We start from the raw sequence: 226,251 nt of genomic DNA, 5'->3' as shown, positions 1-226,251 counted from the left end.
CGTCGACGCCGCCCGCCTCCGGTGCTTCCCCCGTCGCTGCGCTGGCCCCCGAAGCTGCCTGCCTGCAGGCGCGACAGCAACTCCGACACCGGCTGCCCACCCGCGTGCTGACCTGCGCCCTCGTCCGGAGTCTCCGGCCCAGGCGGCGGTTCGTCGGCATTGCGGTGCCGGGCCGACCTGGCCGGTTCCGGCGGCAGCGGCGGCGTCGCCAGCGTGGGCGAGGCGGGGTTCTCCCGGGTCTCCGGGGGAACCGAATGCCGGGCGCGCGGCGGTGGCGGCGCCTCTGGTTCGCCACTGCTGGAGTGGCGCCCGCGCCGGTTCTCCACCGGCGGCGGGGTCATGGCCGGTTCCGGATGGGCGGGCGTCGACGGTGGCGGCGTGCCGTTGACCGGCGGCGCCACCCAATTGCTGCCGGGCGCGCCGGCGGGGATGAAATGACCTTCGGCCGGCGCAGGCTGCCAGTCGGCGGCAGGCTGGCGGGCCGGCTCGGGCGCCGGATAGGGCGGTGGCTGCGGTGCCGGGTTCCACGCGGGGGGCGGCGGGCTCTGCGGCTGGATCAGGGGCGGTGGCTGGACGGGCGGCTGCCACACCGACTCCCGCACCGGGGGCGGCGGCTCACTCCAGGCCGCAGGTCGCTGCGCCTCACCGGAGCGGCGGTGGGCGCCGCCGGCCGGCGGCCATTGATCCCATTGCGGCTCGGGCACATCGGGTTCGGCCGGAACGTCGATGATCGGGCTTTCCTCGGTGCGGGGATCGGCATCTCTGCGCTCCTCGACATCGATGCGGCTGGCGATCACCCGGCCTGCCGGCCGATCGGTTTCCAGTGCGGGCCGCTGATCGAGATCGGTGTCGAAGAGGATCTCCAGGTTGTTGCGCAGCGCCGCGAGTTCGGCGCGCAGCGCGGCCACCTCGTCGGCGGCCTGGGCGCGCAGTTCGGCCGCGAGTTCCCGGCGCAGCTGCGACTCCACCGCCAGTTCGTATTCGCGCCGGGCCGAGATCTCCCGGTCCAACTGGAGGTCGTAGACCAGCTTCAGATCCCGCACCTTGGCCTGGTCGACATCGCTCTGCCTGCGGTAGATCACCGAGACGAAGGCGGCGACCACCGCGGCCCACAACGCCAGTACGACTGCGAGTTTGAGCAACTCGACGCGATTGGTGAACACCAGCACGGAACTGGCGACGATGGCCAGCACCAGCAACACCGACAGCAGGATCCAACCCGGCCTCCGGGAAACGCGCCGAACGCGCATGCCGCGGGACGGATCGGTCATGGGCCGACTGTACCGTTCACAGGTCACATCGCGTGTCGACCGGCACGGCGATTCGGCTACTCAGCTGCGGCGTCGCTGTGCTCGTCGGGCTCGTCCGGGGACTTGCAGCAATGCTGTAACCACAACGCCGCGACCACCAGTGCCAACGCGCACAGCGCGGCCACCACCGCACCCGCGGTGTCCTCGCCGGCGACCCGCAGTTCCCCCCGGCGTGGCAACAGATAGCCCAGTACACCCGCCCACCAGCCGAGTACCAGGGCGCCCACCCAGGCCGACGCCTTGGCGACGACGACCGATCGGGCCACCGCCAGCGGATGCAATCGGCCCCCGCCGACCCCGATCCGCCCGTCGCGGATCTTGCCCCGGACGAAGTACCCCCAGCCGGCTTCCGCGCCGGCCAGCACGAACAGCGACACCCCGGTCCACAACGTGATCGGGGGAAACCACCGGTACAACCAGACCACCAGCAGGTAGCCCACCACGGCGGTGGCCACCGTGGCGAACACCAGATCGCGCTTGCGGGTCGGGCCCATCAGCGGCTCAGCACCAGATCGGTCGGCCGGACGCCGGCGCGTTCCTTCGCGTCGAGTTCGGCGAGCAGTTCGGTGATCGGCCGGTCCGTGCCGGTCACCCACAGCCGCGCGGCCGGGTCGGCGGCCAGCCACGGAATCAGCACGAATGCCCGCAGATGCGCGTACGGGTGGGGCAAGGTGAGTTCGGGGTCGGCGCTGCGCAGCTGTTCGCGACCGTCCTGGCAGGTGACCACATCGACATCCAGGGTGCGTGGCCCCCAATGGATTTCACGTATTCTTCCGGCCGCGTCCTCGAATTTCTGGGCACGGCGCAACCAGTCGGTCGGATCCATCCCGGAGTCCTGCGCGATGACGATCGCGTTGAGGAACGGTCCCTGCTCGACACCGCCCCAGGCATCGGTCTCGTATACCGGCGACACCGCCAGCACGGCCGAGCCGAGGCCGTCGACCACCGATTGCAGGTGCGCCAGCCGGTCGCCCAGGTTGGATCCGATGGACAGCACCGCCCGGGTCACGGGCGATCCCCGCGCGGCCGCCGGGACCGGCGCGCCACCACCGCGACGTCGTTGAACGTCAGCGGGATCGGGGCGCTCGGCTTGTGCACGGTGACCTCGACCGCATGCACCCGCTGGTCGGTCATCACGTCCTCGGCGATCTCGGCCGACACCGTCTCGATCAGATTGCGGGGCGGTCCGGCGACGATATCGGCGGCCCGCTGGGCCAGCGCTCCGTAATCCAGGGTGTCGGCCAGCTCGTCGCTGGCGGCGGCCGCGGCGAGATCCACCCACACCGTGAGGTCGACGACGAAGTCCTGGCCGTCGCGGCGCTCATGGTCGAACACCCCGTGATGTCCTCGAACGGTCAAGCCGCGCAGTTCAATCCGATCAGCCATGCCAGGCCTCCACCACCTTCAGTGCGTCGACGGATGCCCGCACATCGTGTACGCGCACTCCCCAGGCTCCGTCCCGCGCGGCCAGCGCCGAGATCACCGCGGTCGCGGTCTCGCGGCCCGCCGGGGGACGCGGTTCACCGTCGGCACCGGTCAACAGAGTGCCCAGAAAGCGCTTGCGGGAGGCGCCGATCAGCACCGGTATCCCGGTCCCGACCAATTCCGGCAGCGCCCGCAACAAGGCCCAATTGTGTTGGGCGGTCTTGGCGAATCCCAGACCCGGGTCGATGATGAGCTTGGCGGGGTCCGCCCCCGCCGATACCGCCGCGTCGACACTGCGCATCAGCTCGTCACGTACCTCGGCCACCACATCGGTGTAGTGGGGCGCCTGGTGCGGATGGTCGGCGCCGACGGAACGCCAGTGCATGAGGATCCACGGCACCCGGGCCTGCGCGATCAGACCCGCCATCGCCGGATCCGCCCGGCCGCCGGACACGTCGTTGACGATCTGGGCGCCGGCCGTCAGCGCCGCCTCGGCCACCGCGGCGTGCATGGTGTCGATGCTGAGCGTGAGCCCCAGTGCGGCAAGGTCTTCGATGACGGGCACCACCCGGGCGGTCTCGACCGCGGGGTCCATCCTGGTCGCGCCGGGGCGGGTCGATTCGCCGCCCACGTCGATCACCGCGGCGCCGTCGGACACCAGCGCCAGCGCGTGCGCGACGGCACGGTCGCGGTCCAGGTATTGCCCGCCGTCGGAGAAGGAGTCGTCGGTGATGTTGACGACACCCATCACCACCGGGGCGAGCGAAGCAACGGGATGAGTGCCCGGGGCGAGCGAAGCGACGGGAACCCGACCGGGGAGATTCACTTGCGCAGGATCAAGTCCAGTGCCTCGGACCGGGACGCCTTGTCCGTCTTGAACTGTCCGCGCACCGCCGAGGTCGTGGTCACCGCGCCGGGCTTGCGCACGCCGCGCATCGCCATGCACAAGTGCTCCGCTTCGACCACCACGATCACCCCGCGCGGGTCCAGCTTGCGCATCAGGGCATCGGCGATCTGCGCGGTCAGGCGCTCCTGAACCTGCGGGCGCTTGGCGTAGAGATCGACCAGGCGGGCGATCTTGGACAGGCCGGTGACCCGACCGTCCAGCCCCGGAATGTATCCGACGTGCGCCACACCGTGGAACGACACCAGATGGTGTTCACACGTCGAATACATCGGGATCTGTTTCACCAGCACCAACTCGTCGTGCTGCTCGTCGAACGTGGTGTTGAGGACGGCGTCGGGATCGGTGTACAGCCCGGCGAAGATCTCCCGGTAGGCGCGTGCCACCCGGGCCGGGGTGTCGACCAGGCCGTGCCGGTCCGGGTCCTCCCCGACGGCGATCAGCAGTTCGCGCACTGCGGCCTCGGCGCGCGGCTGGTCGAAATCACGGTTGGCAGCTGTGACATCGCTCGCCGTCATCGGCGCTCCTCGGGGGCCTGTTCTCCGTGTGTGGGCGGGTACTGCGGATACGGCTGTTGCTGCTGCGGCGGATACCCGGGCGCGGGTTGCTGATGCTGCGGCGGGTACCAGTAGCCCTGCGGCGGAGGCTGGCTGCCGGGCTGGCGGGGCGGCCAGCCGGGAGCGTGCCACCCGGCGGGTGCGCCGTAGTCGGGCTGGGCACCGTTGGGTGCGCCGTTGGCGCCGTTGGGGTAGCCGTTGCCGTGACCGGTGCCATTGCCGTTCTGGCCGGTGGCGGCCTCGGCCGCGGCATTCGCCTTGGCCATGGCGGCCCGGAATGCCGGCTCCGGGACGGGCGGCGGCCACGGCTCGCCACGCTCGATCGCGATCTCGCCCGGGGTCTTGATCGGCGGTTTGTCCGACGGGATGCGGCCCCCGAAATCGTCGAACATGGTCAGGCGGGGGCGCTTCTTCACGTCGACGAGGATGCGCTCCAGATCCGGGCGGTGCAGGGTCTCCTTTTCCAGCAGCTCGCCGGCCAGCGTGTCGAGCACTTCCCGGTATTCGGTGAGCACCTCCCACGCCTCGGTGTGGGCGGCCTCGATCAGCTTGCGGACCTCGTCGTCGATGTCGCGCGCCACCTCGTGACCGAAATCGGCCTGGGTACCCATGGTGCGGCCGAGGAACGGGTCGCCGTGCTCGGTGCCGTAGCGCACCGCGCCGAGCTTCGGGCTCATGCCGTGTTCGGTGACCATCGCGCGGGCGACCTTGGTGGCCTGCTCGATATCGGACACCGCGCCGGTGGTCGGCTCGCGGAAGATCAGCTCCTCGGCGGCGCGGCCACCGATGGCCATCACCAGACGGGCGATCAGCTCCGACCGGGTCTGCAATCCCTTGTCGTCCTCGGGGACGGCGACCGCGTGCCCGCCGGTGCGGCCGCGGGCCAGGATGGTGACCTTGTACACCGGGTCAAGGTGCGGCATCGCCCAGCCGGCCAGGGTGTGCCCGGCCTCGTGATACGCGGTGATCTTCTTCTCGAACTCGCTGATGATGCGACCCTTGCGGCGCGGCCCGCCGAGCACCCGGTCGACGGCCTCTTCCAGGGCCGGCCCGGTGATGACGGTGCCGTTCTCGCGAGCGGTGAGCAGGGCGGCCTCGTTGATGACGTTGGCCAGGTCGGCGCCGGAGAAGCCGACGGTGCGCTTGGCCAGACCTTCGAGGTCGGCGTCGGGGGCGATCGGTTTACCGGCCGAATGCACCCGCAGCACGGCCCGGCGGCCGGCCAGATCGGGATTGGACACCGGGATCTGCCGGTCGAAACGACCCGGCCGCAGCAATGCCGGGTCGAGGATGTCGGGCCGGTTGGTGGCGGCGATCAGGATGACACCCTGGCGCTCACCGAAACCGTCCATCTCGACGAGCAACTGGTTGAGCGTCTGCTCACGCTCGTCGTGCCCACCGCCCATACCCGCGCCGCGCTGACGCCCGACGGCGTCGATCTCGTCGACGAAGATGATGCACGGGCTGTTCTGCTTGGCCTGCTCGAACAGGTCGCGGACCCGGGAGGCGCCCACGCCGACGAACATCTCGACGAAGTCGGAACCCGAGATGGTGAAGAACGGCACCCCGGCCTCGCCCGCCACGGCCCTGGCCAGCAGCGTCTTACCGGTGCCGGGCGGGCCGAACAGCAGCACGCCCTTGGGGATCTTGGCGCCGAGCGCCTGGTAGCGACTCGGGTTCTGCAGGAAGTCCTTGATCTCGTAGAGCTCTTCGACGGCCTCGTCGACACCGGCGACGTCGGCGAAGGTGGTCTTGGGCATGTCCTTGGACAGCTGCTTGGCCTTGGACTTGCCGAACCCGAAGCCCATCCGGCCGCCGGACTGCATCCGGGAGAACATCACGAACAGGCCGACCAGCAGCAACAGCGGAAGCATGTAGATCAGCAGCGAGCCCAGCACGCTGCCCTGGTTGACCACGGTGTTGGTCTTGGCGTGCTTGGCGCTCAGCGCATTGAACAGGTCCACGCCGTACCCGCTGGGGTACTTGGTGATGACCTTGTCACTGTTCTCGGTGTCGCCGTTGCCGGACTTCAGTTCCAGGCGCAACTGCTGTTCGCGGTCGTCGATCTGGGCGCTCTTGACGTTGTCGGCGCTGATCTGCGCCATCGCCACCGACGTGTCGACGGGTTTATATCCGCGGGTGTCATCGCTGAAGTAGAAGAAGGACCAACCCAGCAGCAGCACCACCGCGATCGCGGTGAGTGTGCGGATCACGTTTTTTCGGTTCATCGATGTCTTTCGCCGGCGGTTGGACCGGCCCGGTCCTTCCAATGTGCGCAGTACAGAACTTTCAGGCTACCGCTACACCAACGATCGATAGTTCCCGCCGTGGGATCGAACTGCTCGACTGGGCCTCGCGCGCACCGGCGCCCTCAGTTTCCCCGCTCGAAGGGCACGGTGTCCGGTAGGTGTGTGCCCTCGGGGAGCACCAACTTCCCGTCGGTGTCGATGTATCCGGAGCGCTTGGTGGGTATCGGCAGGATCGGGTCGGGGCAGGGGGTGTCCGTGCCGTCACCGCAGATCCCGCCGTTGAAGTAGGACCGCTTGAGATGGTCGGCCGGCCAGGGATCGGAGTGCATCCCGATCCACTGCGCGGGCACGTTGTAGAGGAAGAAGAACGCCGCGCTGACGGCCGCGAAGATGGCCAGGAACCGGATGACCTGTTGTCTGACCAGGCCGCCGCCCAACTGGTCGAGTCCTCGTTCGACAACGGTCCGGCCGCGATCGTCGGTGAAGAACCGCAGGCAGCACAGGGCCGTCATGACGCCGCCCCACATCAGGCCTTCATAGATGGGCCACTGGTGGTAGGTGCCGGCGAACACCGAGACCGACCGGATGGCACCGGGATAGGTGTAGAGCCCGAAGGGCAGCATGATCAGCCCCTCCATCACGAAGTCGGCCAGGATGGCCACGGCGTAGGTGACCAGGATCAGTCGCAGGTTGCTGATCGCCGGCCAGCGCGACTTGATCTTGCGCATGATCGCGCAGCCGGCGATGGTCAACATCAGCACCATCCCGTAACCCGTCGCATTGATCAGCAGCGGCTCGGCGACCTGACGGCCCGGCGACTCCGGTGACACCCAGCCCGGGATGTGTGATGACCAGGAACCGCGGTTGAACAGCCAGGTGTTGTAGGTGCACCAGGTGTTGAAGTAATTCAGCAGCGGGTCCTGGAAGAAGAACAGGCTGCACGACGCCAGCAGGAGACCGTCCAGGGTGATCCGCCGCTCCCGGATCCACGGCCGGATGAGGAACCACCACACCGCGGCGGGCAGGCCGATGCACATCAGGACCGCGTTGGTGGTGAGCATGATCTTCATGTGGATGGGCGGATCCGTCGGGCCCGCGGGAACCCGCACGAAATACGGTCCGGTGATCCATCGGGACCACACATAGATCTGCAGCGCCAACAACAGACCGCCCGCGGTGGCCCAGAGCTGCACCGGCTTGATCTTCTTCTCCGCCGTCTCGATGCCCGTGGGCGGCGTGGTCTTACTGGACAGATCACTCATGGAATTCGCCCTTCCGGCGCGTCTGGCGACTGGCTCGTCGTGAATATACCGGTCAGTATCTAAAATCTTGATTGGAATCTCGGAGTCGTGGCAGAATTGCCGGCATGGTGCAGCGCTGGACGCGGGACAAGCGGCTCGAGCACACCCGCTGCCTGCTACTGGACGCCGGTGAGCAAGTGTTCGCCGAAAAAGGTTTCACCGCAGCGACTCTCGACGACATCGCCTACGCGGCCGGCTACACCAAGGGGGCGATCTACAAGCACTTCGCCACCAAGGAGGAGCTGTCCTGTCCGTCAGTGACCGCTACTGGCGCCGTTATTTCGACACCTTCGCCGAAGCGCTCGGCCAGTCGACCGAGGTCGGCGCCCGTGAACTCGAGGGCATCGCGCAGCGGTGGCGCCAGCTGTCCAAGGACCACGGGACCGAGCACGCCGCACTCGGGCACGAATTCACGCTCTATCTGTTGCGCAACCCGGACGCCCGGGAATGGGTGGCGGCCAAACGCGCCGAGGTGTTGGACAACCTGACCATGTTCATCGCCGAAGGCCTGGACCGGCTCGGAGCCACCCTGCAGATCCCGGCGCAGACCTTCGCCCGCGCGCTCATCGCGACCAGCGATTCGGTCGTCCTGGGAAGCGAACTCGACGATATCGACCTCTACACACCGATCGTGGAGATGTACATGTCGGCGATCAAGTTGCCTTGACCAGGTACGCCCGCGGCAGCCGCTAGGGTGCGAACATGCCCCTTGCACACCGTGCACCGGTCCGGATCTGCTTCGCCACTATCGCTGCGGCGCTGGCCTTCGGCGTCTCGGCCTGTGACTCCAAACCGGCCGCCTCACCGTCGGCCGGCACCGAGGCGACGCGCCAGGTGACGGTGATCGGCAACGGGAAGGTGCAGGGCACCCCCGACACGCTGACGGTGGCGGCGTCGATGGAGGCCACCGCGCCCGATATCACCGCGGCGCTGAACCAGACCAGCCAGCGCCAGCAGGCGGTGATCACCGCACTCGGCGGTGCCGGCATCGACAAGTCGGACATCAGCACCTCCCAGGTGTCCCTGCAACCGCAGTACAACATCGACGGCTCGACCATCTCGGGCTACCGCGCGAGCAACTCCATCGACGTCAAGATCCGCAAGACCGACACCGCGTCGAATGTGCTGGCACTGATCGTCAACACCGGCGGCGAAGCCACCCGGATCAACTCGATCAACTATTCGATCACCGACGATTCGCAGCTGGTGAAGGACGCGCGTGCGCGTGCCTTCGATGACGCCAAAGACCGCGCCGCACAGTACGCCCAGCTGTCCGGACTGACGCTGGGCAAGGTCATCTCGATCTCCGAGGCTTCAGGTCCCCCCGGCCCCAACCCGCCGACCCCGATGCCGCGGGCGGCGATGGCCGAGGCCGTGCCGTTGGAACCGGGACAGCAGACCGTCGGGTTCTCGGTGACGGTGGTCTGGGAGCTGACCTAACCCGCGGGCGCGATGTCGACCGGGATGCCGTTGAGCACCGCGGTGCCCGACAACGGGTCCAGCGTGCCGCCGTCGTTGAGCTGATTGACGTTGACGCCCGGGTCGGCCGCCGCGACGCCGAGCCGGGTGCCCGCGCGGTCGTGACCCCAGCCGTGCGGCAGCGACACCACGCCGCGGCGCATACTCGCGGTCACCTCCACCGGGGCGATGAGTTCGCCGCCCGGTCCGCGCACCTTGGCCGAATCGGTGAGGCCCAGTTCGGCGGCGTCCTCGGGGTGCACCTGCAGGGTGCACCTGTTGGACCCACCGGTCAGCGTCGCGACGTTGTGCATCCAGCTGTTGTTGGACCGCAGGTGTCTGCGGCCGATGAGCAGGTAACCGCCGACCGATTGCCCCAGCGCGGCCCGCAACCTCGCGGTGTCACCGACCAGGGCGGCGGGTGCCAGCTCCACCAGACCTGACGGCGTCGAAAGCACCTGCGCGAGACGGGGTTTCAGCGGTCCGAGGTCGATGCCGTGCGGTGCGGCCTGCACCCGGGCCAGGGTCAGGCCGTCCGGATCGGCGCCGAAACCGTCACCGTAGGGGCCCAGCCGCAACATCATGTCGAGCCGGCGTTCGTAGCCGCGCGCGCCGGTCAGCGCCGCGGTCAGCTCCGCGACCGGGCGGCCGTGCACCGCCGAGTTCGGGTCGGCGGTCGCCTTGGCCAGCGTGCCGGCGATCACCTGGTCGTCGACCAGTGCGGGATCTCCGTGCGGGCCCACCCCGTACAGGATCAGCGCCACCCGGGACAGGATCTCGGCCTCGTCGGGCCGTCCGCCGGCCGGCGGCAACACCGGCGGCGTGTAGCGCACGTTGTTGCGCACCGCGAGATTGTTCAGCGCGAAGTCGAAGTGCGGGCTGGCCGAGGGCGGTGGCGGTGGCAGGATGACGTCGGCGTGCCGGGTGGTCTCGTTGAGATACGGATCGATCGACAGCATGAAGCCGATGCCGGCCAACGCCCGGTCCAGCCGCGCCCCGTCGGGTGCCGACAACACCGGGTTCCCGGCGATCGTGATCAGCGCCTTGAGCTGGCCGTCCCCGGGGGTGTCGATCTCCTCGGCCAGGGCGGCCGCGGGCAGTTCGGACAACACCTCCGGATGCCCGGACACCCGGCTGTGCCAGCGGCCGGTGCGGAATCCGCGGCCGGGTCCCGGCGGTTTCGGCGCGGGAGCGGCGGCACCGAGCGGGAACATCGCCCCGCCGGGTGAGTCCAGGTTGCCGGTGAGAATGTTCACCACGTCGACGAGCCAGCTGCCCATCGTGCCGAATTCCACTGTGGACGTACCGATTCGGCCGTACACCGCGGCCGACGGTGCCGATGCGATCTCGCGGGCCAGCTCCCGGATCTCGGCAGCGGGGACACCGCAGTGCTCGGCCACCACCTCCGGCGCGAAATCCTCGGCCAGCGCGCGCACCTCGTCGACACCGTTGACCAGTGCGGCGATCTGGCCGAGATCGGTGAGATTTTCGTCGAACAGCACGTGCACCACGGCGAACAGCAGTGCGGCATCGGTGCCGGGGCGTGGCGCGATGTGGCGGTCGGCCAGTGCGGCGGTCCTGGTGCGGGCCGGGTCGATGACGGTGAGCCGGCCACCGCGCCGGCGCAGCGCCCGCAGCTTGCCGGGAAAATCGGCCGCGGTGGCCAGAGAACCGTTGGACACCAACGGATTCGCACCGATGACCACCAGATGGTCGGTGCGGTCGATGTCGGGGACCGTGAACGCGACCGGGCTGCCGAACAGGTAACCGAGCGACACGTGCTTGGGCATCTGGTCCAGGGTGCTCGCCGAGAACACCTGCCGGGTGCCCAGCGCCTTGACGATCACCGGGGCATACAGCGCCCCGGCGACGGTGTGCGCATTCGGGTTGCCCAGATACACCCCGACCGATGTCCCCCCGTGCGCGGCGACCACACCGCTCAGCCCGGCGGCGACCGCCTCGAAGGCCTCCGCCCAGCTCGCCTCGACCAGTTCGCCGTCCCGCCGGATCAGCGGACCGGCCAACCGGTCCGGGTCGTTGTCCAGCCCGGGCAGGCTGGCACCCTTGGGACAGATGAAGCCCGCGCTGAACACGTCGTCGGCATCGCCGCGGGCGTGGGTGACCCGGCCGGCATCGACTGTCAGGACCAGGCCACAGGTGGCTTCACACAGTGGGCAGATCCGAAGGGCTGTTTCGGTCATCACCGCATTGTGCGCCGCTTACGGGTGCTCGTACACCTTGGGTTCCAGCGTGCCGATGAACGGCAGGTCGCGGTAGCGCTCGGCGTAATCCAGCCCGTACCCGACCACGAACTCGTTGGGGATGTCGAAGCCGATATAGGAGATGTCCACGTCGGCGCGCACGGCGTCGGGCTTGCGCAGCAGCGCGCACACCTGCAGTGAGCGCGGGCGCCGGGTGGCCAGGTTGCGCAACAGCCAGGACAGGGTCAGTCCGGAGTCGACGATGTCCTCCACGATCAGCACGTGGCGGTCGTTGATATCGCGGTCCAGGTCCTTGAGGATGCGCACCACCCCGGACGACGATGTCGAGGAACCGTAGGAGCTGACCGCCATGAACTCCAGCTGAGTGGGCAGCGGGATGGCGCGGGCCAGGTCGGTGACGAACATCACCGCACCCTTGAGCACCGTCACCAGCAGCAGATCGTCCTCGCCCGCAACGAGTTCGCCGTAGTGCTCGGCGATCCGGGCGGCGAGTTCGCCCACCCGCGTCTGGATTTGCTCCTCGGTGTAGAGCACCGACTCGATGTCACCGGAGTACAACTCGGCAGCGGTATGCGCAGGCACGCCCACAGCGTGCCACGTCAACCCGTCCGGAACCAACGTCAGACCGGTTCGGTGTGCATCGTCAGCACCCCGTCGCGGCGGGTGGCGAACAGCCGGACCCGCCGCAACGCCGACCCGACCGCCACCCCGCCCTGCCCCCGCCACGCGGTGACCAGGGCCTCCACCCCGCGGATCTGCCCGTTGGTGAGGTCGCGCGCGCCGGCCTCGAGCAGCCACCGTCTGATCACCCGGCGGCGCACCGCGCCCGGCAGCACGGTCAATGCACTCACCTCCAGCCCGGCACCGCACCGCACCTCCGGTAGCGCCCGCTCGGCCAGCGCGTCCAGCGCCTCGGCATCCTCGCGCAGCGCCGCACCGGTGCGGGCCAGCGCGCCGGCGACCCCACCGCCGAGCACCTCCTCCAGCAGCGGCAGCACCTCGGCGCGCAACCGGACCCTGGTGTAGCGGGGATCGCTGTTGTGCGGGTCCTGCCACGGGTCCAGGCCGAGTTCGGCGCAGGCGGCCCTGGTCGTCGCCCGCCGCACGGCCAGCAGGGGGCGGCCCCAGGGGTCGTCGAACTCACGCATCCCGGCGATGGACCGGGCACCGGAGCCGCGGCCCAACCCCAGCAGCACCGTCTCGGCCTGGTCGTCGAGGGTGTGCGCCAACAGGACGGGCAGCCCGGCGCGGGCGCGCTCCAGTGCCCGGTATCTGGCCGTGCGGGCCGCCGCCTCCGGGCCGCCCGCGGTGCCCACCTCGACGCGCAGGATCTGCGCGTCGACGCATCCCAGCCGCAACGCCTGCGCGTGTGCGGTGCGGGCGACGTCGGCCGAATCCGCTTGCAGCCCATGGTCCACGATCAGCGCGACGGTCGGCGCCACCAACGCCGCCACGGCGGTCAGGGCCAGCGAATCCGCACCCCCGGACAGTCCGACGCACCAGCGTCGCATTCCGTGCGCCGCGCCGAACGCGCCGACCGCGGACCGCAGCGCGGCTACAGCACCCGGTCGATCCACCGTTGTGGCTCTTCGATTTCCGCGGGCAGCGGCAGCGTCGCGGCGTCCGTCCAGATGGTGTTGAACCGGGACATCCCGACCCGGGCAACCACATCGTCGACGAAGGCCTTGCCGCGGGTGTACTGGCTCATCTTGGCGTCGAACCCGAGCAGAGTGCGGATGATCCGTTGCAGTGGAGGCTGTTTGCGTTGACGACGCTCGTCGAACCGCCGCCGGATGGTGGCCACCGACGGCACCACGGCCGGCCCGACCGCATCCATCACGTGCTCGGCGTGCCCTTCCAGCAGCGTACCCAGCACCAGCAGGCGGTCCAGTGCCTGGCGCTGCGGTTCGGCTTGCACGGCCCGCAGCAAGCCGACCACTCCGCCCGGATTCGGTTCGGCCGCTTGACCTTTGCGCTGTCCGCGGACATATTCAGCCAGCCGGCCGGCCACCTCGCCGACCTGGTCGCCGGCGTCCTGGGTCAGCGTGGCCAGCGCGGACGACATGTGTTCGGCCAGCCACGGGTTGGCCCGGAACTGCACCCGGTGGGTGACCTCGTGCAGGCATACCCAGTATCGGAAGTCGGTGGGGTCGACCCGCAGTTGACGTTCCACCGCAATGACATTCGGGTACACCAGCAGCAGTTCCCCCCCGGGGAGGGCGACACCCCCCGAGTCGCTTCGCTCCAGCCCGCCGGCGAACGGGTCGTACTGCCCGAGGATGCCCGACGAGACGAAGGCCAGCACCGCACCGGTCTGCGCGCCGGTGATCTTGGAGGTGAGCGGCCCGCCTGGGGTTTCGGTGCCGCCGGTCATCACCCGCATCGACGCGGTGGCCGCCCGGACCCACTGCGGGCGATCAACCACGCGGGCCTCCGGGATGTCGGCGCCCTCGTTCAGACCGGTGACCTCGCGCACCGGAAGCTCAGCGCGGCGGGCCAGTTCGGCGAGCTGGGCGACGGCCTGGTCCCGGGTGTAGTCGGTGGTGACCGGGGCGGGCCGGGTCAGCTTCGCCCCGACGCCCGCGGCGAACTCCCAGTCGACGGCGCCACCCACGGTCAGTCCGCCGGTGGGGCTCATCCGCCGCACCCGCAGGAGCGCAGCACCGCGGCCAGCGCGTCCAGCGACGTCCGCCCCGTCGGCCCGGCGTTGTTCGACATCAGGGCGAAGGTCAGCACCCGCCCGCTCACGTCGGTGACGATGCCGGCCAGCGTGTTCACCGCGGTCAACGATCCGGTCTTGGCCCGCAGATAGCCGGCCGCGGCCTTACCCGCATCGGTGTCCAGATAGCGGTTGGACAACGTGCCGCTGCCGCCCGCGATCGGCAGCACGTCCACCAGGGGACGCAGTTCGGGGTGCTCCCCGCTGACCGCTGCGGCGACCGCCCCGTCCAGCGTGTTCGCCGTCAGCCGATCATCGAGGGATAGCCCGCTGGAATCCACCAGCACCGCGCCCGCGGTGTCCACCCCGACGCCGCGCAGCTGCGTCAGCACGGACTGCGCGGCGGAGTCGAAACTCTGTGGCCGGCCCAGCGCGGCCGCGACCTCCCGGCCGGTCGACTCGGCCATCACGTTGTCGGACTCGTTCATCATCTGCCGCAGCCGTTCCAGCAGCGGCGGCGATTTCACCGACGCGATCTCCCGGGCATCGGCGAGCGGGCCCGACGCCACGGTCACGGTTGCCGGATCCACCCCTAGCGCGGTGGCCAGCGCGCGGCCGGCATCCAGGCCGGGCGTGGTGGACCGCCGGGACTCGGTGGACACCGGTTGGGTCCGGCCGCCGTCCAGCATCACCGACTCCATCGGGGCGATATCGCCGCCGTCGATGTCGGCGGGATCCCAGCCCGGGGCCATGGTGGGCCCGCTGTAGGCGGACAGGTCGACCTGCACAGTGGTCACGTTGGTACCGCTGCGGCGCACCTGATCGGCCAGATCACTGATCCGGGCGGCACCCTTGTACCAGGTGGGCTTGCCTGCGGGAGCCGCCGAGAGGGTCGGGTCACCGCCGCCGCGCAGCACCACCAGACCGGGTGTGGCACCGGCCAGCACCGTGGTGGTCAGCGTCGCGTCGCGGTCCAGGGCGGCCAATGCGGCGGTGGTGGTGAGCACCTTGTTGGTCGAGGCGGGCAGCATCGGCACGTTCGCGCCCTGGGTCCAGAGTTCGGCGCCGGTGCCCGCGTCGGTCACCCGGCCCGACAGCATGCCCAGGTTGGGGTCGGCCAGCGGACCGGCCAGCGCCGCGGCCAGGCCGGCGGCCGATGGCTCGTCGGTGTCGTTGCCCAGCGCCTGCACCCCCGGGGCGGCGGTCGCCGGTGCCGGTTGCGGCCGGACCGCGTCGGTATTGCGGGCAGCGGTATCGCCGGAGGTCACCAGTGCGGCGACGCCGACGACGACGGCCACCAGCACCAGTACCACCAGGCCGATCACCAGGTGGGTGGATCGGCGCCACCGAGCAGGCCGCATATAGAGCAGGGTATCGCTACCTCTAGGGTGGACCCGCGCCGCGACAGTGGCGGCCCCGCAGACATCAGTCCCATGGAGGAGCTTTGAGCGAGCAGTTCGACGTCGTCATCGAGATCCCCAAGGGATCGCGCAACAAGTACGAGGTGGACCACGAGACCGGGCGGGTCAAACTGGACCGCTACCTGTACACCGCGTTCGGCTACCCGGCCGACTACGGCTTCTTCGAGAACACCCTCGGCGAGGACGGCGACCCGCTGGACGCGCTGGTACTGCTGCCGGAGTCGGTGTTCCCGGGCTGCGTCGTCGAGGCCCGTCCGGTGGCGATGTTCCAGATGACCGACGAGGCCGGCGGCGACGACAAGCTGCTGTGCGTGCCCGCCGGGGATCCCCGCTGGGACCACATCCAGGATCTCGCCGACGTGCCGCCGTTCGAGCTCGAGGCGATCAAGCACTTCTTCGTGCACTACAAGGACCTGGAGCCGGGCAAGTTCGTCAAGGCCGCCGACTGGGCCGACCGCAAGGCCGCCGAAGCCGAGCTGGCCCGTTCGATCGAGCGGTTCAAGAACGGGCACTGAGCTTTCCCGCTCTTTCGGTGATTTAGCACCGCCGTAACACGCGGTAACGCCGCTGTGCCCTGGGGCTTCGATCATTGGCTTTGTGCTGATGCATCAAGGGATCGGCCTGGACGCGTTCAACGCGTTGCCCGAACGCAAAGCGGTACATGCGCTCTACGAGTGCTGTCATTGCGTCACGTTGGCCGGTGATCTGGCCGCCGGGCGACCCTACGCCGATCACAACAGTCTGTTCCGTCGTGCCGACGCCCTGCTGTTCGCCCTGTCCGAGCAGTCCGTCGACGCGATCCTGCAGGCCTACCCGTGTTCGGTGCGGCCGTGCGACGACACCGAACGTGCCGCACTCAAGAGCGCCGAGCAGATCTACCGCGACACCTTCGGATTCGATTTCGTCATGTACGTCGCGGGGCTGTGCGCCCCCGACGTGCTCACCACGGTCGCCGACCGCATGCACCACGATGTCGAGACGGAGCGCAAGGTGGTGCGCAACGAACTGGCCAAGATCAACCGGACCCGGCTGGAGCGGATGCTCGGGCCGGAAGGCGGGTTCGACAACTGGTAACTAGGCTCGCCTGGTGAGCAGTACCCCCCCACACTTCCTGGCCTTCCCCGATCTTGCTTCCCGCGCCGCAGGCGGTGCGGTGGTCTGGGCCACCGACGACGTGTTCGCCGAAAAAGAGAACCTGATCACGCCTGCCGCGGCGGAGCACCGGCCCGCGACATTCGGGCACAAGGGCCAGATCTACGACGGCTGGGAGACCCGCAGGCGCCGCGGCACCACCGCCGATTCGTGTGACCGCGCGATCATCCGGCTCGGCGCACCGGCCGTCGTGCACGGAGCCGTGGTCGACACCGCCTGGTTCACCGGCAACTATCCCCCGCACGTCTCGGTCGAGGCGGCATTCGTCCCCGGCCATCCCTCGGTCGAGGAACTGGTGCACAAGACCGAGTGGACGACCATCGTGGAGCGCAGCGCGGTCAACGGCGACACCCGCAACCCGTTGCCGGTCAAGTCGACCCGGCGCTGGACCCACGTGCGGTTGTCGATGTATCCCGACGGCGGTATCGCCCGATTCCGGGTGCACGGCGAGGCCGTGCTGGACCCGCAGTTCGCCGAGGTGCTGCCGCTGGATCTGGCGGCCCTGGAGAACGGTGGCCGGATCACGGCCTGCTCCAACATGTTCTATGGCTCGCCCAACAATCTGCTGTTGCCCGGCACGCCCAGGAACATGGGTGAGGGCTGGGAGACCTCGCGGCGCCGCGACACCGGCAACGACTGGGTTCAGGTGCACCTGGCCGGCGAGGGTGTGCTGGCAACCGCCGAGTTGGACACCTCCTACTTCGTCGGCAACGCGCCCGGCTGGGCCAGGCTGTCCGGCCGGTCCACCGACGACGGTGACTGGTTCGAGTTGCTGGCGCGCACCGAGTTGCAGCCCGACACCCGGCACCGCTTCCTGATCGACGATGACCGGCCGGTCGCCGCTGCCCGGCTGGACATCTACCCCGACGGCGGGATGGCCCGGCTGCGGCTCTTCGGCCGGCTGACCGCCGTTGGCGTGCAACAGGTTCGCCAGATCTGGGACGCCAGCGCCTGACGTGAGCGCATGATGTCCCGATGACCGTGCACGGACGTTGGGACAGCCGATTCGACAAGGTGGCCGACGCGTTCAAGGCCGCCCTGGCCGACGGCGAGGAGGTCGGCGCGGCGATCGCGATCGACATCGGCGGTGAGACCGTCGTCGACATGTGGGGCGGCCATGCCGACGCGGCCAGGACGACACCATGGGCGAAGGACACCATCGTCAACGTGTGGTCGTCGACCAAGACGGTGACCAGCCTGGCGGCGCTGATGCTGATCGATCGCGGCCTGATCGCCGCGCACGACCGGGTCGCTCGGTATTGGCCCGAATTCGCAGCCAACGGCAAACAAGATGTGCAGATCCGCCATCTGCTCACCCACTCCTCGGGCGTATCGGGCTGGGATCAGCCGGTCGTTTCCGAGGACATACTGGATTGGGACAAGTCCACCGCCGCACTCGCCGGGCAAGCCCCGTGGTGGGAACCGGGCACCGCATCGGGTTACCACGCGCTGACCTACGGGCACCTGATCGGTGAGGTGGTGCGCCGCGTCACCGGCAGCCCGCTCAAGGAGTTCGTGCGCGACGAGATCGCCGGGCCGCTGCATGCCGACTTCCAGATCGGTGCCTCACCCGCCGACACCGACCGGATCGCCGAGATCATCCCGGCCACCGAGCCTTTCGACCTGCCCCCGATGGATCAGTGGCCGGAGCCGATGCTCAAGACCTTCACCGGCCCGGCACCCGATCCAAGAACCGCCAACACCGCGGCGTGGCGGGCCGCCGATATCGGGGCGGTCAACGGCCACACCAACGCCCGCGCGCTGGCCAAGATCCTGTCGGTGATCTCGCTGGGCGGCACCGTGGACGGGGTCACCCTGCTGCGGCCGGAGACCGTCGAGCAGATCTTCGAGCTGCAGCTGCAGGGCCCCGACCTGGTGCTCGCGTCGCACCCGCTGCGCTGGGGCCTCGGGTTCGGTCTGCCCGAACCCGCGACCATTCCCTATGTGCCGCAGGAGAAAATCTGCTTCTGGGGTGGCTGGGGCGGGTCCTGGGAGACGATGAATCCGGACCGCGGGGCCACCATCGCCTACGTGATGAACAAGATGGGCCCCGGCGTGGAGGGTTCGGCCCGCACCGACCGATACTTCCGGCTGATCTACGACGCGCTCTGAGTCACCACGTTGGCCATCGGCTCGCCGCGGTACAGCCGGCCGATATTGGCGGCGATACCGTCGGCCCGGCCGGCGAAGGTGTCGGAGGTGACCCCCGAGGAGTGCGGGGTCATCAGGACGTTGGCCAGCTCGTGGAACGGCCACGTGCCCGGCGCGCCATCACCGGTTCCCGGCGCCGGATAGCTGTACCACACATCGATGGCGGCGGCCCGGATGTGCCGGTGCAGCAGTGCTTCGTAGAGTGCGCGCTCCTGCACCAGCGGTCCACGGCCCACATTGATCAGGACGCCCTGCGCACCCAGCGCACGTAGCTGCGCGGACCCGATCATGCCGTTGGTATCGGCGGTCAGCGGGGCGGAGACGACCACCACGTCGGATTCGGTCATCAGCCTGTCCAGGGCGGCCGTCGACGCGGCCCACTCCAGACCGTGCGCGGGGTCGACCCGCCCGGTCCCGGTGACCGCTGCCCCGGTGCATCCCAACGCGCGCAGCAGTTCCCAGCACCGCCGGCCGATATGCCCGAACCCGACGAAGCCGACTCGTGCACCACCCAAAGCGGGCGGCTGCGCGATCGCGTCGTCATACACCGAGGTGGCCCACACCTGATGCCGCAGCGCCCGATCCTGGGTCAGGAAGTCCCTGCGCAGCATGATGGCCGCGCTCAGCACGTACTCGGCGATCGACCGCTCGTGGTGAAAGGTGTTGGCCACTTGGGTGTCCGGTGCCAGTGCGGCGAAATCGATCCGGTCGGTGCCCGCTCCGGCGACGTGAATCAACCGCAGTTTCTCGGCCACCGCAGCCATCTCGGCGGTGAATCTGCCGCCGACGAAGACCTCCGCGGTGCGCAGCGCCCGGTGGTCACCCCAGACCACCGAGACGTCGCTGGGCAGCGCCGCTTCGAAGCGGGCCCGGTGCGGTACCAGATTGCGGTCGGCGACCAGGATCAGCATGCTCACAGGTCACGCTGCAGCGCAGGACGTTTGGAGTCGAATGTCCAGCCGGGAATCAGATACTGCATGGCCACCGCGTCGTCGCGGGCGCCCAGCCCCTCGGCGAGGTAGAGCTCATGTGCGGCGGCGACCCGGTCCTCGTCGAGTTCGACGCCCAGGCCCGGTTTATCCGGCACGTCCAGGTAGCCGTCGACGATCCGGTACGGCTCCTTGGTGATCCGCTGACCGTCCTGCCAGATCCAGTGCGTGTCGATGGCGGTGATGGCACCGGGTGCAGCCGCGGCGACATGGGTGAACATCGCCAGGGAGATGTCGAAGTGGTTGTTGGAGTGCGAACCCCAGGTCAGTCCCCAGGCGTCGCAGAGCTGCGCGACGCGCACCGAGCCGTTCATGGTCCAGAAGTGTGGATCAGCGAGCGGGATGTCGACCGCGCCGGAACGGATGGCATGTCCCATCTCGCGCCAGTCGGTGGCGATCATGTTGGTCGCCGTGGGCAACCCGGTGGCCCGTTTGAATTCGGCCATCACCTCGCGGCCGGAGAAACCGCCCTCGGGCCCCACCGGATCCTCGGCATAGGCCAGCACGCCGGTGAGCTCGCGGCAGGTGGTGATCGCGTCGGCGAGCAGCCAGCCGCCGTTGGGGTCCAGCGTGATTCGCGCGTCCGGGAAGCGGTCGGCCAGCGCGATCACCGCCTTGGCCTCGTCGGCCGCGGGCAGGACCCCGCCCTTGAGTTTGAAATCACGGAACCCGTACCGCTCGCGGGCGGCCTCGGCCAGCCGCACGACGGCCTCGGGCGTCATTGCCTCGTCGTGTCGGATGCGCAGCCACTCGTCGGCGCCGGCGTCCTCGTCGGCAGCCGAGAGATACGCCAGATCGGTGCGGGTACGGTCCCCGACGAAGAACAGATAACCCAGCGCCTGCACCCTGGTGCGCTGTTGGCCATCGCCGAGCAGCGCCGCGACCGGCACCCCGAGATGCTGGCCGAGCACATCGAGCAGGGCCGATTCCACGGCGGTGACCGCATGCACCGTCACTCGCAGGTCGAAAGTCTGGGCTCCGCGGCCGCCCGCGTCACGGCCGGCGAACTCGCGCCGGATGTCGGCCAGCACCGCGTGGTAGTCGCCGATGCCACGGCCCTCCACGAGCGGCCGGGCATCCTCCAGGGTGTGCTGGATCGCGGCCCCGCCGGGTACCTCACCGACACCGGTGTGCCCCTCGGAATCCTTGATGACCACCAGGTTCCGGGTGAAGAAGGGTCCGTGCGCACCGCTGAGGTTGAGCAGCATGCTGTCGTGCCCGGCGATGGGCACCACCCGCATCTCGGTGATGACCGGGGTTGTGTGTGTCGTCATGAATTCACCTCTCGCTCAGAACTGGGCAAACCATTTGTCCCCGTTGGCGACCGGGCGAAGCATCCGGCTCACCTTGTCCCCCACCGCACACAGCGCTTCGATGAGATCGGCCTCCCGGCCCGGCGTCAGCCTGGCCAGCGGAACCGACACGCTGATGGCGTCCTGGGCCGGCCGGCTGTAGCGCAGCGGCACCGCGAAACACCGGATACCCGTGGTGTTCTCCTCGTCATCGGTGGCATAGCCGCGGATGCGCACCGTCTCCAGCGCTTCCTCCAGCTCCGCGCGGTCGGTGACCGTGCGCGGGGTGAGACCGATCAGTTCGGCCGGGATATGGGAATCTCGTTGCGCGCCCACCTGTTCGGACAGCAGCACCTTGCCCAGCGCCGTCGCGTAGGCGGGCAGCCGGCGGCCGACCCGGTTGGTGCTGCGCTGGTACTGCCGGGATTCCCGGGTGGCCAGGTACACCACGTCGCAGCCGTCCAGTCGGGCGAGGTGGAAGGTCTCATCCCAGATGCCGCGCAGTTCGTCCAGGAACGGCGTGATGCTGGGCAGGTACGGGTCGGTGTCCAGGTAGCTGGTGCCGACCAGCAGGGCGCGAATACCGATGCTGTACAACGTCCCCGACGCGTCGCAGCGCACCCAGCCCTGCGCGATGAGGGTACGCAACAGGGCGTGCGCGCTGCTGCGCGGCATGTCGAGGGCGGCGCTGACGTCGCGGATGCGCGCCGGCTGGTCCTGCCGGTCGGCCAGATACTCCAGGAGTTCCACGGTGCGTGCGGCCGATTTCACGCCAGGGGAAATCGGGCGCACGTTCTGTTCGCTCATATCAGTCCCATCTGCTGGACGACGAGGATGACGGCTCCGGTGGCGGACGCGGTGATCGCCGTCCACCGCTGGCGCTGCGGGTTCAACAGCCGATTCGCGTAGCGGGACAGCACATATCCGCCGACGGTGGCGGGGATCAACAGCGCGCACATCACCAGGGTGTGCCGGTCCACCGCGCCGGTGACGGCCAGTGTCGTCAACGACATCAGCGACCCGATCAGGAAGAACCCGGCCATCGTGCCACGCAGCCGCGCGCCACTGCTGCGCTGCCACACCAAGGCCATCGGCGGTCCGCCGATGGAGGTGGCGGTACCGAGCACTCCCGAGGTCGCCCCCGCCAACACCAGATTCCGTCGGCGTGGCGCCGGTACCCAGCCGGAACTGGTCAACGCCACCCCGCCCAGCACCACGGCCGCGATCATCAGCGCCAGCGCCCGCTCGGGTATCGCGGTGAGGACCAGGGCGCCCGCGATGGTTCCCGGCACCCGGCCGGCCAGCGCCCAACCGGTACCCGACACGTCGATGGCCGTCCGCTCGCGCAGCACCACCATCAGCGTCACGACGGCGGCCAGCATGATCAAGGTGCCCGGGATCAGCCCTGGATCGACCAGCGCGACGACCGGCGCGGCGAGCATGCCCAGCCCGAAACCGATCGAGGCCTGCAGACAGGACGCGAGCAGCACCGCGGTCGCGATGACCGCGTATCCAGCCGGGCTCACCGCATTCATGCGCTGCGGGAGAACGTGACTGCCGCGGCGCCAAGGGGATGGTGGCATTCGGCCGAGTGCCCGGCCTCCTGCGGATCCACGGCGCGCGGCGGTCGCTGTTGCGCGCAGATGTCGGTGGCGTGGGCGCAGCGGGTGCGGAACCGGCAGCCCGACGGCGGGTTCAGAGGGGACGGTACCTCGCCCTTGAGCAGGATGCGTTCGGCTCGTTGGTCGGCGTGCAGTTTCGGGGCGGCCGACATCAGGGCCGCGGTGTAGGGATGTTCGGGCTGGTCGAAAACCGCTTCGGTCGGCCCCGTCTCGACGATCCGGCCCAGGTACATCACCGCGACGCGGTCGGCGACGTGGCGCACCACCGACAGGTCGTGGGAGATGAACACGTAGGAGATCTTCAGCTCCTGCTGCAGGTCGTTGAGCAGGTTGAGCACCTGGGCCTGTACCGAGAGATCCAGTGCGGAAACGGGTTCGTCGCAGATGATGACGTCCGGGCTCAGCGCCAGCGCGCGGGCGATACCGATCCGCTGACGCTGTCCGCCGGAGAACTCCTGCGGGTACTTGCCGAATGCCTTCGGCCCCAGCCCGACCATGTCGAGCAGGCCGCGCACCCGCATGTCGCGGTCCCGCCGCGACGGGTACAGCGTGTTGTGCGTGCGCCATGGTTCGGCGATGATCTCGGCCGCCGTCATCCGCGAATTCAGCGACGCGTACGGGTCCTGGAACACCATCTGTACCCGGCGGCGGAACTTCAGCAGATCCTTGCCGCGTAACCGGTACGGATCGATGCCGTCGAAGCTGACGGTGCCGGCATCCGGTCGTTCCAGCATCATCAGGGTGCGCGCCAGGGTGGACTTCCCGCAACCGGATTCGCCGACCAGGCCCAGGGTTTCACCGCGACCCAGTTCCAGGTCGATACCGTCGAGCGCGTGCAGCTTCTTACCGCCTGCGGCCCGGAAGCTCTTGGACAGCCCGCGCACGGACAGCAGATTTTCAGTCATGGTTGACCTCCCCGGCGAAGTGGCATGCCGATTTCCTGGCCGCCCCGACGGCGGCCAGCTCTGGCCGGGTCTGCCGGCAGACATCCCGGACCAGCGGGCAGCGGTCCTGGTACACACATCCGTCGGGAACGGAATGCAGGTCCGGTGGGGCGCCGCCGATGGATTTGAGCTCGGCACCGCGTTCGGCGCTGACCGGGACGGACTCCAGCAGACCCAAGGTGTAGGGGTGCTTGGGGTCGGTGAACACCTCGGCGACCGGACCGGTCTCGACGACGTTGCCGGCGTACATCACGACGACGCGGTCGGCTTCCTCGGCCACCAGCGCCAGGTCGTGGGTGATCAGCACGACGGCCATGTCGAACTCGGCCCGAAGGCTTTTCAGCAGTGCCATGATCTGGGCCTGCACCGTGACATCGAGTGCGGTGGTGGGCTCGTCGGCGATCAGCACCCGGGGGTTGAGCGCGACGGCCATGGCGATCAGCAGGCGCTGGCGCATACCGCCGGAGAACTGATGCGGGTAGGAGTCCACCCGCTCGGCCGGCTGCGGAATCCCGACCCGGGCCATCAGTTCGATGGCCTTGCGCTTCGCCTCCTTGGCCTTCATCCCGTGGTGGATCCGGAACGGCTCGGCCAGTTGGGTGCCGACGGTGTACAGCGGGTTGAGGGCGGTCAGCGCGTCCTGGAACACGATGGCCAGTTCCGGCCCGGCCAGTTTGCGCCGTGTCTTGCGGTCGGCGGCCAGTAGGTCCACCCCGGCCAGCGTGGCGGATCCGTCGACGACGTCGGCGACCGGTTCCAGCAGTCCGACCAGCGCGGTGGCGGTCATCGACTTGCCGCAGCCGGATTCGCCGAGCAGCGCCAGCGTCTCACCGCGTCGAGCGGCGAACGACACGTGATCGACGGCGCGCACCGTGCCGGTGATGGTGCGGATGTCCACCGTCAGTCCGTCGACCCGCAGCGCCGGGTCGGCATCGGGGTGGGTGGCCGCAGGATGTTCGGCCACTTTGCTGTCCAAGTGCACGGTCATCTAGAGGGCCTTTCCGGTTTTGGCGAAGCGGGACAGGCGTTTTCTCCTGGGCGAGCGAAGCGACGGGAAACGGTTCGGGACGGTGAGCCGCCACCGCTGCGCGGGATCGGTCGCGATGCGGGCCCAGGCGGCCAGGATGGTGGCCGAGACGGTGGTGATGACGATGGCCAGACCGGGGAAGAACGACAGCCACCAGGCGGTGTGCAGGTAGGTCCGGCCCTGGGCGACCATCAGGCCCCAGCTGACGTCCGGCGGCTGGATGCCGATGCCCAGGAAGCTCAGTGAGCTCTCCGCCAGCATGACGTAACAGAAGTCCAGGGTGGCCACGGTGAGCAGGGTGGGCAACACGATCGGCAGCACGTGCCGGATGATGATCGACGAACCGCTGACACCGAACGTCCTTGCGGCATCCACGAATACGCGGCTGGACAGCTCGGCGGATTCGGCCCGTGCGGTGCGCAGGTACACCGGGATGCGGGTGATGGCCAGCACCAGCACGATATTGGCCGCACTGGGTGAGAACACGTAGAGCACGACGACTGCCAGCAGCAGCGACGGGAAGCTCATGATGACGTCGGCCACCCGCATCGCCACCGTCTCCCGCCAGCCCCGGTAGTAGCCGGCCCACATGCCGATCACCGAGCCCAGCACGGCCGAGATCACCACGGCGGGGATCGCCACCGAAAGCGTGGTGCGGCAGGCGACCACGAGGCGGGCCAGCATGCTGCGGCCCAGCGGGTCGGTGCCCAGGATGTTGGCCCAGCCGTGCGCCAGGGTGAACGGCGGCTGATTGGAGTTGTCCAGGTCGATATGCGTGGCCAGGCCGCCCACCAGCATCGGCCCGAAGACCGCGGTGAGTATCACCAGGGCGAGTACCACCGCGGCGACGGTGGCCACCCGGTCGTTGACCAGCAGGTGCAACCACTTGGAACGGGCGCCCGGCTTGGTCTCCGGCTCACCGACGATGGCGGTGGTGGGTTTGACCGGTACGAGATCGATCTGAGTCATGTTGTCTTCCCTACACTTTCGCAGGTTCCCGGACGCGCGCGTCCAGCAACGCGTAACAGGCGTCGATGAGAATGTTGAGCAGGAAGATGCTGACGGCGGTGAGCAGCACCGCAGCCTGCAGCACCGCGAAGTCGCGTTGCAGGATCGCGTCGATCATCAGCTTTCCGATGCCCGGCCAGCCGAAGATGGCCTCGACCACCACCGCGCCGTTGATCAGGCCGACGGCCAGGTCGCCGGCCACTGTCAGCGCCGGCGCGGCGGCGTTGCGCAGCGCGTGGTGGGTGACCACCCGGAAATCGCCGGCACCCTTGCTACGGGCCAGCCGAACGTACGGGGCTGACAACGCCGACACCATGGCGCCTCGCACCACCTGGGTGAGCACGCCGAGTGGGCGGATCATCAGGGTGGCGATGGGCAGGATCCAGGACAGCATGCCGGCGTCGGTACCGGAGGTCGGCAGCACGCCGAGCAGCACCGCGAACAGCCAGACCCCGGTGATGGCGAACCAGAAGTCGGGGATGCTGGCCGCCGTCATGGACAGCAGGCTGGAAAAGCGGTCGGCCAGTGAGTTGGGCCGGTACGCCGCCCAGCATCCGACGATGACGGCGCCTACGATCGCGAGCGCCATGGTGGTCACCGCGAGTTGCAGGGTGGCCGGGAACGCCCGCAACGCCATCTCCGACGCGGATTCACCGGTGCGCAGTGAGGTCCCGAAGTCCAGGTGCAGCACACCTTTGAAGTAGTCCATCAGCTGCGCGATCATCGGTCGATCGAATCCGTGTGACTGCGCGAAAGCCTCGCGCTGAGCCGCCGTGGCCGACTCCGGGAGGTAGAGGTTGGTGGGATCACCGGTGAGCCGGGCCAGCAGGAACACCCCGAGTAACACGATGACGAGCGGGATGGTGCTGGTGTACATGCGGCGCCGGACGAAGGAGAACATCTGGTCAGCTCCTGTCGGACAAGTCAGAGCCGTTGCCGGCCTTGGTCATCTCGGCCAGGCGCATCTCGTCACCGGTGGCGGAGTTGGGGGTGTAATCGACGCGCGGGGACTTCCCGAGGATGCCGGTCATATGGGCGATATAGGCGAACTGGGCCACCTCGGACGGTTCCTCGGCGAACAGTGCGGCGTAGGCGTCCTGACGTTGCGGGCCGGTCAGTTCTCCGGCCGCCTCGATTTTTCGATCGAACACCTCGGTGCCACAACCATTTTGCGCCCCGTCGGTGCGCATGTACTGGTCCACGCTGAATGCCGCGTCCCCAGCCTGGTTACCGTGCTGGATCATCGCAATGAAGGGCCCGGCGTTGTTCGGGAAGGGCCGCAGCTGATATTGCAGCTGGCCGGCGGTATCCATCATCTCGATATGGGTGTTGAGGCCGATCTCCGCCAGCTCGCTCTGGATCACCTCCATGGTCTCGGTGATGTTGGGGAACTGGGCGGTGCGCCCGATGAGCCGGATCTGCCGGTCCACCGGCACGCCGGCGGCTTTGGCCTCGGCCACCAGCCGCTTGGCCTCCTGCACGTCGTGCGGCCACGGCGCCAGGTCCGGGTTGTGACCGACCACACCGTCGGGAACCAGCTGGGCGGCGGACTGACCCATCCCCCGGAAGAGCGCCTTGAGGATGCCCTTGCGGTTGACGGCGTAGTTGACGGCCTGCCGGACCCGGATGTCGTCGAGCGGAGCGTCGGTACACGTGATGCGCAGCGCGGTGGTCTCGTTGTTGGGGAATTCCACCCCCAGCTCGCCCGCGCCGTCCTCGGGTCCGAGGCCCGTCGCGATATCGGTTTCGTCGTTGGTGACCATCGCGGCCCGCACACTGCCCTCACTGCGCCACTGGTACTCGGCGCGGCCGAAAGCCGGTTTGGGGCCCCAGTAGCGCTCGTTGCGGCTCAAGGTGAGCTTCTGGCCGTACTCCCAGTCGGCGATGGCGTACGGTCCGGTACCGATCGGCTCACGCACCTTCGAGGTGGCACTGGTGCTGCGCGGCACGATCTCCACGAACGAGATGCGCAGCGGCAGAATCGGATCCGGCTTCTCCGTGGTGATGGTGACGGTGTGCGCATCGGGGGTGGCCAGCTTCAGCTTCTCGTCACCGAAGACGTAGCCGTCGACGTTGCACCCCAGTTCGGAGTTGACGGCGCGGTCGATCGAGAACGCCGCATCGGCCGCGGTGAACGGGGCGCCGTCGGAGAAGGTGACCCCGGACCGGATGTCGAAGGTCCATCGATCGGGTGCGTCCTGCCGCCATCCGGTGGACAGCAGCGGCGCCAGCGCGCCGGTGGTCGGCTCGCGCTCGATGAGCGGCTCGGTGATGTTGGAGCGCACGACGATGCCGGTCGAGGTGAGCGAGCTCTCGCAGGGCTCCAGGGTGGGCGGCTCCTGGGAGATGACCAGGCGCAGGGTGTCCGGGTCGTAGCCGCCCTTGCCCGAGTTGGCGACGGTACAGCCGCCGGTCAGCAGGACGGTGCCGGCCGCGGCCAGCGCTGTCATGCGCAGCCGGGCGAGCGAAGTTGCGGCCATCTGATCCTCCGGTGGGGAATGGGCTGTCCCGTGTGTGATGTCCATGTATGTGGACGGAATCTGTGACGGTAGACACACCGTAGGAGCGCCTCGCGAAACGCGTCAACCCGGCCAAAAGGGCAGATTCGGCGGTCTCACACCTAGGCGGAGCTCTGGGTCGAGGGCGCGGTTTTGGCACTTGAGCTGGCTTTTTACCCCACCCGACCGGCGTTTGATACCCGCGAGCTTCCGGGATTTCGGCGGTTATGCCGGTTGCGCATCAACCCATGCTATTTCCGTGTTGGACAGGTATTCATGGGCATCCTTAGCGTGAAGAGCCAAGAGCAAGGACGAGAAAGGTCCAGCCATGCCCAGATCCGCCCCGGCCAGCCCGCTCGTACTGCAGGTCGGCCCGCTCAAGCCCTCCCTGGAACAGACGCTGCGGACCGAGTACGACGCGCTCGTGCTGCCCACCGGGACCGTCGAGCGCGCCGAGTTCCTGTCCGCCCGCGGCGCCGACGTCACCGCCGTGGTGACCTCGGGCCGCACCGGCGTGGACGCCGAGCTGATGGCGGCACTGCCCGCACTGGGCGCGGTGGTGAACTTCGGGGTCGGCTACGACACCACCGATGTCGATGCGGCGGCCGCCGCGGGCATCGGGGTGAGCAACACCCCCGACGTACTGACCGACTGTGTCGCGGACACCGCGGTCGGCTTGATGATCGACGTGCTGCGTGGCTTCACCGACGCCGATCGCTACCTGCGGGCCGGCCGCTGGCCCATCGACGGGAACTACCCGCTGACCCGCCAGGTCAGCCACACCCGCGTCGGCATCATCGGGATGGGCCGGATCGGTGGCGCAATTGCCAAGCGGCTCAGCGCTTTCGGTTGCACCATCAGCTATCACAACCGGCACCGGGTGGCCGATTCGCCGTACCGCTACGCCGGGTCGCCGGTCGAGCTGGCCCGCGACGTCGACGTGCTGGTGGTGGCCGCCGCCGGCGGCAGCGGCACCCGCGGCCTCATCGACGCCGCCGTCCTGGAGGCACTGGGGCCGCAGGGCTACCTCATCAACATTGCCCGCGGCAGCGTCGTCGACGAGGACGCACTGGTGGCCGCACTCGGTGCCGGCCGGCTGGCCGGTGCGGGCCTGGACGTCTTCGTGCACGAACCCGATGTCCCGGTCGAGCTGCTGCGCATGGACAACGTGGTGCTGCTGCCGCACGTCGGCAGCGGCACCGTGCAGACCCGCGCCGCGATGGAGGCGCTGACCCTGCGCAATCTGGACGAGTTCCTGGCCACCGGGCAGTTGGTGACGCCGGTGCTGGCGCCCGCCGCCCGGGTTTAGCCGCCATCCAGTTCAACGGCGCTCACTGGGCGATCACGTCGTCCACCAGATCGTCGGTGGTCCACTCGCGGGCGGGCAGCACGTCGCGCAGCAGCCGCAACAGCGCCGGGTTGGTGCTGTCCCCGCGCCAGGCGGCGTCCAGTTCCACCGGTCGTTCCCGGAACGCCCCGATGGACCGGAACACCACCCCTTCGGGATGCAGGGTGGCCGCCGACGCCGGCACCAGCGCCACCCCGATACCCGAACGCACCAGCACCAGCATGGTGTGCACCTGCGTCACGAACTGCACGTACCGAGGTGTGGCGCCGGCGATGGTGAAGGCGCTGATCAGCAGTTCGTTGAAATAGCGCGCCTGGACGGGCGAGTACATCACCACGTCCTGGCCGTCCAGATCGTTGAGCGTGAGCGCGCGGGCCTGCCCGACCAGCGGGTGCTCGGCCGGTAGTGCGGCCACCAGTTGCTCGTGCAGCAGCGGCCGGGACACGATGCCTGGGCGCTTGAGTGGCGGGCGCACCATCCCGAGGTCGATCTCGCCGGTCATCAACCCCTCGATCTGGTCGGCCGAAACCATCTCGCGCAGTTCGAGTTTCACATCGGGCAGCTTGGCCCTGGTGCGTTCCAGCAAGCGCGGCAGCACGACGTGCGCCGAGGCGGCGGTGAATCCGACCACCACCGTGCCCAGATCACCGGCTGGCACCCGCCGGACCGTGAGCGCGGCGCTCTCGGCGAGCTGCAGGATGCGCCGGGCGTCGGGCAGGAAGGCCACGCCGGCCGGGGTGAGGGTGACCGAGCGGGTGGTCCGGTCGATCAGCTGCACACCCAGTTCGGTCTCGAGCTGCTGGATCTGCCGGCTCAGCGGGGGCTGGGTCATGTGCAGGCGCTCGGCGGCGCGGCCGAAATGCAGCTCCTCGGCGACCGCGATGAAACAGGACAGCCGCGCCAGCGAGAACATCGATGCAGTCTAGGCTCCCCGGTCCACCGGCACGGCGAATGTCTCCAGCTCATACCGCGCATGAACGGCCCGCAATTGCTCATAGCGGTACCGGTTGTAGGCCAGCGGCTCGAGCACCAACCACTTCGGCAGCCACCGGCGCGCCGCTCGGATTCCGGTGCGATACAACGCAAATTCGGCCTTCTTGGCCGGCGTCCAGGAACTGTTCAACAACTCCATCATCTTCGGGTGCGTCGCCGATTCGGCGCAGATGCGCGCCGGCCGGGCCAGCACGGGCACGGCGGACCGCCAGGCCGGGCCGATGAGCAGCTGCAGCCAGCGCGGCCCGAAGAGCGTCGGGACCGGCGGCCGCCCGAACTGCTTGTCGGCCCACTGCAGGAACGGATTGTCCGCGAGTTCGGTCGCAGCGATCTCGTCGTAGTAGGCGTGCCACTGGGCGGCGGTGGCCGGCACGTCGGCCTGCGCGCTGGGCAGACCGATATCGACCATCACACACACGGTCCGGTAGACCACTTCCCGCTGCGCGGCGGTGAACCCGTCACCGTAGACGGCCAGGTAGCCCGCGTAGAAGATGTTGATCGACGTGGCGCCCACCCACTTCCACAGCTTCGGGTCCAGCGCGCTGTACCTCTCGCCCTCGAAATCGCCTTTGCCGAACCCTTTCACGGCGGCGTGCATCGATTTCAGCCGTTCACCGGTGGCGCGCCGGTCCGCCTCGTCACCGAAGGCAAGCGGGCCGTTCCACAGGAAGCTGCCGATACCGCGATCGGTGAAATTCGTCTCGAACCGACCGGTGGCGTCCACCGCCGCGGCGACCTTTCGGTAGGCCACCTGGTTGAGTGCGAGCCTGCCGAACAGGCCGAAGGCCAGCGGCGTGCCCATCCACCACCGGACGTCGGCGGCCAATTCGTGGTCGGGCTGGCCGGCATGCCATGGGACGGCCACGGCCGACCCGATGTCCGTTGCCGCACTCGTCATTTCGGCCTCCATCGGCAAAACAGGAAACATACGTGTACAGATGGAGCAAACCAGCCGATCGGGGTCTGTGTCAAGATGTTTCAGTGCCCGAGGTCAAGCCCAGCATCACCCGTCGCTACGGCGGCCAGGACGCCGCGGACCGGGTCGCCGAGCGCCGCGGCCGGCTGCTGGCCGCCGGGCTGGAGCTGATGGGCACCCGCGGGACCAGCGGAACCACGGTGCGCGGTGTGACCGAACTGTCAGGCGTGGCGCCCCGGTACTTCTACGAGAGCTTCGCCGACATCGAGGCACTGCACCTGGCGGTGTACAGCCTGGTCATCGAGGAGGGCGCCGCACGGTCGGTCGCCGCGCTGGCCGGCGCGCCCGCCAATGACCACGCCCGGATCCGGGCGGTGCTGGAGGAGATGGTCGACCTCATCCTGGGCGACCCGCGCAAAGGCCGGATCCTGGTGCTGGAGGCCACCGCCTCGCCGGCGCTGGGGCGGCGCAGCCTGGCCGAGTCACGCCGGTTCGCGGGCATGCTCGCCTCGTCGGCCGCCAGCGGCGGTGATCCCGGCCTGGACCCCGACAATCTGCCCACCGATATCCGGTTGATCGCCCAGTTCCTGGTCGGCGGGATGATCAGCACCGTGGGAGCCGTGCTGCAGGGCGATGTGCAGGTGGAACGCGCGCATCTGGTCGACGTGCTGGTGGCCCTTTTCGCCGCCGTACGCACCACTACCAGCGTGGACTGACCGCTTCGAAGGAGGGATCGATACCGCGCATATAGCCGGTGTCGTCGCGATCGCGGATACCGCAGCTCAGATACTGTTCGTGTAGTGCGGCCATGGCGTCACGGTCCAGTTCGACGCCGAGCCCCGGGGTGACCGGGACGGCGACCGAGCCGTCGCGGATCTCCAGGACGCCGGCCTTGACCACCTCTTCGACCTTCCAGGGCCAGTGCGTGTCGCAGGCGTAGGTGAGGTTCGGGGTTGCGGCGGCCAGGTGCACCATCGCCGCCAGGCTGATCCCCAGATGCGAGTTGGAGTGCATGGACAGCCCCAGCCCGAAGGTGTCGCAGCTGCCGGCGAGCAGCCGGGAGCGCTGCAATCCACCCCAGTAATGATGATCGGAGAGCACCACTTTCACCGACCGCGCGGCGACCGCAGGAGCCAACTGGTCGAAGGCCACCACACACATGTTGGTGGCCAGCGGCATCGGTGCCTGCGCGGCCACCTCGGCCATCCCCTCGATACCCGGCGTGGGATCCTCCAGGTACTCCAGGATGCCGGCCAGCCCGGAGGCCACCTTGACCGAGGTCTGCGGGGTCCAGGCCGCGTTGGGGTCCAGCCGCAGCGGGTGATCCGGAAACGCCGCGTGCAGCGCCTCGATGGCCGCCATCTCCTCCTCAGGCGGAAACACCCCGCCCTTGAGTTTGATTGCGGTGAAACCGTATTCGTCGATCATCCGCCGAGCCTGGGCGACCAGACCGTCCGGGTCGAGGGCGGCCCCCCAGGAGTCGGGTTGGTGGCCCGGGTGGGACGCCCACTTGTAGAACAGATACGCACTGAACGGCACCGCGGCCCGCACGGCGCCGCCGAGCAGATCCGAGACCGGCCGGCCGGTGGCGTGGCCCTGCACATCCAGGCAGGCCACCTCGAACGGCGAGAACACCTGATCGACGGCACTGGCCGTGGTGATCATCCCGGCGGTCCCCACGGCGGCGTCGTCACCGCGCAGCCGGTCGGCGATGGCGGACCGAATGGCGTTGAGCGCGAACACATCCAGCCCGGTGATCGCCGACGCCGCGGCATCCAGCCGGGCCAGATGCCTGGTATCGGCGTAGGTCTCGCCGAGGCCGACCAGACCCGCGTCGGTGTCCAGCTCGATGATCGCCCGCAAGGCATACGGCTGGTGCACGCCGACGGTGTTGAGCAACGGCGGATCGACGAACGCCACCGGGGTGATGCGGGCGCCGGTGATGCGGATGGGCGCAGCGGCCATCACAGCACCGCGCGGCCGGCTTTGACGATCTGGGTGAGCTCGGTGAGGTGTTCGGGCGACGGCATGACCAGCGGGGCCCGCACCGGCCCGGCGTCGATGCCTTCCATCGTCACGCCGGCCTTGATCAGCGAGACGGCATAGCCCGGCACCGTGTCGCGCAGCCGGACCAGCGGGTGGAAGAACTCGCGCTGCAGCGCGGCCAGCGCGTCCTCGTTCCCCTCCTCCAGCGCCCGGTAGTAGGCCAGCGCCAGTTCGGGGGCGAAGGCGAAGGTGGCCGACGAGTACAGCGTCACCCCGATGGCGCGGTAGGCCTGCTGGGACACCTCGGCGGTGGGCAGCCCGTTGAAGAACTGGAATGCCTTGCCCGACGTGGCCAATGCGTCGGTGACGGCCCGCACGATGCGTGCCACCCGGTCGATGTCACCGGTGCCGTCCTTGAACCCGACGACGTTGGGAAGCTGCGCGACCTCGACCGCGGAGGCCTCGGTGTAGCGGGCATTCGCGCGGTTGTAGACGATCACCGGCAGGCCGGTGGCGCCGGCCACCTCGCGGGTGTAGTCGACCAGGCCCTGTTGCGACATCGTCACCAGATACGGTGGCAGCAGCAACAATCCGTCCGCGCCGGCGTCGGCGGCGGCCTTGGCGAAGATCTTGGCCTGGGCCACCGATCCGCCCGCTCCGGCATACACCGGAACCCGGCCGGCGGTGGCCGCCACCGCGGTGCGTACCACGGCGGCGAACTCGTGGGACTCCAGCGCGTGGAATTCACCTGTGCCGCAGGCGACGAAGACACCACCGGGTCCGGCGTCGACTCCCCTGGCGACGTGCGCGGCGAGCGCTTCGAGATTGAGCTCACCGGAGGCGGTGAAGGGGGTGACGGGAAAGAACAACACGCCATCGAGCATGGGAGGACTCCTAAGGGGATCGGTGGTGAAAGTCAGTCACGGGTGAGTTGGCCGTCGACCCGGCGCCACAGGCCGTCCGGGTTGCCGTCGGCAATGGCGCTGGGCAGCAACGCATCGGGGACATCCTGGTAGCACACCGGGCGCAGGAACCGTTCGATGGCGCGGGCCCCCACCGAGGTGGTGCGGGAGTCGGAGGTGGCCGGGTACGGTCCGCCGTGCACCATGGCGTGCCCGACCTCGACACCGGTCGGCCACCCGTTGAACAGGATGCGCCCGACCTTGAGTTCCAGCACGGGCAGCAGCTTGGCGGCGACGCCGTAGTCGGATTCCTCGGCGTGCACGGTCGCAGTCAGCTGGCCCTCCAAGCCGGTGGCGACCGCCACCATCTCGTCGATGTCGGCACACCGGATCAGCACGCTGGAGGCTCCGAACACTTCGGCCTGCAGCGCGTCCGTGGCCAGGAACGTCGCCGCATCGGTACTGAAAAGAGCTGGCTGGCAGAATGTTTCACTCTCAGCGGGCTTTCCCCGAGCAACCTCGGTGGAGATGTCACCGAGTGTGTCCACGCCCTTGGCGTAACTCGCGGCGATACCCGGGGTCAGCATCGGGGTGGCCGGGGTGGCGCCGAGCGCGGCGCCGGCGGCGGACAGGAACTCCGCCAGCCCGGGACCGTCCACCGCGAGTACCAGCCCGGGGTTGGTGCAGAACTGTCCGGACCCCATGGTGAGCGAACCGACGAAGGCCTTACCGATCTCGGCGCCGCGGGCGGCCAGGGCGCCCTCGAGCAGGAACACCGGGTTGATGGCACTCATCTCGGCATACACCGGGATGGGTTCCGGGCGTGCGGCCGCCGCTGCCACCAAAGCCGTTCCGGCAAAACGGGATCCGGTGAATCCGACGGCCTTGATCCGCGGGTCGGTGACCAGCGCGGTGCCCAGGGCCGGTCCCGGGCCGAACAGCAGCGAGAAGGTGCCCGCGGGCATCCCGGTCTGCGCGACGGCGCGGGTGATCGCCGCCCCGACGAGTTCCGAGGTACCCGGGTGCGCGTCGTGGGCCTTGACCACCACGGGGCAGCCGGCCGCCAGCGCCGAGGCGGTGTCGCCGCCGGCGACGGAGAAGGCCAGCGGGAAGTTGCTCGCGCCGAACACCGCGACCGGGCCGAGCGGCACCTCGCGCTGTCGGATATCGGCTCGCGGCAGCGGGCTGCGGCCGGGCTGCGCGGGGTCGATGCGGGCACCGTTCCAGCTGCCTTCGCGCAGCACCGCGGCGAACAGCCGGAGCTGGCCGGTGGTACGGCCCACCTCGCCGGCGATGCGGGCCTCGGGCAGACCGCTCTCGGCGACCGCGCGCTCCACCAGCTCGGCCTTGATGTCCTCGATGCTCGAGGCGACGGCCTCAAGGAATTGGGCGCGCCGCTCGGCGGTGGTGGCCCGATACGGCCCGAACGCGTCGGCGGCGGCCGCGCAGGCGGCGTCTACATGCGTCTCGTCGCCATAGCGGAAGGCCGGTTCCAGCGTCTGGCCGGTGGCGGGGTTGTATCCCCGGATCTCGGCGCCGGTTCCTGCGACGGGCCGGCCGGCGATGATCATCTGGCCGGTCGGGTGGGCGGTCAGTCGGGTGGTCACGCGTCCAACGCTAGGACCCCAATCAATTCATGTCCAAGACCGATTTGGCACTCACTAATGCATGAATTGAATGGCGAGGTGCGGCCTCAGGCGGAGATACGACCCCGCTCGGTCAGCCGGCGCAGCACGTCCTCGCCCAGCCCGCGCAGGTCCTGGGCCGATGCCGCGACCAGCGTCACGCCGTCGGCCACCTCGGCGGTTTCGATATCGGCGATCAGCCCGGCCAGCCCGTCGATGGTCCCGGCGTATCGGACCCCGACGGTCTTGCCGTCCAGCGACGCGAACGCCGCCCGCACATCACCGTCGACCGCCACCTCGATGTCGAGGATCACCGCGACCCGTTCCGGCCCACCGCGCAGCCTGGCCCTGGCACGCCTGGCCTGGCCCAGGTCGGCGGCGACCACCCGCACCGCCGGTTCGGCACCGGAGGTCAACTCGCTCCACGCATCATCTGCCAGAAATAGCCGCACGGCGCCACGATAGGGACGCCCGGCCCGCACGCCAACGGTTGCGATCAGCCAGACCCAATGGGAATGCCTACCGGTCCCGTCCCGCCCCGTGCGCCGTCACCGGCCCGCCACCCAGGCTTAGTAGTTTGTACGGGTGACAGCGGAAGCGGTACCGGCGATTCCCCCTCAATACATCCTGTCGTCCTCGGCGCCGGAGCCACGGACCCTGATCGACATCCTCTACGACACCGCCCGCCGCTACCCGGATGCGCCCGCCATCGACGACGGCGAGATCCAGCTCACCTACGCCGAACTGATCGGCGATATCGAGGAGAGTGTCTCCTGGCTGGCCGCCCGCGGGATCGGGCGCGGTGACCGGATCGGTATCCGGATGCCGTCGGGCAGCTATGCGCTGTACACGGCCATCCTGGCGACCCTGGCCAGCGGCGCCGCATATGTCCCGGTCGATGCCGACGACCCCGACGAACGCGCGGCCCTGGTGTTCGGCGAGGCCCAGGTGGTCGCGGTCATCACCGAGAAGGGCCTGGTCCGGGCCACCGGATCGTCGCGCGGCTGGCGGGCCGCGCCGCCGCTGAACCGCGATGACGCCTGGATCATCTTCACCTCCGGCTCGACCGGCACCCCCAAGGGCGTGGCAGTCACCCATCGCAACGCGGCGGCCTTCGTCGACGCCGAGGCGCAGATGTTCCTCAAGTCCAGTCCGCTGGGTCCCGGCGACCGGGTGCTGGCCGGCCTCTCGGTGGCCTTCGACGCCTCCTGCGAGGAGATGTGGCTGGCCTGGCGGCACGGCGCCTGCCTGGTGCCCGCCCCCCGGTCCCTGGTGCGCAGCGGAATGGACCTGGGCCCGTGGCTGGTCTCCCGCGACATCACCGTCGTCTCGACGGTGCCGACGCTGGCCGCGCTGTGGCCCGCCGAGGCGCTGGAAGCGGTGCGATTGTTGATCTTCGGCGGCGAGGCCTGCCCGCCCGAACTCGCCGAGCGGCTGGCGGTGGACGGTCGCGAGGTGTGGAACACCTACGGTCCCACCGAGGCCACCGTGGTGGCGTGCGCCGCCCCCCTGGACGGTAAGGGCCCGGTCAGTATCGGGCTTCCACTGCCGGGCTGGGATCTGGTGGTGGTGGACAAAGCGGGCAACCCGGTCAGGCTGGGCGAGGTGGGCGAGCTCGTCATCGGCGGGGTGGGGCTGGCGCGCTATCTGGACCCGGCCAAGGACGCCGAGAAGTACGCGGCCATGCCGTCGCTGGGCTGGGAGCGGGCCTACCGCAGCGGTGACCTGGTGCGACTGGAGGCAGACGGCCTCTATTTCCAGGGTCGCGCCGACGATCAGGTCAAGGTCGGTGGCCGCCGGATCGAACTGGGCGAGGTGGACTCGGCGCTGGTCAATCTGCCCGGGGTCAGCGGCGGTGCGGCGGCGGTCCGCAAGACCGCCAGTGGCACGCCTCTGCTGGTGGGCTATATCGCCAGTGCCGATCCGTCATTCGATCTCACCGCGGCCCGCACCGCGCTGGCCGCGGCCCTGCCCGCCGCGCTGGTTCCCCGGCTGGTGTTGCTCGACGAGCTGCCCACCCGGACCTCGGGCAAGGTGGACCGCGACGCGTTGCCGTGGCCGCCACCGGGCGCCGGCGCGCAGGACGAGCCCGATCTGGGCACCGGCACCACCGGCTGGCTGGCCGGTCTGTGGCGGGACGTGCTCGGCGCGGCGGTGGACGGACCCGAGGCGGATTTCTTCGCCCTCGGCGGCGGGTCACTGTCGGCCGCCCAGCTGGTGACGGCGGTGCGCTCGCGTTATCCGCAGGTGACCGTCGCCGACCTCTACGATCATCCGCGCCTGGGATCGCTGGCCGGCTATCTCGATGAGCTGGCACCACCGCCGCAGGTGCATGTCCGCGATGTCGCCCCCACCCCGCTGCTCACCCAGCTGACGCAGGTGGCGTTGTCACTGCCGCTGGCCACCCTGACCGGCCTGCAATGGGTCATCTGGCTGGCGGTGCTCAACAATGTGGCCGCCGCGACGCATCTGGTGCCCTGGGCGGCGCAGGTGAACTGGTGGATCGTGGTGGCCGCCTTCGCGGTGTTCATCACCCCGCCCGGGCGGATGGGCATCGCGGTGCTCGGCGCCCGTACCCTGCTGTCCAACCTGGCGCCCGGCACCTACCGGCGCGGCGGTTCGGAACACCTACGGGTGTGGTTCGCCGAACGGCTTGCCGACGCCAGTGGCGCCGAGAACCAGGCCGGCGCACCCTGGCTGGTGTATTACGCACGTGCCCTGGGCAATTCGGTGGGCAAGGGCGTCGACCTGCATTCCGCGCCGCCGGTCACCGGCATGCTCACCGTCGGGCACCGCGCCTCCGTCGAGCCCGAAGTGGACCTCACCGGCCACTGGGTGGACGGTGACCTGTTCCACGTCGGGCCGATCAGCATCGGCAACGACGCCACCATCGGGGCCCGCACCACCTTGTTCCCCGGCGCCGTGGTGGGCAAGAACGCCGATGTGGCACCGGGTTCCGGAGTGGTCGGCAAGGTGAAGAACAACCAGTACTGGAAAGGCTCGCCGGCCGCGAAATCCGGCAAGGCGCGCCACCCCTGGCCCGACGAACGGCCGCCTCGCGCTCCGATCTGGGTGGCGATCTACAGCGTGACGTCGATGTTGTTGGGCGCCTTGCCGTTGGCGGGCCTGACCGCCGGACTGGCCGTGCTGGCCTGGGCCGTGCGCCACAGCGCCACACCCACCGCGGCGATCGTCCCGGCATTGATCTGGACGCCCGCGGCGGCGCTCGCCGCGATGGTCACCTACGCCGCGCTGACGGTGATCGGCGTCCGGCTGCTGTCCATCGGTCTGGACGAGGGTTACCACCCGGTGCGCAGCCGGGTGGGCTGGCAGCTGTGGGCCACCGAGCGACTGATGGACGCCGCCCGCAACTACCTGTTCCCGATCTACGCCAGCCTGTTGACGCCGTGGTGGTTGCGGGTGCTGGGGGCCAAGATCGGCAAGGGCACCGAGATTTCGACGGCCCTGCTGACGCCGAAGTTCACCGTGGTGGAGGACGGCGCATTCCTGGCCGACGACACCATGGTCGCCTCCTACGAACTCGGCGGCGGCTGGATCCACGTGGCCAGGGCCACCATCGGTAAGCGGGCTTTCCTGGGTAACTCCGGGATCACCCAGCCCGGGCGCCGGGTCCCCGACGACGGCCTGGTGGCGGTGTTGTCGGCCGCCCCGCACAAGTCCAAGGCCGGGTCATCCTGGCTGGGCAGCCCGCCTATCCGGTTGCGCCGCAACCCCACCGATGCCGATGTACAGCGCACCTTCCATCCCTCGGCGGGGCTGAAGGTCATGCGTTCGGTGGTCGAGACCTGCCGCATCATCCCCGTCATCGTGACCTTCGCCATCGGCGTCGCCGTGCTGGCCGCGCTGCAGGGGCTGGCCGGTGCGTACGGTTACGCCGTCGCGGCGCTGGCCGGCGGTGTGGTGCTGCTGATCGCGGGTGCGGTCGCGGGTGCCATCGCGGTCGTCGCCAAATGGCTTGTCATCGGCCGTATCCGGGCCGTCGAACATCCGCTGTGGTCGTCGTTCGTCTGGCGCAACGAAGTGTCGGACACTTTCGTCGAGACGGTTGCCGCGCCGTGGTTCGCCCGCGCTGCCACCGGTACCCCGGTGATGAACATCTGGCTGCGCGGGCTGGGCGCCAAGATCGGCCGCGGTGTGTGGTGCGAGACCTACTGGCTGCCCGAGGCCGACCTGGTCCGCCTCGGCGCTGGCAGCACCGTCAACCGCGGCTGCGTGGTGCAGACACACCTGTTCCACGACCGGATCATGCGGATGGACACGGTGATCCTGGACGACGGCGCCACCCTCGGGCCGCACTGTGTCGCGCTGCCCGCCAGCAAGATCGGTGCGGGCGCCGCGGTGGGCCCGGCATCGCTGGTGATGCGCGGGGACGAGGTGCCCGCGTTCACCCGCTGGCAGGGTAACCCGATCGCGGTATGGGATCCGGCCAAGAAGAAGAAGGCATGAGCACCCGCGCGAAGAAGGCAGCCAAGAAGGCCGCCGGGGCCGCCACCAGCCCACCGGTGATCGACCCGTATCTGCCGCGCAACGGCAACTTCGGGTATCGGGTGTCGCGCTATGAGCTCGATCTGGAGTACAAGGTTTCGGCGAACCGGCTGGCCGGGTCGGCCACCGTCACCGCGGTGACGCTGGCGGAGTTGCGCACGTTCACCATGGATCTGTCCGACGCCATGGCCGTCGCCAAGGTCTCGGTGAACGGGCGCCGCCCCCACCAGTTCCGATGTTCGAACGGCAAATTGCACATCACCCTGCCCGCCAAGCTGCCCGCCGGCGCCGCGATGACCATCGTCATCCGCTACGGCGGCAACCCGCGCCCCATCCGCAGCCTGTGGGGCGAGGTCGGTTTCGAAGAGCTCACCAACGGCGCGTTGGTCGCCGGCCAGCCCAACGGTGCGGCGTCCTGGTTTCCGTGCGATGACCACCCCGCCGCCAAGGCCAGCTTCCGTATCAAGATCGCCACCGACAGCCCGTACTACGCGATCGCCAACGGCGAGTTGGTGTCCCGCCAGGTCCGGGCCAGCCTGGCCACCTGGACCTACGAGCTCACCGAGCCCACCTCGACCTATCTGGTCACCCTGCAGATCGGGATGTATGACCGGGTCCGGTTGCAGAAGGGACCGGTACCGATGCATGCGGTGCTGCCGGACCGGCTGCGGCGCAACTTCGATCACGATTTCGGCAGGCAGCCGCAGATGATGAGGTTGTTCACCAGACTGTTCGGCCCGTACCCGATCTCCAGCGGGTACTCCGTCGTGGTCACCGACGATGATCTCGAGATACCGCTTGAGGCCCAAGGGCTTTCGATATTCGGGGCCAATCACTGCGACGGTAAGCGCAGCGCCGAACGGCTGATAGCCCACGAGATGGCCCACCAGTGGTTCGGCAATTCGGTCACGGTGCGGCGCTGGCGCGACATCTGGCTGCACGAGGGATTCGCCTGTTACGCCGAATGGCTGTGGTCCGAGGAATCCGGCGGGCCCAGCGCCGATGAGCGCGCCCGCTCCTACCACAAGCGCCTGCAGAACTCCCCGCAGAATCTGCTGCTGACCGATCCCGGCCCGGCCGATATGTTCGACGACCGGGTATACAAACGCGGCGCGTGTGCGCTGCACGCTCTGCGTACCACGATCGGTGATGCGGATTTCTTTGCGCTGCTGCAGGATTGGACGGCGCGCTACCGGCACAGCACCGCGGTGACCGACGATTTCACCGGGCTGGCCGCCAACCACGCCACCGTGTCCCTGCGCCCGCTCTGGGATGACTGGCTGTACTCGACGGCCGTGCCGGACCTGTGACGGCCTCATGACCGGGGGGCCGGTCACGCGCAGCAGTGTCGCCCGGGTGGGGGTGGCCACGGTGGCGTCCGCGCTGTGCGGCTACGCCGTGCTCTACCTGGCGGCGCGCAATCTCGAACCGGCCGGCTTCTCGTTGTTCGGGGTGTTCTGGGGTGCGTTCGGTCTGGTGACCGGTGCGGCGTTCGGCCTGTTGCAAGAGGCCACCCGGGAGGTGCGGGCGGCCAGGACGACCACGATCACCGGCCCGCGCACCCATCCGATGCGGGTCGCCGCCGGGGTGGCCGTCGCGGCCGCCGTGACCATCGCGCTGACCGCGCCACTGTGGTCGGCGCAGGTATTCGTCCAGTTCCGCCTGCTCAGTGTGGCGCTGCTGAGCGTCGGGCTGGCCGGGTTCTGCCTGCATGCCACCCTGCTCGGCATGCTCGCCGGCGTGGACCGCTGGACCCAGTACGGCGCGCTGATGGTCACCGATGCGGGTATCCGAGTGCTGGTCGCGGTGGCCAGCTTCCTGGCCGGGTGGGGACTGGCCGGATATCTGTGGGCCACCGTCGCCGGATCGGTGGCCTGGCTGCTGTTGCTGCTGGCCTCCCCGGCCAGCCGGGCCGCCGCGGTGCTCGCGACGCCGGGAAGTGTGCGCACCTTCCTGGCCGGCGCCTCCCATTCCATCGCCGCCGCCGGTGCCAGTGCCATCCTGATCATGGGTTTTCCGGTCCTGCTGAAAGCCACCACCCCGCACCTGGGCGCCACCGGCGGTGTGGTCATCCTGGCCGTCACGCTGACCAGGGCCCCGCTGCTGGTGCCGCTCACCTCGCTGCAGGGCAACCTGATCGCCTATTTCGTGGACAAGCCGCATGAGCGGTTGCGTGCCCTGATTCCCCCGGCTCTGCTCGTGATGGCGATCGGGTTGCTCGGTGTGGTCGCGGCGGGATTGGCCGGGCCGTGGCTGCTGCGCGCCGCATTCGGTCCGGATTATCTGGCCGGCGGCGGGCTGCTGGCCTGGCTGACCGCCGGCGCGGTGGCCATCGCCTTGTTGACGCTGACCGGTGCCGCCACCGTGGCCGCCGCCCTGCACCGGGCCTACGCGGTGGGCTGGGTGAGTGCCACCGTCGCAGCCACCCTGCTGCTGCTCCTGCCCGTCGCGCTGGAGACCCGCACGATCATCGCGCTGTTGTGCGGGCCGGTCGCGGGAATCGTGGTGCACCTGGCCGCGCTGGCGCGGGCGTCCAAGGATTGAGCTTGTAGTCTGGTGCCCATCGACACCTCGTACCAGGACGTTTGGATCATCGTCCCCGCCTTCAACGAAGCGAGCGTCATTGCCGACGTCGTCGCCGAACTGCGCACCGTTTTCCCGCACGTGGTGTGTGTGGACGACGGCAGCCGCGACCACACCGGTGACGCCGCGCTGGCCGCCGGCGCGCATGTGGTGCGCCATCCGGTGAATCTCGGCCAGGGCGCGGCCATCCAGACCGGGGTGGAGTACGCCCGGTCGCGGCCCGGGGCCGCGGTGTTCGTCACCTTCGACGCCGACGGGCAACACCGGGTCAAGGACGTCATCAAGATGATCGACCGGCTCAGCGCCCAGGACGTCGATTTGGTGATCGGCACCCGGTTCGGCGGTACGGTCAGCCATACCCCGCCACTCAAGCGGGTCGTGCTGCGCGCCGCGGCGATCCTGAGCCCGCACAGCCGCAGCCTGGGCCTGACCGACGCGCACAACGGATTGCGGGTGTTCGGCAAGGTGGTCGCCGACGAGCTCAACATCACCATGAACGGGATGGCCCATGCCGGCGAGTTCATCGCGCTGGCCGTCGAAAACCGTTGGCGGGTGGCCGAAGAGCCGGTCGAGATCCTCTACACCGACTACTCGAAGTCCAAGGGCCAGCCGTTGGTCAACGGGGTCAACATCCTGTTCGACGGCCTGCTGCGCGGGAGGATGCCCCGATGAACTGGATCCAGGTGCTGCTGATCGTCGCGATCATCGCCCTGCTGGTGTACCTGCTGCGGTCGCGGCGCAGCGCGCAGTCCAAGGCCTGGGTGAAGCTGGGCTATCTGCTGTTCGTCATCGCGGCGATCTACGCAATCGTCCGGCCCGACGACACCACGGTGGTGGCCAACTGGCTCGGCGTGAAACGCGGCGCGGACCTGCTGGAGTACGCCTTGATCATCGCGTTCCTGTTCACCACCATGAGCACCTACATGCGATTCAAGGATCTGGAGCTGCGCTATGCGCGGCTGGCCCGGGCAGTGGCGCTGGACGGCGCGCGCACACCCGAAAAAGATCAGTAGCCGCCGAGCAATTCGGTCAGCAGGGCGATCTTGCGGGCGTCGAATTCGGCGTCGGGCAGCACCGGGCGCAGCATGGCCGCACCGTCGAAGGTGTTGGTCAGCAGCGCGGTCACCACGGCGCGGGTGCCGTCCGGGATCCGCTCGGCGGCAGGCAGCGCGCTGGCCGCCTCCAAGATCTTCGCGCTGTACTCGGTGAGCACGTCCGCCAGTGTGGTGCGCAGCTTTTCGTCGGTGCGGGCGGCGATCATCAGTTCGTAGAGCACCGCGTTGGTGTCGTTACCGGTGATGTCGCGCAATGCGGTCAGCACGGCGGGAAGTGGGGCCTCGCTCGCCGGGATCTCGGCGACCCGCTTGCCGAACAGTTCCAGCTGGCGCCGCAGCACCTCATAGGCGGTGGCGGCCATGAAATCGCCGATGGTGGGATAGTGCCGGAACAACGCCCCTACCGACATTCCGGCCCGCTTACAGATGACCGCCGCCGAAGCCCGCGCGTAACCGATCTCGATGATCGTCTGGATGCTGGCGTCGAGCAGCCGGGCGACGGTCTCGGCGCGCCGCTGTTGCTGGGTTCTGGCCATGTCAGACGGCGGCGGACCGGGGTGAGCGCAGTGACTGGGAATCCGATGCGCCGGCACGCAGGTAGCGACCCGAACGCGCCGTGGTGCCGTAGCCCTCGCGGAACTCGCCGCTGCGGAACACCACCTGGCCGTTGACACCGGTGGCGATCACGGTGGCGTCGTTGCGGTTGACCATCCGGCTCAGGCCGCCGTAGAACGGGACCGTCTCCTCGTGGTATTCGTTCACCGAATCATCAAGGGCGGCAGGGTCGATCACCACGAAGTCGGCACGATCCCCGCGGCGCAAGGTACCCGCGTCCAGCCCGAACCAGTCGGCCACCTCCGCGGTGAGCCGATGCACGGCGTGCTCGGGGGTCAGGAACGGCCGGCCCGCCGTATCGGCGTCGCGCACCCGCTTGAGCAGCCGCAGCGCATAGTTGTAGAACGCCATGTTGCGCAGGTGCGCACCGGCATCCGAGAAACCCATGTGCACCGAGGGCTCCTTGGCCAGCTTGTCGAGCTGCTTGGGCCGGTGGTTGGCCACGATGGTGGTCCACCGGACGTTGCGTTCCCCATTTTCCACGAGCACGTCCAAAAAGGCGTCCAGCGGATGGATTCCGCGTTCGTCGGCGATCTGGCCGAAGCTCTTGCCGATCAGGGCGGCATCCGGGCACTCGACGATCTTGGCGTCGTGGAAGTCGCGGTGCCACAGGGCGGGTCCGAGTTTGCGGCGGTCGAACGAGCGGTGGAACCGGCGCCGGTACTCCGGGTCGGCGAGCAGCTCGTTGCGCTCCAGTTGATCGCGCAGGTGCAGGGCCGCGGTGCCTGCGCCGAACTCCTCGAACACCGGGAGATCGATTCCGTCGGAATACAATTCGAACGGCACCGGCAGATGCTGGAAACGCACCTTGGAGCCCAGCAGCCGATTCAGCAGCCGGACACCCGGGCCGAGGATGTGCACGGCCCCAGGCGAAGATTTGGCATCGGCCGAGACCAGCAGGCTCATCTTCACCCCGCGGCGTCGGCCGAACCAGCCGCTGCTCTCCAGGAAGAAGTTCAGCGCCTCTTGCATTTTCGCGACGTTCGGCGCGCTCTGCAGGATGCGCCCGTGCTTGCGCAACACCTTGATCAGCCGGCGGCGTTCCCGCCAGGTGGCGAAGGTGGACGGCAGTGCGCGGGAACGGAACCGGTCCCCGTCGAGTTTGTCGATGGCGGCGTCCATCCCGGACATCCCGAGCATGCCGGCGGCCAGGGCCGCCTCCAACCTCTCGGCCATGGTGTCCAACTCGGCGTCGGTCGGGATGACATCGCGCGTGGTGGCGCGGTCCAGCCCAAGCACCGAGGCACGCAGATCGGAATGGCCGAGCAGCGAGGCGATATTCGGGCCCAGCGCCAGCGCGTCGATGGCCTCCACATACTCGGCCGGATTCGACCAGGTCTTGTGTCCCTGCAGCGCCCCGAGCACGTACTGGCGGGGCACCGCCTCCACCCGGCTGAACAGATCGGCGGCATCCTCGGTGTCGGCGTACACCGTCGACAACGAGCACATGCCCAGCAGGACGGTGGTGACACCGTGCCGCACCGATTCGCGCAGTCCCGGGTCGAGCAGCACCTCGGCGTCGTAGTGCGTGTGCACGTCGATGAAGCCGGGAATCACCCACTTGCCGGCCGCGTCGATGACCTCGGGGCAGCCGGTCTCGTCCAAGAGATCGCCCGAGGCCTCGGCCACCACGCTGGCGACGATGCCGTCCCGGATGCCGAGCGTTCGGGTCAACGGGACGCGGCCCGTTCCGTCGAACCACAGGCCGTCACGGATGATCACGTCGTAGGGCATGACGTCACCCTAAGTTAGATAGCGACCGCTCACAATCTTTTTCCGCAAATCAGGCGCGGAAGGACTCGACCGTCCGCTCGATGCCCGCTTCGATGTCGACCTGCGGCCGCCAGCCCAGCACCTGGGCGCCGCGGCTGATGTCGAGCTGGGATTTGCGCAGATCACCGAGCCGGGCGGGGCGCAATTCCGGGTCGTCGGCCGCACCCGCCGCCTTGGCGATCGCGCTGTGCAGCTCACGCACCGTGGTGCTGACGCCGGTGCCGATGTTGAACCGCTGGCCGCTGCCGGCCTCTCCGGAGGCCTTGACGAAGGCGTCCACCACGTCGTCGACGAAAACGTAGTCGCGGCTGTCGGTGCCGTCGCCGAAGATCTTGGTGGGCTGACCCGCCAGCAACGCCTTGGCGAAGATCGCCACCACGCCGGCCTCGCCGTGCGGATCCTGGCGCGGGCCGTAGACGTTGCCCGGCGCGATGTGCGAGCAGTCCAGTCCGTACAGATTGCGGAAGGTGTTGAGGTAGACCTCGCCGGCCACCTTGCTGGCCGCGTACGGCGAGGCCGGGTCGGTGGGCACGTCCTCCCCGGTGGGAAACACCGGCGGGGTTCCGTAGATGGATCCGCCCGAGGAGGTGTGCACGATCTTGCGGACACCGTGCGTGCGGGCCGCCTCGGCCAGCCGGATGGTGCCGACCACGTTCACCGTGGCGTCGAATTCGGGTTTGTCCACCGAGTGGCGCACCGAGATCTGGGCGGCCAGGTGGAAGATCACCTCGGGTTTGGCCTGCGCAATGATCGTGGCGAGGTCGGCGTCGACGATATCGGCCTCGACGAAGGTGAAGTTCGGATTGGCGTCCGCCGAGGCCAGGTTGGACCGCCGGCCCGTACTCAGATCGTCGACACCGGCCACCGTGTGGCCGTCGGCAAGCAGTCGATCGACGAGCGTTGACCCGATGAATCCAGCAGCTCCGGTGACCAGTGTGCGCACGGACTCACTCTAACGACGCAAGATGAGCGGCCGTACAGTCGGCAGCGATGAAGAGGGTCCACCATGTCGCGCTGGCGCTGATCGTGGCGCAGCTGGCGATCCGCGGCGTGGTGGCCTTCGGCGGCTACTTCTACTGGGACGACCTGATCCTGATCGGCCGGGCCGGCACTCAGGGGCTGCTGTCGCCGGGTTACCTGTTCGACGACCACGACGGCCATGTGATGCCAGGGGCGTTCCTGGTGGCCGGCGCCATCACCCGGCTGGCGCCGTTGCACTGGGCCTGGCCGGCGTTGAGTCTGCTGGCACTGCAACTGGTGGCCTCGCTGGCGCTGTTGCGCACGCTGCGCATCATCCTGGGCCGGCGGCCGGTGCTGTTGGTGCCGTTGGTTTTTGCGCTGTTCACCCCGCTGACGGTGCCGGCCTTCGCGTGGTGGGCGGCCGGGCTGAACTCGTTGCCGCTGCAGGCCGCGCTGGCCTGGGTGTGCGGGGAGGCGATCCTGTTCGTACGCACCGGCGATCGGCGCCGCCTCGGGTCGGCGGTGCTGGTGTACTTCGGCGCGCTGCTGTTCTTCGAGAAGTCGGCCGTCATCCCGTTCGTCGCGTTCGCGGTGACCGCCCTGCTGGCGCACGTGTGCGGTGATTCGGTCGCCGCGGTGTGGCGGCGGGGACGGGCGCTGTGGGCGTCGCTACTGGCGGTCACCGCGATCTGGATCGGGGTCTACCTTCTGGTCGTCGACCAGAAGCGCTGGACGCTGGATCCGGTGATGACATGGGATCTGTTGCGGCGCTCGGTGACCCACGCGATCGTGCCGGGCTTGGCGGGCGGCCCGTGGGAGTGGCAGCGCTGGGCTCCGGCCTCGCCGTGGGCCACCCCCGGGCCCGTCGTCATGTGGGCGGGCTGGCTGATGCTGCTGGCCGCGTTGGCCGTGTCACTGGCCCGCAAGCGGCGGATCGGCTGGGTGTGGGGCACCGCCGCCGGCTACGCGGTGGCCTGCCAGGTGCCGATCTACCTGATGCGGTCCTCCCGCTTCACCGCACTCGAGCTGGCGCAGACGTTGCGGTATCTGCCCGACCTGGTGGTGGTGCTCGCGCTGCTGGCCGCGGTGGCGTTCCGCGCGCCCAACCGTCCGTCCCCCCGGCTGGACGCCTCGGTGCCCCGCTCGGTGGTGATCGGTGCGGTCGCCGTCGCGTTCGTGGGCAGCAGCCTCTATTCGACGGTGACGTTCCTGCGGGTGTGGCGGGACAGCCCGGTGCCGGCCTACCTGGCCAATGCCCGCGCCGGACTGGCCTCGGTGAACACGCCGTTACTCGACCAGGAGGTCGATCCGCTGATCCTGCAGCGGGTGGCCTGGCCAGAGAACCTGGCCAGCCACATGTTCGCGCTGATCCACCCGCGTCCCGAGTTCGCTTCGGCCACAACAGAATTGCGCATGTTCGACAGCGCGGGCCGGCTGCTGGAGGCGAAGGTGACCTGGGTGCGCACCATCGTCGCCGGTCCGGCACCGAACTGCGGCTACCTGGTCCAGCCCGACCAGGAGATCACCATGCCACTGGATGGCCCGCTGTTGCCCGCCGACTGGACCGCCGAGATCAACTATCTGGCCAACAACGACGGTTCGCTGACGATGACGCTGCCCGAGGGCGTGCCCGCGAAGGTGCCCGTGCGGCCCGGCCTGAACCGCGTCTTCGTTCGGCTGCCCGGCGCCGGGGCGGCCATCCGGGTGCGCGCCAACACCGCGGCATTGTCGGTGTGCATCGCGCGGGGTCCGGTCGGATTCGTGGCGCCGAAGTAGCGCCCCGGCGTGTGCGCCGGGATCTGTCGGTGCGGTTCCCTAGGCTGCACGACATGAGTTGGCCCGATTCCCGTCCCTCGGTCGTCGCGCCGTGCCCGCACTGCGATACCGAGACGGTGTGGTTGCAAACCGTGCACGGTGGCTGGCATCTCTTCGACGCCCAGATGCAGCCGACGGACGACAGCGCACCCGGAAACAGGTTCGCCATCGCGCGCCGGTCCCGGCAGGTGGTCGACCTGGACAACGTCCTGGAAACCCGTTGGCCGACAACATGTTTGTCCCTGCACCGATTCCGCTGCCCCGACAGCTACGACGACGCGCATCACCGGCGCAGGCCCAGGCAGGCCAATGACATCGACCTGGAGGGGTTGTGGCGCCGGCTCGCCGAGCGCACCTCCGCCGAGCGCCGGGCCGGTTAGGGGCAGCGCGCCACCAGTCTGGTCGCGGCGTCGACGGCCACCGCGCGCCGGTGCGCGATCACGTCCGGATCGTCGGTGCGGGCCGCGGGGTCGGGTAGGTTGACCCAGGTCAGCCCGATGGAGAACAGCAGCGCCATCAGGTCGGCCGGTTGCCAGGCGGGGTCCACCAGGCCGTTGGCCTGCGCGGCCGCGATGGCGCCGAAACCCTGGGCCTGAGCGGATTCCAGCTCGACCTCGCTCTCGGGCGGCACCAGGGCGAACCCTTCCAGCTGCGCCCAGGCGATCATCCGGAAGTGCTCGGGCCTGCTGCAGGTGAGGTCGTAGACGTCGCCGGCGAATTCGGCCACGGCCGTGGGCCGCAGCGTCACGGCCTGCATGAACTCGGCGAAGTCAGTGGCCACGACCTCCCGGAACAGCGTCTCCTTGTCGCTGAAGTGCGCGTAGAGGCGTTCCTTACTGGCCGCGGCCGCCTTGGCGATGCGATCGATGCGCGCACCGGCCAGCCCGCATTTGGCGAACTCCGCGCGGGCAGCGGTCAGGATTTCGCCACGCAACTCTGCCTTGGTTCTCACAGCCGAATCCTAACAAGACGAACCAGTTCGTTCGGTACGATGGGCTGATGGCCGCGAACATCATGACCGACGTCGACACCCTGATCGAGGCGCCCGGGCACATCCGGGCCATCCGGCGCGCCGCGGAATCCGTGGCCGACGCGGCGGCACCGCTGGTCGACCTGTACCGGCCGTACGTCGACGGACTGCACAATCTGCCCCGCGACGGCCGATTCCTGTTGGTGGGCAACCACTCCCAGGCCGGTACCGAGGGGTTCCTGATCCCCTACGTGGTGCGCCGCGAAATCGGGATGCTGGTCCGGCCGTTGACCGACCGGGGTTTCGGCAAGATGCCGTTCCCGGCGGCCGACCTGCTGGCCGCGTTCGGCGCGACGGTCGGCGCACCCGAATCGGCCCGCGAGTTGATGCGGCACCACCAGCCCATCCTGGTGTTCCCCGGCGGCGGACGCGAGATCGCCAAGTTCAAGGGTGAGCAGAACACGCTGCGCTGGGCGGACCGGGCCGGCTTCGCCCGGCTGTCGGTGGAGCACGCGTACCCGATCGTGCCCGCCGCACTGATCGGTGGTGACGACGTCTACATCAGCCCGACCCGGCGGGACGGCCCGTGGGGCCGGTTCAGCCAGGGCCTGGCCGCCCGGCTCGGCGGCAAACCCGATATGGCCATGCCGCTGCTGCGCGGTATCGGCCCGACCCTGCTGCCCCGCCCGCAGCGGATGTACCTGCGCTTCGGCCCGCCGATCGACACTGCCCAGCCGGCAGGCACCGACCACCAGGAGTGGGTGGCCACCATCCGCGACGAGACGAAGAAGTCACTGGAGCGCTCGATGCAGGAATTGCTCGCGATTCGCGCCGAAGATCCCTACCGGGAACTCAATCCGCTGGCCTGGCGCCGGGCCGTGCAGCCCGGCTGATCGATGGAGCCGCCCAGGGGAATCGAACCCCTGACCTTCTCATTACGAGTGAGATGCTCTACCGACTGAGCTAGGGCGGCGGTGCCTGGCCGATGAGCGCTCGCGCGAAGAGCGAGCGGTCTGGCAGGCGCAGGTGAGTCTACGGTAATTCCCGCCCGCCGCCCAAAGGCAGCCCCCCGCGCCCCGGACAACTCAGCTCTTCAGGGCCTGCCCCACCGTCGCGACCATGGCGTCGACGGCGAACTTGGGTTTCACGTTCATCTCAAGCGCCTCGCGGCATTCCAGCACCGCTTCGATACAGCGCAGCAGGTTGTCGGGGGCGGCATGGTTAGCCAGAGCCGCGACCTTCTCCCGCATATCGGGGTGATTGGCCACCACGGCGCCTGCGCCGGCGGACACCACCAGCGCGTCGCGGAAATAGGTGGCCAGATCCATCAGGGCTCGGTCCAGCGCATCCCGGGAGGCCCGGGTCTGCCGTGACTTCTGCCGTTTCTCAAGGTCTTTCATCGCCCCGGCCGCCCCGCGGATCGCGCCGGCGGCACCCTTACCGGTGCCGCCCGCCCCGAGCGCGGTGCGCAGTTCGTCGGTCTCGGTCTCGTTGCGGCCGGCCGTCAGCGCCTTGGCCTCGGCCTCGGCCGTCGCCACCAGCTCCTCCGCGGCCCCGTACGCCCGCGCCGGGGTCGCCGCATCGCGGGCCAATCCCAGCGCGCGTTCCCGGCGCTGCCGGGCATCCGGATCGGTGGCCAGCCGACGGGCCCGGCCGACGTGGCCGCCGCTGATCGAGGCCGCCCATGTGGCCACGTCCTCGGCCAGTCCGTCGTTGTCGACCAGCACCTGCGCGATGGCCTCGGACCGGGGCGTCACCAACGCGATGTGCCTGCACCGCGAGCGCAACGTCACCGCGATGTCCTCGGGGTCCACCGACGGCGCGCACAGCAGGAACACCGTCGAAGGCGGCGGCTCCTCCACCACTTTGAGCAACGCGTTGGCCGCGCCCTCGGTGAGCCGGTCGGCGTCTTCGACCACCACGATCTGCCAGCGGCCGGTACCCGGGCGCCGCGACGCGATCTGCACGATGTCGCGCATCTCCGAGACACCGATGGACAGCCCCTCGGGGATGATGCGGCGCACATCGGCGTGCGTGCCCGCCATGGTCGTGGTGCAGGCCCGGCACTGCCCGCACCCCGGTTCGCCCTCGGACTGGCACTGCAGGGCGGCCGCGAAGCACACCGCGGCGATGGACCGGCCCGATCCCGGCGGGCCGGTGATGAGCCACGCATGCGTCATCCCGCCCGCTGTGAGCCCGCTGTGAGACGAATCACCACGGGCCGCGCGCGCGGCCGCCACCAACTCGGCCGCCACGGCGTGTTGGCCCACCAGCCGCTCGAATACACCGCTTCCCACCGGTCAGACACTAGTGGTGCGGGCCGACACGACATAAGAACAGCGGCGCGTGAGGTCGCACCTGACCGATACGGTAAACGGGTGAGCACGGCAGCCAACCCGATCGGGCGAATCAGCGCATTCGTCCGCTGGGTCGCGCGCACGCCGTGGCCGGTGTTCACCCTGGGCATGGTGCAGTCCGACATCATCGGCGCACTGTTCGTGCTCGGCTTCCTGCGGTTCGGTCTGCCCGCCGAGGACCGCATCCAGCTGCAGGACCTGCCCGCGTTCAACCTGGCGGTGTTCCTGGGCTACCTGTTCATCGCGTTCACCGTCGGCGCGTACCTGAGCCTGCGGCTGTTGCTGCCGGTCATCCGCTGGCAGCGCCGCGACACCCTGCTCGCCGACGGCGATCCCACCATCACCGGGCTGGCCCGCGTCCGGGCCTTGAAGATGCCGTTCTACCGGACGCTGATCAGCGTCTCGAACTGGCTGCTGGGCTCGGTCGTGTTCATCATCGCCAGCTGGCCGGTGGCCAGCAAGTCGGCTCCCGTCGTCGCGGTGGCCACCGCGCTGGGTGCCACGGCCACGGCCATCATCGGCTACCTGCAGTCCGAACGGGTGCTGCGGCCGGTCGCCGTCGCCGCCCTGCGCGGTGGGGTGCCGGAGAACTTCCGCGCCCCCGGGGTCATCCTGCGCCAGGTGCTCACCTGGGTGCTGTCCACCGGGGTGCCGCTGCTGGCCATCGTGCTGGCGCTGGTGGCCAGCAAGTTCGCCATCCTGACCGCGCCGGCCGAGCGGTTGAACACCCCCCTGCTACTGCTGGCGATCGCCGCCCTGGTGATCGGGCTGGCGGGCACGGTGCTGGTCGCCATGTCCATCGCCGATCCGCTGCGCCAGCTGCGCTGGGCGCTGGGCGAGGTGCAGCGCGGAAACTACAACGCGCACATGCAGATCTACGACGCCAGCGAGCTGGGCCTGCTGCAGGCCGGGTTCAACGACATGGTCCGCGACCTGGCCGAGCGGCAGCGGCTGCGCGACCTGTTCGGCCGTTATGTCGGCGAGGACGTGGCCCGCCGGGCGCTGGAGCGCGGCACCGAGCTCGGCGGTCAGGAGCGCGATGTCGCGGTGCTGTTCGTCGACCTGGTGGGCTCGACCCAGCTGGCTTCGACGGTCCCCGCGTCCGAAGTGGTGAACCTGCTCAACGAGTTCTTCCGCGTCATCGTCGACACCGTCAACAAGCACGGCGGATTCGTCAACAAGTTCCAGGGTGACGCGGCGCTGGCCATCTTCGGCGCCCCGCTTGAGCACCCCGATGCCCCCGGCGCGGCCCTGGCCGCCTCCCGTGAACTGCACGACGAGCTGGTGACGGTGCTCGGCCAGACCGAATTCGGCATCGGGGTGTCGGCCGGGCGCGCGATCGCCGGGCATATCGGCGCGCAGGCCCGCTTCGAATACACCGTGATCGGCGACCCCGTCAACGAGGCCGCCCGGCTCACCGAGCTGGCCAAGCTGGAGACCGGCCACGTGCTGGCATCCGCGATCGCGGTCAGCGGCGCCCTCGATGCCGAGGCGCTGTGCTGGGATGTCGGCGAGATCGTCGAACTGCGCGGCCGGGTGGCACCGACCCAGCTGGCGCGGCCCATTCAGCTGGCCATACCGCCGCGTCAACTCGTGCAGGAGAACGCACCCGATTCCCGGGCGTGACCCTGCCCGGATCGGCTAAGTGGCTTTCTTGGCGACCTTTTTCGCGGCGGCCTTCTTGGCCGGTGCCTTCTTGGCGGCGGCCTTCTTGGCCGGTGCTTTCTTGGCGGCCTTCTTCACCGGGCCGCGGGCCCGGCGATCGGCCAGCAGTTCCGAGGCCCGCGCATCGGTGATCGACAGCACGTCGTCGCCCTTGCGCAGGCTGGCGTTGGTCTCACCGTCGGTGACGTACGGACCGAACCGGCCGTCCTTGATCACCATCGGCTTCTCCGACACCGGATCCACCCCCAGTTCGCGCAGCGGCGGGGTGGCCGCACCCTGGCGGCCGCGCCGCTTGGGCTCGGCGTAGATCTTCAGCGCCTCCTCCAGGGTGACGGTGAACATCTGGTCCTCGGTGGCCAGCGACCGGGAATCGGTGCCGCGCTTGAGATATGGGCCGTAGCGGCCGTTCTGCGCGGTGATCTCCTCGCCGTTGGCGGGGTCGACGCCGACCACCCGCGGCAACGACAGCAGCTTGAGCGCGTCTTCCAGGGTGACCGTCTCGAGGTCCATCGAGCGCAGCAGCGAGCCGGTACGCGGCTTGGGGCCGGTCGGCTTCTTGCCCTTCTTGGCTGCCACACCGTCTTCTGGGTCCTCGGGCGGCTCGGGCAGCACCTCGGTGACGTACGGGCCGAAACGCCCGTCCTTGGCCACGATTTCATGGCCACTCTCGGGATCGACACCCAGCGAGCGGCCCTCTTGCGGTGTGGCGAAGAGCTTTTCGGCGAGCTCGAGGGTCAGCTCGTCGGGGGTCAGCTCATCCTTGAGGTTGGCGCGCTGCGGCTTGAGCTCACCGGGGTTCTCGTCGTCGGCGACCATGCGCTCCAGATACGGCCCGTTGCGACCGACGCGGACGTTGATGGCCCGGCCTTCGTCGTCGTCGAACAGCTTGATGGAGTTGACAACTCGTGCGTCGATGTCTTCGAGGTTGCCGCCGACGAGCTTCTTCAGGCCACCCGCACGGGCGATCGAGCCGTCGGCACCGTGTTCGCCGCCGAAGTAGAAGTTGGTGAGCCAGTTGGTCCTTCGCTCGGTGCCGGAAGCGATCTGGTCCAGCTCGTCTTCCATCGCGGCGGTGAAGTCGTAGTCCACCAGCCGGCCGAAGTGCTGCTCCAGCAACCCGATGACGGCGAAGGCGACCCAGGACGGCACCAGGGCGCTGCCCTTCTTGTGCACGTAACCGCGGTCCTGGATGGTCTTGATGATCGACGAATACGTGGACGGCCGGCCGATGCCCAGTTCTTCGAGCGCCTTGATCAGCGAGGCCTCGGTGTAGCGGGCCGGGGGTGAGGTGTTGTGCCCGTCGGCGGTCAGGGCGGCGGCATCGACGCGCTGGCCCTGGGTCAGGTTCGGCAGCCGGCTCTCGGCGTCGTCGGCCTCCCCGCCGGCCTGCTCGTCGAGGCTCTCGACGTAGGCCTTGAGGAATCCGGCGAAGGTGATGGTGCGGCCGCTGGCGCTGAACACCACCTGCTGGCCGTCACTGGACTGCCCCGAGATGCGCAGGGAAAGCGTGGTGCCCCTGGCGTCGGCCATCTGCGATGCGACGGTGCGCTGCCAGATCAGCTCGTAGAGCCGGAATTCATCGGTGTCCAGCGCGCTGTGCAGCTGGCCGGGAGTCTGGAACACGTCCCCGGCGGGCCGGATGGCCTCGTGCGCCTCCTGCGCGTTCTTCACCTTGCGGGTGTACTGGCGCGGCGAGGGATGCACGTACTCCTCGCCGTAGAGCTGGCGGGCCTGGTTGCGCGCGGCATTGATGGCCGACTCCGACAGCGTCGTCGAGTCGGTCCGCATGTAGGTGATGTAGCCGTTCTCGTACAGCCGTTGGGCGATGCTCATGGTCCGCTCCGAGGAGAACCGCAGCTTGCGGCCGGCCTCCTGCTGCAGCGTCGACGTCATGAACGGCGCGTAGGGCTTGCGGGTGTACGGCTTCTGCTCCACCGACGAGACGGCGAGCTGGGCGTTGCGCAGCCCGGCGGCCAGCGCGTTGGCGGCCGCCTCGTCGAGCACCAGCACCTCGTCCGGCTTACGGACCGCGCCGAGGGAATCGAAGTCGCGGCCGGCCGCCACCCGGCGGCCATCGACGGTGTTGAGCTTGGCGGTGAACCTGGGCGGCGAGGCAGCGGGGTCCGACACGGACGCATCGAGCTCGGCGGTGACGTCCCAGTACCCGGCGCTGCGGAACGCCATCCGCTCACGCTCGCGCTGCACGATGATCCGCGTCGCCACCGACTGCACACGGCCGGCCGACAGTTTCGGCGCGACCTTCTTCCACAGCACGGGTGAAACTTCGTAGCCGTAGAGGCGGTCCAGGATGCGACGGGTCTCCTGCGCGTCGACCAGGTCGATGTCCAGGTCACGCGGATTCTCGGCGGCGGCCCGGATCGCCGGTTCGGTGATCTCGTGGAACACCATCCGCTTGACCGGGACGCGCGGCTTCAGCGTCTCCAGCAGGTGCCAGGCGATGGCCTCACCCTCGCGGTCACCGTCTGTCGCGAGGTAGAGCTCGTCGACGCCCTTGAGCAGGTCCTTCAGTTCGGCGACGGTGGCCTTCTTGTCGGGACTGACGATGTAGAGCGGCTCGAAGTTGTCATCGACGTTGACGCCGAGGCGGGCCCACGGCTCGGATTTGTACTTCGCCGGCACGTCGGCGGCGTTGCGCGGGAGGTCACGGATATGCCCGCGGGACGACTCGACGACGTAGTTGGAGCCGAGGTAGCCGGCAATTTTGCGCGCCTTGGTCGGCGACTCGACTATGACGAGCCGCCGAACGCTACCGGCGCCTCCCCGGCTCCGGTCGTCGTCAGCCACCAGCTCCTACACTCCACTTCTGCAGTTCTCATCACTACCTGCCACGCGCTATCCAGCGCGTCAGCAACTGACAATTTCGCACCCCGCGCCTACCAACGCAAACCGGCTCGCCCGCGGTCTCTCCTTATATTCGGGGCCACAGCGCAAACGCATCGATGTCCCCCGGGGGTTCCCCGACCGTCTCCACCAGGCGTAACAGCCGTCGACGGCCACTTATTCGCAGCGCCGGACGCGATCCTCTGGTGCCGATCAGGGTGGGTGCAATTCCCACTCGCATGAGCGCCGCCGCCAGCGTCGCGTGGGTGTCGGGCGCGTGCGGGTCCAGCCCCAGCAGATACCGGTCGGCCTCGGGCGACCCGTCGGCCAGCGTCCAGGCCCGCAGCTCGCGCGGGCCGGGCAGCCACTGTGGCGGCACCGTCTTGACCGCACCCCTGGTCCACTTTCTGGCGATGGCGCCCAGCCGCTTGTCCATGCCGGTACGCACCAGCGGATTGTTCTCGTCGGTGCGGGCGATCTCGGCCTCCAGGCCGGCATCGGTGATCATCTCGGCTAGGCCCTCGGCACGCCAGAGCCGGTCGACGACCACCGACAGGCGCGCCTCATCGCCGGAGATCACCACCTGACCGCTCGCCGCCAGAATCCCCGTGAGGTCGGCCACCTGCGGTGGTATCGACTCAGCCGAGAAGAACGACAGCTGGCTCACACGCTCGACACTAACGGCGCCGTAAACGAAAACGCCCCCGGCGTGGCCGGGGGTGTTTCGTCGGACTGTCTGGCTCAGACTGCGCGAACGCCGGTGGCCTGCGGACCCTTGGGGCTCTGGCCGACCTCGAACTCAACCTTCTGGTTCTCCTCCAGGGTGCGGAAGCCCGACCCCTGAATCTCCGTGTAGTGGACGAAAACGTCGGCGGAGCCGTCCTCGGGGGCAATGAAGCCGAAGCCCTTCTCCGCGTTGAACCACTTCACAGTTCCCTGTGGCATTTTCCGTACATTCCTTCTCTTACCGGGTGCGGTTCACCGACTTCCGGTGTACCGGGCCCGTTCCGACCGCCAATCCTTCGTGGAGTCGTCGGAACTTGACCCGACTCACAACCCTCGCAGGAACCGCGATCGCAACGACGATCCTGCGAGTGCGAGTACACGAACACAGAAGCTGCGACCGCGATAAGTCAATCATGTTCGGGCCGTCTGCGACAGTGTCGCCACGATCCTGTAGTTAACAATTCACCTGGGGACACTTCAGGGGAATCTCTGCGGAATCCCCCCGGAATTTGAGAAAGGAAGCAGGTGAGCGGTTCGGTGGCCGGATCGGGGTCGCAATTCGGGCGCGAACTACTGGCCCGGGCGCTCGATGGCACTGCGCCGGACGAACATCCGCTTCGCCACGTCGCCGATCTGCCCCCACGCCGGGCACAGACCCGCCCGTGGCCGGTGTGGGCGCCGGCCGAGGTGATCGCGGCGTACGCCGAGCGCGGGATCACCGGCCTGTGGTCGCATCAGCTGGCCGCGGCGGAGCTGGCCCATCAGGGCCGCCACGTGGTGCTGGCGACGGGCACGGCGTCGGGCAAGTCGCTGGCCTACCAGCTGCCGATTCTCGCCGCGATGTCGGCCGACCCGAGGGCCAGGGCGCTGTACCTGTCACCGACCAAGGCGCTGGGCCACGACCAGTTGCGCGCCGCGCAGGCCCTCACCACGGCCGCGGTGAGCACCGACGATGTCGCCCCGAGCGCCTATGACGGCGACGCCACCACCGAGATGCGCCGGTTCGCCAGGGAACGGTCCCGGTGGATCTTCTCCAATCCCGACATGATCCACCTCTCGCTGCTGCGCAACCATGCCCGCTGGGCGGTGTTCCTGCGCAATCTCCGCTACATCGTGGTCGACGAATGCCACTACTACCGCGGGATCTTCGGATCGAACGTGGCGATGGTGCTGCGCCGGCTGCTGCGGTTGTGTGAGCGGTATTCCGGATCGCCCACCGTCATCTTCGCCAGCGCGACGACGGCGCTGCCCGGCGAGACCGCCGCCGAACTGATCGGACAGACCGTGGCCGCGGTGACCGAGGACGGCTCCCCACAGGGTGGGCGCACCGTCGCACTGTGGGAACCGGCGCTGCTGGGCGATCTGGTCGGCGAGAACGGCGCCCCGGTGCGGCGGTCCGCGGGCGCCGAGGCGTCCCGGGTGATGGCCGACCTGATGGCCGAGGGTGCCCGCACCCTCACCTTCGTGCGGTCCCGGCGGGGCGCCGAACTCACCGCACTGGGCGCGCGGGCCCGGCTGGAGGACATCGCGCCGCAGATCGCCGGGCAGGTGGCCTCCTACCGGGCCGGGTATCTGCCCGAGGACCGCAGAAGACTCGAACACGCACTGTCCGAGGGGGATCTGCGTGGGCTGGCCACCACCAACGCGCTGGAACTCGGCGTGGATATCGCCGGCCTGGATGCGGTGGTGATGGCGGGCTTCCCCGGTACGGTCACCTCGTTCTGGCAGCAGGCCGGCCGGTCCGGGCGACGGGGACAGAGTGCGCTGATCGTGCTGATCGCCAGGGACGACCCGCTGGACACCTATCTGGTGCACCATCCGGCGGCCCTGCTGGACAAACCGATCGAACGGGTGGTGATCGATCCGGCCAATCCGCATGTGCTGGGCCCGCAATTGCTGTGCGCGGCCGCCGAACTGCCGGTCACCGACGCCGAGGTGCGAGCCTGGAATGCCGAGGCGGTGGCCGGCGAACTGGTCGACGACGGGTTGCTGCGACGCAGACCGAGCGGGTACTTCCCCACCCCCGGTGTCGACCCGCACCACGGCGTCGACATCCGCGGCGGCTCCGGCGGACAGATCGCCATCCTGGAGGACGGCACCGGCCGGATGCTGGGTACCACCGGCACCGGGCAGGCGCCCGCCGCGGTTCATCCGGGCGCGGTCTATCTGCACCAGGGCGAGACGTATCTGGTCGATTCGCTCGATTTCGAGGACGGCATCGCGTTCGTCCACGCCGAGGATCCCGGCTACACCACCTCCGCGCGCGAGGTCACCGACATCCAGGTGACGGGTTACGGCGAACGGAACACGTTCGGGCAGGTCACCATTGGCCTTGTGCCGGTGTCGGTCACCAACACGGTGACGGGCTACCTGCGCCGCCGGGTGGACGGCGAGGTCATCGATTTCGTCGAGCTGGAGATGCCGTCACGCACCCTGGACACCGTCGCGGTGATGTGCACCATGCCACCGGAGTTGTTGGCCGACAACGGCATCGAGATGTTGCAGGTGCCCGGATCGCTACATGCGGCCGAGCACGCGGCGATCGGGCTGCTGCCGCTGGTGGCCAGTTGCGATCGCGGGGATATCGGCGGGGTGTCCACGGCGGTCGGGCCCGGCCCCGGAGATCTAGCCGGGCTTCCCACCATCTTCGTCTACGACGGCTACCCCGGCGGCGCGGGATTCGCCGACCGCGGATTCCGCCGATTCAGCACCTGGTGGGGTGCCACGGCGGCGGCGATCGAGGCGTGTGAATGCCCATCGGGGTGCCCGTCCTGCGTGCAGTCACCCAAGTGCGGCAACGGAAATGACCCGCTGGACAAGGCCGGCGCGATCAAGGTGCTGCGCCTGGTGCTCGGCGTACTGGCCCGCCACGAACAGTGACGATTCACCCCTCGACAATCGCCTGTTGTTCGTCCGGCGTACCTGCGCCGGTACACCGAGCACCGTGACACTGCGACAAACGGTCAGAAAACGCGATTCGTTTCCCACCCCGATCAATCCGATCGTCGCCGTAAAATACCCTTCTACCAGCGCACACGCAACTTCTCCCGGGCCCAGCGATCCGGCGCGAATCCCAATTCGGCGGGTTGGATCAGCCAAAAGCGACGGATTTCGTAGCTGTCGCAAACAGCGAGCGCGGTGGTCGCCGCCAGCTAAACTGCTCTGCATGGACCACGACTGGCTGCTCGTGGAGACGCTCGGAGACGAGCCCGCCGTCGTCGCGCAGGGGTCCCGCACCAAGAACCTCGTTCCGATCAGCACCTATCACCGACGGAATCCGCACCTGATGGCCATCCAGTCCGCGATCGGCGAGACGGTTCGCGGGGGTCAACCGCTGACCAGCATCACCTCCAAACACGACCGCGTGATCCGCACCGACGTGGTACGGATGTCCGATGGGGTCATCCACGGGGTGCAACTGTGGATCGGTCCGCCGGATATCGACGCACCGGAACGGCCGATGATCGGCCCGCTCAAGTGGGATCTGGATTCCGGGGTGGCGACCGACACGCCGGAATCGCTGACCATCAGTGGGCGCGACGCATCCAGGGAGGCCACCCACGGCCGCGCGTTCGCCGAGGATTTGCCCGCGCGGGCACTCAACCCCGACGAGTCCCGGGTGCTGTCGATGGTGGTGCGGGCCAAGCCCGGTCATGTCATGTGCAGCACCTGGAACGTCACCGACTATCAGGGCCGGCCGATCGCCGTCGGATTCGTGGCCCGCGCCGTTCTGGAGGCTCAGGACGACGGCACCGAGCGGCTGATCTGCCGGTCGATGAACTGGCGCGCCGAACGCGAGGAGCCGTCGGTGCGGCCCGACGACCTGGCCCAGCGCATCCTCAACGGGCTGGCGGTGCCCGGTGTGCACCGCGCCGTGGTGGATCTGAACAGCTGGCGGCTGCTCAAGTGGCTGGACGAGCCGTGTCCGTTCTACGACTGGCGTGCCGGCGAAGCGGACGCGCCGATGCTCGACCCGGACGACGAACATCAGATCCTTTCGATGGCACAGGAATTCGCGGTCGGTCCGACGGCCCGCGTGCTGGGGTTGCGGGCCCATGGCGGCGGCTACACCCCGATCCACGTGACGGCCACCCGCGTCGAACTGGACGAGAACACCATCGCCGCGTTGCTGGCGTTGCGGCTGCCCACCGACGAAGAGCTTGCGGCCGCCGAGCAGGGCGCGGTGGTGGCCGACGAACCGGACCACGGTTCCCGGCCCAGTCTGAAATCGCTGCTCCGGTTGGGGCATTCGGCGCAATCTCACGATTGATCCGCCGGGCCGGCCCGCGCCCACGCCCTGGCTCGCCAGTGCCGCACCCCGGTGTCCGCCTCCACGGCGACCACCGCGTCCAGTCCATCGACGGCGCAGCTCGACAGTGCCGTACCCATCGCGGTCGCCACCGATGCGGCCTGCGCGCAGGCAAATTGCCGTCCGGCAGCCAACCCGGTGGCCGCGGCGTGGGCCGCCAGGTCGGCGGCCGCCTGCGCCCGGTGCCGGGCGATGACGGCCGACCCCAGCACCGCCAAGCCCATCGTGATGGCGACCAGCACACCCACCATCGCCGCGGCGATCAGGGTGGCCGCCCCGCGATCGTCACTGACCGGGTTCGGCCGCCGCGACCGCCTCGGCGGCGAGGGTGAGGCCGGGCAGCAACGGCGATTTCGCGCTGACCCTGGCGATGATGAAGCCACCGTCGCGCCGCAGGTCCAGCACCGCGCCGGCCGGGCCGACCCGTTCGGCGGCCGCGGCGCCGTCGGCACCACGGGCGGCCAGCCGGGCCGCCTCCCTGGCCGCGTCGACACACCGCAGCTGCATGGCCAGGGCCGTGAGCCCGGCCGCACAGAAGACCAGCACCGCCGCCAGGGTGGCCACCGCGAACGCGGCCTCGACGGTGACCGCGCCGTCATCCCCGCTCAGACATTGGTGTTCAGCGCCCGGGTGATGATGTTGGACAGTGCGGTGACGATGGAATCGCCGGTCACCACCGAGTACAAGATGGCGCCGAAGGCGGCCGCGGCGATCGTGCCGATGGCGTATTCGACGGTGGACATGCCGGACTCGTCGGCGACCACCACCATGAGCTTCCCCTGAACACTTCGAATCATGTTTCGCACCATTACTTTTCCTCTCGATCGACGTGATTTTCACAGCAAGCCCGCACCGAGGACGCGATCGGCCAGCCCGGCGACCACCGGCACCACCCCCAGGCAGATGAACGCGGGCAGGAAGCACAGACCCAGTGGGCCGGCGATGAGTACCGACGCACGTCCGGCGGCGGCTTCGGCGGCCGCGCCCGCCTCGCTGCGCACCTGGTCGGCCAGTTCGGCGGCGCCCTGGGCCAACGCCGCACCGGATTCCGCTGAGCGCCTGGCCATCCGGGCCAGTGCGGTCCCGTGCGCGTCGGCGCTCGATTCCGCCTGACCCCATGCCTTGACCGGGTCGGCACCCAGCGCGAGCAATTGCGCCGCACGGGTCAGCCGCTCGGCCAGCCCCGCCGGTGCGAGCGCGGCGGCCGCCGCGGCCGCGGCCGGCGTGGCCATACCCGCGACCAGGCAGGCCGACAGGACGTCGAAGCAGGATGCCGGCGCCAGCGGATCCGCGGGTATCGGGCGCGGTTTCACGACGGCGGGTGTGCTCCTGGCCCGGACGGGGCCGGTGCCGACGAGCACGGCAGCAGCCAGAAGCAGAGCGGACCAGATCACTGCCGCACCCCCGAGGCGATCCGGTCGGACCACCACAATCCGAGGCAGCACAAACTCACGCCGATCACCAACAGCCAACCACCGGCGCCGCCCGACATCAGGAATCGCAGCGGATCGGCACCGATCAGTTGCCCCAGCGCGACACCGAGGACCGGCATCCCGGCCAGAATGGTGGCGGTGGCCCGGGCGCCGGCCAGGCCCGCGTCCAGTGCGGCCGAGAAGCGCTCGCGCTCGATGATGTCGCGCTGGGCGGCGCGCATCAACGTGGCGATGGCCAGGCCGTGAGCCTGGGCCAGCTGCCAGCACACCGCGAGGCGCTCCCAGTGCCCGGGCAGCGTGCAGGCTTGTCCGGCCACCCGCAACCCGGCGGCGACGTCGGCGCCGAGTTGTCCGCGCGCGGCCACGCCGTGCAGAGCGTCGGCCACCTGACCGTCGACTTCCCGTGCGGCCACCTCGAAGGCCACCACGGGGTGGGCACCCACCCGCAGTTCGCCCACCAGGACGTCCAGCGCATCACGCAGTGCCACCGCTTCGGATCGCTGGCGGGCACGACGTCCGGCCCGCCGCCGGCGGGCGTACACGGTGGCGGCGATCACCCCGGCCGCGACGGCGGTACCCAGGGGCAGCAGCACCGCGGCCACCACGACGGCGGCCCCCGCGCACGACACGGCCGGCGTCCGGCCGGAGCGCCGCCGGTCCGGCAGGCCCAGCCGCTGCCGCGGTGCGGACGGTATGACGAGCAGCGCGGTCGCCAGCAGCAGGACCGCGGCGATCATCGGTGACACCTGCCGTCCAACATCTGAGTCAGTGAGGCTGCGCCAGAACCGAATCCGTCATCGGCATGCCACACGGTGTCCGCCCGCACCCGCTCATCGGCACCGCGGTTCAGTACGGCGATCTCGGTGAGCCGGCGGCCCGCCGACGGTTCCCGGCGGACGTGCAACACCACTTGTACCGCCGCCGCGAGTTGGCTGTGCAGCGCCATCCGACTCAGCCCTCCGGAGCCGGCCAGCGCCTCCAACCGGGCAGGCACCTCCGCGGGGCTGTTGGCATGCACGGTGCCCGCTCCCCCGTCATGGCCGGTGTTCAGCGCGGACAGCAGGTCGATCACCTCGGCACCGCGGACCTCGCCGACCACGATCCGGTCGGGCCGCATCCGCAGGGCCTGGCGGACCAGATCGCGGACCGTCACCTCACCGACACCTTCGACGTTGGCCCCGCGCGCCACCAGCTTGACCAGATGCGGGTGCCGGGGTGCGAGTTCCGCGGCGTCTTCCACGCAGACGATGCGCTCGGCCGGATCCACCGCACCCAGCAGCGCCGCCAGCAGCGTGGTCTTGCCCGCACCGGTGCCGCCCGAGACCAGGAAGGCCAGCCGGGCGGACAGGATCTGCTCCAGCAGCCGTGCCGCAGGAGCGGCGATCGCGCCGGCGCCGATGAGGGCATGGAGGTCCTGGCTTGCCGGGCGCAGTACCCGCAGCGACAGGCAGGTGCCTGCGACCGCGACCGGCGGCAGCACGGCGTGCAGACGCACCGGGTCCTGTCCCAGACAGGTGAGGGTGCCGTCCACCCAGGGTTGGTTCTCGTCCAGCCGGCGGCCCGCTGCCAGTGCCAGCCGCTGGGCGAGCCGCCGCACCGCAGGCTCGTCAGGGAAGCGTATCTCACTGCGGCACAACCCGTTTCCGCTGTCCACCCATACCGCATCGGGTGCGGTGACCAACACGTCGGTGGTGCCGGGCAGGCGAAGCAGGGGATCGAGCAGACCGGCGCCGGTCAGCTCGGTCTGCAGCGTGCGCATGGTGGCGAGCACATCGGTGTCCCCGAGCAGCCCCCCGGATTCGGCGCGGATGGCGGCGGCCACGACGGCCGGGCGCAGCGGAACGGACTCGGCGGCCAGCCGCTCACGGACCCGGTCGATCAACGACGCCGTCATCCCGGCACCGCCACGCGCGGCTGCTGCAGTACGGCCAGCACCCGCGCGGCCGCCACCGCGAGGGGAGATCTGGCCCTGACCCGAAGCCCGCCACGCTCCAGGGCGCCGGCCAGCCCGGGCTGCGGGCGCATCGAGGCCAGCAGCGGCACACCCACGGTCCGCGCCACGTCGCCGGCCCGCAGGCCGCCGGGGGAAGGGCCGCGCACCACCAGACCGACATTGGGGTTGACGGTGCCGGCCCAGCCGCCGGCCACCGCGGCCGCCGCCGTGGACCGGACATCGGCGGGCGTGATCAGCACGACCAGATCGGCGGCCCGCAGCGCCGTTTCGGTGACCGAATTGGCCTGTCGCGGTACGTCGCACACCACCGTCACGCCCGCGTGCCGACCCGCGTCGATGACCGAGGCGAGGGGTCCGGCCGCGATCTCGGTGCCGGCCCGTCCACCCGACAGCACGGTGACACCGCGCCGGTTCGGAAGCGCGTCCCGCAGCGCGTCGTAGCTCAGCCGGCCATCGCGCAATGTCAGGTCGGGCCAGCGCAGCCCCGGTTCGTCTTCACTGCCCATGGCCAGATCCAGGCCGCCTCCCCACGGATCGGCATCGATCAACAGCGATCGGCCGGCGGTCTGCGCAATGGCGGCCGCCAACAGCGAGGCGCCCGCACCACCGGCACCACCCAGGACGGCGACCGCCGGCCCGGGCCGCGGACCCGCACCCCTGCCGCCCGGTGCCGCGGCCAGCGCGGCCACCAACTCGCCGTCCTGGCCGGGCAGCTGCAGCACCCGTTCGGCGCCGACCGCGACCGCGGACTCCCAATCCGCGCCTGTCACCTCGGGCGACAACAACAGCACCCCGTCCCGGCGCGGCAGTTCCCGCGCCACGCACCGGGCGGCGGCGGCACTGTCCAGGAGCACCACCGAAGCGCCGGCCCACACCGCGCGACTGGACGGTTCACAGACGTGCACGACACGCACCCCGGCCGCCGCGGCCACGCGATCGGCGTCGTCATGCAGCGGGCCGTCGCCGAGCATCGCCAGTACCGAGGTCGTGGTGGAAGTGGTCACCCACCCACTGTGCGAACAGATGGCGAACACGCGCCAGAGGGTGCACGAACATCTGTGGATGGATCGCCAACTGTGGATCAATCCGGTCCGAACGGACCAGTGAGAATGACATTCCGCAACGCTCGGGCGATTTGCTTGCCTCGGCGGGCCGGTGTGCCTACCCCCAGAAAAGGGACGACCCCCGCCAGGGGGGGAGGAGGCGGAGGTCGTCGTGTATCAGCCCCGGGGGGTCGGGCTGATCCACACCCGGCATAAGCCGAGTAATGCTCACTATACACACGAGGTTGGCAGGTGGCGCAAGTTGAGCTTGCCTGTGAGAGCACCCGGTTACGGAAAACCCAGCGGCCGACGACACCGCGCCTGAGCTGCCACTTTCCCAGCTATGGGAGAAGCGTCCGGCAGTGCGCGCCTATGCTGGGGTCCGTGACGGTATCCGACCGGGCCGACGACACGCCCGCTGCCGCCGATGGCCGCGCCGAATCCGGGCAACCGATCCGTACGGCGGCGTTCTTCGACCTCGACAAGACCGTGATCGCAAAGTCGAGCACGCTGGCATTCAGCAAACCATTCTTCGATCAAGGGCTGCTCAACCGGCGCGCGGTACTGAAGTCGACTTACGCGCAGTTTCTTTTTCTGATGTCGGGCGCCGACCACGAACAGATGAATCGAATGCGGACGTACCTGACCGATATGTGCACCGGCTGGGATGTCGAGCAGGTGCGCTCGGTGGTCGGCGAGACCTTGCACGAGATCGTCGATCCGCTGGTCTTCGCCGAAGCCGCCAACCTGATCGCCGACCACAAACTGTGCGGGCGGGACGTCGTCGTGGTGTCGGCCTCCGGCGAGGAGATCGTGGCGCCGATCGCCCGCGCACTGGGCGCCACCCATGCCATGGCCACCCGGATGGTCGTCGAGGACGGCAAGTACACCGGCGAGGTCGCGTTCTACTGCTACGGCGAGGGCAAGGTGGAGGCCATCCGGGAACTCGCCGCCCGGGAGGGTTACGCCCTCGAGCACAGCTACGCGTATTCCGATTCGGTCACCGACCTGCCGATGCTGGAAGCCGTCGGGCATCCGTCGGTGGTCAATCCCGATCGGGGACTTCGCAAGGAGGCCGCGTCCCGCGACTGGCCGGTGCTGACCTTCAGCCGACCGGTGTCGCTGCGGGACCGACTGCCCGCGCCGTCCGGCGCGGCCGTCGCAACGACGTTCGCGGTCGGGCTCAGCGCCCTCGCCGGCGGCGCACTCACATATTCCCTATTGCGCCGGTTCGTATTTCACGGGCGCTGATACGACACACGGTCGTAGGTGGTCGCCGGAGTAACGATCCGGAATCGGCATCAATTGACCCTTGATGTGACCGCGGTCACGTAGTAGAAATGAGTCACGGAAGCACGGTAAGGCCAAGGCCACGCCAGAAGAGAAGGCGTGATCTCCCGAACCGCGCTCCCCAGCACGGAACCCGGCACCCACGCGGAGCACATACCGCGATAGAGGTAAAAGTGTTGCGGGCCTGCGGAATTGCGAGAGCGGACGATATCGACGATCCCTTGGGTGGGATCGCAGTCGAAGCGCGACGGAAGAACGCCGAGGCCACCCACGCAACCCACAGAGCACGCTTGGTAACCGGAGTCCGTGCTAGCGGGCGGCGAGCCGAATCAGACGCAGGTCTGACACCGGAGCGCCGCCCGCTTTTATGTGTGCTGGGCCTGTGCGATCGAAAGTGCTTCGCGCGCACCGGCGTGCAGTGCCTGACTGCTCAGTACCAGCCACGCCCCCAACCCGTTCGGCGTACCCGAGGCGAATCCTCGCGCGGCCGCGCGATAGTTGCCCGACTGTTTCATCCAGAACATCTCCGGCACACCGAGACCGTGTGGATCCAGGCCGCTGGACATGGTGATCAACCGCGACACGGCGCGGGCCACCACACCGTCGGCGACCCCGAACGGCGCCAGGGTCAGCAGTTCCCCGTGCGCCACCGCCGCCAGCACGAACGCCGGCACCGAGGTGGCGCCCGTCACCAGGTCGGCGAGCTGTTCCAACCGCGGCCCCACCTCCGGCTCGGCCCGCGGGCGGCCGAGCCGATCATCGTCGACCAGGTCCGCGGCGGCCAGGGCGTGCAGCCGGGCCAGCGCCTGCAGCGGGGCCCGCCTCCACACGCCGACCAGCGCGGTGGCCCCGCCCTCCAGCGTTTCGGATACCCGCAACGCGCCTGCGAGCACCGGATCCGGCTCGCCGGACGCGGACAGGCTCAACGCGCCGCCGTCGAGCACCGACGACGCCCGCGCCGCGCGCAGTGACGCTTCGGCCGCCGTGGCCGGCCAGCCCCGCAGATTGGTGCGGTGCCGGTGCGCCCGGCCCAGCGCCTCCCGCGCCTCTTCACCGGCGGCCGCCACCCCTTCGAGATCGACCAGTGGTGCGAGTGGATCGCTCATCGGGATAACGCTAGTCGACCGTTGGGCGCCGATTCTCCGACCGTTCATCGCAACCGCCCCGCCGCCCGCAGCACGTTGTGACGCTCCAACACTGGTGCAACGTTCGGTGACTACGCTCACACCATGACCACACCGCCGCTGACGTATGCCGACGTTCCGTCCGCCTATCCGCCGCCCGCTGAGTTCGCGGCGAACGCCAATGCCACCGGCCAGTTGTACGACGACGCCGCGGCCGACCGGCTGGGATTCTGGGCCACCCAGGCCGAACGGTTGAGTTGGGCGACCCCGTTCACCGAGGTGCTGGACTGGTCGCAGGCGCCGTTCGCGAAGTGGTTCGTCGGCGGCAAGCTCAACGTGGCCTACAACTGCGTGGACCGCCACGTCGAGGCCGGCCACGGTGACCGGGTGGCCATCCACTGGGAGGGCGAGCCGGTCGGCGACGCGCGCGACATCACCTACGCCCAGCTCAAGGACGAGGTGAGCAAGGCCGCCAACGCGCTGACCGGCCTCGGCCTGGTGGCCGGTGACCGGGTTGCCATCTACATGCCGATGGTGCCCGAGGCGATCGTGGCGATGCTGGCCTGCGCGCGGCTGGGCGTCATGCATTCGGTCGTGTTCGCGGGCTTCTCGGCCTCAGCGCTCAAAGCCCGGATCGAGGACGCGGCCGCCAAGCTGGTGATCACCACCGACGGGCAGTACCGCCGGGGCAAGGCCGCCTCGCTCAAGGATGCCGTGGATGAGGCGGTCGACGGGCAACCGTCGGTCGAGCACGTGCTGGTGGTGCGCCGGACCGGCATCGACGTGGCCTGGACGCAGGGACGCGACCTGTGGTGGCACGAAACCGTCGACTCCGCCTCGGCACAGCACACCCCGGAAGCCTTCGACTCCGAGCAGCCGCTGTTCCTGCTCTACACCTCGGGCACCACCGGTAAGCCCAAGGGCATCGTGCACACCTCCGGTGGCTACCTGACCCAGGCCGCCTTCACCCACTCAGTCGTCTTCGACGTCAAGGCCGACAGCGATGTGTATTGGTGCACAGCCGATATCGGCTGGGTCACCGGGCACACCTATATCGTGTACGGCCCACTGGCCAACGGCGTCACCCAGGTCGTCTATGAGGGCACCCCGACCTCACCGAACGAGCACCGGCACTTCGAGGTCATCGAAAAGTACGGTGTGACAATCTATTACACCGCGCCCACGTTGATCCGTACGTTCATGAAGTTGGGCCGCCAGATTCCGGCGGCCCATGACCTGTCCAGCCTGCGGCTGCTCGGTTCGGTCGGCGAACCGATCAACCCCGAGGCGTGGCGCTGGTATCGAGAAGCCATCGGCGCCAACAAGACTCCGATCGTGGACACCTGGTGGCAGACCGAGACCGGTGCCATCATGATCTCCCCGCTGCCCGGGGTGACCGCCACCAAACCGGGATCGGCGATGACGCCGCTGCCGGGCATCTCGGCCAAGATCGTCGACGACGACGGCAACGACCTGGTTCCCGGCGCCGATGAGGCCGAACACGTCACCGGCTACCTGGTGCTGGATCAGCCGTGGCCGGCGATGCTGCGCGGAATCTGGGGCGACCCCGAGCGTTTCAAGGAGACCTACTGGTCCCGGTTCGCCGAGCAGGGCTGGTACTTCGCCGGCGACGGCGCCCGCTACGACGCCGACGGCAACATCTGGGTACTGGGCCGCATCGACGACGTGATGAATATTTCCGGGCACCGGATCTCCACCGCCGAGGTCGAATCCGCACTGGTCGGCCATTCCGGTGTCGCCGAGGCCGCGGTCGTCGGTGCCAGCGACGAAACCACCGGCCAGGCCATCTGTGCGTTCGTCATCCTGAAGGCCTCTGCCCACGGCGGAACCGAGTCCATGGTCGAAGAACTGCGCGCCCAGGTGGCCACCGAGATCTCCCCGATCGCCAAACCGCGCGAGATCCACGTCGTACCGGAGCTGCCGAAAACCCGCAGCGGCAAGATCATGCGCCGGCTGCTGCGTGATGTGGCCGAGGGCCGCGAACTCGGCGACACCTCAACCCTGGTGGACCCCAGCGTGTTCGAGGCGATCCGGGCCAGCAAGTAGGCCCCGCCCCAGGCGAGCGGAGCGACGGGGAATCGGACTCAGGGGACCGGAACGAAACCCGTCCCGGGCCGGTTCTTGGCGGCGATATCGGCGAGCGCGGCGTTGATCGACACCGTGACCGCCGGCGTGTGCAGCGGCACGTACTTCACCACGCAGGTCGGCAGGTCCTCGGTGAACGCGCCGTGGATCATGCCGACCAGCCGGTTGTTCACGGTGACGGGCGCCCCGGAGTCGCCGGGCTGCCCGCACACCTGGTTGAGGATGGTGCCGGGATCCTTACCCGGCCCCCAGGTGACCCCGCACGAATACCCGGTGGTGCGGCCCAGTTTGCAGGCCACCTCGCCGAATCCAGGGTCTGGGCCGATGCCGTCGATGCGGAATCCGTTGACCGTGTCCACCGGGTGCACCTTCTGCGGGTCGAACTCGATCACCGCGTAGTCCAGCCCGTCGTTGCCGGCCACCATGGTGCCCAGCACCCCGGCCTGGGGCACCGCCTCGGAGGCGACCCGCATTCCGGGGCCGCCGCAGTGCGCTGAGGTGAAGCCGATGAGCTTGCCTGCGGCATCGTTGCCGATCGCGGTCAGGGTGCAATAGGTGTCGCCTTCGATGACGATGCCGGATCCGCCCCCGAGGTCGACCGGTCCGTCGGCATGTGCGGTCGGTGCCAGAGCGATGACCGCGAAGGCGGTGACGGCCCCGGCAAGCGCGTAAGCCGTCTTGTGCCAGCGGTGTCTCAAGTGCATCCTCTATTCGATCGGGCCGACCGCCGCCAATCCTATCGTCGGGCTGGATCGATGGACGTGACGCGACATGGCACCATAGCCCCATGACGACAGGGCAAACCAAGAACGGCGTGCCGACCACTGTGGCATCCATTCCGCTCGTTGACCCGCATGCCCCCAAGACCGATCCCTCGATCGGCGACCTGGTCAAAGACGCCACCGCGCAGGTGTCGACCCTGGTCCGCGCCGAGGTCGAGCTGGCCAGGGCCGAGATCACCCGCGACGTCAAGAAGGGCCTCACCGGCAGCGTCTTCTTCATCGCCGCGCTGGTGGTGCTGTTCTACTCGACCTTCTTTTTCTTCTTCTTCATGGCCGAGCTGCTCGACGAGTGGCTGTGGCGGTGGGTCGCGTTCCTGATCGTCTTCGTGCTGATGGTGATCACCACGGGCGCGCTGGCGCTGTTCGGCTACCTGAAGGTGCGCCGGATCCGCGGGCCGCAGCAGACCATCGAGTCGGTCAAGGAAACCCGGGCCGCCCTCACCCCTGGCCACGACAAGACCACCGACGTGGCACGCCCGACTCCCACCGACCCGTCGGGCTGGTAAATGCAACCGCCCGATCCGTCGGTGGTCTACATCGACGGCCCGTGGCGTCATCTGCAGGTCCACGCGAACGGGATCCGCTTCCATTTGGTGGAGGCCGAGTCCGCCGGCTCGCAGGCCGATCACGCCGACCGTCCGCTGGTGATCCTGCTGCACGGCTTCGGCTCGTTCTGGTGGTCGTGGCGGCATCAGCTGCGCGCGCTGCGGGCCGGGGCGAGCGCAGCGACGGGGACGGTCAACGCCCGGGTGGTCGCGGTCGATCTGCGCGGTTACGGCGGCAGTGACAAGCCCCCGCGCGGCTATGACGGCTGGACGTTGGCCGGGGACATCGCCGGCCTGGTGCGGGCTCTGGGCCACCGCACCGCGACGCTGGTCGGCCACGCCGACGGCGGTCTGGTGTGCTGGGCCACCTCGGTGCTGCATCCGCGGGCGGTGACGGCCATCGGGCTGGTCAGCTCACCGCACCCGGTGGCCTTGCGCGCCTCGGCGCTGACCCGGCGCGATCAGGGCCGGGCCCTGCTGCCCACCATGCTTCGCTACCAGCTGCCGTTCTGGCCCGAGCGTGAGCTGACCCGCCATGACTGCGCCGAACTGGAACGGCTGATCCGCAGCCGCGCGAGCGCGAAATGGCAAGTCTCCGAAGACTTCACCGAAACCATCGCGCACCTGCGCACGGCCGTCAGGATACCGGGGGCCGCGCACTGCGCGCTGGAGTACCAGCGCTGGGCGGTGCGTAGTCAGCTGCGCGCCGAGGGCCGCAGGTTCATGCGCTCGATGAAACAGCCGCTGGCGATCCCCGTCCTGCATCTGCGCGGGACGGCCGATCCCTATGTGCTGCCCGACTCGGTGCACCGGACCCGGCAGTACGCGCCGCACGGGCACTACGCGTCGATCGAAGGCGCCGGGCATTTCGCCCACGAGGAATGCCCGGATGCGGTGAACGCACAGCTGTCGCGTTTCCTGGGCCAGGTGGGTCCGCGCTAGGAGATGCAGCGCCCCGTCGGCACGGGTTCGGTGTTTCCGACCTTGAGACGCTGCTGCAGCACTTCCTCGGCGGTCAGCACGAACCCGGTGTCGGCGTCGTCGACGGCCGCACCGAACACCACACCGAGCACCTTTCCGTCGGTGTCGATCATCGGTCCACCCGAATTGCCTTGCTTGACAGTGCCTCTGATGGTGTAGACGGTCCGGTTCACCGTGGTGGTGTGATAGATGTCGGGGCCGTTGAGTTCGATGGTCTCGCGAACCCGGGCCGGGGTGGCGGTGAATTCCCCGCCACCGGGATAGCCCATCACCACGGCGTCGGTGGCCGGCTTGGCCTCCGCGTCGTGGAACAGCAGCGGCTGGGCGGGAAGGTTCGGCACCGCCAGGATCGAGATGTCCTCGTTGGGGTCATAGGACACCACGGTGGCGTCATAGGTCTTGCCGTCCACCTCGACTGTGACCGTCTCGGCACCGGCCACCACGTGCGCATTGGACATCACCCGGTTCGGGGCAATGACGAAACCACTGCCCTCCAAAACCTTTTGGCAGCTGGGCGCGACGCCGCGGATCTTCACCACGCTGCCCCGAGCGGCGGTGACGGTGGCGGAGTTGATCAGGGCGTCGTCGGGCGCTTCGACGGCGACGATGGGTGTGCGGCCGAACGGCGGGAGCAGGTCGGGCAGCCCGGAGGTGTCCAGCAGGTTGGCCAGCCGGGTGGGCACCCGCCGCATCCATTCCGGGGCGATCGCGTTCACCTCGGCCAGAACCCGTGAACCACGCACCGCCGCGCTGAGACCGGGCTGACTCGACGAGGTCAGCGGGGCGGCCAGCAGCCACGCCGCCAGCAGCACCGCCACCAGCTGAAGTGCCGCGCCGACAAGCGAATCGAGACCACGCACCAACCGGTTCCGGATGGCCCCGCGCACCGCGCGGCCGAGCACCACGCCGGCGATCTCACCGACCACCACCAGCGCCAGGATCAAGAACAGCGTCGCGAACAATCGGGTGCGTGCGCCGTCGATATGACTGACGATGTGCGGCGCCAGCAGGACCCCGGCGACAGCACCAAGCACCACGCCCACCAGTGACAGCAGCGAGCCGAGGGCGCCGGAGCGCAGACCCGACAGTGCAGCGACGAAAGCGAAGGCGAGGATGACGAGGTCAAGCCATTGGGACGAGGTCATTATTGCTCTACACCGTACTGGCTGGTCCGCCCAACCAGTGCCATTGCCTCGTCGAGTTCGCGCACGTCGCCGGTGTCCCACGGTTGGGCCCAGCCCGCGACATCGAGGATCGCCGAAATCACCTGGCCGGTGAATCCCCACACCAGCATCTGGTTGAGCAGGAACGCCGGGCCGGCGAAGCGGGCGGTGTTCTGCTGCCGGTACACCATCAGCCGGTTCCGCGGATTGATGAACGCACGGAGCGGCACCCGCGCCACGATCGCCGTCTCGGCCGAATCGACGACCGCGACCGGGCCCGGGTCCGGCGAGTAGGCCAGCACCGGCACCACGTGAAAGCCCGAGGGCGGGATGAACATCCGGTCCAGGATCGCCAGCGGTGCCAGCCGGGAGGTGTCCACCCCGGTCTCCTCCCTCGCCTCGCGCAGCGCGGTGCCCACCGGGCCGCCGTCGCCGGGATCGGCGGCCCCACCGGGGAAGGCAGCCTGACCCGAATGGTTGCGCAGCGTGGCGGCGCGGACGGTGACCAGCAGGTCGGCGTCCTCGGGCAGCACGCCGGCCGGGGCATCCGGCGGCCCGGAGAACAACACCAGCACGGCCGCATCACGTTTGGTGCCGGAGCGGGTCGCCGTGTTGTTGGCGTCCGCGATCGCGGCGAGCACATCGGCGGGGACCCGGCTCCGGTAGGCATCGGGCACCTGGTGGACATCGTCGACCAGCCGGCGTAGCCACTGCGGGGTGGATTCGGGCTTCAGGCCGGTGTTCCGGCCGGCACCGAGCGTGCTCATCCCGGCACTCCTATCGATGGGTTCACCGCGGCGGCGATGTCGTCGGCGTCGGCGAACGGCCGGGGCAGGATTTCGGCCACGCTACCGTCCGCACGCAGTACGACGGTGGCAGGCATCACGTTGGGCACCTTGAGTGCGGCGGCGGCCAGGCGGCGGCCGTCCTGCAGCATCGGCAGGTGCACCCCGAGTTCGGCCATCCGGGTCAGACCGGCCGCCTCGTTCTCGTCCTGGTGGACGGTCACCACGCTCACCGCGGCGCCCATCCGGCGCTGGTATTCGGCCATCGCGGGCAGCTCGTCGGCACAGGGTCCACACCAATACGCCCACAGGTTCAGCACCACCGGCCGCCCGGCCAGTGCCGCGGAGACATCCACCGGCGTTCCGTCACCCGCACAGTCCAGGGTGATGCCGGTCAGTGCGGGCGGGCCCGGCCGGCCGGTGACACCCGTGGGACACGGCGGCAGATCCGCCTTCGCGCGGGGAGCACGCAACGCCTCAGGAGTGTCGGCGTCGCGGTGATCGCGCGCGGCGGGCGGCTGAGCGGACGGAGTGCTGCGGTCCGGGCCGACCTCCCGCCACAGCGCGACGCCCAGCGCCGCGAGCAGGATCAGTACCGCTGCGGTCCAGCGAGCGGACCTGCTCACAGGCCGGCGAGGGCCAGCAGATGCTCGGTCTCGGGCCCTTTGACCAGTGCGGCCGCCGTCAGCGGGTCGGTGGGCCCTTCCCCGAACGAAGGGCAGTCCTTGGCCAGCACACAGACCCCGCACGCCGGGCGCCGGGCGTGGCAGACACGGCGGCCGTGAAAGATGACGCGATGACTCAACAGCGTCCACTCGCGGCGTTCGATGAGGTCACCGACGATGTGTTCGACCTTCACCGGGTCCTGCTCGGCCGTCCAGCGCCAGCGCCGGACCAGCCTGCCGAAGTGGGTGTCGACGGTGATGCCGGGGACGTCGAACGCATTGCCCAGCACCACGTTCGCGGTTTTGCGACCGACACCGGGCAGCGTCACCAAATCCGCCAGGTTGCCGGGCACCTCACCGTCGAACCGCGACTCCAACTGCTGGCCCAGATTGATCAGCGAATTGGCCTTGTTCCGGTAGAAGCCGGTCGGCCGGATCAGTTCCTCCAGCTCGGTGCGGTCGGCCTGGGCGTAGTCCAGCGCGGTGCGGTACCGCTGGAACAACGCCGGCGTGGTCAGGTTCACCCGTTTGTCGGTGCACTGCGCCGACAGGATCGTCGCCACGATCAGTTCCAGCGGTGAGGTGAAATCCAATTCGCAGTACACATGGGGGAACGCCGTCGCCAGTGTGCGGTTCATCCGGCGAGCCCGGCGGACCAGGCCGAGGTGGGTCTCGGCGTCCCACTTGGTTTCCGATTTGCTCCGGGCGGTGCGGACAGTCACCCGGATCAGCGTACTGACGCGCGCCCTGGGCAAGCGAAGCGACGGGATACAAAGCCGTCCAGTGCTGTGCCGACCGGTGACAAACCGTGATCTGGCTGAGACCTTGGCCGTGTTTACTCATCACTCGTGTCGTGGTTGCTGGTGGCGTTCGTGCCGGGGTTGCTGATGTTGGCAACCTTCGGTCTCGACCGGCTGGAAGCCGGGCTGAACCTCGACACCACGCAGGCCCGTCCCCAAGAACCTTTGCTGGACCGTGCGCCCGCACCCCGACCGGCCATTACGCCGACGTCAGTGCTGCCGACCCGAATCCATGTGTCGGCGGGACTGAATCCGTAGTTTTCCGCGACTCGCCAGCCCAATCGTGTGTAGCGTTGGCACGTCGCGAACTGACCAGCATCTAGACTGAATTCGCTCACCAGCCGGCGGTTGGTCGGCGCGTGTCATATCAACAATTAGCTTAAGAGGGGCAACGTGGACGAGATCCTGGCCAGGGCCGGAATCTTCCAAGGAGTCGAACCCACCGCGGTGGCAGCGCTGACCAAGCAGCTGCAGCCCGTCGACTTCCCGCGGGGACACACCGTGTTCGCCGAGGGTGAGCCCGGTGACCGGCTGTACATCATCACGTCCGGCAAGGTGAAGATCGGCCGCCGCTCGCCCGACGGCCGGGAAAACCTGCTGACCATCATGGGTCCGTCGGACATGTTCGGTGAGCTGTCCATCTTCGACCCCGGGCCCCGTACCTCCAGCGCCACCACCATCACCGAGGTGCGTGCCGTGTCGATGGACCGCGAGGCGCTGCGCGCCTGGATCGCCGACCGCCCCGAGATCGCCGAGCAGCTGCTGCGCGTGCTGGCCCGCCGCCTGCGGCGCACCAACAACAACCTCGCCGACCTGATCTTCACCGACGTCCCGGGCCGGGTGGCCAAACAGCTGCTGCAGCTGGCGCAGCGCTTCGGCACCCAGGAGGGCGGCGCCCTGCGCGTCACCCACGACCTGACCCAGGAGGAGATCGCCCAGCTGGTCGGCGCCTCCCGCGAGACGGTCAACAAGGCGCTGGCCGATTTCGCCCACCGCGGCTGGATCCGGCTGGAAGGCAAGAGCGTGCTGATCAGCGACAGCGAGCGGCTCGCCAGGCGGGCCCGCTAAGCCCGCAGATAGTCCAGCTGCGCCTGGGTCGACTTTTCGGCCGCATCCCACAGCTTCTCGTCGACATCGGTGTAGACATGCTCGACGATCTGCCGCGCGGTGGCCTCTTCGCCGAGCACCCGCAGTGCTTCGCGCACCTGATTCAGCCGGTCCTCCCGGTGCGCCAGGTACGCCGCGCTCACCGCTTCCACGTCGTCGAGGTCGGGCCCGTGGCCGGGCAACACTCGCCGGTGCCCCAGTCCACGTAGCCGCCGCAAGGACTCCAGGTACGCGCCGAGGCTGCCGTCATCGCTGTCGATGACGGTGGTGCCGCGGCCCAGCACGGTGTCCGCGGTGAGCACGGCGCCGTCGATCAGAAAGCACAGCGAGTCCGCGGTGTGCCCAGGCGTGGCCATCACCTTGATCCGGACGCCGGCGGCGTCGATCACCTCACCATCGGTGAGGGGTCCGCCCAGGCCGCGCAGAAAACCGCTGCCGACCGCGCGCACCACCGCACCGGTGCGTTCCACGACGGCGTCGATGCCGCCGGTGTGGTCCTCGTGTTTGTGACTGATCAGCACCAGCGGGATCGGCCCGAGGTCGGCGAGGCGGCCGATGTGCTCGGCGTCGTCGGGGCCGGGGTCGACGATCACCATCTCGGCACTACCCGCACCGCGCAGCACCCAGGTGTTGGTGCCGTCCAGCGTCATGATTCCCGGGTTGTCGCACAGCAGCACGGAGGCCGATTCGGTCACCGGCCGCAGCACTCCGTACGCGGGATGGGTCATTGCACCTCTCACGCGATGTCGACTCACGCGATCTCGACGATGATCTCCACCTCGACCGGCGCGTCCCGCGGCAACTCCGACACCCCGACCGCCGACCGGGCGTGTGCCCCGGCATCGCCGAAGATCTCGCCGAACAGCTCCGAGGCCCCGTTGATCACTCCCGGCTGGCCCGCGAAACCCGGTGCGGACGAGACGAATCCGACCACCTTGACCACTTTGGTCACCGCGTCCAGGCCGACCAGTGAGTGCACCGCGGCGAGCGCGTTCAGACCACACACCCGGGCCAGCTCCCTGGCCCGTTCCGGGGTGACGTCTGCGCCGACCTTTCCGGTGCCGAGCAGTTCCCCGCCGACCAGCGGCAGCTGGCCGGCCGTGTAGACGAGGTTGCCGGTGCGCGTCGCGGGCACATACGCGGCCAGCGGCGGAACCACCGGCGGCAGCTCGATTCCCAGCTCGGCCAGTCGGTCGGTCCAGGAACTCACTTGGGCCGCTTCAGGTAGGCGACGTGCTGCTCTCCGGTGGGGCCGGGCAGCACCGACACCAGCTCCCACCCGTCGGCGCCCCACTGGTCGAGGATCTGCTTGGTGGCGTGGGTCAACAGGGGGACGGTGGAGTACTCCCACCGGGTCGGTTCGCTCATGCAGCAGAGCTTATCCGCAGCCGCGATGCTCACAGCTAGCATGCACTGGTGGACCCTGCACCCAACCCGGTCGGCTGGCCTACCCGCCTGACTGAGGCCCGACTGCATTTCGTGTCGGGCAAAGGCGGTACCGGAAAATCGACGATCGCCGCCGCACTCTCCTTGGCCCTGGCCGCGGGCGGGCGCAAGGTACTGCTGGTGGAGGTCGAGGGACGTCAGGGCATCGCCCAGCTCTTCGATGTGCCGCCGCTGCCCTACAAAGAGGTGAAGATCGCCACCGCCGAGGGCGGCGGTCAGGTCAACGCGCTGGCCATCGACACCGAGGCCGCGTTTCTGGAGTACCTCGACATGTTCTACAACCTGGGCATCGCCGGCCGGGCGATGCGCCGGATCGGGGCGGTCGAATTCGCCACCACCATCGCGCCGGGCCTGCGCGACGTGCTGCTCACCGGCAAGATCAAAGAGATCGTCGTCCGCAACGAGAAGAAGAAGCCGGACAGCTACGACGCGATCGTCGTCGACGCTCCCCCGACCGGCCGGATCGCCCGGTTCCTCGACGTCACCAAGGCGGTCTCGGAACTGGCAAAGGGCGGCCCGGTGCACTCGCAGGCCGACGGCGTGGTCAAGATCCTGCACTCGAAGCTGACCGCCATTCATCTGGTGACGCTGCTGGAGGCACTGCCGGTCCAGGAGACCCTGGAGGCGATCGACGAGCTGCGCGCCCTGGAGCTGCCGATCGGCAGCGTCATCGTCAACCGCAACATCCCGAACTATCTGCCCGCCGATGCGCTGAGTAAGGCCGCCGAGGGTGACATCGACGCCGACGCGGTGCGGGCCGGTCTGAGCAAGGTCGGAATCACGTTGTCCGACAATGACTTCGCCGGCCTGCTCACCGAATCCATCCAGCACGCGACCCGGATCGCGGCCCGCGCCGAGAGCGCCGAGCAGCTGCAGCAACTCGATGTGACCCGGCTGGACCTGCCGACCATCTCCGACGGAGTGGACCTGGGCAGCCTCTACGAACTGGCCGAAGAACTCGCACAACAGGGCGTGAGGTAACAGTCGATGAGCACCACACCCCCCGCGCTCGATCTGGGCGCCATCCTGACCGACAAGTCCAATCGTGTCGTCGTGTGTTGTGGCGCAGGCGGTGTCGGCAAGACCACCACCGCCGCGGCGATGGCGCTGCGCGCCGCCGAATACGGCCGCACCGTCGTGGTGCTGACCATCGACCCGGCCAGGCGGCTGGCGCAGGCACTGGGCATCGAGAGCCTGGGCAACACCCCGCAGCGGGTGCCGCTGGCGCCCGAGTTCACCGGTGAACTGCACGCCATGATGCTCGACATGCGCCGCACCTTCGACGAGATGGTGCTGCAGTACTCCTCCGACGCCACCCGCGCGGAGGCCATCCTGGAGAACCAGTTCTACCAAACCGTCGCGACGTCGCTGGCCGGCACGCAGGAGTACATGGCCATGGAGAAGCTCGGCCAGCTGCTGGCCGAGGACAAGTGGGATCTCATCGTGGTGGACACCCCGCCGTCCCGCAACGCCCTGGACTTCCTGGACGCCCCCAAGCGCCTCGGCAGCTTCATGGACAGCCGGCTGTGGCGGCTGCTGCTGGCTCCCGGCCGCGGCATCGGCAAGCTCGTCACCGGGGCCGTAGGGCTGGCGATGAAGGCGCTGTCCACCGTGCTCGGGTCCCAGATGCTTTCCGACGCAGCCGGTTTCGTACAAGCCCTGGACGCGACCTTCGACGGGTTCCGGCAGAAGGCGGACAAGACCTACGAGCTGCTCAAGCGCAGGGGCACCCAGTTCGTGGTGGTGTCGGCGGCCGAACCGGACGCGCTGCGCGAGGCGTCGTTCTTCATCGACCGGCTCTCACAGGAACACATGCCGCTGGCCGGCATGATCCTGAACCGGACGCACCCCACGCTGAGCAGCCTGGCCGGTGAGAAGGCAGAGGAAGCCGCCGACGAGTTGGATGCCCAGGAAGCGGGCGGACTGACTGCGGCGGTGTTGAGAATTCATGCGGCCCGCGCGGCGACCGCCAAGCGCGAGGTGCGGCTGCTGGGCCGGTTCACCGGCGCCAACCCGCACGTCGCGATCGTCGGCGTGCCTTCGCTGCCGTTCGACGTGTCCGACCTGGAGGCGCTGCGCGCGATCGGCGATCAGCTGACGGGTGTGCCCGAGTCCGCCTGAAACGAAGCGTTTACCCCACGACTCGTGGGGTAAACGGCAATGCGGTGGGGTAGAGGCTTAGACGGCGCTGCGGTGCTTACGCTGCGCGGCGAAGAACTCGGCCCAGGACACAACCTCGGGATGCTGTTTGAGCAGGGCGCGGCGCTGACGCTCGGTCATGCCGCCCCAGACGCCGAACTCCACCCGATTGTCCAGCGCGTCGGCACCGCATTCGGCGATAACGGGGCAGTGCCTGCAGATCACGGCGGCCTTGCGTTGGGCGGCGCCGCGAACGAACAGTTCGTCCGGGTCGGCCTGCCGGCAGCGGGCCTGAGAGACCCACGCGATACGCGCTTCGGCCTCTGCGCTGGGTGTGGCACTACCGGGCTGCGGGCTCGTGCCTATTTTGCGTACTGCAGTCGTGAGAACTGACACCAGCAACCCTTTCGCTTCGACTGACCAGACCGCAGGTGCGATCTGCGCCACATTACGACCAATAGTGTTACTTGAATCGCATTGTGTGTCCAAGCTAGGTGGTCAGAGGGGTTTTACGCAACAGTCAGATCACGGTTTTTTGGGACGGGCGTGCCGCCGGGCCGTCCGAGGTACAAACACACCGCTCGCAGGCCACCCCGTTAACGTCTGGTTAGTCTGTTACCCATGGCAGAGCAGCACACCGCGCGCCCACCCGTTGCGGTGACGCTCATCAAGCTCGCGTGGTGCGTTCTGCTGGCCAGCGTGATCGCCGCCGGTTTGCTGTTTCCCGTGGTAGGGGGCTTCGGCCTGATGTCCAACCGGGCCTCCGACGTCGTCGCCAACGGTTCCGCTCAGCTGGTGGAGGGCGAGGTGCCCGCGGTCTCCACGATGACCGACGTCCGTGGCAACCCGATCGCGTGGCTCTACAGCCAGCGCCGGTTCGAGGTGCCCAGCGAGCAGATCTCCAACACGATGAAGCTGGCAATCGTCTCCATCGAGGACAAGCGGTTCGCCGAACACAACGGGGTGGACTGGAAAGGCACCCTTACCGGACTGGCCGGGTACGCCTCCGGCGACATGGACACCCGCGGCGGTTCCACGCTGGAACAGCAGTATGTGAAGAACTACCAGCTGCTGGTGATCGCGCAGACCGACGCCGAGAAGCGGGCCGCCATCGAGACCACTCCGGCCCGCAAGCTGCGCGAGATCCGGATGGCGTTGACCCTGGACAAGACGTTCACCAAGCCGGAGATCCTGACCCGCTACCTCAACCTGGTGTCCTTCGGCAACGGCGCCTTCGGCATCCAGGACGCCGCCCAGACCTACTTCGGCGTCAATGCCTCCGAGCTGAACTGGCAGCAGGCCGCGCTGCTGGCCGGGATGGTGCAGTCGACCAGCGCGCTGAATCCGTACACCAATCCCGACGGGGCGCTGGCCCGCCGGAACCTGGTGCTGGACACCATGATCGACAACATCCCGCAGGAAGCCGAGGCGCTGCGGGCGGCCAAGCAGCAGCCGCTGGGCATCCTGCCGCAACCCAACGAATTGCCCAGGGGCTGCATTGCCGCCGGGGACCGCGCCTTCTTCTGCGACTACGTGCTCGATTACCTGGCCCGGGCCGGCATCAGCAAGGAGCAGGTGGCCAAGGGCGGCTACATGATCCGCACCACGCTGGACCCCGATGTGCAGGCCAATGTGAAATCGGCGGTCAACAGCATCGCCGCACCCGACCTGAACGGCGTCGCCAGTGTGATGAGCGTCGTCAAGCCCGGCAAGACCGCCCACCCGGTGCTGGCGATGGCCAGCAACCGCACCTACGGCCTGAATACCGACGCCGGGGAAACCATGCAGCCCCAGCCCTTCTCACTCGTCGGTGACGGCGCCGGGTCGATCTTCAAGATCTTCACCACCGCGGCCGCGCTGGACATGGGGATGGGCATCAACGCCACGCTGGACGCACCCGCCCGGTTCGAGGCCAAGGGGCTGGGCAGCGGCGGCGCCAAGGGGTGCCCGGCCGCCACCTGGTGTGTGCAGAACGCCGGCAACTATCGCGGCCAGATGAGCGTCACCGATGCGCTGGCCACCTCGCCCAACACCGCGTTCGCCAAGCTGATCAGCCAGGTCGGCGTGCAGCGCACCGTCGATATGGCGGTCAAGCTGGGCCTGCGGTCCTACGCGCTGCCCGGCACCGCGCGCGACTACGACCCGGAGAGCAACGAGAGCCTCGCCGACTTCATCAAGCGGCAGAACCTGGGCTCCTTCACCCTCGGCCCCGTCGAGGTGAACGCGCTGGAACTGTCCAATGTGGCCGCGACACTGGGCTCCTCGGGCACCTGGTGCCCGCCCAACCCCGTCGACAAGGTCTTCGACCGCCGCGGCCAGGAGGTCGCGGTCACCACCGAGACCTGCGAGCAGGTGGTGCCGGAAGGCCTGGCCAACACGCTGGCCAACGCCATGAGCCACGACGACCAGGGCAACGGCACCGCGGCCGGTTCGGCCGGGGCGGCGGGCTGGAACCTGCCGATGTCGGGCAAGACGGGGACCACCGAGGCGCACCGCTCGTCCGGATTCCTGGGCTTCACCAACGCCTTCGCCGCGGCGAACTACATCTACGACGATTCCTCCACCCCCGGCGACCTGTGTTCTTTCCCACTTCGCCAATGCGGATCCGGCGACCTGTTCGGCGGTAACGAGCCGGCCCGCACCTGGTTCACCGCCATGAAGCCGATCACCCCCGACACCGTGCAGTTGCCCCCGACCGATCCGCGCTACGTCGAAGGCGGCCCCGGCTCGCGGGTGCCGAGCGTCGCGGGTATGACGCAGGACTCCGCCCGGCAGCGTCTCAAGGAGGCCGGTTTCCAGGTGGCCGACCAGGCCACCCCCGTGAACAGCGTGTCCTCGGCCGGCACCGTGGTCGGCACCTCGCCGAATGGCCAGACCATCCCGGGCTCGATCATCACCATCCAGGTCAGCAACGGCATCCCGCCGCCACCGCCGCCACCGCCGGCCGGTATCCCGGGGCTGGATCCGTTCGGTCCGCCCCCGCAGGTGGGGTCCACCGTGATCGAGATTCCCGGGCTGCCGCCCATCACGGTGCCGGTGCTCGGTCCCCCGCCCCCGCCGCCGCCACCCTGATCACGGGTGATAGCCGCGTCGTGGTGCGCCCCGGGCAGTAGTCTTTTGGCATGCCGTACGTGAAGAACACCGCTGCCATCGCCGCAGGCACCCTGGCCGCAGGCATCGGTTACGCGTCGCTGATCGAGCGCAACGCCTTCGCGCTGCGTGAGCTCACCATGCCGGTGCTCTCGCCCGGCTCCACGCCCCTGCGTGTGCTGCATCTGAGCGACCTGCACATGCTGCCCCGGCAGCACCGCAAGCAGGCGTGGCTGCGCGAGCTGGCGGCGCTGGAACCGGACTTCGTCGTCAACACCGGCGACAACCTGTCGCACCCACGGTCGGTTCCGGCCGTCGTGCAGGCCCTCGGGGACCTGCTGTCGGTGCCCGGGGTGTTCGTCTTCGGCAGCAACGACTACTTCGCGCCCCGACCCAAGAACCCGGCGAACTATCTGTTCAAGAAGCACAAGCGGATCCACGGGGCGCCGCTGCCCTGGCAGGATCTGCGGGCGGCGTTCTCCGAGCGCGGCTGGCTGGACATGACCCACACCCGGCGCGAGTTCGACGTCGCCGGGCTGCGCATCGCCGCGGCCGGGGTGGACGACCCGCACCTCAAGCGCGACCGCTACGACACCATCGCCGGACCGGCCAGCCCCACCGCGAACCTGCGCCTCGGTGTCACCCATTCACCGGAGCCCCGCGTGCTGGACCGGTTCGCCGCCGACGGCTACCAGCTCGTGATGGCCGGGCACACCCACGGCGGGCAGCTGTGCCTGCCGTTCTACGGCGCCGTCGTCACCAACTGCGAACTGGACCGCTCACGGGTCAAAGGGCCGTCGCTGTGGGGTGCGGACATGAAACTGCATGTGTCGGCCGGCATCGGCACGTCGCCGTACGCGCCGGTGCGGTTCTGCTGCCGACCGGAGGCCACCCTGCTGACCCTGGTCGCTGCCCCCACCGGGGGGCAGGTGCTGGGCACCCGGGCCGGGCAGGCGCACCCGAGCGTCACCGCGCGGTGACCGACGGCGGGACCGTCACCCGCAGCCAGCCACGTGAGTGGGTGGACAACGCCGTCCGGCTGATCGAGGCCGACGCACGGCGCAGCGCCGACACCCATCTGCTGCGCTATCCGTTACCCAGCGCGTGGGCCGGTGACGTCGATGTGCAGCTCTATCTCAAGGACGAGACCACCCATATCACCGGCAGCCTCAAGCACCGGCTGGCGCGCTCGCTGTTCCTGTACGCGCTGTGCAACGGGTGGATCGGCGAGCACACCACCGTCGTGGAGGCCTCGTCGGGCTCGACGGCCGTCTCCGAGGCATACTTCGCCGCGCTGCTCGGGCTGCCGTTCATTGCGGTGATGCCGTCCTCGACCAGTCCGGCCAAGATCCGGCTCATCGAATCGCAGGGCGGCCGTTGCCATTTCGTGGCGAAGTCGGCGCAGGTGTATGCCGAGGCCGAACGGCTTGCCCGCGACACCGGCGGGCACTACCTGGACCAGTTCACCAACGCCGAACGGGCCACCGACTGGCGCGGGAACAACAACATCGCCGAATCGATCTTCGAGCAGATGCGCGACGAGACCCATCCGGTGCCGGACTGGATCGTCGTCGGCGCGGGCACCGGCGGAACCAGCGCCACCATCGGCCGCTATCTGCGCTACCGCCGCTACGCCACCCGGCTGTGCGTCGTCGACCCGGAGAACTCCGCGTTCTTCCCCGCCTACGCGCAGGGCCGCGACGACATCCAGACGGGCGCGTCGTCGCGGATCGAGGGAATCGGCCGTCCCCGGGTGGAACCGTCGTTCCTGCCCGGCGTGGTGGACCGGATGGTCACGGTGCCCGACGCCGCGTCGGTGGCGGCGGCCCGGCATGTCAGCCGCGTGCTGGGACGGCGGGTGGGCCCGTCAACCGGCACCAACGTGTGGGGCGCCTTCGGCCTGCTGGCCGAGATGATCGCCCAGCGACGCAGTGGATCGGTGGTGACGTTGCTCGCCGACAGCGGCGACCGCTATGCGGACACTTATTTCGACGACGAGTGGGTGACCAGCCAGGGGTTTGATCCCTCCGAGCCGGCCGCGGCGCTCATCGAGTTCGAACGCTCGGGGTATTGGCCCTGACTCTCGGCCCGGCCGGTCATGAACAGCCACAGCGCGGCGAGGGCGAAGAACCCGACGTAGATCAATGCACCTAGTCCGGTCATTTCTGCCTCCTCTTGCCGTACGGGCCCGCTGCCCTGAAGTGTGTAACGCCGCGGGCGTTCTAATTCTTTCCTAATCTGGGAACTGATAAACATCGCCACGCCGGTGACCTCCTTGCACTCACGGCGTGTGGTTGAGAAAACCGGGGTTGAGCAGGCGTTTGGCATCGCGGTGCCCCGGTGCGATACGCTGTCGTGGCTTCACACGGGGTGTGGCGCAGCTTGGTAGCGTGCTTCGTTCGGGACGAAGAGGTCGTGGGTTCGAATCCCGCCACCCCGACAGTGTGGACAAGGCCCTGACCTGGGATCACCGAGTCGGGGCCGTCCTGTTTTGTGCGATGAGGTTTGCCGCACGCCGGTTGCGGCCACCCTAGGGCCGGACCGAGGAGAACCCGATGGAACACACCCAGATGCCGCCGCCCACGCCCAAGGACGCCACCAAGACGACCGAGGAGCAGCGCGAGCTGCAGGACCAGCTGAACCGCCAGAACGAGGATCCAGCCGCACCGGCCCGGTCACAGAGCCGCCGTCAGATCGCCGACGAGACCTGAAGCACCTAACCTGAGGGGGTGTTGCAGGCCGGCGACGTCATCTCCGGTTTCATTGTCGAAGCCCATCTCGGTGGTGGCGGTGCCGCCCAGGTGTATCGCGTGCACCGCATCGGTGAACCAGAACAGCTGGCGCTGAAGGTACTTCGTAACGATGCCGTCAACCCTGTCCGTGCCCGCCAAAGATTCGACCGCGAATTCACCATCGCCTCGACGTTGCACCATCCCAACATCGTGGCCACCTACGCGCACGGGGAAGCCGAATCCCCGGCCGGCGCAATGTGGATGGCCATGCAATACATCGACGGACCGCCGTCCTCCGTGCTGATACCGGTTGCGGACGGAGAACCGGATATCGATGCCGTCGTGGCGGTGGCAAGGCAGATCGCCACGGCGCTGGACTACGCCCATTCGATGGATGTCATCCACCGGGATGTCAAGCCCGCCAACATTTTACTGAGCACCGATTGCCGCCGCGCCTACCTCACCGACTTCGGGATCGCGCAGTTGATCGACGACGTCAAGCCGTTGGCCGACAACGGCCGGGTCCGCGGCTCCATTGCCTACGCGGCGCCCGAACTGCTGCAGGGCCAGCACTTGACGCCGGCCACGGACCTGTACGCGTTGGCGTGCAGCATATTCGAATGGCTGACAGGCTTGCCGCCCTTTCCCCGCAGCACCGCGTTCGCCATCACCTATGCGCACCTGCACGCCGCCGTCCCACCGTTGACACGGCGCCGGCCGTGGCTGCCCGGCTCGCTCGACGCCGTGTTCGCAAAGGCCTTGGCCAAGAGCGCGCCGGCTCGTTACGACACCTGCGCGGAGTTCGTCGACATCGTCACCAGGACGCTGCGTGACGTGCCGGTTCCCGAGGGACGATCGCGACGCCGGGTGGCCCGCAACGATATTGGCACGTAGCACAATGTTTACACCGCTCAACTTTCGCGACCGCACCCGCGGGCTTAGTGTCGAGCCAGCATGCACTTGCGGACGCAACAGGTTTGCGCCCGCGGTGCGTCGCGGCTGAAGCACTCGCCGAGCCCCGGCGATACGGCCCGTACCTACCGGTGGGGAGCGGCATGACCACAGAATCCACGTACGACAACTCGGCGCTGGCCCATGAGGACGAGGGTTATCACAAGGCCCTCAAACCTCGCCAGATCCAGATGATCGCCATCGGCGGCGCCATCGGCACCGGCCTTTTCATGGGCGCCGGCAGCCGCCTGCACGACGCCGGTCCCGGCCTGTTCATCGTCTACGCGATCTGCGGAATCTTCGTCTTTTTCATTCTGCGCGCACTGGGCGAACTGGTGCTGCACCGTCCGTCGTCAGGTTCATTCGTGTCATATGCGCGTGAATTCTTCGGCGAGAAAACTGCTTTCGTCACCGGCTGGCTGTACTTCTTCAACTGGGCCGCCACCGCGATCGTCGATGTCACCGCAGTCGCGCTCTACGTGCATTACTGGGGCATGTTCGAGGCGATCCCGCAGTGGTCGATCGCGCTCATCGCGCTGGGCATCGTGCTGACGATGAACATCATCTCGGTGAAGTTGTTCGGGGAGATGGAGTTCTGGGCCTCGATCATCAAGGTCGCCGCGCTGGTGACCTTCCTGGTGGTCGGGATCATCTTCCTGGCCGGACGGTTCCAGATCAACGGCCAGTCCACCGGACTCAGCGTGATCAGCGACAACGGCGGCCTGCTGCCCGTCGGCACCTTCCCGTTGGTGGTCGTCACCTCGGGTGTCATCTTCGCCTATGCCGCAGTCGAACTCGTCGGTATCGCGGCCGGTGAGACCGCCGATCCGCCGAAGGTGATGCCGCGGGCCATCAACTCGGTGATCGTGCGCATCGCGCTGTTCTATGTCGGGTCCCTGATCCTGCTCGCATTGTTGTTGCCCTACACCGAATTTCACAAGGGTGAGAGCCCGTTCGTGACGTTCTTCTCCAAGATCGGCGTGCCCGCGGCGGGCGGCATCATGAACCTGGTCGTGCTCACCGCTGCGATGTCCAGCCTGAACGCGGGGCTGTACTCCACCGGGCGCATCCTGCGGTCGATGGCCATGAACGGTAGCGGGCCCGCCTTCACCGGAAAGATGAACCGCAACGGTGTCCCGTTCGGCGGCATCGCCCTGACCGGCGCACTGACCTTGCTCGGCGTCATCCTCAACCTGTTCGTGCCCGAGGACGCCTTCAACATCGCGCTCGATCTGTCCGCCCTCGGCATCATCTCGACCTGGGCCATGATCGTGGCCTGCCAGTTGCAGCTGCACCGGTGGGAGCGCAAGGGGATCCTGGAACGGCCGGCGTTCCGGCTGCCCGGCACCCCGTACACCGGCTATGCCACCCTGGTCTTCCTCGCCGCGGTGACGGTGCTGATGTGTTACGAGAACATCTGGAATCTCATCGCGATCATCGTGCTGATCCCGATGCTGATCGGTGGCTGGTATGCGGTGCGGGGCAAGGTGGCTGCGATGGCCGCGCAACGCATCGGCTACACCGGCGAATATCCCGTCATCCCGCAGCCGCCGATTCCGGAGGGGCCGGGCGACGGCAAGGACTGAGGCCTGACCGCCCACCCTACCAAGCGGTTGATAGGGTCGGTCGATGACCGACCTGAGCTGGATCGCCGAACTCCTGCAGTTCGACCGCGATGGTGATCTGTTCTGCGCGCCGCAATGGGTCGGCCCCGGCAGCCGACTGTTCGGCGGGCTCATTGCGGCCCAGTCCCTGGGCGCCGCAGGCGCCACCGTCGACCCGGCCAAACATCCCCAGTCCCTGCACGCCTATTTCGTCCGCGGCGGGCAGTACGGCGTGGACGTCGAACTGGAGGTCGAACGCACCAGGGACGGCAGGTCGTTCGACACCCGCCGCGTCACCGCCCGCCAATCCGGCAAGGTCATCCTGGAGATGATCGCGTCGTTCCACCTACCCGAACCCGGGCCGGACTGGTATCCACCCCGGCCCGCCGGCGTCACGCTGGCCGACGCCATCCCCAAGAGCCTCGACCTCGAATCGGTGGACCGGTTCGAACTGCGCTGCCATCCCGCCGACGATTCCCCGTTCGCCGTGCCGCCGTTCTGGATTCGCACCCGCGACGCCATCGAGGACGACCCGCTCATCCGCGCCTGCACGTTGACCTACCTGTCCGATTTCGGTCCGGTGCCGGTGTCGCGGCCACCGGGCGCCGCGGTGGTGACCGAAGGCGGCTTCGCGGCCAGCCTCGACCACGCGGTGTGGTTCCACCGTCCGTTCGTCCCGGACCGGTGGCACCGTTACGAGGTGGATCCGCTCGGCAACAGCCATTCCCGCGGATTGGTTGCGGGCGGCCTGTACGACACCTCGGACCGGCTCATCGCGAGCACCAGCCAGCAGGCCCTCTGGCGTCTTTGACGGGTGTCCGGGATCACCGCGACTTTCGTTTGACCGGCGTCGCCGCGGTACCTCAAAATGTTTAGCGTGGGTAAACGCACGGAACAAGATCTGGTGAACGACGTGGAGACACGGCTGCGAGAGAAGTACTCCGCACTGCCGGCCGAACACGTCACCGCCGCCGTCGCCGACGCCCACAAGCATTTCGTCGCCAGCACCGTGCGGGACTACATCGCCCTGCTGGTCGAGCGGCGTGCCTCAGCGCATCTACAGCCGCGCCTTCACAGCCGCGGATAACCGCGCCCCATCGACTTTGCCCGCTGCGATCGCGGTCGCGGCTTTCATCACCTGACCCATCTGGCGGATGCCGGGCCGCTCCCCGATCTCCTCGGCGATCACCGCGATCGCGGTGTCGGCGACATCGGCGAGTTCGGCTTCGGTCAACGGGGTCGGCAGGTACTCGTCGATCACCCTGGCTTCGGCATGCTCGGTGGCCGCGAGTTCTCCGCGGCCGTTCTGGGTGTAGATCTGCGCGGCCTCAGCCCGCTTCTTGGCCTCGCGGGCCAGCACCTTGAGCACTTCGTCGTCGGACAACTCCCGTGCCTGTTTCCCGGACACCTCCTCGGCGCCGATCGCGGCGATCAGCATGCGCAAGGTGGCCGTCCGTAATTTGTCCTGCGCCTTCATCGCCGCGGTGAGGTCCGCGCGCAGTCGGTCCTTGAGTTCCGCCATGGCCGAGACGCTACGCCTGCCGACCGCTGGTACCGGGCCGGATACGTTGTCAATTATCCGAGTCGCCGACAGGATGGTGGCCATGCACAGCGACGCGGGCGGTTTCAGCCCGGCCTATCCGCCGCCCGGGCACGCCCCGCCCCCGGGCTACGGGCCACCCCCGGGTTACGGCGGCTACGCCTACCCGGCACCGGTCTACGGACCGCCGGCGGAGCTCAAACCCGGCATCATCGCCCTGCGCCCACTCAATCTCTCCGACATCTTCAACGGTGCCTTCGCCTACATCCGGGCCAACCCCAAGGCCACCCTCGGGCTGACCACCATCGTGGTGGTCGTCGCCCAATTGTTCGCGCTGGCGCTACAGATCACCCCGCTGGCCACGAGTGGCGCGCTGAACTCCGACCACACCGGCGAGGATGCCCCCGTCGTCGCACTGATCGGTCCCACCCTGGGCACCCTCACCGGCGCTGTCGCGACATGGGTGTCGGGCATCGTGCTCAGCGGCCTGCTCACCGTCATCGTGGGCCGCGCCGTGTTCGGGTCCGGCATCACCATCGGTGCGGCATGGCAGCGTCTGCGCGGGCGGATCGGCGCACTGCTGGCGTTCACCGTTCTGGAGGCGCTGGGCGCGGTGCTGCTCATCGCGGTCGCCGTCGGCGTCACGCTCACCGCGGTGCTGCTCCGCGACGGCGCGGCGGGCTTCCTCGTAGGTATCCCCTTGTTCCTCGGGGTGGTGATCCTGGTGGTGTATCTGGGCACGGCGCTGGGATTCGTCCCGACGCTCATTGTGCTGGAGCGGCTACCCATCATCGCCGCCATCCGGCGCTCGTTCGCGTTGATCAGGAACGACTTCTGGCGGGTGTTCGGCATCCGGCTGCTGGCCACCATGGTCGCCGGCATGATCGCAGGTGCGCTCGCCGTGCCGTTCAGCTTCGGCGGCCAGATCCTGATCTTCGCCTCGGACACCACGACTGCGGCGGTGATCGGGCTGGTGCTGATCGCGGTCGGTGGCGCCATCGGGCAGATCCTCACCGCGCCTTTCACCGCGGGCGTGGTCGTGCTGCAGTACACCGATCGCCGGATCCGTGCGGAGGCCTTCGATCTGGTACTGCGCACCGGTGCCGGCGCGGTGGCTCCGGCCCACTCCGCAGGATCGGTCGCGACCGATTTCGCCGACCAGCTGTGGCTGACCCGCCACCCCTGACGTGTCCGGACTCGAGATCGACAGCGACGCCGCCCACGAGGCTGCGCAACGCGAGCTGAGCAAGCCGATCTACCCCAAGCCGTCGGTGACCGACCAGTTGTGGGCCTGGCTCGACGATCTGATCTACCGGATATTCAGCGCAGGCTCCTCGGTGCCCGGCGGTTGGATCACCATCGGCCTGCTCGCCCTGCTCCTGGTTGTGGCGGTCATCGTGGCGGTACGGGTCGGCATGCGCACCATGCGTACCCGCCGTGGCGGTGACACCGCACTGTTCGACAGCCATCAGCTCGGTTCGGCCGAACATCGCGCCCTGGCGGAACAGAGTGCGGCGCAGGGTGATTGGTCCAATGCCATCCGGCACCGGCTGCGTGCCGTCGCGCGCAGGCTGGAGGAGACCGCGGTGCTCAACCCGGTACCGGGGCGCACGGCGACCGAGCTGGCCCGCGACGCGGCTACGGTCCTTCCCGATCTCAGGAACGAATTGCGCCGCGCTGCCGAGGTTTTCAACGATGTCGCCTACGGCGCCCGGCCCGCCACCGAGGCCGGCTACCGGGTGATCGCCGGCCTCGACGATCACCTGCCCCGCGCCATGGCCACCCGCGCGGACACTCCGGACGCTGCATCGGATGACTGGACCCCGGTGCGGTGACCGCCGTTCGCTGGCGCACCACGCGCTGGGTCGCCCTCGCCGTGGCCGCCGTCATCGCGGTGGCCGCATTGACCACGTTTCTCACCGCGCCGCGCCCGGGCGGGCTGATGGAGGCCGGGTCCACCTCACCCGACGGCGCCCACGCCCTGGTCACGCTGCTGGGCCAACACGGTGTCGACGTCGTCGTCGCCGACGATCTGGACGGCGTGACCCGGGCGGCCCGGCCGGACACGCTCATCGTGGTGGCACAGACCTATTTCCTGTACGGCGACGACACGTTGGCGACGCTGGCGGCCCTGCCTGGGGACCGGCTGGTGATCGCTCCCACCTCGGGCACCCGGGAGCAGCTCGCGCCGCGGGTCCGGCGCGATGGCGCCACCCCGTTCGGTGGCAGCCCCGGGTGTGACCTGCCGGAAGCGACCCGCGCCGGCGATGCCGATCTCGGCGTGAGCGACACCTTCCAAGCCGGCGGTGACGTCCCCCTCACCACCTGTTACCACGGTGCGCTGGTGCGCTATTCCGAAGCGGGCCGCACCGTGACCGTGGTCGGCAGCGGCGATTTCATGACCAACGGTGGTCTGCTCGGCAAGGGCAACGCGGCGCTGGCGATGAATCTCGCGGGCGCCCGCGACAGGGTGATCTGGTACGCGCCGCAACACACCGAAGGCGCCGCCGACGGGGCGCGGACCATCACCGACCTGATCCCGGACCAGGTGTACTGGGCGGTGCTGCAATTGTGTGTCGCCGTCGCACTGATCGCATGGTGGCGCGGTCGCCGGCTGGGTGCCCTGGTGGCCGAGGATCTGCCCGTCGTGGTCCGGGCATCGGAGACCGTGGAGGGCCGCGCCCGGCTGTACCGGTCCCGGCGGGCCAGGGACCGGGCGGCCGCCGCGCTGCGCGCCGCCGCGTTGGCCCGCCTGCTGCCCCGGCTGGGCCTCGGTGCCTCGGCCGCCGAATCCACCGTCACCGAGGCCATCGCCCAGCGCCTGACCCGGGATCCGAACACTTTGGCGCACAGCCTGTTCGGCCCCGCTCCGGAATCCGACGCCGCACTGCACCAGCTCGCCCACCAGCTCGACGAAATCGAAAGGCAGGTCGCACAATCGTGAGTCAGCCCCCCTCCCCGGACGCCGCCCGCGATGCCCTGTTGGCATTGCGCAACGAGATCGCCAAGGCCGTCGTCGGCCAGGAGGCGGTGGTGAGCGGCCTGGTGATTGCCCTGCTGTGCCGGGGGCACGTGCTGCTGGAGGGGGTGCCCGGCGTGGCCAAGACACTTCTGGTGCGTACCCTGGCCGCCGCGTTGGCGCTGGAGTTCAAGCGCGTGCAGTTCACCCCGGATCTGATGCCGGGCGATGTCACCGGTTCGCTGGTGTATGACGCCCGCACCGCCGAATTCGAGTTTCGGGCCGGTCCGGTGTTCACCAATCTGCTGCTGGCCGACGAGATCAACCGCACCCCGCCCAAGACCCAGGCCGCCCTGCTGGAGGCGATGGAGGAACGTCAGGTCAGCGTCGACGGTGAACCGCGGCCGCTGCCCGACCCGTTCATCGTCGCCGCCACCCAGAACCCGATCGAATACGAGGGCACCTATCAACTGCCCGAAGCCCAATTGGATCGGTTCCTGCTCAAACTCAATGTGCCGCTGCCGCCCCGGGATCAGGAGATCGCGATCCTGGACCGCCACGCCCGTGGGTTCGACCCGCGCGATCTGTCGGCGGTGCGCCCGGTGGCCGGGCCGGCCGAACTGGCTGCCGGACGCGAAGGGGTGCGCCAGGTACTCGTGGCCGGCGAGGTGCTCGGCTACATCGTGGACATCGTCGGCGCCACCCGGCAGTCCCCTTCGCTGCAGCTGGGTGTGTCGCCGCGCGGTGCCACGGCCCTGCTGGCGACGGCACGGTCCTGGGCCTGGCTGTCCGGGCGCACCTACGTGACGCCCGACGATGTGAAGGCGATGGCCCGGCCCACGTTGCGACACCGCATCGCCCTGCGGCCCGAGGCGGAGTTGGAGGGGGCCAGCCCCGACGGTGTGCTGGACGGCATCCTCAGCTCCGTCCCGGTGCCCCGCTAGTGGTGCTGACCGTCCGCACCGGCGTGATCGCGCTGATCGGTGCCTTGCCGGTGGCCTTTTCACCCTGGCCGGCAATGACTTTCATCATCATCGCGGTCATCCTGGCGGCGGCGGTGGTGATGGACGTGATGCTGGCCGCGAGCGCGCGCGGCGTGCAGCTGACCCGGTCGGGCGACACCGCCGCACGTCTCGGCCAGCCGGTACGGACCGAGTTGGTGCTGCACAACCGGGGATCGCGCCGGCTACGGGGCCACGTCCGCGACGCGTGGCCGCCCAGCGCCTGCGCCGCCCCCCGCCTGCATGCGGTGGATATCCCTGCCGGACAACAGGTTCCGGTGGTGACCACGCTGGCACCGGTACGCCGCGGCGACCAGCACAGCGCGCACGTCACGGTTCGCTCGATGGGCCCGCTCGGCCTGGCGGGCCGGCAGCACTCGCACCGGGCCGACGGGACGGTGCGCATCCTGCCGCCCTTCCTGTCCCGCAAGCATCTTCCGTCCCGATTGGCCAAGCTGCGCGAACTCGACGGCATGGTCCCCGTGCTGATCCGCGGTCAGGGCACCGAATTCGACTCGCTGCGTGAATATGTCGTGGGTGACGACGTGCGCTCGATCGATTGGCGCGCCACTGCCAGGCGGGCCGACGTGGTGGTGCGGACCTGGCGCCCGGAACGCGACCGCCGCGTGGTCATCGTGCTCGACACCGGCCGCACCTCGGCCGGGCGTATCGGTGTCGACCCGACATCCAAGGACGTGAACGGCTGGCCCCGGCTGGACTGGTCCATGGATGCCGCACTGCTGCTGGCCGCGCTGGCTTCCCGCGCCGGCGACCGGGTGGATTTCCTCGCCCACGACCGGGTGCCACGGGCCGCGGTGTTCAACGCCTCACGCACCGAACTGCTGGCGCAACTGGTCGAGGCGATGGCGCCACTACAACCGGCACTGGTGGAATCCGATGCCAGCGCAACGATTTCGGCAATCCAGCGCCGCGTCCGGCGCCGCGCCCTGGTGGTGCTGCTCACCGAACTGAATGCCTCGGCGCTGGACGAGGGCCTGATGTCCGTGCTGCCCCAGCTGGCCGGCCGGCACCACGTGCTGATCGCTGCGGTGTCCGACCCGCGGGTGGACGAGCTCGCTGCCGGCCGGGCCGACGCCGCGCAGGTCTATGACGCCGCGGCGGCCGAACGGTCCCGCAACGAACGCCGTGAGATCGCGGCCCGGCTTCGCAAACACGGCGTCGACGTCGTCGACGCGCTGCCCGAGGAACTGGCACCCGCACTGGCCGACCGCTATCTGGCCATGAAGGCGACCGGCAAGCTCTAACGGGTGGGCCGCACATCCGGGGCGTCGTCGACGTCACCGGTTTCCCCGGCGCGGACCGCCTTACGGCCGAAATAACCGATGTAGGCCAGGAACATGATCTCGGCCGCCACCCCGATGCCGATGCGCAGGAAGGTCGGCAGCGGCGACGGGGTCACCAGCGCCTCGATCAACCCGGAGATCAGCAGCACCACCACCAACCCGACTGCGACCGCCACCACGGCGCGGCCCTGTTCGGCCAGCACCTGCCCGCGCGGCCGGTCACCCGGCGCGATCACGGTCCAGCCCAGCCGCATTCCCACCGCGGCGGCCAGGAACACCGCGGTCAACTCCAGCAGCCCATGCGGAATCAGCAAGCCCAGCAGCGCATCCGCCTTGCCTGCACCGAACATCAGGCCACCGGACACCCCGAGGTTCAGCGCGTTCTGAAACAGCACATAAGGAATGGGGATACCCAGCAGGATCGCAAAGCCGATGCACTGGGCGGCCACCCACGAGTTGTTGACCCACACCCCCAGGGCGAACGACCCGGCCGGATTCTCGCTGTAGTAGGCGGCGAAGTCATGGTTGATCAGCTGCTCGAGTTCGGCGGGCGTGCCGACCGCGGACCGCACCTCCGGACTGCCGGCCACCCACACGCCGATGATCGCCGTCACGACGAAGAACGCCACCGCGGTGGACAGCCACCACCGCCATGACCGGTAGGCCACCACCGGGAAGGACACCGTCGCGAACCGGACCAGCTCACGCCACAACGGCGCGTGCGCACCGGTGACGGCGGAACGGGCGCGGGCCACCAGCCCGGACAACCGGCCGATCAACACGGGATCGGCCGATGCGCTGCGCACCATCGACAGGTGGGTGGACACCCGCTGATACAGGTCGACCAGTTCGTCGATCTCGGCGCCGGTCCACCCGCGGCGGCGGCGGAGCAGCTGTTCCAGCCGGTCCCACGACGCGCGGTGGGCCAGCACGAACGCGTCGACATCCACGGGGAGAACTTTAGTAGCGTTTACCCGCATGGTGTCCCAGCCGGAACCGTTGGTGACAGGCGATGCGGTGGTGCTCGACGTGTCGATCGCCCAACTGCCGGTGCGCGCCGCCGCGGCGCTCATCGATCTGACGGTGATGCTGATCGGGTACGTCCTGGGCGTCACGCTGTGGGCGTTGACGCTGGGCAAGTTCGATTCGGCCCTTTCGGCGGCGGTGCTCGTCATTTTCACCGTGTTGGTGCTGCTCGGGTATCCGGTGGCATTCGAGACCGCGACCCGGGGCAGATCGCTGGGCAAGATGGCCCTGGGGCTGCGGGTGGTATCCGACGACGGCGGTCCGGAACGCGTCCGCCAGGCTCTGTTCCGGGCCTTGGCAGGGGTCATCGAGATCTGGATGTTCACCGGTGCGCCTGCGGTGCTGTGCAGCATGGTGTCGTCGAGGGCCAAGCGGATCGGCGATGTGTTCGCGGGCACGATGGTGATCAGCGAGCGCGCGCCGAAGCTCAGCCCGACCCCGGTGATGCCGCCGGAACTGGGCTGGTGGGCCGGCACGGTGCAGTTGTCCGGCCTCGGGTCCGCTCAGGCCGATATGGCGCGCCAGTTCCTGTCCCGAGCCGAGCAGCTGGACCCCCGCACGCGCGAGCAGATGGCCCACCGGATCGCCGGTGAGGTGGTGTCCCGGATCGCGCCGCCACCTCCGACGGGCGCACCTCCCGAACGGGTGCTGGCCGCGGTACTGGCCGAACGGCACCGTCGCGAACTGGCTCGGCTGCAGATCGCCGCGCCCGCGCCGCCGTCAGCGCCTTGGTCTCCGCCGCCATCTGCCACCACCTCGCCGCAGAGCCCCCCTAGCACCGGTTTCGCGCCGCCAGGCTGATTCAATGGGACACTGATGTCCCATTTTGGGTCTGATGTGCTATATTTTGCTTCATGACCATGCCAGCCTGGACCGACAACGGAGCCGCCAGCGGCCCGCGCGGACGGACCCGGCGGGCCATCATCGACGCGGCCATCTCGGTCATCGCCGACAACCCGGCCGCCGCCCTGAGCGATATCGCCGAGGCCGCCGGCGTCGGGCGCAGCACTTTGCACCGGCATTTCTCCGAGCGCAGCGACCTGATGCGCGCGGTCGCCCTGCATGTGCACGAGGTGAGCACCGCGGCCATCACCGCCGCCGATCCGCACTGCGGGCCCGTCGACGCCGCACTGCGCCGCGTGGTGGAAAGCCAGCTCGACCTCGGCCCGATCGTGCTCTACATCTACACCGACCCGGCGCTGCTGGCCGATCCCGAGCTCGCCGCCCATCTCGATTCCGGCGATGAAGCGATAGCAGAAGTGCTGTCCCGCGCGACCGCCGACGGTCCCGTGTATCCCCCCGGCTGGGCCCGGCGGGTGTTCTGGGCGTTGCTCATGACCGGTTATGACGCCATCCGGCAGGACGGCATCCCCAGGCACCAGGTCGTCGACGCCATCATGTCCAGCCTCACGCAGGGCACCATCACCTCTCGTTAAGGAAGTCCCATGTCCACCCGCCTCGGCGCGCAAGCGCCGAAGACCGTTACCACCCCGCGCCGCGCCTGGATTGCGCTCGCGGTTCTCGCACTGCCCGTTCTGCTGATCGCGATCGACAACACCGTGCTGGCGTTCGCGCTGCCCATGATCGCCGAGGATTTCCGCCCGGCCGCTTCCACCCAGCTGTGGATCGTCGACGTGTATTCCCTTGTCCTGGCGGCACTTCTGGTCGCGATGGGCAGCCTCGGCGACCGGCTGGGCCGGCGCCGGCTGCTGCTGATCGGCGCCAGCGGCTTCATGGTGGTGTCCGCAGCCGCGGCATTCGCCACCAGCGCCGAGATGCTGGTGCTGGCTCGCGCCGTGCTCGGCGTGTTCGGCGCCATGCTGATGCCCTCGACACTGTCACTGATCCGCAACATCTTCACCGAAACCTCGGCGCGCCGGCTGGCGATCGCCATCTGGGCCTCATGCTTCACCGCGGGCACCACGCTGGGTCCGATCGTCGGCGGCGCGTTGCTTCAGCACTTCCACTGGGGCGCAGTATTTTTGGTGGCGGTGCCGGTCCTGCTGCCACTTGTGTTGCTGGCGCCCAAGTTGGTGCCGGAATCACGTGACCCGAATCCGGGCCCACTGGATCTGGTCAGCGTGGCGCTGTCCTTCGTCGCCATGTTGCCGTTCGTCTGGGCGATCAAAACCGCCGCGCATGACGGCCCGTCGGTCGTCGTGATCGCCGCCTTCGCCCTCGGCATCGCCGCCGCTGTGCTGTTCGTGCGCCGGCAGAACCGCAGCGCCACACCGATGCTGGACATGGCGTTGTTCCGGTCCGGCCCGTTCACCTCGTCGGTGCTGGCCAACTTCCTGTCCATCGTCGGACTGATCGGCTTCATGTTCTTCACGTCGCAGCATCTGCAGTTGGTGCTGGGCCTGAGCCCGCTGGCCGCCGGATTGGTGACGCTGCCGGGTGCGGTCGTCTCGATGATCGCCGGTATGGGCGTGGTGCGGGCGGCCAAGCGGTTCACTCCGCAAACATTGATGATCGTCGGCCTGGTCTTCGTGGCGCTCGGCTTCACCCTGATCCTGCTGTTCCGGCACGATCTGTCGGTGGCGGCGGTCATCGCGTCGTTCGTGGTGCTCGAGTTCGGTGTCGGCATCTCACAGACGGTGTCCAACGACACCATCGTGGCTTCGGTTCCGGCCGCCAAAGCCGGTGCCGCGTCCGCGGTTTCGGAGACGGCCTACGAGCTGGGAGCGGTCGTTGGCGCGGCCACACTCGGCACCATCTTCACCGCGTTCTACCGCGCCAACGTGGTGGTCCCCAGCGGACTGACCCCGGAGCAGGCCGGTGCGGCCGGGGAGAGTATCGGCGGCGCGACGTCGGTGGCCGCCGAACTGCCGGGCGGACTGGCTGAGCGCCTACTGGATTCGGCGCATGCGGCGTTCGATTCGGGAGTCGCGCCGACCGCGGTCATCGCCATCGTGCTCACGCTGACCGCCGCCGTCATCGTCCGGGTGTCGTTCCGCCGGTCAGCAGAAGCGCCGCACCCAGCAGCGCGGTGATGGTGCGGGCGTGGTTCCACCACGACCACGGCCCCAGGTAGGCCCGCCAGTCCAGCCCGCCACCCAGCCGATCGTTCAGCGGGACGCTGAACACGATGGTGATGACGGCGGGCAGGATAGCGAGCACCGCGCCGGCCAGCAGGAAGGCACTCCCCGGCCGGCCCAGCTGCACGACCGCAACGGTGGCCAGCACCAGCGCCAGCACCGTGGTGCCGAAGAACAACGCCAAGAAGGGTGCATTGGCCTGCGCCTCGGCATTGATGCCGCGCATCGCCGTCGCGGCGTCGGTGGGTCCGGTGCGGTCCAGGCCGGGCATCACAAAACTGGAGAACGCGTAGAAGATTCCGCCGACGGCGGCGCTGCCGATGGTGGTGGCAGCGGTGAGCAGGGCGACTGAACTGTGTGACATGACTTCAGTCAACGGGGTCAAGCTCGGACGATCTATGGCTGACGGTCTCACCTTCATACGTGAGCGTCTCAACCATCGCTTTAGTTCGGCGACGGTGTCGGTGGTGGTGGGAAGGGTTGGTACCACCACCATTGGGCGCGTTCGCCGGTCGGTCCGGGATACGGCGCGACATCGGGTGCGGGTGTGGCCGGTGGGTGGGCCAGGGATCCGCGGTGCAGTGGTTGTCCGGTGTGGTCGGTGATGATGAGTCGGTCGGCGGGTCCGGTGATGTTCAGGGCGCCGCGGTGGTGCAGTCGGTGGTGATGGGGGCAGACCAGCACCAGATTCGACAGCTCAGTCGCACCGCCGTCTTCCCAGTGTGTGATGTGGTGGGCGTGTAAACCCCGGGTCGCCGCGCAGCCGGGGATCACACAGCAGCGGTCACGGTGTTCTAGGGCGCGGCGTAGCCGGCGGCTGATGGTGCGGGTGGTGCGCCCGGCTCCGATCGGTCGGCCGTGACGTTGGAACCACACTTCGCAGGTCGCATCACAGGTCAGGAATTGTCGTTCCGCCTCGGTCAGTACCGGGCCCAGGTGCAGGGCGGCGGTCTTCTGGTCGAGGTCGAGGTGCACGACGACGGTGGTGTGCTGGCCGTGCGGGCGCCGCGCCACTTCGGTGTCCCAGCCGGCCTCGACCACACTCATGAAGGCATCCACCCGGGTCGGAAACGGGGTGTCCGCGCCAGTGTCTCCGGTGTGGTTGCTGATCAGGCCGTCGTGGTGGGACTGCATGGCCGTATCGAATTTTGCGGCGTCCAGGCGCGGTAACCGGATCCGGTAGGTGGTGTAGTCCGGGCTTTCGCTGGTTTTGGTGACTTCGGGCCCGGGCTCGGGCCGCTCGGGTTCGGGTTCGTCGCGGGGTGCCAGGTTGATCGCGGTGCGCAACTGGGCCACCGTCGCTGAGGCGGCCAGTTCGGCGTAATGCGCGTCGCTACCGTGGGCGCCGCGTTCGGCGATGACACCGACCTGATCCAACGACAACCGACCCTCCCGCAGGTCGTGGGTGCAGCGCGGGAATTCCTCGATGCGGCGCGCCACCGCAACGACGGCGTCGGCGTTGCGTGGGGTGGCACCGGTTTTCCAGGCCACCAACGCCGACAGCGACCGCGCCCCGGTCAACCCCGCCAGATCCTCGCGCTCCAACGCGGCCACCAGATCGACCAGCCGACCGTCGATCGCATTACGCTGCCCACACAACTCGGCCAGCTCCCCGAACAACACCTCAAGCCGCTCAACAGGACTAGCCTGCGAAGCCAAAGCTACTGCGGCGCTGGACATGACACCATCATCGCAGCAGGGTCCGACAAGTCGGGCGCATCAAGAAAGTGCAGGCCCCGCGGACGAGACCGCGGAGCCTGCACCGGACCTACTCTTACTCGGCCGAGCCGCTCGATCCCGACTCGCTCGAGGACTTCGAACCGGCGCCCGCGCCGGCCTTGGCCGACTCCGCCGAACCCGAACCCGATTCCGACGCGTTGGCCGAACCGGACGAGGCGTGCGTGCCCCCGGCCTTGACGCCCGAGCCCGGCTCCGCCTTGACGCTGTCGCGGGTCACCGAACCCTTGGTGCCCTTGACGCCCTTGGTTCCCTTGGTGGTGGCCGCGTCCTTGGTGGCCGCGTCCTTGGTGGCCGCGTCCTTGGTGGTCGCATCCTTGGTGGCGGTCGATGCGTCGACGTCGGCGTCCTTGGTTGTGGCCGAGGACGATTCGCCCGCTGCACCGGCGGCCGTCGCCTCGTTGACATCCTTGGTCACCGTCGAGGCGGCATCCGCTGCGGGCTTGGCCGTGGCGGTGGTCCCGGCTTCTTTCACCTCGGTCGCCGAAGTCGCCTCGGACGCGGTGGTGGCCTCGGTCTGCTCGGAGGTGGCGGCACCCGCCCCTGCGTCCTTACCGGTCGTCTCCGCGGGCGCCGCGCCCTTGGCGTCGACCGCCAGGGTCACGGTGGTGGCCGACTCGGCGGGCAGTGCAGCCACTGCGGCGGTCGCGGTCGCGGTCGCCGCCGCGGTGGTGGTGGTGGTGGTGGGCAACCCGGCCCTCAGCGCCTGGAGGATAGTGCTGCCGATGTACGGCAACGTGCCCGTGGTGAACTGCTTCGCCTGCTCCACGGCGTTGTGCAGCACGTCGGCGATACCGTGCTGCACGGCGTTGATGACGTTCACCGGGTTCAGCGTCTTGAGTGAGTCCAGCACCTTCTGAGTGCTGGTGACGATCTGCTGAAGCAGCGGCGGCGTACCGCCGGCGTTGAATCCGAGGCCGATTGTCGAGGCGACGACACCCACCAGCAGACTCAGTCCCGAGTTATAAAGTGCCGAGACCATTGCCTGGCCAACCTTGAACGGCCGCTCCAGAGCCGGCTGCAGTGCCGCCCAAGGGTTCCCGAGCAGAGCCAGGATGGGCATGAGGCCGGCGTTGATGACGGCGTCGATGGCACCGTTGACGTCACCGGTGGCCAGGATGGCTCCGGCCTTCTTCAGGGTGGCGGGCAGACCGGCGCCCAACTGGCCGAGTGCGGACCCGGCGGCGTTGGCGGCATCCAGCACGGCCCGCGCGGTGTAGAGCTGGTTGTCGATGATCTGCCGCAGGATCGGCAGCGGGTTGGCCAGCACGGTGTGGACCGTGTCGTTGAGCCACGCGCCGGCATCGTCGAACACCGGCTTGAACACGTTGATCGGGTTGTCGATCGAGGATGCGGTGAGCTGGACCTGTGGCATGTGCATCTGCGGCAGGTTGGGGTGCGCAGCGATCGGTGTCACCGCGATGACGCTGGCGCCGACGAGCGCGACACCCGCCGTGACATAGGGGCGCATGGCAGACTGCATGGACATTCCTGGTTTCATCCCTTCATCGGAACTCTGGTTCCCCCCAGCCGGACAGAAACCTACTGGCCAGTAAGTTCTCCGCAAGACGTTCCGGCAAAGTTGCAGGCACTGACAAATTTCCCGACCTGCCAGGGTGCGGATTCTCCACTTTGCTGGTGAGCGCGCCTCGTTCCGTTCGCAACGAGTTCGGCAAACGGCACGCCCAGTGAAGTCCTCAGTCAGCCCCCGGACGGTCGGCGACCGCAGGGACCGGCGGGCGAAGACGCTTACTAGCTGCGTGATCCAGCCCACATTCACGCACAATCACGACCCAGCCCACATCATCGGATGTTTCGTCAATACACGTCCATGCGTCCATGGATTGGACAATCAGCAACGCGATGTCACGTGACGGGCGCGATAGCCGGGACAGGCCCGAACGTGCGCGGGCTACGTACCCAATCTGTCCACATACTGAGATGCCGGGTGGCGCGTCCCGGTCCGGCAGTAGGGTCCGCCGGTATGGACGCGCTCACCGGCCTGCTCGACGGAGTGCGGGCCCGCGGTGCATTCGTGCTGCGGCTGTCCCTGGATCCACCGTGGTCGATGCGGATTCAGGACGGTGCGTTGACACTGATCTGCCAAACGGCCGGCAATTCGGTCATCGTCACCGACGGCAACGACGAATTCCCTTTGGCGACTGGGGATATCGCGTTGGCCAGCGGTGCCTGCCATTACGTCTTCGCCTCCGCCGCCGACGCCACGCCCGCGCTCGTCATCCATCCGGGCCAGCGGTGCACCACGACGGGCGGCCAGGATATGCGTTTCGAGCTGAGCGTCGGGGTGCGCACCTGGGGCAACAGCGCCGCGGGCACCGACCGGGTGGTGATCGGCGCCTACGAAGGGCGCAGCGAGGTGAGCTCGCGGCTGCTTCGGTCCCTACCCCCGGTCCTCGTCGTACGGCACGGCGAATCCTCGGCGCTGGTCGATCTGCTCACCGCCGAGGCGGGATGCGAACGTGCCGGGCAGGAGGTCTATCTGGACCGGTTGCTCGACCTCATGCTCATCGACACCCTGCGCGTCTGGTTCGACGGCACCGGGCAGGCGCCGCCCTGGTGGCGCGCCGGTGACGACGTCATCGTCGGGCCGGCCCTGCGGCTCATCCACCACAACCCGCGACACCCGTGGACCGTGGCAGACCTCGCCCGTGCGGTCGGCACGTCGCGCGCCGTGCTGGCCCGCCGGTTCACCGACCTCGTCGGCGAACCGCCCATCGCCTTCCTCACCGGCTGGCGCCTGGCCTTGGCGGCCGACCTGCTCCGGTCCGGTGATCACACCATCGCCGCGGTCGCCGACCGGGTCGGGTACGGCACCCCGTTCGCGCTCAGCGCCGCGTTCAAGCGGACGTACGGAATGAGCCCCGCCGCATACCGAACCGATCAGCCGGCCGGGGCGGCACCGGCCTGACGCCGCCGCGCCACCACACCTGCCGCCGAGGTCGCGGCGATGGCGATGAGCGCCCCCAGGATGAGCGCCGACGGCTCGCCGGGCCCCAGGAGGCGCTCCTCGGTACCCAGGGTGGCCGCCGCCACCGGCACCCCCAACTGTGCCGCCGCAAGCACGCACAGCACCGTCGACTGCCCGAACAGCCGGCCCACCAGGTGTGCGGCGATGGCGCCCAGCCCCAACGCCACACCGAGACCGATGAACGCGGGGTGGTCGCCGAGTTCGCGCACCTGCAGTGACGCCCCCAGCCAGACGAAGAACAGCGGCGCAAAGAAGCCTTCGGTGATCCCGAACAATTGCCGGGCCAGCCGACGCGGCTCCCCGATGGCCGAGATCACCAGCCCGAGTGCGAAGCCGGCCAGCATGATCGACACGTGCGTGGCAATCGCCAGCGCCGCAAGACAGAACAACAGGATGAGGCTGAGCCGCAACTCCAGGGCCAGTCGGTGCTCCTCCGAGTAGTGGTGAATCCGCTTGCGGGCGCCGCTGCGTTCGAAGTGTCGCAAACCCAGGAACAGCACCACGGCGGCGGCGCCTATCGCCACCGCACCGAGGGCGGCCCGCGGCGCGCGACCGGGGTCGATTGCCAAGGGCAACAACACTATCGATGCGGCATCGGCGATGGCGATCTGCGCCGTGACCGACAGCACCGGCGGCCCCGTCAATCCCAGCGAGTCGATCACCGGCAGTGCCAGCGCGGCCGAGGAGGAAGCCATCAGCACGGCGTAGAGCAACGCATGCCCGGTGCCGAAGGCGGAAGCGATCAGCACGCCCAGGACTGCGGCCACCGCCCCGACGGCCACCGCCCTCAGCGCGGCTGCGCCGAGGGCCCCACGCAGCGCGGTATCGCGCACCGGGACATGGGTGCCGACGATGAACATCACCAACGCGAACCCGACGTTGGCCAGCAGCTGCAGGGTCGGGTTGGTGTCGTCGACGATGCCGAATCCCGCTCTGCCGACGATCATCCCGGCCACCAGTTCACCGACCACCACGGGCACCCGCAACCCCGGGATGGCCGCCAGCGCCGGGCCGGCCAGACCGATGACCGCCAACAGGGCCAAGGTGTCGAATCCGAAGCCGGTCATCTCAGCGGGTCACGCCTGCCACGACACCAGCCGGCACGGGATCGCGGTGTTCTCGTCGGTCAGGTAACTCGCGCACACCCGGTGATAGCCGTCCGCCACCTGCATCGGCACGTTGTTGCCATACTGGCCGCGCACCAACAGGATCGGCGAGAGCCGTTTACCGTCGCTGATCTTGGCCAGATCATTGCGGACATGTGCGTTGTTTTCCGGCAACAGCGCCAGCCCCGCCGCACGCAGAATGTCTTTTGCCTTGCGCTGCAAGGGCTTCGCGTTCTTGAGCTGCTCGACCGTCGCCGTCACCACCGCCGGCTCGGCGAGCATGCTCAGATAATCTGCCGCCGCCTGGTAGTCATGCTCTTCCGGCTCGTCCAGCCACTTCACGCCCATCGGGACACCCTAGTCCGCGGGCGCTGAAAATCGGCTGGGAACTCAGGCACCGATCCAGTTGCCGTGGAATCCGTAGGGAACCCGTTGCGGCAACGCAATCCTGGCGACGGGGCCGGCACCGAAATCGGAGGCATCCACGATCACCAGATCGCTACCGTCGCGATCGGGGTCATACACATAGCCCAGATACCAGCCGTTGTCCTCGTCGGCCGGGCCAGGACCGGGCACGAACACCGCTTCACCGGCGCCGCCGGTGCCGAGGTCGTGGCGCACCGCCGCTCCCGTGGTCAGGTCGTACCGCAGCCAACTGTTCTTCCCGACTGCCACAGAATAGCGTGCCGGCAGCCCGGCGAGCCGATCGTCGATGCGCGGGAACTCCACGCCGCTGTCATCGAGCTGACGCTCGCTGACCGACCCTGCGACCAGATCGATCCGCCATTCCCACAGCACCGCGTCGACGTCGAAGTCGCCGGCGTGCCGCCACAGCTCGGGATACCGAATTGCTTGCAGCACAATGGAATCACCGTGATCGTGGGCGTTGGCGACGTGGAACACGTAGCACGGGTCGATCTCGAACCAGCGAATCTCGCCGTACGGGTCACTGCGGCGCAGCACACCCAGACGCGCGCCGTAGGAGTCGCTCCACCGATACGGCATGTCCCGTCGGCCGCTGACCGCGACGTCGATGTCGAACACGACCGGCAAATCCATGAACACCACGTGCTCGGCGGTGATGGCGAAGTCGTGCATCATCGTCAGCGCCGTCACGTCGACGGGCCGGTTGACGGTGAGCGTGCCGTCGGCATCGGCGCGGTGATACGTCACGTGCGGCGCGAAAATACTGCCGTAGCCGAAGAAGTGCAACTCACCGGTCGTCGGGCAGATCTTGGGATGCGCGGTCATGGAGTCGGCCAGCTTGCCGCCGAAGTCGTAGGCGCCGACGGTTTCCAGTTCGGTGGTGATCTGGTAGGGCAGTGAGGATTCCACCAATGCCAGCGTCTTGCCCGCGTGGTTGACGATGTGGGTGTTCGACGAGGCGGCGCGCAGGTTGCGGGAGCCGTCGGCGTTGTACAGCGGGAAGTCCTCGACGAAGCTGTCGGTGCGCACCCAGCGATTGCGGTACCACTTAGCCGCGCCGTTCTCGACACGCACGCCGTGGATCATGCCTTCGCCGATGAACCAGTGCCCGGTCTCCTGCCGCGGATTCGGCCCGTTGCGCAGGTACCAGCCGTCGAGTTCGGGCGGAATCGCGCCGTCGACGGGCAGGTCGTACTCGGTCAGCTCATCGGCGACGGGGGCGTAATTCCCCCGGCGGAAGAAGTCGCCGGTGGTCGGCAGGCCGGTGGAGGCCGAAGACTGGGTCATGCCATTCACCCTCACATTCCACTAGTGATATGTCAAGAGTGGAATGTAGGATCGCCCGCATGAGTTTGCGCATCGCCGCCCTCGGCCTGCTCGTCCAGCACCCCGGCAGTGGATACGACCTGCTCAAGCGATTCGAGAAGTCGATGGCCAACGTGTGGCCGGCCACTCAGAGCCAGCTCTACGGCGAGCTCAACAAGCTGTCCGCGGCCGGCCTGATCGAGGTCGCAGACACCGGACCGCGCGGCCGAAAGGTGTACCGCGCCACCAAGTCCGGACGCGCCGAGCTGCTGCGCTGGCTGACCAGCCCGCAGCAAGACCCGCCATATCGCAGCCCCGAGCAGCTGCGCATCTTCCTGCTCGGAGAACTGCCCGCGGACGACGCGGCGGGGCACGTACAGGCCCTTGCCGACCACGCCCGCGCCGAGATCGCACGCCTGCACGCGCTGCGCGACGGGTTGCACTGGGACGACTCGGACGAGTCCTTCTACGGCTACGCCGCCTTGGAACACGGCCTGCGCGCCAAGACCATGCAGGCCGAGTGGGCCGAATGGCTGGTCGAGGCCATCAAGGAGCGCGTCTGACGGTTGGGGTTGCATCGCGATAGTTTCCGATATATCGTCAACGCATCGGAAGCGCACATCGCGTTTCCCGTCGAAAGAGAGACACCAGACATGAACACCCCATTCACACCCCCCAATCAACCGTTCGGATTCGGGCCCGCATTCGGCCCCGGTGGCTTCGGCCCCGGTGACCGGCGCGCCCTGCACGAACACCGCCGCCAGGCCCGTCGCGAGTTCAGGGATCACCTGCGCGAACACGCCGGCGGCCCGCAGGGACCGTTCGGCCCCGGTTTCGGCCGCGGCTTCGGCCCGGGCTTCGGCCCCGGTTTCGGCCCGGGCTTCGGCCCCGGCGGTCCGCGTGGTCGCGGCCGCGGCGGTCGTGGCGGTAACCGCGGTAAGCGCGGCGACGTCCGGGCCGCCATCCTGACGCTGCTCACCGAGCGGCCCATGCACGGCTACGAGATGACCCAGGAGATCGCCGCCCGCAGCAACGATCTGTGGAAGCCGAGCCCCGGCTCGGTCTATCCCACCCTTCAGCTGCTGGTCGACGAGGACCTGATCGTGCCCACCCAGAGCGAAGGCAGCAAGAAGACCTTCGAATTGACCGACGAGGGCCGCGCCGCCGCCGCGAAGATCGAGACCGCCCCGTGGGACGCCATCACCGAAGATGCCGACCCCAATGCGGTCAACCTGCGTGCCGCACTGGGCCAGCTGTTCGGTGCGGTCGCCCAGGCGGTGCACACCACCGGCGACGAGCAGCAGCAGCGCATCCTCGACATCGTCAACAACGCCCGCCGCGAGATCTACCAGATCCTCGGCGAAGAGTGACGCCGGCGGTGGGTCTGCATAGCCTGGGGGTTATGCAGACCCACCCGCTCGGTCCGTTCGACGTCGCCCGCATCGGGTTCGGAGCAATGCAATTGCCCGGGCCCGGTGTTTTCGGTCCGCCCCGCGATCGCGATCAGGCGCTCGCCGTCCTGCGCCGCGCCGTCGAACTCGGTGTCAACCACATCGACACCTCCCAGTACTACGGCCCCGACGTCGCCAACGAACTCATCCGGGACGCCCTGCAGCCCTATCCGGCCGACCTGGCCCTGGTGAGCAAGGTCGGTGCTCGCCGCGACGCCCAGGGCGGATGGCTGCCCTTCGACCGCCCCGCCGAGCTGCGCCAAGGTATCGAGGACAATCTGCGCACGCTCGACATCGACCGGTTGGCCGCGGTCAATCTGCGGATCATGCCGCCCGGCGACGCACCCGACGACATCGCGGCATTGGATGCCGACACCTTCGACCGTCAGCTCGACGCGATGATCCGGGCCCGCGAAGAGGGCCTGATCTCGGGGATCGGGCTGTCCAACATCGGCGTCGCGCACCTTGAGTTCGCCCTGGAGCGCACCGAGATCGCTTGCGTACAAAACGCTTTCAACCTGCTGGACCGATCCGCCCAGCCGCTGCTGGATCTGTGCTTCCAGCACGGGATCGCCTTCGTCCCGTTCTTCCCGCTGGGTTCTGGTTTCAACCCGCAGAACCCCGTACTGAACAACGATGTCGTCACCCGGGCAGCCGCCGACCTCGGCCGCACGCCGGCGCAGATCGTGCTGGCCTGGACGCTGTCGGTGTCACCGCACGTGCTGCTGATCCCCGGCACCTCATCGGTGGCGCACCTCGAGCAGAACCTGGCGGTCGCCGAGATCGAGTTGCCCGCCGAGGTCAAGCGCGCCCTCGATAGCATCAGCCCGTAACCGGGCGAGCGAAGCGACGGGAAAATTGATGAACCTCGACGATCTCAACGGCTATGCGATCCCCCTGATCGTGGCCGTCCTCACCGGTCTGGGCGGTGTGTTGGGGGTGCGCTTCCGCGATGCCGACGCCCACGAACGCCGCCGCGGCATGTGGCTGTTCATGCTGGTCCTGCTGACCGCCATCGCGACGTCCGCCGCGAACAATTCGGCCGCCGGCTTCGGTCGTCCGCTGGCCGCCGTGCTGCTGACCCTCGCGGCGTCGGCCGCCGCGGTCGGCACCCATCTACTCTGGCGCCGCGTCGTCTTCGACGCGCCCCAGCGCAATGTCACCATCGCCGTCACGGCGGTTGTGCTGGCCGTCGTGGTGATCGTCTCCTCGGCCACCTACACCTACATTTCCGGTAAAGGCTGCCGGCAGGCCAAAGGGCTGATCACCACCAGCATGGCGCAGTCAGCGTTCGTCCTGCCGACATTCGGCAACCAGGGCCCCACCACCGGCGACTTCCAGAAGTGGTCCCGCGACCTGCGCGACCAGGCCAACCAGGTCACCGCGAGCGACGTGGCGCCGCGCGCCAAGGATCTCGCCGACCTGGCCGACCAGATCACCGCGACGGTGCAGATCGGCGACACCGGCACCCACGCCCTGCTCGGCGCCCGGTTCTACGACGTGCTGCGGGTGCTGCTGCGAAAGTGCCAGAACGTCTAACGTTCACCGGCGGTACGCCAGAACCCGCCCGCCAGTCGGGCATTCAGACATGATGGATCACATGCCTGGGCGATACGAGATCGATCGCATGCCACGCGGCGGGCCGGACGCATCCTGCGTGGACCGGATGCTGCAGACCGACCGGCCGGAGTACCTGGACCGCGACGATGTCGATCCGTTGGTCAAGCGCAGTGTGGTCGCCGCACTGGACTGGACCGGACGGGTTTTCGGCAATCACGAGCAGTTCGCCAGGACCGTACTCGACGAAGTGGCCGAGGTGGCCGATCCCAGCATCCTGGAACTCGGTGCCGGGCATGGCGCCCTGTCCGCGACCCTGCTGGATTGGCATCCCAGCGCACGGGTCACGGTCACCGATATCGAACCGGAGTCGGTCACCGCGATATCCGCGGGCGCACTCGGCAGCCACCCGCGCGCCGAGGTGCGCAGCATGGACGCCACCGCGATCGACGCGCGGGACGGCGAATTCGCGCTGGCGGTGTTCGCACTGTCGTTCCACCACCTGCCACCGTCGCTCGCGTCGAAAGTGCTCGCCGAGGGCACCCGGGTCGCCGACAAGCTGCTGATCATCGATCTGCCGCGGCCGCCGTCCCCGCTGCACCTGCTGCGTCTGGCGACGATGCTGCCGCTGGCCCCGTTCATCCCGTTCGTGCACGACGGGGTGATCAGTTCGCTGCGCTGCTACAGCCCCTCGGCCATGCGGGCGCTGGCCGCGCACGCCGGGGTGGACGTGACGGTCCGTACCGGTCTGATGAGCCCGCAGGTCACCGTCGCCACCCGCGGTCAGGTTCGGGCCGATGGGTGACGACGTCACACAGACCGACTTCAGCCGGGCCCAGCGACGCGAGTACCGGCGCAAGGTACAGCTGTGCCTGGACGTGTTCGAAACCATGCTGTCGCAGTCCAGTTTCGAGTTCGACCGGCCGCTGACGGGCATGGAGATCGAGTGCAATCTGGTCGACGATGCGTACCAGCCGGCCCTGCGCAATGCCGAGGTGCTGGAATCCATCGCCGATCCCGCGTACCAAACCGAATTGGGCGCCTACAACATCGAATTCAACGTGCCGCCGCGCCCGCTGCCCGGCCGCGCGGCACTGGAACTCGAAGACGAGGTCCGGGCCAGCCTCAACGCGGCCGAGAGCAAGGCCGCCCACGACGATGCGCATATCGTGATGATCGGCATCCTGCCGACGCTGATGCCCGAGCACCTGAGTGCGCACTGGATGAGCCCGTCGACGCGTTACCAGGCCCTCAACGATTCCATCTTCACCGCCCGCGGCGAGGATATCGACATCGACATCGCCGGCCCGGAACGGCTGTCGGTGCAATCGGCCGATATCGCCCCCGAATCCGCTTGCACCAGTGTGCAATTGCATCTGCAGGTGTCGCCGGCGGATTTCGCCAGGAACTGGAACGCCGCGCAGGTACTGGCCGGACCGCAGTTGGCGCTCGGCGCGAACTCACCGTATTTCTTCGGCCACGAACTGTGGGCGGAGACCCGCATCGAACTGTTCACCCAGGCCACCGACACCCGCTCCGATGAACTGAAAACCCAGGGCGTGCGGCCCAGGGTGTGGTTCGGCGAACGTTGGATCACTTCGATTTTCGATCTGTTCGAGGAGAACGTCCGGTACTTCCCGTCGCTTTTGCCCGAGCTGTCCGACGAGGATCCGGTGGCCGAGCTGGCGGCCGGGCGCGCGCCGAAGCTTGCCGAACTGCGGTTGCACAACGGCACCATCTACCGGTGGAACCGTCCGGTCTACGACGTGGTGGACGGCCGCGCGCACCTGCGGGTGGAGAACCGGGTACTGCCGGCCGGGCCGACGGTGGTGGACATGCTGGCCAACTCAGCGTTCTACTACGGCCTGCTGCGCACGCTGTCCGAAGAAGACCGGCCGGTCTGGACGAAGATGAGTTTCGCTGCGGCGCACCATAATTTCACCGCTGCGGCCCGGCGCGGGATGGATGCCCGGCTGTACTGGCCGGGTCTGGGCGAGGTCACACCCGACGAGTTGGTGCTACGTGAGCTGCTGCCGTTGGCCGACGAAGGATTGCGCCGCTGGAGTGTGGCCACCGAGGTCCGCGATCGGTACCTCGGTGTCATCGAGGGCCGGGCCAAGACGGGGCGCAATGGGGCGGCCTGGCAGACCGCCACCGTGCACGCCCTGCAAGAACGCGGTCTGGCCCGCCCGCAGGCGCTGGCCGAGATGCTCAAGCTGTACTGCACGGCGATGCACAGCAACAGCCCGGTGCACACGTGGGAGACACCGACCCCCTGACGCGGCGTACGTTGGATGCCATGACATCTGAGGTTTTGGACTGGGACGGCGCGTACCGGCAGGACGGCACCTTCCAGGGTCCGCCACCATGGAATATCGGTGAGCCGCAGCCCGAACTCGCCGCCCTCATCGCGGCCGGAAACGTCCGCAGCGACGTGCTCGACGCCGGCTGTGGGCACGCCGAGTTGTCGCTGTCACTGGCGGCCCAGGGCTACACCGTCGTCGGCCTGGATATTTCGCCGACCGCCATCGCCGCGGCCAATCGGGCAGCCCAGGAACGGAACCTGAACACGGCGGCCTTCGCTCAGGCGGATATCACCTCGTTCACCGGCTACGACGGCCGGTTCAGCACGGTCATCGATTCGACGCTGTTCCATTCGCTGCCGATCGAGGGACGCGACGGGTACCTGCAGGCGGTGCACCGGGCGGCGGCACCGGGGGCGTCGTACTTCGTGCTGGTGTTCGCCAAGGGCGCGTTCCCGGCCGAGCTGGAGCAGAAGCCGCACGAGGTCGACGAGGACGAACTGCGGGCCGCGGTGTCCGAGTACTGGACCGTCGATGCGATCCGGCCGGCCTTCATCCACGCGAACGCGATGGTCATGCCGAACATGCCGGCCGACATCCCGTTCGACCGCGACGAGAAGGGCCGGGTGAAATTCCCGGCGTTCCTGCTCAGTGCCCACAAGTAAGCCCACGAGTGAGCCCACCGGGTAGCGGTCACAGGCCGCCGCGGGACACCAGTTGGGCGGCGATGACGTTGCGTTGGATCTCGTTGGTGCCTTCGCCGACGATCATCAGTGGGGCGTCGCGGAAGTAGCGTTCGACGTCGTATTCGGTGGAGTAGCCGTAACCGCCGTGGATACGCACCGCGTTCAGCGCGATCTCCATGGCGGTCTCGGAGGCGAACAGCTTGGCCATCCCGGCTTCCATGTCGCAGCGCTGTCCGCTGTCGTATTTCTCGGCGGCATACCAGGTGAGCTGGCGCGCTGCGGTCAGCTTGGTGGCCATATCGGCCAGGTAATTGCCGATCGACTGATGGCGCCAGATCGGCTTGCCGAAACTCTCGCGCTGCTGGGCATAAGCCAGCGAATCCTCCAACGCGGCCGTCGCCACCCCGAGCGCACGCGCGGCCACCTGGATGCGCCCGGTCTCCAGCCCCTTCATCATCTGCCCGAACCCCTGACCCGGCGTGGCACCCAGGATCGCTGACGCCGCGATGCGGTAGTCGTCGAAGGCCAACTCGCAGGACTCCACCCCCTTGTACCCGAGCTTGGGCAGATCCCGCGACACCGTCAGGCCCGGCCCGTGTTCGGCCAGCACGATCGAGATGCCCTTGTGCTGGGGAACCGCGCTCGGGTCCGTTTTACACAGCAGCGCGATCAGATCCGAACGCCGCGCATTGGAGATCCAGGTCTTGGCCCCGGTGATCACCAACTCCGCACCGTCGGTTTTCGCGACCGTGGTCATGGCCTGCAGATCCGAACCGCCGCCGGGCTCGGTCAAGGCCATCGTCGCGCGCACCTCGCCCGTGGCCATCCTCGGCAGATAGGTCTGCTTCTGCTCCTCGGTGCCGAACAACGTGAGCAGTTTGGCCACCACGGTGTGCCCGCCCATCGCCCCGGCCAGGCTCATCCAGCCCCGCGCCAACTCCTGGGTCACCTGCGCATAACAGGGCATCGACACCGGACTGCCACCGAAGGCCTCGGGCACCGCCAACCCGTAGATCCCGATCTGCTTCATCTGCTCGATCCAGCGCTCGGGATACTCACCCGAATGCTCGACCTCGCGCACCGTGGGCTTCACGTCACGATCGATGAAGGCCCGCACCGTCGCGACCAGGTATGCCTCTTCGTCGTTGAGCGTGCGCACCCGCTCACCCTAGCTACACGCCACCAGCGCCTCGGTGAACCGCTCCAACTCGGCTTCGGTGACATCGACGTGCGGGGACACCCGCAGCACGGGACGCGCGAGTTCGTATGGCGCACGCACGAGTTCGCATGCGGTGGTGACGACACGGTGCTCGGTGATCAACCGGGCCCGAACCTGCGCCGGCACCGCGTCACCGGTGGGCTCCAGGGTGGTCAGCGCCGTCGGCTCGGTGGTGGGTTCGACGACGCGCCAGCCCGCAACGTCGGCCAGCGCGGCGCGCGTCCACTGCCCCACCTCGGCCAGCCGGGTCCGCACCGCTGACGGCCCGGCGGACAGATGCTCGCCGACGGCCAGCGCGTAGCCGACGCGGGCGGCGATATTGGCCTCACCGCTCTCCAGCGGTGCCAGCCGCGGCGCCAGGCCCGCGGCGAACTCGGTCCGCAACGCCAGCACCCCGACGCCGCGCGGGCCGGCCAACCACTTGCGCGACGAGGAGTACAGCACGTCCGCCCCCACCGCACAGTCCAGGTGGCCGAGTGCCTGCGCCGCGTCGATCACCAGCGGCACCCCGAGGTCGCGGCACACCGCGGCCAACTCCGCGGCCGGCTGCGCGACGCCACGGTGGCTGCCCAGTGCGGTCAGGTGCACCACCGCGGGTGGATCGGCGCGCAGCACCGCGGCGGCCTCGTCGACCACCAGCCGTCCCAGCGGGTCGACCGGAAGCGGGCGCACCTGGAAGTCGTTGGCCGCCATGATGGCGAGGTTGGGTCCGTACTCACCGGGCGGGCAGGCCAGCGTCCGCGCGCCGGCCCAGCTGCTCAGCAGCAGATCAAGGGCATGATTGGAACCCGTCGTGAAAACGACCTCGGCATCCGGAATTCCGGCGAGTGCGCGGATCGCGTCCCGGCCGGCGTCCAGTACCGGCGTGGCCGCCTCCGCGGCCACGTATCCGCCGACCTCGGCTTCGTGACGAGCATGCGTCGCCGCGGCGTCGATCACGGCGTTGCTCTGCCTGGAACACGCCGCGTTGTCCAGGTGCAGTCCCGCGACGGCGGGCCGGGCGGCCCGCCAATCGTCCGCGAGGCTCACCTGACCGCCAGCGACAGCCCGAAGTCACCGGCCGGGTCGGTCCACCAGTGCGTGCGGCGCAGCCCGGCGGCCGCCAGTTCGGCGGCCACGCCCTCGGGCCGGAACTTGCAGGACACCTCGGTCAGCATCTCCTCGCCGGCCGCGAAGTCCGCCGTGAGATCCAGTGCGTTGACCCGTACGCGTTGGGCTCGAAGAGATTTCAGCCACATCTCGATGCGTTCCTGGTCGGGATTCCACTTCGCGACGTGGCCGAAGGCGGCCAGATCGAAATCGGCGTCGAGTTCCCGGTTCACCACGGCCAGCACGTTGCGGTTGAACGCGGCGGTCACCCCGGCGCTGTCGTCGTAGGCCCGCACCAACCGGCCGGTGTCCTTGACCAGGTCGGTTCCCAGCAGCAGTGCATCTCCCGGCCGCAGCGTATCCGCCAGTGCGGAAAGGAAACTCGCGCGCGGCTCGGCGGTGAAGTTCCCGATGGTGGAGCCCAGGAACACCACCAGCCGGCGACCCAGCTGCGGTATGTCACCGAGGTCCTGTTCGAAATCCCCACAGACGGTGTCGATCTCGATACCGGGATATTCGTCGCGCAGCGCGGCGGCCGCGTCGCGCAGCACACTCGGATCCACGTCGAACGGGATGAATCGGCGCAGCACGCCGCGCTCCCGCCAGGCATCGAGCAGCAGCCTGGTCTTCTCCGAGGTGCCGCTGCCCAGTTCCACCAACGTGTCGGCGCCGGAGGCCGCCGCGATCTCGGATGCGCGGTCCCGCAGGATCGACGCCTCGGCGCGGGTCGGATAGTACTCCGGCAACCGGGTGATCCGGTCGAACAGGTCGCTGCCCACACTGTCGTAGAACCATTTGGGCGGCAACGTCTTCGGGTTCTTTTGCAGACCTTCCGAGACGTCGCGACGCAGCGAGTTGGCCAGATCCGTGCTCAAGCCGGTGGTCATGGCAATCCTTTCAGCGGGGTGAGGGTGACGTCGCCGCCCGCCACCCGTGCGAGGTGGCGGTCGGGGATGTCACGCCAGGCCGGGTCGTCGTCATAGGGTTCGCTGGCGAGTACCACGCCATCGGCGCGGACCAGCATCGACAAGGTGTCACCCCAGGTGGTGGCCAGCAGCTGGGACCCGTCTGCTGCCATGATGTTCAACCGCGCACCGGGGTCCGCTGCCCCCACTTCGGCGATGGTGTCACCGAGGGCGTCCAGTCCGCGGTCGAAGATGTGCGCGGCCAGCACCGCACTGTCCACGGTGGATTCGGCGTCGCGGGCCGGCGGCAGCACCGCGCGGTCGACTATTCCGTTGTGGGACAGCAGCCAGGTGCCGTCGGTGAAGGGTGCGGATGCCGACGGTTCGATGGGCATCCCGACGGTGGCCGACCGCACGGCGGCCACGACACATGCGCTGCGCAGCACCGGGCCCACCGACGCGAAAGAAGCGTCCCCCCACAACGGTTTGTCGCTGCGCCAACGGTGCACGCCCGCCTCGGTGGTGAAGCCGGCGCCCCAGCCGTCGGCGTTCAGCCGTCCGTGTTTCTGCCTTCGTGGTGAATAGGACTGCACCAGAAGACCTGCAGGAGGCTCCAGCATCAGCGACGCCAGCGTCACGGGGGCCCCCAACCAACCCAGGTGCCGGCACATCAGTGGGCGTCCCAGGCCAGTCGCACCCCGGAGAAGATCTGCCGCCGAATCGGGTGGTCCCAGTTGCGGAAGCTCGGCCGCACGATGCCCGGGGCCACCGCCCACGAGCCGCCGCGCAGCACCCGGTAGTCGCCCGTGCCGGGGGCTTCGAAGAATGGCTCGCTGTACCGGTCGTAGATCATCGGCGTGAAGCCCGGCCATGGTCGCAGCGGGGAGGTGGTCCACTCCCATACGTCGCCCAGCATTTGTTCGGCCCCGTAGGCCGATGCACCGGCGGGGTAGGCCCCCACCGGTGCCGGGCGCATGGCGTCACCACCGAGGTTGACCAGCTCTGGGCCGGGTTCGGCTGCCCCCCAAGGGAATCGCCGTCGCGTACCGAGTTCGGGGTCCCAGGCGCAGGCCTTCTCCCACTCGATCTCGGTGGGTAGCCGCGCCCCGGCCCAGGCCGCGTACGCCTCGGCCTCGAAGAAGGTCACATGCTGCACGGGTTCATCCGCGGGGATCTCTTCGACGTGACCGAACCGGGTGCGCGTGCCCTCGCCGTTCCAGGACAGCGGCGCCACCAGGCCGGCCCGCTCGCGGTGCTCCCACCCGCGCGGAGACCACCAGCGCGGCTGCCGATATCCACCGTCGTCGATGAAGTCGCGCCACTGCGCGTTGGTGACCGGCACCCGGCCGATCCGGAACGCATCGACGTGCACCGTGTGGGCGGGGCGTTCGTTGTCCAGTGAGTACGGTTCGTCAACAGCGTCGACGCCCAGCGTGAACGGTCCCGCCGGCACCGGCACGGACGTACCTGCCACGCCGGGGCGCCCGGCCGGCAGCGGCACACCGGTGCCGAGGATGGGCGTACCGCGGCGCAGGTTCAGCGCCTGCAGCATCGTCTCGTCGTGCTGATTCTCGTGCGATACCACCAGACCGAACCGGAACAGCTGGTCCTGGGTGCGCGCGCCGGCGAGTGCATCCAGCGCGCGGTCACGCACGGTGCGGCAGTAGGCTCGCGCGTCGGTGGGCGGCAGCAGCGGAAGCTGCACCCGGCTGGCCCGGGAATGCACGAACGCGTCGTACAGCTGCTCGACGGCCGGGGGCAGCATGCCTGGCCGGTCCGGGTCGCCGTCACGCAGCAGCCACAGTTCCTCCTGCTGGCCGATATGCGCGAGATCCCACACCAGCGGGCTCATCAACGGGTCGTACTGGCGATGCAGTTCGGCGTCGTCGAAATCGACCAGCGCCAAGGTGCGTTCCCTGGCCCGCGTCAACTCTGCGGCCAGCACGTCCGGTGCGGTCACTCCCGTCCCTTCGCCAATTGTCCGAGCACAGAAGGGATCCCGTCCGCGAGTACCCGGTCGGAGAAGTCGTCGGCGGCAGATCGCCCGGCCGTCGCATTGCGCAGCAAGGTATCCATCGGCCCGGCCAGCGCAGCGGGAGCATGCTCGGCGGCGGTGGCCACGCAGCGCACCGCCGCGGCCCGCAGCCGCGGGTCGGCCAGACCGACGCGGGCGGCCAGATCCCATTCGGTGGCGACGGATTCTGTCGCTGCTGCGGCGACCTGCGCGGCCGCCGGGTTGTCCATCAGGGTGACCAGCGTGAACACCACGGCCGGCCAGACTTCGTCGGGCAGGCTGTCCAGATAGCGGATCTCCAACCAACGCCGCGGCCGCACCGGCGGGAACAGGGTGGTCAGGTGATAGTCCAGGTCGTCGTCGGTGGGCCGGCGCCCGCCCAGGGTGGCCCGGCCGTCGGCCCAATCGGCGAAGGTCATCCACTCCGCAGCCGCTTCGGCGTCCGCTTCGGAGGTGCGCACCAGCATCACCGGCGCGCGCAGGGCGTAGCGCGCCCAGTCCACCCCGGGTTCGTCGCTGTCGCGGCCGAGCACCGGGCCGCAGCGCGCGGCGTCGATCTGTCCCCAGACCCGCTGCCTGGTACTGCGCCAGCCGGTGAACTGTCCGCCGAGCAGGGGGGAATTGGCCGACAGCGCGATCATCACCGGACCCAGTGCGTGCGCCAGCCGGACCCGGTCCGCCCAGCCGGCGCGCGGACCTGCCTCGATGTTCACCTGCACCGACGCCGTCGACGTCATCATCTCGGCCCCGGCGGTGCCCGACCGCGCGAAGAACCGCTCCATGGCCCGGTACCGGGACCCGGGGTGGATCCGCTGGGCCGGGCGCAGCGGATCGGTGCCCAGCAGCACCAGGCCGAGCCCGCGGGCGGCGAACGCGCTGCGCAACACCTCGCGATCGGCTGTCATCGTCGCGATCGCGGTCGAGATATCGGCCGCGGGCGGGCCGGACAGTTCGACGGCGCCGCCGGGCTCCACGGTGATCGCACTGCCACCGGGTAATGCGGGCACCGTGTCGATGGCGTCGGCGATCTCGCCCCAGCCCGGTCTGCGAGATGGGTTCTCGACGTCGTAACAGTGCGCTTCGAGTTCCAGTCCGACCGTGCCGATGGGGCCGTCACGCAGACAGTCCTCGGCGATCCGCGCGGCCATGACCCCGGATGTGCAGTCGACATCCCACGCTGCGGTGGTCATGCGTGCCATTCCTCCCCAGTGGTCTGGACGCTAAGGGGTTGTTCTTCCCTGTCTATCTTCCAGACCGGTCTGACATATTCCCAGAGCTTTTGCCGACAGCTACTGCCCCAGCGAGTTCTGCATCGCACCGGCCAGCACGTTGACCGCGGGTCCACCGTTTCCAGATTGGCAGACCTTTGCCTGCAGCAAAACATTTTCGCGCAGTCTGGTCTGGGTGAAACACCGCCGGTCGGTGTCCGCCTCCTGCTTGATCCACACCACGTCGTTGGGCATGGCCGGTCCGCCGGTGAAGGTCCACACCTCGGTGGCGCCGTCGTTCAGATGCATCGCGCTGGTCTGGCCCGAGCACCCGGCCGTGCGGTCGGTGATCCGGCGCAGCGCACGGGTGGCCGCGTCGTTGGTGGCGAACACACCGACGGCCTGCTTGACCAGGTGGGTGGTATCGGTGGCCGACGTCTGGGCCAGCGCGCTGTTGAACGACGCGAGGTCGGGGTCGTTGTACACCTCGGGCAGACCGATATCGGCCCAGTTGTTGCACACCGGGGTGTCGACGGAGAAGGCCTGGACGGGATCGGTGAATTCGGCTGCCCACCCCAGCGGTGCGCCGACGATGTTGGCCACCGAACCCTTGGGCAGCACCGCGTAGTTCACCACCCCGGGATCGGACGGCTTGGCCCACGCGGGGCCGGCCAGAGTGACCGCCATGCACACACCGGCCGCGGCTGCTGTCAGGCGCATGGCATCGATCATGCCAGGGCCCTGACCGTCCTAGAAAAGCGTCTGGGTGCAGTAGGTGCGGGCCGGCGCGGGATACGGCCACGCGTAGGAGCCGGCGACCGCGGGACAGGCGGACTGATCACGGATGTCCAGTCGCTGGGTGATCTGCACGATCAGCGCGGAGCCGCGTTCGGCGCAATCGGCCTTCTGCACCACGCCGATCGGCATTTCCATCGTGTAGCAGTGCTGGGCAACGAGATTGGGCACCAGGCAGAGCCGCGCCGTGCCGGGTTCGGCCAACTGCGTTGACAGGTGCTGGTATTCGTTGCTCGGGCAGTTGCCGTTGGCGTCCGCGGTGGCGCCGACGGTGTAGCTCGGATCGGCGGTGCACGGGGACTTGTCGGCGCGGGCCGGAGCTTGCGGGGTCGCGGACGGGATCTGCACGCAGTCTCCGACGGTGAAGATCGTCGACGTGGCGACATCGGCGGGCCGGCCACGGAATCCGCACGAGGACAGGATGGTCGCCAATACCACAACGCCGACCATCAGCGCGGTAGGCGATGGCCGGCGTGTCATGGTTAGCGACACTCTCACGAGTGAGCCACTGCTGCCAAGCGGTCACGGCAATTCCTCAGAGCCCCGTGACCGTCCTCTTAAGGTCTCAGGGGCGTGGCGCGGAGTTCGGCCCGCCGGGACCCTGCTGCGCGCCGGGTCCGCCGGGGCCCTGCTGCCCGCCCGGCCCGCCGGGGAAGTCACCGCGCTCGCCCGGCCCTCCCGGACCGCCCGGGAAGAAGATGTGCGGTGGCCCCATCGGCGGGCCCTCCCGGTGGAACATGCCCGTCTCGTGGTGCGGACCGCCACGATGGCCGCCGTCGGAGCTCTTACCCAGGTAGAACCCGGAGAAGAACACCACGGCGAAGATGAACGTCACCCCGGCCGCGATGCCGACCCAGGCGGTGGCCTGGAACAGCCGGTTGGGGCGTTTCGGTGCTACGACCGCCGGCTCCGCCGGCGGCACGGCGGCCACCGGGGCGACGGGGGTGGTGGGGGTCTCTGCTTCATCACTCATGCTTCCCATGATGCCGACCCGCGGCATGAGCCAGATAGCTCCGCAATATGAATCAGCTGTGAGCCGGCACTGCCTGCGGGTCCTCGTCGGGCTCGGCTTCCACCAGCAGTGACATCCCATGGTGTGCCGGCATCTCGGCGGCGAAGCTGTGCAGGTCGTCGACGACGCCGATGACCTTGCCGCTGAACATGTCCGACACCACCGCACGCGGAGGCAGGTGCTCGGAACGCACGGTTCCGGCAATCTCCTCGTTGGCGAAATTGAGCACCGTCAGCTGAAGTTGGCGCGGATCGTCGAGCTGGTGCACCATCACCAGCATGCCGCGATGGGACACCTCGGGGATGTCGATCTGACGGCTGGTGGCGATGCCGAAATGGGTGCGGACCCGCAGAATGGCCTGCAACTGGCGTACGAAGCTGCTCTCGTCGGCGAGCTGGTCCGGTATCGATCCGTACAGGCTGGTCCCTCGCGGCATCCCGGCACTCGAGTGGGTGGCTTCGGCGTTGACGCCCATCAGATCGTGGGCAGCACGGTGGATCCAGCGGGTGTCCCCGCCGCGCATCAATTCGCCCACCTCGGTGGCCGGAAGCGTCAGCATTCCGCACAGATCCCATCCCGACAGCGCGAACACACCCGGCTGCAGCGCATTGAACATCGCGAGTAGCAGGTGGGCACGCCGGATGCGGTCGAGTGAGACCCCGTCGCCGCGCTCGCTCCCGGCGTCGGTGATCTGGTCCAGGTCGGTGACACCGAGTATCGCGGCGATCACGGTGGCCGTCGTGCACGCGATGCCGTTCGTGGTGAACACCAGGTTGTAGGGGGCCTGCGGACCGGTGAGCGCATCGGTGAGATCCGCCCGGACGGTCTGCCCGAGTTCTTCGCCGGTGACGTCGGTGCCCTTGTAGGTGTAGACGTCGTCGCGGTGCCCGGCCGACCAGTGCACCAGCTCGTAGGTCAGCTCGTCATGGTTCTGCAGCGCGTGCACTAGCGAGGCCGGGTCCACGTCCGTGTCCAGGGTGGTGCGCAACGTCAAGCGCAGGAACTCGGTGTCCGCGGTGGCCAGCGCGTGCTGATACGCCGGCCGGTTGATGAAGTCGTAGGACAGGTCCGGTCCGGCAATGCTGTTGTCCCGGATGTCGTCGATGGTGAGGTTGAGTTCCTGGAAGGTGAACCCGCCCAGCTTGCGCACCATGCTGCCGATGAACTGGTTGGCCGCCTGGGACAGCGGATGCCCCTCCGACCAGCCCACGTCGTCCTCGGTCGACTTCTCGGCACCCAGAAAACCGTTGGCGTCCAACCGCAATCCGCCCGTGCCGAGATCGGACAGCGAATGCAGGGCGTCACCGATGACCAGCCGCATGCCGGCGAAACTGGGATCGAGCCAGTTGATCGAGGGCTGGCCGTCCTTGAAGTAATGCAGATACACCCAGCGACGCTCCACACCGTCGACACCGACGATCGGGCGGGTGACGCTCCAGTTGGTCTCCTTGATGCCCTCGGCGAAGAAGATGACCCGCTGCAGCCGCCCGATGATGTAGCCGGCCTTGTCCAGCCAATCCTCGGTGGCCGGGTCCACGTTCACCGAGTCCACGCCCGCCGGCACCGACGGTAGGTGCTCCCAGTCCCTGGGATCGATCTCCACCATGTGATAGATCCCCGGGTAATCGGCGTATTTCATCTCGGCGAGCCGGAAGTCGGCCCCTTTGCCGGTATGGCCGGGCACGATGTCATCGATGATGGTGCCGCCGTACCAGTTGGCCGTGCCGCACATCTGCCGGAACTCGTCCTCGGTCCCGAAGGCCGGGTCGATCTGCGTGCTGATGCGATCGAAATGTCCGTCCACGCTGGGAGTCAGCTGCCAGCCGGAGATCCCACCCGCTCGTTTCACGGGGCCGGTGTGCACCGCCTGAATACCGATCTCGGCGAAGGCTTTCCACATCTGCTCATCGGCCATCGCCTTGAGGAAGGACTCTTCGGGTCGGGTGATCAGCGACAGCGGGTAGGCGGTGAACCACACCGACGCGGTGTCGACCGCCGAGCGGGGGTTCGGCCGGGCGAACGGGTTCTGCCACATCGAACCTTGTCCGGAGAACTGCTGGCTGATCTCGTTGGCATCGGACAGCATCGACTGCGACAACAGCCAGGACACGTAGGCGGGGTTCGCCCCGGTGGCCGGGCCGTCCTGGGCCAGCGACCGGCGCACGAACGGGGTCCGCACCCGCGGCCTGGAACGCAGCGTCTTCGGCCTGGCCGGGTGCAGATACTCGTCGAAGGTGATCTCGGCCGGCTCGTTGGCCTGCTCTTCGGCTGCGGGTTCGGGCGAGTCAGCGGCCTGCGACGACATCCGTCTCCTCCCTCACCTGGCACAACCGATTTGCCCCGATGGGCAGTATTGCCGGGTGCCGCTCGGCGCAAACATCCGCACCACCTGCGCGGGCGACGGGCAAGTACCGATTCGATGCTACGCGATGCCCGTGACCGACGCGGTCGGCACGTTATCCCGTTGCCGCCCAAGGCTTGCGCGGGTTCACCGCGAATTGGATCACCCGGTACGGCGCATTGTCCGCCGGGGCCGTGTGCCACTGGCTGACGAACACCCGCAGCTCGTCCAGGGTGGACGCGGGCGAGATGTAGCCGCCGTAGGGCTGCGCCAGGCTGTTGTCATCGGCGTCCGGCAGATCCTCCGGTGCGTCCGGCCACGGTGAGGCTGTCACCACCGTGGTGACCGGCGCGGCACCCAGCCGGGTCGGATCGTCGGCGACGCGTACCTCCATGTTGCCGTTACCGGAGTTGAAGTACGACAGCACGGTCTTTCCGTCGATCTGGCGCACACTGAGTTCTCCGGCCGAGTCGCCCCACAACGGTGTGGGGGGATGTCCCCAGCCCTGCCCACCCGACCACCCCTGCCAGCGACTGCGGTCGGTGAAGTCCTTCGGCGGGACGCGGTACAGGAACACCGGGCTGCTGCGGTCGAAGTTGTCGGCCACGATGTACACCCAGCCACTCTGCGAATCGGGGGTCGGGATGGGATCGTAGTATCCGCTGATCTGCGACTGCGCACCGCCGGCGAATGCGGCGTCCCGTTGCGAGTTCGGCACCGTCGGCCAGTTCGGCTGTGCCGCATCGGCTTTCACCAGCCGCGAGGACGCCGGCCGAAGGTTGTGGGTGGTGGTGACCAGCATGTAGTTGTCCCGGTTGATCGACACGATCCCGGCCGGCAGCTGGGACGCGCCCGCCGGTGGGCGATCGGCCAGCAGCGGCGCGGTGACACCGGTGACCCCGGTGACGCGCAGACTGTCGAGAATCGAGTCCGGGTCGACGTGCAGCGCGACGGGCGAATACCAGTTGCCGAATCCGACGCCCTGCCCGGCGAAGCTGTCCCCACACACCTGCAGCATCCGGCTGGGGAACTCCATGAACTCGCACAGGTCGGTCGCACCGATACCGTAATCACCGGTGTCGGTGCCCGTTCCCGCCACCGGGCCGAGCCGGATCACCTGACCCGGCGCCAACCCGAGGTCCGCACCGGCCGTGGGCGCGAACACGAGCATCAAAACCGCCGAAACGGTATTCCAGAAGGCGTTTACTCGCACTTTTCCTTCTGGAATACCGTTTCGGCGCAAAATCTCAGAGCTGCGCGGCCAGCAGTTCGGCGATCTGGATGGTGTTCAGCGCCGCGCCCTTGCGCAGATTGTCGCCGGAGACGAAGAGCGCCAGCCCGCGTCCGCCCGGAACACCGGGATCTTGGCGGATCCGGCCGACCAGCGACTCGTCGGCACCGGCGGCGGCCAACGGCGTCGGGACGTCTACCAGCTTCACCCCCGGCGCGTCACGCAGCAGTTCCTGGGCGCGCTGCACCGAAATGGGTTCGGCGAACTCGGCATTGATCGACAACGAGTGCCCGGTGAACACCGGTACCCGCACGCAGGTGCCCGACACCAGCAGCTCCGGAATGCCGAGAATCTTGCGGCTCTCGTTGCGCAGCTTCTGATCCTCGTCGGTCTCACCGGAGCCGTCGTCGACCAGCGAGCCGGCCAGTGGCACCACGTTGAAGGCAATGGGCGCAACGTATTTCACCGGAGCCGGGAAGTCGACCGCGCGGCCGTCGTGCACCAGTCCCTCGACGCCACCGATGACCGCACGGGCCTGGGTGGCCAGCTCCTCGACACCGGCCAGGCCGGTGCCCGAGACCGCCTGGTAGCTCGACACGATCAACCGGGTCAGGCCGGCCTCGTCGTGCAATGGCCGCAGCACCGGCATCGCCGCCATGGTGGTGCAGTTCGGGTTGGCGATGATGCCCTTCGGGCGATTCGCCGCATCGCGCTCGAAGTTGACCTCGCTGACGATCAGCGGGACCTCGGGGTCTTTACGCCATGCCGAGGAGTTGTCGACGACGACGGCGCCGGCGGCGGCGAATCGTGGTGCCTGCACACGCGACATCGTCGCGCCGGCGGAGAACAGCGCGATGTCCAGCCCGGACGGGTCGGCCGTCTCGGCGTTCTCGACCTCGATCTCCTGCCCGCGGAAACTCAGCTTCTTGCCCTCGGAGCGGGGTGAGGCGAAGAACCGCACGGAGGTGCTCGGGAAATTCCGCTCCTCGAGCAGGGCCCGCATCACCTGGCCGACCTGACCGGTCGCGCCGACCACACCGATGTTCACCATTTATCTCCCCCGTCGCTTCGCTCGCCCCACGGCCTATCTCCCCCGTCGCTTCGCTCGCCCCACGGCCTATATCCCCGTCCCGGCGTACACAACAGCTTCCTCGTCGCCGCCGAGGTGGAAGGCCTCGTGCAGCGCGCCGACCGCCTTGTCCAGCTCGGTGTCCTTGATCAGCACCGAGATCCGGATCTCGGAGGTGGAGATCAGGTCGATGTTGATCCCGGCGTCGGCCAGCGCCTCGCAGAACGTCGCGGTCACACCGGGGTGACTGCGCATACCCGCGCCGATCAGCGACACCTTGCCGATGTGATCGTCATAGAGCACCTGGGAGAAACCGATCTCCTCGCGCAGCGCGGTCAGCTTCTCGACCGCACCCGGACCGTTCTCCCGTGAACAGGTGAAGGTGATGTCGGTCTTACCGTCCTCCACCTTGGAAATGTTCTGCAGCACCATGTCGATGTTCACATCGGCGTCGGCGAGGGCGCGGAACACCTGGGCCGCGTAGCCCGGGACGTCGGGCAGCCCGACGACGGTGACCTTGGCCTCGCTGCGGTCGTGTGCGACTCCGGTGAGGATGGCGTCTTCCATGGGGATGTCCTCGATCGATCCTTTGACAATGGTTCCTGGTTTGTCCGAGTACGACGAGCGGACGTGAATCGGCACGTTGTATCGGCGGGCGTACTCGACGCAGCGCAGCATCAGCACCTTGGCGCCACACGCCGCCATCTCCAGCATCTCCTCGAAGGAGACGGTGTCCAGATGCTTGGCGTTGGGCACGATGCGCGGGTCGGCGGTGAAAATACCGTCCACGTCGGTGTAGATCTCGCACACATCGGCGTGCAGCGCGGCGGCCAGGGCGACGGCCGTGGTGTCCGAGCCGCCGCGGCCCAGCGTGGTGACGTCCTTGCTGTCCTGGCTGACGCCCTGGAAGCCGGCGACCAGCACGATCTGGCCCTCGTCCAGCGCCTCGCGCAGGCGGGTCGGGGTGACGTCGATGATCTTGGCGTTGCCGTGCGTACCGGTGGTGACGACGCCGGCCTGTGAACCGGTGAACGAGCGGGCTTGGGCACCCAGCGACTCGATCGCCATGGCGACCAGTGCGTTGGAGATGCGTTCACCGGCGGTGAGCAGCATGTCCATCTCGCGGGCCGGCGGCGCCGGGGACACCTGCCGAGCCAGGTCCAGCAGGTCATCGGTGGTATCGCCCATCGCGGAGACGACGACGACCACGTCATGGCCGGCCTTCTTGGTTTCCACGATGCGCTCGGCGACGCGCCGAATCCGATCGGCGTCAGCCACCGATGATCCGCCGTATTTCTGCACGACGAGCGCCACTGTTTACCTCTCCAACGCCGGGAATGTCCCCACAAGGATAAGGGGTCGGCGCGCTGGTTTTTACCCCTCCACCTGCCGGTAGCGTGGGCGGTCATGACCGATCGGCTGGCGCGCACCAGCGTGCCGATCCATCCGCCCATCGCTGCCCGCTGGAGTCCGCGGGCTTTCGACCCCGTCGCAGTGGTCCGTCGCGGCGATCTGACCGCATTGCTGGAGGCGGCGCGCTGGGCGGCCACCTGGGGGCACCGGGAGCCGGTGCGGTATCTCGTGGGCGTACGCCCGGACGCCACGTTCGGCGCGCTGGCGGGCCTGCTCAAACGCGGTAACGCCTACGCCAAAGCCGCGGGCGCGCTGATCCTGGTGTGCGCCGACGACGGGGACGATGAGCGCACCGCGCGCTACGCCGCCCTGGATGCGGGGGCTGCCATCGCGTCACTGAGTATCGAGGCCGTCTCCCGCGGCTTGATCGCGCATCCGATGGCGGGTTTCGACACCGACGGTGCACGGACGGCGTTCGGGCTGGCGCCCGGGCTGCGCCCGCTGGCCGTGGTCGCCGTCGGATCGCTCGGCGACTACGCGCAGGCCGACGAGGCGGTCCTGGAGCGGGACGGCCGGCCACGCCAACGGCTGCCGCTGGAGCAGCTCGTTCTGAACTGGCCGCTGTAACCCCGGTCAGGGCCGGGGCAGCCGGCGGTGCAGCGGGTTGGTCGTCACCGGGGTGGCGCGCCGGCCGGTACCGGGTAGCGCGCTGACCACTTGCGGGGAGTCGGCGCTGGCCCGGGTGCGGTCGTGTAACCGCATCGCCGGGGTGGCACCGATGCCCAGCGCCGGGGCGCCGATCAACCGCCGCGACGGCGTCGCGCATTCGGGACAGGCATCGTGGCGGGGCACGTCCGCCATCGGGTAACTGACGCTGAAGTCCGGGCAGTCACCCGGGCAGCGGAATTGATAGCTGGGCATGCCGAACACGATAACCCTTCGCCGGCAGCGTCATACGTTGTTAACGCGCGCGATCCAGCGGCCCTATGTACGCTGCTCTGAATAATTCCATTTGGAATCATGAGGTCTTTTCGCCAACACCCCGGAGGTCGCCGTGCCCGAGCTGCTGTTCCCGCTGGATTCGACGAAGAAGTTCACCGAGCAACAGATCGTCGGCCACAACCGCTGGCACCCCGACATCCCCGCGGCCGTCACCGTGAAGCCGGGCAGCAGCTTTCGTGCGCACTGCCGGGAATGGTTCGACGGCGCGATCGTCAACGACGACTCCGCCGAGGACATCCTCAACGCGCCCCTGAAAGGGGTGCACTGCCTGTCCGGCCCGTTCTCCATCGAGGGCGCCGAACCCGGCGACCTGCTGATCGTCGACATCCTGGACGTGGGCCCGATACCGCAGGAGGATTCGGGGCCACTGGCCGGCCAGGGCTGGGGTTACACCGGAATCTTCGCCAAACAGAACGGCGGCGGTTTCCTGACCGACCAGTTCCCCGACGCCTACAAGGCGATCTGGGATTTCGCCGGCCAGAGCGCCACCTCGCGCCACGTGCCGAGGGTCAAATACACCGGGATCGTGCACCCGGGCCTGATGGGCACCGCGCCCTCGGCAGCCCTGCTGGCGAAATGGAATGCCCGCGAGGGTGCGCTGATCGCCACCGACCCCGACCGGGTTCCGCCGTTGGCCTTGCCGCCCGAGCCGCAGGACGCCATCCTGGGCACCCTGGCGGGTGCCGACTTCACCCGTGTCGCCGGCGAGGCCGCACGTACCGCCCCGCCCCGGGAAAACGGCGGCAACCAGGACATCAAGAACCTGACCAAGGGCAGTCGGGTGTTCTATCCGGTGTTCGTGCCTGGCGCCAACCTGTCGTTCGGCGACCTGCATTTCTCGCAGGGCGACGGTGAGATCACCTTCTGCGGGGCCATCGAGATGGGCGGCTTCCTGGACCTGCACGTGGACCTGATCAAGGGCGGCATGGACACCTACGGCGTCCACGAGAACGCCATCTTCATGCCCGGCAACACCGACCCGCAGTACTCGGAGTGGATCGCATTCTCCGGAACATCGGTCACCCTCGACGGCGAACAGAAGTACCTGGACTCCGACCTGGCCTACCAGCGTGCCTGTCTGCACGCCATCGATTACCTGACCAAGTTCGGTTACAGCCCGGAACAGGCCTATCTGCTGCTCGGGTCCGCACCCATCGAAGGGCGGCTCTCCGGGGTGGTGGACATCCCGAATTCCTGTGCGACGGTTTATATCCCGACGGCGATCTTCGACTTCCCGATCGCTCCGTCCGCGACAGGCCCGTACCAGATCGACCCCGGCATGGGCGCACCGCACGCCAGCTTCTGAAGACCTCAGGCCGGTGCGAGGTCCTGGCCGCGCAGGGTGGCCAGGACCTCGCCGAGGCGCTCGGACGCACCGGCGTTGTGCGCCACCAGTGCCGCGAGTTGCTCCGATTTCGCCAGCCGGTTTCGCGCCCGCTGGTAGGCCGCCGAGCCGCGCCGGGTCTGGTACACCAGGACCCGGCGCCGGTCGGCGACATCGACCTTGCGCAGCACCAAGTTGTCGTCGACCATGCCGTCGATGAGCCGCGTCAGACTGGGTCCGGGCAGCAGCGTCACCGTTCCCAGCTCCGACATCGCCTTACCCTGCCCGCCAGCCAGCGCACTCAACACGTGCCACTGGGCCACCGTCATCCCGTCCAACTGGGTGGCCACCGCCCGATCCAGTTCCTGCACGACGGTTTTCGCCAGCCGTGACAGTTCTTCGACGGCTGCGGGGATGCCCGGGATGGTGTCCATATCGCCTGCGAGTTTACCCGGCGATCGCCGAAACTTTCAGCTGGAAAGAAATGTGCGCGGCTCGGGAGTATGTTGACACTCATCGCCGCGGCGGTGGTGTCAGGTACATGCGGGATCCATCGTCGTCGTCCCAGGGTTCGGGTGAGGTGTTTGAGGATATGGAACGCAACCGCGACGCTGTCGACATCGCGCTGGTGGTGCCGCTGAGCGGGCCGGCCGGAATGTTCGGACCGTCGTGCGAGGTGAGTGCCGAGCTCGCGACGGCCGATATCAATGCGGCCGGCGGCATTCTGGACCGCCCGGTGCGGGTGCACCCGATCGACGCCGGCGCGCCGCTGTGGGCGCTGTCGGCACAGATCCGCCGACTGGTCGACAGCGGCAGCATCGACGCGGTAGTCGGATGGCACCTGTCCAACGCCAGGCAGGTGATCACCCCGCACACCGCAGGCCGGATCCCGTACGTCTACACCACCTTCTACGAAGGTGGGGAGAACACGCCGGGTGTCTACATGGTGGGCGAGACACCCGAGCAGCAGCTCTTCCCGGCACTGCAGTGGCTGCGGGCCAACGAAGGTATCCAGCGCTGGTGCATCGTCGGCAACGACTACATCTGGCCCCGCCAGACCGCCGCGGTCACCAGGGACTACATGCGCACGGCCGGTCTCGACTTCGTCGGCGACTCCTTCATCCCGTTGGGCGGCCGGGACTTCCGGGATCCGTTGCAGCTCATCGGGTCCTCCGCGGCCGACGGTGTGCTGGTGCTGATGGTCGGCGCCGACAACGCCGCGTTCAACCGGGCGTTCGCGCGCGCCGGTCTGCACGAAGACAAGATCCGGCTCGCCCTGATGATCGGTGAGGATGTGTTGTGCGCCAGCGGGAATGGCAGCACGCACGGCCTCTACACCGCGTGCGGTTACTTCGAGAGTCTGTTGACGCCCGAGAACATGGGTTTCGGATCACGTTACGAGCAGCGGTTCGGCCAGGCCGCTCCCGCCCTGAACAATATCGGCGAGTCCTGTTACGAGGGACTGCTTCTGCTCTCGGCGCTGGCCGGCGCGGCGGGCAGCCTGCAGGTCCGGGCCATCGACCGGGTTCGCTCGTCGGTGTCCTATCAAGGACCGCGCGGTGAGGTGGCGATGCAGGGTGCGCACACTCATCAGCCCGTGTTCCTGGCCGACACCGCCGATGTCGAGTTCCGGGTCATCGACCAGCTGAGCGCCTGACCGATGTCCCGGAACCCGAACCGTCAGACGCCCGGGCGGCTCACTTCGGCAACCGGCGTCCGCGCCGACGCGGGATCGGCCTTCTTGCACATGTCGTGGCAGTCCTTGGTCAGCGTGCAGGTCAGCGAGGACACCGCGCCGTGGTGGAACGGGCAGTCGTGCACCATGTCCGGCAGCTCGTAACTCTTGTTGTCCACCACGTCGAGCAGGGTCTGCCCGGCCCACAGCGGCTCCTTCTCGATCTCCTCACGCAACGGGTTGGGCCGGGCCAGGTAGTACTTGCCTTTGGTGGCGATGCAGATGATCGGCGACAGCACGAACGCCAGCGTCAGCGCCAGATACGGTGACCATGCCGCCATCAGCGGCCCGAAGGCGTTGAAGAAGGCCAGGATCGAGAACAGCGAGCCGACCATCATCGAGACGAAACCGACCGGATTGATGCTGTACAGGTACGCGCGCTTGAACTCGACGTAGGGCGGGCTGAGTTTGAGCAGCGGCTTGTTGATGACCAGGTCGGCCACGATGGCGCCGACCCAGGCGATCGCCACATTCGAGTAGAACCCGAGAATCGCGTTGAGCACCGAGAACATGTCGCCGAGCATCAGCGACAGGGCGATCGCGATGTGCAGGGCCAGATAGATGACCCGGCCGGGGTGCACGTGCAGCACCCGACTGAAGAAGTTCGACCAGGACAGCGAACCCGAATACGCGTTGGTGACATTGATCTTCACCTGCGACAGCAGCACCATCAGCGTCGCCAGCGCCAGGGCGGCGGTGTCATTGTGGATGACGGCGCCGAACCCGCCCAGGAACTGCTCGATGGGTTCGGTGGCCGCGGTGAATCCCACCTTGCCCGCCACGTAGAACGCCAGGAACGCCCCGCAGATCTGTTTGGCCGCGCCCAGAATCACCCAGCCCGGCCCGGCCGCGAGCACCGCGCCCCACCATCGCCACGCCGGAGTCTCGGATTTCTCGGGCATGAAACGCAGATAGTCGACCTGCTCACCGATCTGGGCGATCAGCGACAGTGCCACGCCCGCACCGGCTCCCACCCCGATCGCCGTCACCCGATCGCTGCCACCGTCACCCGCCCAGGACAGGAAGCCGTGGAAGCCGGCCGGGTCGGCGGACGCGATGAAGGCGATCGGCGCCACGAACAGCACCAGCCACAGCGGCTGCGTCCACACCTGGAATTTGGCCAGGGCGGTCATGCCGTAGAGCACGAGCGGGATGATGATCAGCGAACCGATGATGTAACCGAGGGCCAGTGGCAGATGGAAGGCAAGCTTCATCGCCTGCGCCATGATGGCGCCTTCCAGGGCGAAGAAGATGAAACAGAAGCTGGCATAGATCAGGCTGGTCAGCGTCGATCCGAAGTATCCGAAACCCGCCCCGCGGGTGAGCAGGTCCATGTCGATGTTGTACTTGGCGGCGTAATAGGCGATCGGGATGCCGGTGAGGAAGATGGTCACGGCCGCCACCAGGATCGCCACCACGGCGCTGGCCGAGCCGTGCGTCACCGCGATGGACGCCCCGATCGAATAGTCGGCCAGGTAGGCGATGCCACCGAGCGCGGCGACCGCACACGCCATCGGGCTCCACTTGCGAAATGACTTGGGCGCGTAGCGCAAGGAAAAATCTTCGATGGTGTCCTGGCTCGCCCAATTGACGAACCGGTTCCATGGTCCCGAGCCGGGCGGTGCGGCGGCGGGGTGCACCGCCACCTCCCCCACCGGTTGCTGAGATGACGTCATTAAGGTCTCCTCGCCGCACCCGCATTCGAACGAGCGGCAGTTTCACGAAGGGTCCGCATCTCGGACGGCATTGGCCGCGCGGCTTGGGCTATGACGGAATCGCTTCCGTCGCAGCGAAACTAACATCGTTACTTCCATATGGCACTAATCCAAATGAAACGTTACGCCGCGGACACGAGCCGTTTACGTACTGCGGTCGCGCGACAGCCGGCGGACCGCAGGATCACCACAGCGGTCGTTAACGCGCCCGCAACACCAGGTGTGGATTCACGTAACAGAAACATCGTCTACTGCCAGTGATCGGCCTGGTGGCCGCACCCGTTCAGGAGATGTATATGGATACCGGAACCACCGCGTTCATGCTCTGTTGCATCATCGGCCTCACGATGATGATCCCCGGCCTCGCGCTGTTCTACGGCGGCATGGTCTCGGTGAAGAGCTCGACCAACATGATGATGATGACCTTCGGCGCAGTCGCGATCGTCGGCGTGCTGTGGGTGCTGTTCGGCTTCTCGATGACATTCGGCACCTCGACCGGCGGCCTGGTCGGCAGCGTCACCGAATTCGCCGGCATGAAGGATCTCTTGTCGACGCAGACCACCATCAACGGTCTCCCGGTCAGCCTGTTCGCCTTGTTCCAGGCATTGTTCGCCGCCATCACGGTGGCGCTGATCTCCGGTGCGGCCGCCGATCGGATGAAGTTCGGCGCCTGGATGCTGTTCGCGACGTTGTGGGCCGTGCTGGTCTACTTCCCGGTCGCCCACTGGGTGTTCGCCTTCGACGGCGTGGTCACCAAGGATTCGGTCGGCGGCTGGATTGCCAACAGCCTCAAGGCAATCGACTTCGCCGGTGGTACCGCGGTGCACATCAACGCCGGCGCGGCGGCACTGGCCGTGGCGATCGTGCTCGGCAAGGCCGCCAACTGGGGCCAGCTGCGCAAACCGCACAACGTGCCGTTGACGCTGCTGGGCGCGGGCCTGCTGTGGGCCGGCTGGTATGCGTTCAACGGTGGCTCCGCGCTGGCGGCCGGCAACTCCGCTGCCATCGTCATGGTGACCACCTTCGTCGCCACCTGCGCCGCCACGCTGGCCTGGCTGGCCGTGGAGAAGTTCAAGGACGGGCACGTCACCGGCGTCGGTGCCGCGGCAGGTGCCATCACCGGCCTGGTCGCCATCACCCCCGCATGCGGTGCGGTCACCCCGGTCGGTGCCATCGTGCTGGGCCTGGTCGCCGGCGCGATCTGCCCCTTCGCCGTGGGCCTGAAGGAAAAGTTCGGCTACGACGACTCGTTGGACGTGGTCGGCGTGCACCTGGTCGGTGGCGTCATCGGCACCCTGATGATTGGCTTCCTGGCCAGCGATTCCATGCCGAACGCCACCAACGGCCTGTTCTACGGCGGCGGCTTCGGTCAGCTCTGGAAGCAGGCGATCGCCGCGGGCGCGGTGATGGCGTACTCGTTCGTCATCGCCTTCATCATCGCCTTCGCTATCAAGAAGACCATGGGCATCCGCATCTCGCCCGAGGACGAGGAGAAGGGCATCGACACCCACGTCCACCGGGACGCGGCTTACGAGCTCGCCCCCGCCTGAATCCAACCCGGCTCCGGCCGGCGCAGTACCCACTGCGCCGGCCGGTCACCGGGGTTTCTTTGGCCCATTCGAGTTTCACCATACGATACAGTGGTTCACATAAGGAGACAGTCATGCCACCCGACCTCGCCACCCTCGCCACCGCGTCCGACACCAGATTCATCCTCGCCCTGTTCGTCGATCTACGCGGAAAGCCCTGCGCCAAGCTGGTTCCCGTCGAAGCCGTCGACCAGCTCGCCAGCGAGGGAGTGGGCTTCGCCGGTTACGCCGTCGGCGCCATGGGCCAGGAACCCAAGGATCCCGACCTGGTCGCCGTCCCCGACCCGGCGTCGTTCACCCCGATCCCCTTCATCAAAAAAGGTCTGGCGCTGGTGCACTGCGATCCGCACGTGCACGGCACACCGTGGCCCTACGCGCCGCGGATCATCCTCAAGGGCCTCATCCAGCAGGCCGCCGACGCCGGCTTCGAGCCGTGGGTCGGCGCCGAGGTGGAGTACTTCCTGCTGCGACGCGACGCCGAGGGCAATCTGTGCACCGCCGACGCCGCCGACACCGCCGCTCAACCCTGTTACGACGCACGGGGTGTCACGCGGATGTATGACCACCTCACGGCGATCTCGACGGCGATGAACGCGCTGGGTTGGGCCAACTACGCCAACGACCACGAGGACGGCAACGGCCAGTTCGAACAGAATTTCGCGTACGCCGACGCCCTCACCACTGCCGACCGGGTGATCACCCTGCGGTACCTGCTGTCGATGATCGCCGCCGAACGCGGCATGGTTGCCACCTTCATGCCCAAACCGTTCGCCGACCGCACCGGCAGCGGACTGCACCTGCACCTGTCGCTGACCAGCGCGGGCACCCCGGTGTTCCCGGCCCAGGACGATGCCCTCGACACAAGGGGTCTCGGGCTTTCCGACACCGCCTACGGATTCATCGGCGGCATCCTGGACCACGCGTGCGCGCTGCAGGCCGTCGTCGCGCCGACCGTCAACTCCTACAAGCGCACCGGGGCCACCAGCACCGCATCGGGTGCCTCCTGGGCGCCACGCAAGGCCAGTTACGGCGGCAACGACCGCACCCACTACATCCGGGTCCCGGACAACCAGCGCATAGAACTGCGCGGCGGCGACGGTGCGGCCAATCCGTATCTGGCCATCGCAGCCGCACTCGGCGCAGGCATCGACGGCATCAAACGCAGTCTCGACCCCGGGGCCGTCGGCGCGCAGGGCCCGTCCACCTTGCCGCCCACCCTGCTGCACGCCGTCGACGAGCTGACGGCCGACCCGGTGATCTCCGGGGTGCTGGACGCCGCAGGCGCCGGTGTCGCCGGCTACTTCGCCGACCTCAAGCGTGCCGAGTTCTTCGCCTACCACGGCACCGTCGCGCCGTGGGAAATCGATTCCTATCTGACCGCCTTCTGACAAGCCAAGGGAGACAAGATATGTGCGGAATCGTAGGGTTACACCTGCGCACACCGGAGCTCTATCCCCGGTTGGGCGAACTGCTCACCGGGATGCTGTGCGAGATGTCGGATCGCGGATCCGATTCGGCCGGGGTGGCCGTCTACGGTGACCCGGTGTGGTCACCGCCCGGGCGGGGCTGCGTGTCGGTCACCGATCTCGGCGCGGCGCCGGATCTGGGGCCGGATGTCACGGTGGTCCAAGTGGATTCCACCTACGTGCTCACCGCGGATGCACCGTCGGAAGAACTGCTGGCCAGGGTGCGGGCCGCGCACCCGGACGCACTGGTCGCCGGTTTCGGCGCGGATCTGGCCGTGCTCAAGGGGGTCGGTAGTCCGCGTGCGCTGGCAGACGGCTGGGGCCTGGCCAAGGCCCAGGGCTGGCAGGGTGTCGGACATACCCGGATGGCCACCGAGTCAGCGGTGACCCCTTCGGGCTGCCATCCTTATACCGTCGGGCCGCAGCAATGCCTGGTGCACAACGGTTCGTTCGCCAATCACGCTTCCATTCGCCGCGGATTGCGCCGCGCCGGAGTGCAATTCGACAGTGAGAACGACACCGAGGTGGGTGCCCGGTTCGTCGCCGAGCAGCTGGCGCAGGGCCGCGACGTGGAAAGCGCCCTGAAGGAGCTGTGCGCCACCTTCGACGGTTTCTACACGCTACTGGTGTCCGACCGCGACTCGTTCGCGGTGGTACGCGACGCGATCGCGTGCAAGCCTGCGGTGATCGCCGAGACCCCCGACTGGGTGGCGATGGCCAGCGAGTACCGCGCGTTGGCCGGGCTGCCCGGCGTCGCGCAGGCCAAGATCTGGGAGCCCGAGCCCGAGGTGGTGTACGCATGGACACGCTAGCCAAGTACGACTTGGGCACAACGACTTTGCGCGAGGTGAACACCGCACTGCACCAGCCGGGCATCGAAGGCGAGTTCGTCATCGCCCACGCCGACGGCGCCCACAATGTCGCCGTCGGGCTCAACGCGCCGGTGCGGGTACGGGTCGAGGGGCACGTCGGCTACTACGCCGCCGGGATGAACCAGCTCGCCGAGATCACCATCGACGGCAATGCCGGAACCGGGGTGGCCGAGAACATGATGAGCGGCACCGTGCGCGTCACCGGCAATGCCTCGCAGTCGGCGGGTGCCACCGCACACGGCGGGCTGCTGATCATCGAAGGTGACGCCGCGGCGCGGTGCGGAATCTCGATGAAGGGTGCCGACATCGTCGTCGGAGGCGATATCGGCCACATGAGCGCCTTCATGGCTCAGGCCGGACGGCTGGTGGTGCGAGGCGATGCCGGTGAAGCCCTTGGTGATTCGATCTACGAGGCGCGCCTCTACGTGCGCGGCGAGGTCGCCTCGCTCGGCGCTGACTGCGTGGCCAAACCGATGCGCCCCGAACACCATGCCGAACTCGCCGAGCTGCTGGCCGCGGCCGGCTACACCGACGACACCGCCGATTACACCCGTTATGGCTCAGCCCGAAACCTTTACCACTTCCACGTCGACAATGCGAGCGCCTACTGATGACTAGTCATGACGACCGGGCCCGGCTGGGCCTGCGCGAATCGGCCACCTTCGACCGGCCCACCATCGCCGCGATCCAGCGGGCCGCCGAGACGGGCATCTACGATATCCGCGGCTGGGGCGCCAAACGTGCCCTCCCGCACTTCGACGACCTGCTGTTCCTCGGCGCCTCGATGTCCCGCTACCCGCTGGAGGGCTACCGGGAGCGGTGTGGCACCGATGTGGTGCTCGGCGATCGACACGCCAAACACCCACTGCACCTGGATATCCCGGTCACCATCGCGGGCATGAGCTTCGGCGCACTGTCCGGGCCGGCCAAGGAGGCGCTGGGACGCGGCGCCAGCGAGGCGGGCACGTCGACCACCACCGGTGACGGCGGGATGACGCCGGAGGAACGCGGTCAGAGCAAAAACCTGGTGTACCAATACCTTCCGTCGCGTTACGGGATGAACCCCGACGATCTGCGCAAGGCAGACGCCATCGAGGTGGTGCTGGGCCAGGGCGCCAAACCCGGCGGCGGCGGCATGCTGCTGGGACAGAAGATCTCCCCACGCGTCGCCGGGATGCGCACCCTGCCCGAGGGGATCGATCAGCGCAGCGCCTGCCGGCACCCGGACTGGACCGGACCGGACGATCTGACCATCAAGATCAACGAGCTGCGGGAGATCACCGACTGGGAGAAACCGATCTATGTCAAGGTGGGCGCCACCCGCACCTACTACGACGTCAAGCTGGCCGTGCACGCCGGCGCCGACGTGGTGGTGGTGGATGGCATGCAGGGCGGCACTGCCGCGACCCAGGACGTGTTCATCGAACACGTGGGCATCCCCACCCTGGCCGCGGTGCCGCAGGCGGTGCAGGCCCTGCAGGAACTCGATGTCCATAGAAAGGTGCAGCTGATCGTCTCCGGTGGCATCCGGTCCGGCGCCGATGTGGCCAAGGCCCTGGCGCTGGGGGCCGACGCCGTCGCGATCGGCACCGCGGCCCTGATCGCCCTCGGCGACAACCATCCCCGCCATGCGGCCGAATACGAAAAGCTGGGCAGCGCAGCCGGTTTCTACGACGACTTCCAGGACGGCCGCGACCCTGCCGGGATCAGCACCCAGGACCCCGAGCTCGCCGCCCGCTTCGACCCGGTCGAGGGCGGCCGGCGGCTGGCCAACTACCTGCGCGTGCTCACCATGGAGGCCCAGACCATCGCGCGGGCCTGCGGCAAGGCCCACGTCACCCACCTGGAACCCGAGGACCTGGTCGCGGTCACCATCGAGGCGGCCGCGATGGCGCGGGTGCCGCTGGCCGGTACGAACTGGATTCCGGGCTCATGAGCGAGACCGCGGATGTCGTGATCGTCGGCGGCGGACTGGAGGGGGCCGCCGCGGCGTGGGCGTTGAGCCAACGAGGCGTCACCGATGTCTTTGTCGCCGAACGGAAGACCGTCGGCTCGGGGATGACCGGGAAGTCCAGCGGCATCGTGCGCTGCCACTACGGGGTCAGCTCGCTGGCCGCGATGGCCACCGTCGGCCTGGAGGTCTTCGAGAACGCCGAGGAGATCTTCGGCACCGACATCGGGTTCCGGCAGACCGGCTACGTCGTCGGGGTCGGCGCACCGAACGTCGAGAACCTGTGCAAAAGCCTGGCCGCCCAGCGCGCGGTCGGGGTGCAGACCGAACAGATCGACGCGTCCGAGGTCGCACGGATGTGGCCGTGGGCCGATCTCACACCGTTCGCCGCGTTCGGCTGGGAGGCCCGCGGCGGTTACGGGGACGCCTACCTGACCGCACAGGCCTTCGCGGTGTCGGCGCGCGCCGCCGGCGTGCGGGTCCGGCAAGGCAGCACCGTCACCGACCTACTCCGCACCGGCGACAAGGTCACCGGGGTCCGGCTGGCCGACGGCTCCGAGATATCGGCCGGCACCGTCATCGTCGCCACCGGGGTGTGGACCCGCCCCTTGCTGGCGCCCTGCGGTGTCGACGTCCCCATCACCGTGCACCGCGAACAGATCATGATGATCAAGCCCGGGCTCGATGTCGGCGACGTGCCGGTGTTCTCCGATCTGGTGTCCCTGCAGTACATCCGGCCCGAACCCAACGGTGAACTGCTGTTCGGCAATTCCGATCTGGTCGAACTCGACGTCGCCGACCCCGATGGATACTCCAATCGCGCCGACGACGCCTTCATCGACATGACCGTCGACAAGATCGGAAACCGGTTCCCCGGCCTCACCGACGCCGCCATCGCCGGTAGTTACGCGGGCTGCTACGACGTCACCCCGGACTGGAATCCGGTGATCTCGCGCACCGATCTCGACGGTCTGGTGGTGGCCGCCGGATTCAGCGGCCACGGATTCAAGATCGCCCCCGCGGTGGGTCGGCTGATCGCCGACCTCGTCGTGGACGGACGCAGTACCGACCCGCGCATCCCGGAGACCGATTTCCGGCTGTCCCGGTTCACCGAGGAAGATCTACTCAAGAGTCCGTACCCGTACGTCGGCGCGGGCGAGATGCGCTAGGACAGGAGTACACAGCCGTGAGCGACGTTCCGCTGCTCCGCAATTCCGGTATCGCCAGGGACCGGGATCCGCAGCTGCCCTCCGACGAACTCGAGTTCGAGGCGGCCATCGGCCGCAACGTGCGCCAGCTCCGGCTGGCGCAGGGGCTGACCGTCGCGGACATGGCGACCCGGGTCGGCATCTCCAAGGCGATGCTGTCCAAGATCGAGAACGCCCAGACCTCCTGCAGCCTGTCCACCCTGGCGCTGTTGGCCAAAGGTCTCGACGTCCCGGTGACCAGTCTGTTCCGCGGTGCCGACGTGGAACGCCCGGCCGCCTTCGTGAAGTCGGGCACCGGGGCGCGCATCGTGCGCAACGGCACCAAGGAGGGGCACGAGTATCAACTGCTGAGTTCGCTGCGCGGGGAGCACAAACGGCTGGAGTGCCTGCACGTCACGCTCACCGAGAAGAGCCGGACCTATCCGCTTTTCCAGCATCCCGGGACGGAGTTCATCTTCATGCTGGAGGGGATCATGGACTACAGCCACAGCCGTTCGGTGTACCGGCTGCACCCGGGGGATTCCCTGCAGATGGACGGCGAGGGGGCGCACGGGCCGGTGGATCTGGTGGAGCTGCCGATCCGGTTCCTCTCGGTGATCGCGTTCCCGGACGCTCAGGTCTGACCTACCCGAACAGCTTGGCGGCCGCGACCGCGATATCGGTGACGGCGTCGCACCGGGGCGGGGTGCTCTCGACCGTGACGGTCGGGCGGATCACCACATCGGAGGGCTGTTGATAGGCGCCGTCGAGCAGCTTGCGGCGCATCGGGGCGCCCAGGAAGGCGCTCACCTCACAGAGTCGGGTGTCGACGAACAGCTCGACGCCGTCCCGGGTGCGCTGCGCCCGGTTGTCGGTGTCCGGCGCGAACAACTGTGGTTGCAGCGTGAGCCGGACCGTCGTGCGATCGGCGAGCGTGACGGCGCACATATGCGGTCGAGAGGCGCCGATATCCCAGTGCGCCGCGGGCACCACCTGCAGAATCTCGCACGGATCCCGCTCGGCCAGCGGCGCGGGATAGGAGCCGACGCCATCCCGGATCGGGGGCCGTCCGGCGTCGGGCAGCGGTGCCGCAGCGCCACCGAGCTTGCCGGCGAAGTCGCAGGACTGCTCGGTGATCGGGGTGATCCGCAGCACCGGCTGCACCGGCTCGGGTAGCGGTGGCGCTCCGGGTAGTCGCGACAGCAGCAGCGGTGCCACGTATTCGCAGGGTGAGGGCTCCAGGGTGTCCAACCCCACCCACACACTCACGTATCGCCGGGCACTGTCACCGGGCACCTTGATGTCGATGTCACATTCGTCGAACGCGAACATCGTTCCCACCGAGCCGATTTCGCCGACTTTCCGGAGCGCGTCGCGGGTGAGCAGCCCACACGGATCGACCCGGCGAAGCGCCCGCAGATAGGCCAGCCGGTTCCGTTGCGCCGGGCTCACCGGCGTTCCATAAGTGGGTACCTCGCCGGCGAAGAAGAACGCCGGATCGGGTGCGGCCGCCCGTGGCACTGCATCGACGGCCCGCGCGCACCCGGCCAGGCCGACCAGCACGGCGAGAAACAGGACCTGCACATACCGCGAGGAGCGGGGTTTTGGCGCCACAGCTATGCGGAGTACAGTAACCCACGTGCAGCGGGTGCTCCTTCTCGAACGCCGCGGCGGGGTCTGACCAGACCGGCAACCCGTCGCGGGTGTTTCGCGATGCGCCGGTCTGAAATCCATAGTCGACCCGGAGCAACACCATGAACAGCCCAGACGCTTTCACATCCGCCCGCACCATCATCACGCCCGCAGGCGCCCGCCGCGACGGCCAGCCCAGCTGGAACACCCAGCGCGCCTCCGCCATGCCGGTCAACCGCTACCGGTCGTTCGCGGCCGAAGTGGAGAACATCACGCTGCCCGACCGCACCTGGCCGGACAAGGTTGCCACCCACGCCCCTGGCTGGTGCGCGGTCGACCTGCGCGACGGCAATCAGGCACTGATCGACCCGATGAGCCCGGAGCGCAAGCGCCGGATGTTCGACCTGCTGGTCCGGATGGGCTACAAGGAGATCGAGGTCGGCTTCCCGTCGGCCAGCCAGACCGACTACGACTTCGTCCGCGAGATCATCGAACAGGGCGCCATCCCCGAGGATGTCACCATCCAGGTGCTGACCCAGTGCCGTTCGGAACTGATCGAGCGCACCTTCGAGGCGTGTGCGGGTGCGCCCCAGGCGATCGTGCATTTCTACAACTCGACGTCGATCCTGCAGCGCCGCGTGGTGTTCCGCGCCGACCGGGAAGCGGTCAAGAAGATCGCCACCGACGGTGCCCGGATGTGCGTCGAGGAAGCCAAGAAGTACCCGGAGACCAAGTGGCGCTTCGAGTATTCCCCGGAGTCCTACACGGGCACCGAGCTGGAGTATGCCGTCGACGTCTGCAATGCGGTCGCCGATGTCGTCAAGCCCACCCCGGAGTGGCCGCTGATCGTCAATCTGCCTGCCACCGTCGAGATGACCACCCCGAACGTGTACGCCGATTCGATCGAGTGGATGAGCAGGCACCTGTCTCCCCGGGAGGCCATCATCCTGAGCCTGCACCCGCACAATGATCGCGGAACCGGCGTTGCCGCAGCGGAATTGGGCTATCAGGCCGGCGCGGACCGGATCGAGGGCTGCCTGTTCGGCAACGGTGAGCGCACCGGCAATGTCTGCCTGGTGACACTGGGGCTGAACCTGTTCTCCCGCGGGGTGGACCCGCAGATCGACTTCTCCAACATCGACGAGATCCGCCGCACGGTGGAGTACTGCAACCAGCTGCCGGTGCACGAACGCCATCCCTACGGCGGCGACCTGGTGTACACCGCCTTCTCCGGCAGCCACCAGGACGCCATCAACAAGGGCCTGGACCAGATGAAGGTCGACGCCGACGGAATCGGCTCAGACGTCGATGAAATCCTCTGGCAGGTGCCGTATCTGCCGATCGACCCGAAGGACGTCGGGCGCACCTACGAGGCCGTCATCCGGGTCAACTCGCAGTCCGGCAAGGGCGGGGTGGCCTACATCATGAAGGCCGATCACGGCCTGGTGCTGCCGCGGCGGCTGCAGATCGAATTCTCCAAGGCCATCCAGCAGATCACCGACGGCGAGGGCGGTGAGGTGTCGCCGAAGGCCATCTGGGACGTCTTCGCCGACGAGTACCTGGCGCCCATCACTCCGTTGGAGCGGATCCGGCAGAAGGTGGACGCGGCCGAGGTCGACGGCGGTACCGACACGATCACCGCGACCGTGCTGGTCGACGGGACCGAACGGGAGATCGTCGGTGCCGGTAACGGACCGCTGGCGGCGTTCTGCGACGCGCTCGGCGCCGTCGGCTACCACGTGAACGTGTTGGACTACTCCGAGCACGCCATGTCCGCCGGCGAGGAGGCCCAGGCCGCCGCCTACGTGGAGGCCTCGATCGACGGCAAGACGGCGTGGGGCGTGGGCATCGCGACGTCCATCACCACGGCGTCACTGCGCGCAGTGGTTTCGGCCGTCAATCGCGCCGCGCGTGGCTGACTACGCTCTGGTCCCCCGGTAGAACGCCACCGGGCCGACCAGCCTCAGCCGTCGCGATCCCAATTCCGCGCATTCGAATCCGGTCGCTCGCAGCAGCCCCGGCAGTTCGTCGGCGCCGGATGTGGCCGACAGGTGGCGGCCGACCACATCGACGATGTGCAGGCTGCCGCCGGGGGTCAACACCCGGAATGCCTCGGCCAGCGCGGCACCCTTGGCCTCCGGGTCCAGGTGGTGCAGCATCATCGAGGACAGCACCCGGTCGAACGCGCCGTCCCCGAACGGCAATCGCTGGGCGTAGCCCTTCTCGAACGTCACGCCAGGGCATTTCTTGCGGGCCCGGGCCAGCGCCCTCGGGTCGGGATCGATGCCGGTCACCTGGGACGAGGATTGCGAGCGCCGCACCCGTGAAGTGAGATTTCCTGTGCCGCAACCAATTTCAAGCACTCGTGCGCCGGCGAACAACCCGGCTTGGGCAATCAGTTCGTCATAGGCCGGCGGCATACCGAGGACGCGGGTGAGCAGGTCATATCCGGGCAGCAGCACGTCGCGCCCCGCGGCGGGCAGGTAGTCATGCTTGTTGCCGATTGCCCGGATGACCGAATGCGGATGATCTTTCGTCATCTCCCCATCGTGCCGAGGCACTGAACTCCGATGTTGGGTGATCTTTGGCAATATTTGGATTATCTTCGGTCCATGACGTCATCGGTCCGGAGCCGGGACGGCGTGCCCGTCTACGCGTACCCCAGAGCCGCGGACACCGAACCGGTCGCGGTGATCCGGTTCTTACCGGACAGCGTCATCGACAAGCGCCGGCATATCCACGACTTCCCGGTCGTCGCCTACTTCGCCGAACGCGGTTCGGTGCACGTCGTCGCCGCAGGCGACCCGATCGATCCGGCATGGATTCGCGATCAACACGGCGGAGTCGTGGTGTTCTTCGACGCCGCCGCACTCGGTGACGCTGCGCGCTCCCCATGGCCCACCTGGCGCAGCCATCCACTGCTGTTCCCCTTCCTGCACCACCACACGGGCGGAATCCTGCACCTGCAGGTCCCGGCCGAGCGGAAACTGTTCTGGGACAACTCGATCAGCGCGATGGAAGCCGAACTTTCAGCACGACACGAGGGCTACCGGCAGGCCGTTCTCGCCCACCTCACGCTGCTGCTCATCGACCTGGCCCGGATCACCGAGGACGTGGTGGCCGATCTGCGCCGCAGCGGCGAACCGCTGATCGCCGACGTCTTCGCGGTGATCGAACGGCGCATCGGCGAGCCGCTGTCGCTGCGGGATGTGGCCGCCGAACTGGGCTTGACCCCCGGACATCTCACCACCGTGGTACGCCGCCGAACCGGACGCACGGTGCAGGAATGGATCGCCGAACGGCGGATGACCGAGGCCCGGTCCCTGCTGGCCGAGACCGACCTGGCGATCGCCGAGATCGCCCGACGCGTCGGCATCGCCGACCCCGCGTACTTCGCGCGCCTGTTCCACCGCAGGCATGGGGTACCCCCTCGGCGGTGGCGAGAGCGGTAAGAGGGCACCAGATATTGGGGTGCAGGCGAGTCGACGCCACTGCCGCTTGTGTCGTCGAACACCCACGGAGCGGACACCGACTGCACCGCAAGCCCTTTCGCTCCCCTGCCGATCCGCCGAACCACTCGGTCACGGAGCCGGCCTGCGCTCGTAACGGGTCAGCGCGCAAAGCGTAACGACTTGATGCACATGCGTACACGACGATCACCAGGGTGATAGCAATTGCGGTAGCGGTAGCTGGATGGAGGTCCGTATGCGATCAGATTGCCCGCCAGCGCGGTGCGCCGAAACCTCGGCGACCATTTGCGCAGGCGCTGACCAGCGATGTCAGCGCCGGCCCACGGGGTTTGACCGCCACCGCCGCCTACCGGCCGTGGGCCGGGTCACCTACCCAGTGGAACGCGCCAGCAAATGACGACGTTCCGTGCGGCCGAAGACACGTCCGAGGCCGACTACACCGGCCAGGTCAACGCACTCACCGAGGCGATGTCCCGCCTGGCATTCGATCCCTACGTCGACATCGATTGGGACGCACCCGAGAACGCCGTGGACGAGGACGATCCGCGCTGGCAACTGGATCCGAACGCCGCTCCACTGGCGGCGACGCAGTGGTACTCCGACCAGTCATTGCAACGGCGGATCGAGATGGGCCGCTGGATGACCGCGAACATGCTCAAGGTCACGCTGCAATTCGAGATGATGCTGGTCCGCGGTGTGGTGCACTACGCGGGCACACTGCCCAACGGTGCCCAGATCTTCCGTTACCTGCTCCACGAACTGTCCGACGAGTGCCACCACATCCAGATGTTCCAGGAATTCGTCAACCGGACGCGCGAAGACGTTCCCGGAATGCGGCGCGCCTCCCGGATCCTCGGGCCGATCGTCGCCTTCATCGGCGGCTATGCCGACATCTTTCTCTTCATCGGGGTGCTGTGTGGCGAGCAACCGCTGCACTTCCAGCAGACGTTGCAGCATCGTGGCGCCGCGCAGGTGCCCCCGCTGCTCAATCGGGTCACCTCGATCCATCTGGCCGAGGAAGCACGCCACATCTCGTTCGCCGACATCCACTTGGCGCAGCGGATCAGAACAGCCGGACGGCTTCGAAGAGCCCTGTACGCCATCACCTTTCCGATCTTTCTCCGCTGGCTGATCGGTGAGATGCTCACGCCCCCACGCGCCTTCGTTCGAGAGTTCGGAATCCCACGACGGGTCTTCAAGGCCGCGTACTGGCGCAGCGACTACTCGCGCAGCTTGATGGCGGAATCGGCGGCCGACGTTCGCCGCCTTGCCGACGACCTCGGGCTGCGGACGTGGTCGCGCTGGATCTGGCGGCTGTTGGGTATCGACGGACGCCTGCCGCGCTACCGCGGCGAACCCGACCGCAGCCGTTCCGCCGGGATCGTGGCCGAGCGCCGCGGGGTGGTCCTGGCCAGGATGGCTGCCGCGACGGCCATGGCCGGTGTCGCCCTGCTGGGCACACCGGACGGACCGCGCATCATCGCGGTCGCCGCCGCCGGAGCCGGAGTGTGGGCGGCCTACCACACACTGCGCGCGCGGTGTGGCGGCGTGGTGGGCAATCAGCCGTTCGAGTGGCCGCGCCTTCTGGTGTGGGTGACGGTCTGCATCGCCATGATTCCCGCCGGTGGACTGATCGGACTCGCTTTGGTGGTGCTGACGATCCTTTCGCTTGCCGAGTGGATCCCCACCCCATGACCCTCCAACATTCCGGAAAGGCAGCAATGAACCTCTCGACCACCACCGAACCCACGGAGGCCCGTGAAATGGAAACCCTGTCGGCGCAACGCCTTTCCAAGCTCGCCCTGCCCTACTTCGACCTCCTCATGGAGGAACGCCAGGACGGCGGCGAAACGGGCCAACTCTGGGAGAACCAGGTGCACTGGGGATACTGGGACGACCCCAAGACCGCCCAGGGCACCAGGGCCGACTACACCGCCGCGATGGAAGCGATGAACGGCGTGCTGTTCGATGCCGGACGTCTCGCCGACGGGCAGAAGCTGCTCGACGTCGGCTGCGGTTTCGGCGGGACGATCCAGCAGATCAACCGCACCTACTCGGGCATGGACCTCACCGGTCTCAACATCGACCCGCGCCAACTCGCCGCCGCCGACTCGCAGATAACGCCCGCCCATGGCAACACGCTGCGCTGGGTCGAAGCCGACGCCTGCGAACTGCCGTTCGACGACAACTCCTTCGACCGGATCTTGGCGGTCGAATGCATCTTCCATTTCCCGTCCCGGCAGAAGTTCCTCGCCGAAGCAGCCCGGGTCCTCAAGCCGGGTGGGTACCTCGCGGTGTCGGACTTCGTCCCGACCCTGATGTTCTTCGGCAAGACGCCGATCTGGATGGCCATCCGCCCCCGGGTCGCAAAGTCCTACGGCACGCTCGGCGATATTCCGCTGCGGGGTTACCGGTCCATGGGCAGACAAGCCGGGCTGGCACTCGAAACGCACCGCAACATCCGGAAGAACACCATGCCGACCTACCCGTTCCTGTTGCGGTTCTTCCGCGAGCAGGCTTCGGCGGACGCCCAGGACACCATGATCGTCGGTACCCGATGGATGAAATGGCTGTCCAAGCTCAGCCTGCTGCAGTACCAGGTCTACACATTCGTCAAACCGGTGAGCCAGAGCTAGAAGAGCGCGTACTGGTCGCCGTCGCCGGTGCTGTCGATGAACTCCTCGACGTCCCGGCCGCCCACGACCTGAGCGATCAGCGCCATGAACTGGGCATCGCTGCACAGCGGGACGCCCAGCTCGGCGGCCTGATAGCCCTTGCCCTGCTCGGGGGTCGCCTCGTTGCAGACCACCACGGAGGTGTGCTGGTCGACGGCCTCGGTGTAGGCCAGCCCGGCATCGAGGATCCGCTCGATCACCTCTTCGTGGGTGCGCACCATCTCGGCCGCCAGCGCCACCCGCATGCCCTGCACCAGTGGGCGACCGGCCACGAACGGGCCGGGATTCTGGTACGGGCACGGCAGCCTGGCCGCCAGCGTTTTCAGCGGCCGCAGCTCGTCATGGGTGACCTGCCCGTTGGGCCAGGTCCGGCGCGTCACCGACCTGATGGGCAGCCACGACTTCTTCTCCCGGGCCTGCACCAGGGCCGGCTTGAGGATCTGGGCCAGCACCAGGGCGTCGTCGAGCGCGTCGTGTGGGCGCATCTGGGTGACACCCCAGTGCGCGGCCAGCGTCTCCAGCCGCAGGTTCTCGGTGCCCAGCGTCAGCCGGCGGGCCAGTTCCACCGTGCACATCACCGACTCGACCGGCAGCTCGGCACCGACCAATTCGGCCTCGGCAGCCAGGAACGCGTAGTCGAATGCCACGTTGTGGGCGACCAGCGTGCGCCCGCGCAGCACCTCCATCAACCGGGGTGCGACATCGGCGAACGTGGGTTGCCCGTCCAGCATCTCCGTGGTCAGTCCGTGCACATGCGTGGGGCCGGGGTCCACGCCCGGGTTCAGCAGGCTGGAGACGCTGTGTTCGACATTGCCGTCGTCACCGACTGCGAGCGCGGCCACACTCACCACCCGGGCCTGGCCGGGACGGAAACCCGTGGTCTCGACGTCGACGACCGCCCAGCCGGCACCCGGCTCGACCGCCGGTCGTCCCCAGGTCTGGCTCATGGTTCGAGGATGACACGGTGGTCTGACAACACACCGATCGCAGCCAGGCGTGTCGGGCCCCTAAAATTGCGCTGATGGCTGTTTCAACGCGCGGGAAGCTGGCGCTCGGCGCCGGTGCGACGGCGCGCTGGGCGTCGCGGGTCACCGGCCGCGGCGCAGGCGCGATGATCGGCGGTCTGGTCGCGATGACGCTGGACCGCTCGATCCTCGGACAACTCGGTGCGGGCCGGCGGTCGGTGGTGGTGACCGGCACGAACGGCAAATCCACCACCACCAGGATGACGGCGGCCGCGCTGGCCACGCTGGGTCCGGTGGCCAGCAATTCCGAGGGCGCCAACATGGACGCCGGGCTGGTGGCCGCGCTGGCCGGGGCCCGGGATGCCGAACTGGCCGCGCTGGAAGTCGACGAGATGCACGTGCCGCACGTCATGGATGCCGTACCAGCCGCGGTCGTCGTGTTGTTGAACCTGTCCCGGGATCAGCTGGACCGGGTCGGCGAGATCAACCACATCGAGCGCACCCTGCGCGCGGGCCTGGCCCGGCACCCCGCCGCCGTAGTCGTCGCCAACTGCGACGACGTGCTGATGGCGTCGGCGGCCTACGACAGCCCCGATGTGGTGTGGGTGGCGGCCGGGGGCGGCTGGGCCGGCGACTCGGTGAGCTGCCCGCGCTCCGGGGAGATCATCGTCCGCAACGGTGCCGACTGGTATTCCACCGGCGCCGATTTCAAACGCCCCAGTCCGCAGTGGTGGTTCGACGAAGCGAACATCTATGGGCCGCACGGTTTCTCACAGCCCATGCAGCTGGCCCTGCCCGGCACGGTGAACCGGGGCAACGCCACCCAGGCGGTGGCCGCGGCGGTGGCACTCGGCGCCGACCCCGCCCGGGCAGTGGCCGCGGTCTCGACCGTCGACGAGGTCGCCGGCCGGTACCGGACGGTGCGGGTGGGCAATCACACCGCCCGTCTGCTGCTGGCCAAGAATCCCGCCGGCTGGCAGGAGGCCTTGTCGATGGTGGACAAGCACGCTGCCGGCGTGGTGATCTCGGTCAATGGTCAGGTGCCCGACGGCGAAGACCTGTCCTGGCTGTGGGATGTGCAGTTCGAACACTTCGAGGACACCCAGGTGGTCGCGGCCGGCGAGCGTGGCACCGATCTCGCCGTGCGTCTGGGCTATGCCGGGGTGGAACATTCGCTGGTGCACGACACCGTCGCCGCCATCGCCTCGTGCCCGCCGGGTCATGTCGAGGTCATCGCCAACTACACCGCGTTCCTGCAGCTGAACCGGCGGATCGGATGACGGTGCAGATCGGGCTGGTGCTGCCCGACGTGATGGGTACCTACGGTGACGGCGGCAACGCACTTGTGCTGCGGCAGCGGCTGCGGCTGCGCGGGATCGACGCCGAGATCGTGCCCATCACGCTGGACGACCCGGTGCCGGACTCACTGGATCTCTACACCCTCGGGGGTGCAGAGGATTACGCGCAGCGGCTGGCCACCAGGCACCTCATCCGCTATCCCGGTCTGCAGCGTGCGGCCGCCAAGGGTGCGCCGATACTGGCGATCTGTGCTGCCATTCAGGTGCTCGGGCACTGGTATGAGACCTCGGCCGGCGAGCGGGTCGACGGCGTCGGCATGCTGGATGTGACCACCTCCCCGCAGCAGGCCCGCACCATCGGCGAGGTGACGTCGGATCCCCTGGTCGACGGGCTGACCGAACCGCTCACCGGCTTCGAGAACCACCGCGGCGGAACGGTTCTCGGCTCTTCGGCGCGGCCCCTGGCCCGGGTCACCAAGGGTGCGGGCAACCGCATGGGCGACGGGTTCGACGGCGCGGTCCAGGGCAGCGTCGTCGCCACCTATCTGCACGGGCCGTGCCTGGCCCGCAACCCACAGCTGGCCGACCACCTGCTCAGCCGCGTCGTCGGCGATCTGGCGCCGCTGGCGCTGGACGAGGTGGCGCAGCTGCGCACCGAGCGGCTGGCCGCTCCGCGCCGGGCCTAGGCGGCGTCTTCTCCTCGCCCAAACTCACCTTCGGGCCACTTTGTGCGAGTGCGTTTCGGCATTTCGTCGATCTCGGCGCGACCTCGGCGCAGAAACGCCTCCCTGACCCGCTGGCGGACCTGCACCGGATGGTCTTCCTTCACGACCCTGATCACTTCCCAGCCGAGTGCTTCGAGCATCGGTATCCGCCGCAGATCCCGCACATATTGCGCGCGGTCGCTGCGATGCTGATCACCGTCGTACTCCACCGCGAGTGTGCGGTCGCGCCAGCCCATATCCAGAAAAGCGATGACTTTGTCATCTGCGTCGCACACGGGTAACTGCGTTTCCGGGACGGGCAGACCCTCATCGATCAACAACAGTCGCAACCAGCTTTCCCGGGGTGACGCTGCACCCGCGTCCACCAAGGGCAGCAACGCCCTGAGTTGACGCACCCCTCGAACCGGCCCATAGCGCTGTGCCAACTCGGCTACGCGGGCGGGCTCGAATGGCGTCGCCCGCATCAACGCGTCCATTCGGGCCAGCGCCTCATTCCTGGAAAGGTGGCGGCCGAGATCGAATGCCGTGCGCGCCGGCACCGCGACCGGAACGCCCGAGATCACCGTGACCTCGCTGTCGGCCACGCGGTCCCGTCGCACGACCAGTCCGGGCTGGGACCGCCGGTCGCCGCTCAGCACTTCGATCGGCACATCGTCGTCAACCCAGCACGCACCGTGCAGCGCCGAAGCGGCAATGCCCGTGATGACGCCGGTGCGGTCCGTCGCAAGCCAGGCCGCGCTCACCCGATCCACAAGGGCCGGCTTCACCCACTTCGGCGCGTACACGCCGCGAAAGATCGGCCGGTAAAACCGGCGAAGTTCCCGTCTCCTCAGACCGTCGCCCATCGCTTCCCGGGCCAGGAAGATCTCCGTCATGCACGAATCGTCGTCTCGAGCCCCGACAACCAGGATTCACCCGCGCCGAGATCGACGAAATGCCGAATCGCACTCGCACAAAGTGGCCCAAAGGTGAGTTTGGGCGGGTCAAGCCCTAGGCCATCACCCGACGGCCGGCCAGCGCACGGCCCAGCGTCAACTCGTCGGCGAATTCCAGATCCCCGCCCATCGGCAGGCCCGAGGCGATCCGCGACACCGTCAGCCCGGGGATATCGCGCAGCATCCGCATCAGGTACGTCGCGGTGGCCTCACCCTCGGTGTTCGGGTCGGTGGCGATGATCACCTCGGCGACGTCGACACCGTCCACCCGTTCACCGATCCGGTTCAGCAATTCCCGGATTCGAAGTTGGTCCGGACCCACCCCGGACAGCGGGTCCAGCGCACCACCCAGCACGTGGTAGCGACCCCGGAACTCACGGGTGCGCTCGACGGCCTGGATGTCCTTGGGCTCCTCCACCACACACACCACCGACGCGTCCCGGCGCGAATCGTTACAGATGCGGCACCGCTGTTCGTCGGAGACGTTGCCGCACACCGAGCAGAAAGTGACACCATCGCGGATCCGGCCGAGCACCGCGGTCAGCCGGTCGATGTTCGGCGGCTCCACCGAGAGCAGGTGAAAAGCGATGCGCTGAGCGCTTTTTGGTCCGATACCGGGGAGCTTGCCGAGCTCGTCGATCAGATCCTGGACCGGGCCTTCGAACACTCTAGAGTCCCGGTAGCCCGAGGCCGCCCAGGCCACCGGCGAGCGGGCCGAGCCGCGTCTGCGCCAGGATGGTCACCTGCTTCGCGGCGTCGGCCAGCGCGCCGACGATGAGGTCCTGCAGGGTCTCCGGATCCTCCGGGTCGATGACCTTGGGATCGATGGCCACGGCAATCACCTCGCCGCTGCCCTTCATGGTGACCTGCACGAGTCCACCGCCGCCCTGGCCGTGCACCTCCGCGTTGGCCAGCGCCTCCTGGGCCTCCATCAGCTGCTGCTGCACCTGCTGCGCCTGCGCGAGCAGGGCGGACATATCTGGCGCGCCACCGGGTTGCATGACCTGTCCCCTTGCATCTTGATTGCGTACTGGTCTCGACTTGATTTCGCTCTCGAGGCCACGGCGGTTTGTCCTTCAAGACTAGTCGCCGGCCCGGCTACGGTGGCGCCGTGCACGTCCACAACAGCTTGCGTGTCGGCGCCACGGCACTGCTCATCGTCGCCGGGATGCTCTCGGTGACGTCCCCGATCGCCACCGCGCCGCCCGCTGCCGCCGCTCCGGCGAATATCGCCGGCATGATCGTCTTCCTCGACCCGGGCCACAACGGGGCCAACGACGCGTCGATCAGCAGGCAGGTACCAACCGGCCGGGGCGGCACCAAAGATTGCCAGGCCAGCGGTACCAGCACCGACTCGGGTTACCCGGAGCACACCTTCAACTGGGACACCGTGCTGCGCATCCGCGCTCAACTCACCCAGTTGGGGGTACGTACCGCGATGTCCCGGGGCAACGACGACGCACTCGGACCGTGCGTCGACGAACGCGCCGCCATGGCGAACGCCCTGCACCCGAACGCGATCGTGAGCATTCACGCCGACGGCGGGCCGGCCAACGGGCGCGGGTTCCACGTCAACTACTCGTCGCCACCGCTGAACGCCGCCCAGTCCGGACCGTCGGTACAGTTCGCCCAGGTCATGCGTGATCAGATGCAGGGTTCGGGCATCCCGGCGGCCAACTACATCGGCTCCGGCGGCCTGTATCCACGCTCCGACCTGACCGGGCTCAACCTGGCGCAGTACCCGTCGGTGCTGGTCGAGTGCGGCAACATGAAGAACCCTGCCGACTCGGCGCTGATGGAGAGCGAGTCCGGTCGCCAGAAGTACGCCGACGCCGTCGTTCGCGGCATCGTCGCCTACCTGTCGTCCCAGCCGCGTTGACCGAGGTCGCGGCCTAAGCCGCTCCGCCGCCCTCGAGTTCCCTCTTCAGGTTGGCCAGCACCGCATCCTGGATCTTGCGCAGACCCAGCGGCGCGAAGGTCTTCTCGAAGAAGCCCTTGACCCCGCCGGCACCCTGCCAGGACGTCTTGACGGTCACGGTGGATCCGGTGCCTGCCGGTGCCACCGTCCAGTTGGTGACCAACGTGGAGTTGGCGTCCTTCTCGATCACCGTCTTACCCGCCACATCGACAGACGCCTTGACATCGCGCACCCGTGACTCGGTGGCCTGAAGTTTCCAGGACACGACCGTGCCGGCGCCCTGACCGCCCTCGAGCACCTGGTAGTTGCTGTAGTGCGACGAGAGGATTTTCGGACGCACCGTCTGATAGTCCGACACCGCGGCGAGTACCGCTTCCGGAGCCGCTTCGATCAATACGGTGTTGGATGCGCTGACCTGTCCCATTACCGCAAAACTCCTGTCGTATCCCAGCCTGTGCGGTCGCATCGTCGGCGACCGAGGACTAGCGTATATGTGTGTCTGTTGTCGCAACCGACGCACAGGGGGCCCACGCCGCGGGGGTGCGGCGGCTGCTGGACAGTTACCGCGCCATCCCCGCGACAGCCGCTGTGCGCCTTAGTAAGCCCACGTCCAACTTGTTCCGTGCGCGCGCGAAGAGCACCGCCAAGGGCCTCGACACCTCCGGGCTGACCGGGGTGATCGGAGTCGATCCCGAGGCCCGCACCGCCGACGTGGCCGGAATGTGCACGTACGAGGATCTGGTGGCCGCCACCCTGCCGTACGGGTTGTCGCCGCTGGTGGTGCCGCAACTCAAGACCATCACCCTGGGCGGTGCCGTCACCGGACTAGGGATCGAATCGGCCTCGTTCCGCAACGGGCTGCCGCATGAGTCCGTGCTGGAGCTCGATATTCTCACCGGGGCCGGGGATATCGTCACCGCGAGTCGAACCCGGTATCCCGACCTTTTTCACGCCTTCCCCAATTCCTATGGCACGCTGGGCTACTCGGTGCGGCTGAAGATCGAGCTGGAACCGGTCAAGCCATTCGTCAGCTTGCGCCACCTGCGATTTCACGCGATCGAGGACCTCGTCGCGGCCATGGACCGGATCATCGACACCGGCGGTTACGACGGGGTGCCCGTCGACTATCTGGATGGAGTGGTCTTCAGTGCGGACGAGAGTTATCTGTGCCTGGGGGTACAGACCGCCACACCGGGACCCGTCAGCGACTACACCGGCCGGCAGATCTATTACCGCTCCATCCAGCACCCGCACGGCGAGTTGCACGACCGGCTGACCATCCACGACTACCTGTGGCGCTGGGACACGGACTGGTTCTGGTGCTCAAGGGCTTTCGGCGCCCAGCACCCGCTGGTGCGCCGGCTGTGGCCGCGCCGGCACCGCCGCAGCAGCTTCTACTGGAAGCTGATCGGCTACGACCAGCGGTTCGGCATCGCCGACCGCATCGAGAAGCGGCACGGCCGGCCACCGCGGGAGCGGGTGGTCCAAGATGTCGAGGTGCCCATCGAGCGCTGCGCGGAGTACCTGGACTGGTTTCTGGCCAACGTACCGATCGAACCGATCTGGTTGTGCCCGCTGCGTTTACGCGACGACTCGGACTGGCCGCTGTACCCGATCCGGCCGCATCACACCTACGTCAACATCGGCTTCTGGTCCTCGGTACCGGTCGGCCCGGAACAGGGCCACACCAACAAGCTGATCGAACGCAAGGTCAGCGAGCTCGACGGGCACAAATCGCTCTATTCGGATTCCTTCTACACCGCCGAGGAATTCGATGCCCAATACGGCGGGGAGACGTACCGCAGCGTCAAGAAGAACTATGATCCCGATTCCCGGCTCCTCGATCTGTATGCGAAGGCGGTGCAAGGAAAATGACGACGTTCAAGGACCGCGCGTCAGCGCCCACCGGCCGGCTGTCGCTGGCCGAAATTCTCGAGATCGTCACCACGGGTGAGAATCCGCTCAGGTTCACCGCCTATGACGGCAGCAAGGCCGGCCCGGCGGACGCCCCCATCGGTCTCGATCTGAAGACACCACGGGGAACGACGTACCTGGCCACCGCACCCGGCGAACTCGGTCTGGTCCGGGCTTACGTCTCCGGTGATCTCGACATACTCGGCGTGCATCCGGGCGATCCGTACGAATTGCTCAGGTCGCTGGCCGACAAGACGGTCTTCAAGCGTCCGTCGGCCCGGGTGCTGGCCAACATCGTCGCCTCGATCGGTGTGGAACATCTGCTACCCATTGCGCCGCCCCCGCAGGAGGCACCGCCGCGCTGGCGCCGGGTGGTGGAAGGGCTGCGGCACAGCAAGACCCGCGATGCCGAGGCCATCCATCACCACTACGACGTGTCGAACACCTTCTACGAGTGGGTGCTGGGCCCATCGATGACCTACACCTGCGCGTGCTACCCGGACCCGGACGCGACTCTCGAGCAGGCACAGGACAACAAATACCGGCTGGTGTTCGAGAAGCTGCGCCTGCAGCCCGGCGACCGGTTACTCGACGTGGGATGCGGTTGGGGCGGAATGGTCCGCTACGCCGCCAAGCAGGGCGTGCGGGTACTGGGCGTCACGTTGTCGGCCGAGCAGGCGTCCTGGGCGCAGCGGGCGATCCAGGAACAGGGATTGTCCGACCTGGCCGAGGTTCGGCACTGCGACTACCGCGATGTCCGCGAATCGGGCTTCGACGCGGTGTCCTCCATCGGCTTGACCGAACACATCGGCGTGGCCAACTACCAGTCGTATTTCCGGTTCCTGCAGTCGAAGATGCGCACCGGGGCGCTGCTGCTCAACCATTGCATCACCCGTCCGGACAACAGGACGGGTGCCAACGCGGGCGGTTTCATCGACCGGTACGTCTTCCCCGACGGGGAGCTCACGGGTTCCGGGCGAATCATCACCGAGGTCCAGGATGTCGGCCTGGAAGTGCTCCACGAGGAGAATCTCCGTGACCACTACGCGATGACGTTGCGGGACTGGTGCCGCAACCTGGTCGAGCACTGGGACGAGGCGGTGGCCGAGGTCGGCCTGCCGACCGCGAAGGTGTGGGGCCTGTACATGGCCGGGTCACGTTGGGGTTTCGAGTCCAATGTCGTTCAGCTGCATCAGGTTCTGGCGGTCAAACTGGACCAGCGGGGCAGCAACGGCGGGTTGCCGCTGCGTCCGTGGTGGACTCCCTAGGCGACTAGGTCTTGTCGATCCGGCGCGCGCCGAGCTCGGTCTTCAGCAGCTCGATCGCCACTTCCTCGGGGTCCCGGCGGACCACCTCGGAGGTGTCACTGCTCGCCTCGGCGAGCATGCGCTCCTCTTCGACCGCAGGGTCGGGCTGCGCGAGCGCGGGGCCGGCGCCCACCGCCACCGCCACCTCGCCGGTGTCCGGTACGCACTGAATCTGCCAGTCCACACCGAGCGCGTCCTTGATCGACTCCCGGATGATCTCGGCGTTCTTGGACTCCGCGAGACGCTTCACCAATGACGGCGCCGGGTGGCTGAGCACCAGGGTGCCGCCCTCGACCTTGCGGACGATGGCGTCGGCCAGCATGGCGTTGAGCGCTTTGCTGCGGCCGTTGACCTTCTCCCGCACCGTATTCCACCTGCTCCGCACCGCGGCCGCGTCAGGTTCACCGACCAGGGCTGCGACCGGCGTGGCGACGGGGGCCGGCTCGGGTTCGGGCGCCCGGGCAGGCTCGGGTTCTGCCGTCGCGACGGGCTCGGGCGTGGGAGCCGGAGCGGGTTCCGGCGTGGGAGCCGCGACGGGTTCCGGCGTGCGGGCCGGGGCGGGTTCCGGCGTGGGAGCGGGCACGGGTTCGGGCTTGGCCGCCGGAGCCGGCGACGGTTCGGGCTTGGCCACCGGAGCCTGGGACGCCGGTTCGGCGCGACTGGCGCGGACGAACTGTTTGGTCACCGGTTCGGCCGGTGCCGAGCCCAACTCGTTGCTGGGTACCGAGACCTCCAGCCGGGTCTCGATGCGCTCGATGCGTTGCAGCAGAGCCGATTCGGTATCGCTGGCCGACGGTAGCAGCAGCCGGGCGCAGAGCACCTCCAGCAACAGCCGGGGTGCGGTGGCGCCGCGCATCTCGCCGAGTCCGGCGTGCACCACCTCCGCGAAGCGGGCCAGGGTCGCCGAGCCGAGCCGAGCGGCCTGTTCGCGCATCCGCTCCAGCACATCGGCGGGCGCATCGACGACACCACGGTCGGCGGCGTCGGGTACGGCCTGCAGCACGATCAGATCGCGGAACCGCTCGAGTAGATCGGTGGCGAACCGGCGCGGATCGTGGCCCGCGTCGATCAGCGACTCCACCGCGCCGAACAGGGCGGCGGCGTCCCCGGCCGTCAACGCGTCCACGGCATCGTCGATCAGCGCCACGTCGGTGGCGCCCAGCAGGGCCAGCGCTCGCTGGTACACCACCCGGTTACCGTCGGCGCCGGCCACCAGCTGGTCGAGCACCGACAGGCTGTCCCGTGGCGAGCCGCCGCCGGCACGGATGACCAGCGGGTACACCGCGTCGTCGACCGTCACGCCCTCGTCGCGGCAGATCCGTTCCAGCAGGCCCCGCATGGTCTTGGGGGCCAGCAGCCGGAATGGGTAGTGGTGGGTGCGGGACCGGATGGTCGGCAGCACCTTCTCCGGTTCCGTGGTGGCGAAGACGAAGATCAGGTGGTCCGGCGGCTCCTCGACGATCTTGAGCAGCGCGTTGAAGCCGGCGGTGGTGACCATGTGGGCTTCGTCGACGATGAAGATGCGGTAGCGCGACTGCGCCGGCGCGTAGAACGCCCGGTCCCTCAGTTCGCGGGTGTCGTCGACACCGCCGTGACTGGCCGCGTCCAGCTCGACGACGTCGACATTGCCTGGGCCGTTGGGGGCCAGCGCCACGCACGAGTCGCATGTTCCGCATGGCGTCGGTGTGGGGCCCTGCTCGCAGTTGAGCGAGCGGGCCAGGATGCGCGCCGATGAAGTCTTCCCGCAGCCGCGCGGCCCGGAGAACAGATACGCATGGTTGATCCGCCCGGCCGACAGCGCCGTCGACAGTGGTTCGGTGACATGCTCCTGGCCGACGACCTCGGCGAAGCTAGCGGGTCGGTACTTGCGGTAGAGCGCCACGTCAGCAGGCTACCGAGCGGGTGCGACTAATCACGAGCCAGCAGTGCCTCGGTGGCTGCGAGCAGCGCACACGTGGACAGGCCGTCGATGGCCTCATGCAGGTCGGACTCCGGCGGGAAGCTGGGGGCGATCCGAATGTTCTTGTCTTCGGGGTCTTTTCCGTACGGGAACGATGCACCTGCCGCGGTGACGGCGATACCCGCGTCTTTGGCCAGGGCCACCGTGCGCTTCGCGGTGCCCGGCCACACGTCCAAGCTGACGAAGTAGCCGCCCTTGGGGTCGGTCCAGGACGCGATCTTGGACTCACCGAGCCGGCTCTCCAGGATCTCGGCGACCAACGCGAACTTCGGGGCCAGCAGCTGGCGGTGCCGCTGCATGTGCAGCCGCACTCCGTCGGCGTCACCGAAGAACTTCAGGTGCCGCAGCTGGTTGACCTTGTCCGGGCCGATCGACTTCTTCCCCGCGTGCTGCAGATACCAGGCGATGTTGCCGAGCGAGCCGCCGAAGAAACTCACCCCGGCACCGGCGAAGGTGATCTTGGAGGTCGAGGCAAACACCAACGGGCGATTGGGATTTCCGGCCGCTGCGGCCAGCCCGAGCACGTCGACCTGCCGGACGAATTCGGGGGTTATGGTGTGCACCGCGTAGGCGTTGTCCCAGAACAGCCGGAAATCCGGTGCCGCGGTCTTCATCTGCACCAGCCGCCGGACGACTTCCCAGGAATAGGTGACACCGGTCGGGTTACTGAACACCGGCACACACCACATGCCTTTGATCGCAGGATCGGCGGCGACCAGTTCCTCGATGAGGTCGACGTCCGGGCCGTCGTCGCGCATCGGCACGCTGACCATCTCGATGCCGAAGCTCTCGGTGATCGCGAAATGCCGGTCATAGCCGGGTGCCGGGCACAGAAACTTGATGACCGACCCAGCGGCATCGGCGATCCAGGGCCGCAGGGAGTCGACGGTGCCGTGCAGCAGGGCGAACACCACCGCGTCGTGCATGAACTCCAGGCTGGCGTTGTTGCCCGCGATCAGATTGGGCACCGCGATCCCGAGCAGTTCACCGAAGATGGCCCGCAGTTCCGGCAGGCCGTGCAGGCCGCCGTAATTGCGGGTGTCCGTCCCGTCGGCATCCCGGTAGGAGTCGGCTCCGGGCAACGTGAGCAGACCGTTGGACAGGTCCAGCTGCGCCTGCGAGGGCTTACCGCGGGTGAGGTCGAGGGCCAGACCTTTGGCCTGCAGCGCGGCGTAATTCTGCTGCTGCAGGTCATGCTGGGCGACCAGTTCGTCACGGCCGAGGAACTCAAACGACACGGCGCGCCTTTCAAGAGAAGCCGTGAACACATAAAGGGGACCCCGCGCACCCGCCAGAGCCCATTGACCCTTGCTGCCTTCCGGCCCTGGGGGAGTTCACAGGATGGACGCCGCGCGGGGTCCGGAAAGTGAGTGTAGTCCTTCGTCGGGGGGCGCAGCGGAGCGACCGGGAGTCAGCCGAGACCGACGGCTGGTCGGCCGTCCCCTGATGGTCGGCTACGATTGCCGACGGAGGATTCGCCTAGTGGCCTATGGCGCTCGCCTGGAACGCGGGTTGGGTTAATAGCCCTCAGGGGTTCAAATCCCCTATCCTCCGCGCTCGGGTTCGGGGCGCGACCGGCGATTGTCGCCAGCCGACACGGTCGCGCTCCGGCCCCAACAACCAAGGAGGACCATGCGTCGCGGGTTCGCGGTGCTGTGGCACGCAGCGTTTCTCGTGCTGGCAGCGGCCTTGTATTTCTTCTTCGTCTTGCCGCGCTGGTTCGAGTTGACCGGTCAGTGGCCGCACACGCTCGGGACCGCGATGCGCATCGCGTGCGGCGTCGTGGTGGCGCTCACCGCGCTTCCCGTCGTCTCCACCTGGGCGCGCACCCGCAAGCCGGAACTGGGCACTCCGACGTTGGCTCTCTCGCTTCGGGTGTGGTCGATCGTGGCGCAGGTGCTGGCCGGTGTGCTCATCGCAGGCGCCGGAATCAGCGAGATCTGGATCAGCCTGGACACCGCGGGCCAGTGGTTGTTCGGCATTTACGGTGCCGCGGCCGCGATCGCGCTGCTGGGCGCGTTCTGCTTCTACCTCGCCTTCGTGGCCGAGCTCCCCCCGCCGCCACCCAAACCGCTCAAGACCAAAGCGGAGAAGCAGAGCCGCCGCGGCCGGGGTAGAAACACTGAAACCGTCGCCGAGGACGAGACTTCGGACACATCAGAGGCCGACCAAGCGCCGGAGGCAGGCGAATCCGCAGAGGAAACGGTCGCCGAGCAGACGACCGATTCGGATGCCGATTCCGTCGCCGGTAACGCCCAAGACGACGAGATCGATACCGAAACCGAGGCCGGTGGCAGCAAGCTGCGCAATCGCCGGCCTGCCGGTAAAGCACGGCGTGGCCGGACCCGCGGCGGGATAACCGTCGAGGACTGAGCGCCTGCGTGTCGCTGCGTCGACAGTAACCGGTCGCACCGTCAATATTGAGGGAACACCTCTGGCGCTCCGGAAGGCGGCGAATGGGCAGGTTCGGTTCCCGACGGTGGCTCGCGGCCCTGCTCGCAGCTGTCCTCGCAGTCCTGGTGGCCGCTCCCGCAGCGGCCGCCCCCGAGGATCTGTCCGGCGCGATCGCGGCGGTCGAGCCATCGGTGGTCCGCATCGACACCACCGTCGACTACCAGCATGTGATGGGCACCGGCACCGGCATCGTGCTGGATCCGAACGGGCAGGTGCTGACCAACTATCACGTGATCCAAGGTGCCGACACCATCAATGCGATGGTGGCCGGCCGGTCGTTCGCCGCCGATATCGTCGGTTTCGACCGCCGCCGGGATATTGCGGTGATCCAGCTGCGCGGTGCCGGCGGCCTGCCCGTCACACCGTTGGGGGATTCGGCCCAACTGGCCGTCGGCGATCCGATCGTGGCGCTGGGCAATGCCCGCGGCACCGGGGCACCGCTGACTCAGGAAACCGGCACCATCAGTGCGTTCGGGCGCACCATCAGCGCCGAGGATGAGCTGACGGGATCGGCGAATCAGATGACCGGACTGTTCGAGATCGCCGCACCGGTGCGCGCCGGGGACTCCGGTGGTCCGGTGGTCAACGGCGCCGGGCAGGTGGTCGGTGTCACCACTGCGGCCTCGGTGAACTTCCGGATGGGACCGGGCGGCGAGGGATTCGCCATCCCCATCAACGACGCGCTGGCGATCGCCAACCAGATCCGCACCGCCGCGCCGTCCGACACCGTGCATATCGGGCCGCCGACGCTGCTCGGTGTCGGCGTGAGCACCGCCGAGCAGCATGAGGCGTTTCCGGGCGTCATCGTGCACGAGGTGCTGCGCGGCGGCCCCGCCGAGCAGGCCGGACTGGCCAACGGCGATGTCATCCTGACGCTGGACAACACCCCGCTCAATTCGGCGACCGCGTTGACCGCGGTGCTGGACCGGCACTATCCGGGCGATGTCATCGCACTGACTTGGATCGATCGGGCGGGTCAGCACCGGACCGGGAAGGCCACACTCACCGCTGGCGACTGACCGGACGCGACGACACGCCCGGAACGGGACGTAGCCACGCCGGTTCGGAAAAAAAATTTCATGCAAATTACGTCCGCGTCAGTTGAGTGCGGTCGTCGTTGCTCCCGCAAGCGTCGGCGACAAAATGTGACGTATTCGTCAAAATTGCCATTGGACAAGTCGATCGCCGGGTTTCTGTGGCACTCTGAGTCCGTCCGCGCCCACGGCGCCGTCGACGCCGTACCCACCTCCCCTCCGGATCGGCGTGCGCACGCAGCGCTCACACGGCGCGCTGCGCACATCGCCGCCGCACGATGTATGCGCAACGCGCGCTCGACGGAGCCGACGTGGACAGCGACGCCGCGGCAGCCGGATTGCGATGACATCCGCGGCGGCTTTGGGCCGTATTCCGCTTTGATCTTGAAACCGGCTCTGCAATAGGGGTTTTCGGCGTCTCGGAAGCACGGGCTTCGCGCCCTCGGGCATGACGACGCCGAGGGCGGTGCCACCCCAAGCCGGTCCTCCCGCACCGGACCGACGAGACGGCCGTGCGTCGGCGTCGTGCGCATCCGGGACGGTGCCGCGCCGGCACCGGAGACGTCCCGCGGCCGGCCGGACCGGCTGCCCGCCGTTTCACCGAGCGCACGCACCTCCCCCTGCACCGCCCGCGCCGCCGCACCGGTGCCGTCCTGACATCGCCGCGGCCGGTCGGGCACATCGCCGCGGCCCTCGGCCACACCTTCCAGGCAACCGGCGAGCACGTTGCTGGATGTTCACTGATAGCCGCTGACCTGCTGATTTTCGCGTGTCGCGGCGTCGCATCGGACTTTCCCGTGTCGCGTGTCGGCGTTACATTTGGCTTAACTACCTGCGGCCCGCAGCTGTGCATGAAGCAACAGCCAGCCCCGCTGGCGAGGGGATGACAACGTGGTCCAAACCGTAGTAGTCGCCTATCTCATCGGATGGGCGCTCAGTGCAGTCGTGATTTACGTGGCCAGCCGGCGCATGGGCGCCACCCACGAGCCGGTGCCCTACCAGGCGGTCCTCAGCGCCGCCGCGGGGGCACTGTGGCCCCTCCTCCTGCTGGGCGCCGTCGAGTTCAGCTCGGTGGCGGCGGCGTCGAGTGCCGCCTCACACCTGGAGTCCCTGGAGAACAACCCGCCGATTTTCGCCGGTGCCGGCGCCGGAGTCGTTCCGCTGCGCTGACGGGCTCAGTCGACCGGATTACCTTCCGCGTCCCAATGGGCCGCGACCTTCTTACTCGGCTGCACCCGGGGTGGTTCACCCGGCATCTTCGGATAGCTCGGCGGATAGGGCAGATCGCCCAGCCCACGTTCCTCGTCGGCACGCACCATTTCCAGCAGCGGCTCCAATGAGTGTGGTGTCTCGTCGATGCCTTCCCACGGGTCCGCCCGCTTGGCCACCAGAGCCGGCGCCGTCGCGATCGTGTAGTCGTCGGGGTCGGCGTCGGCCAATTCGTCCCAGGTGAGCGGCATCGACACCGTCGCGATCGGCGTCTTGCGCACCGAATAGGCCGACGCGAAGGTCCGATCCCTGGCGTTCTGGTTGTAGTCGACGAACAGGCGTTTCCCGCGCTCTTCCTTCCACCAGGACGTGGTGACGGCGTCCGGCGCGCGGCGTTCCACCTCGCGGGCCAGGGCGATGCCGGCCCGGCGCACCGCGATGAAATCCCAGTCCGGCTTGATCCGGATGAACACGTGCACGCCCCGGCCGCCGGACGTCTTCGGATACCCGACGTAACCGAGCTCGTCGAGAACGGGCTTGAGCACCTCGACCGCAATCCGGCGGGCATCGGCGAAGTCGGTGCCCGGCTGGGGGTCCAGATCCACCCTCAGCTCGTCGGGGTGTTCGGTGTCCGGACAGCGGACCTGCCACGGATGCAACGTCACCGTGCCCATCTGGGCGGCCCAGATGATCGCCGACGGGTGGGTGACCTTCAGGGCGTCGGCGGTCCGGCCGGACGGGAACGTCACGGTGCAGGTCTGCAGGTAATCGGGATGCTTCTGCGGGACCCGCTTCTGGTAGATCTCCTCGCCGTCGATGCCGTCGGGGAAGCGCTGCAGATGCGTGGGCCGGTCCTTCAACAGGGTCACCATCCGGTCCGCGACGGCCAGGTAGTAATCCACGACATTGCGCTTGGTATATCCCGGCTCGGGGAAGTACACCTTGTCCGGGCTGGTCAGCCGGACGGCGACGCCGTCGACATCGAGTTCTTCAGCGGGAGTGGCCACAGCTATTTCTCCTCCAGAACGTCATACAGGTCGTAGTGCACGGGCACGTCGAGCTGATCGAAGCTGCAACTGGCCGGATCCCGGTCGGGCCGCCAGCGCAGGAATTTCACGGCGTGCCTGAACCGCTGCCCGTGGGTGGTGCTGCCCTCCATCTGGTCATAGGCCACCTCGCACACCCGCTCCGGGCGCACCGGGATCCAGCGTTTGTCCGCCGCCGAGTTCCAGCGACTCGGGTCGCCGTCCCGGACCTCGTCGCCCTCGCGCAGCGGTTCCAGGTCGGCCAGCAGCGTGAGCCGGTCCTTGGCGGTGAAGGAGGCGGCGCCGCCCACCATCTGCAGTTCACCGTCGTCGCGGTACAGCCCCAGCAGGATGGAGCCGACGCCCTCGCCACTCTTGTGGACGCGGTAGCCGATCGCCACGCAGTCGGCGTCACGATGGTGCTTGACCTTCACCATCTCGCGTTTACCCGGCAGGTAGGGCCCGTCCAGGCGTTTGGCGATCACCCCGTCCAGTCCGGCACCCTCGAAGGTGTCCAGCCACTGGGTGCCGACGACGGAATCTTCGGTGGTCCGGGTGACATGGCACCAGTTCTTCTGGGTGACAGCCGCGATCAGCGCCTCGCGCCGGGTCCGGAACGGCTCGGCGAGCAGGGATCGGTCACCGACGGCCAGTGCATCGAAACCGATGAAATGTGCCGGCGTCTGCTCGGCCAGCATCTTGATCCGGCTGGCCGCCGGGTGGATGCGCTGGCTCAGCGATTCCCAGTCCAGCCGGATGCGGCCCTCGGTCGTTCGGGGCACCACCACTTCCCCGTCCAGCACGCAGCGGTCGGCCAATTCGTCGCGCAGCGCGTCGAGCAGTTCGGGGAAGTACCGGCCGAGTTCCTTGCCACTGCGCGATTGCAGGACCACCTCGTCCCCGTCCCGGAAGGCCAGGGCCCGAAAGCCGTCCCATTTCGGTTCGTAGGACCACACACCGGCCTCGTCGGGCACCTTCGCGGCGGCCTTGGCGAGCATCGGGTCCACCGGCGGCGAGACGGGCAGGTCCATACCTTCCATACTCACGTAGACCAGCGGCGCCGGGCAATGTCATCGCGCGGTCGGATATTTCGACGGCCGCCGTGCCTTGCCTGCGGAGTTCCTACCTCACCTTGACGACGACCTTGCCTTTGGCGCGGCCCTTCTCGACGAAATCCACTGCGTCCTTGGTCTCGTCGAAGGGGAAGATCCTATCCATGACTGGACGAATCACGCCTTGATCGATGAGGGATGTGATCTCGCTCAGCTGAGCGCCGTTCGCCCTCATGAAGAGGAACCGATAACCTACCTTGAGCCGCTTGGCCTTTCGCCTCGCGCCGAAGCTCAAGACGCGGATGCTCTGCTTGACGTACCAAGGCAAGCCGATCTCGTCCGCGAAGGTTGGGTCAGGCGGCGCGGAGATGGAGATGAGCCTCCCGCCTGGCTTGAGCACGCGTAGCGATTTGTCCAGAGTCTTGGAGTCTTGACTGTGCAGCACGACGTCATAGCCGTGCAGCAGGGTCTCGAAGTCTTCCTTCTTGTAGTCGATCATGACGTCCGCACCGAGGGCTTTCACCAACTCGAAATTGGCGGAGCTCGCTGTCGTAGCCACCGTCGCACCCAGATGTTTCGCCAGCTGGATCGCGAACGTGCCGACTCCGCCCGTGCCCGCCTGGATGAAGACCTTCTGCCCGGGCTTCAGATCCGCCATCTCGACGAGCGCCTGCCACGCGGTCAGGCCTACCAGGGGAACGGCCGCCGCTTCTTCCATGCTGAGTTCGGCCGGCTTGATCGCCACGTCGCGTTCGTTCATGGCGATGAACTCCGCGAAGGTGCCGATCCGATCCTTGTCCGGTTTCGCATAGACCTCGTCGCCCGGTTTGAAGCCCCGAACCCGGGGCCCGACCTGGACCACCACTCCGGCAACGTCGTTGCCGAGAATGAGCGGGAAGCGGTACGGCAGCACGAGTTTCAACTCTCCCGACGCGATCTTCACGTCGAGGAGATTCACGCCGGCCGCATGCACTTGAACGAGGACGTCGTTGTCCCCGACCACCGGCTGCGGCATGTCGACGAAGTGACCGCCGTCCTTGCTCCTGTAGCGATCGATGACGAATGCCTTCATGATCATGCTCCCGTCTTGGTCACGCGCCGAAGCGTTCGTGAATCGACTTGTTCATGCGGGCACGAGCCTCGCGGGTCATCTCGTCGGCCAGTACCTCGTCAGCGCCGGACTCGATACCGTCGAGCACCTGGCGAACCACGTCCGCCGGGTCGGACTTGGGGCTGTCCGCAAAGGACGCCATGTCGGTGTCGACCAGGCCGACGTACACGCCCACCACCTGCACGCCACGCGATGCAAGCTCGGTGCGCATCGAGTCGGTGGCGTTCCACAGTGCGGCTTTCGTGACCCCGTAGCTGGCGCCGACGGGTACCCACGCGAGCACCGAGGAGACGTTCACGATCGCACCGGACCGCTCGACGATCCCGTCGACCAACGCGGCCGCCAAGGCCAGCGGACCGAACAGGTTCGTCTCCATCTCCTCGCGCAGTTTCGTGGTGTCGGGGGCCAGGACGGAGGCTCCGCGGACGATTCCCGCGTTGTTGATGAGCACACTGACGTCGCGGGCGGCCTGGGCCGCTTCGGTCACCGATACCGGGTCGGTGACGTCGAGCCACAGCGGCACGACACGTGGGTCCACGATGTCGACCAACCGTGGATCACGCGCCGCGGCATAGATTTTCGTCACGCCGCGGCCGAGAAGCTGCCGGACGTATTCGCGACCCATGCCACGGTTGGCTCCGGTGACCAGCACTGTCTGCCCGGCAAGCGATGTCATGACTGCACCGCCGCCAGGAACGCGAGCGCCTCGGGAACGAATCGCTGATGGGCTTGGAAGATGCCGCCATGCCCGGCGTCGGGGTAGATGCGCAGAGTCGCGTTCGGCAGCCGTCGCGCCAAATCGTAGGAGTTGCTGGTCGGCACCATGCGGTCGTCGTCGCCGTTGGCCACCAACACCGGTTGTTCGATGGTGGACAGGTCGGCCGGCCGTTCGAGCCCCCAGGCGTGGATCGCCGTGAGCTGGGTGCGGAAGGCGCGGAGGGAGGTGGCCTTGTCCCGGTCGATGGTGCGTTCCTTGAGGCGCTTGACGAATGCCTTGGCCTCGGATTTGCCGTGAGCCGAACGGGTGAAGAACAGGAGTTCCTTGGGGTCTTTGAAGGTGGCGTAGGCGTGCAGGGTGTCGAGGTAGCTCAGCTTGGTGACGTTCACGATGCCCTCACCTCCGGCGGGACCGGTCCCGGCGAGGATGAGCTTGCGCACCAGCGCCGGGTGCTGCTGGGCGATCACCTGAGAAACCATGCCCCCCAGCGAGAATCCCAGCAGGTCGACCTGCTCGAACCCCAGGGCGCGGATGAACGCCACGGCATCCTGCGCCATCGCTTCGACGGTGTCGGGTGTCTTGCCCTCGGAGGCGCCCAGCCCGCGGTTGTCGAAGGTGATCACCCGGTGCTTGGCGGCGATGCCGTCGACCACTCGGGGGTCCCAGTTGTCGAGGTTGGCGGCCAGGTGGTTCAGGAAGATCACCGGTACACCGGAGTCGATGCCGAGCTCCCGGTAGACGAATGCGGTGCCGCCGACGGACACCGATTTCGTCGGGGCGTTCTGATACGAGGTGCCGCCCCAACGGGTGCGCGCTTCCGGTAACCGACTTGGCGAGCCGTGCCGGGCATTTCGCTTCTCTGTCATAATCTTTTCCTTTGGTAAACCGTTTGGTGTACTTCTACCGGCGACACTAGCATTCATTCACCCCGCACGTATACCGATCGGTGTACCGATACTATGGCGTCGCTCACCCGCCCGGACGAATCAATTCGCCGTGGTGGCGGCCGCCAGGATGGCGTCGTGGACCGCAGTCGGAGAGACGGCGACGATGGCCTTCTGTACCCGGCTGACGGTATTGCGGATTCCAGGGCTATTGCCCTCACCGTGATGGGATGTGGTTGCCCGCTCTGCCGCCAATACCGCCAGCGCCCGTTGCAACCGTCGCCGACTGTCACCACGTTGTGGGGCCACGACCACCCCTGGTATACCGCTCGGTTTACTTGTTGAGTGGCGACGTTACTCGCCTACCCGCGAGATGTAAACCCATCGGTATACTCAACCAATGACCACTCAGCAGGACGCCACTTCCAAAGGACGCGGTGGGCGCGGCGCGCGGCAGCGCATCGTGGACACGGCGATCAACCTGTTCTACCGCGAGGGCATCAATGCCACGGGCGTCGAGCGCCTCGCCGGCGAGGCTGCTGTCTCCAAGCGAACGCTCTACCAACATTTTTCGAGCAAGGCCGCCGTCGTGGAGGAATACCTGCGCTACATCCAGCAGGCCGTGGGTGACCCTATCCGGCCGGGACCGGACGCCGCCGACCACACACCCCGCGAGCGGATCCTCGCCCTGTTCACCACTCCGTCACCGGGTGGGCAGATGCGCGGCTGCCCGTTCCACAACGCTGCCGTCGAGGCCGCTGACGCCATGCCCGAAGTTCACCAGATCGTGCAGGAACACAAGCGCAACTACATCAAGGGCCTGATCAAGCTGGCTCGTCAAGCCGGTGCCGCCAACCCCACGCTGCTGGGCAACCAGCTCGGCGTCCTCTACGAGGGTGCGGCCGCACTGTCCACCTCTCTCGACGACCCGGCGCCGTGGACGCACGCACGCAAGGCCGTCCAGACGCTGCTCGACCAGGCGGGCGCATAGCGCGCCGGTGCTCACCGGGACCTGCGCCGGCCTCGCGGTTGCGTAGGGCGATGCTGGGCGATGAGTTCCTCCAGATGACGGGAGACGAGCTCCAGGGGTTTGGTCGAGCGGGCGGCCCGGGAGAGAATGACCGCGCCTTCGATCGAGGCGACAATCGTCGTAGACAAGGACTGGGCCACAGCGGGTTTCACGCCGTCATCGGTCAGCCGTTCGGCCAATAGCTGAGCCCACTGCGCGAAGACCTCCGCAGCGGCGCTGGCGGCCTCGGGGGACTCATCTCGACCGGAAGCCGCCGCCACGATCGGGCAACCGCCTTCGAAGTTCGTGCCGACGAGTACCTCGCTCCACATGCGCGTGAACGCATCGACCGGATCCGGTTGCGCGACGTACTCCCGCATCAGCGCCGTCATCTCGTCCCCGGCCGAACGTGTCGCCGCGGCAACGAGTTCGGCCTTGCCGCCGGGAAAGTTGAGATAGATCGACCGCCGCGTCACGCCGCTGGTCGCCAGGATCTCGGCAATGCCGGTGCCGGCCACTCCGTGCCGTTGCATCAACGTGGCCGTCGCTGAGGTGAGTCGATCCCGTACACGCATGCCTTGCACTATACCATTCGGTCTACTACGGTGCGGGATAGCCAAGTATACCAACCGGTGTACTCGCCTACCGGTGTTTGGCTACTGCCCAGGAGAAAGGGATGGCCATGCCCTCCTCAACCCCCGATGATCTCGCTTGGTTGCCGTCCACCGACCAGCTGGCCGCACTGGAGGCCAAGGAGATCTCCAGCGCGGAACTGGTCGATCTCTACCTGTCCCGCATCGACGAGCACAACACGCCGCTCAACGCGATCGTCACCGTCGACCCCGACTCAGCACGGCGGGCGGCCACTGAAGCAGATGCGGCCCGGTCGCGCGGGGACGCGCTGGGGCCGCTGCACGGGCTGCCGATCACCGTCAAGGACAGCTATGAGACGGCGGGCATGCGCACTGTCTGCGGTCGGCCCGACCTGGCCGACTATGTACCCACACAGGACGCCGAGGCCGTCGCCCGCTTGCGCCGGGCGGGGGCCATCATCCTCGGTAAGACCAACATGCCGACCGGCAATGCCGACGTACAAGCCAGCAATCCCGTGTTCGGCCGGACCAACAACCCGTGGGATCGCTCACGTACCTCCGGCGGTTCGGCCGGTGGCGGTGCCGCGGCTACCGCGGCCGGCCTGACGAGCTTCGACTACGGGTCCGAAATCGGTGGATCTACCCGCATTCCGTCGCACTTCTGCGGCCTCTATGGACACAAGTCGACCTGGCAGTCGGTTCCGCTGGCCGGCCACATCCCCGGTGGTCCCGGCGACCCCGGGCGGTGGGGTGAACCCGATATGGCCTGCGCCGGCGTCCAGACCCGTGGTGCCCGCGACATCATCCCCGCCTTGGAAGCCACGGTCGGCCCACTGAATCCCGACGGCGGATTCTCCTACACCCTGGCCCCGCCCCGCGCGTTGAAGCTCAAGGACTTTCGTGTCGCGATTTGGGCGAACGACCCTGCCTGCCCGGTCGACGAAGACACCCACCGAGCCATCGGCGACGCCGTCACCGCCTTGCGCGGCGCCGGCGCACGGGTGGTGGAGCAACCTGCAAGCCTGCCCATCGATCTGACAGCCTCACACGAACTGTTCCTGAGTTTGGTGATGGCCGCATTCTCGGTGGACCGTTCCACGATGAGCCCGCGGTTCGCCGGTGCCTTGGCCGCGCGCTCACTGATGAACCCGCGAGGTGACGCCGCTGCTGCATTGCGCGGGACGATCCAAAGCCACCGGGCATGGTTGTTCCGCGACGCGGCGCGCCGCGAGATCGCACACCGCTGGGCCGGATTCTTCACGGAGTTCGACGTGCTGCTGCTGCCCGTGGCACCCACGGCCGCACCGGGCCACCATGACAAGGACCATGACCGGTTCGGCCGCACCATCGACGTCGACGGCGCCACCCGCTCCTATTGGGACCAAACCAAGTGGAGCGCCCTGGCCAACATCGCCGGCGCGCCGGCGACCACGATGCCCATCACCGCCAACGCGGCCGGCCTGCCGATCGGCATCCAGGCCATGGGTCCTGCCGGGGGAGATCGCACCACCGTGGAGTTCGCTGCGCTGCTCACCGAAGTTCTTGGCGGTTTCCGCGTGCCGCCGCGATACCGCGCGCACGTCGCGAGCATCTGAGGTTGACGCCACAGTCCTAACCCACACCGAACCCGCGGCAGCGCTTTCCGGTCACCCACAACACGAATGAGGAAATCACCATGGTCGTCGAAATTCCCGATAGCGCACTGGAACTGCGGTCGCAGGTGACATCTCAGGGACAACTCGAACTCTCACTGCGCGACGTCCCGGTCCCGACGCCGGCCGCCAATGAGGTACTGGTTCGAATCGAGGCGTCACCGATCAATCCCTCCGACCTGGGTGTGCTCATCGCCACCGCGGACATGGACTCCGCAACGGTCGCGGGGACGCCCGAGCGCCCGGTCGTTACCGCACCGCTGATCGAGGGCACCCTGCGCGGGTTCGCTTCGCGAATCGACGTATCGCTGCCCGTCGGCAATGAAGGTGCGGGCACGGTCGTGGCCGCCGGCTCGTCGCCCGTGGCACAGGCCCTGATCGGCAAGACCGTTGGCGTCGTCGGCGGCGGCATGTACACCCAGTACCGACTGGTGGACGCTGCCTCGTGTCTGGTCTTGCCCGACGGTGCCTCGGCCAAGGATGGAGCATCGTCGTTCGTGAATCCGATGACGGCTCTTGGCATGGTGGAAACCATGCGGCGCGAGGGACATTCGGGCCTGGTGCACACCGCGGCCGCGTCGAATCTCGGCCAGATGCTGGTGAAACTCTGTCTCGCGGATGGTGTGCCGCTCGTCAACATCGTCCGCAAGCCGGAACAGGAGGAACTCCTGAGGTCGCTTGGAGCGGTGCACGTTTGCAACTCGGGGTCATCGTCGTTCGCGACCGATCTCACCGAGGCACTCAAGACGACGTCAGCCACGCTGGCGTTCGACGCCACAGGCGGTGGGCCACTCGCGAACCAAATCCTCAGCGCCATGGAGCGGGCGGCCCAGGCGACGACGGAACAGGAATACTCGCCGTACGGCTCGTCCGTCCACAAGCAGGTCTACATCTACGGTGCGCTCGATCCCCGCCCGGTCACCCTCGGCAACGGCTTCGGGTTGGCGTGGGGGGTCGGCGGGTGGCTGGTCTCGTCCTTCCTCGCGAGCGCCGGTCTGGAGACATTGGTCCGCCTGCGCTCTCGGGTAGCCGCAGAACTCACCACGACGTTCGCGAGCTCCTACAGTCGCGAGGTGTCGTTGGCCGGCATGCTCCGCCCCGACGCGTTCAAGTCCTACGTCAAGCAGGCGACGGGGGAGAAGTTCCTCGTGGTGCCGAACGCAGGCTGAGGTGGTGGGTCGATTCCACGCTGAACTTCATGTGGCCTATTGTACTCCGTCTATAACGAAGTTATATTCGTCTCATGCGTCGTAACTTATCGGGTCGAAAGCTGGTCATCACCGGAGCTGCACGCGGCATCGGGGAGAAGGTGGCGCGCCTTGCCGCCGCGCAAGGTGCCCGGGTGGCCCTCATTGGACTCGAGCCCGATCGGTTGCGCGCGCTCGCCGAAGAATTGGGTGCAGGCGCCTCCTGGCGAGAGGCCGACGTGCGCGACGGCACCGCGTTGCGAGTGGCGATCGACGACTGCGCAAACGTCATGGGCGGCATCGACTTCGTCGTCGCCAACGCCGGCGTCGCCGCGTACGGAACCGTGCGGCATGCCGACGAGGCGTCGTTCGAGCGAGTCCTTGACATCAACCTGAACGGCGTCTTCCGCACACTCAAGTACGCGACACCTCACCTGGAGCGCAGCCGGGGCCACGCAATGGTCATTGCGTCGGCGATCTCCTTCACGCCGATCGCCGGGCTGGCCTCGTACGCCGCCAGCAAGGCCGGAGTCGAAATGCTGGCCCTGGCCTACCGCCAGGAAGTGGCGCACCTCGGCATCACGGTCGGGCTCGTCCACCCTTCGTGGATCGACACCGATCTCGTCCGCGGCGCAGAGGCGGACCTTCCCTCATTCCAGGGCCTGCGGGCACGGCTGCCGTATCCAGGCAATGTGACCACGAGCGTGGACCGGGCAGCCGAGGCGATCGTCAACGGCCTGGTGCGCAGGCGCAGCCGCGTGTACGTGCCACGCGCCGTCGTGGTGGCCAACTGGGCGAAGGCGGCGCTGAACTCGCCGGCCGCATGGCCGTGGATGAGGCGCTTCGCGGCCCAGGTGACCCCGACCCTCGAACGCGAGGTCGCGGCTTTGGGACGGCATGACCAAGTCGTGCCCGGTTCGCAAAGCCCCTCGGCCGTGAGCTCGGGCGCTATCGAACCCGCTGTTCGATAGCGCTTTGCGCAGCTCTTCGGCGAACCCCGCGGTCCATTGCGGAATAGTCATAACGAAGTTACAGTTGCCTATAACGAAGTTATGGCGATCGAGGCAGGGGCCTGGCAGGCGCTCAACGCCGAGCCACCGCCCGTCCCTCCGATACATCTGAAGATGAAAGTGAACGGACATGAAGGCATTCGTCGTCACGCAGTACGGCAACGACAGCATCCGCGCCGCCGACGTTCCCGAACCGAAGGTGGGCGGCAACGACGTCCTCGTCCGGGTGAGCGCAGCCAGCATCAACCCGCTGGACAAGATGGTCCGCAACGGTGAGTTCAAACAATTGCTGAAGTACAAGCCGCCCTTCGTGATTGGTCACGACGTCGCCGGCGTGGTGACCCAGGTCGGTGCGACGGTCCGCGACTTCAAGGTCGGCGACGAGGTGTATGCGCGCCCCCGCGATCTGCGGATCGGCACCTTCGCCGAGTACATCGCGATCGATCAGAACGACGTGGCGATCAAGCCGGCCTCGCTCACGCTGCACGAGGCGGCCGCCGTCCCCCTGGTCGCCTTGGCCGCCTGGCAGATCCTGGTCGAGAAGGCTCAGGTCAAGCCAGGGCAGAAGGTCCTCGTGCATGCGGGCGCGGGAGGGCTGGGGTCCACCGTGATTCAACTCGCCAAGTACCTCGGCGCGCATGTGGCGACCACGGCGTCCGCCGAGACCGAGGCGCTGGTCCGCGACCTCGGGGCGGACGTCGTGATCGACTACAAGAAGCAGGACTTCTCGCAGGTCCTCTCGGGTTACGACGTCGTACTGGACTCGCTGGGCGGCGAGAACCTGATGAAATCGCTGACGGTCCTCAAGCCCGGCGGCCTGGCAATCGGTGTCGCCGGCCCGCCGGATGCTGGATTCGCCAAACAGCTCCGTGCACCCAAGCCCTTCGAATTCGTGCTGTCGTTCCTGAGTCGCAAGGTCCGCAAGGCCGCGAAGAAGTACGGGGTGCGTTACTCGTTCTTCTTCATGAAGGCCAGTGGTCCGCAGCTCCGCAGGCTCGCCGCCCTCTACGACGCGGGCCAACTGCGCCCGGTCCTGGACAGAACGTTTCCGTTCGACCAGACCCTCGAGGCGCTCGCCTATGTCGAGAGCGGCAAGGTCAAGGCCGGAAAGGTCGTCGTCGCGCTATGAGCCAGCACACCGAATTCAGAAGTGCGAATACGTCGCCCACCAAGGGTGTCGACGTCGACGGCACACGGTTCGCCTACCGCGAGTTCGGGCCGAGCACCGGGATACCCGTGGTCTTTCTACATCACTTCACGGCCGTCATCGATGATTGGGACCCTCGCGTCATCGACGGGATCGCATCAGAACGGCGCGTGATCACGTTCGACAACCGTGGTGTCGGCGGCACCGAAGGCCGCACGCCCACAACGGTTTCGGATATGGCCGACGACGCGATCGCCTTCATCCGCGCACTCGGCATCGAGCAGGTCGACCTGGTGGGCTTCTCCCTTGGCGGATTCATCGCGCAGGAGGTCGTGACGAAGCAGCCCGCGATGGTCCGCAGAATCATCCTTGCCGGCACGGGACCGGCCGGCGGCGACGGCGTCGGCAAGCTTTCGAGGAGACTTCTGGCCGACATGATGCACGGGTTGCTCACCCGCAACGACCCGAAGCCGTACCTCTTCTTCACCAGGACGGCCGACGGCAGGGCGGCGGCAACGGCCTACATGGACCGGCTCACGGAACGCTCCCACGACCGCGTCAAACACACGACACCTCGCGGAGTTGCCGCGCAGTTCCTCGCGATTCACCGCTGGGGCGCTCAAGCTCCCATGGATCTGGGCTCGATCGCGCATCCCGTGCTCGTCGCCAACGGTGAAGACGACCGGATGCTCCCGACGAGGGCCTCGTTCGACCTTGCCCACCGTCTGCCGAACGCCTCGCTGCGGATCTACCCGGATTCCGGGCACGGCGGCGTCTTTCAGTGGCACGCGAAGTTCGTCCCACAGGTGCTGGAGTTCCTCGGGTAGCGACTCACTCAACGGCGCGAACGAGTTCGATGGCGCGCGCCATTCACGGCCTCGACCTGCGCGGCCGCAAGGTCGTGATGCAGGACTGCGCCGGGTTGACTCTGTTGGCCGAGCGGATCAACTCCTCGGTCTGGATGTGCCGCCACGCGTGACGTTCGTTGGACATGGGCGCTGCCCTCCTTACCTCTGCTAGAAGCGGGTCACCGTTTCTGGAGAACTTCGTAATAAACTTCGTTATAACCGATAGTGCGCTGGATCACAGATGACAACCCCCGATTCCGATCCGGCCGTCGCGGAGTGCCGCTGGGGCGGAGCCGTGACGGTGCTTGTAACCTCGTTTTACGAGTTCTCGGGCGGTCTTGATGGGAGGTGCACGGCGGCATGCCGAAACCCCGCAAGCAGACTGCACCCCGGCTGGCGCCGGAGCAGATCGTGGAGCGATTGGTCGAGGCGGCGACGGCGTTGCTCGCCGAGAAGGGCCCGTCGGAGGTCAAGGCACGGTCGGTTGCCGAGGCCGCACAGGTGTCGACGATGGCGGTGTATTACCACCTCGGCGGGCTGCCCGAACTCCTCCAAGCCGTCGTCGACAAAGGATTTCAGGATCTGAGTCGGGCCCTCGTCACCGCTCCCGCCGGCGACGATCCGGTCACCGTGCTGTTCGCAATGGCGTTGGCGCATCGCAGGTTCGCACAGGACAATCCCCACCTCTACGACCTGATGTTCGGCCTCTCGACGCGAGGCAGTTATCGACCGCAACAGACCGCACGCCCCGTCGCAAGCGGACGATCAGAGGAATTCCAGACGGTCTATGCGAGCCTGGTCCAGGCATGCATCCGGCTCGTGAGCAGCGGTCGCGTCCGCAGCGATGAAGATCCCGAAACCATCGCCCCCCAACTCTGGAGTGCCGTCCACGGATTCGTCACCCTCGAACTGGGTGCTCACTTCGTCCAGTTCTCGGACCCCGTCCGGCAAGTCCTGCAACCGATGATGGTCAACATATTCGTCGGACTCGGCGGCGACCCGGAGGCCGCCAACGCCTCCCATGCCGCGGCGATCGCTGCGACGCACCAGGCGATCAAGGATTCCGCGTGAGCATTCACGCCACCGCGCCGCCTGCCGTCATTGCCTCGTAGAGGCGCGCAGCGGTTTCGTGGGACGCCTCGGCGCGCTCCCGCGTATCGCCCAGTCCGACCGAAAGATTCACACCCAGCGGCAGCAGCACCTGTCTGGCCGTGTCGGGGAACTGCACGAAGTGATCACCCAGTTCGAGGGTGACGAAGCCGTGCACGAAACTCCACAACTGGGCGGCCACCACGTCGGGATCCTGCGGCCTGACCCTGCCGGAGCTCACCAGCCGTGCGCACGGTAGAGCGACACGAGCGAAGACGCAGCGGAAGGCCGGTGTACCTCCACTCAGGCGAACGTCGGGATCGCTCAGGGGTCGGTACGTGGCACGCGTCGACAATCCGAACATCAGGTCATAGAGGTGGGGGTTCTCGCGGGCGATCCGAAGGCACACGAGGGCCTGGAGGGCCAGATCCGCGACCGGATCATCCGTCGGGGGCAACTCGGAAAACGCCGAGTCCAACTGCTTGAATCCGCGGTCGATGACGGCGCGCGTGAGCTCGGGGATCCCACCGAAGTGGTGATAAACGGCCATCGTCGAGAGTCCGGCGGCCGACGCCACCGTACGCGCCTTGATCGCCGACGGACCCAGCTCCGCCAACAGGCCGATCGCGGCCCGAACGAGCCGGTCCGGTACGCCGTCGAGTGTCGAGTGCCTCGACATGTCCGAGGCCATGTTCTCGGTGACTCCGTCCTTCGTGACCCTTGCCACAAGCGAGATAACTTGGTTATAGTAATTGCATAACTTCGTTATAGCACAGTCCCACTCCTACCGAAGTCCCACGAAGGCAGTAGCCATGACACACCAAGGCGACAACCACCTCGACATCGAGGACCGCGGAACCACCCTGATCGTGCGTGTCGACGGTGGCCCCCACAGCCTGTTCGGCGTCGAAATCGCCGACGAGCTCGACGCACTGGTGGACCGCGTCAGCCGCGACCCTAGCGTCCATGCCGTCGTGTTCACCGGCGCGCGCCCCGGCCGGTTCGTCAGCCATGCCGACGTGCGGTGGCTGCAAGAAGGAGGGGCCGTGAAGCCGAAGCTCGGCCGACGCGGCGCCTCGGCCGCCCTACGGGTGGCCAGGGGCATTGACCGCGCCGGTATCCCAGGGCCGGTAGTGGACAGAACTCCGCTGAGCGGCGCCGGCCAGCTCGACCGCTTGCACGAGACGTTCATGAAGATGAACGCCAGCGGCGTCATCTTCGTTGCGGCACTGAACGGTTCAGCACTGGGCCTGGGAGCGGAATTCGCCTGGGCATGCGATCTGCGAGTCATGGCCGACGGGGACTTCTTCATCGGCCAGCCGGAAGTCCTGCTCGGGATCATGCCGGGCGGCGGCGGCTCTCAACGGCTCACCCGCCTGATCGGCACCCACAAGTCATTGGTCGCGATCCTCGAGGGCAAGCCGTTCACGCCGGCGCAGGCTCTGGCCAATGGCGCGGTCGACGACGTCGTGGCGCCCGACGAGGTGGTCGCGCGTGCCACCGAACTGGCCGAATACTTCGGCAAGCGGACCAAGGGATCGATCGAAGGCATCAAGAGGGCGGTGTACTTCGGCGGCTCGATGTCGCTGGCGGAAGGGTTGCACGTCGAGCGGACCGAGTTCTTCCCAACGGATCAGTCGAAGGCCGGTCAAGAGCTGATGCGCCAGTACCTTTCGGATACGGACGCCACGGGCGAGCTTCCCCTCTACCGCCCGGACACCTATGCGCAAGCGCTCGAAGCGGGCCGGGTGCCCAGGGTCGGCAACACCAACGGGGCGGTGAAGAAGTGAGCACTGCGCTACCGTTCACCCGCTTCGACGTCTCATTCAGTTCGGGCGAAGACCGCTGTGCCGCCTGGCTCTACCTGCCCACCGGTGTCACGTCGCCGCCCGTGGTGGTCCTCGGGCACGGCCTCGGTGCCACCCGGGAAATGCGCCTGGACGCCTTCGCCGAGCGGTTCGCGCAGGCTGGCATCGCGGCCTTGGCCTTCACGTACCGCCACTTCGGCGACAGCGGCGGCCAGCCGCGCCAGCTCCTGTCGATCAAGCGTCAGCTCGCCGACTGGGACGCCGCCATCGCCTGTGTGAAGAATCGCCACGACGTCGACGGCACCCGAATTGCCGTCTGGGGCAGCTCTTTCGGCGGAGGCCATGCCATCACCGTGGCCTCACGTCATCCCGAGCTGAAAGCGGCTGTGGCCCAGTGCCCATTCACCGACGGTCTTGCCTCCGCGCTCGCGCTTGGCCCCGCTGGATCGCTGAAGACACTGCCCGTCGTCGCGAGGGACTTCGCTGCCATGGTCCTTCGCAGGCCTCCGGCGATGATTCCACTCGCCGGGCCTCCGGGCTCTGTGGCCCTGATGAACGCCCCGGATGCCCTTCCCGGCTACGAGGCGCTGCTGCCGCCTGACACGACGTTCCGGAACGAGGTCGCGGCGCGATTCGCTCCCACGGGGACGACGTACCGGCCCGGGCGGGCGGCAAAGAAGGTCAAGTTCCCAATCCTGTTCTGTGTCAGCAATACCGACAGCGTCACGCCACCCGCCCAGACGTTGCGCTACGCGCGCACCGCACCCCGGGGCGAGATCAAACGCTACGACGCCGGCCATTTCGACTTCTACCTCGGCGAGCCCTTCGAGGCGTTGGTGCGCGACCAGGTTGAGTTCCTCACCCGCCAACTGCAGCCGGCGGGAGCGGTTGCGTGACGCCCGAAACCTTGGGCGGGCGCTTGCCGCTGGCCGATCGCGCGGATCTCAACCCCGCCATCGCCGCCCCGTTTCTGGACTTGCAGTTCGCCGAGCAGATGCACACTTCGCTGAGCGCCCGGGTCCGTGAAGTCGTCATCGTCGCGGTGGGTGCCGTCTGGCAGGCCGACTATGAGCTGTATGCCCACTTGGCCGTAGCCCGCAAGGCCGGCCTCTCAGACGACGCCGCCCGGGCGGTGGCAACCGGTGAACTACCGGGCGATCTCAGCTACGACGAGACGATCGCTCTAAGGCTCACCCAGCAGCTATCAACTAGTCACCGAGTCGACGAGTCGCTGTACAGGTCAGCCGAAGCGGCGTTCGGCGCAAAGGGCTTGATCGATATCGCCTTCCTCATCGGCATCTATCACTGGGTGTGCGCGACGCTCACCATGTTCGCCATACCCGCTCCCGAATAGGACTGCACCCCATGATATTTGCTTCATTGCCGGATCTTCGCGCCGGTGCGAATCCCGATGGGCCCGCCGTGTCCGACGAGACGGTGTCGTTGACCAATACCGACTTGTTGCAACGGGTGCGGGCATTGGCCGGTCAGCTGCACAACCTTGGCATCGGTACCGGCGACGTGGTCGCGGTCAGGCTGCGCAACCGGGTCGAGTTCGTGGTCGTGATGTTCGCGTCGTGGCGGTTGGGTGCGACGGTGACGCCGGTCAACCCAAGCCTGACTGAGGACGAGGTCGTTCGGCAGCTCGAGGCCTCCAGCGCGCGGCTGCTGGTCGCCGAGGACGGCACGTCCCACCCGGGCATCGTGCATACCTTGGCCGTGAACGATCTGCGCCAACAGGATTTCGGGGCGGATTTACCACCGCACGTCGATCCGTCGACGCTGGCGCTGCTGATCTTCACCAGCGGCACCACCGGCGTGCCGAAGGGCGTGATGCTCGACCACGCCAACCTCGATGCGATGGCGGAAATGGGACGCCAAGCGCTCGGCATCGGGCCGGCGGACCGGTCTCTGTTGATTCTGCCGCTGTTCCACGTCAACGGCATCGTGGTCAGTGTGCTGACGCCGCTGCTGGCCGGCGCGAGTGTCGTGATCGCCGAGCGGTTCGATCCGCGCACGTTCTTCGGCACCGTCGAACACCATCGCCCGACGTTCTTCTCGGCGGTGCCCACGATCTACACCCTGCTGGCTGCGTTGCCCGACGACGTTCGCCCCGACATGTCGTCGCTGCGGTTTGGCATTTGTGGGGCAGCTCCTGCCTCCGCGGAATTGTTGCGCCGCTTCGAGGCTCGCTACGGATTTCCCCTCGTCGAGGGATACGGGCTCTCGGAGGGAACGTGCGCCTCCACCATCAACCCGGTCGACGGTGAACGCCGAGCCGGAACGGTGGGGGTCGCGTTTCCTGGCCAGCAGATCCGCATCATCGACGAGGCCGGAACGGCGGTACCAACCGGTGTTGACGGTCAGGTCACCATCGCCGGCCCCAACGTCATGCGCGGATACTTGGGACGCCCCGACGAGACCGCGCGCGTGGTCGTCGACGGCTGGCTGCACACCGGCGATGTCGGCCACCTCGACACCGATGGCTACCTGTCGCTGGTAGGGCGATCCAAGGACATGATCATCCGCGGCGGGGAGAACATCTATCCCAAGGAGATCGAGGACGTTCTCACCGAGGATTCCGCCGTGTTGGAAGCCGCCGTGATCGGCGTGCCCGACGACAAGTGGGGCGAAACCGTCGCCGCCTACGTGGCACCCCGAGATGGGTGCACCATCGATCCCCTAGCGCTGCAAGCACTGTGCGCACGCAAGCTGGCCGGCTACAAACGCCCGACGTCGATCACCGTGATGGACACCATCCCCAAGAACGCTGTCGGCAAGACCGACAAGGCTCCGCTGCGCGCAACCCACCCGAGAGGAACATCGTCATGACTTCCCTGCAGGACCCCCTGACTTTGCCGTGCGGGCAGGTACTGCCCAACAGGATCATGAAGGCCGCGTTGAGCGAAGGCCTGGCCGACAGGCAGAACTCACCCGATCATCGCCTCGAGCGGCTCTACACCAGCTGGAGCCACGGTGGTTACGGTCTGATCGTCACCGGCAACGTGATGGTGGACCGCACGCAACTCGGTGAGCCCGGCAATGTCGTGATCGAGGACGAGCGCAACCTGGACGCCCTTTCCCGCTGGGCCAAGGCCACCAAGGACGCCGGTGTTCCGATCTGGGTTCAGCTCAATCACCCGGGGCGGCAGTCAAATCCCCTCGACATAGGGCACACGCCAGTGGCACCGAGCCCGGTTGCGCTGAACTTTCCCGGTGCGGCCACCCCTCGCCAGCTGACATCTGCAGAGATCGAAGGCATCATCGAGCGTTTCGCCACCGCCGCGGTGGTCTGTGAGACAGCGGGTTTCGACGGCGTGCAGATCCACGGCGCACACGGATACCTGGTCGCACAATTTCTGTCACCGCTGTCCAACCAGCGCGACGATGAGTGGGGTGGCGACCCGCAGCGGCGGATGCGCTTCGTGCTCGAAGTCGTGCGCCGCATCCGCGCCCGCGTCTCACCGAGCTTTGCGGTGGGCATCAAGCTCAATTCGGCCGACTTCCAGCGTGGTGGGTTCACCGAGGAGGAATCCAGCGCGGTCGTCGCCGCACTGGCGGTGGAAGGCGTCGACCTGATCGAGGTCAGCGGCGGCAGCTACGAACAACCCGCCATGATGGGCAAGGCCGCCGACAGCACCCGCGCACGCGAGGCCTACTTCTTGGAGTACGCCCGCACCGTGCGCAGCCTCGCCGGTGACATCCCGCTCGCGGTCACCGGCGGGTTCCGATCCCGTGCCGCCATGCATGACGCGGTGCACAGCGGTGAGTGCGACGTCATCGGCTTGGGCAGGCCCACTGCCACCACACCCGATGCCGCGGCCGTCATCCTGGCCGGGCGTGCTGAATCGCTGCCCTCACATCATGTGCGTGCCGGGATGCGCCGGGTACTGGGCCGGTTCACCGACCTCAAATCACTCGACGGCATTCTCGAACTGTCCTGGCACACAGACCAATTGCACCGTGTTGGGGACGGCCTGACACCCGATCTCAGTCGGGGACGGATTGCGACCGCCATCGCCATGCTGCGCCGCAACGGGACCGTGTCGGTCGGGCGCAAACGTGGCCTCTGACCCTAAAGGCTATGCCCTGGCGGGCAAGGTCGCGGAGTGCGCATGGTTCTGGCCGATATCGACCCAGCTGCCGCGCAAGGCGTAGCGACGACGCAGCCGTGCGTCGAGCCCTCGCTCATCTGGAGAACCGGGCGCCCGCGTGAGCATCCACGGCGGGTGCGATCCAGCGCCGTAGGTAGGCACGGAGTTCGTCACCTTGGCGGTGCGGCCCGCCGGGATCCAGGATCAGCGACTGCAGCGTGCGCAGCATGAATTCCACGAGCTCGTCGAATCCGGCGTCGTCGAATCCGGCTGTGGCCCAGTCGATATTGAATCTGCCAAGTATCGACCGGCCGAAGGATATCGCGATATCGGAGGTGACGCCTGCGGCGAAGGCGCTCGCCTTTCCTGGCTGCATCACCATTCCCAGATATTTGTCGTGCGGAAGCTGTTCGAGGGTGTAGGCAATGCCCTCTATGACCGCCTCGGTCGGTGTGGTGATTGCGTCGAGGTGCTCGGCCAGGTGATCCAGGAAACGCCCGACCGCGGAGACGGCCGTCGCGCGAAGCAACGCTTCGTGGTTGGGAAAATACCGATACAAGGTGGCGCGGGTGATGCCCAGCGACTGGGCGACCTCGGACATGCTCAGGGTTCCGCGCTCATCGATCGCCTTGCGCGAGGCCGTCACGATGCGGGTGATCGCTTCCTCGTCATCGGCGGGAATGTCGCCGGACCATCCATGTCTGCGCATGCCTGGCATCGTCGCATCCCTCGGGCACTCACGCGAAGTCTTGACTATACATATTGGCCCTGTTGTATTGTCTGACCTGACGCGTAATCGGTGACCAAAAGGAGAAGCGCATGCAGTCGACGGCTCAAGCACCGGTGGACGGACACGACGAGGTGCTGACCCGTCGCGCCCTGCGCCACGCCATCGAGAAGACCACCGATATGGCCGCCCGCGAGCTGCGGGTCCCGTTGCACTACTACCGGGATCCCAAGATCACCGAGATCGAGGAATCTCAGATTCTGCGCCGCGTTCCGTTGGCGATCGTGCCCTCGGCACAGCTGCCCAACGCGAACGACTTCATGGTCCGGTCCGTGTTGGGCGATTCACTGCTCGTCACCCGGGACCGCACCGGCGCCGGCCACGTGTTCTTGAACTACTGCCGGCACCGCGGCGCGATGCCGGCCTGCGGATCGGGTAACGCCTCGAAGTTCGTCTGTCCGTATCACGCCTGGAGTTACCGCAACACCGGTGAACTGTTCATGGTCCCCGGTAGCGCGGGGTTCGACTCGATGGACAAAGCCGACTACGGTCTGGTCGAACTACCCAGCGAAGAGCGCTACGGATTCATCTGGGCCGTCCTGACCGCGGACGCCACAGTCGATCTCGACGCCCACCTGGGCGGTATCGGCCCGGAACTGGAGCAACTGAACTACGCGTCGTACGGCTACCACACCGATCGCCAGTTCGATTCCGACGTGTCATGGAAGGGCGCACTGGAGGCGTTCGCCGAGGCGTACCACTTCCCGTTCGTCCACGGCCAGAGCGTGATCGGCCAGAACACGGTCGCCAACACCTGCGTCTACGACGAGTTCGGCAAGCACCACCGGATCGGCTTTCCGTTCAATTGGGTCACCAACCTCGATCAAGATCCCAGCGGCCCCTGGGATCCGCACCTGAACATGGGCGTGATCTATTGGATCTACCCGAACCTGATACTGGCCAACAGCCCTGTCGGCGTGGAGATCATCGATATCCTGCCCGCCGGCGCGCCCACCCGCTGCACCGTGCGGCACAGCTGGATGGCGCGCGTCCCGGCCACCACCGACGAACAGCGGGCGGCCTACGACGAGATCTTCCAGAGCGTCCACACGGCCGTCCGCGACGAGGATTTCACCATGCTGCCGCAGTGCGGCGAGGGCGTGCGGCACGGCCAGCACGACCATATGATCATCGGCCGCAACGAGATCGGCGTGCAGCACATGATCAAGGTCTTCGCTCAGGAACTCGGCGTGGCGCTGCAGTAACTCCGAATGCTCCTACCCGACAACCGTATCCTGTGAACTGGTCTCCCGCGGCTTCGGCCAGGGTGCCGGCAGCGGACGCGGGCGCACCCGCTGCGGCCACCAGAACCAGCGCCCGAGCAGGGTCGCCAGCGAGGGGGTCATCAGCGATCGGACCACCAGCGTGTCGAACAGCAGTCCCAGCCCGATGGTGGTGCCCACCTGCCCGATGACGATCAGGTTGCTGACCGACATCGAGATCATGGTGAAGGCGAACACCAACCCTGCCGCGGTGACGACCGAACCGGTACCGGCCATCGCCCGGATGATCCCGGTGTGCAGACCGGCGTGGATCTCCTCCTTCATCCGGGACACCAGCAGCAGGTTGTAGTCCGCACCGACTGCCAGCAGCACGATCACCGACATCGGCAGCACCATCCAGTGCAACGGAATTCCGACCAGGTGCTGCCAGATCAAGACCGAAAGGCCAAACGATGCACCGAGACTCAGCACCACGGTGCCGACGATGACGGTCGCCGCGGCCACCGCACGAGTCAGCACCACCATGATCAGGAAGATCAGGATGAGGGAGGCCACCGCCGCGATGAGCAGGTCGTAGTCCGCGCCGGTCTGCATGTCCTTGTACATCGCCGCGGTACCGCCGACGTACACCGTCGAGCCCTCCAGCGGCGTGCCCTTGATGGCATCGGCCGCGGCGACCCGCAACGGCTCGATATGGGAGGTGCCCTCCTCGCTCAGCGGGTCACCCTGGTGAAACACCGTGAACCGCACCGCATGTCCGTCCGGTGACAGGAACAGCTTGATACCCCGCTTGAAGTCCGCGGTCTGGAACGCCTCCGGCGGCAGGTAGAAGTTCTCGTCGTTGCGCGAGGCGTCGAACGCCTGGCCCATCGCCGTCTGGTTGTTCTGGTTGGCGATGTTCTGGTCCTGCTGCGCCTTCTGCGCCTGGTACTGGTTGAGCAGGTACTGCTTCTGGTTCTTCATCGTCTGGATCATCGCCGGCATCACGGCCGCCATCTGCGGCGTCAGTTCGGCCATCCGGTTCAGATCCGGCACGATGTCCTGGAAGTCGTCGGACATCTTGTTGATGCCGTCCAGGGCGTCGAAGATGGACCGGACCGACCAGCACATCGGGATGTCGTAGCAGTGCGGTTCCCAGTAGAGGTAATTGCGGATCGGACGGAAGAAATCGTCGAAGTCGGCGAGGTGGTCGCGCACATCGTTGATGTCCACCGACGTGTTGCCCATTTTGTCGGCCATCTTGCGCGTGACGTCGGCCAGCTGCAGCGTGATGTCGTAGAGCTTCTGCTGCGAGTCGATGGTCGTCTGCATCTCGTTGGCCTGCTTCAACGTATTGTCCAGCACGGTCTGCTGCATATCGTTGTTCATCAGGGTGCCGGTACCGCTCTGGCTCATCGAGTAGGCCAGCGACGCATGCTCGATCGGCTTGCCGTCGGGCCGGGTGATGGTCTGCACCTGGGCGATGCCGTGCACGCGCACCATCGCTTTGGCGATCTTGTCGATGATCAGGAAGTCGGCGGGATTGCGCAGATCGTGATCGGACTCCACCATCACCAGTTCGGGATTCATCTTGGCGTCGGAGAAGTGCCGGTCGGCGGCGGCCATACCGACGTTGGCCGGCACGTCGGCCGGCAGGAAGATCCGGTCGTTGTAGGTGGTGTGGTAACCCGGCAGCGTCAGCAGGCCGACGAGGGCTGCGACGACGGCCACCACCAGCACCGCACCCGGCCAGCGGACGATCGTGGCACCGATTCGGCGCCACCCGCGGGCACGGTCCATCCGCTTGGGGTCCAGCACCTTCCCGAATCTCGTGACGATCGAGATGAACGCGGGACCCATGGTCAATGCCGCTGCCACCACGATGGTCATGCCGACCGACAACGGGATACCCATCGTCTGGAAGTACGGCAACCGGGTGAAGTGCAGGCACAACGTCGCGCCGGCGATGGTCAGGCCCGACGCCAGCACGACGTGGGCCGTGCCGTGAAACATGGTGTAGTAGGCCGATTCCTTGTCCTCGCCCGACCGTCGCGCTTCCTGATATCGGCCGATCAGGAAGATCGCATAGTCGGTGGCCGCGGCGATGGCCAGCGTCACCACCATGTTGGTCGCGAACGTGGTGAGCCCGAAGACGTTGTGGTAGCCCAGGAACGCGATGATGCCGCGGGCCGAGGACAATCCGATCACCACCATGAACAGCGTGATCAGCACGGTCACGATGGACCGGTAGACGATCAGCAGCATCACCGTGATGACGATGAAGGTGAGCCCCTCGATCATCTGCATACTGGCATCGCCGACGGCGTTCTGGTCGGTGGTCGTCGCCGCCGGACCCGTCACATACGCCTTGACTCCGTTGGGGGCCTTGGCGTTCTTGACGATATCGCGAACGGCCTCCACCGACTCGTTGGCCAGCGTTTCACCCTGGTCGCCGGCGATGTACACCTGTACGTAGGCGGCTTTACCGTCGATGCTCTGGGCGCCGGCGGCGGTCAGGGTGTCGCCCCAGAAGTCCTGCACGTGCTGGATGTGCTTGGGGTCCGCGCGCAGGGTGCGGACCATGTCGTCGTAGTAGGCGTGCGCGTCGGCGCCCAGTTTGTCCTGGCCTTCCAGGACGATCATCACCGAACTGCTGGTGTCGTACTCGCCGAAGACCTTTCCGACGTGCTTGGTCGCGATCAGCGCGGGCGCGTCGTTGGGGCTCATCGACACCGCACGCAGCTTGCCGACCTCTTCGAGCTGCGGCACAACGGTATTCAGCAGCGCGACGACGACGATCCATCCCAGCACGATCGGGATGGAGAAGGTGCGCAGGAATCGCGGCAGCCACGGCCGGGCGGCGTGCCGCGCGGGCGGGATGGCGTCGGTCGCGGTTTCGTCGGTGAAGGTGGTCATGCCGCCTTCACCAGGCAGTACGTCGCGGCATTCACGCCTTGCACCGTCCTTTCGTCTTTGATCACGTCGTCGACGGTGACGCGGCAGCCGATGGAATCTCCGTTGCCCTGAACCACGATGTTGGGCTGCACGGACGGGATCGTCGTCTCCAGGCGCAGCGTCCACGGCAGGCTGGCCTCCGCGTGCTGCGGCAAACCGTTGAGGTCCATGTAGTTCACGGTCGCGGTGGACCCGGAGCCGAACACCTCGTAAACCACGACCTTCGGGTTGAATTTCTGGGCGGTGTCGTTGCCGACGGGCGTCACGACGGCGCCGTCCGAACCGAACACCGACCTCAGATGCGCAACGGTCACGACGCCGATCGCCAGGGCCACCACCATGAGGACGGGCAGCCAGACGCGTTTCAGTACCGCAATCAAGGTCGAGCCTTTCCAGGATGAGACAGCCGCAGGTCAGGCAACGGCGAGTGACCTAGGAAGGCAATCTAAGTGGATAAGTGGATAGAGTCAATCCACTTATTGGCATTCGTAAGGCACATCACTAATGTGGGGCGCGTGATTGACAAACCATGCCGCGGGCTGCGCAAGGACGCCGAGCGCAACCGGCAGCGCGTGCTCCAGGCCGCACGCGAACTGTTCGCGGTCAAGGGCATGGAGGCCACCCTCAACGACGTGGCCCACCACGCGAACGTCGGGGTCGGCACCGTCTACCGCCGATTCGCCACCAAAGAGGATCTGGTCGACGCGATCTTCGAAGACGGTATCGAACAACTGGTCGCTCTTGCCGAAGAGGCCGTGCAACAAGAAGATTCGTGGGACGGATTCGTCTGGTTCGTGGAGCACATGTGCGAACTGACCGCCACCGACCGCGGCCTACGTGAGATGGTCTACAGCACCGCCTACGGCGGGTACGGCGTCGAGTGCGCCCGCGACCGCCTGGCGCCGCACATGTTGAAACTCATCGAGCGGGCCCGCGACGACGGCCACCTGCGCCCCGATATCGAGCACACCGACATGCCGATCATGGGCCTGCTGGCCGGCACCGTCAGCGAGTGGGCCGGGCACGTGGAACCCGAACTGTGGCGCCGGTATGTGGCGCTGCTCCTGGAGGGGATGCGCAATCGCGACGACCGGCACCCGCTGGGGGTGGATGCCCTGGCCGAGGATCAGATGGACGCGGCCATGCAGGGCTGGGATCCGGCGGGTAACTCTTAGTCCAGGCCGGCGATGATGCGCCGCAGATCGATGGCCGCCGGTTGCTCCAACTGTGCGAAGGTGCATGAGCGCGGATCCCGGTCGGGCCGCCAGCGGTTGAATTGCGCTGTATGCCTGAATCTTTCACCCTCCATGTAGTCGTATCGCACCTCCACCACCCGCTCGGGCCGCAACGGGACGAAGGACAGATCCTTACCCGCGTTCCACCGCGAACCCCCGTCGTGGCGGCGCGCGAGATCGGGATCGGCGGCCACCTGCGCCGCCCAGTTCCAAGGATGGTCGTCGAACGCGCAGACCAGCGGCTGCAGCTCGGTGAGCAGCGCCCGGCGGGTGGCCATCGGGAAGGCGCCGATCACCCCCACCGAGGCCAGGTCATCGCCCTTGTACAGGCCCAGCAGCAGCGAGCCGACGGCGTCGGCGCCGGACTTGTGCAGGCGGTAGCCGGCCACCACACAATCCGCCGTCCGCTGGTGCTTGATCTTGAACATCACGCGTTTGTCCGGCAGATAGCCAAGCGCGGCGGGTTTGGCGATGATGCCGTCCAGGCCCGCACCCTCGAACTCGGCGAACCACCGCTGTGCGGTGCCCTGGTCGGTGGTCGCCGGGGTGAGGTGGAACCGCGGACCCGACCGCCTCATCACCTCGGCCAACCGCGCCCGCCGCTGCTCGAACGGCAATCCCATGTAGTTCTCGTCACCGGCCGCCAGCAGATCGAACGCGATGAACGAGGCTTTCGTTTTGACGGACAGCAGCGCGACGCGACTGGCTGCCGGGTGGATACGCTGTTGCAGCGCGTCGAAATCGAGGCCCGTCGCGGTCGCGACCACGATCTCGCCATCGATCACGCAGCGACTGGGCAACTCACGTTCGGCCGCCTCGACGAGCTCGGGAAAGTACCTGGTCAATGGCCGTTCGTTACGGCTGCCGAACTCGATGTCGCCGCCGTCGCGAAAACAGATCGAGCGGAAACCGTCCCACTTGGGCTCATAGATCGCATCCGGCGGGATGGACGACACGGCCTTGGCGAGCATCGGCTTGATCGGCGGCTGGACCGGCAGGCTCATCGAACCACTATCTCCCATCCATCCTGGCGATAAATCGCTTGACCTCAACACGGGTTGATGTTTCAGGCTGTACCCAATGCAATGAGGAGGTACCCATGCGACAGATCCGCGCCGACCTGTGGGAAACCAGCACGGAACGGCCATTGCCGGGCATCGCCACCCATGCCTACCTGTGGACCGGCGGCGAAACCGGCAACGTGTTGTTCTACAGCACCGAGACCGACGACGACTTCGGCGAATTCGACGCCCTCGGTGGGGTGGCCCACCAGTACCTGTCGCACCACCGCGAGGCCGGCCCGATGCTGCGCTCGATCAGCGAGCGCTACGCCGCACAATTGCACGCCCCGGCCGCCGAACTGCTCGACATCGGCATGCACGCCCACGTGGACGTCCCCGTCGGCAGCAGGCACGTCGACCGCAACGGCATCGAGGTGATCCCGACACCGGGCCACTCCCCGGGCAGCACCTGCTACCTGGTGCCCGGGATGAACGGCCAGAGCTACCTGTTCACCGGCGACACGATCATGCAGGATCCCGACGGCAACTGGATTCCCGGCTATATACCGAGCCTCAGCGAGGCACACTCACTGGCGCGGAGTCTGCAGGTGCTCGCCAGTCTGCAGCCGGATCTGGTGATCACGAGCGCGTTCCCCGGCGCGTCGGGGGTACACGTGCCCGGTGCGCGGCGTTGGGCCGGATGCGTCGCGCAGGCCCGCGAACGGCTGGCGCTGGTGGCCTGATCTAGGTTCGGAGCATGACTGCAGCCGGCCGGTTCGCCCCCAGCCCGTCGGCCGACCTGCACATCGGCAATCTCCGCACCGCGATTTTGGCCTGGCTGTTCGCCAGGTCGACCGGCAGGCGGTTCCTGATCCGGGTGGAAGACCTCGACGATCGCACCTTCAGCGAGGTGGCGGCCCGCCAGCTGGCCGACCTGGCGGCGATCGGGGTGACCGCCGATGAAGCGCCGGAATATCAGTCCGCCCACCAGGCTCGCTACGACGCCGTCATCACCGAGCTCACCGAACGCGGCCTGGTGTACGAATGTTATTGCAGCAGAAAGGACATTCTGGCCGCACCGCGCGCGCCACACGCACCCGAGGGCGCCTATCCCGGCACCTGCCGCGACCTCGCGCCGAGGTCCCGCGGTCACCGGCCGGCGGCCCTGCGGTTGCGCAGCGACACCTACCAGTTCACCGTCACCGATCTGCTGCACGGCGAATACACCGGCGTGGTGGACGATTTCGTGTTGCGCCGCGGTGACGGCGTGCCCGCCTACAACCTGGCCGTGGTGGTCGACGACGCCGCCCAGGGCATCGATCAGGTGGTGCGCGGTGACGACCTGCTGTCGTCGTCGCCGCGCCAGGCCTACCTGGCGGCGCTGCTCGGCTATCCGGCGCCGGTCTACGCGCACGTGCCGCTGGTGCTCAATGCCGAGGGCAAACGCCTGGCCAAGCGGGACGGTGCGGTCACCCTCCCCGAGATCGGGGTCGATCGCGCACTCGCCCATATCGCCGCTTCGCTGGATCTCCCGGCGGGCCCGCCCACGGAGATGCTGGCCCGGTTCGACGCACGGGCGCTGCCCACCCGGCCCTGGATTTACCAGCCGGGTTGATCGAAACCGTTGGGATATCGGCAGCGCGTTGCTAGGTTGCGCCGGTGAGCTTCCCCCTTCGACGACCCGGCCGGTTGCCCGCGGTGCTGCTGGTGATCACGCTGCTCGCCACGCTGCTGGCCGCGGGCTGCGGGTCCGAGAACACCGGCGCTGATCCCATCAGGTCGGCGGGCGTACTCCGGGTCGGTACCGAGGGAACGTATTCGCCGTTCAGCTACCACGATCCCAAAACCGGTGAACTGGTCGGATATGACGTCGACGTCGCCAAGGCGGTCGGCCAGAAACTCGGCGTGAAGGTGGAATTCGTCGAGACCCCGTGGGACTCGATTTTCGCCGCACTCGAAGCGGACCGCTTCGACGTCGTGGCCAACCAGGTGACCATCAACCCCGAACGCCAGGCCAAATACGACTTGTCGCAGCCGTACACCGTGGGCGAGGGCGTGATCGTCACCCGCACTGACGACAACTCCATCAAGACCCTTGCGGATGTCAGGGGCAAGACTGCGGCCGAAAGCGCCACCAGCAACTGGTCCGATGTCGCCCGCAAGGCCGGTGCCAACGTCGAGACCGTCGAGGGCTTTTCCCAGGCGATCACGCTGCTCAATCAGGGCCGCGTCGACGTCGTCATCAACGACAGCATCGCCGTCTACGCCTACCTCGCCGAGACGGGCGACAAATCGGTGAAGATCGCAGGCACCGTCGGCGAGAAGAGCGAGCAGGGCTTCGCCGCCCGCAAGAACAGCGGCAACCTACCGGAACTGGACAAGGCACTCGGGGAACTGCGCGCCGACGGAACGCTGGCCGGCATCTCGCAGAAGTACCTCAAGGCCGACGCAACGGGAACGCCGCCGTCGACACCGATCAGGTCATCCGGGGTGCTGCGCGTCGGGACAGAGGGCACCTACGCACCGTTCAGCTACCACGATCCCAAGACCGGTCAGCTGGCCGGGTACGACGTCGACGTCGCAAAGGCCCTCGGCGAGGACCTCGGAGTGAAGGTCGAATTCGTCGAAACACCATGGGATTCCATCTTCGCCGCACTGGAGGCCAACCGCTTCGACGTCGTCGCCAACGAGGTGACGATCACTCCGGAGCGGCAAGGAAAGTACGATCTGACGAAGCCCTACTCGGTGGGTGAGGGCGTGATCGTCACCAAGGCCGACAATGATTCGATCAAGTCGCTGGCCGATCTGAAGGGCAAGACGACCGCCCAGTCGATCACCAGCAACTGGGCGCAGGTCGCCCGCGACGCCGGGGCCGACGTGCAGTCGGTGGAGGGCTTCGCCCAGGCGATCACGCTGCTCAATCAGGGCCGCATCGATGCGACCGTCAACGACAGCATCGCGGTATACGCCTACCTCGCCGAGACCGGCGACAAGTCGATCAAGATCGCGGCGAAGACCGCCGAGAAGAGTGAGCAGGCACTCGCGGCCCGCAAGGACAGTGGCTACCTACCAGAACTCAACGGCGCCATCGATGCGCTGCGGGCATCGGGCAAGCTCGCCGAGATCTCCCAGCGCTACCTCAAGGCCGACGCCACCGGAGCCGGGCAGGCCGGTACGGGTCCGCTGCCCGGCGGCGCGCAGCAGAACGCGCCGGCGGCCCGCTCGGCGTGGCAACTGATCCTCGACAACCTGTGGCCGCTGGCCAAGGCGGCCATCACGGCGACGATCCCGCTGACCATCATCAGCTTCGCGGTCGGACTCGTCATCGCGTTGGCTGTGGCACTGGCCCGGCTTTCGCCGAACGTCATCCTCACCAACGCCGCGCGCTTCTACATCTCGATCATCCGCGGCACACCGCTGCTGGTGCAGTTGTTCATCGTGTTCTACGCGCTCCCCCAACTCGGCGTGAAGATCGACCCGTTCCCCGCCGCGGTGATCGCATTCAGTCTCAATGTCGGCGGTTACGCGGCGGAGATCATCCGGTCGGCGATCCAGAGCATCCCGAAGGGGCAGTGGGAGGCCGCCGAGACGATCGGCTTCAACTACGCCGGGGCGCTGAAGCGAATCATCCTGCCGCAAGCCGCGCGGGTGGCCGTACCACCGCTTTCGAATACCCTGATCTCACTGGTCAAAGACACCTCGCTGGCATCGACGATTCTGGTCACCGAACTACTGCGGCAGGCTCAGATCGTCGCCGCCCCGACATTCGAGTTCTTTGCCCTCTACGGCACGGCAGCGGCGTACTACTGGGTGATCTGCCTGGTGCTGTCCTTCGGCCAGGGCCGCCTGGAACACCGACTGGAGAGGTACGTGGCGCGATGAGTGAAACCGAGGACGAGGTCGAGTACCGCGTCACAGCCGAGGGGGTCGAGAAGGCCTTCGGCGACAACAAGGTGCTCAAAGGCGTCTCGTTCAACGTGGAAAAGGGCACGGCGACAACCATCATCGGCCCGTCCGGGTCGGGTAAGACCACCCTACTGCGCACCCTCAACGCCCTCGACAGGGCCGACGCGGGCGTGATACGGGTGGATGACGTCGAGATCGACTTCTCCACGCCGACACCGAAACCCGAGGTGCGCCGGTTCCAGTCGCGCAGCGGGTTCGTGTTCCAGGGGCACAACCTGTTCCCGCACAAGACGGTGCTGCAGAACATCATCGAGGGACCGGTGATCGTCCAGAAACGGCCGAAGGAGGAGGCTGTCGCGGAAGCCGTCGCATTGCTGGATCAGGTCGGATTGGCCGCCAAACGCGACCAGTACCCGTTCCAGCTGTCCGGCGGTCAGCAGCAGCGGGTGGGCATCGCCCGGGCACTGGCCCTCAAGCCGAAGCTGGTGCTTTTCGACGAACCCACCTCGGCGCTGGACCCGGAACTGGTCGGCGAGGTGCTCTCCGTCATCAAGGATCTGGCAGTGCAAGGTTGGACGCTGGTGATCGTCACACACGAAATCCAGTTCGCCAGGCAGGTATCGAATCAGGTGCTGTTCACCGACCAGGGCGTCATCCTGGAAAAGGGGAGTCCCGATGAGGTCATCGGGAACCCGAAGGAGGAGCGCACCCGGCAGTTCCTGGACCGGATTCTCAATCCGCTGTGACGCCCGGTCGCCGGCCCGGGCGACCCACGTAGAACGCTCACGACTGACATACCACTATGTATGTTTGTCTGGACATGCTCCCCGGCGGCGGATACCGTCAGGCCGAATGGTGATCGAGGTCACTTGCAGGAAGGAGCAACGATGGGCGCGGTCGCGCTGCAAGACCGGGAATGGCAGCTCCGGGCACGATGCCGGAACGGGGACGCCAGCCTGTTCTTCCACCCGGACGGCGAGCGGGGCCAGGCCCGTAAACGCCGCCAGCAGATGGCGCGCGAGGTCTGCGCCAGTTGTCCGGTGGCACGCGAATGCGGCGAACACTCGATCGCCTTCGAGGAAGCCTTCGGCACCTGGGGCGGCCTGTCCGAGGACGACCGGAGACGTTTTCTGGAGGCCCGCGCCGCGCGCCTCAGAGTTCCTTGATCCCCCAGGGCGATCCGTACGCGGTCAGCAGATCCAGGAACGGAACCGGATCGAACGCCTCCGGACCGAGCACACCGGCACCCGACCAACTGCCGTTCGCCAGAAGTTCCAAGGCGACAACGGGATTGATCGCGGTCTGCCACACCACGCACTGATGCCCGTACTCGGCCATCGACCACTCGTTGTCCACCACGTGGTATAGGTAGGTCGAGCGCGGCTCACCGTCCGTGCCGGTGCCGGTCACCCACAGCCCGGCGCACGTCTTGCCCGTCATCCGCGGACCCAGCGTCGCCGGATTGGGCAGGCAGGCCGCCACCACATCGCGCGGGCTGACCAGCTGCCCCCCGACCGAAACCTTGTCCGTGCGATCGAGCCCCAGCTTGTGCAGCGTCTTGAGCACGTCGATGAATTCAGCACCCAGCCCGTACTTGAAGGTGGCCCGCCGGCATTTCACCCAGCGCGGCATCAGCAGTACCTCTTCGTGTTCGACATTCACGCACTCGACCGGACCGATCCCGCCGGGAAAGTCGAAAACCTCTGGCTCGCTGAATGGTTCGGTGGTGAACCAGCCGCGGTCGGCCTCCCAGATCACCGGCGGATTGAGGCATTCCTCGATGGTGGTCCAGATGGAGAACGACGGCGCGAACTCATAGCCGTCCACGGTGAGGTTGGAGCCGTCGCGGGTGCCGAGTTCGTCGATATCGGCGAACAGGTGATCGGCCGCGTACCGGGCGAAGACGTCCGACAGGCCCGGTTCCACCCCGATGCCGACCAGCGCGAGCCGGCCCGCCTGCCGCCAGTCCGGTTCGGCGGCGAATTGCTCGTCGCCGAGTTTCACGCCGGGAAGTTCGTAAGGTCGCTCGGGATGGCGCCGCGACAGGCTCATCGCCATGTCCAGATAGTCGGCACCGCCGGTGATCGCCCCGTTGAAGACCGGCATCACGAAGCGCGGGTCGACAGCGTTCATCACATGCGTGATGCCGTGCCGGCGCACCAGGTCCGCGATCGCCGCCGCCGAACCCGCGTCGACGCGCACACCGGTGAACCGGTCGTCGCCGACGCCGTCGGCCACCCGGCACGCCTGGGCCTCGTCGTAATCGCACACCACGATCCGTTCGAAGAAGTCGCGCCGCGCGGCGATCGAGCAGAACGCCGATCCCACACCGCCTGCACCCACCAGGAGAATCCGCATGCCGGCGATGTTAGTGCGGATTCATCTAGATTTCGCGACTATCGCGACGGAATACGTCCAATTTATGGCAACTGGCAACGGAAATCGCATTCAGGATAACCCCCATGAATGTGTGGGGACAGCACCGCTGTGCCGGCCGGGTCCAGCCGCGAGGCTGAGTGCATCCCCCGAAAGGACCGCAGACATGCGCACCGTCCCACTCTTCGCCGCCGCCGCCTTCATCTCCGGAGCCGCCGCGCTCGCCCTCGCCCTCCCGGCTTCGGCCGCCCCCGCGGGTCCGCCGTGCAAACCGCTCGGCGCCGGCGCGACCATCTGTCAGACCGCCGGTCACATCCAGGTGGTCGCCACCCCGACCATCAAGGCGCCCCAAGCCCCACAGTTCAACGGCTGGGTCGGCATGGTGCACCACCCCTAGCGGATCCGCAGCGACGCCAGCCCGCGCAGCGTGACATTCGGCTTGTACTCCGGCTCGGCCGTCAACCGGGCATCCGGGAACCGCCGCGCCAGCCCGGCCAGGGCGATACGAGCCTCCAGCCGGGCCAGCGGGGCGCCCAGACAGAAGTGCGGCCCCTTGCCGAAAGCCAAGTGCCGCAATCCCTCCCGGTCGGGATCGAAGGTGTCCGGCCGATCGAAGGCGTCCGGGTCGCGGTGCGCGGCGGCCAGCAGCAGCAGGATGCTGTCGCCCGCGGGAATCCGCGTGCCGTCGACCGTCATGTCGTCGCCGGCTATCCGCATCACCAGTTGCACCGGCGGGTCGTAGCGCAACGTCTCCTCGATGACCAGGTTGGCCCGCTCCGGGTCGGCCGCCAGCGCTGCCCATTGCGCCGGGTCGCGCAGCATCGCCTGGACGGCGTTGGCGATCAGGTTGACCGTGGTCTCGTGACCGGCGATGAGCAACAGATTGCAGGTGGCGACGATCTCGTCGGCAGTCAGCTGGTCTCCGTCCTCCTCCGCCGCGATGAGCGCGGAGATCATGTCCGGGCGTGGGGTCGCGCGCCGGCGCTCGATCAGCTCGCCCAGGTAGGCGCGCATCCATTCGCCGGCCTGCAGGCGCTCGTCGGCGTTGTCGGAGCTCTGGCCGGTCAGCGTCATGATCGGATCGAGCCCCTGCGCCAGCAGCGCCGCGGCATGACTGAATTGCGGTTCGTCTTCCAGGGGGACGCCGAGCAGCCGACAGATCACCGCGACCGGCAATGGGTAGGCAAGGTCGGGTACCACGTCCAGGCCGCCCGGGGCGTCCGCGTGGGCCAGCAGTTCGCCTACCAGGGCGTTGATCTCGGGCTCCAGCGCGCGAACCACCTTGGGCGAGAAAGCTTGCTGGGCGAGCCTGCGCAGCCGCGTGTGGTCGGGCGGATCGAGGAACAGGAATCCCGGAGTCGCGGTCCGCTGAGGAGCGATCCCTTCGGCGATCTGCCGCTGCACCACCGACGATTTCATCCCGTCGCTGCACGAGGACGGATGCCGCAGCACTTCGTCACAGTGCGCGAATCCGGAGAACACCACCATGCTGGCGTCCGGCAGAACCATCGGTCCTTGTTCGCGGATCCGCGCGAACACCGGGTACGGGTCCGCACGCACTGCCGGGTCGAGCATCTGGACCAGCAGCGTCTGCGCGTCGGCTTGATCTGTGCTCGTCCCAACGCCTGTCGCCATGCCCTTATTGTGCATGCGTCTAAGAAGGCCGCAGGTCCGTCCCGTAGTAGTGGCCCAGAACGTGCTCGCGCAGCTCGTCGAACTCACCGGCCAGGATGGCCGCGCGGATCTGGTCGACCAGCCGGATGGTGAACCGCTCGTTGTGGATCGTGCACAACGTCGAGGCCAGCATCTCCTTGGCCTTGAACAGGTGGTGCAGGTAGGCCCGGGTGTAATGCGCGCAGGTGTAGCAATCGCATTCGGCGTCGATCGGGGTGAAGTCCCTGCGGTAGCGCGCCCCGGTGATGTTGTAGCGCCCCGTCACCGAATACACGGCCGCATTGCGGGCCACCCGTGACGGGGAGACACAGTCGAAGGTGTCCGCGCCCGCGGCCACCGCGGCGAACAGGTCGTCGGGCTCACTGATCCCCAACAGGTGCCTCGGCTTGTCGGCGGGCAGTTCACTGGTCACCCAGCCGACGATGGTGGCCAGATTCTGCTTCTCCAGCGCACCCCCGATGCCGTACCCATCGAAGCCGCGGCCGTCCTCGTCGACGATGGAGACGAGTCCGCGGGTCGCCTGCCGACGCAAATCCTCATACTGCGCGCCCTGCACCACACCGAACAACGCCTGCGCCGGCTTGCCCGGCCGGGCCGCCGTGAGCCGGTGGTGCTCCGCCAGGCAGCGCACCGCCCAGTCGTGCGTGCGGCGCACCGACTGCTCCTGGTAGCCACGGGTGTTCACCAGCGTGGTGAGCTCGTCGAAGGCGAAGATGATGTCCGCCCCGAGCTGATGCTGGATGCCGATCGACACCTCGGGGGTGAAACGGTGCGACGAACCGTCGATATGCGAACGGAAGGTCACCCCGTCCTCATCGACGTGGGCCAGCCTTTCCTTGCCCTCGGCGATGATGTCGTCGGCTTGCACCCGCGTCGCGTCCATCGCGAGCACCTTCTTGAACCCGACCCCCAGAGAGAGCACCTGGAAGCCGCCGCTGTCGGTGAAGGTCGGGCCTGGCCAGTTCATGAACGCACCCAAGCCGCCGGCCTCATCCACGACGTCGGGGCCCGGCTGCAGGTACAGATGGTAGGCGTTGGCCAGAATTGCCTGTGCCCCAATCTCTTTCATCGTCTCGGGCAGCACCGCCTTGACCGTTGCCTGGGTTCCGACGGCGATGAACGCCGGGGTTTGAATGTCACCGTGCGGGGTGTGGATGACCCCGACCCGGCCCGGACCGCCAGGCAGTTCGGCCTGCACATCGAAATACTGCTCGCTCACCCCGACATTCAATCAACCGCGAAGTCCCGGTGCGTGGCCGCTCTCGGTCGTAGATTCACTACATGAGGATGAGATCGCTGGCCGGCATCGCGGCGCTGGCCGCCGTCACGGCGAGCGCGGCCGCATGCTCATCGTCCCCGCAACCGGCCGCACTGCCGGGCACGCTCAGCCCGGGCACCGCCCAGATCACCATCGACGGCCGCGACGCCGGCACCACCCACGCGGTGAGCTGCTCACCCGCGGGCTTCCTCACCACCATCAAGACCGGTGATGACACCTCCGGGATCAGCGTCATGGTGTCCAACCAGGACGCGCTCACCGCGGAAGCGGTCAGCTTCCGGAATGTGGGCGGATTCACCGGCAGCTACAACGCCGGGCTCGGCCAGCCGGACGCCACCGTGAGCATGACCGGCCGGACCTACGACATCTCCGGGACGGCCCAGGGATTCCGCACCGACAATGCCAGCTTCAGCGCGCAGAGCCGGTTCACCGTGAAGGTGGCGTGCTGAACTGCGGTTTACCCGCAGGTGACGCATCGTCAAGATTTTCGCGCATAACGGTATCTATGTCTGCGCCGAGCTCCATACTGCTCAGGGATCATCAAGCGATCTTGAAAAGGGATCGCACAAGTTAAGGAGATCGGTCGTGAAGCGTGAATTCGTGGTCGCCCTGGGTGGCGCGGCGATTCTGATCGCCGGACTGTCCGGCTGTTCCTCGGATGACAAAAAGTCCTCCAGCTCATCCAGCTCGGAAAAGAGCTCCAGCTCGGCGTCGGCCTCGGCATCGCCGAGCGTGAGTTCCGGCTCGGGCGGGACCAAGGTCACCATCGACGGCGCCGACCAGACCGTGAACGGCTCGGTCGTGTGCGCCACCATGGGCGGCAACGTCAACATCGCCATCGGCGAGGCCGCCACCGGCATCGCCGCCGTCCTCAGCGACGGCGACACCCCGACCGTCACCTCGGTGGGCCTGGGCAACGTCAACGGCGTCACCCTGGGCTACCAGTCCGGGGCCGGCCAGGGCGAGGCGAAGGCCGAGAAGGACGGCAAGACCTACAAGATCAGCGGCACCGCCACCGGCATCGACATGGCCAACCCCATGACGCCGGTGAACAAGCCGTTCACCATCGAGGTCACCTGCCCGAACTGACCCGGGCAGCAGGACATGACGACGGCGGCGTCCCGAATCGGGGCGCCGCCGTTGTCGTAGGAAAGAGTCAGGCCGAGCCGGTGTAGCCGGCAGCGGACTGGCGCAACTGCCAGATCTGGGCCGGGCACAACTCGTTGACGGCCTGGTTGATCAGGTAGGCGCCCTGATAGTCGTCGGCGGTGTTGAAGTCGCCCTTCACCTCGTTGACCAACTGTGCGTAGGGTTTCTTACCCGCCACCCTGTCGCAGATGCTCTGGCCATACCCGACGGCGGCGTCGGCATTGGGGAAGTTGTAACCGGGCCGCACAGTCACATTCACCAGATACGCCACGACATCCGCGTGGGCGGCGGGCGCGGCGACTCCCGCCAGTCCCAGGGCGAGCGCACCCGCGACGACGAAACCCCGAACTGCCTGCATGGCCAGAACTCTAGCGCGTCACCAGCGGCCACGAACCCGATCAGCGACGCGGCGAAACCGGAGCCCCGGCCGGGTGCCGGCGCTGATGTCGGCGCAGCCGCGCCAGCAATACCCGCCGGTGCACCTCGAAGGACAACGACAACGGGTCCCGCCACACCGCCGACCTCTTCACCCTGTTCGCCATGATGGGTCCACTGTGACACAGTGCTGCCGCCAATTCGATTGGCGCGCCCATACTTTGACGAATATCACCGCGAAGGTAAACCGCCGGCGAACGCGCAGGGACACGGCGCACACGCCCACATGACGCGGATGTGTCAATTTCGGCACAGCAACGTCATCCCGGCGTAACCTCTGATTCAGGTGCCCTATGACAGTGCGCCGAGGGAGAATCATGGCCGCCCATACTTCGACCCGAAAAATGCCGGCGCTGTTGGCAGTGCTGGCGATGACGATTGCGCTCGCCTGCGCGCCCAACGCCGCCGTCCTGGTATCCGATCTGCTGTACCGGCTGACCAACACGGTGATCGGGCTCGGCGGCCGCGGCGATCCGGGCGCCGCGAACATCCCGGCCAAGCTCTCCGGCGACGCGGTGCCGGATGGGTATGACTACGTGCCTTCGCCCTACCCCGCGTCGCTCAACATGATCGACAGCGTGCGCACCGGCATGCCGGGACTGCACCAGCTGGTGACGACGACGCCGGAGAAGGTGATCGTCGTGTCGTATTCCGAGGGGTCGCTGCTGGCCGAACAGGAGAAGCGCAACCTTCGCACCGATGTCGCCGCGCCAGCGCCGGAGAATCTGAGCTTCGTCGAGATCGCGGCGCCGTTCATCCCCAACGGCGGGATCTTCGCCCGGTTCCCCGGAGTCGGGATCCCTTTTCTGATACCGGGAATGGGGGTGGCCCAGCCAACGGCGTACGACACCACCTACGTGACCAACGAATACGATCCGTACGCCGACTTTCCGGCGTACTTCAACCCACTCGCCCTGGCGAACTCGCTGTTGGCAGTCGCCTACACCCATCCCGACGCCTACTACGACTCCGACCACCTCGACGGCGCGGGCAACTACACCAAGACCGTCGAGAATGCGGCGCACGGCCACGACACCTACGTCTTGATTCCGAACCAGCACCTGCCCCTGCTGGCTCCGGTCCGTGCGGTTGCGGCGGTGCTGCGTGTGAGCCAGCCGGTGGAGCGCCTGCTCGGCGCGGTGGAACCGATGCTGAAGGTGATGGTCGACATGGCCTACACCGACCGAAAGAACCTGAATCCCGAAGTCCGGCAAACCTTCTCGATGGTCACCCCGCCGCACAAGATCGCCGAGGCGGTAGCCGCCACCCCTCAGGCACTACGCCAGGGGCTGGACAACCTGCTGGGCCGGACACCGAAGAAGCCCGCGTCCGTATCCACCACCCCGGCGGCGCGCGGGCCCACCGATCTGACCGACGGCAACAAGGTGACCCCGACGACGCTGGCCGGTGCGAAACCGACAGCCCACCCGGTGAAAACCCCGACCGTCGCGGACCCCGAACCCGAGAAGGCCGACCCACCGACCACCGGAACCCAGGATCCGCCGACCGCGCCCGCCGGCGAGGCACCGAGCGACACCGACACCAGCGCCGCGGCCGCCTGACCCAAAACCGCCCAGCGTGCAGCGGACTCCTGTCAGGATCGGGGCGGGTTTGCTTCGACTGAGGGGTCGGCTGTGCAGCGTTTGTCGCGATGGGTGAGTGCGGGCGTATTGACCGCCGGACTGTCGGCCGGCGTGCTGACCGGTGCCGCCGTGGCGGTGGCCGACACCGAGTCGCCTGCTACCACATCGGGGACCACCGGGTCACCGCCGTCGGAGCAGCAGTCGCCACCGGCTGGTGCCGGTACTCCGAAAACCGAAGCGCAGGGCGAGAAGGCCACCGAGGCGGTGCCGCCCAAGAAGAAAAAGAAGAAGCCGGCCGTCCGTTCGGCAACGCAGTCCGACACCGTGCACAAGAGCGAATCCAGCGCCGAATCGAAGCTTTCCGCCGCGTCGGAGACGAAGTCCGAACCGGCCAAGACCGCCTCGCCCGCGACGACTCCGCCGGCGGCCAAGACCGCGGCGCCGTCCACTCTGCGGCTGGCCACCGAGCCCGTCACCGCCAAGGCCGCGCCCACGGCATCCAACCCGATCAAGGTGATCGCCAAGGCCGTCACCAATTTGTTCAACAATGTCGGATCGGTAGCCGTCAACGCGCTGCAGGCGCTGGAGAAGCTGTTCACCGGGCCGCCGGTGCTGCCGGCGAAAAGCACGGTCACGGTGCGTTCTTCCACCATCCTGCTGAGCAACGGGCAGCGGGTGCAGGCCAACTGGTACTACCCGGAACCTGACCCGGATACCGGGGCGCCGCCCACCCGGATGATCCTGCTGCAGCACGGATTCTTCGCGCTGGGCCCGATGTACAGCTACACGGCGGCCAATCTCGCCGAGCGCACCAACAGCGTGGTGGTCACCCCGACCCTGCCGTCGAACTGGTTCGCCGGTGACGATCACTGGCTCGGCGGCACCGGCATGGCAGCGCAGATTGCCGACCTGTTCGACGGCAACCGCGAAGCGCTCACCCAGAGCGCGCTCGCCGCGGGATATGCCACCCGCTACGGCCTGGATCCGGCGACGGCGGCGCTGCCGCAGAAATTCGCGCTCGCCGGGCATTCGCTGGGTGCCAACCTGGTCTCCGGCGCTGCCGGATTCCTGGCCGAGAACGGCGCCGCGAAGGACCTGGTCGGGGTGATCCTGCTGGACGGGGTGCCGACCGGCAGCACCCTGTCCGACGCGCTGGGCAAGCTCGACACCTATCAGGCCAACGGCGGCCAATACGTCCCGATCCGCGAGATCGGCGCGCCCCCGAACCTGTTCAACTTCATCAGCACCGTCAACCAGGACCTCTCGACGGCGCGGCCGGACCGATTCAACGGAGTGATCCTGTCCGGTGGTGTGCACATGGATTCGATGCAGGGCGGCAACTCGCTGATCCAGTTCGCCGCGTACCTGGTCGCAGGGATCCCGCAGGCGCAGAACCCGCCCGCCGTCCAAGACCTGACCGTCGCGTGGCTGACCGCGTGGTTCGCCGGCACCGACGAGGGCGACGTGCCGGCACCCGGGACCATCATCGACATCGACACCCCGAAAGGCACCGCGCACGGCACGGTGATCGGGACGGCGCCGGTCAAGGCCAGCGCGACGGTGGCAGCTTGAGACCTCAGTGCCGGAACACCGCGCAGCACATGCCGACCGCGGACACCACCAGGACGGCGTCGATCATCGCGGCGTAGGTGCTGGGCGCAACCCGGCGCACGATGCGGCGGGTCAGGAACGGTCCGACCATCAGGGCCGCGCCGATGAGGATTCCGCGGATGACGATGTCGTGGTCAAGCACACCCAACTGTCCGAAGGTCGCGAGCTTGCCGGTGTAGAGCACCAGTGCACTGGCGGCCTCCGAGCCCAGGAAGGCGCCGCCGCTGAGCCCGAAGGCGGTGAAGATCGGCACGCTGAGCGGCCCGGTGGACAGCACCAGCCCGGTCAGGAAGCCGACGACCACACCCGCGATCGCCAGGTGCCACAGGCGTACCCGCCACTGCCGCGCCGCCGCGATGCGCCTGATCGGGATCATCGCCAGGAAGAACGCCGCGAGCACCCCGTCGACGACGATCTGCGGAACGGTCATCAAGGTGTGCGCACCCAGCACGGCGGCCGGGGTTCCCGGCAACGCATAGGCGATCACCGGCCGCCACCGGATCTGGCGCCACCACGCTGCGACGCGGGCGACGTTGGCGAGCACGGCCGCTATCGCCATCACCGGTACAGCCACCCGCGGTCCATCGAGGAGCACCAGCACGGGCAGCAGGATCAACGACGAGCCGGTGCCGACCAATCCGCCGAGGGCGCCGGCGCCCAGCGCGAGAAGAAGAAGGACGAGAAGTGCGAGCATGAGGACCTTCTCGATGGCACGCGGCGCACCGTCGGAGATCCTCCAGGCTTTTGTCCGTTCAGATGACCGCGCCTCGTCGGGAGCCGCGGTGGCGTCGCTCGGACCAGGCACGTGCGCGACGCCGGAACCCTAGACGCTATCGGTTTCGACTATAGGGCTGAATCGCAGACAGCCTGTTGCTACGTCGTCGACCCGAACGTCAACCGCGGCCGGAGGTCTCTGGGTGCGATGTCCACGGCCGCGTCGAGATCTTTGATCAGCGCCTGCGCGTACGCGCTCAAGCCCGCGGTATCGACGTCGTGCGCAGCCGTGGCCTCGCCGGCAAGTCCCGCGCCCGCCCGCCGAAGCACCTTGATCGCCCCCGCGCGGTTACCGCGTTGGACGTGGGTGATCCCGACCGCCAGCTGTGCCAGTGCCTGCCACAGCCCCCGCTCCCGGACGGGGCCGTCCTTCCAGGCCGCTTCCAGCACCTCGTGCGCATGGAAAGCCAAACCTCGATCCAGCAGATCCTGGGCATAGCCGAGCGTCTTCTCCGGCGGTAGATGTAAGTCGTCCGGGATGCGCGGAACACCGGTGCTGCCCGGTGGCAGGGGCCGGCCCAGCTCGTCGCGGGGCCGGGAGCTTCGCGGCCGGCCGGTGTCGTCGCGATCGCGATGGACCATTCCCCCATCATGCGCCCCAGACGGTGGCGGCTCGAAGACCCGGACACGAAAGAACCCCGGCGGACTTTCGTCCGCCGGGGTTCCGACGATTGCGCTATGGCGGTGGCGGAGGGATTTGAACCCTCGGACGGGGGTTACCCGTCACACGCTTTCGAGGCGTGCTCCTTAGGCCGCTCGGACACGCCACCGGGAGGCAGCTTACCGGGATGACGGGGCTGGCCCTAATCGCGTCGATGGCGTGCGAAGAACTCCTCCAGCGGCGCCGCGCACTCCTGCGCCAACACCCCGCCGCGCACCTGCGGACGGTAGGTCAGCCGGCGGTCGCGGACCACGTCCCACAACGATCCGACCGCCCCGGTCTTGGGCTCCCACGCCCCGAACACCAGCAGGCCGACCCGGGCCATCACGATCGCCCCGGCGCACATGGTGCACGGTTCGACCGTCACCGCGAGGGTGCAGCCCTCCAGTCGCCAGCCGTCACCCAACCGGCTCGCGGCCGCGCGCATCGCCAGAATCTCGGCGTGCGCGGTCGGGTCACCGAGCTCTTCGCGGGCATTGGCGGCACGGGCCAGCTCGGTTCCGTCCGGACCGAACACCACCGCACCGATCGGCACATCGTGGCGACCCGCCGCTCCGGCGGCCTGCAGAGCGAGCCGGATCAGGGATTCGTCGGCGGTCACCGACCGATCTTGTCGAGCACCGCGGACAGCTCCGAGTCGAATCCCATCCGCTGCGCGATCGCGGTGATCTGCTCGTCGACCTCCATGTCGATGTCGGAGATGATCACCCCGAGCACACCCTCGGGCAGACCGACATCGGAGAGCACCCCCAAGTCACCCTCCTCGAACGGGTCGGCGTCCTCGAGGTCCTCGTCGTCGATGTCGGCGTCCAGCTTGTCCAGGACTTCGGCAGCAATGTCATAGTCAAGCGCCGCGGTGGCGTCCGAGAGCAGCAGACGCGTGCCCGCCGGGGCCGGCCGGACAATCAGGAAGAACTCGTCGTCCACGTCGATCAATCCGAAAACGGCGCCGGCACTGCGCAATTCACGCAACTCCGTCTCGGCGGCGGTCAGACTGGTGAGCGCGGCACGCCGCATCGGCGCGCAACGCCACTTACCGTCCTCACGGACGACCGCGACCCCGAAACCCTCGGGCTGGTCGGCAGCGTCCTGCGCCGGCGCACGCTGTGCTCCCATGGGGCTAACGCTAGTCGCAGACCGAGGGCTTTGACCACCTAATGACCGCGGACCCGGCGGTATGCCAACCTTGAGCGGTGACCGACACACCGGTGTGCGTGCTGGGCCTGGGTTTGATCGGCGGCTCGTTGATGCGCGCCGCGACGGCAGCCGGACGGAACGTCTTCGGTTACAACCGCTCGATCGACGGGGTGGCAGCCGCCAGGCTGGACGGGTTCGATGCCACCGCCACCCTGGATCAGGCGCTGACCCGCGCCGCGGCGAGCAACGCCCTGATCGTGCTGGCGATCCCGGTGCCCGCGCTGGGCTCGATGCTGGACCGGATCGGCCGGATCGCCCCGGACTGCGCGCTGACCGATGTGATCAGCGTGAAGGGTGCGGTACTGCGCGAGGTGCAGGCACACGGCTTGCGGTCCCGGTTCGTCGGTGGCCACCCCATGACGGGCACCGCGCATTCCGGCTGGGCCGCCGGCAGCGCCGGGCTGTTCACCGGCACCCCGTGGGTGATCAGCGTCGACGACGATGTCGACGCGCAGGTCTGGACCGATGTGATGAACCTGGCGCTGGACTGCAAGGCGTTCGTGGTGCCGGCCCGCTCCGACGAACACGACGCCGCCGCGGCCGCCATCTCGCACCTGCCGCACCTGCTCGCCGAGTCGCTGGCCGTCACCGCGGGTGATGTGCCGCTGGCCTTCGCGCTGGCCGCCGGGTCGTTCCGGGACGGCACCCGGGTGGCCGCGACCGCCCCGGACCTGGTGCGTGCCATGTGCGAGGCCAATTCCGATGAGTTGTTGTCTCAGCTGAACCGCACCCTGGAGCTGCTCACCCAGGCCAGGGATCATCTGGCCGCGCACACCTCGGTGGCCGATCTGGTCGACGCCGGACATGCCGCCCGGGTCCGTTATGACAGCTTCAGCCGGCCCGACATCATGCACGTGATCATCGGCGAGGAGAACTGGCGGGCCGAACTCGCCGCCGCCGGCCGGGCCGGCGGGGTGATCAGATCCGCGTTGCCAGTCCTGGGTAATCGAGGATGAATCCGTCGGAGTCGACGGTGATGGTGGTCTCGTTGATCGGCGACTTGAGGTTGATGCCCTCCGGTGCGCTGGCGTAGCTGATGGTCTCCAGTTCGACGGAGAGCTCCGGCAGCCGCACATAGACCACCGGCAAGCTCAGCGATTCGGACTTCTGGTGCAGCCCGGTGCGCCGGATGGGCAGCGCGTTGAAGAACGGGCTGAAGACCACGTCGACGTCGAGGGCACCGTCGAAGGCCGCCCGCCGGGTCTGGTGATCCTGTACCAGCCACATGTTCTCCTCATCGCGGGCGATGGAGAGCTGGCGTTCCCGCTCGGCGAGCGTCATGGTCAGCGACAGCCGCTTGGTGGCCCCGGCCTCGTCGGTGACCAGGTCATAGGAGGCGCTGAACGCGGGGTGTGACTCGGTGGCGGCCGCGACGATCCGGCCGTAGGCCTTGATCCGGTTGCCGGAAAGCTGCACCCGCACCGACTCCATCCTGGGCTGGTCATGGGCTCGCCAGGTGAGAATGGCCGGCCATGGGCTGTCGGATGCGCCAGTGCCTGATTGAGGGGCTGGGTCAGTCACCTCTCTACCGTAGGCGACGGACCCCCGGCTTCGTAGCCGCGTTCCGAACTCGGCCCTCGACTCGCACCCGATCGTGATTCGAGCGCGACTTCGTCGTCCAGCAGGGGCTGCGGGAAGCGCCGCCACCGGTCGCCGCCCGGCTGCGACAGCCAGACCGCGAAAGCCATCGCGGCGTCCAGGATCAGCGCCAGCGCGGTGACCATCAGGGCGCCGACCAGAGCGATGTGGAACTGGCGCACCTTGATGCCGTCGATCAGGTAGCGGCCCAGCCCGCCCAGGCTGGCGTAGGCCGCGACGGTGGCGGTGGCCACGATCTGCAGGGTGGCGGTGCGCAGCCCGCCGAGGATCAGCGGCAGCGCATTGGGCACCTCCACCCGCAGCAGCACCTGGCGTTCGGTCATGCCCATCGACCGGGCCGCGTCGACGACGGCGCGGTCGACGTTGGCGATACCGGCGTACGTCCCGGCCAGCAGCGGCGGGATGCCCAGCAGCATCAGCGCGACGGTCGGCGGGATCAGGCCGAGCCCCCACAGCAGCACGCCGAGCAACAACACGCCGAGGGTGGGCAGGGCGCGTAGCGCATTGACGCCGGTCACCACCAGGAAGGTGCCGCGGCCGGTGTGCCCGATGAGCAGGCCGACCGGGACGGCGACGAGTATCGAGAACACCGCCGCGATCGCGGTGTACTGCAGATGTTCGGCGATCCGTACGCCCAGGCCGGCGTGACCGGACCAGTTCGACGCGGTGAAGATGAAGGACAGCGCCTGTTGCAGGAAGTTCACCGGGCACCTGCCTTGGTGCGGGCCCACGGCGTGATCGCCTTGCCCGCCAACAGGATCAGCGTGTCGATCACCACCGCCAGCACGAAGATCGCGATGATGCCGCCGATGATCTGTCCGCTCTTGTTGGCCTGATAACCCTCGGTGAACCAGGTACCCAGCCCGCCGATACCGATCACCGAGCCGACCGACACCATCGAGATGTTGGTCACCGCCACCACCCGCAGGCTGGCGATGAGTACCGGGATGGCCAGCGGCAGTTCGACTTTGACGATCCGGGTGAACGGCCGGTAGCCGACGGCGGTGGCCGCGTCCAGCACATCGGCGGGCACGGCGTCCAAGGCTTCCGGGACGGCGCGCACCAGCAGCGCGGTGGTGTACAGCGTGAGCGCGACCAGGACGTTGGCCTCGTCCAGGATCCGGGTCGGGATGACCAGCGGCAGCGCGACGAACAGCGCCAGCGACGGAATGGTGAAGATGACGCTGGCGATCACGGTGACGGCCCGGCGCGGCAAGGTGGTGCGCTGCACCACCGCACCGATCGGTACCGCGATGAGCAGCCCCAGCACGATCGGCACCAACGACAGCCGCAGATGGATCAACGCGAGCGCCCAGGCCTTGTCCAGATGGGTCAGCAGATAGCTCACACCGCTACCCGACCTTCGGCACGCGCCGCTGTTTCTTCAGGGCCTCCAACACGTCGTCGGCCTGGATGCCACCGAGCAGGCGGCCGTCGTCGTCGACCGCGACGCCCAGCCCGGACGGGGAGGACAGTGCGGCGTCCAGCGCCAGCCGCAGGCTGCCGTCGGGCCGGAAGAACGAGCCACCGCCGACGGTGCTGTCGTAGAGTGCGCTTCCCTTTCGGTGCACCTCGACGCCCTCGGCGTTGATCCAGGCGAAGGGCTTGTCGGCGCGGGTGACCAGCGCCCATTCGCCGGGCGCCAACTGCTGGGCGTCGATCTCGGCCTCGGCGACCTGACGGATTTCGTGCAGCGGCAGCCCGGCCGCGCCGAAGAACTGCAAGCCACGGTAGCCACGGTCGGCGCCGACGAAACCGGAGACCAGCTCATTGGCCGGGTTGGACAGCACGAACGACGGTTCGGCGTACTGCTGCAGCACGCCGCCGCGGCCGAACACGGCCACCTTGTCCCCCAGTTTCACCGCCTCGTCGATGTCGTGCGTGACGAACACGATGGTCTTGCGCAGTTCGCTTTGCAGCCGCAGGATTTCGGTCTGCAATTCCTCGCGCACCACGGGGTCGACGGCACTGAACGGCTCGTCCATCAGCAGGATCGGCGGGTCGGCGGCCAGCGCCCTGGCGACACCGACGCGCTGCTGCTGACCACCGGAGAGCTGCGCGGGATACCGGTCGGCCAGTTTCGGGTCCAGCCCCACCCGTTCCAGCACGCCGAGCGCGGCTTTACGTGCGGCACGGCGTGTTTCGCCCTTGAGCACCGGCACGGTGGCGACGTTGTCGATGACCCGTTGATGCGGCATCAGCCCGGCGCTCTGGATGACATAACCGATACCCAGGCGCAGCTTGACCGGATCGACCTTGGTGACGTCGTCACCGTTGACGGTGAGCGTGCCGGAGGTGGGGTCGATCATCCGGTTGATCATCCGCATCGAGGTGGTCTTGCCGCAGCCCGACGGTCCGACGAACGCGGCCAGTGTGCCCTCGGGTACATCCAGCGTCAGGTCGTCCACGGCGACGGTGCCGTCCGGGTACTTCTTGGTGACGTTGGTGAAGGTGATCATCGGGTACTCACTTACCGGGGAGGGGTTTGTCGAAACCGTTGTCCCTGATCCACTTTCCTGCTGCCTCGTCGGGGTCGACGCCCTTGTTGCCCTCGACCGAGGTGTTGAGCTCGATCAGCGCCTCGGTGGACAACTTCGCGCTGACGGCATCGAGCACGGATTTCAGGCTGTCGGACAATTTCTGGGAAGCGACCAGCGGCACCACATTTGCGGCCAGGAAGACGCTCTTGGGGTCCTGAAGGGGGACCAGCTTGTCCTTCTCGATGGCCGGTGACGTGCTGAAGATGTTGGCGGCGGTGACGGCCCCACTGGTCAGCGCCTGCACGGTCGCGGGACCGCCGCCGTCACTGATCGCGACGAAGTTGGCGGGCGAGATGTTCAGGCCGTACTTCTGCTGCAGACCCACCAGCCCGGTCTGCCGGGTCTGAAACTCCGATGGGGCACCGACTTTCACCTCGGCCGAATGTGCGGCGAGGTCGGCGATGGTCTTCAGGTTCCACTTCTGTGCCGTCGCCGCGGATACCGCCAGGGTGTCCTTGTCCTCGGCCGGTGACGGATACAGGATCGACAGATCGCCGGGAACCGCTTTCAGCAGCGCCAGCAGCACGGCGTCGGAGGTGGTGGCGGTGGCGTCTTTGTCGAAATACTGGAGCAGGTTGCCGGTGTACTCCGGGATCAGGTCGATCGAATGATCCTGCACGGCGGGGATGTAGGTTTCGCGGCTACCGATGCCGAACTGCCGTTTGATGGTGAAGCCGTTGGCCTCCAACGCCTGAGCGTAGATCTCGGCGATGATCTTGGACTCGGTGAAATCGGCCGAGCCGACGGCGATCGATTTCAGATCGCCGGACACCTCGCCGCCACCGAGCGGGTTCGAGCTCCCGCATCCTGTGCTCATCAAGGCGACCAGCGCTGTGATGACGACGACCGCGCCGGATACTCCCCGTCGCTCCGCTCGCCTGGAAGTCCGTCTACAGCGCATACCGTCCCCTCGGCCATGTTGGCTGTTTCTGCGTGACAAGTTCCTCGACAGTAACGGGCAACGGCGCGACATGCCGGGCTTTAGTTCACCGTGAAGTGGTTTGCTTCCGCCGCGGAAAGGGCAAGGATGGGGTCATGAGCACCGATCCCGCCGCGTCGGACCCGGTCCCGGAACTTCCCGCCGACCAGCCCGCGACGCCGCCGCCCCCACCCGAGGACGCGGTCAAGTTCACCCGGGCAGCCGCGCTGTGGTCATCGCTGATCACCGGATTCGTCATCCTGATCGTGCTGTTGATCTTCATCGCCCAGAACACCGACTCGGGCACGTTCCACTTTCTGGGGTGGAACTGGACGCTGCCGCTGGGGGTGGCACTGCTGCTGGCGGCGGTCTGCGGCGGGTTGCTCGCGGTGTTCGTCGGCGCCGCCCGCATCGTGCAGCTGCGCATCGCCGCCCGCAAGAATCTCAAAGCCGCCCGGCGGACGTTCTAGACGAGCTTCAGGCCCTCGGCGATCAACGGCGCCACGGCCTCCCCGACGCTCGACGGTGCGCCGCCCTCACGCGCGCGGAAGTCGATACCCGCGGCGATGATGGCCAGCTTGAAATACGCCAGCGCCATGTAGAAGTCCCAGTTGCCCAGGTCCTGCCCACTGGCACGCGAATACCGCTGGGCCAGATCGTCGGCCGACGGCAGCAGCGGGGACGTCCACGCCGCCTGCATGCCGAGCACCTCGTCGAAGCTGGGGTTGCGGTACACACACATCAGGGCCGCGTCGGACAGCGGGTCACCGAGCGTGGAGAGCTCCCAGTCCAGCACGGCGCGCACCACGGTCGCATCCGAGTTGTCCAGGATGGTGTTGTCGATGCGGTAGTCACCGTGCACGATCGACGCCCGGGGGCTGGATGGAATGCCTTGTGCCAGAGCAGAATGCAGCCGCAACACGTCGGCGTCACGGGTGTCGTCGGTCAGCCGCACCAGATCCCACTGCGAGCCCCAGCGGCGCACCTGCCGTTCCAGATAACCCTCGGCCTTACCGAAGTCGCCCAGCCCGACGGCCTGCGGATCGACGGCGTGCAAGGCGGCCAGCACCTTGATCAGCGCGTCGACGCAACCTTCGATCACCTCGGGGCCGCCCAACTCGGCAAGCTCGGCGGCGCTGCGCACCACGCGGCCCTCGACGTTCTCGACCATCTGGAACGGGGCGCCCAGCACCGAGTCGTCGTTTCGCATGGTGACCGCGCGGGCCACCGGCACCGGGGTGCCGGCCAGGCCGGCCACCACCTTGTACTCGCGGGCCATATCGTGCGCCGACGGGGTGAGCCCGTGCAGCGGCGGCCGGCGCAGCACCCACGTGGACGCGTCGTCGAACACCCGGAAGGTCAGGTTGGAGCGACCGCCGGAAATCAGTTCGGCCCGCAGCGCACCGGAACGGGCGATGCCCTCCGCGCGCAGGTGGGCGTCCAGGGCGACGAGGTCGAGTCCGTCGAGAGATGTCACGCGAACTGTCTACCACTGCAGGTTTCTGGGCAGCAGATCCCATACGTGTTCGGTGCCGTTGACCGCGGCGACAGCCAGCTTTCCGGTGCGCGAGGACAGCAACCGGGTCACCGAGGTGTAGTCGACGTGGAACGACAGCAGGCGCTCGGTGCCGAGGATGTGGTGCAGCAGCACGTTGATCACGCCGCCGTGGCTGAACAGCGCAACGGTGGCGTCGTGATCAGTCGAGGCGACCAGGTCGTCGACGGCGGCGACCACCCGGGCCAGGAAGGCCTGTTCGTCGACGCCGGTGGGTAGGTGCCCCGATGCCAGCCGGGCCAGCTCCTCGGGGTTCTCCTTGGCGATCTGCTCGATGGGCACGTAGTGCGACATGTCGCGGTCGTATTCGGCGAGCCGGTCGTCCACCTCGATCGGCAGACCGAGCGCGTCGGCCAGCGGGCCGCCGGTCTGCACCGCGCGGCGCTGCGGGCTGCTCACCAGCCGGGTGATCGGGAAGCGGGCCAGCGCGCCCGGCAGCCGCGCGGCCTGAGCGACGCCGTCCTCGGACAAGTCCGGGTCGGAACCCTGACCGGGCTCGCTGCGCACGGGTAACGCATGTCGGACCAGAAGCAGTTGCACGCATGACACCATATGGCCGCATACCGAGGAGGACCGGACATGGGTTACGCCGATGAGCTGTTCGACCTGACCGACCGGGTGGTGCTGATCACCGGCGGCAGCCGCGGGCTGGGCCGGGAGATGGCGTTCGCGATGGCCAAGTGCGGCGCCGACGTGATCATCGCCAGCCGCAACTACGAGTCCTGCGTTGCCACCGCCGAGCAGATCACCGCGGCCACCGGGCGCGCGGCCCTCCCCTACCAGGTGCACGTCGGGCGCTGGGATCAGCTCGACGGCCTGGTCGACGCCTCCTACGACCGGTTCGGCAAGGTCGACGTGCTGATCAACAACGCGGGCATGTCGCCGCTGTACGAGTCGCTGACATCGGTGTCGGAGAAGCTGTTCGATGCGGTGATGAACCTGAATTTCAAAGGCCCGTTCCGGCTTTCGGCGCTGGTCGGGGAACGCATGGTCGCCGACGGCGGCGGGTCGATCATCAACATCAGCACCAGCGGCTCACGCAAACCCGATCCCGCGTTCCTGCCCTACGCCGCCTCCAAGGCCGGACTGAACGCGCTGACCGAAGGGTTCGCCCTGGCGTTCGGCCCGACGGTGCGGGTGAACACCCTGATGCCGGGACCGTTCCTGACCGACATCAGCGACGCCTGGGATCTGGAGGCGACCCGGGCCGGCGCTCAGCACTTCGCGCTGAAACGACTCGGCAACCCGCCCGAGATCATCGGGGCCGCACTGTTTCTCGCCTCCGACGCGTCGAGTTACACCAGCGGTTCGATCCTGCGCGTCGACGGTGGCATGCCCTGAAATGCAGACGATGTTGGGCGTCTTTGTCAGCGTTCGGCAGGCGCAGAGGGGGTGACGCGGGTCGATTCCAAGGTGATGGGGATTCTGAGGATCTTCGAGATGGCGCATAGAGCGCGAGCCTGTTCGGTGAGTTCCTCGAATGTCTCGTCGCTAACCCCGGGTAGGTCGGCCTCGACGAGGAGATGGATACCCTCAACCGAGTAGCCATGGCCATCGGTGCCCTGATCATCGGTGCCCATGGTGAGTTTGGCTGTGGTGATGATGGACTCGACGACAACGCCGGCCTTGTGCGCGATGTTGGCCAATGCATGGTTGTAGCACCCTGCATGACCGGTGACGAGGAGCTCTTCGGGGATGGCCCCGGGCGCGCCTTCGAATCGGCTGGCGAATGTGTACGGCGCCTGCGCGACGGTGTCGGTGGTCGCCGTCGACAGCGTTCCGCTGCCTTCCTTGAACGAGCCGTACCACTGTGCGCGCCCGGAGACGATGGACATGAATTCTCTCCCCTCGAGATGGCCCATCAGTCCGAGACTGTCGACGCGGTCGATGCGATATCGGCGATGACGGCACCCAGCTCGTACTCGACGTCAGTTTTCTGCTGCAGGCCGCGCTCGAAGAGTCCTGCGGTGACGTGCTGGAAACCCGGGGTGGGCACGGACGACCAGAAGGCGTCGGAATGCAGCGGGTACTCGCTGTCGGGCAGCCGGGTGTACTTGTTGATGAACGATTTGATCTCGGTGAGGGCGCGATGGTCCCATTGCGACACTCTCACCGCGTATGCGTGGACGAAGTCGTCGAACTCGCTGTCGGGGATCGATCGGTTGACGTAGCCGTAACGCTCGGCGATGTCACCGTCGTAGTCTCCGCCGCCGAGCAGGATTTCGAAGGCTCGACCACGACCCACCAGGGCCGGCAACCGCCCTGCCGCGCCACCGCCGGGGACCGCGCCGAACCCCACTTCCATCTGGCCGAGGACGGCCTTCTCACGGCTGGCGAAGCGGATGTCGGTGGCGAGCACGAACTCGCTACCCGCCCCGCGGGCGATACCGCGCACCGCGCTGATCGTGACTGCGGACAGCTTGCTGATCCGCACGGTGATATCGACCCAGGCCGCATGGCCGGTGGGGCTCGGAAGCGCCTCGGTCGCCGCGTGATCGGCGGCCAGGTCGTAGTGCGCCAGATAGAAGTCCGGGTCGGCGCTGGTGAACACGACCACGTTGACGGTGTCGTTGGATTCCAGCTCGGTCAGGAGCTCTTTGAGGTCGCTCATCATCTCGGTCCCGATCACGTTGACCGGCGGATTGTCGAACGTCACCCACCACAGCGTGGGAGATATCTCGACGAGACGGAGGTGGGCCGGCTCGAAGTCATCAATGAAGGTCATGTGAGCACCGTACCACCTCACTTTGATTTTCAAAGTGAAGAGATTTCGCGCTCTTGCAATTCTCAAAAAGCCGTTGAGGCGGCTGTTTCAGCCGTCACGACCAGGAACGCGATCTGCAAGGCCCACCCCTCATGCGACACGAGACCGTTCCCGACAGGTTGCCTGGACGCACCTGGAAAGTTCAATAGTGCTGTGCAACAGGCTTTTTATGGAACTTGGACGCATTGTCCGCGCCGCGGCGGCAACGGTCACCTGACTGGCCTTTGTCAAGTCAGATCTGTAAAGTTCACCGGGTGGCAACGAAGAGCGTCGATGACTGGCAGTGCTCGGTCGCGCGCAGCATGACGGTGCTCGGCGAGCGTTGGACCATCCTCATCCTTCGGGAAGCCCTTCTAGGAACGACCCGATTCGTCGACTTCGAACGTAATCTCGGCCTTCCCCCGGATCGCCTGGCGGATCGCCTCGCAACGCTGGTGGAGCACGGCGTCATGACAAAGGAGTCGTACCAGGAACCCGGGCAGCGACGCCGCCCGTCATATCATCTGACGCCCGCCGGCCGTGAACTTCACATCCTGATCGGCGCGCTCCAACAGTGGGGCGACAAGCACCTTCCGCGACCGCAGGGGCCCACGATGATCCGCCGGGCCAGGCGCACAGAGCGACCGGTCCACGTCGCGTTCATCGATGATCTCGGATATGAAGTGCCCGCCGATGACGTGGACACCATTTCCACCGGCAACTGATGGCGTCCTAGGGCGTGATGATCGCGAACGCCGGGTCGGGCTTGTCCAGGGCGCCGAGCAGCCTCGGCAATGCTTCGGTGTCGCCGGTGAACTCGACCCCCGGGGATTCGCGGTCACCGGCGGCGAAGGCCAGTAACCGGGCCTTGGTCGCGAACGTGACGGTCGCCGTCGCCGCGCCATTTCCCGTCGCTTCGCTCGCCCGGTCAGCCACCTTGCGGTGCACCAGAACTCCGTTGCGCAGCGTCAGCCGGTAGGCGGCCCCGACATCGACGAACGTCACGTCGATGGTGAGGTCCAGATCCCAGGCGCGCGGTCCGTTGATGTTGATCGCCAGCGTGTCGAACATCTGCTCCGGAGTCAGCTGACTCATCAGCGACGGGGAGGCCGTCTGGGTGGGGGTGCCGAAGCTGCCGTCCCGCAATTCGGTGGTCCCGGACAGGAAGAAGTTGCGCCACACCGCGTTCTCGGCGCCGTAGGCCAGCTGCTCCAGCGTGTCGGCGTACAACTCGCGGGCACCGGCGTGGTTCTCGTCGGTGAAGATCGCGTGGTCGAGTAGCGTTGCCGCCCAACGGTAGTCACCGTCGTCGAAGGCCGACCTGGCGAGCTCGACCACCCGGTCCATACCGCCGATCGCCGCCACGTAGCGCGGGCCGAGCGCTTGCGGCGGATGCTGCCAGAGCCGGCCCGGGTTGCCGTCGAACCAGCCCATGTAGCGCTGGTAGACCGCCTTGACGTTGTGGCTGACCGATCCGTAGTAGCCGTGCGTGTGCCAGGCCTTCTCCAGCGCGGGCGGCATCTGGAAGCTCTCGGCGATCTCACTCCCGGTGAAGCCCTGGTTGAGCTGGCGCAGCGTCTGGTCGTGCAGATAGGCGTACAAATCCCGCTGCACCGACAGATATTCGACGATGTTGTCCTGCCCCCAGGTGGGCCAGTGGTGCGAGGCGAACACCACATCGGTGCGGCCGGCGAAGGCGTCGATCGCCTCGGTGAGATAGCCGGCCCAGCCGTGCGGGTCGCGCACCAGCGCGCCGCGCAGGGTCAACAGATTGTGCAGGTTGTGGGTGGCGTTCTCGGCCATGCACAGCGCCCGGAACTTCGGGAAATAGAAGTGCATCTCGGCCGGCGCCTCGGTGCCCGGCGCCATCTGGAACTCGATCTCGATACCGTCGACGGCGTAGGTCTCGCCGGTCTGCTTGATGTCCACCGTCGGCACGATCAGCGCCACCTCACCAAGTGACGGCGTCTGCCCCAGCCCGCAGCCGACCTGTCCCTGCGGGCCGCGGGCCAGCACCGCCCCGTACATGTAGGAGGCGCGACGCGCCATCGCGGTGCCGGCGTAGACGTTTTCCTGGACGGCGTGCTCGGTGAATCCCTCCGGAGCGATGATCGCAACCGTGCCGGCGTCGACGTCCGCCTGGGACGTCACGCCGAGCACACCGCCGAAGTGATCGACGTGGCTGTGGGTATAAATAACTGCGCTCACCGCACGATTCCCGCGGTGCGTCCGGTAGAGCGCCAGTGCCGCGGCAGCGGTCTCGGTGGATACCAGCGGGTCGATGACGATGATGCCGGTGTCGCCCTCGATGAAGCTGATATTCGACAGGTCCATGCCGCGGACCTGGTAGATGCCCGGGACCACTTCATAGAGCCCCTGTTTGGCGCACAGCTGGGACTGCCGCCACAGGCTCGGGTGCACGGTGTCCGGCGCATCACCGGCGAGGAAGCCATAGGAGTCGTTGTCCCACACCACCCTTCCGTCCGCGGCCGTCACCACGCACGGCTCGAGGGCTCCGAGAAAGCCGCGATCCGCGTCCGCGAAATCCCGGGCGTCCTCGAACGGCAGGCTGTCGCGGTGCGCGAGGTTGGCAGCGGCGATGGTGGCGGTGGGCGGCTTCTGCTCCATGGTTACGACATTGCCACGCGCGGGTTCTGCGTGTCCGTGATTCAGACCCGGTGCAGCGTGACGTCGGTCAGCACGCCGCCTTCGACCGAGGCGGTCATGTACGTGCAGAACGGCTGGCGCCGACGGTCGGTCGGCGACCCGGGATTCAGCAGCCGCAGGCCGGTGGACGCCCTGGCATCCCACGGAATGTGACTGTGTCCGAACACCAGCACGTCGGCGTCCGGGTACTCCCGCGCCATCCGCTCATCGCGGCCGGCGGCCGCCCCGGTCTCATGGACCACGGTGAACCGCAGACCCTCCAGCGTCGCGTCGGCGCGTTCGGGCAGCCGCGCCCGCAGCTCGTCACCGTCGTTGTTGCCCCAGCACGCGATGAGCCGGCGCGACCGCGCCGCCAGCTGATCGAGCAGGCTCAGAGAGATCCAGTCGCCGGCGTGGAGCACCACATCGGCAGAGTCGACGGCCGCCCAGACCACCGCGGGCAGGTCCCGCGCGCGCTTGGGAACGTGGGTGTCCGCGACGAGAAGAAGGCGCACACGTTGCACCGTAGCGCGTGCCCCGTACCCGGCGATCCCGCCCCGCGGCCCGGATCCGTCGAGGTAGACGGCGCCGATCAGGTACTGTTAACACGTCGGTAATCTTGCCGGCCCTCAGGGCAGACCACTTCGTTGAACGTTGGGCTCACCGCCCCGCCTCGATTGCGTCGCCTTCTCTGAGACTTCTCAGAGGATCTCCATGCCTTCGCGCGCCAGTGGTACCCCTTCCCTCGACATGCCCGATCGCAGCGAATCCGACATTGCCGCGACTCCCTTCGCGCTGCCCGCCGGCTCCACCGCGATCGTCTACTGCGAGGGCCAATTCGGCGAGCAGGACGGAAAGACCGCCAACGGCCTGGTCCGGCATTCCGAGAAGTACCAGATCCTCAGCGTCATCGACAGCCTGCGGGCCGGAGCGGATGCCGGGAAATTCCTGGACGGCGCCGCCAACGGCATCCCGGTGCTGGCCTCGCTCGCCGAGTCCATCTCGCATGCCGGCCACGTTCCCGACTATCTGATCTGTGGGCTGGCGCCCGCCGACGGCCTGCTGTCCAACGAGCAGCGGGTCGTGCTGCTCGACGGCATCGCCCGTGGCATGCACGTCATCAACGGCCTGCACGAATTCCTCAACGACGACCCGGAATTCGCGGCGGCAGCCGTGATCGCCGGCGTCACCATCACCGACGTACGCCGGCCGAAGGCCAAACGCGATCTGCATCTGTTCTCGGGACGGATCTTCGACGTCACCTGTCCCCGGATCGCGATCCTGGGCACGGACGGGGCGATCGGCAAACGCACCACCGCCACCTTGCTGGTCCAGGCGCTGAACGCGCGCGGTATCAAGGCGGTCATGGTGGGCACCGGCCAAACCACCTTGATCCAGGGCGGCAAGTACGGCGTGGCACTGGATGCACTGGTCCCGCAGTTCTGCTCGGGCGAGGTCGAACACCAGGTGGTCGCCGCGTTCGAGGGTGAGGACCCCGACGTGATCGTGGTCGAGGGCCAGGGGGCGCTCAGCCACCCCGCGTACATCACGTCGGCTCATATCCTGCGTGGCAGCCGCCCAGCCGGCGTGATCGTGCAGCACGCGCCGATGCGCAAGGTGCTCGGCGACTTCCCGATGGTGTCGATGCCGACGGCCGCCAGCGAGATCGCCTTGATCGAGGCGTTCGCCGACACCCGCGTCATCGGGGTCACGATCAACCACGAAGACATGACCGATGACCAGCTGAGCAACGCGATCTCCGAGCATCGTCGCGAGCTCGGCCTGCCGGTCACCGACCCCCTGACGCGGCCCGCGTCGGATCTGGTCGACATGGTGCTGACGGCCTTCCCCGCACTCGCGGCGGCGGCCGATACGACTACCCCGGTGTGACGCTTCGGATCGCGGCCGATCTGGGCAAGGTCGAGCAGAACACCCGGGTCCTGGTCGACCGGCTCGCCGCGACGGGCATCCGGGTCACCGGGATCACGAAGGCCGTGTTGGGCTCGCCGGGAGTCGGTGCGGCCATGCTGCGCGGCGGTGCCACCGGCCTCGGTGATTCGCGGGTCCCGAACCTGGCCCGGCTGGCCGCGCTCGAGGGCCCGCCGGAACGCACTCTGATCCGCTCACCGATGCTCAGCCAGGCGGCAGAGGTCGTCGACGTCGCCGACGTCAGCCTGAACACCGAGGCCGTCGTGCTGGCCGCGCTCGATCTGGCCGCCGCCCGGCAGCACCGGACGCACGCCGTCGTGCTCATGGTCGAACTGGGTGACCTGCGCGAGGGCATCGCACTCGACGACGTCCCCGAGGCGGTACGGGCCGTCCTCGCGCACCCCTGGCTGCGGCTGGCCGGCCTCGGCGCCAATCTGGCCTGCCAGAACGGTGTCATTCCCGACGACCGCAACATGGGCGTCCTCAGCGGGCTCGCCGACGACATGGAGGCACGGCACGGGATCTCACTCGACATGGTGTCCGGCGGCAATTCGGCGAACCTGCACTGGGCCCTGCACACCCGTGACGCCGGCCGGATCGACGAGCTGCGGCTGGGTGAAGCCATTCTGCTCGGCGTCGATCCGCTGTACCGGACCCCGATCCCCGGCCTGCACACCGACGCCCTCACGCTGACCGCCGAAGTCATCGAGGTCACCATGAAGCCGGCTCAACCCTGGGGAGATCATGCTCAGGCGGCCTTCGGTGCGGTACCGGTCCGCACCGGCACCAGGGCCGTGCACCAGGCAATCCTGGCCCTCGGTCGCCAGGACGTCGACCCCGACGGTCTGACGCCACCCGAGGGCATCACGATCCTCGGGATGAGCAGCGACCACCTGATGGTCGACCTCGCCGATCACCCCGTGGCGGTCGGTGACGAGATCGACTTCGGTGTCGGCTACGGCGCGCTGGTGCGGGCCATGACGTCGCCCTTCGTCACCAAGATCGAGCGCCTTGGTGCAGTCACCGACCCGGCCATGGCCGGCAAAGAAATCCGAACTTTTGTGCGCCCGAAGGGATTCGAACCCCTAACCTTCTGATCCGTAGTCAGATGCTCTATCCGTTGAGCTACGGGCGCTTGGTGGAACTATTCAGTTGTTCGGCGGAGGCGAGAGGATTTGAACCTCCGGTCCGCTTTAAGGCGGACAACTCATTAGCAGTGAGTCCCATTCGGCCGCTCTGGCACGCCTCCTGAACGATCTGAGGGTACCGGACCCCCGGAACCGCCGAGCGCACAGATTACACAGGCCGGAGCGCCGAAGGCAAAGCGCGGCATCGGACGGCCCTTCACCCCACCCCTAGAATGACTGGGTGACTGCCCGCCTGCGCCCCGAGATGGCCGATCTGCCGGCGTATACGCCGGGCCGTACGGTGCCCGGCGCCATCAAGATCGCCAGCAACGAGACCGTGGACGGTCCGCTGCCCAGCGTGCGCGACGCCGTGGCCGCCGCCATGGAGACCGTCAACCGGTATCCGGACAACGGCTATCAGGATTTGCGGGAGCGGCTGGCCAAGCACGTGAACGTCGCCCCCGAGAACATCGCGGTGGGCGCCGGATCGGTGAGCCTGTGTCAGCAGCTCATCCAGATCACCTCTTCGGTGGGTGATGAGGTGATGTTCGGCTGGCGCAGCTTCGAGATCTATCCGCTGCAGGTGCGCACGGCCGGCGCCACCCCGGTCGCGGTGCCGCTGAAGGATCACATCCACGACCTGGACGCCATGCTGGCGGCGGTCACCGACCGCACCCGGCTGATCTTCGTGTGCAATCCCAACAACCCGACGTCGACGGTGGTCGATCCGGCGGCCCTGGAGCAGTTCGTCGCCGCGGTGCCCTCGGACATCCTGATCGTCATCGATGAGGCGTACGTCGAGTACATCCGCGACGGCCTGCTGCCCGACAGCCTCACCCTGGTCCGCGACCATCCGAATGTCGTTGTGCTGCGGACTTTTTCCAAGGCGTACGGACTGGCCGGACTGCGCGTGGGCTACGCCGTTGCCGACCCGGAGATCGTGACCGCACTCGGCAAGGTCTACGTGCCGTTCACGGCGACGACGGTGTCCCAGGCCGCGGCCGTGGCCAGCCTGGACGCCGCCGACGAGCTGCTGGCCCGCACCGACAAGGTGGTCGCCGAACGCGCCAGGGTCAGCGACGCGTTGCGTGCGGCCGGTTACCAGCTGCCCGCGTCCCAGGCCAATTTCGTCTGGCTGCCGCTGCCCGGGCGCACCGACGAATTCGTCAACGCCGCCGCGCAGAGCCGCATCGTGGTGCGCCCCTACGGTCAGGACGGTGTGCGGGTGACCGTTGCCGCCCCGCACGAGAACGACGCCTTCCTGGCGTTCGCCCGAGACTGGATCACAGGAGCGAAACATTGAGCCACCGCAAGGTCTTCGACGAACTCAAGAAGCGCGACGGCCAGATCGCCGAGGCCGAACTCGACGAGTTCTGGGCGGCGCTGCCGCCGGCCGGCATCGACTTCATGATCGGCGAATGGCAGGGCGGTGAGTTCCAGACGGGCCACAAGGCCAACGGATTCATGAAGCGGCTCAACTGGTTCGGCAAGACCTTCAACTCCGCCGACGACGCCAAGCCGCTGGTCTGCCTGGACGCCGAGGGAAACAAGTTCTCCAACACCGAGGCGATGAACGGCGAGGCCAGCCTGTGGGTGGAGGAGTTCCGCGGGGAAGCGACCGCCACGATGGTGTACGACGGCCGGCCCGTGCACGACCACTTCAAGGTCGTCGACGACAACGCGGTGCTGGGCATCATGAACGGCAAGGGCGCCATCGACAACACTGCGGGCGGCGCCAAGCATCTGTATTTCTATCTGGAACGCGTGTAACCCGTGACGACGTCGCGGGTGCTGGCGGCGACCGGTCTGACGGCGCTGGTGCTGCTGGCCGGCTGCGCGCGCACCACCGAGGGTTCGGTCGCGATGACGACGGTGCCGGGGCCGGCGCTGAGCACCACCACATCCGCGCCCGGCACGACCACCCGCGCCCGGCCCTCCACACCGGGTTCCCCGCGAACCTCGGTGCCCGACGTGCCCGCCCCGCCGGGGGCACTGACCATGACGTGCCGGGACTACACCAGCCTCGACGAGGCCACCCAGAAGGCCGTCGTCAACGCGATCCTGCAGCAGGAGCAGTCGATCCTGAGCCCGGACAACATCGACGTCGCCAAGACGCTGGCCGACGCGGTCTGTCAGTTCCTGTCCGACAGCACCGTCAGTGAGGTGCTGCTGGGAGGGCCTGTCCCCTAGCGCGTTAGCCTCATCGCTATGGGTACTGCTTACGAATCGGTCACCGTCGACATCGCCGACCATGTCGCGCGGGTCACCCTGATCGGCCCGGGCAAGGGCAACGCCATGGGCCCGGCCTTCTGGGACGAACTGCCCGCGGTGTTCGGCACGCTGGACGCCGACCCCGCGGTCCGCGCGATCGTGCTGACCGGGTCCGGCAAGAACTTCAGTTACGGCCTGGACCTGGCCGCCATGGGCGCCACCCTGCCGGGCCTGGATGCCGGGGCCAAGGCGCGCAGCGAGTTCCACACCAAGCTGCAGAAGATGCAGGGGGCGATCACCGCCGTGGCGGATGCCCGCACCCCGACCGTCGCCTCCATCCACGGCTGGTGCATCGGGGGCGGTGTCGACCTGATCAGCGCCGCGGATATCCGGTATGCCAGCGCCGATGCCAAGTTCTCGGTGCGCGAGACCAAGCTGGGAATCGTCGCCGATGTCGGCAGCCTGGCCCGGTTGCCGCTCATCCTGTCCGAGGGGCATCTGCGCGAATTGGCGTTGACCGGCAAGGATATCGACGCTGCCCGCGCGGAGAAGATCGGTCTGGTCAACGACGTGTACGCCGACGCCGACGCGTCCCTGGCCGCCGCGCACGCCACGGCCGCCGAGATCGCGGCCAATCCCCCGTTGACGGTCGCGGGCGTCAAGGACGTCCTGGATCAGCAGCGGATCGCCCGGGTGTCGGAGAGTCTTCGCTACGTGGCGGCGTGGAATTCGGCGTTCCTGCCGTCGAAGGATCTCGCCGAAGCGGTGACGGCCATGTTCCAGAAGCGCCCGCCCCAGTTCACCGGCGAATGAGCGTTCCACAACTTCCGCCCGAATAACACTGACGTGAGTCGCGACGCGGTCACGGATGGATATCCATCCACGCACCGCTGACCACAATCGCACCATGCGGCACTAGCGTCACAGCTGAAGATGTGCAGGCGTCTACCCGGCGTCCGCCCCTGAAAGGTGTGACATGTCCCGGCGTCGTACTGGCTCGCTGGCCTCGCTCTCGGTGGCCGCGGTGACCACCGTCGGGCTGTGCGTCGCGATCG

The 226,251-nt window shown here is 67.9% G+C and carries 225 protein-coding genes, 6 tRNA genes, 1 other RNA gene and 2 pseudogenes (2 of these 234 only partly in view); 112 read left to right on the top strand and 122 right to left on the bottom strand.

Going from position 1 to position 226,251, the window contains the following annotated elements; genetic code table 11:
• From ACXPWS_RS02250 to ACXPWS_RS02215, 8 genes are all read right to left on the bottom strand, one after another.
• A protein-coding gene (locus ACXPWS_RS02250; RefSeq protein ID WP_458710877.1) for a DUF6779 domain-containing protein crosses the window boundary here: on the bottom strand, window positions 1–1,271 show its 5' portion. The gene continues 13 nt to the left of window position 1, outside the view; 1,271 of the gene's 1,284 nt are visible here — the first part of the coding sequence; its start codon is at window positions 1,269–1,271; the stop codon falls past the left edge of the window.
• 56 nt (window positions 1,272–1,327) lie between these two features.
• Window positions 1,328–1,804, bottom strand: coding sequence for a DUF3180 domain-containing protein (locus tag ACXPWS_RS02245; RefSeq protein ID WP_458710876.1), 477 nt, complete (start codon window positions 1,802–1,804; stop codon window positions 1,328–1,330).
• Window positions 1,804–2,319, bottom strand: coding sequence for a 2-amino-4-hydroxy-6-hydroxymethyldihydropteridine diphosphokinase (gene folK, locus ACXPWS_RS02240; protein WP_458710875.1), 516 nt, complete (start codon window positions 2,317–2,319; stop codon window positions 1,804–1,806). Before folK ends, ACXPWS_RS02245 begins: the two co-directional genes overlap by 1 nt.
• On the bottom strand, window positions 2,316–2,696 hold the full coding sequence (gene folB, locus ACXPWS_RS02235; protein WP_458710874.1) for a dihydroneopterin aldolase: 381 nt from the start codon (window positions 2,694–2,696) through the stop codon (window positions 2,316–2,318). The genes folK and folB overlap by 4 nt, the downstream gene beginning before the upstream one ends.
• On the bottom strand, window positions 2,689–3,483 hold the full coding sequence (folP, locus tag ACXPWS_RS02230) for a dihydropteroate synthase (protein WP_458713380.1): 795 nt from the start codon (window positions 3,481–3,483) through the stop codon (window positions 2,689–2,691). Before folP ends, folB begins: the two co-directional genes overlap by 8 nt.
• Window positions 3,484–3,557: 74 nt before the next feature.
• Window positions 3,558–4,157: a GTP cyclohydrolase I FolE gene (gene folE, locus ACXPWS_RS02225; RefSeq protein WP_458710873.1), complete on the bottom strand. Its 600-nt coding sequence runs from the start codon at window positions 4,155–4,157 to the stop codon at window positions 3,558–3,560.
• On the bottom strand, window positions 4,154–6,424 hold the full coding sequence (gene ftsH / locus ACXPWS_RS02220) for an ATP-dependent zinc metalloprotease FtsH (RefSeq protein WP_458710872.1): 2,271 nt from the start codon (window positions 6,422–6,424) through the stop codon (window positions 4,154–4,156). Before ftsH ends, folE begins: the two co-directional genes overlap by 4 nt.
• Before the next feature lie 143 nt (window positions 6,425–6,567).
• Window positions 6,568–7,707 (bottom strand): spirocyclase AveC family protein, encoded by a 1,140-nt coding sequence (locus ACXPWS_RS02215; protein WP_458710871.1) that lies wholly within the window; start codon window positions 7,705–7,707, stop codon window positions 6,568–6,570.
• Window positions 7,708–7,811: 104 nt separating this feature from the next.
• Between ACXPWS_RS02215 and ACXPWS_RS02210 the strand changes: the two are divergent.
• Window positions 7,812–8,413: pseudogene (locus ACXPWS_RS02210) on the top strand (TetR/AcrR family transcriptional regulator).
• A gap of 35 nt (window positions 8,414–8,448) precedes the next feature.
• A complete protein-coding gene (locus ACXPWS_RS02205; protein ID WP_458710870.1) occupies window positions 8,449–9,186 on the top strand; it encodes an SIMPL domain-containing protein in 738 nt (245 codons plus the stop codon).
• On the opposite strand, the gene ACXPWS_RS02200 is transcribed toward ACXPWS_RS02205, so the two are convergent.
• From ACXPWS_RS02200 to dacB, 5 genes are read right to left on the bottom strand one after another with little or no spacing between them, the layout of a single operon-like run.
• Window positions 9,183–11,405: a molybdopterin-dependent oxidoreductase gene (locus tag ACXPWS_RS02200; RefSeq protein WP_458710869.1), complete on the bottom strand. Its 2,223-nt coding sequence runs from the start codon at window positions 11,403–11,405 to the stop codon at window positions 9,183–9,185. The genes ACXPWS_RS02205 and ACXPWS_RS02200 overlap by 4 nt on opposite strands.
• Before the next feature lie 18 nt (window positions 11,406–11,423).
• Window positions 11,424–12,014 (bottom strand): hypoxanthine phosphoribosyltransferase, encoded by a 591-nt coding sequence (gene hpt / locus ACXPWS_RS02195; RefSeq protein WP_458710868.1) that lies wholly within the window; start codon window positions 12,012–12,014, stop codon window positions 11,424–11,426.
• Window positions 12,015–12,046: 32 nt separating this feature from the next.
• Window positions 12,047–13,003, bottom strand: a complete 957-nt coding sequence (gene tilS, locus ACXPWS_RS02190) for a tRNA lysidine(34) synthetase TilS (protein WP_458710867.1) — start codon at window positions 13,001–13,003, stop codon at window positions 12,047–12,049.
• A complete protein-coding gene (locus ACXPWS_RS02185) occupies window positions 12,982–14,064 on the bottom strand; it encodes a zinc-dependent metalloprotease (RefSeq protein ID WP_458710866.1) in 1,083 nt (360 codons plus the stop codon). Before ACXPWS_RS02185 ends, tilS begins: the two co-directional genes overlap by 22 nt.
• Window positions 14,061–15,446, bottom strand: coding sequence for a D-alanyl-D-alanine carboxypeptidase/D-alanyl-D-alanine endopeptidase (gene dacB / locus ACXPWS_RS02180; RefSeq protein ID WP_458710865.1), 1,386 nt, complete (start codon window positions 15,444–15,446; stop codon window positions 14,061–14,063). The genes ACXPWS_RS02185 and dacB overlap by 4 nt, the downstream gene beginning before the upstream one ends.
• A gap of 83 nt (window positions 15,447–15,529) precedes the next feature.
• Here dacB and ACXPWS_RS02175 point away from each other — a divergent pair, with 83 nt between their 5' ends.
• The 4 genes from ACXPWS_RS02175 (at window position 15,530) to ACXPWS_RS02160 (ending at window position 18,770) form a co-directional block, all read left to right on the top strand.
• Window positions 15,530–16,021, top strand: coding sequence for an inorganic diphosphatase (locus ACXPWS_RS02175; protein WP_458710864.1), 492 nt, complete (start codon window positions 15,530–15,532; stop codon window positions 16,019–16,021).
• A gap of 82 nt (window positions 16,022–16,103) precedes the next feature.
• A complete protein-coding gene (locus ACXPWS_RS02170) occupies window positions 16,104–16,580 on the top strand; it encodes a 2-oxo-4-hydroxy-4-carboxy-5-ureidoimidazoline decarboxylase (protein ID WP_458710863.1) in 477 nt (158 codons plus the stop codon).
• A gap of 13 nt (window positions 16,581–16,593) precedes the next feature.
• Window positions 16,594–17,613, top strand: a complete 1,020-nt coding sequence (gene alc, locus ACXPWS_RS02165) for an allantoicase (RefSeq protein ID WP_458710862.1) — start codon at window positions 16,594–16,596, stop codon at window positions 17,611–17,613.
• 20 nt (window positions 17,614–17,633) lie between these two features.
• The gene (locus ACXPWS_RS02160) at window positions 17,634–18,770 is read left to right on the top strand and encodes a serine hydrolase domain-containing protein (RefSeq protein ID WP_458710861.1); all 1,137 of its coding nucleotides are present in this window, start codon (window positions 17,634–17,636) and stop codon (window positions 18,768–18,770) included.
• Here ACXPWS_RS02160 and ACXPWS_RS02155 read toward each other — a convergent pair.
• The 9 genes from ACXPWS_RS02155 to ACXPWS_RS02115 are packed head-to-tail and all read right to left on the bottom strand — an operon-like array spanning window position 18,755 to window position 28,141.
• Window positions 18,755–19,720 carry a 2-hydroxyacid dehydrogenase gene (locus ACXPWS_RS02155; protein ID WP_458713379.1) on the bottom strand — a complete coding sequence of 322 codons (966 nt, stop codon included), beginning with the start codon at window positions 19,718–19,720 and terminating at the stop codon, window positions 18,755–18,757. The two genes, ACXPWS_RS02160 and ACXPWS_RS02155, sit on opposite strands and share 16 nt — an antisense overlap.
• Window positions 19,721–19,722: 2 nt before the next feature.
• Window positions 19,723–21,072, bottom strand: coding sequence for a glucarate dehydratase (gene gudD / locus ACXPWS_RS02150; protein WP_458710860.1), 1,350 nt, complete (start codon window positions 21,070–21,072; stop codon window positions 19,723–19,725).
• Between the two features lie 15 nt (window positions 21,073–21,087).
• On the bottom strand, window positions 21,088–21,897 hold the full coding sequence (locus ACXPWS_RS02145; RefSeq protein WP_458710859.1) for an IclR family transcriptional regulator: 810 nt from the start codon (window positions 21,895–21,897) through the stop codon (window positions 21,088–21,090).
• Complete coding sequence (locus ACXPWS_RS02140; protein WP_458710858.1) at window positions 21,894–22,616, bottom strand: sulfite exporter TauE/SafE family protein; 723 nt, start codon at window positions 22,614–22,616, stop codon at window positions 21,894–21,896. Before ACXPWS_RS02140 ends, ACXPWS_RS02145 begins: the two co-directional genes overlap by 4 nt.
• A gap of 5 nt (window positions 22,617–22,621) precedes the next feature.
• A complete protein-coding gene (locus tag ACXPWS_RS02135; protein WP_458710857.1) occupies window positions 22,622–23,617 on the bottom strand; it encodes an ABC transporter ATP-binding protein in 996 nt (331 codons plus the stop codon).
• A complete protein-coding gene (locus ACXPWS_RS02130) occupies window positions 23,610–24,644 on the bottom strand; it encodes an ABC transporter ATP-binding protein (RefSeq protein WP_458710856.1) in 1,035 nt (344 codons plus the stop codon). The genes ACXPWS_RS02135 and ACXPWS_RS02130 overlap by 8 nt, the downstream gene beginning before the upstream one ends.
• Window positions 24,645–25,652, bottom strand: a complete 1,008-nt coding sequence (locus ACXPWS_RS02125; protein WP_458710855.1) for an ABC transporter permease — start codon at window positions 25,650–25,652, stop codon at window positions 24,645–24,647.
• Window positions 25,653–25,662: 10 nt separating this feature from the next.
• On the bottom strand, window positions 25,663–26,592 hold the full coding sequence (locus ACXPWS_RS02120; protein ID WP_458710854.1) for an ABC transporter permease: 930 nt from the start codon (window positions 26,590–26,592) through the stop codon (window positions 25,663–25,665).
• A gap of 4 nt (window positions 26,593–26,596) precedes the next feature.
• Entirely contained in the window at window positions 26,597–28,141 is a 1,545-nt protein-coding gene (locus ACXPWS_RS02115; protein WP_458713378.1) for an ABC transporter substrate-binding protein, read from the bottom strand.
• Window positions 28,142–28,517: 376 nt separating this feature from the next.
• Here ACXPWS_RS02115 and ACXPWS_RS02110 point away from each other — a divergent pair, with 376 nt between their 5' ends.
• A complete protein-coding gene (locus ACXPWS_RS02110; RefSeq protein ID WP_458710853.1) occupies window positions 28,518–29,498 on the top strand; it encodes a 2-hydroxyacid dehydrogenase in 981 nt (326 codons plus the stop codon).
• A gap of 22 nt (window positions 29,499–29,520) precedes the next feature.
• On the opposite strand, the gene ACXPWS_RS02105 is transcribed toward ACXPWS_RS02110, so the two are convergent.
• Complete coding sequence (locus tag ACXPWS_RS02105; protein ID WP_458710852.1) at window positions 29,521–30,450, bottom strand: LysR family transcriptional regulator; 930 nt, start codon at window positions 30,448–30,450, stop codon at window positions 29,521–29,523.
• A 9-nt stretch (window positions 30,451–30,459) separates the two neighbouring features.
• Window positions 30,460–31,428 (bottom strand): oxygenase MpaB family protein, encoded by a 969-nt coding sequence (locus tag ACXPWS_RS02100; protein ID WP_458710851.1) that lies wholly within the window; start codon window positions 31,426–31,428, stop codon window positions 30,460–30,462.
• Between the two features lie 83 nt (window positions 31,429–31,511).
• Between ACXPWS_RS02100 and ACXPWS_RS02095 the strand changes: the two genes are divergently transcribed.
• Complete coding sequence (locus tag ACXPWS_RS02095; protein WP_458710850.1) at window positions 31,512–32,162, top strand: TetR/AcrR family transcriptional regulator; 651 nt, start codon at window positions 31,512–31,514, stop codon at window positions 32,160–32,162.
• Here ACXPWS_RS02095 and ACXPWS_RS02090 read toward each other — a convergent pair.
• From ACXPWS_RS02090 to ACXPWS_RS02075, 4 genes are all read right to left on the bottom strand, one after another.
• Window positions 32,146–33,411 carry a glucarate dehydratase family protein gene (locus ACXPWS_RS02090; RefSeq protein ID WP_458710849.1) on the bottom strand — a complete coding sequence of 422 codons (1,266 nt, stop codon included), beginning with the start codon at window positions 33,409–33,411 and terminating at the stop codon, window positions 32,146–32,148. The genes ACXPWS_RS02095 and ACXPWS_RS02090 overlap by 17 nt on opposite strands.
• Window positions 33,411–34,316: a 5-dehydro-4-deoxyglucarate dehydratase gene (locus ACXPWS_RS02085; RefSeq protein WP_458710848.1), complete on the bottom strand. Its 906-nt coding sequence runs from the start codon at window positions 34,314–34,316 to the stop codon at window positions 33,411–33,413. The genes ACXPWS_RS02090 and ACXPWS_RS02085 overlap by 1 nt, the downstream gene beginning before the upstream one ends.
• Before the next feature lie 32 nt (window positions 34,317–34,348).
• Complete coding sequence (locus ACXPWS_RS02080) at window positions 34,349–35,905, bottom strand: aldehyde dehydrogenase (NADP(+)) (protein ID WP_458713377.1); 1,557 nt, start codon at window positions 35,903–35,905, stop codon at window positions 34,349–34,351.
• Between the two features lie 122 nt (window positions 35,906–36,027).
• The gene (locus ACXPWS_RS02075; RefSeq protein ID WP_458710847.1) at window positions 36,028–36,411 is read right to left on the bottom strand and encodes a hypothetical protein; all 384 of its coding nucleotides are present in this window, start codon (window positions 36,409–36,411) and stop codon (window positions 36,028–36,030) included.
• A 133-nt stretch (window positions 36,412–36,544) separates the two neighbouring features.
• On the opposite strand from ACXPWS_RS02075, the gene ACXPWS_RS02070 reads away from it, so the two are divergent.
• Genes ACXPWS_RS02070 through ACXPWS_RS02050 form a run of 5 tightly spaced genes read left to right on the top strand, consistent with a single transcriptional unit; the run spans window position 36,545 to window position 44,061 of the window.
• Window positions 36,545–40,426 carry a Pls/PosA family non-ribosomal peptide synthetase gene (locus ACXPWS_RS02070; RefSeq protein ID WP_458710846.1) on the top strand — a complete coding sequence of 1,294 codons (3,882 nt, stop codon included), beginning with the start codon at window positions 36,545–36,547 and terminating at the stop codon, window positions 40,424–40,426.
• On the top strand, window positions 40,423–41,775 hold the full coding sequence (locus tag ACXPWS_RS02065) for a M1 family metallopeptidase (RefSeq protein ID WP_458710845.1): 1,353 nt from the start codon (window positions 40,423–40,425) through the stop codon (window positions 41,773–41,775). Before ACXPWS_RS02070 ends, ACXPWS_RS02065 begins: the two co-directional genes overlap by 4 nt.
• 7 nt (window positions 41,776–41,782) lie before the next feature.
• The gene (locus tag ACXPWS_RS02060; RefSeq protein ID WP_458710844.1) at window positions 41,783–43,009 is read left to right on the top strand and encodes a polysaccharide biosynthesis protein; all 1,227 of its coding nucleotides are present in this window, start codon (window positions 41,783–41,785) and stop codon (window positions 43,007–43,009) included.
• A gap of 12 nt (window positions 43,010–43,021) precedes the next feature.
• Window positions 43,022–43,720, top strand: a complete 699-nt coding sequence (locus tag ACXPWS_RS02055; protein ID WP_458710843.1) for a glycosyltransferase family 2 protein — start codon at window positions 43,022–43,024, stop codon at window positions 43,718–43,720.
• A complete protein-coding gene (locus ACXPWS_RS02050) occupies window positions 43,717–44,061 on the top strand; it encodes a DUF2304 family protein (protein ID WP_458710842.1) in 345 nt (114 codons plus the stop codon). The genes ACXPWS_RS02055 and ACXPWS_RS02050 overlap by 4 nt, the downstream gene beginning before the upstream one ends.
• On the opposite strand, the gene ACXPWS_RS02045 is transcribed toward ACXPWS_RS02050, so the two are convergent.
• The 3 genes from ACXPWS_RS02045 to ACXPWS_RS02035 are packed head-to-tail and all read right to left on the bottom strand — an operon-like array spanning window position 44,055 to window position 47,434.
• Entirely contained in the window at window positions 44,055–44,639 is a 585-nt protein-coding gene (locus ACXPWS_RS02045; RefSeq protein ID WP_458710841.1) for a TetR family transcriptional regulator, read from the bottom strand. The two genes, ACXPWS_RS02050 and ACXPWS_RS02045, sit on opposite strands and share 7 nt — an antisense overlap.
• Window position 44,640: 1 nt before the next feature.
• Window positions 44,641–46,452 (bottom strand): N-acyl-D-amino-acid deacylase family protein, encoded by a 1,812-nt coding sequence (locus ACXPWS_RS02040; protein WP_458710840.1) that lies wholly within the window; start codon window positions 46,450–46,452, stop codon window positions 44,641–44,643.
• 49 nt (window positions 46,453–46,501) lie between these two features.
• Entirely contained in the window at window positions 46,502–47,434 is a 933-nt protein-coding gene (locus tag ACXPWS_RS02035) for an NAD-dependent epimerase/dehydratase family protein (protein WP_458710839.1), read from the bottom strand.
• Between the two features lie 47 nt (window positions 47,435–47,481).
• Between ACXPWS_RS02035 and ACXPWS_RS02030 the strand changes: the two genes are divergently transcribed.
• Together ACXPWS_RS02030 and ACXPWS_RS02025 are read left to right on the top strand one after the other, a co-directional pair.
• Window positions 47,482–49,227 carry a hypothetical protein gene (locus tag ACXPWS_RS02030; protein ID WP_458710838.1) on the top strand — a complete coding sequence of 582 codons (1,746 nt, stop codon included), beginning with the start codon at window positions 47,482–47,484 and terminating at the stop codon, window positions 49,225–49,227.
• Window positions 49,228–49,280: 53 nt separating this feature from the next.
• Window positions 49,281–49,646: a hypothetical protein gene (locus ACXPWS_RS02025; RefSeq protein WP_458710837.1), complete on the top strand. Its 366-nt coding sequence runs from the start codon at window positions 49,281–49,283 to the stop codon at window positions 49,644–49,646.
• Here ACXPWS_RS02025 and ACXPWS_RS02020 read toward each other — a convergent pair.
• Complete coding sequence (locus ACXPWS_RS02020) at window positions 49,643–50,218, bottom strand: TetR family transcriptional regulator (RefSeq protein WP_458710836.1); 576 nt, start codon at window positions 50,216–50,218, stop codon at window positions 49,643–49,645. The genes ACXPWS_RS02025 and ACXPWS_RS02020 overlap by 4 nt on opposite strands.
• A gap of 47 nt (window positions 50,219–50,265) precedes the next feature.
• On the opposite strand from ACXPWS_RS02020, the gene ACXPWS_RS02015 reads away from it, so the two are divergent.
• Entirely contained in the window at window positions 50,266–51,129 is an 864-nt protein-coding gene (locus ACXPWS_RS02015) for a lysophospholipid acyltransferase family protein (protein ID WP_458710835.1), read from the top strand.
• Window positions 51,130–51,133: 4 nt separating this feature from the next.
• Here ACXPWS_RS02015 and ACXPWS_RS02010 read toward each other — a convergent pair.
• Window positions 51,134–51,209 (bottom strand) — tRNA-Thr (locus tag ACXPWS_RS02010).
• A 112-nt stretch (window positions 51,210–51,321) separates the two neighbouring features.
• On the bottom strand, window positions 51,322–52,533 hold the full coding sequence (locus ACXPWS_RS02005) for a DNA polymerase III subunit delta' (protein ID WP_458710834.1): 1,212 nt from the start codon (window positions 52,531–52,533) through the stop codon (window positions 51,322–51,324).
• A 33-nt stretch (window positions 52,534–52,566) separates the two neighbouring features.
• Here ACXPWS_RS02005 and ACXPWS_RS02000 point away from each other — a divergent pair, with 33 nt between their 5' ends.
• Window positions 52,567–54,219: an adenylate/guanylate cyclase domain-containing protein gene (locus tag ACXPWS_RS02000; RefSeq protein WP_458713376.1), complete on the top strand. Its 1,653-nt coding sequence runs from the start codon at window positions 52,567–52,569 to the stop codon at window positions 54,217–54,219.
• 15 nt (window positions 54,220–54,234) lie between these two features.
• Here ACXPWS_RS02000 and topA read toward each other — a convergent pair whose 3' ends face one another.
• From topA to ACXPWS_RS01985, 3 genes are all read right to left on the bottom strand, one after another.
• Window positions 54,235–57,063 carry a type I DNA topoisomerase gene (gene topA / locus ACXPWS_RS01995; RefSeq protein ID WP_458710833.1) on the bottom strand — a complete coding sequence of 943 codons (2,829 nt, stop codon included), beginning with the start codon at window positions 57,061–57,063 and terminating at the stop codon, window positions 54,235–54,237.
• Window positions 57,064–57,187: 124 nt separating this feature from the next.
• On the bottom strand, window positions 57,188–57,766 hold the full coding sequence (locus ACXPWS_RS01990) for a hypothetical protein (RefSeq protein ID WP_458710832.1): 579 nt from the start codon (window positions 57,764–57,766) through the stop codon (window positions 57,188–57,190).
• Window positions 57,767–57,840: 74 nt separating this feature from the next.
• Window positions 57,841–58,044 (bottom strand): cold-shock protein, encoded by a 204-nt coding sequence (locus ACXPWS_RS01985; protein ID WP_006243848.1) that lies wholly within the window; start codon window positions 58,042–58,044, stop codon window positions 57,841–57,843.
• 318 nt (window positions 58,045–58,362) lie between these two features.
• On the opposite strand from ACXPWS_RS01985, the gene ACXPWS_RS01980 reads away from it, so the two are divergent.
• Window positions 58,363–60,705: a DEAD/DEAH box helicase gene (locus ACXPWS_RS01980; protein WP_458713375.1), complete on the top strand. Its 2,343-nt coding sequence runs from the start codon at window positions 58,363–58,365 to the stop codon at window positions 60,703–60,705.
• A 286-nt stretch (window positions 60,706–60,991) separates the two neighbouring features.
• Complete coding sequence (locus ACXPWS_RS01975; protein WP_458710831.1) at window positions 60,992–62,095, top strand: PAS domain-containing protein; 1,104 nt, start codon at window positions 60,992–60,994, stop codon at window positions 62,093–62,095.
• Here ACXPWS_RS01975 and ACXPWS_RS01970 read toward each other — a convergent pair.
• Genes ACXPWS_RS01970 through ssd form a run of 7 tightly spaced genes read right to left on the bottom strand, consistent with a single transcriptional unit; the run spans window position 62,086 to window position 66,492 of the window.
• Window positions 62,086–62,385: an Rv3654c family TadE-like protein gene (locus ACXPWS_RS01970; protein ID WP_458710830.1), complete on the bottom strand. Its 300-nt coding sequence runs from the start codon at window positions 62,383–62,385 to the stop codon at window positions 62,086–62,088. The two genes, ACXPWS_RS01975 and ACXPWS_RS01970, sit on opposite strands and share 10 nt — an antisense overlap.
• Before the next feature lie 34 nt (window positions 62,386–62,419).
• On the bottom strand, window positions 62,420–62,698 hold the full coding sequence (locus ACXPWS_RS01965; RefSeq protein WP_458710829.1) for a TadE family type IV pilus minor pilin: 279 nt from the start codon (window positions 62,696–62,698) through the stop codon (window positions 62,420–62,422).
• Between the two features lie 41 nt (window positions 62,699–62,739).
• Window positions 62,740–62,943 carry a DUF4244 domain-containing protein gene (locus ACXPWS_RS01960; protein ID WP_458710828.1) on the bottom strand — a complete coding sequence of 68 codons (204 nt, stop codon included), beginning with the start codon at window positions 62,941–62,943 and terminating at the stop codon, window positions 62,740–62,742.
• 27 nt (window positions 62,944–62,970) lie between these two features.
• Entirely contained in the window at window positions 62,971–63,528 is a 558-nt protein-coding gene (locus tag ACXPWS_RS01955; RefSeq protein ID WP_458710827.1) for a type II secretion system F family protein, read from the bottom strand.
• Complete coding sequence (locus tag ACXPWS_RS01950) at window positions 63,525–64,304, bottom strand: type II secretion system F family protein (RefSeq protein WP_458710826.1); 780 nt, start codon at window positions 64,302–64,304, stop codon at window positions 63,525–63,527. Before ACXPWS_RS01950 ends, ACXPWS_RS01955 begins: the two co-directional genes overlap by 4 nt.
• On the bottom strand, window positions 64,301–65,461 hold the full coding sequence (locus ACXPWS_RS01945) for a TadA family conjugal transfer-associated ATPase (RefSeq protein ID WP_458710825.1): 1,161 nt from the start codon (window positions 65,459–65,461) through the stop codon (window positions 64,301–64,303). The genes ACXPWS_RS01950 and ACXPWS_RS01945 overlap by 4 nt, the downstream gene beginning before the upstream one ends.
• Window positions 65,458–66,492, bottom strand: coding sequence for a septum site-determining protein Ssd (gene ssd / locus ACXPWS_RS01940; RefSeq protein WP_458713374.1), 1,035 nt, complete (start codon window positions 66,490–66,492; stop codon window positions 65,458–65,460). Before ssd ends, ACXPWS_RS01945 begins: the two co-directional genes overlap by 4 nt.
• A 456-nt stretch (window positions 66,493–66,948) precedes the next feature.
• Here ssd and ACXPWS_RS01935 point away from each other — a divergent pair, with 456 nt between their 5' ends.
• Complete coding sequence (locus ACXPWS_RS01935; protein WP_458710824.1) at window positions 66,949–67,815, top strand: HAD-IB family hydrolase; 867 nt, start codon at window positions 66,949–66,951, stop codon at window positions 67,813–67,815.
• Between the two features lie 404 nt (window positions 67,816–68,219).
• Here ACXPWS_RS01935 and ACXPWS_RS01930 read toward each other — a convergent pair whose 3' ends face one another.
• Complete coding sequence (locus ACXPWS_RS01930; RefSeq protein WP_458710823.1) at window positions 68,220–68,960, bottom strand: Fic family protein; 741 nt, start codon at window positions 68,958–68,960, stop codon at window positions 68,220–68,222.
• A 123-nt stretch (window positions 68,961–69,083) separates the two neighbouring features.
• Here ACXPWS_RS01930 and acs point away from each other — a divergent pair, with 123 nt between their 5' ends.
• On the top strand, window positions 69,084–71,045 hold the full coding sequence (acs, locus tag ACXPWS_RS01925) for an acetate--CoA ligase (protein ID WP_458710822.1): 1,962 nt from the start codon (window positions 69,084–69,086) through the stop codon (window positions 71,043–71,045).
• Between the two features lie 38 nt (window positions 71,046–71,083).
• Here acs and ACXPWS_RS01920 read toward each other — a convergent pair whose 3' ends face one another.
• Window positions 71,084–71,788, bottom strand: a complete 705-nt coding sequence (locus ACXPWS_RS01920; protein WP_458710821.1) for a S1 family peptidase — start codon at window positions 71,786–71,788, stop codon at window positions 71,084–71,086.
• 83 nt (window positions 71,789–71,871) lie between these two features.
• Here ACXPWS_RS01920 and ACXPWS_RS01915 point away from each other — a divergent pair, with 83 nt between their 5' ends.
• Together ACXPWS_RS01915 and ACXPWS_RS01910 are read left to right on the top strand one after the other, a co-directional pair.
• Complete coding sequence (locus ACXPWS_RS01915; protein WP_458710820.1) at window positions 71,872–72,372, top strand: phage holin family protein; 501 nt, start codon at window positions 71,872–71,874, stop codon at window positions 72,370–72,372.
• The gene (locus ACXPWS_RS01910) at window positions 72,373–73,353 is read left to right on the top strand and encodes an alpha/beta fold hydrolase (protein WP_458710819.1); all 981 of its coding nucleotides are present in this window, start codon (window positions 72,373–72,375) and stop codon (window positions 73,351–73,353) included.
• On the opposite strand, the gene marP is transcribed toward ACXPWS_RS01910, so the two are convergent.
• From marP to nth, 4 genes are read right to left on the bottom strand one after another with little or no spacing between them, the layout of a single operon-like run.
• A complete protein-coding gene (gene marP / locus ACXPWS_RS01905) occupies window positions 73,350–74,537 on the bottom strand; it encodes an acid resistance serine protease MarP (protein WP_458710818.1) in 1,188 nt (395 codons plus the stop codon). The genes ACXPWS_RS01910 and marP overlap by 4 nt on opposite strands.
• On the bottom strand, window positions 74,537–75,322 hold the full coding sequence (locus ACXPWS_RS01900; RefSeq protein WP_458710817.1) for an NUDIX hydrolase: 786 nt from the start codon (window positions 75,320–75,322) through the stop codon (window positions 74,537–74,539). The genes marP and ACXPWS_RS01900 overlap by 1 nt, the downstream gene beginning before the upstream one ends.
• Window positions 75,319–75,966: a TlpA family protein disulfide reductase gene (locus tag ACXPWS_RS01895; RefSeq protein ID WP_458710816.1), complete on the bottom strand. Its 648-nt coding sequence runs from the start codon at window positions 75,964–75,966 to the stop codon at window positions 75,319–75,321. The genes ACXPWS_RS01900 and ACXPWS_RS01895 overlap by 4 nt, the downstream gene beginning before the upstream one ends.
• Window positions 75,963–76,643, bottom strand: coding sequence for an endonuclease III (nth, locus tag ACXPWS_RS01890; RefSeq protein ID WP_458713373.1), 681 nt, complete (start codon window positions 76,641–76,643; stop codon window positions 75,963–75,965). The genes ACXPWS_RS01895 and nth overlap by 4 nt, the downstream gene beginning before the upstream one ends.
• Window positions 76,644–76,853: 210 nt before the next feature.
• On the opposite strand from nth, the gene ACXPWS_RS01885 reads away from it, so the two are divergent.
• Both ACXPWS_RS01885 and crp read left to right on the top strand, forming a co-directional pair.
• Complete coding sequence (locus ACXPWS_RS01885) at window positions 76,854–77,063, top strand: hypothetical protein (RefSeq protein WP_458710815.1); 210 nt, start codon at window positions 76,854–76,856, stop codon at window positions 77,061–77,063.
• A gap of 135 nt (window positions 77,064–77,198) precedes the next feature.
• Window positions 77,199–77,873, top strand: coding sequence for a cAMP-activated global transcriptional regulator CRP (gene crp, locus ACXPWS_RS01880; RefSeq protein WP_019510750.1), 675 nt, complete (start codon window positions 77,199–77,201; stop codon window positions 77,871–77,873).
• Here the strand turns inward: crp and ACXPWS_RS01875 are convergent.
• Genes ACXPWS_RS01875 through ACXPWS_RS01865 form a run of 3 tightly spaced genes read right to left on the bottom strand, consistent with a single transcriptional unit; the run spans window position 77,870 to window position 79,280 of the window.
• Window positions 77,870–78,640 (bottom strand): MBL fold metallo-hydrolase, encoded by a 771-nt coding sequence (locus ACXPWS_RS01875; protein WP_458710814.1) that lies wholly within the window; start codon window positions 78,638–78,640, stop codon window positions 77,870–77,872. The two genes, crp and ACXPWS_RS01875, sit on opposite strands and share 4 nt — an antisense overlap.
• A 23-nt stretch (window positions 78,641–78,663) precedes the next feature.
• Window positions 78,664–79,122 (bottom strand): RidA family protein, encoded by a 459-nt coding sequence (locus ACXPWS_RS01870; RefSeq protein WP_458710813.1) that lies wholly within the window; start codon window positions 79,120–79,122, stop codon window positions 78,664–78,666.
• Window positions 79,119–79,280: a DUF4177 domain-containing protein gene (locus tag ACXPWS_RS01865; RefSeq protein WP_458710812.1), complete on the bottom strand. Its 162-nt coding sequence runs from the start codon at window positions 79,278–79,280 to the stop codon at window positions 79,119–79,121. The genes ACXPWS_RS01870 and ACXPWS_RS01865 overlap by 4 nt, the downstream gene beginning before the upstream one ends.
• Window positions 79,281–79,328: 48 nt before the next feature.
• Between ACXPWS_RS01865 and ACXPWS_RS01860 the strand changes: the two genes are divergently transcribed.
• Together ACXPWS_RS01860 and ACXPWS_RS01855 are read left to right on the top strand one after the other, a co-directional pair.
• Window positions 79,329–80,339, top strand: a complete 1,011-nt coding sequence (locus ACXPWS_RS01860; RefSeq protein ID WP_458710811.1) for an ArsA family ATPase — start codon at window positions 79,329–79,331, stop codon at window positions 80,337–80,339.
• Window positions 80,340–80,345: 6 nt separating this feature from the next.
• Entirely contained in the window at window positions 80,346–81,479 is a 1,134-nt protein-coding gene (locus tag ACXPWS_RS01855; protein WP_458710810.1) for an ArsA family ATPase, read from the top strand.
• Between the two features lie 57 nt (window positions 81,480–81,536).
• Here the strand turns inward: ACXPWS_RS01855 and ACXPWS_RS01850 are convergent, their stop codons facing one another.
• Entirely contained in the window at window positions 81,537–81,863 is a 327-nt protein-coding gene (locus tag ACXPWS_RS01850) for a WhiB family transcriptional regulator (RefSeq protein WP_458713372.1), read from the bottom strand.
• A gap of 255 nt (window positions 81,864–82,118) precedes the next feature.
• Here ACXPWS_RS01850 and ponA2 point away from each other — a divergent pair, with 255 nt between their 5' ends.
• The 9 genes from ponA2 to ACXPWS_RS01805 all read left to right on the top strand — a co-directional run bounded on the left by ponA2 (window position 82,119) and on the right by ACXPWS_RS01805 (window position 90,961).
• On the top strand, window positions 82,119–84,569 hold the full coding sequence (ponA2, locus tag ACXPWS_RS01845; RefSeq protein WP_458710809.1) for a transglycosylase/D,D-transpeptidase PonA2: 2,451 nt from the start codon (window positions 82,119–82,121) through the stop codon (window positions 84,567–84,569).
• Window positions 84,570–84,619: 50 nt separating this feature from the next.
• Window positions 84,620–85,567: a metallophosphoesterase gene (locus ACXPWS_RS01840; RefSeq protein ID WP_458710808.1), complete on the top strand. Its 948-nt coding sequence runs from the start codon at window positions 84,620–84,622 to the stop codon at window positions 85,565–85,567.
• Window positions 85,564–86,667 (top strand): L-cysteine desulfhydrase Cds1, encoded by a 1,104-nt coding sequence (gene cds1 / locus ACXPWS_RS01835; protein WP_458710807.1) that lies wholly within the window; start codon window positions 85,564–85,566, stop codon window positions 86,665–86,667. The genes ACXPWS_RS01840 and cds1 overlap by 4 nt, the downstream gene beginning before the upstream one ends.
• A 286-nt stretch (window positions 86,668–86,953) precedes the next feature.
• Window positions 86,954–87,027, top strand: a tRNA-Pro gene (locus ACXPWS_RS01830).
• Between the two features lie 115 nt (window positions 87,028–87,142).
• Window positions 87,143–87,298: a hypothetical protein gene (locus ACXPWS_RS01825; RefSeq protein WP_458710806.1), complete on the top strand. Its 156-nt coding sequence runs from the start codon at window positions 87,143–87,145 to the stop codon at window positions 87,296–87,298.
• 18 nt (window positions 87,299–87,316) lie between these two features.
• Window positions 87,317–88,213, top strand: coding sequence for a serine/threonine-protein kinase (locus tag ACXPWS_RS01820; RefSeq protein WP_458710805.1), 897 nt, complete (start codon window positions 87,317–87,319; stop codon window positions 88,211–88,213).
• Between the two features lie 161 nt (window positions 88,214–88,374).
• Window positions 88,375–89,856, top strand: coding sequence for an amino acid permease (locus tag ACXPWS_RS01815; RefSeq protein ID WP_458710804.1), 1,482 nt, complete (start codon window positions 88,375–88,377; stop codon window positions 89,854–89,856).
• Window positions 89,857–89,899: 43 nt separating this feature from the next.
• A complete protein-coding gene (locus ACXPWS_RS01810) occupies window positions 89,900–90,685 on the top strand; it encodes an acyl-CoA thioesterase (protein WP_458710803.1) in 786 nt (261 codons plus the stop codon).
• A gap of 66 nt (window positions 90,686–90,751) precedes the next feature.
• The gene (locus ACXPWS_RS01805) at window positions 90,752–90,961 is read left to right on the top strand and encodes a three-helix bundle dimerization domain-containing protein (protein WP_458710802.1); all 210 of its coding nucleotides are present in this window, start codon (window positions 90,752–90,754) and stop codon (window positions 90,959–90,961) included.
• On the opposite strand, the gene ACXPWS_RS01800 is transcribed toward ACXPWS_RS01805, so the two are convergent.
• Window positions 90,932–91,396, bottom strand: coding sequence for a GatB/YqeY domain-containing protein (locus ACXPWS_RS01800; protein WP_458710801.1), 465 nt, complete (start codon window positions 91,394–91,396; stop codon window positions 90,932–90,934). The two genes, ACXPWS_RS01805 and ACXPWS_RS01800, sit on opposite strands and share 30 nt — an antisense overlap.
• Before the next feature lie 82 nt (window positions 91,397–91,478).
• Between ACXPWS_RS01800 and ACXPWS_RS01795 the strand changes: the two genes are divergently transcribed.
• The 5 genes from ACXPWS_RS01795 to ACXPWS_RS01775 are packed head-to-tail and all read left to right on the top strand — an operon-like array spanning window position 91,479 to window position 96,639.
• Window positions 91,479–92,600, top strand: a complete 1,122-nt coding sequence (locus ACXPWS_RS01795; protein WP_458710800.1) for a hypothetical protein — start codon at window positions 91,479–91,481, stop codon at window positions 92,598–92,600.
• A 1-nt stretch (window position 92,601) separates the two neighbouring features.
• Window positions 92,602–93,249, top strand: coding sequence for a DUF4129 domain-containing protein (locus ACXPWS_RS01790; protein WP_458710799.1), 648 nt, complete (start codon window positions 92,602–92,604; stop codon window positions 93,247–93,249).
• Window positions 93,246–94,358, top strand: coding sequence for a DUF4350 domain-containing protein (locus ACXPWS_RS01785; RefSeq protein WP_458710798.1), 1,113 nt, complete (start codon window positions 93,246–93,248; stop codon window positions 94,356–94,358). The genes ACXPWS_RS01790 and ACXPWS_RS01785 overlap by 4 nt, the downstream gene beginning before the upstream one ends.
• Window positions 94,352–95,317: an AAA family ATPase gene (locus tag ACXPWS_RS01780; protein WP_458713371.1), complete on the top strand. Its 966-nt coding sequence runs from the start codon at window positions 94,352–94,354 to the stop codon at window positions 95,315–95,317. Before ACXPWS_RS01785 ends, ACXPWS_RS01780 begins: the two co-directional genes overlap by 7 nt.
• On the top strand, window positions 95,317–96,639 hold the full coding sequence (locus ACXPWS_RS01775) for a DUF58 domain-containing protein (RefSeq protein WP_458710797.1): 1,323 nt from the start codon (window positions 95,317–95,319) through the stop codon (window positions 96,637–96,639). Before ACXPWS_RS01780 ends, ACXPWS_RS01775 begins: the two co-directional genes overlap by 1 nt.
• Here ACXPWS_RS01775 and ACXPWS_RS01770 read toward each other — a convergent pair.
• Window positions 96,636–97,628, bottom strand: coding sequence for a stage II sporulation protein M (locus ACXPWS_RS01770; RefSeq protein ID WP_458710796.1), 993 nt, complete (start codon window positions 97,626–97,628; stop codon window positions 96,636–96,638). The two genes, ACXPWS_RS01775 and ACXPWS_RS01770, sit on opposite strands and share 4 nt — an antisense overlap.
• Before the next feature lie 28 nt (window positions 97,629–97,656).
• Between ACXPWS_RS01770 and ACXPWS_RS01765 the strand changes: the two genes are divergently transcribed.
• From ACXPWS_RS01765 to lfrA, 3 genes are read left to right on the top strand one after another with little or no spacing between them, the layout of a single operon-like run.
• Window positions 97,657–98,505: an RDD family protein gene (locus tag ACXPWS_RS01765; RefSeq protein WP_458710795.1), complete on the top strand. Its 849-nt coding sequence runs from the start codon at window positions 97,657–97,659 to the stop codon at window positions 98,503–98,505.
• 53 nt (window positions 98,506–98,558) lie between these two features.
• Window positions 98,559–99,140 (top strand): TetR/AcrR family transcriptional regulator, encoded by a 582-nt coding sequence (locus ACXPWS_RS01760; protein ID WP_458710794.1) that lies wholly within the window; start codon window positions 98,559–98,561, stop codon window positions 99,138–99,140.
• A 9-nt stretch (window positions 99,141–99,149) separates the two neighbouring features.
• A complete protein-coding gene (lfrA, locus tag ACXPWS_RS01755; RefSeq protein ID WP_458710793.1) occupies window positions 99,150–100,697 on the top strand; it encodes an efflux MFS transporter LfrA in 1,548 nt (515 codons plus the stop codon).
• Here the strand turns inward: lfrA and ACXPWS_RS01750 are convergent.
• From ACXPWS_RS01750 to ACXPWS_RS01740, 3 genes are all read right to left on the bottom strand, one after another.
• Window positions 100,639–101,106 carry an anthrone oxygenase family protein gene (locus ACXPWS_RS01750; RefSeq protein ID WP_458710792.1) on the bottom strand — a complete coding sequence of 156 codons (468 nt, stop codon included), beginning with the start codon at window positions 101,104–101,106 and terminating at the stop codon, window positions 100,639–100,641. The genes lfrA and ACXPWS_RS01750 overlap by 59 nt on opposite strands.
• 80 nt (window positions 101,107–101,186) lie before the next feature.
• Window positions 101,187–102,422: an HNH endonuclease signature motif containing protein gene (locus ACXPWS_RS01745; RefSeq protein ID WP_458710791.1), complete on the bottom strand. Its 1,236-nt coding sequence runs from the start codon at window positions 102,420–102,422 to the stop codon at window positions 101,187–101,189.
• 94 nt (window positions 102,423–102,516) lie between these two features.
• Window positions 102,517–103,962: a hypothetical protein gene (locus ACXPWS_RS01740; RefSeq protein ID WP_458710790.1), complete on the bottom strand. Its 1,446-nt coding sequence runs from the start codon at window positions 103,960–103,962 to the stop codon at window positions 102,517–102,519.
• 501 nt (window positions 103,963–104,463) lie between these two features.
• Here ACXPWS_RS01740 and ACXPWS_RS01735 point away from each other — a divergent pair.
• Window positions 104,464–105,408: an AraC family transcriptional regulator gene (locus ACXPWS_RS01735; RefSeq protein ID WP_458710789.1), complete on the top strand. Its 945-nt coding sequence runs from the start codon at window positions 104,464–104,466 to the stop codon at window positions 105,406–105,408.
• Here ACXPWS_RS01735 and ACXPWS_RS01730 read toward each other — a convergent pair.
• From ACXPWS_RS01730 to ACXPWS_RS01720, 3 genes are read right to left on the bottom strand one after another with little or no spacing between them, the layout of a single operon-like run.
• Entirely contained in the window at window positions 105,381–106,535 is a 1,155-nt protein-coding gene (locus ACXPWS_RS01730; RefSeq protein ID WP_458710788.1) for a cation:proton antiporter, read from the bottom strand. The two genes, ACXPWS_RS01735 and ACXPWS_RS01730, sit on opposite strands and share 28 nt — an antisense overlap.
• Window positions 106,536–106,544: 9 nt before the next feature.
• Entirely contained in the window at window positions 106,545–106,922 is a 378-nt protein-coding gene (locus tag ACXPWS_RS01725; RefSeq protein WP_458710787.1) for a hypothetical protein, read from the bottom strand.
• 42 nt (window positions 106,923–106,964) lie between these two features.
• The gene (locus tag ACXPWS_RS01720; protein ID WP_458710786.1) at window positions 106,965–108,287 is read right to left on the bottom strand and encodes a carotenoid oxygenase family protein; all 1,323 of its coding nucleotides are present in this window, start codon (window positions 108,285–108,287) and stop codon (window positions 106,965–106,967) included.
• A 59-nt stretch (window positions 108,288–108,346) separates the two neighbouring features.
• Here ACXPWS_RS01720 and ACXPWS_RS01715 point away from each other — a divergent pair, with 59 nt between their 5' ends.
• From ACXPWS_RS01715 to ACXPWS_RS01685, 7 genes are all read left to right on the top strand, one after another.
• Window positions 108,347–108,868 (top strand): PadR family transcriptional regulator, encoded by a 522-nt coding sequence (locus tag ACXPWS_RS01715; protein ID WP_458710785.1) that lies wholly within the window; start codon window positions 108,347–108,349, stop codon window positions 108,866–108,868.
• Between the two features lie 90 nt (window positions 108,869–108,958).
• Window positions 108,959–109,675: a PadR family transcriptional regulator gene (locus tag ACXPWS_RS01710; protein WP_458710784.1), complete on the top strand. Its 717-nt coding sequence runs from the start codon at window positions 108,959–108,961 to the stop codon at window positions 109,673–109,675.
• A gap of 32 nt (window positions 109,676–109,707) precedes the next feature.
• Window positions 109,708–110,589 (top strand): oxidoreductase, encoded by an 882-nt coding sequence (locus ACXPWS_RS01705; protein ID WP_458710783.1) that lies wholly within the window; start codon window positions 109,708–109,710, stop codon window positions 110,587–110,589.
• 28 nt (window positions 110,590–110,617) lie between these two features.
• A complete protein-coding gene (locus ACXPWS_RS01700; RefSeq protein WP_458710782.1) occupies window positions 110,618–111,295 on the top strand; it encodes a hypothetical protein in 678 nt (225 codons plus the stop codon).
• A 52-nt stretch (window positions 111,296–111,347) separates the two neighbouring features.
• Window positions 111,348–112,118, top strand: a complete 771-nt coding sequence (locus ACXPWS_RS01695) for a class I SAM-dependent methyltransferase (protein WP_458710781.1) — start codon at window positions 111,348–111,350, stop codon at window positions 112,116–112,118.
• The gene (locus ACXPWS_RS01690; RefSeq protein ID WP_458710780.1) at window positions 112,111–113,592 is read left to right on the top strand and encodes a glutamate--cysteine ligase; all 1,482 of its coding nucleotides are present in this window, start codon (window positions 112,111–112,113) and stop codon (window positions 113,590–113,592) included. The genes ACXPWS_RS01695 and ACXPWS_RS01690 overlap by 8 nt, the downstream gene beginning before the upstream one ends.
• Before the next feature lie 20 nt (window positions 113,593–113,612).
• Entirely contained in the window at window positions 113,613–114,281 is a 669-nt protein-coding gene (locus ACXPWS_RS01685) for a class I SAM-dependent methyltransferase (RefSeq protein WP_458710779.1), read from the top strand.
• Between the two features lie 28 nt (window positions 114,282–114,309).
• On the opposite strand, the gene ACXPWS_RS01680 is transcribed toward ACXPWS_RS01685, so the two are convergent.
• From ACXPWS_RS01680 to ACXPWS_RS01620, 13 genes are all read right to left on the bottom strand, one after another.
• A complete protein-coding gene (locus tag ACXPWS_RS01680) occupies window positions 114,310–115,461 on the bottom strand; it encodes an acyl-CoA dehydrogenase family protein (protein ID WP_458710778.1) in 1,152 nt (383 codons plus the stop codon).
• Between the two features lie 9 nt (window positions 115,462–115,470).
• Window positions 115,471–116,550 carry an ergothioneine biosynthesis PLP-dependent enzyme EgtE gene (gene egtE / locus ACXPWS_RS01675; RefSeq protein ID WP_458710777.1) on the bottom strand — a complete coding sequence of 360 codons (1,080 nt, stop codon included), beginning with the start codon at window positions 116,548–116,550 and terminating at the stop codon, window positions 115,471–115,473.
• Window positions 116,547–117,497, bottom strand: coding sequence for an L-histidine N(alpha)-methyltransferase (gene egtD / locus ACXPWS_RS01670; protein WP_458710776.1), 951 nt, complete (start codon window positions 117,495–117,497; stop codon window positions 116,547–116,549). The genes egtE and egtD overlap by 4 nt, the downstream gene beginning before the upstream one ends.
• Window positions 117,494–118,186: an ergothioneine biosynthesis protein EgtC gene (gene egtC / locus ACXPWS_RS01665; RefSeq protein ID WP_458710775.1), complete on the bottom strand. Its 693-nt coding sequence runs from the start codon at window positions 118,184–118,186 to the stop codon at window positions 117,494–117,496. The genes egtD and egtC overlap by 4 nt, the downstream gene beginning before the upstream one ends.
• A complete protein-coding gene (gene egtB / locus ACXPWS_RS01660; RefSeq protein WP_458710774.1) occupies window positions 118,186–119,475 on the bottom strand; it encodes an ergothioneine biosynthesis protein EgtB in 1,290 nt (429 codons plus the stop codon). The genes egtC and egtB overlap by 1 nt, the downstream gene beginning before the upstream one ends.
• Window positions 119,472–120,719: an ergothioneine biosynthesis glutamate--cysteine ligase EgtA gene (gene egtA / locus ACXPWS_RS01655; RefSeq protein WP_458710773.1), complete on the bottom strand. Its 1,248-nt coding sequence runs from the start codon at window positions 120,717–120,719 to the stop codon at window positions 119,472–119,474. The genes egtB and egtA overlap by 4 nt, the downstream gene beginning before the upstream one ends.
• A 99-nt stretch (window positions 120,720–120,818) precedes the next feature.
• Window positions 120,819–121,457, bottom strand: coding sequence for a sensor domain-containing protein (locus tag ACXPWS_RS01650; RefSeq protein WP_458710772.1), 639 nt, complete (start codon window positions 121,455–121,457; stop codon window positions 120,819–120,821).
• A 30-nt stretch (window positions 121,458–121,487) separates the two neighbouring features.
• Window positions 121,488–122,012 carry a hypothetical protein gene (locus ACXPWS_RS01645; RefSeq protein ID WP_458710771.1) on the bottom strand — a complete coding sequence of 175 codons (525 nt, stop codon included), beginning with the start codon at window positions 122,010–122,012 and terminating at the stop codon, window positions 121,488–121,490.
• Window positions 122,013–122,097: 85 nt separating this feature from the next.
• Window positions 122,098–122,505 (bottom strand): hypothetical protein, encoded by a 408-nt coding sequence (locus tag ACXPWS_RS01640; protein ID WP_458710770.1) that lies wholly within the window; start codon window positions 122,503–122,505, stop codon window positions 122,098–122,100.
• 52 nt (window positions 122,506–122,557) lie between these two features.
• On the bottom strand, window positions 122,558–124,849 hold the full coding sequence (gene treS / locus ACXPWS_RS01635; protein WP_458710769.1) for a maltose alpha-D-glucosyltransferase: 2,292 nt from the start codon (window positions 124,847–124,849) through the stop codon (window positions 122,558–122,560).
• 151 nt (window positions 124,850–125,000) lie between these two features.
• Window positions 125,001–126,056, bottom strand: coding sequence for a DUF4185 domain-containing protein (locus tag ACXPWS_RS01630; protein ID WP_458710768.1), 1,056 nt, complete (start codon window positions 126,054–126,056; stop codon window positions 125,001–125,003).
• Between the two features lie 76 nt (window positions 126,057–126,132).
• Entirely contained in the window at window positions 126,133–127,167 is a 1,035-nt protein-coding gene (locus tag ACXPWS_RS01625; protein WP_458710767.1) for an aspartate-semialdehyde dehydrogenase, read from the bottom strand.
• 66 nt (window positions 127,168–127,233) lie between these two features.
• Window positions 127,234–128,499, bottom strand: coding sequence for an aspartate kinase (locus ACXPWS_RS01620; protein WP_458710766.1), 1,266 nt, complete (start codon window positions 128,497–128,499; stop codon window positions 127,234–127,236).
• Between the two features lie 93 nt (window positions 128,500–128,592).
• Between ACXPWS_RS01620 and ACXPWS_RS01615 the strand changes: the two genes are divergently transcribed.
• A complete protein-coding gene (locus ACXPWS_RS01615) occupies window positions 128,593–129,165 on the top strand; it encodes a nitroreductase family protein (RefSeq protein ID WP_458710765.1) in 573 nt (190 codons plus the stop codon).
• 6 nt (window positions 129,166–129,171) lie between these two features.
• On the opposite strand, the gene ACXPWS_RS01610 is transcribed toward ACXPWS_RS01615, so the two are convergent.
• A complete protein-coding gene (locus tag ACXPWS_RS01610; protein WP_458710764.1) occupies window positions 129,172–129,459 on the bottom strand; it encodes an FmdB family zinc ribbon protein in 288 nt (95 codons plus the stop codon).
• Between the two features lie 133 nt (window positions 129,460–129,592).
• On the opposite strand from ACXPWS_RS01610, the gene fmdA reads away from it, so the two are divergent.
• Entirely contained in the window at window positions 129,593–130,846 is a 1,254-nt protein-coding gene (fmdA, locus tag ACXPWS_RS01605) for a formamidase (RefSeq protein ID WP_458710763.1), read from the top strand.
• A 5-nt stretch (window positions 130,847–130,851) separates the two neighbouring features.
• Here the strand turns inward: fmdA and ACXPWS_RS01600 are convergent, their stop codons facing one another.
• A complete protein-coding gene (locus ACXPWS_RS01600) occupies window positions 130,852–131,298 on the bottom strand; it encodes a MarR family winged helix-turn-helix transcriptional regulator (protein WP_458710762.1) in 447 nt (148 codons plus the stop codon).
• A gap of 158 nt (window positions 131,299–131,456) precedes the next feature.
• On the opposite strand from ACXPWS_RS01600, the gene ACXPWS_RS01595 reads away from it, so the two are divergent.
• The gene (locus ACXPWS_RS01595) at window positions 131,457–132,521 is read left to right on the top strand and encodes a substrate-binding domain-containing protein (RefSeq protein ID WP_458710761.1); all 1,065 of its coding nucleotides are present in this window, start codon (window positions 131,457–131,459) and stop codon (window positions 132,519–132,521) included.
• 23 nt (window positions 132,522–132,544) lie between these two features.
• On the opposite strand, the gene ACXPWS_RS01590 is transcribed toward ACXPWS_RS01595, so the two are convergent.
• Complete coding sequence (locus ACXPWS_RS01590; protein WP_458710760.1) at window positions 132,545–134,275, bottom strand: purine-cytosine permease family protein; 1,731 nt, start codon at window positions 134,273–134,275, stop codon at window positions 132,545–132,547.
• Window positions 134,276–134,610: 335 nt separating this feature from the next.
• Here ACXPWS_RS01590 and ACXPWS_RS01585 point away from each other — a divergent pair, with 335 nt between their 5' ends.
• The 7 genes from ACXPWS_RS01585 (at window position 134,611) to ACXPWS_RS01555 (ending at window position 142,023) form a co-directional block, all read left to right on the top strand.
• Complete coding sequence (locus ACXPWS_RS01585; protein WP_458710759.1) at window positions 134,611–135,864, top strand: ammonium transporter; 1,254 nt, start codon at window positions 134,611–134,613, stop codon at window positions 135,862–135,864.
• Window positions 135,865–135,977: 113 nt separating this feature from the next.
• The gene (gene glnT, locus ACXPWS_RS01580; RefSeq protein WP_458710758.1) at window positions 135,978–137,291 is read left to right on the top strand and encodes a type III glutamate--ammonia ligase; all 1,314 of its coding nucleotides are present in this window, start codon (window positions 135,978–135,980) and stop codon (window positions 137,289–137,291) included.
• Window positions 137,292–137,311: 20 nt separating this feature from the next.
• On the top strand, window positions 137,312–138,181 hold the full coding sequence (locus tag ACXPWS_RS01575; protein ID WP_458710757.1) for a class II glutamine amidotransferase domain-containing protein: 870 nt from the start codon (window positions 137,312–137,314) through the stop codon (window positions 138,179–138,181).
• Window positions 138,169–138,852, top strand: a complete 684-nt coding sequence (locus ACXPWS_RS01570) for a GltB/FmdC/FwdC-like GXGXG domain-containing protein (RefSeq protein ID WP_458710756.1) — start codon at window positions 138,169–138,171, stop codon at window positions 138,850–138,852. Before ACXPWS_RS01575 ends, ACXPWS_RS01570 begins: the two co-directional genes overlap by 13 nt.
• The gene (locus tag ACXPWS_RS01565; protein WP_458710755.1) at window positions 138,852–140,177 is read left to right on the top strand and encodes an FMN-binding glutamate synthase family protein; all 1,326 of its coding nucleotides are present in this window, start codon (window positions 138,852–138,854) and stop codon (window positions 140,175–140,177) included. The genes ACXPWS_RS01570 and ACXPWS_RS01565 overlap by 1 nt, the downstream gene beginning before the upstream one ends.
• Window positions 140,174–141,361 carry an NAD(P)/FAD-dependent oxidoreductase gene (locus ACXPWS_RS01560; protein WP_458710754.1) on the top strand — a complete coding sequence of 396 codons (1,188 nt, stop codon included), beginning with the start codon at window positions 140,174–140,176 and terminating at the stop codon, window positions 141,359–141,361. Before ACXPWS_RS01565 ends, ACXPWS_RS01560 begins: the two co-directional genes overlap by 4 nt.
• Before the next feature lie 17 nt (window positions 141,362–141,378).
• Window positions 141,379–142,023, top strand: coding sequence for a helix-turn-helix domain-containing protein (locus ACXPWS_RS01555; protein WP_458710753.1), 645 nt, complete (start codon window positions 141,379–141,381; stop codon window positions 142,021–142,023).
• 1 nt (window position 142,024) lies between these two features.
• Here ACXPWS_RS01555 and ACXPWS_RS01550 read toward each other — a convergent pair whose 3' ends face one another.
• Entirely contained in the window at window positions 142,025–142,993 is a 969-nt protein-coding gene (locus ACXPWS_RS01550; protein ID WP_458710752.1) for a hypothetical protein, read from the bottom strand.
• Window positions 142,994–143,133: 140 nt separating this feature from the next.
• Here ACXPWS_RS01550 and leuA point away from each other — a divergent pair, with 140 nt between their 5' ends.
• A complete protein-coding gene (gene leuA / locus ACXPWS_RS01545; RefSeq protein ID WP_458710751.1) occupies window positions 143,134–144,930 on the top strand; it encodes a 2-isopropylmalate synthase in 1,797 nt (598 codons plus the stop codon).
• On the opposite strand, the gene ACXPWS_RS01540 is transcribed toward leuA, so the two are convergent.
• Entirely contained in the window at window positions 144,931–145,551 is a 621-nt protein-coding gene (locus tag ACXPWS_RS01540; protein WP_458710750.1) for a class I SAM-dependent methyltransferase, read from the bottom strand.
• 72 nt (window positions 145,552–145,623) lie between these two features.
• Here ACXPWS_RS01540 and ACXPWS_RS01535 point away from each other — a divergent pair, with 72 nt between their 5' ends.
• The 3 genes from ACXPWS_RS01535 (at window position 145,624) to ACXPWS_RS01525 (ending at window position 149,117) form a co-directional block, all read left to right on the top strand.
• On the top strand, window positions 145,624–146,463 hold the full coding sequence (locus ACXPWS_RS01535; protein WP_458710749.1) for a helix-turn-helix transcriptional regulator: 840 nt from the start codon (window positions 145,624–145,626) through the stop codon (window positions 146,461–146,463).
• Window positions 146,464–146,874: 411 nt separating this feature from the next.
• Complete coding sequence (locus ACXPWS_RS01530) at window positions 146,875–148,176, top strand: AurF N-oxygenase family protein (protein ID WP_458710748.1); 1,302 nt, start codon at window positions 146,875–146,877, stop codon at window positions 148,174–148,176.
• A gap of 26 nt (window positions 148,177–148,202) precedes the next feature.
• Window positions 148,203–149,117, top strand: a complete 915-nt coding sequence (locus ACXPWS_RS01525; protein WP_458710747.1) for a class I SAM-dependent methyltransferase — start codon at window positions 148,203–148,205, stop codon at window positions 149,115–149,117.
• Here ACXPWS_RS01525 and ACXPWS_RS01520 read toward each other — a convergent pair.
• Window positions 149,114–150,103 carry a DEDDh family exonuclease gene (locus ACXPWS_RS01520; RefSeq protein WP_458710746.1) on the bottom strand — a complete coding sequence of 330 codons (990 nt, stop codon included), beginning with the start codon at window positions 150,101–150,103 and terminating at the stop codon, window positions 149,114–149,116. The genes ACXPWS_RS01525 and ACXPWS_RS01520 overlap by 4 nt on opposite strands.
• Before the next feature lie 74 nt (window positions 150,104–150,177).
• Between ACXPWS_RS01520 and ACXPWS_RS01515 the strand changes: the two genes are divergently transcribed.
• Window positions 150,178–151,401, top strand: a complete 1,224-nt coding sequence (locus tag ACXPWS_RS01515; protein WP_458710745.1) for a MurT ligase domain-containing protein — start codon at window positions 150,178–150,180, stop codon at window positions 151,399–151,401.
• Complete coding sequence (locus tag ACXPWS_RS01510; protein ID WP_458710744.1) at window positions 151,398–152,105, top strand: type 1 glutamine amidotransferase; 708 nt, start codon at window positions 151,398–151,400, stop codon at window positions 152,103–152,105. The genes ACXPWS_RS01515 and ACXPWS_RS01510 overlap by 4 nt, the downstream gene beginning before the upstream one ends.
• On the opposite strand, the gene ACXPWS_RS01505 is transcribed toward ACXPWS_RS01510, so the two are convergent.
• From ACXPWS_RS01505 to ACXPWS_RS01495, 3 genes are all read right to left on the bottom strand, one after another.
• The gene (locus ACXPWS_RS01505) at window positions 152,102–153,019 is read right to left on the bottom strand and encodes a DUF559 domain-containing protein (RefSeq protein ID WP_458710743.1); all 918 of its coding nucleotides are present in this window, start codon (window positions 153,017–153,019) and stop codon (window positions 152,102–152,104) included. The two genes, ACXPWS_RS01510 and ACXPWS_RS01505, sit on opposite strands and share 4 nt — an antisense overlap.
• A gap of 115 nt (window positions 153,020–153,134) precedes the next feature.
• Window positions 153,135–153,746: a recombination mediator RecR gene (gene recR, locus ACXPWS_RS01500; protein WP_458710742.1), complete on the bottom strand. Its 612-nt coding sequence runs from the start codon at window positions 153,744–153,746 to the stop codon at window positions 153,135–153,137.
• Window position 153,747: 1 nt separating this feature from the next.
• Window positions 153,748–154,080, bottom strand: coding sequence for a YbaB/EbfC family nucleoid-associated protein (locus ACXPWS_RS01495; protein WP_458710741.1), 333 nt, complete (start codon window positions 154,078–154,080; stop codon window positions 153,748–153,750).
• Between the two features lie 167 nt (window positions 154,081–154,247).
• Here ACXPWS_RS01495 and ACXPWS_RS01490 point away from each other — a divergent pair, with 167 nt between their 5' ends.
• Window positions 154,248–154,958, top strand: coding sequence for an Rv3717 family N-acetylmuramoyl-L-alanine amidase (locus ACXPWS_RS01490; RefSeq protein WP_458713370.1), 711 nt, complete (start codon window positions 154,248–154,250; stop codon window positions 154,956–154,958).
• A gap of 13 nt (window positions 154,959–154,971) precedes the next feature.
• Here the strand turns inward: ACXPWS_RS01490 and ACXPWS_RS01485 are convergent, their stop codons facing one another.
• On the bottom strand, window positions 154,972–155,421 hold the full coding sequence (locus ACXPWS_RS01485; protein WP_458710740.1) for an SRPBCC family protein: 450 nt from the start codon (window positions 155,419–155,421) through the stop codon (window positions 154,972–154,974).
• Between the two features lie 71 nt (window positions 155,422–155,492).
• On the opposite strand from ACXPWS_RS01485, the gene ACXPWS_RS01480 reads away from it, so the two are divergent.
• A complete protein-coding gene (locus ACXPWS_RS01480) occupies window positions 155,493–156,872 on the top strand; it encodes an FAD-binding oxidoreductase (RefSeq protein WP_458710739.1) in 1,380 nt (459 codons plus the stop codon).
• Window positions 156,869–158,179 (top strand): class I SAM-dependent methyltransferase, encoded by a 1,311-nt coding sequence (locus ACXPWS_RS01475; protein ID WP_458710738.1) that lies wholly within the window; start codon window positions 156,869–156,871, stop codon window positions 158,177–158,179. The genes ACXPWS_RS01480 and ACXPWS_RS01475 overlap by 4 nt, the downstream gene beginning before the upstream one ends.
• A 4-nt stretch (window positions 158,180–158,183) precedes the next feature.
• Here the strand turns inward: ACXPWS_RS01475 and ACXPWS_RS01470 are convergent, their stop codons facing one another.
• The 3 genes from ACXPWS_RS01470 to ffs all read right to left on the bottom strand — a co-directional run bounded on the left by ACXPWS_RS01470 (window position 158,184) and on the right by ffs (window position 161,543).
• Window positions 158,184–160,100: a DNA polymerase III subunits gamma/tau gene (locus tag ACXPWS_RS01470; RefSeq protein WP_458710737.1), complete on the bottom strand. Its 1,917-nt coding sequence runs from the start codon at window positions 160,098–160,100 to the stop codon at window positions 158,184–158,186.
• Between the two features lie 26 nt (window positions 160,101–160,126).
• Entirely contained in the window at window positions 160,127–161,416 is a 1,290-nt protein-coding gene (locus ACXPWS_RS01465; protein WP_458710736.1) for an aminotransferase class I/II-fold pyridoxal phosphate-dependent enzyme, read from the bottom strand.
• 30 nt (window positions 161,417–161,446) lie between these two features.
• Window positions 161,447–161,543, bottom strand: an RNA gene (gene ffs, locus ACXPWS_RS01460) — signal recognition particle sRNA small type.
• 103 nt (window positions 161,544–161,646) lie between these two features.
• Here ffs and ACXPWS_RS01455 point away from each other — a divergent pair.
• The 4 genes from ACXPWS_RS01455 to ACXPWS_RS01440 all read left to right on the top strand — a co-directional run bounded on the left by ACXPWS_RS01455 (window position 161,647) and on the right by ACXPWS_RS01440 (window position 164,836).
• Window positions 161,647–161,732, top strand: a tRNA-Ser gene (locus tag ACXPWS_RS01455).
• A gap of 78 nt (window positions 161,733–161,810) precedes the next feature.
• Window positions 161,811–162,551 (top strand): hypothetical protein, encoded by a 741-nt coding sequence (locus ACXPWS_RS01450; protein ID WP_458710735.1) that lies wholly within the window; start codon window positions 161,811–161,813, stop codon window positions 162,549–162,551.
• An 83-nt stretch (window positions 162,552–162,634) separates the two neighbouring features.
• The gene (locus ACXPWS_RS01445) at window positions 162,635–163,651 is read left to right on the top strand and encodes a S1C family serine protease (protein WP_458710734.1); all 1,017 of its coding nucleotides are present in this window, start codon (window positions 162,635–162,637) and stop codon (window positions 163,649–163,651) included.
• Between the two features lie 906 nt (window positions 163,652–164,557).
• Window positions 164,558–164,836: a hypothetical protein gene (locus ACXPWS_RS01440; protein WP_458710733.1), complete on the top strand. Its 279-nt coding sequence runs from the start codon at window positions 164,558–164,560 to the stop codon at window positions 164,834–164,836.
• Window positions 164,837–164,841: 5 nt separating this feature from the next.
• On the opposite strand, the gene ligD is transcribed toward ACXPWS_RS01440, so the two are convergent.
• From ligD to ACXPWS_RS01415, 5 genes are all read right to left on the bottom strand, one after another.
• Window positions 164,842–165,882, bottom strand: a complete 1,041-nt coding sequence (gene ligD, locus ACXPWS_RS01435) for a non-homologous end-joining DNA ligase (RefSeq protein WP_458710732.1) — start codon at window positions 165,880–165,882, stop codon at window positions 164,842–164,844.
• A 2-nt stretch (window positions 165,883–165,884) separates the two neighbouring features.
• Window positions 165,885–166,940 (bottom strand): ATP-dependent DNA ligase, encoded by a 1,056-nt coding sequence (locus ACXPWS_RS01430; protein ID WP_458713785.1) that lies wholly within the window; start codon window positions 166,938–166,940, stop codon window positions 165,885–165,887.
• 82 nt (window positions 166,941–167,022) lie between these two features.
• Entirely contained in the window at window positions 167,023–168,024 is a 1,002-nt protein-coding gene (locus tag ACXPWS_RS01425) for an NADP-dependent oxidoreductase (protein ID WP_458710731.1), read from the bottom strand.
• A gap of 19 nt (window positions 168,025–168,043) precedes the next feature.
• Entirely contained in the window at window positions 168,044–168,739 is a 696-nt protein-coding gene (locus ACXPWS_RS01420; RefSeq protein WP_458710730.1) for an SDR family oxidoreductase, read from the bottom strand.
• Window positions 168,736–169,647, bottom strand: a complete 912-nt coding sequence (locus tag ACXPWS_RS01415; protein WP_458710729.1) for an alpha/beta fold hydrolase — start codon at window positions 169,645–169,647, stop codon at window positions 168,736–168,738. The genes ACXPWS_RS01420 and ACXPWS_RS01415 overlap by 4 nt, the downstream gene beginning before the upstream one ends.
• 418 nt (window positions 169,648–170,065) lie before the next feature.
• Here ACXPWS_RS01415 and ACXPWS_RS01410 point away from each other — a divergent pair, with 418 nt between their 5' ends.
• Window positions 170,066–170,656 (top strand): TetR/AcrR family transcriptional regulator, encoded by a 591-nt coding sequence (locus ACXPWS_RS01410; RefSeq protein ID WP_458710728.1) that lies wholly within the window; start codon window positions 170,066–170,068, stop codon window positions 170,654–170,656.
• A gap of 11 nt (window positions 170,657–170,667) precedes the next feature.
• Here the strand turns inward: ACXPWS_RS01410 and ACXPWS_RS01405 are convergent, their stop codons facing one another.
• A complete protein-coding gene (locus ACXPWS_RS01405; RefSeq protein WP_458710727.1) occupies window positions 170,668–171,249 on the bottom strand; it encodes a TetR/AcrR family transcriptional regulator in 582 nt (193 codons plus the stop codon).
• A gap of 101 nt (window positions 171,250–171,350) precedes the next feature.
• On the opposite strand from ACXPWS_RS01405, the gene ACXPWS_RS01400 reads away from it, so the two are divergent.
• The 7 genes from ACXPWS_RS01400 (at window position 171,351) to ACXPWS_RS01370 (ending at window position 178,182) form a co-directional block, all read left to right on the top strand.
• Window positions 171,351–172,862 carry an amidase gene (locus ACXPWS_RS01400; RefSeq protein WP_458710726.1) on the top strand — a complete coding sequence of 504 codons (1,512 nt, stop codon included), beginning with the start codon at window positions 171,351–171,353 and terminating at the stop codon, window positions 172,860–172,862.
• 80 nt (window positions 172,863–172,942) lie between these two features.
• Complete coding sequence (locus tag ACXPWS_RS01395) at window positions 172,943–174,088, top strand: zinc-binding dehydrogenase (protein WP_458710725.1); 1,146 nt, start codon at window positions 172,943–172,945, stop codon at window positions 174,086–174,088.
• Window positions 174,089–174,162: 74 nt separating this feature from the next.
• A complete protein-coding gene (locus ACXPWS_RS01390; RefSeq protein WP_458710724.1) occupies window positions 174,163–175,077 on the top strand; it encodes an SDR family oxidoreductase in 915 nt (304 codons plus the stop codon).
• A gap of 169 nt (window positions 175,078–175,246) precedes the next feature.
• Window positions 175,247–176,245: an NADP-dependent oxidoreductase gene (locus tag ACXPWS_RS01385; RefSeq protein ID WP_458710723.1), complete on the top strand. Its 999-nt coding sequence runs from the start codon at window positions 175,247–175,249 to the stop codon at window positions 176,243–176,245.
• Window positions 176,242–177,090 carry an alpha/beta fold hydrolase gene (locus ACXPWS_RS01380; RefSeq protein ID WP_458710722.1) on the top strand — a complete coding sequence of 283 codons (849 nt, stop codon included), beginning with the start codon at window positions 176,242–176,244 and terminating at the stop codon, window positions 177,088–177,090. Before ACXPWS_RS01385 ends, ACXPWS_RS01380 begins: the two co-directional genes overlap by 4 nt.
• Before the next feature lie 29 nt (window positions 177,091–177,119).
• A complete protein-coding gene (locus tag ACXPWS_RS01375; protein WP_458713790.1) occupies window positions 177,120–177,242 on the top strand; it encodes a hypothetical protein in 123 nt (40 codons plus the stop codon).
• A 229-nt stretch (window positions 177,243–177,471) separates the two neighbouring features.
• On the top strand, window positions 177,472–178,182 hold the full coding sequence (locus ACXPWS_RS01370; RefSeq protein WP_458710721.1) for a TetR/AcrR family transcriptional regulator: 711 nt from the start codon (window positions 177,472–177,474) through the stop codon (window positions 178,180–178,182).
• Between the two features lie 4 nt (window positions 178,183–178,186).
• On the opposite strand, the gene ACXPWS_RS01365 is transcribed toward ACXPWS_RS01370, so the two are convergent.
• A complete protein-coding gene (locus ACXPWS_RS01365; RefSeq protein ID WP_458710720.1) occupies window positions 178,187–178,927 on the bottom strand; it encodes a TetR/AcrR family transcriptional regulator in 741 nt (246 codons plus the stop codon).
• A gap of 85 nt (window positions 178,928–179,012) precedes the next feature.
• Between ACXPWS_RS01365 and ACXPWS_RS01360 the strand changes: the two genes are divergently transcribed.
• From ACXPWS_RS01360 to ACXPWS_RS01340, 5 genes are read left to right on the top strand one after another with little or no spacing between them, the layout of a single operon-like run.
• Complete coding sequence (locus ACXPWS_RS01360; protein WP_458710719.1) at window positions 179,013–179,990, top strand: enoyl-CoA hydratase/isomerase family protein; 978 nt, start codon at window positions 179,013–179,015, stop codon at window positions 179,988–179,990.
• Window positions 179,987–180,904: an alpha/beta hydrolase gene (locus ACXPWS_RS01355; RefSeq protein ID WP_458710718.1), complete on the top strand. Its 918-nt coding sequence runs from the start codon at window positions 179,987–179,989 to the stop codon at window positions 180,902–180,904. The genes ACXPWS_RS01360 and ACXPWS_RS01355 overlap by 4 nt, the downstream gene beginning before the upstream one ends.
• On the top strand, window positions 180,901–181,362 hold the full coding sequence (locus ACXPWS_RS01350; RefSeq protein ID WP_458710717.1) for a carboxymuconolactone decarboxylase family protein: 462 nt from the start codon (window positions 180,901–180,903) through the stop codon (window positions 181,360–181,362). The genes ACXPWS_RS01355 and ACXPWS_RS01350 overlap by 4 nt, the downstream gene beginning before the upstream one ends.
• An 11-nt stretch (window positions 181,363–181,373) precedes the next feature.
• Window positions 181,374–182,840 carry a class I adenylate-forming enzyme family protein gene (locus tag ACXPWS_RS01345; RefSeq protein WP_458710716.1) on the top strand — a complete coding sequence of 489 codons (1,467 nt, stop codon included), beginning with the start codon at window positions 181,374–181,376 and terminating at the stop codon, window positions 182,838–182,840.
• On the top strand, window positions 182,837–184,081 hold the full coding sequence (locus ACXPWS_RS01340) for an NADH:flavin oxidoreductase/NADH oxidase family protein (RefSeq protein WP_458710715.1): 1,245 nt from the start codon (window positions 182,837–182,839) through the stop codon (window positions 184,079–184,081). Before ACXPWS_RS01345 ends, ACXPWS_RS01340 begins: the two co-directional genes overlap by 4 nt.
• Window positions 184,082–184,196: 115 nt before the next feature.
• Here the strand turns inward: ACXPWS_RS01340 and ACXPWS_RS01335 are convergent, their stop codons facing one another.
• The gene (locus ACXPWS_RS01335) at window positions 184,197–184,811 is read right to left on the bottom strand and encodes a TetR/AcrR family transcriptional regulator (RefSeq protein WP_458710714.1); all 615 of its coding nucleotides are present in this window, start codon (window positions 184,809–184,811) and stop codon (window positions 184,197–184,199) included.
• 110 nt (window positions 184,812–184,921) lie between these two features.
• Between ACXPWS_RS01335 and ACXPWS_RS01330 the strand changes: the two genes are divergently transcribed.
• Window positions 184,922–186,094, top strand: coding sequence for an aromatic ring-hydroxylating oxygenase subunit alpha (locus ACXPWS_RS01330; RefSeq protein WP_458710713.1), 1,173 nt, complete (start codon window positions 184,922–184,924; stop codon window positions 186,092–186,094).
• Window positions 186,095–186,106: 12 nt separating this feature from the next.
• On the opposite strand, the gene ACXPWS_RS01325 is transcribed toward ACXPWS_RS01330, so the two are convergent.
• Together ACXPWS_RS01325 and ACXPWS_RS01320 are read right to left on the bottom strand one after the other, a co-directional pair.
• Window positions 186,107–189,007, bottom strand: a complete 2,901-nt coding sequence (locus ACXPWS_RS01325; RefSeq protein ID WP_458710712.1) for an MMPL/RND family transporter — start codon at window positions 189,005–189,007, stop codon at window positions 186,107–186,109.
• Complete coding sequence (locus ACXPWS_RS01320; protein WP_458710711.1) at window positions 189,004–189,426, bottom strand: MmpS family transport accessory protein; 423 nt, start codon at window positions 189,424–189,426, stop codon at window positions 189,004–189,006. Before ACXPWS_RS01320 ends, ACXPWS_RS01325 begins: the two co-directional genes overlap by 4 nt.
• Window positions 189,427–189,561: 135 nt before the next feature.
• On the opposite strand from ACXPWS_RS01320, the gene ACXPWS_RS01315 reads away from it, so the two are divergent.
• Window positions 189,562–190,221, top strand: a complete 660-nt coding sequence (locus tag ACXPWS_RS01315; RefSeq protein ID WP_458710710.1) for a TetR/AcrR family transcriptional regulator — start codon at window positions 189,562–189,564, stop codon at window positions 190,219–190,221.
• On the opposite strand, the gene ACXPWS_RS01310 is transcribed toward ACXPWS_RS01315, so the two are convergent.
• Window positions 190,218–191,285 carry an ATP-dependent DNA ligase gene (locus tag ACXPWS_RS01310; RefSeq protein WP_458710709.1) on the bottom strand — a complete coding sequence of 356 codons (1,068 nt, stop codon included), beginning with the start codon at window positions 191,283–191,285 and terminating at the stop codon, window positions 190,218–190,220. The two genes, ACXPWS_RS01315 and ACXPWS_RS01310, sit on opposite strands and share 4 nt — an antisense overlap.
• Before the next feature lie 95 nt (window positions 191,286–191,380).
• Here ACXPWS_RS01310 and ACXPWS_RS01305 point away from each other — a divergent pair, with 95 nt between their 5' ends.
• From ACXPWS_RS01305 to ACXPWS_RS01280, 6 genes and pseudogenes are all read left to right on the top strand, one after another.
• On the top strand, window positions 191,381–192,025 hold the full coding sequence (locus ACXPWS_RS01305; protein ID WP_458710708.1) for an MBL fold metallo-hydrolase: 645 nt from the start codon (window positions 191,381–191,383) through the stop codon (window positions 192,023–192,025).
• A 14-nt stretch (window positions 192,026–192,039) separates the two neighbouring features.
• A complete protein-coding gene (gluQRS, locus tag ACXPWS_RS01300; RefSeq protein ID WP_458710707.1) occupies window positions 192,040–192,897 on the top strand; it encodes a tRNA glutamyl-Q(34) synthetase GluQRS in 858 nt (285 codons plus the stop codon).
• A 44-nt stretch (window positions 192,898–192,941) separates the two neighbouring features.
• Window positions 192,942–193,664, top strand: a pseudogene (locus ACXPWS_RS01295) (transporter substrate-binding domain-containing protein); the annotation flags it as partial.
• 93 nt (window positions 193,665–193,757) lie between these two features.
• The gene (locus tag ACXPWS_RS01290; protein ID WP_458713784.1) at window positions 193,758–195,164 is read left to right on the top strand and encodes an ABC transporter permease subunit; all 1,407 of its coding nucleotides are present in this window, start codon (window positions 193,758–193,760) and stop codon (window positions 195,162–195,164) included.
• On the top strand, window positions 195,161–195,934 hold the full coding sequence (locus tag ACXPWS_RS01285) for an amino acid ABC transporter ATP-binding protein (protein WP_458710706.1): 774 nt from the start codon (window positions 195,161–195,163) through the stop codon (window positions 195,932–195,934). The genes ACXPWS_RS01290 and ACXPWS_RS01285 overlap by 4 nt, the downstream gene beginning before the upstream one ends.
• Before the next feature lie 141 nt (window positions 195,935–196,075).
• Entirely contained in the window at window positions 196,076–196,354 is a 279-nt protein-coding gene (locus ACXPWS_RS01280) for a WhiB family transcriptional regulator (RefSeq protein ID WP_458710705.1), read from the top strand.
• Here the strand turns inward: ACXPWS_RS01280 and ACXPWS_RS01275 are convergent.
• Entirely contained in the window at window positions 196,341–197,546 is a 1,206-nt protein-coding gene (locus tag ACXPWS_RS01275) for a saccharopine dehydrogenase family protein (protein ID WP_458710704.1), read from the bottom strand. The two genes, ACXPWS_RS01280 and ACXPWS_RS01275, sit on opposite strands and share 14 nt — an antisense overlap.
• Before the next feature lie 184 nt (window positions 197,547–197,730).
• On the opposite strand from ACXPWS_RS01275, the gene ACXPWS_RS01270 reads away from it, so the two are divergent.
• Window positions 197,731–197,961 carry a hypothetical protein gene (locus ACXPWS_RS01270; RefSeq protein WP_458710703.1) on the top strand — a complete coding sequence of 77 codons (231 nt, stop codon included), beginning with the start codon at window positions 197,731–197,733 and terminating at the stop codon, window positions 197,959–197,961.
• Here ACXPWS_RS01270 and ACXPWS_RS01265 read toward each other — a convergent pair.
• Both ACXPWS_RS01265 and tgt read right to left on the bottom strand, forming a co-directional pair.
• Window positions 197,958–199,199: a cytochrome P450 gene (locus ACXPWS_RS01265; RefSeq protein ID WP_458710702.1), complete on the bottom strand. Its 1,242-nt coding sequence runs from the start codon at window positions 199,197–199,199 to the stop codon at window positions 197,958–197,960. The two genes, ACXPWS_RS01270 and ACXPWS_RS01265, sit on opposite strands and share 4 nt — an antisense overlap.
• A gap of 19 nt (window positions 199,200–199,218) precedes the next feature.
• Entirely contained in the window at window positions 199,219–200,457 is a 1,239-nt protein-coding gene (gene tgt / locus ACXPWS_RS01260; RefSeq protein WP_458710701.1) for a tRNA guanosine(34) transglycosylase Tgt, read from the bottom strand.
• A 62-nt stretch (window positions 200,458–200,519) separates the two neighbouring features.
• Here tgt and ACXPWS_RS01255 point away from each other — a divergent pair, with 62 nt between their 5' ends.
• Both ACXPWS_RS01255 and ACXPWS_RS01250 read left to right on the top strand, forming a co-directional pair.
• On the top strand, window positions 200,520–200,966 hold the full coding sequence (locus tag ACXPWS_RS01255) for a lipoprotein LpqH (protein ID WP_458710700.1): 447 nt from the start codon (window positions 200,520–200,522) through the stop codon (window positions 200,964–200,966).
• Window positions 200,967–201,102: 136 nt separating this feature from the next.
• The gene (locus ACXPWS_RS01250; protein WP_458710699.1) at window positions 201,103–201,606 is read left to right on the top strand and encodes a lipoprotein LpqH; all 504 of its coding nucleotides are present in this window, start codon (window positions 201,103–201,105) and stop codon (window positions 201,604–201,606) included.
• Window positions 201,607–201,673: 67 nt separating this feature from the next.
• On the opposite strand, the gene ACXPWS_RS01245 is transcribed toward ACXPWS_RS01250, so the two are convergent.
• Both ACXPWS_RS01245 and ACXPWS_RS01240 read right to left on the bottom strand, forming a co-directional pair.
• Entirely contained in the window at window positions 201,674–202,024 is a 351-nt protein-coding gene (locus tag ACXPWS_RS01245; protein WP_458710698.1) for a DUF732 domain-containing protein, read from the bottom strand.
• A gap of 40 nt (window positions 202,025–202,064) precedes the next feature.
• The gene (locus tag ACXPWS_RS01240) at window positions 202,065–202,208 is read right to left on the bottom strand and encodes a hypothetical protein (protein WP_458710697.1); all 144 of its coding nucleotides are present in this window, start codon (window positions 202,206–202,208) and stop codon (window positions 202,065–202,067) included.
• A gap of 210 nt (window positions 202,209–202,418) precedes the next feature.
• On the opposite strand from ACXPWS_RS01240, the gene ACXPWS_RS01235 reads away from it, so the two are divergent.
• Both ACXPWS_RS01235 and ACXPWS_RS01230 read left to right on the top strand, forming a co-directional pair.
• Entirely contained in the window at window positions 202,419–203,663 is a 1,245-nt protein-coding gene (locus tag ACXPWS_RS01235; protein ID WP_458710696.1) for a PE-PPE domain-containing protein, read from the top strand.
• A gap of 93 nt (window positions 203,664–203,756) precedes the next feature.
• The gene (locus ACXPWS_RS01230; RefSeq protein WP_458710695.1) at window positions 203,757–205,256 is read left to right on the top strand and encodes an alpha/beta hydrolase family protein; all 1,500 of its coding nucleotides are present in this window, start codon (window positions 203,757–203,759) and stop codon (window positions 205,254–205,256) included.
• A gap of 4 nt (window positions 205,257–205,260) precedes the next feature.
• On the opposite strand, the gene ACXPWS_RS01225 is transcribed toward ACXPWS_RS01230, so the two are convergent.
• From ACXPWS_RS01225 to ACXPWS_RS01205, 5 genes are all read right to left on the bottom strand, one after another.
• A complete protein-coding gene (locus ACXPWS_RS01225; RefSeq protein ID WP_458710694.1) occupies window positions 205,261–205,989 on the bottom strand; it encodes a sulfite exporter TauE/SafE family protein in 729 nt (242 codons plus the stop codon).
• 179 nt (window positions 205,990–206,168) lie between these two features.
• Window positions 206,169–206,651, bottom strand: coding sequence for a DUF309 domain-containing protein (locus tag ACXPWS_RS01220; protein ID WP_458710693.1), 483 nt, complete (start codon window positions 206,649–206,651; stop codon window positions 206,169–206,171).
• A gap of 97 nt (window positions 206,652–206,748) precedes the next feature.
• Window positions 206,749–206,839 (bottom strand) — tRNA-Ser (locus tag ACXPWS_RS01215).
• A 33-nt stretch (window positions 206,840–206,872) separates the two neighbouring features.
• Window positions 206,873–207,331, bottom strand: a complete 459-nt coding sequence (locus ACXPWS_RS01210) for a nucleoside deaminase (protein WP_458710692.1) — start codon at window positions 207,329–207,331, stop codon at window positions 206,873–206,875.
• On the bottom strand, window positions 207,328–207,846 hold the full coding sequence (locus ACXPWS_RS01205; RefSeq protein WP_458710691.1) for a tRNA adenosine deaminase-associated protein: 519 nt from the start codon (window positions 207,844–207,846) through the stop codon (window positions 207,328–207,330). The genes ACXPWS_RS01210 and ACXPWS_RS01205 overlap by 4 nt, the downstream gene beginning before the upstream one ends.
• Before the next feature lie 92 nt (window positions 207,847–207,938).
• Between ACXPWS_RS01205 and ACXPWS_RS01200 the strand changes: the two genes are divergently transcribed.
• Window positions 207,939–208,883, top strand: a complete 945-nt coding sequence (locus tag ACXPWS_RS01200; protein WP_458713783.1) for a prephenate dehydrogenase — start codon at window positions 207,939–207,941, stop codon at window positions 208,881–208,883.
• Here ACXPWS_RS01200 and ACXPWS_RS01195 read toward each other — a convergent pair.
• The 5 genes from ACXPWS_RS01195 to ACXPWS_RS01175 are packed head-to-tail and all read right to left on the bottom strand — an operon-like array spanning window position 208,846 to window position 212,883.
• Complete coding sequence (locus tag ACXPWS_RS01195) at window positions 208,846–209,448, bottom strand: putative glycolipid-binding domain-containing protein (RefSeq protein WP_458710690.1); 603 nt, start codon at window positions 209,446–209,448, stop codon at window positions 208,846–208,848. The genes ACXPWS_RS01200 and ACXPWS_RS01195 overlap by 38 nt on opposite strands.
• Window positions 209,445–210,230, bottom strand: a complete 786-nt coding sequence (locus tag ACXPWS_RS01190; RefSeq protein ID WP_458710689.1) for an ABC transporter permease — start codon at window positions 210,228–210,230, stop codon at window positions 209,445–209,447. The genes ACXPWS_RS01195 and ACXPWS_RS01190 overlap by 4 nt, the downstream gene beginning before the upstream one ends.
• A complete protein-coding gene (locus tag ACXPWS_RS01185; protein ID WP_458710688.1) occupies window positions 210,227–210,874 on the bottom strand; it encodes an ABC transporter permease in 648 nt (215 codons plus the stop codon). The genes ACXPWS_RS01190 and ACXPWS_RS01185 overlap by 4 nt, the downstream gene beginning before the upstream one ends.
• A gap of 4 nt (window positions 210,875–210,878) precedes the next feature.
• Window positions 210,879–211,985, bottom strand: a complete 1,107-nt coding sequence (locus ACXPWS_RS01180; protein WP_458710687.1) for an ABC transporter ATP-binding protein — start codon at window positions 211,983–211,985, stop codon at window positions 210,879–210,881.
• 7 nt (window positions 211,986–211,992) lie between these two features.
• A complete protein-coding gene (locus ACXPWS_RS01175; RefSeq protein ID WP_458710686.1) occupies window positions 211,993–212,883 on the bottom strand; it encodes an ABC transporter substrate-binding protein in 891 nt (296 codons plus the stop codon).
• A gap of 218 nt (window positions 212,884–213,101) precedes the next feature.
• Here ACXPWS_RS01175 and ACXPWS_RS01170 point away from each other — a divergent pair, with 218 nt between their 5' ends.
• On the top strand, window positions 213,102–213,455 hold the full coding sequence (locus ACXPWS_RS01170; protein ID WP_458710685.1) for a LapA family protein: 354 nt from the start codon (window positions 213,102–213,104) through the stop codon (window positions 213,453–213,455).
• Here the strand turns inward: ACXPWS_RS01170 and ACXPWS_RS01165 are convergent.
• Both ACXPWS_RS01165 and ACXPWS_RS01160 read right to left on the bottom strand, forming a co-directional pair.
• A complete protein-coding gene (locus ACXPWS_RS01165) occupies window positions 213,452–214,462 on the bottom strand; it encodes a phosphotransferase family protein (RefSeq protein ID WP_458710684.1) in 1,011 nt (336 codons plus the stop codon). The genes ACXPWS_RS01170 and ACXPWS_RS01165 overlap by 4 nt on opposite strands.
• A gap of 9 nt (window positions 214,463–214,471) precedes the next feature.
• The gene (locus ACXPWS_RS01160) at window positions 214,472–215,047 is read right to left on the bottom strand and encodes a histidine phosphatase family protein (protein WP_458713782.1); all 576 of its coding nucleotides are present in this window, start codon (window positions 215,045–215,047) and stop codon (window positions 214,472–214,474) included.
• A 72-nt stretch (window positions 215,048–215,119) separates the two neighbouring features.
• Here ACXPWS_RS01160 and ACXPWS_RS01155 point away from each other — a divergent pair, with 72 nt between their 5' ends.
• A complete protein-coding gene (locus ACXPWS_RS01155; RefSeq protein WP_458710683.1) occupies window positions 215,120–215,881 on the top strand; it encodes an SDR family NAD(P)-dependent oxidoreductase in 762 nt (253 codons plus the stop codon).
• Between the two features lie 26 nt (window positions 215,882–215,907).
• Here ACXPWS_RS01155 and ACXPWS_RS01150 read toward each other — a convergent pair whose 3' ends face one another.
• Window positions 215,908–216,375: an OsmC family peroxiredoxin gene (locus tag ACXPWS_RS01150; protein ID WP_458710682.1), complete on the bottom strand. Its 468-nt coding sequence runs from the start codon at window positions 216,373–216,375 to the stop codon at window positions 215,908–215,910.
• Window positions 216,376–216,401: 26 nt separating this feature from the next.
• A complete protein-coding gene (locus tag ACXPWS_RS01145; protein WP_458710681.1) occupies window positions 216,402–217,265 on the bottom strand; it encodes an enoyl-CoA hydratase/isomerase family protein in 864 nt (287 codons plus the stop codon).
• 293 nt (window positions 217,266–217,558) lie between these two features.
• Between ACXPWS_RS01145 and ACXPWS_RS01140 the strand changes: the two genes are divergently transcribed.
• Entirely contained in the window at window positions 217,559–218,008 is a 450-nt protein-coding gene (locus ACXPWS_RS01140) for a winged helix-turn-helix transcriptional regulator (protein WP_458710680.1), read from the top strand.
• 7 nt (window positions 218,009–218,015) lie between these two features.
• On the opposite strand, the gene ACXPWS_RS01135 is transcribed toward ACXPWS_RS01140, so the two are convergent.
• Entirely contained in the window at window positions 218,016–219,911 is a 1,896-nt protein-coding gene (locus ACXPWS_RS01135) for an alkyl/aryl-sulfatase (RefSeq protein WP_458710679.1), read from the bottom strand.
• 41 nt (window positions 219,912–219,952) lie between these two features.
• Entirely contained in the window at window positions 219,953–220,444 is a 492-nt protein-coding gene (locus tag ACXPWS_RS01130; RefSeq protein WP_458710678.1) for a metallophosphoesterase family protein, read from the bottom strand.
• A 235-nt stretch (window positions 220,445–220,679) separates the two neighbouring features.
• On the opposite strand from ACXPWS_RS01130, the gene ACXPWS_RS01125 reads away from it, so the two are divergent.
• Window positions 220,680–221,819, top strand: coding sequence for a DUF1611 domain-containing protein (locus ACXPWS_RS01125; protein WP_458710677.1), 1,140 nt, complete (start codon window positions 220,680–220,682; stop codon window positions 221,817–221,819).
• Window positions 221,816–222,955, top strand: coding sequence for an alanine/ornithine racemase family PLP-dependent enzyme (locus tag ACXPWS_RS01120; RefSeq protein ID WP_458710676.1), 1,140 nt, complete (start codon window positions 221,816–221,818; stop codon window positions 222,953–222,955). Before ACXPWS_RS01125 ends, ACXPWS_RS01120 begins: the two co-directional genes overlap by 4 nt.
• On the opposite strand, the gene ACXPWS_RS01115 is transcribed toward ACXPWS_RS01120, so the two are convergent.
• Together ACXPWS_RS01115 and ACXPWS_RS01110 are read right to left on the bottom strand one after the other, a co-directional pair.
• A tRNA-Arg gene (locus ACXPWS_RS01115) sits at window positions 222,921–222,993 on the bottom strand. The genes ACXPWS_RS01120 and ACXPWS_RS01115 overlap by 35 nt on opposite strands.
• Before the next feature lie 25 nt (window positions 222,994–223,018).
• Window positions 223,019–223,107 (bottom strand) — tRNA-Ser (locus ACXPWS_RS01110).
• Window positions 223,108–223,226: 119 nt separating this feature from the next.
• Here ACXPWS_RS01110 and hisC point away from each other — a divergent pair.
• From hisC to ACXPWS_RS01085, 5 genes are all read left to right on the top strand, one after another.
• Window positions 223,227–224,288: a histidinol-phosphate transaminase gene (hisC, locus tag ACXPWS_RS01105; protein ID WP_458710675.1), complete on the top strand. Its 1,062-nt coding sequence runs from the start codon at window positions 223,227–223,229 to the stop codon at window positions 224,286–224,288.
• Complete coding sequence (locus tag ACXPWS_RS01100; RefSeq protein ID WP_458710674.1) at window positions 224,285–224,755, top strand: DUF4334 domain-containing protein; 471 nt, start codon at window positions 224,285–224,287, stop codon at window positions 224,753–224,755. The genes hisC and ACXPWS_RS01100 overlap by 4 nt, the downstream gene beginning before the upstream one ends.
• A 3-nt stretch (window positions 224,756–224,758) precedes the next feature.
• Complete coding sequence (locus ACXPWS_RS01095) at window positions 224,759–225,175, top strand: hypothetical protein (RefSeq protein WP_458710673.1); 417 nt, start codon at window positions 224,759–224,761, stop codon at window positions 225,173–225,175.
• An 18-nt stretch (window positions 225,176–225,193) separates the two neighbouring features.
• Window positions 225,194–226,009 (top strand): crotonase/enoyl-CoA hydratase family protein, encoded by an 816-nt coding sequence (locus ACXPWS_RS01090; RefSeq protein ID WP_458710672.1) that lies wholly within the window; start codon window positions 225,194–225,196, stop codon window positions 226,007–226,009.
• Between the two features lie 163 nt (window positions 226,010–226,172).
• Window positions 226,173–226,251, top strand: the start of a protein-coding gene (locus ACXPWS_RS01085) for a DUF4185 domain-containing protein (protein ID WP_458710671.1). It continues 1,301 nt past the right edge of the window; the window shows 79 of its 1,380 coding nt (coding positions 1–79); it begins with the start codon at window positions 226,173–226,175; its stop codon lies beyond the right edge, outside the window.

It is taken from the genome of Mycobacterium sp. BMJ-28, from assembly GCF_054404835.1.
This window is presented reverse-complemented; position numbering and strand designations above follow the sequence as displayed.

Coding starts and splice junctions, on each gene's coding strand:
- ACXPWS_RS02245 (WP_458710876.1), bottom strand. CDS start 1,804: ATGGGCCCGACCCGCAAGCGCGATCTGGTGTTCGCCACGGTGGCCACC.
- folB (WP_458710874.1), bottom strand. CDS start 2,696: ATGGCTGATCGGATTGAACTGCGCGGCTTGACCGTTCGAGGACATCAC.
- folP (WP_458713380.1), bottom strand. CDS start 3,483: ATGGGTGTCGTCAACATCACCGACGACTCCTTCTCCGACGGCGGGCAA.
- folE (WP_458710873.1), bottom strand. CDS start 4,157: ATGACGGCGAGCGATGTCACAGCTGCCAACCGTGATTTCGACCAGCCG.
- ftsH (WP_458710872.1), bottom strand. CDS start 6,424: ATGAACCGAAAAAACGTGATCCGCACACTCACCGCGATCGCGGTGGTG.
- ACXPWS_RS02215 (WP_458710871.1), bottom strand. CDS start 7,707: ATGAGTGATCTGTCCAGTAAGACCACGCCGCCCACGGGCATCGAGACG.
- ACXPWS_RS02205 (WP_458710870.1), top strand. CDS start 8,449: ATGCCCCTTGCACACCGTGCACCGGTCCGGATCTGCTTCGCCACTATC.
- ACXPWS_RS02200 (WP_458710869.1), bottom strand. CDS start 11,405: ATGACCGAAACAGCCCTTCGGATCTGCCCACTGTGTGAAGCCACCTGT.
- ACXPWS_RS02185 (WP_458710866.1), bottom strand. CDS start 14,064: ATGAGCCCCACCGGCGGACTGACCGTGGGTGGCGCCGTCGACTGGGAG.
- dacB (WP_458710865.1), bottom strand. CDS start 15,446: ATGCGGCCTGCTCGGTGGCGCCGATCCACCCACCTGGTGATCGGCCTG.
- ACXPWS_RS02160 (WP_458710861.1), top strand. CDS start 17,634: ATGACCGTGCACGGACGTTGGGACAGCCGATTCGACAAGGTGGCCGAC.
- ACXPWS_RS02155 (WP_458713379.1), bottom strand. CDS start 19,720: ATGCTGATCCTGGTCGCCGACCGCAATCTGGTACCGCACCGGGCCCGC.
- gudD (WP_458710860.1), bottom strand. CDS start 21,072: ATGACGACACACACAACCCCGGTCATCACCGAGATGCGGGTGGTGCCC.
- ACXPWS_RS02145 (WP_458710859.1), bottom strand. CDS start 21,897: ATGAGCGAACAGAACGTGCGCCCGATTTCCCCTGGCGTGAAATCGGCC.
- ACXPWS_RS02135 (WP_458710857.1), bottom strand. CDS start 23,617: ATGACTGAAAATCTGCTGTCCGTGCGCGGGCTGTCCAAGAGCTTCCGG.
- ACXPWS_RS02130 (WP_458710856.1), bottom strand. CDS start 24,644: ATGACCGTGCACTTGGACAGCAAAGTGGCCGAACATCCTGCGGCCACC.
- ACXPWS_RS02125 (WP_458710855.1), bottom strand. CDS start 25,652: ATGACTCAGATCGATCTCGTACCGGTCAAACCCACCACCGCCATCGTC.
- ACXPWS_RS02120 (WP_458710854.1), bottom strand. CDS start 26,592: ATGTTCTCCTTCGTCCGGCGCCGCATGTACACCAGCACCATCCCGCTC.
- ACXPWS_RS02115 (WP_458713378.1), bottom strand. CDS start 28,141: ATGACAGCGCTGGCCGCGGCCGGCACCGTCCTGCTGACCGGCGGCTGT.
- ACXPWS_RS02110 (WP_458710853.1), top strand. CDS start 28,518: ATGCCCAGATCCGCCCCGGCCAGCCCGCTCGTACTGCAGGTCGGCCCG.
- ACXPWS_RS02105 (WP_458710852.1), bottom strand. CDS start 30,450: ATGTTCTCGCTGGCGCGGCTGTCCTGTTTCATCGCGGTCGCCGAGGAG.
- ACXPWS_RS02100 (WP_458710851.1), bottom strand. CDS start 31,428: ATGACGAGTGCGGCAACGGACATCGGGTCGGCCGTGGCCGTCCCATGG.
- ACXPWS_RS02090 (WP_458710849.1), bottom strand. CDS start 33,411: ATGGCCGCTGCGCCCATCCGCATCACCGGCGCCCGCATCACCCCGGTG.
- ACXPWS_RS02085 (WP_458710848.1), bottom strand. CDS start 34,316: ATGCTCGATGGCGTGTTGTTCTTTCCCGTCACCCCCTTCACCGCCTCC.
- ACXPWS_RS02080 (WP_458713377.1), bottom strand. CDS start 35,905: ATGATCATCGCCGGCCGGCCCGTCGCAGGAACCGGCGCCGAGATCCGG.
- ACXPWS_RS02065 (WP_458710845.1), top strand. CDS start 40,423: ATGAGCACCCGCGCGAAGAAGGCAGCCAAGAAGGCCGCCGGGGCCGCC.
- ACXPWS_RS02060 (WP_458710844.1), top strand. CDS start 41,783: ATGACCGGGGGGCCGGTCACGCGCAGCAGTGTCGCCCGGGTGGGGGTG.
- ACXPWS_RS02050 (WP_458710842.1), top strand. CDS start 43,717: ATGAACTGGATCCAGGTGCTGCTGATCGTCGCGATCATCGCCCTGCTG.
- ACXPWS_RS02045 (WP_458710841.1), bottom strand. CDS start 44,639: ATGGCCAGAACCCAGCAACAGCGGCGCGCCGAGACCGTCGCCCGGCTG.
- ACXPWS_RS02040 (WP_458710840.1), bottom strand. CDS start 46,452: ATGCCCTACGACGTGATCATCCGTGACGGCCTGTGGTTCGACGGAACG.
- ACXPWS_RS02030 (WP_458710838.1), top strand. CDS start 47,482: ATGAAGAGGGTCCACCATGTCGCGCTGGCGCTGATCGTGGCGCAGCTG.
- ACXPWS_RS02025 (WP_458710837.1), top strand. CDS start 49,281: ATGAGTTGGCCCGATTCCCGTCCCTCGGTCGTCGCGCCGTGCCCGCAC.
- ACXPWS_RS02015 (WP_458710835.1), top strand. CDS start 50,266: ATGGCCGCGAACATCATGACCGACGTCGACACCCTGATCGAGGCGCCC.
- ACXPWS_RS01985 (WP_006243848.1), bottom strand. CDS start 58,044: ATGCCACAGGGAACTGTGAAGTGGTTCAACGCGGAGAAGGGCTTCGGC.
- ACXPWS_RS01975 (WP_458710831.1), top strand. CDS start 60,992: ATGGACCACGACTGGCTGCTCGTGGAGACGCTCGGAGACGAGCCCGCC.
- ACXPWS_RS01970 (WP_458710830.1), bottom strand. CDS start 62,385: ATGGTGGGTGTGCTGGTCGCCATCACGATGGGCTTGGCGGTGCTGGGG.
- ACXPWS_RS01960 (WP_458710828.1), bottom strand. CDS start 62,943: ATGGTGCGAAACATGATTCGAAGTGTTCAGGGGAAGCTCATGGTGGTG.
- ACXPWS_RS01950 (WP_458710826.1), bottom strand. CDS start 64,304: ATGATCGCCGCGGTCCTGCTGCTGGCGACCGCGCTGCTCGTCATACCG.
- ACXPWS_RS01945 (WP_458710825.1), bottom strand. CDS start 65,461: ATGACGGCGTCGTTGATCGACCGGGTCCGTGAGCGGCTGGCCGCCGAG.
- ssd (WP_458713374.1), bottom strand. CDS start 66,492: ATGCTCGGCGACGGCCCGCTGCATGACGACGCCGATCGCGTGGCCGCG.
- ACXPWS_RS01930 (WP_458710823.1), bottom strand. CDS start 68,960: ATGAGCGATCCACTCGCACCACTGGTCGATCTCGAAGGGGTGGCGGCC.
- acs (WP_458710822.1), top strand. CDS start 69,084: ATGACCACACCGCCGCTGACGTATGCCGACGTTCCGTCCGCCTATCCG.
- ACXPWS_RS01920 (WP_458710821.1), bottom strand. CDS start 71,788: ATGCACTTGAGACACCGCTGGCACAAGACGGCTTACGCGCTTGCCGGG.
- ACXPWS_RS01915 (WP_458710820.1), top strand. CDS start 71,872: ATGACGACAGGGCAAACCAAGAACGGCGTGCCGACCACTGTGGCATCC.
- ACXPWS_RS01910 (WP_458710819.1), top strand. CDS start 72,373: ATGCAACCGCCCGATCCGTCGGTGGTCTACATCGACGGCCCGTGGCGT.
- marP (WP_458710818.1), bottom strand. CDS start 74,537: ATGACCTCGTCCCAATGGCTTGACCTCGTCATCCTCGCCTTCGCTTTC.
- ACXPWS_RS01900 (WP_458710817.1), bottom strand. CDS start 75,322: ATGAGCACGCTCGGTGCCGGCCGGAACACCGGCCTGAAGCCCGAATCC.
- nth (WP_458713373.1), bottom strand. CDS start 76,643: ATGAACCGCACACTGGCGACGGCGTTCCCCCATGTGTACTGCGAATTG.
- ACXPWS_RS01875 (WP_458710814.1), bottom strand. CDS start 78,640: ATGACCCATCCCGCGTACGGAGTGCTGCGGCCGGTGACCGAATCGGCC.
- ACXPWS_RS01865 (WP_458710812.1), bottom strand. CDS start 79,280: ATGAGCGAACCGACCCGGTGGGAGTACTCCACCGTCCCCCTGTTGACC.
- ACXPWS_RS01855 (WP_458710810.1), top strand. CDS start 80,346: ATGAGCACCACACCCCCCGCGCTCGATCTGGGCGCCATCCTGACCGAC.
- ponA2 (WP_458710809.1), top strand. CDS start 82,119: ATGGCAGAGCAGCACACCGCGCGCCCACCCGTTGCGGTGACGCTCATC.
- ACXPWS_RS01840 (WP_458710808.1), top strand. CDS start 84,620: ATGCCGTACGTGAAGAACACCGCTGCCATCGCCGCAGGCACCCTGGCC.
- ACXPWS_RS01825 (WP_458710806.1), top strand. CDS start 87,143: ATGGAACACACCCAGATGCCGCCGCCCACGCCCAAGGACGCCACCAAG.
- ACXPWS_RS01815 (WP_458710804.1), top strand. CDS start 88,375: ATGACCACAGAATCCACGTACGACAACTCGGCGCTGGCCCATGAGGAC.
- ACXPWS_RS01810 (WP_458710803.1), top strand. CDS start 89,900: ATGACCGACCTGAGCTGGATCGCCGAACTCCTGCAGTTCGACCGCGAT.
- ACXPWS_RS01800 (WP_458710801.1), bottom strand. CDS start 91,396: ATGGCGGAACTCAAGGACCGACTGCGCGCGGACCTCACCGCGGCGATG.
- ACXPWS_RS01795 (WP_458710800.1), top strand. CDS start 91,479: ATGCACAGCGACGCGGGCGGTTTCAGCCCGGCCTATCCGCCGCCCGGG.
- ACXPWS_RS01765 (WP_458710795.1), top strand. CDS start 97,657: ATGGTGTCCCAGCCGGAACCGTTGGTGACAGGCGATGCGGTGGTGCTC.
- ACXPWS_RS01760 (WP_458710794.1), top strand. CDS start 98,559: ATGACCATGCCAGCCTGGACCGACAACGGAGCCGCCAGCGGCCCGCGC.
- lfrA (WP_458710793.1), top strand. CDS start 99,150: ATGTCCACCCGCCTCGGCGCGCAAGCGCCGAAGACCGTTACCACCCCG.
- ACXPWS_RS01750 (WP_458710792.1), bottom strand. CDS start 101,106: ATGTCACACAGTTCAGTCGCCCTGCTCACCGCTGCCACCACCATCGGC.
- ACXPWS_RS01745 (WP_458710791.1), bottom strand. CDS start 102,422: ATGTCCAGCGCCGCAGTAGCTTTGGCTTCGCAGGCTAGTCCTGTTGAG.
- ACXPWS_RS01740 (WP_458710790.1), bottom strand. CDS start 103,962: ATGCAGTCTGCCATGCGCCCCTATGTCACGGCGGGTGTCGCGCTCGTC.
- ACXPWS_RS01735 (WP_458710789.1), top strand. CDS start 104,464: ATGGACGCGCTCACCGGCCTGCTCGACGGAGTGCGGGCCCGCGGTGCA.
- ACXPWS_RS01730 (WP_458710788.1), bottom strand. CDS start 106,535: ATGACCGGCTTCGGATTCGACACCTTGGCCCTGTTGGCGGTCATCGGT.
- ACXPWS_RS01725 (WP_458710787.1), bottom strand. CDS start 106,922: ATGGGCGTGAAGTGGCTGGACGAGCCGGAAGAGCATGACTACCAGGCG.
- ACXPWS_RS01720 (WP_458710786.1), bottom strand. CDS start 108,287: ATGACCCAGTCTTCGGCCTCCACCGGCCTGCCGACCACCGGCGACTTC.
- ACXPWS_RS01715 (WP_458710785.1), top strand. CDS start 108,347: ATGAGTTTGCGCATCGCCGCCCTCGGCCTGCTCGTCCAGCACCCCGGC.
- ACXPWS_RS01710 (WP_458710784.1), top strand. CDS start 108,959: ATGAACACCCCATTCACACCCCCCAATCAACCGTTCGGATTCGGGCCC.
- ACXPWS_RS01705 (WP_458710783.1), top strand. CDS start 109,708: ATGCAGACCCACCCGCTCGGTCCGTTCGACGTCGCCCGCATCGGGTTC.
- ACXPWS_RS01700 (WP_458710782.1), top strand. CDS start 110,618: ATGAACCTCGACGATCTCAACGGCTATGCGATCCCCCTGATCGTGGCC.
- ACXPWS_RS01695 (WP_458710781.1), top strand. CDS start 111,348: ATGGATCACATGCCTGGGCGATACGAGATCGATCGCATGCCACGCGGC.
- ACXPWS_RS01690 (WP_458710780.1), top strand. CDS start 112,111: ATGGGTGACGACGTCACACAGACCGACTTCAGCCGGGCCCAGCGACGC.
- ACXPWS_RS01685 (WP_458710779.1), top strand. CDS start 113,613: ATGACATCTGAGGTTTTGGACTGGGACGGCGCGTACCGGCAGGACGGC.
- egtD (WP_458710776.1), bottom strand. CDS start 117,497: ATGACCACCGGCTTGAGCACGGATCTGGCCAACTCGCTGCGTCGCGAC.
- egtC (WP_458710775.1), bottom strand. CDS start 118,186: ATGTGCCGGCACCTGGGTTGGTTGGGGGCCCCCGTGACGCTGGCGTCG.
- egtA (WP_458710773.1), bottom strand. CDS start 120,719: ATGACCACCGCAGCGTGGGATGTCGACTGCACATCCGGGGTCATGGCC.
- ACXPWS_RS01650 (WP_458710772.1), bottom strand. CDS start 121,457: ATGCGCCTGACAGCAGCCGCGGCCGGTGTGTGCATGGCGGTCACTCTG.
- ACXPWS_RS01645 (WP_458710771.1), bottom strand. CDS start 122,012: ATGACACGCCGGCCATCGCCTACCGCGCTGATGGTCGGCGTTGTGGTA.
- ACXPWS_RS01640 (WP_458710770.1), bottom strand. CDS start 122,505: ATGAGTGATGAAGCAGAGACCCCCACCACCCCCGTCGCCCCGGTGGCC.
- treS (WP_458710769.1), bottom strand. CDS start 124,849: ATGTCGTCGCAGGCCGCTGACTCGCCCGAACCCGCAGCCGAAGAGCAG.
- ACXPWS_RS01630 (WP_458710768.1), bottom strand. CDS start 126,056: ATGCTCGTGTTCGCGCCCACGGCCGGTGCGGACCTCGGGTTGGCGCCG.
- ACXPWS_RS01625 (WP_458710767.1), bottom strand. CDS start 127,167: ATGGTGAACATCGGTGTGGTCGGCGCGACCGGTCAGGTCGGCCAGGTG.
- ACXPWS_RS01615 (WP_458710765.1), top strand. CDS start 128,593: ATGACCGATCGGCTGGCGCGCACCAGCGTGCCGATCCATCCGCCCATC.
- ACXPWS_RS01610 (WP_458710764.1), bottom strand. CDS start 129,459: ATGCCCAGCTATCAATTCCGCTGCCCGGGTGACTGCCCGGACTTCAGC.
- ACXPWS_RS01600 (WP_458710762.1), bottom strand. CDS start 131,298: ATGGACACCATCCCGGGCATCCCCGCAGCCGTCGAAGAACTGTCACGG.
- ACXPWS_RS01595 (WP_458710761.1), top strand. CDS start 131,457: ATGGAACGCAACCGCGACGCTGTCGACATCGCGCTGGTGGTGCCGCTG.
- ACXPWS_RS01590 (WP_458710760.1), bottom strand. CDS start 134,275: ATGACGTCATCTCAGCAACCGGTGGGGGAGGTGGCGGTGCACCCCGCC.
- ACXPWS_RS01585 (WP_458710759.1), top strand. CDS start 134,611: ATGGATACCGGAACCACCGCGTTCATGCTCTGTTGCATCATCGGCCTC.
- glnT (WP_458710758.1), top strand. CDS start 135,978: ATGCCACCCGACCTCGCCACCCTCGCCACCGCGTCCGACACCAGATTC.
- ACXPWS_RS01575 (WP_458710757.1), top strand. CDS start 137,312: ATGTGCGGAATCGTAGGGTTACACCTGCGCACACCGGAGCTCTATCCC.
- ACXPWS_RS01570 (WP_458710756.1), top strand. CDS start 138,169: ATGGACACGCTAGCCAAGTACGACTTGGGCACAACGACTTTGCGCGAG.
- ACXPWS_RS01565 (WP_458710755.1), top strand. CDS start 138,852: ATGACTAGTCATGACGACCGGGCCCGGCTGGGCCTGCGCGAATCGGCC.
- ACXPWS_RS01560 (WP_458710754.1), top strand. CDS start 140,174: ATGAGCGAGACCGCGGATGTCGTGATCGTCGGCGGCGGACTGGAGGGG.
- leuA (WP_458710751.1), top strand. CDS start 143,134: ATGAACAGCCCAGACGCTTTCACATCCGCCCGCACCATCATCACGCCC.
- ACXPWS_RS01540 (WP_458710750.1), bottom strand. CDS start 145,551: ATGACGAAAGATCATCCGCATTCGGTCATCCGGGCAATCGGCAACAAG.
- ACXPWS_RS01535 (WP_458710749.1), top strand. CDS start 145,624: ATGACGTCATCGGTCCGGAGCCGGGACGGCGTGCCCGTCTACGCGTAC.
- ACXPWS_RS01530 (WP_458710748.1), top strand. CDS start 146,875: ATGACGACGTTCCGTGCGGCCGAAGACACGTCCGAGGCCGACTACACC.
- ACXPWS_RS01525 (WP_458710747.1), top strand. CDS start 148,203: ATGAACCTCTCGACCACCACCGAACCCACGGAGGCCCGTGAAATGGAA.
- ACXPWS_RS01520 (WP_458710746.1), bottom strand. CDS start 150,103: ATGAGCCAGACCTGGGGACGACCGGCGGTCGAGCCGGGTGCCGGCTGG.
- ACXPWS_RS01515 (WP_458710745.1), top strand. CDS start 150,178: ATGGCTGTTTCAACGCGCGGGAAGCTGGCGCTCGGCGCCGGTGCGACG.
- ACXPWS_RS01510 (WP_458710744.1), top strand. CDS start 151,398: ATGACGGTGCAGATCGGGCTGGTGCTGCCCGACGTGATGGGTACCTAC.
- ACXPWS_RS01505 (WP_458710743.1), bottom strand. CDS start 153,019: ATGACGGAGATCTTCCTGGCCCGGGAAGCGATGGGCGACGGTCTGAGG.
- ACXPWS_RS01495 (WP_458710741.1), bottom strand. CDS start 154,080: ATGCAACCCGGTGGCGCGCCAGATATGTCCGCCCTGCTCGCGCAGGCG.
- ACXPWS_RS01490 (WP_458713370.1), top strand. CDS start 154,248: ATGCTCTCGGTGACGTCCCCGATCGCCACCGCGCCGCCCGCTGCCGCC.
- ACXPWS_RS01485 (WP_458710740.1), bottom strand. CDS start 155,421: ATGGGACAGGTCAGCGCATCCAACACCGTATTGATCGAAGCGGCTCCG.
- ACXPWS_RS01475 (WP_458710738.1), top strand. CDS start 156,869: ATGACGACGTTCAAGGACCGCGCGTCAGCGCCCACCGGCCGGCTGTCG.
- ACXPWS_RS01450 (WP_458710735.1), top strand. CDS start 161,811: ATGCGTCGCGGGTTCGCGGTGCTGTGGCACGCAGCGTTTCTCGTGCTG.
- ACXPWS_RS01445 (WP_458710734.1), top strand. CDS start 162,635: ATGGGCAGGTTCGGTTCCCGACGGTGGCTCGCGGCCCTGCTCGCAGCT.
- ACXPWS_RS01430 (WP_458713785.1), bottom strand. CDS start 166,940: ATGGAAGGTATGGACCTGCCCGTCTCGCCGCCGGTGGACCCGATGCTC.
- ACXPWS_RS01425 (WP_458710731.1), bottom strand. CDS start 168,024: ATGAAGGCATTCGTCATCGATCGCTACAGGAGCAAGGACGGCGGTCAC.
- ACXPWS_RS01420 (WP_458710730.1), bottom strand. CDS start 168,739: ATGACATCGCTTGCCGGGCAGACAGTGCTGGTCACCGGAGCCAACCGT.
- ACXPWS_RS01415 (WP_458710729.1), bottom strand. CDS start 169,647: ATGACAGAGAAGCGAAATGCCCGGCACGGCTCGCCAAGTCGGTTACCG.
- ACXPWS_RS01410 (WP_458710728.1), top strand. CDS start 170,066: ATGACCACTCAGCAGGACGCCACTTCCAAAGGACGCGGTGGGCGCGGC.
- ACXPWS_RS01405 (WP_458710727.1), bottom strand. CDS start 171,249: ATGCGTGTACGGGATCGACTCACCTCAGCGACGGCCACGTTGATGCAA.
- ACXPWS_RS01400 (WP_458710726.1), top strand. CDS start 171,351: ATGGCCATGCCCTCCTCAACCCCCGATGATCTCGCTTGGTTGCCGTCC.
- ACXPWS_RS01395 (WP_458710725.1), top strand. CDS start 172,943: ATGGTCGTCGAAATTCCCGATAGCGCACTGGAACTGCGGTCGCAGGTG.
- ACXPWS_RS01390 (WP_458710724.1), top strand. CDS start 174,163: ATGCGTCGTAACTTATCGGGTCGAAAGCTGGTCATCACCGGAGCTGCA.
- ACXPWS_RS01385 (WP_458710723.1), top strand. CDS start 175,247: ATGAAGGCATTCGTCGTCACGCAGTACGGCAACGACAGCATCCGCGCC.
- ACXPWS_RS01380 (WP_458710722.1), top strand. CDS start 176,242: ATGAGCCAGCACACCGAATTCAGAAGTGCGAATACGTCGCCCACCAAG.
- ACXPWS_RS01375 (WP_458713790.1), top strand. CDS start 177,120: ATGGCGCGCGCCATTCACGGCCTCGACCTGCGCGGCCGCAAGGTCGTG.
- ACXPWS_RS01370 (WP_458710721.1), top strand. CDS start 177,472: ATGCCGAAACCCCGCAAGCAGACTGCACCCCGGCTGGCGCCGGAGCAG.
- ACXPWS_RS01360 (WP_458710719.1), top strand. CDS start 179,013: ATGACACACCAAGGCGACAACCACCTCGACATCGAGGACCGCGGAACC.
- ACXPWS_RS01345 (WP_458710716.1), top strand. CDS start 181,374: ATGATATTTGCTTCATTGCCGGATCTTCGCGCCGGTGCGAATCCCGAT.
- ACXPWS_RS01340 (WP_458710715.1), top strand. CDS start 182,837: ATGACTTCCCTGCAGGACCCCCTGACTTTGCCGTGCGGGCAGGTACTG.
- ACXPWS_RS01335 (WP_458710714.1), bottom strand. CDS start 184,811: ATGCGCAGACATGGATGGTCCGGCGACATTCCCGCCGATGACGAGGAA.
- ACXPWS_RS01330 (WP_458710713.1), top strand. CDS start 184,922: ATGCAGTCGACGGCTCAAGCACCGGTGGACGGACACGACGAGGTGCTG.
- ACXPWS_RS01325 (WP_458710712.1), bottom strand. CDS start 189,007: ATGACCACCTTCACCGACGAAACCGCGACCGACGCCATCCCGCCCGCG.
- ACXPWS_RS01310 (WP_458710709.1), bottom strand. CDS start 191,285: ATGAGCCTGCCGGTCCAGCCGCCGATCAAGCCGATGCTCGCCAAGGCC.
- ACXPWS_RS01305 (WP_458710708.1), top strand. CDS start 191,381: ATGCGACAGATCCGCGCCGACCTGTGGGAAACCAGCACGGAACGGCCA.
- gluQRS (WP_458710707.1), top strand. CDS start 192,040: ATGACTGCAGCCGGCCGGTTCGCCCCCAGCCCGTCGGCCGACCTGCAC.
- ACXPWS_RS01285 (WP_458710706.1), top strand. CDS start 195,161: ATGAGTGAAACCGAGGACGAGGTCGAGTACCGCGTCACAGCCGAGGGG.
- ACXPWS_RS01280 (WP_458710705.1), top strand. CDS start 196,076: ATGGGCGCGGTCGCGCTGCAAGACCGGGAATGGCAGCTCCGGGCACGA.
- ACXPWS_RS01275 (WP_458710704.1), bottom strand. CDS start 197,546: ATGCGGATTCTCCTGGTGGGTGCAGGCGGTGTGGGATCGGCGTTCTGC.
- ACXPWS_RS01270 (WP_458710703.1), top strand. CDS start 197,731: ATGCGCACCGTCCCACTCTTCGCCGCCGCCGCCTTCATCTCCGGAGCC.
- ACXPWS_RS01265 (WP_458710702.1), bottom strand. CDS start 199,199: ATGGCGACAGGCGTTGGGACGAGCACAGATCAAGCCGACGCGCAGACG.
- ACXPWS_RS01255 (WP_458710700.1), top strand. CDS start 200,520: ATGAGGATGAGATCGCTGGCCGGCATCGCGGCGCTGGCCGCCGTCACG.
- ACXPWS_RS01245 (WP_458710698.1), bottom strand. CDS start 202,024: ATGCAGGCAGTTCGGGGTTTCGTCGTCGCGGGTGCGCTCGCCCTGGGA.
- ACXPWS_RS01240 (WP_458710697.1), bottom strand. CDS start 202,208: ATGGCGAACAGGGTGAAGAGGTCGGCGGTGTGGCGGGACCCGTTGTCG.
- ACXPWS_RS01235 (WP_458710696.1), top strand. CDS start 202,419: ATGGCCGCCCATACTTCGACCCGAAAAATGCCGGCGCTGTTGGCAGTG.
- ACXPWS_RS01225 (WP_458710694.1), bottom strand. CDS start 205,989: ATGCTCGCACTTCTCGTCCTTCTTCTTCTCGCGCTGGGCGCCGGCGCC.
- ACXPWS_RS01220 (WP_458710693.1), bottom strand. CDS start 206,651: ATGGTCCATCGCGATCGCGACGACACCGGCCGGCCGCGAAGCTCCCGG.
- ACXPWS_RS01205 (WP_458710691.1), bottom strand. CDS start 207,846: ATGGGAGCACAGCGTGCGCCGGCGCAGGACGCTGCCGACCAGCCCGAG.
- ACXPWS_RS01180 (WP_458710687.1), bottom strand. CDS start 211,985: ATGATCACCTTCACCAACGTCACCAAGAAGTACCCGGACGGCACCGTC.
- ACXPWS_RS01175 (WP_458710686.1), bottom strand. CDS start 212,883: ATGAGCACAGGATGCGGGAGCTCGAACCCGCTCGGTGGCGGCGAGGTG.
- ACXPWS_RS01170 (WP_458710685.1), top strand. CDS start 213,102: ATGAGCACCGATCCCGCCGCGTCGGACCCGGTCCCGGAACTTCCCGCC.
- ACXPWS_RS01155 (WP_458710683.1), top strand. CDS start 215,120: ATGGGTTACGCCGATGAGCTGTTCGACCTGACCGACCGGGTGGTGCTG.
- ACXPWS_RS01150 (WP_458710682.1), bottom strand. CDS start 216,375: ATGTCCATCGTCTCCGGGCGCGCACAGTGGTACGGCTCGTTCAAGGAA.
- ACXPWS_RS01145 (WP_458710681.1), bottom strand. CDS start 217,265: ATGACCTTCATTGATGACTTCGAGCCGGCCCACCTCCGTCTCGTCGAG.
- ACXPWS_RS01135 (WP_458710679.1), bottom strand. CDS start 219,911: ATGGAGCAGAAGCCGCCCACCGCCACCATCGCCGCTGCCAACCTCGCG.
- ACXPWS_RS01125 (WP_458710677.1), top strand. CDS start 220,680: ATGCCCGATCGCAGCGAATCCGACATTGCCGCGACTCCCTTCGCGCTG.
- ACXPWS_RS01090 (WP_458710672.1), top strand. CDS start 225,194: ATGGGTACTGCTTACGAATCGGTCACCGTCGACATCGCCGACCATGTC.